This is a genomic window from Bacillus sp. FSL M8-0063, from assembly GCF_038005545.1.
Classification (GTDB): domain Bacteria; phylum Bacillota; class Bacilli; order Bacillales; family Bacillaceae_G; genus Bacillus_A; species Bacillus_A wiedmannii.
On sequence record NZ_JBBOTJ010000001.1, the window covers coordinates 2899640 to 3130325 of the forward strand.

Sequence of the window (230686 nt, forward strand, 5' to 3'; positions counted from 1 at the left end):
AATATCATGTTAAAATCCCTTTTGAATACGACATAACTCAACTTGGTGAAGCCCTGTAATATTTCCTGTAGGGCTTCTTTTTTTACAAGCAGTTATTTCATTAAGCTGGCTACCTTGTTGTGCAAAATAACGATTTTGTTCACTTTTTTGATACATTTATAAAACATTCATATGTTATCTTCAGTAAGTTCTATTTCCTTTATAATATTGTGTGAAGTATACCAACGAACGAAGCCTAAAAAACTCTAATAAAGTAATGAAAAAAACTAATTTCTCTACAAAACATTGAGAAATTAGGCTTTTTAATAGAAAAAGTAGCATTCATAAACAATGAATACAGTTTAACTCTTCAATTCTATTTTCACAGATTCATATATTCTTCTAAAGTTAGTTTTTCTTTATATATATTTTTAGCAATATCTCCTACGTAGCGTACATGCCAAGGCTCATAAGCATATCCAGTAATATTCTCTTTACCTTTTGGATAACGGATGATAAATCCTGCACGATGTGCGTTATCTTTTAGCCATTTTCCTTCCTTCGTATTTGCAAAGGCTAGCTCTAGCTCATTGTTTGCACTTTTAGAAGAAACATCCATCGTTAATCCTGTTTGATGTTCACTATGCCCTGGCTTTGCAGAGAAGCGATCCGTATGCTCTTGCCCTTTCTTTTTAACATTGTTGGCATACAGGCCTTTTTGATACTCATAGGAACGAAATCCTGAAACAGCATTCAACTGGATCTCATCTTGCTTAGCTAAAAGGAATAGTTTTTCTAACGCTTCTGCTGCTTCTTTACGAAGATGACTCTTTTCTACCGTTCCACTAAATGAGAACGGTACATTTGGTACAACTAAATCCTCTGGCATATAGTCTTCGGGTAAACCATATTCCTTATTTACTACAGCCTGTACACTAGCAAAAGAACTTGCTATCTTATTTGAAGTCCTATTTTGCTTACTATTTTTTTCTTTATTTATGGAGTTTTCACTAGTTTCATAGTTTGTCTTATATGGTTCTTTACCAATAGATATATTGGTATAAATGATAAAGATACCTAACATTACTACTATACAAGTTAAGGTTCCTACTAATTTAAGTCTCATCATTCATTTCCTTCCTGCAACTGTTACTGTTACTGTTACTGTTACTGTTACTGTTACTGTTACTGTTACTGTTACTCATTCATCATACTTCAACCATATCAAATCCATATTAATTCCCTGTGAACTTTTCTTCATAACGTATTCCTTAATAGATTGATAGTATATCTTCCCGTTCTTTTGGCACCCTTAAAATATCCGCTCTATTCATACATGTAGAAATATAATCTAAAAATTTGTATAATAAGATAAGAAGTGTAGCATTCTATTATAGAAAGGTCTTGGTATAATGCTAGGTATTGATGTCAAAAAAAAAAAAGAAGAGTTAATTATTTCATGGCAATTTGCGGAGGTCACGATTCCATTACGTGATGTAATCGAGGTTGCCGAAGATGATACCTATGCGGGTGTTGAAGAACCAAGTGCAATCCGTATCGGAACAGCATATGGGACAACTGATCGTATATTAATTAGAACTGTAAAACAAAATTATGTATTATTTACTACAAACAAAGTGTCAATTTTAAAAGCTATTCTTGCTTAAATATGGTCATATAAATAGACTCAAACAAAGTTCGAATAAAGCAAAAGAGAGAAGTCATAGAATAGACTCCTCTCTTTTGCTTTATTCGAAATAAATTTTATAATCCATACTCACTTCAGTATAGATTTTACAACATAAGTACGTCTTACTGTTTCGATTCTAATATTACTAATCTTATTAAGACCAAATCCACACATCATCATTATTTTGAGTGCTATTGTTTATCTCATGCACTTTTTCGATATGATCAACTGTGTTGTAATTAATAGAAATGCCGCCCCAACCTACATACTTCATATCAATTTTCACTTTCTCACCCGTTTTAAATACTTGCCCCTTTGTTAAGAACACGTCAATAACATCTTTCTCCCCATTTTGTGATGGATACTCAACTACGACATATGTAGTCGCACTGTCTTCCATCGTACCTACTTCTGATACTTCACCAATCACATAATCAGGTGAGCCATTTTCTTTTAAATGCATACCTAATTTGTTTGTCGTATTCTCAACTTCTGTTGCAACCATATATTCCGTGAAGTTACGCATCATAGATCCAGTTGCTTTTACTTCGTCTCCTACTTTCACATTTGAAAGATTTTCTATATACACACTAACTGGTTCTTCGTATTGTTTAGATTTCACAACAATCACACCATGGTCCACTTCTACTACGCGTCCTTCTAACGTCGAGAAATTCGTTTCAATAGAAGCTGCACTCGCTTTTGTTGCTTCTAATCCTGGTAGATTTGTTCCTGATAATGCTGCGAATCCTAAAGCACCTGCTAAAATTAATTTTTTCATACCCATTCTATAACATCTCCATTCATGATAATTGTATTTGTTTGATTGGTATCGGCCAACCTGTAACTATTATAGTTACAGGTTGGCCAGAATTGCAACCATTTTATTGATGCAATCTTACATACTACATTTTCGCAATATATCTATGTAATTTTCTTATGCCTGCTTCTAACTAACAAAAAATAACTTGATAAGGTAATTAAAAGACCTTCTATTTACAATATAATCCTCGTTAGAACACAATAATGCAAACAAAAATATGCCCCCCAGATTTGTCCTCAGGTTTTGTTGAGTTTAAATTAAAGCCTACTTCTCCCTGATGTTTCCCCTTTTTATTAAGTACTTCAAATCTACCATGTTGTGTATCTAAAGCATAAAGATATTACATTGTCTAAAAAGGGCGTAGTACTGGTGTATTCAAAGGAAAGTTAATTAAAAACAGATGGATTCTAATGAATTGTGTACAGTTTAGCAGTATATTATGAACATTATCTTAAGGATAATGGTATCACTTTATTCAGTATGTTGTTTCTTGTTTTTTCGTTGGTAGGTTTACAATAAAGAGACGATAGACATGTCTCACCTGCATATGAACATAATCGGACCCTGTTTTACTGTAGAAGTTTAAACAGGCGAAGTAACACCCTCGAACAATCGCGGGTGTTTTTTTATATTGTATGAAATGGATAAAGAGCATAGCCTTTAATTAAATATACCAATACATTAATTGGCTAAATAATACAAACGGTATGAAAAGAATAGAATTTCTACTCTTTTCATACCGTTTTACATTTGTTCATAAGTATCATATGAGATTCGTGGGAAGATGGCAGCATTTCTTTATAAATAAGACTCAAAAGTTACCATACCTGATAAAGGAAATATTAATGTAACTCTAGTTCCTTTATTCATTTCAGATTCAATGCCAATTTTCAATCCTAATTTTGAACACAGTTTTTCGCATAGATACAAGCCCATTCCTGTACTTTTGCTAAATCTCCTTCCATTCTCTCCAGTAAATCCTTTTTCGAAAACTCTATTTATATCTTTAGGTATTATCCCTACTCCATTGTCCTCTATGGTTACTATTACTGAGTTAGCTTTCTTAATTGAATATATACGTATCATTGATTTTTTGTTATTTGAGTACTTTATGGAATTTCCTATTATTTGATTAATAATAAATTCAATCCATTTCCCATCACTATATACAATCTCATCAATATCCTGTATATCTAATTTTATTCTCTTATGAATAAAATCTCTATAATTTCTTTTAATTACAGTTCTTACTACATCATCAAGGTTGATTGGTTTTATAATATAGTCCTTACCGACATTATTGCTTCGAGAATAATACAGCACCTGTTCTACAAACCCTTCGATTCGATCCAATTGGGAGTCTATTTTATTAGTTACTTCATTTTGATTATTTTCAATTATTAGCTTTGTAGAAGCTATCGGCGTCTTAATTTCATGTACCCATGTTTCTATATATTCCCTATAATCCGATTGCATATCTCTATAATATTTTACATTTTCATGCATATCTCTACTTACTTCTTTCAGTATAGCGTTAAGCTTTTCCCCATGTATAAAGTTTGATTCCTTTACTACCTCTGGAAGTAGGTATTTTTTCTCCAACTTTTCTAATATGCCATTAATCTCATTATAATAATTTTTACATTTTATAAATTCTATAGCCATATATATAATCAATGGAAAAAACCAAATACAAAAGACAAAGAATATTATAATGAACTGAACATTCACAGTCAGCAATATACCTGCTAGTATAATAAATAACAGTACATTAAATAGTATTACTACCATTTTATCTTTAATAAATTCACCTATATTCATGGCATTATATACCCTAAGCTTCTTCTTGTTGCAATTGGATTTTCTATACCTATCTCTTCAAGCTTTTTTCTTAATCTATTTATATTAACAGTTAAGGTGCTATCATCCACAAAATAATCAGATTTCCATAAGGTTTCTATGAGTGAATCTCTTTTTACAATATATCCGCGATTATTTATTAAGCATGAGAGTATTTTAACTTCATTTTTAGTTAACTCTACAGACTTGTCTTGATAAGTAACTGTTGCATTTGAGAGATTTAAATTAAAATCTCTATAAATTAAGATATGATTCGTCTTTAAATCTCCAGATGTTCTTCTTAAAATGTTTGTTACTCTTGCTAATAGTATTTCTGTATTATAAGGCTTTGTTATAAAATCATCTGCTCCTAAATTCATACTTATTAGTTCATCTACATCACTATCTCTGCTTGTAACCATGATGATTGGAACATCTGAAGTTTTACGTATTTCTCTGCATATATAATAGCCATCGAACACAGGAAGATTTATGTCTAGTAATATAAGGTCTACATTCTCACTTTCTATATGTTTGATAATATGATTAAAATCTGTGGGAGCCTTTACTTCATATCCATACTTTATAAAAAAATGTTGTAATTCTTCTCTGATGATTTCGTCATCTTCAATCAGAATGATTTTTTTCATGACTTTTCCCTCCCTATACAGAATATAAGGCTATTACATCTTGAGAAACAAAGTGTAATAGCCCTAATAAGCATTATAAAATCAAGTATTACTTTTTACAATATTTTTATAACCGACATATGTCGTGTAGAAATATACTACATAAACTACAAGAAATACTAAGCCCGTCATCAATGCTGGTAAAATAATGTCTGTTTGTTGAAATCTGTTAATATAATAATTGACTACATAAATTCCAACTATAGAATGAATTATGGCAAGAAAAACTGGAAGACTAAAGTATACGAACGTTTGAATGAAAATCGTTTTGTCGATCATTGTTCCGTTTGAACCAATTCTCTTCAAAGATTTATATCGATCTATGCTATCACTGGCTTCTGATAATTGTTGAAGAGCTAATACAGCCATACTCGTTATTAAAAATACAATACCTATATATATCCCAATAAACAGTACGATAGTTTTCAATCCCTTACTTCCTGCACAAACTTCATCCTTTGATTTGCCTGCTATACGATTAATATTTAATTTCGGGCCATTTTCGTCATAAAAGCCCCGTGCAACGTTATCATATTTTTTATTATATTCTTCTCTATTTCCATCTAAATAATTTACATTAAGTACGGATTCAGTAATTTTGTAGCCTGATAAAAACTCATCATTTATAACGATTGTGAAGTAATTAGTTCGCACATCATAAGTGTAAAGATTCTCTTGTATAACTTTAGCGTTTTTTACCAAATATTCTTTTTCTTTAATATTCACCTTATTGCTATTTTTTAATCTTTCATTTGTCGAATTAGCCAACCGGCTTTCATTTGATAAAAGTAAAATTTCATTGTTATTTAAAGTGATTTCCTTTTCACCTTTAAGATTTAAAATTTTATTATAATCAGATACTTTAATGAAATCTATATCGTTATTATAATCTTTACCTTCTGGTACAAAGTCCACCACTTCCATCCCTGTTCGATATACATTATAAGATACATATTTTTCGTTATTACTTATTTTAAAATTAGCTTTATTTAATACTTCTTCTATAGTGTAACTTTCATCCTTATTCTCCAACGTAATACTGGCATCAAATGGTGTTATTTCTTTCGTTGTGGCGTCCATCATTCTGTTAAAGCTGATTCCTGTAGATAAAGCCACCATTGTAAGGAATAACATTAAACAAATTACAGACATGGATATAAAATTTGTATTAACCTTACTATTTATTTGTTTGATGATAAATATATTTAAACCTTTAAAATAGACTTTTTTATTCTTCTTTACAACATATAATATAAATCCAGATAAACTAAAGAAAAACAGCAATGTACCTAATATGCCAAGAATGATTGATACCACGAGCATAGGATTAGTAAAATTCAATCCGATTTTTAGTACAGTCACATATGCATATCCAAGTGATGCTACACACATAATAAATGTGATTACATAGATAAGAGGATTTCTAAATTTTACATCTTCGTTTTTTCTACCTGCTGTTAACAAATCAATTATTTTGTATTTAGAAACAACATATACATTAAATAACATAACAAGTAAAAACATGATTCCAAAGTATAATACGCTTTTACCTATAGCACCTGTTGAAATTGCAAATTTATATTTATTGATGGGCAAGTCAAATAGCTTTAATGCAAATGTAGATAACCCCTGCGATACTCCAATACCTATTATAAGTCCACTCACTAAAGATATAACGCCAACTAGAAATGTCTCTGTTACTAATATTCTGGATATGTTTCTTCTTCCCATACCTAAAGTCATGTATATTCCTAATTCTTTTTTACGTTTTTTAATTAAGAAATTATTTGCATACAATATTAAACCACCTAATATTACGGATACAAATACTGACACATTTGAGATAGCGTTCATTACTGTAGGCACATACTTTCTATCTGAAGCGTTAATTTCCATAAGTGCCTTTTGTGATTCTATTGAGTTAAAGCTATAAAATATACAAACAGCCAGTGTTAGTGTTAAGAAATATATTGCATAATCTTTAAAACTTTTCTTTACATTCCCAATAGCAATCTTAGAGTACATTATTATCGTCACCTCCAAGAAGGGTTATAACTTCGATAATTTTAGTAAAGAATTCTTTTCTAGAATCATTCCCTCTTACCAACTCAATAAATATTTTTCCATCTTTAATAAAAAGAATTCTACGAGCATAGCTTGCTGTAAATGCATCATGAGTAACCATAAGTATTGTAGCTTTTAAATCCCTATTAAGACTTTCAAATCTTTCGAGTAATAATCTAGCTGATTTAGAATCTAGCGATCCTGTTGGTTCATCTGCAAGTACTAAAGATGGATCTGTTACGATAGCTCTTGCCGAAGCAACCCTTTGTTTTTGTCCGCCTGATATTTGATAAGGGTATTTGCTTAATACTTGTTCAATGTCTAAATATTTTGCAACAGCTTGTATTTTGCCATCAATTTTTGAACTTTCCTCACCTTTTATAGTTAACGCTAGGGCAATATTTTCATAAGCAGTAAGGGTATCTAATAAATTAAAGTCCTGAAATACAAACCCTAATTCATTTTGTCTAAACTTATCTAGTGACTTTGATTTTAACCGAGTAATGTCACTATTATTGATTATTATTTTTCCCGTAGTAACATTATCAATAGTTGATATACAGTTAAGTAATGTAGTTTTTCCGCTTCCTGAGGGGCCCATTATCCCAACAAATTCTCCCTCATCTACCTTAAAACTAATATTATCTATAGCCTTTGTAACATTATCTTTATTACCATAATATTTTTCGATTTTTTCTACATTTAATATATTTCGCATTAATACTTCTCCTTTTTCATTATAAAAATTCTTTAACTCTCCTTCATTTTATATAATTTCATTAATAGTATCGGTGGAATTACATTTCATTAACATTACATTTTTGTTATATTGAGTGATACCTCTATATGTAAGTTATCAGGAATCGCAGTGGTATACATAAGGTTTATTCGATGCCTTACCAAATGGACAGATAAATATAGGGATATCGGTTCTGGTGCAAAAACGATAATCTTTATGTATGTCGAACAATTAAGATGGCTTCCTGCCATCCCTTGTTCGAAGCCAATTCATCTCCCACCTACTCACTGGGCTGTAACCCTTCACGCTCATTGAGAAAGGAGTTTTCTTGGCTAAAATGATAAAAAATAGTTACTAAAACATCTTTTTAAAATGTGTTTGCTCAATATAACATATAAGCTTTATGTATCCTTAAGTTCAATCATATCGAGAATTCAACTAGTCCTTTATAGAATAGAATGTTATGGAAGTTTTCCAAGTAATTTTGAAATCCCTGTCATTGCCATGTATTTCTGTAGCTTTGAAATAAAGTCTTATCAAAAATATTGAACAAGATCATATTTTACAGCATGAAAAAGGAATCTATTTTGACAAAAGATTAATCAAAACTCAATTGTTTTTTTGAAGTAATGCAATATCGCCACTTTTTTCAAAACCTCGCGTCTTTCTTAAAAACATCGTGACTTTATTTCAAACCCACAAATACTGTAAATAAGACTAAATTACTAACATAAAAAAGCACATCTTGTAAAAAACAGATGTGCTTTTTTAAAATTTTTATGCGTTTTTACGTTTTAAGAAAATAACTCCACCAACAATTAACAGTAATGCGCCTGCAGCCATAGAGATCCAACTTGTAAGGTCTGCACCTGTTTGCGGTAACCATCCAATTTTAGATTGAACTTCTTTCTTAGGTTGTGGTTGTTCTTTTGGTTGTTCTGTAGTTGGAGTATTTTTATCTTGATGCGGCTGTTCTGGTTTTGGTTGCTCCGGTTTTACTTCTTTAAATTTCACTGTCTGACCCTTATCTTCGATGTCAACGTGAATAGCTACCAAGACATTATCTTGATACAATTCTTCAAACACTACCACTTCTTTACCTTGTAATGCAGAAGCATTGAATGTGAAATCGAGTGTGATAGAACTATTCTTCTCTTTAGCAGTAAACTTAGATTCTACTGTTACTTCTTTACCACTTACTAATAATGGTTTTTTTGTTGCTTTATCCATTAGTTTACCTTTTACTACGTACTCTTTACCCACGATTAAGTCTTTGTATTCAACTTTATCTTGGATAGTTACTGTTTTAGAAGCGTCTAACTCTTTAGAACCATCAGCTTTATTTGTAGCTGTCGTTTTAATTGAAGGCTCTACAAATCGAACTGTTTGACCTACATCGTTAATGTCAGCGTGAGTTGCAATTACTTGCCCTTCATGCAATAAATCTTCGAACACAACTACTTCTCTTCCTTGCTGTTCAGCACCAACGAAAGTAAAATCTAATATTACAAAACCATTCTTTTCTTTTGCAATAAATTTAGTCTCAGCTGTTACTTCTTTACCATCAATTAATAATGGTTCGTTAATAGCTTTGTTCATTAATTTCCCTTTTACAGTGTACTCTTTACCAACAACTAAATTAGTGTACTCCACTTTATCCTGGATTGTGATAGAATCCTTTGAATGTATCTCTTTTCCACTATCAGCTTTGTTTGTAGCAGTTGTTTTTACTGATGGCTTAACGAACTTAACTGTTTGACCTTTATCATTGATATCAGCATGTGTAGTAACAACTTTTCCGTCTTTCAGTAACTCTTCGAATACTACTACTTCTTTTTCTTCTAAACCAGTTGCATCAAAAGTGAAATCTAGTGTAATAGAACCGTTTGCTTCTTTTGGTGTAAACTTAGTTTCAGCAGTTACTTCTATACCATTTACAACTAATGGTTTATTAGTCTCTTTATCCATTAATTTACCTTTTAAAGTGTACTCTTTACCTACTTGTAGGTCTTTGTATTCCACTTTATCTTGGATTGTTACAGACTTAGAAGTGTGCATTTCTTTTGTACCATCGGTTTTATCAGTAGCTGTTGTTTTTACTGATGGAATCTTTTCATCTTTGACAATATGTTTAATGATTTGACCATTCTCTTTGATCTCAAAAGAGAATATTTCTTCATTCAATACATAACCTTTTGGTGCAACAGTTTCTTTATATGTGTATTTTCCAAATGGTAACTTTTCAAACTTCGCGATACCTTTATCGTCTGTTTTCCCTTTAACTACTTCTTTTCCTGCTTCATTATAAATAGTAAACTCTGCATTCGGAAGCTTATTGTTTCCATCAGCTACATCAACTTTTGTAATTTCTAGATCACCTTTGATAAGATGATTAACTGCTAATAGCTCAATAATTTTTCCGTGTTCCTTTATTTCGAATACAATTGGTTCTGTAATAAGAACGTAACCATTTGGAGAAGCCTTTTCTACAAATGAATATTTACCATACGCTAAATCTTTGACGTTAACTTCACCATTTTTATCTGTCTTATATTCCCCAATTACTTTCCCGCTTGCATCTTTTAGCTCGAATACTGCACCTTCTAATTTTTTACTGATATCTTCATTATCTACTTTTAGTAATTTCACACTACCTTTCACTTCTGTATTTTCCACTGTAAAAGTAAGTGTTTTATTGTGCTCTTTAATTTCAAAAGGATACTTTGTTTTATTTCCAATATATCCATTAGGTGTTTTTGTCTCTAAGAAATAATATTTACCATACGTAAGACCATCAACATTTGCAATTCCATTTTCTTTTGTTACTACTTTTTTCACTTCTGTTCCATCTTCAGTAAAGACCGTGAATTCAACATTAGGTAACATCTTACCTGAATCACTAAGTTTTTTTATTTCGATGTTACCTTTTACTTTGTTGTTTACTACTTGAACAGCTCCTATTTCCCCTGTCTTAACTTCAATAGTTTGTGGTTTATCACCTGAAACATAACCTGTTGGTGCTTTAATTTCTTTTACTGTGTAGGTACCAATTGGTAGGTTATTTAATTCTGCAGTACCATCAGCACCCGTCGTGATTTTTCCAACTGATTCATTATTTGCATTAAAGACTTCAAATATTGCACCAGCTAATATTTCTCCATTTTCCCCAACCTTTTTAATTTTTAAAGAACCAGCAGCTTCCCAATTTACTGCAAGGTCACTACTAAGCTTTTCCTCATTTCTTTCTAGTAGCACTGTAGCATTCTGAACAGTATCAGTACCGCGATAAGCAATTGCTTGAACCTTAGTTAAATTTGCAGCAACACTTAGATTAAATTCACCTGTTTTTGTATCTTTAGGAATTTGGATACGGAATTTTTCCCCAAGTGAAAGCTGATCTTTCACTTCTCCATTTTCACTAACAATTTTAACTCCATTAGGTGCATTTTTCGCTACTACTTTATAAGAACCACTCTTAGCATTTGTTTGTACTGTGTATAGGTTTGTTTCAAAAAACTCACCCTTTAATTCTGCCTTTTGCTTTTCAGCAGGAATCACATTCATAAAAATATCCTGAGTATCTTCACTTGTATTTGCAGCATTAATAATTGTCTTAGCCGCTTTTTCAACATTTTTATTTTCATGCTTTAATTCATTTACATCAAGTTGACCTAATGCATTCCAAACCGCAAGCTGGGTTGCATAATGTGCTTCATTCTTATTAGCTACTCCCAGTTGTTCTATACTTTTTTGTGGGAAACCATTTAATAGAACCCTATATACTACATTATCTGTTTTCCCCATTTCAGGAAGATCTTCACCATTTGGTGATTTTAAGCCAAGAGTTAAACAATAAGCAATTTGACCGCTTGAATTTTTAATAATTTCAGTTCGGATATCCTTTCCTAAACTGTTGCTATAACTCCAGTTCATTGAATACTTTTCATGCGTCATAACCTCCGCATTTGCCTTCGGTAGAAACACATTCAAGAATAATGCTAGTACTGATAATAATGCAAAAACTCTTTTAACAACTCTTCTCCCCAATTTTAAAACCTCCCTAGATAAAATGAATCTGATGTATTATTCAAATATTTAAAATAATCACAACGAAGATATTTCATATTATAAGACATAAAGTTACAAATATTATATTATTTTTACAAATTATTTATTTTCTCAACATCCACTATAAATTATAATATTTAAATATTTAATTTCATAAAAGTAACGATATTAGGATACCTTAACAAAATAAGAAACTTGGTAAAATACTAGAATAACGGTAGTTGGAGTACGGAAACGATTCTTGGCATGAAGGACCACTACAAAGATATTTTAATATGTAAACAGATATTTTCAGATTGAATATATGTATTAATAATGAAATTTTATTGCATTTACACCTGCAATGTTTATATAAAAGATTGTAAATTATGTTTTTATAGGATTTTTTCTATTAGTTTACTGGAAATTTGCATTATTATGTGACAATAAATATCATTGTATTTAATATAAAATGATATAAAAAAAAGGGTATGCAAATAATTATCAGAACTTTCGATTAATTATTTATACTAAAATTAGTATTAAGAATATTAGCAAAAAAAGTAACAACGTTATTACAAAGTTCGAATATTGGTCTAAGTACCCTAGCATCTCAATGGTAACCTCTTGAATACTTTTACGTCTTTAAATAAATTAAAATAACAAAAAAATAATAATTTTTAATTTTTTCTTTGTAATTTAATAAGTTGCATGTTAATATGGCGAAGGTTATAAAATGGATTTCGCCATATACAATGTTTTTTCGGAATATTCACTCCAGAGAAATGTAGCTATTTTAGTAATTTGCTTCATCTTTTACCTATACACGGGCTACTCTCAATTTTTTTGTTCATAAGTAAAAGTAACTTTTTATTCTATATTCCTCATCAATTTTAATATAAATGGTAAAAAAGCACTTTTTCAAGTGCCCTTCCTTTTCTTTTTTTAAAGATAGAAAATCTAATAAAATCAAACACCTAGATTAAACACAGACATAATCCTACTTACAAACTCTCAGAGAGGTATAAACTATGGGAATTCCTACACTATTATTAAATACATTTATTATTATTATTTGTATCCTTAGTTACCAAGTATTTTGGCTAGAACATAAAGAAAAAATGGCATGTAATAATATATTAATTTCTGTACTTTCCTCCATTGCAATTATTTTTTGTATGACTTTTCCTTTTCATTTACACGCTGGGTTCATTTATGATTTACGTTTTATTCCCATTATATTAGTTTTTCTATATGGAAATACAAAGAGCATTATTTGTATTGGAGTTTTATATCTTTCTTATAGATTTTACTTAGGTGGAAGCGGGGTCTTCCCATCATTTATTATCTTTACTATTATTTCTGTTATTACAATCATGTTTCGTTACTTGTCACCTACTTATTTCAAGGAAAAGAAGATATTATTAAGTATTCTACTTATTTTGATATGTACAACTTCCCTTTCTATCTGCGGTATTGTAACGCAAATAGATACAGGTGGTAAAATTGACTCTACTCTCATTGAATTTTTATTCAATTATATAATCATAAATATTTTCACAGTATTATTATCAGTTTATTTAATAGAAGGAATGATCAAGAAATATAAAATAAAAGAAAGAATGCAAAGAGCAGAAAAATTTTATATAGCTAGCGAACTAGCTGCATCGATCGCGCATGAAATTCATAATCCACTGACCACGGTACGTGGATTCACTCAATTACTAAATGAAGATGAGAGTGCTAAGATGTCTCAAGATAAGTACTTAGAAATTATGTTACTTGAAATGCAGCAAATACAATCTACTATTAATAACTATTTATCTTTAACCAAACCACAAAATATTATAAAAGAGGAACTAGATATTAATTACATATTAAATCAAGTGAAAGATAATATTTCACCACTCGCGCTTTCATATAATGTTGAAATAAAACAGCATATTACAACAGATTCCCTTTACATAAATGCTAATCCTGAAAAATTAAAAATATGTCTAACCAACATCATACAAAATGGAATTGAGGCTATGAAAAATGGTGGCGTATTACAAATAAATATACAAAAAATAAAAGATAATATTGTAATTGATATCATTGATACAGGAATAGGAATGTCTTCCCAACAAATAAAACGTATTGCCTTGCCATTTTATTCAACAACAGAAAAAGGTACTGGGCTTGGTACTATGATTGCGTACAGTATTATTAAAGAATTAAACGGAGATATAGAGATAGAAAGTGAACTAGGAAAAGGAACACACTTTTCTATCACTATCCCCTGCTAATATAATAGAAGATTTATTTAAATGATATTATTTTGTAGCTAATATAACCATATAAAAAGAAGACGTAACTATTCGTCCTCTTTTTATATGGTTCTGGTGCAAAAATGTTAGTTAGAAATATAGAGTAGCAATTTCACAATTTATTCACAAGTACCGTTAAGCGCAAGTTTACGTTAAGTATGCTATTTGCATAATAATGTTTTCAAGAAAAAAGTAGCTGTACTTTTGTACAGCTACTTTTTTATGCAATAAATGCCCCTTTTATACTTTGAAATGTAATTTGCAAACTACAATTTGACATAATTCTAATAGTATGGGATGTATATTTTTCCATAAAGCAACTTATTTTTATCTCTTTTAAATAATTTATTATATTATTTTCATCTAATTAGGCACAGAAACGTTTTGCAAAATCTTACTACTTTTTAGGAAAAACGTTTTTAGGGTACATTTTAAAATAGCTCTTTTTCTTTGAAATGTTTCTGTGCTTAATATTTAAATTATCTTATGTCAAAATTTTCCGCAACTAATATGTTAAATGATTCATAATTATATATAATATGGAATATTTAATTTAAATATTTCGTATTATACTCTATTAAATATAGCGTATTTAATTTATTAGTAATTAATTTATTAGTCTAAGTATGAATTATAAAGTATGTTCGTTTAAAATTGTCACAATATAATTTTATATTCGACGTTTTTAATTACTCGTGAAACATTTGCAAATGTTTCAACCGTTATGTATAAGGTAAATATCCCCTCTAAATATAAGATTTACTTAATTTAGATTCTTTCTCTCATAGTCGTAATGTCGAAAAAAGTCGAATTTTTATATTTTTTCTTTATTTTCTAGTTGTAAACGTTTTATTTTCATGTTACCATCTTAATCAAACATTAGATGGTAATAAAACTTAAAGTATTTCTTTCCCTTAGAGACATATAAACGTTCGGTAATACCATGAAAATAAGGCCAAAGAAATATGAGTTACCTGATAAAAGATTTAATAGGATTTTTACCACATTAATTTTCTGTTAATTCAGAATGCAACATTTTGTCCCTAAACAAAATTTAAATTTTAGTGTGGTAAACTCAAAAAGCTAAATCACCCACCCAAATTAACAAATGATATATCCTGTTATATCTAGCGATCAGTCATGAGAAATAGATTTCTTCCTAAGAAAACTTAGCCCATTAATAAAAAGTGTCTAAATTTCTATCTTTATTACCATCTATTGTTGATAACGTATTTACCAACTATAAAAAAGAACCTATTGAAGGTTCTTTTTTATTATAATCATTAGCACTTCAATTATTGATAATCATTGGTATTGAATCTTTATTCTCTCACCTTATATAGTTTTTTTTTATTAACACTTGAAGACTTATTGAGGTACGGTTCTGATTTTAATTTTTTTTTTATTTTTAAGCGACTAATTTCCGAATGATGGGCCATCCACAGTTTTATATCTAATAAAGAAAGAATTATGTCTGTTTCAAGTGACATTTTGCTTACCTCCTTCTCTCTTATGGGTTATGTAGGTAATATATCACTTGAATCTGAAGCCTTTAGAACACATAATGGATACCCTAAAAAATAGACTTTATTTTATCTTTATCTTATCTTTACCTTATCTTTAAATTTTTCTATTAAACTTAGCATTTAGAAAAAAATTTTCGAGTCTAAAAAAGCTGGGAAATAGAGAATTATTGAATTTTTTTAATAACCAGCCACCATTGAAAATAGGGTTTCTTGTAAAAGGAGGAGTAATATTTGAAGAATAAGAGAAAAGTACAAACTATTATATTATTCTTTATTAGTATTTTAGGGTTAGGAACAATAATCGGGATACTATATTTTAATGACAAAACCAATACTCAAAAAAATAAAGCGTTTGCTACCGAGGAACGTTTATTGCAATATGAGCCCATCATGAAAAAAGAATTAGAAAAATATAATTTGGGAGAAAAAACAGCAATTTTACTAGGAATTATGTACCACGAGAGTAGGGGTGAGGGCAACGACCCTATGCAATCTTCCGAATCACTTGGATTAAAGCCAAATGAAATCCAAGAGATAAACTTGAGCATTAAACAAGGGGTAAAGCACTTTGTTCAAATGTATAGATATGGAGAAGAAAAAGGTGTTAGTATGGAGACAATTATTCAAAGCTATAATATGGGGCCAGGCTATATTGATTTTATTGCCAATCAAGAAGCTAAACAACACTCGGAAGATACAGCTAAACAGTTTTCTAAGTTGAAAGTTGATCAGAATCCAGCTACATACACTTGTGGTGGAAATAAACAAAATTTTAGATATCCATATTGTTACGGTGATTTCACATATACAACAAAAGTGAATGAAAAAGCAAAACTTATTGAAAAACGCCTCCAAAAAAATTAAAATTGTATATATTTGTTTGAAGGAGTTTTCCATTTACTTTTATATGGTTTTTCATCAACTTTTATCCCCTCTTACCATCTAAATGTATATATACAACTATCGTATCATATTTCAATTTAAATACGGCTCTAGTTACATATTTCGCAAAAAATCTATCCAAAATATAAATAAAATCACCATTTTACATGAAATAGTATCCACTTAGCGAATTCATTAGGCATAAAAATAAATGTAGATTCAATAAAAAGAGAGCACCCTCTCTATTGGTGCTCTCAATGTGAATTGGGGTTGATCCTGAGCATTGAATAGGACACGAAGAACTCATAATATTATGCTTGTCCATATTATAAATGTGCAATAAAAAAAGCACCCTCGCCCAGGCGCCAAGAGATACATATACGTTGAGGTAACTAACACGTTAGAAAAGGCCCTTCCATATCATTGTATGATTATCAATTATCTTTATACCTAGCAGACTCATTAAATACGTTTAATGTATCATTTCTATTAGTTTAACCATGCCTAATACCATCCAATTCATGGTTAGTATTTTAAATAGACCAACGATGTATTATAATCCTTTATATACCCAAGGAGGTTTACTATGCTTAATTTTCATAAAACATTCCCCATCTTAGGATTCTTTTGGTTTTTATATAGTTTTATCGGCATCATTTTTTTATTACTATTCCTTAGCGTGTAGTAACAAAGCGTATAAATATATGTTTAATGTGTGATTTCTATTATCGGCTTTGTTAACTAACACTTAAATTATTTTAACAGCCTTTTGTTTAATTCCCACAAAGCTGTTTTGTTACTATCCCATTTTAAAAGCGTTACGGCTTCCTCAAAGCACAACCATTTATACTTGAAGTGTTCTTTAGATAATTTAATATTTTTTGTAGGAACTTTAACTCCAAAAGAAAATTCTTTTATTACATAAACATCTTCTCCCCAAAGAAATTCACCGACTACATCCTCTACTGGTAGTGAAGACACAGAATCTAGTTTTATATAGGGACATTCTCTTATAATACCAGCCTCTTCAAACGTTTCCCGTTTTGCTGATTCAATAGGAGTCTCACCATCTTCTCCACCACCAGCTATTCCTTGCCAATAACCATAATCACTTCGATTAAAAATGCCATATTGAATGGAATCATCAGTTTTTATATAAGGAAATATCAATACTTGATATGGCGCTCTCATTATTTAACCTCTTCTCGAAAAAATATGAACAATTTATTCACTAACTTGCTATTTTAGTAAATAAAGAGCCAACATCGAAATTCTACACTAATGGTGCAGGTTTATGGTATCGGCTCTCCATTTTTTAAGAATTTTATTTTTCATAAATCGGTTTACTCTTAACGTGATAAAAACCTGCTTATTTCTTATTTAATTTGCTTAGCATGTTTTTTTCGAAATGCTGGCGGTATCACATGTTGACTAACCAGTCCAAATAGTCCCTAAAACGGTCATTTAAGGAACTTTATTTATATCTATCAAAACTGACTGAAATATGTTTAAAATTCAGTTCAAAAACTCATGACCAAAAACAAAGTTTTATATCAAACATCAAATACCGTTTATGAAACACTCTTAATGTACGGAAAACCAAGTTTTTCAAATAAAAAGTTCCTTAGCGTACGAAATTCGCGTTATGTTGGCGGGACCCCATTGCCATCAAGTTAAGGTTTTGAAGTACCCCCTAAACGAAAAAATTCTTTCTCTATAGGGGAACCATATCAAAAAAGAAAATTGTAAGTTTAGACACATTTCAGATACAAAATAACCGATTCCTTATACGTTAAGGGACCGGTTATTTTTTTTCCTACTTTTTAGGAAGGTTTTTCTTGTAATGGTCTTAAATGATTGATTTAAGGTTATAAACTTAAATCATAAATAAAAGATACAGTAAAAACTATATAAGAAATAAATGTAACGAAAACAAGAAAACATATAAACTGAGCATTAGATACATATTGTTCTATTCTTTTTTTCATTTTAATTAGTATTATTTTTCAGATGTGAAGTATCAATTTGAATTTCACCTTTCCAAGATCCAATTACTTTTCCAATTCTATTTATATTTACATCTAAAGTAAGGGGCTGTTTAAAATCGTCTTTTCCTCCAGTAACTATAACAAATGTAGCAACACCTTCGGGTTTATCATTATCACGAATGCCTACATCATTTAATTTTTTACCTGCTGCCATAAGTTCAAAAGGAAGACGGTCATCTGAATCATGGATAAATGATAGTCTCCCTTCATGTTTAATCTCAGGGTTTTCCTCTTGTTGCCCATTAATTTTACCATCACTTTCGAGCTCTAATCCTGATGTATCAAATTCAAATGGTACTAAACTTCCGTCAGCTTTTTCCATTCTATAATGAACTGATATACGTGAATCTGCGATATATAATTCTTTGAAATGTACAGTAATACCTTGATCTGTAATTTTTTCATCAATAGGAATATATTTACCATTCTTCATCATATCTTGTGTGACACCATTTTCATCTTGTATTCCTTCATTTACAACTTTATCATTTGTAATTGCATCAGAAAAATATGAGGCAACATTTGTAGCCGCTACTTGTACTTGTGGAATCATTGCAGTTGTGAAAAGTGCTGCTGCAGCTACTGCTGTATACATGAAACGTTTTGATTTTTTACTCATGTTTGTAAAGAGTCCCTTCTTCTGTTGTTTTTTGTGATTTATATTAGAAACATTGTCTAGCTTGGAACGACTTTCAAATGTTTTCCATGCTTGTTCTATATCAATTTTGATTTCTTGTGGTGAATTTGCAGATTCTTCATCTAGCATTACGCTTTCCCATTGATTTAATTTGCTGATTTCTACTAATAAATCTTGGCATGCTTCACATGTATCTAGGTGCTTTGTGAATTCCTTTCTTATATCATGAGAAAGTTCTCCATCAATATATGTTTGAATAAATCCGATATCATAACATTTCATTTGTTATGCCTCCTCCATTTGTTTATAAATCTTGCGAAACTTCATTTTGGCTCGGACCAATAATGTTCCAATAGAAGATATTTCAATTTGAAGTATTTCTGCAATTTCTTTATATTGAAAACCAGAGAATTTCATTAGTAAAAGGGTTCGTTCTCGATCATTCATTTTATTTAGTATCGTTTGTACCTTTGTAATTTCCTCTTTTCTTATCCAATCATCGTCTAATGATAAAATATTTTGTACTTCATGGTATTGTATTTCTTTATCAATCTTCGCTTGTTGCCTTTTTTCAGATCGCAAATGGTTATAAGCTACATAAGTAGAAGATTTAATCAACCATCCAGGTATGTTTTCAATTACTTTCCAGTCATTACGATATAATTGTAAAAATACTTCTTGTGCTAACTCTTCAGCGATAGATTGATCTTTAACAATCCATATAATCTGTTTCACAGCATAAGCATAGTACTGCTTAAATAAACCTTCAAAAGGCATATCAGAAGCATGACTTTCTTCATTTTTTATGGTTAACATGTTAGTTTAAACCTCACTTTCAATTTGATGCCTGTATTATAGAGAAACCAGAAAAACGGATTTTGTGACAGTTTTTCTGGTTATTTTTTTATTATGTACTAAAAAAACATTCATCTGATTAAAAGATAAATGCCAAAAGGGAAATAAAAACATAAAACTATAACTCTTGCAGTAGTTTTCTATTAATGGGGTACCGCCACATCGCTATCAAGCTAATAAAAAGAAATGCCCCCTAGAATGAAAAAAACGCCATCCTTTCCTATGATTCTACAGAAAGAATAACGTATTTTTTCATTTTAGTGGAACAATTAACCTCTTAAGTTGATGAGCATGCAGCAAGCCCCTTTAAAGGTAATATTGCGGTACCAGGCTGCCCTCTATACTGAAAAGGTAATATCACAACTCAAACTGCTATATTTATTTCCTGCCAAATACACTCTTTTTTATTAGCACGTTTCCATAAATATATGGTGTAGAAGAATAAAATTGCAATAATAACATATGCAAAAAGCGACGAGGCTTGAACATTCCCCATAAAATTAAAGAAATTATTAAAAGTGTGGAAAGTAATGTTCATAATAATTGATTGCTTATTTACGATAAGTAAGGACAGAACAAGTCCAATAAATTGTAATACCGGACTGGATGGCTTAGTAATAGTTTGATAGGCCCCGTTAAGCGTGTAAAAAATCATTAATAAAAATTCTAACCCAATAATTTTTAAAACAATATTCTGATTTACCTTCATCTAGAATTCTCCCCTATTTATCGATTTGAGCATTTTTCTTTTGGATTACTGCACTGTTACTATTTATAGATTAATAGTAACTTATTAATTCATCGAATAACTTACTGATATTTCAAAAAATATAGTATAAAACACTTTATTGTCCTCATGATAAGGTAAACAAATACCTCAAACGAGAAAATTGATCTCTTCAAATTGAAAATATATAAAATTCCTTTTTAGGGGTTATATATATTTTTTTAGTTGATGGCGATGTGATGAGACCCCATAAAGAAAAGACACCCTAAGGTGCCTTCCTCCGACTTGAACCACTTTAATTTAATAATATGTATTGGACATTAAGTAAACACGTCCTATAAAACAGAATCATTTATTTTCAACAGATTGTTAGTGTACAAATACAAGAGAATCAAGATCGTTTGTTTGGCTAGATTAAAGCAACGCCACACCTATATGGTTGAAATGTGTTACGCCTTCTAATCGGAGAATCAGCTTTATAGAACGTGTCCACAATTTATATTTTACTACATGTAATATTTATTTTATGTAGTTTTTACAAATATGTATAATTACATAAAATTCACGAGAAAAAGAGAGTATACTTTGATATTGTGTAATAAAGATAAGGCCCACCTACGGAAATAGGTGGGTTTTTTATTGGGCATTACTATCTCATTGCACAAAAGGGAATTTGCATTAAAATAATATCATATTCTTAGGGTTCTTATATTGAGAAAAAAGACACTCTTATGAGTGCCCCTTTTTTTAGTAACCGAATCCGCCGCTACCGCCGCCCCAACAACTACATCCTATAATGATTAACAGGATGAATAGAACGATCAGTAAAGCAAATCCGCCACCTAACTGTTTACGCTTAAAGACTAAAGTTACCTTTAGCCCTCCAAGACTCGCTACGAGCGAATGGCTAGTTCTTACTCGACGGGAATCCCACCCGTTATATGATACGACCTAGGCTCGGCCGCACACCTGCCTCGTTAGTTAATATGAAAATGCAACCCAATATCTTTCAGGCGAAAGTATAATCTTGGTTTGGAAATATACAACTGTTTGGACATAAAAAAGACCATCGAAATGATGGTCTTGCAGACTGTAGACAAATGCATAAAATAACGAATGAACCTTTCTCTGAACACTTACTTTACTTCTTTTATAAATAGTCTAACGTTTTCAGCGATTTCTTTGAATTTGGTATGGTGTAAATAATGTGATCCATCCATGGTTACTACTTTTCCATGTACCGAGTCTTTGATCTGCCCTTCATGCAGAGGTATCCATCCTGCTACATCTTCATTATTCGCTTGTACAAAGAGAAGAAGTGGAAGATTTTTAGGGAAGATTAAACCTTGAGCCCCTTTAAAATTAGACGAAATATGGTCCATCTCATTCAAGGTTGTGTCATTATACATGTTTTTATTCGAAATCATTTTCATTTGCTCTACGGTTTTTTCATCAAATGCCAGTCCAGCATAGGGGTCAGCACTAATTTTCATAGCCAATCTTAAGAGACCTGATTTTTTGAGATATGCAAACGTTTTTAATGGGAAATTGATATCCATACCCGGTTGTGTTGCAACACTGCTATCGATTCCGACAAATGCAGTCACCTCGTTTGGATATTTGTTCACATAATCAATTCCATAAATACCTGTAATGGAGTGGCCCATGAGCATGTATCTGTTAATATTAAGCTGCTGTAGAGCTTCATGAACTTCACTTACCATATTCTCCGTGGTTCGCTCTTTTACAGTTTCATCACTTAATCCATAACCGAAAGGCTCTACCGCAACAACTTTGTAAAATGGAGATAATTCATCGATAAGAAGCTTAAAATCAAGCCCTGGAGTAGCTGTTCCATAACCAGGCAGGAGCACGATTGTTTCCTCGCCCTCGCCTTGAATTAACACATTCATGTTTTTCCCGTCTACAGATACGTGCTGCCCGTAGGGCACTATTCGTTTTTGCTCCGAATGACTACTCATCACATTTACGATATAAACAATACCTAAAAAAAGTACAATGGCTAGAACGATTGCTCCTATGGTTTTAAGTAAGATGCTTCGCACTTTCTTTATTTTCATTCCACTCAGCGTTTTCTTTTCCTCTTGTTGTGTCACTGTCATCTTCTCCTGTCCTGATCTGTTTGCCTTCCTTTATGTGCCTGTAATGAAAACTTAATCAATGAAGATGTACTCACCATGACGACAATATGAACTGAATATGAACTGCAAAAAAAAATGCTACGACTCATATGCAAGTAAGCTTGCATATGAGTCGTAGCATAGAGAATGAATCTAACTAATCTGTTGGTGTAGTGATTGGCAAAGTGACAATGAAGGTCGTTCCTTGACCAAGTTCACTTTTCACTCGGATGTCACCTTGATGAAGCGACACGATCTGTTTAACGATAGCGAGTCCCATACCACTTCCGTCATACTTGCGACTGTGGGAACGATCAGCCTTAAAAAAACGCTCGAATATACGCTTCTGGTCGTCAAGGTGAATACCAATACCAGTGTCGGATATTAGGATTGTCACGTTTTTGGTATCTTGTTTGATGCTTACGTTAATCACGCCGGCATCCTCGGAAAATTTGATGCTATTTCTGAGGATATTCGTCCAAACCTGATTTAACAGGTCATGATCAGCCGTTACTTTAACTGTCTGTAAATCAAGCTCGAAATGTATATCGCGAGCAGACCATTGTGGCTGGAGCGCCACAATTATCCGTCGGATTTGTTCATCGAGGCTGAGCGTGACGAGCCGCAGTTGCTTTGACTGCGATTCAAGAAAACTCAGCTTTAGCAGGTTATCGCTCATTTTGGACATCCTTTTCGCTTCAGCGATGATAATATCAAGATAACGGCTTCGTTCGTATTCTGAGAGGTCAACTTGCTTAAGCACTAGAGCATAACCGGATATCGAAGTGAGCGGAGACTGAACCTCGTGCGACACGTTCGTTACGAATTCCCTGCGCATCTGCTCAAGTTGCTGCAGATCGTGCATCATTTCTTCGAAGCTGCGAGCCAAAGTACCCAGCTCACTCGTTTGCTTAATATTCAACTTGACGTTGAAATCTCCAGATGCTATCCGCCTGGTCGCTTTTGTCAGCTTTTTTATCGGTCTTACCAGGAATACAGAGGCAACTAGAATCAATAAGCTTCCTGCAATCAACGAACATGTTGCAAAGACCACTGCCCACTTTGTGACAAAAGAGGCTGAAGGAGGGGCGAGCGCTTCCAAAAATATCGCTTTCGTTCCCATTTCCGTTTTCAACGGTAGCCCTAAGAGGACCGTGGCAATACCATTAGGAGTGTCCTGAACAACACCTCCATCTAATACTTTCTTTAGTTGCTCCATCGTCACAGGCGCAGGTTTGTGTCCGTGAAGTTTACCGTAAGACTTGAACTGACCCGTTGCTTCGTAAATTCGAATATAATAAGAATCGAGCTGCTTCATTTCACTTACGAACAAGTCCGCTTCACGTAACGGAAAGGTCTTGTAAATCCGGACGATGTCTTGGCCAAAGTTACGTAAGTTGATTTGAGCGTTTTCGTTCAATTTATCCTCGAATATCCAAGTTGACACCAAAAAAGAAATGATCGTGCCCCCGATGATGGAGACTAAAAATGTCAGGACAACACGTATATATAAGGATCTGATCATTCATAAACCTCAAGCCGATACCCAAGCCCGCGCACCGTTTCGATCCGAAAATCGGGTGTTGTCGCGAACCGTTCACGCAGCCGTTTAATATGTACGTCTACCGTTCGATCATCTCCGGCGTAATTGATACCCCAAATCTGATCGATCAACTGCACGCGCGTATAGACTTGTCCGGGTGTTCCAGCGAGCTTATACAGCAATTCGAACTCCTTTAGCGGCAACGTAAGCGACTCCGTCCCTTTCATCACCTTATAGGTCTGTCGATCAAGGATGACGTTCCCTAAATGGATCGTCTGCGTGGAGCCAATCTTGTATCGTTTGAGTAGTGCCCTAACACGAACCGTCAACTCTAACGGATCGAATGGTTTGGTTAAATAATCGTCCGTCCCAAGTTCGAAACCTTTCACTTTCTCCCATGTTTCTCCTCTCGCAGTCAGCATAAGTAAAGGTAGATCAGGATTGGCTCTTCGGAGCTCCTTGCTTAACGTCCAACCATCCATAATCGGCATCATAATGTCAAGTACGACAAGATCGACATTCGTTGAGATGTAGACAGCCAGTGCTTCCTTGCCATCCGCTGCTTCAGCTGTTGCGAATCCGTCGTTGCGTAGAAATAAACAGACGAGTTCGCGAATGTTCGCATCGTCGTCAGCAACTAGTATAGTAGGCATCGTTTCCCTCTTTTCCCTGTTTTCCACCGCATTATTTCAAGCAATCATTATACTATAAATTAACACGTATGTTGATTAACCAAAGTAATACAGTTTCTTGATTTATCGACCTGTAGAATTCAAGTGTTTCTTTCAAACTAATTTTCCACTCAATTGACAAGGCTTCACAAAAAAACAGGCGTGTGAAACCTGCAAATGACAAGCGTTTATTTTGTCTTTTGGCCTTGTGCACGAAGAAATTTCAGCAAAGCATAGGCAATTATAGCTGTGAATAACTGATTGAACAACGCATTGGATGTTGTGCCAAACAATACGGAAACGTTCAAATTCAGCTAAATCCAGCGGAAAAATGATTCAATTTCCCAGCGCTATTTGTACATGGCGGCGATTCCTTCGGACAGATAGATTGGTAGAACACATATTCCCCAAACTACTCCAGTAATTACACCATCTGAAATAACACGTCCCATACCCACTAATTATTTTTCATCAAATGCGTAAATGCCGTGTCAACTTTGATTGCACATTCGTTCCAAATCATTATTTGTTAATTTAAGTGAACTATGGTCCTCCTCATGAATTTTATTCATGCCTCCATTATATTTCTTCGTTTTATTTAATGCCATTACCAACATACAATAAGTGCATGCTCTATTATATGACCCTTGACAAGGGATATATTTTTTATGGAAGGATAAAGTGAAATGCAAAAAATTTTAGTTACAAGTGCTGCAGGTAAGATTGGCCAAGATGTTACAAGATTCCTAGATAAGCAAGGGAATTACTAGTTACGGCTAGCAGATATTAACTTATCTGCTTTAGAAACTTTTAAAGATATAAATCATGAAATCATATATTTAGATATTTCTGATTTAGCTGCTTGTCAAGAATTTACGAAAGGGATAGATATAGTTATACACTTGGCAGGTAATCCTTCGCCAAATGCTGATTTTTATGGCTCCTTATTAGAAAATCATATAAAGGGAACCTATAATATTTTTAGAGCTGCTAGTGATAATAATGTATCCAAAGTGATAGTTGCTCCCAGTGCTCAAACAATTGAAGGCTATCCTTTGGATTATCAACCACATGCTTATTCACCCACGAGACCCAAAAATATGTACGGGGTAAGTAAGTGTTTCGCATAGGCTGTTGCTTCTTACTTTGCTTATGAAGAAGGGTTACAAAGTCTTGCTATTCGTATAATAATCCATACGGTAAACCACTAACAGCTAGAGATATGAGTACATACTTAAACCCAGAAGATTTTATGGACCTTCTCTTAAAGTCGATGACGGTAAAGAACTTACCTCCATTTTCAATTTTACATGGTGTATCTAACAACAGGTTTAAACGAATTAATATTGAAGGAACAAGAAAGTTAGTTGGTTATAGCCCTAGTTCTGATGCTTTTGTACTAAGTGGTATTAAGTTCTTTGATTCTTGATAAATGCATATCTAGAAAAGAGATTATATTATTGTTATTTAGCTTTTATTTGTTCTATTTTCAATAGATACAGTTTATACAATCGTAATATCACAATTCCTTTAGATAGGGCACACTATTCTTCTGTCTCATTTGTGGAACAACTCTATTGTCACCACTAGTTCCACAGATGTTCTTTTCCGTTTCAGCATAATGGGGTAGCACCATCAAAACGCGAATTTCGTACGCTAAGCAAAATTTCATAAGAAAAAGCCGATTTCCGGTACTCTAAGAGAATAATTGGCTTTTTACTGTTAAGTTGTTTGTAGTGATTGTAGGGAGTCTAATGATGCAATTTCTTTTATACTAAATCGGTATTTTCCTAGAATATTAATGTGTTCCCATTCTAATGGAGAAATATATTTCAATAATTCTTCATTAAGATGGGAATTAAATAACTCAACTTTCGCACCTATAAAATAAGCTGGGAGATTTAGCAATATTGAATTTAGAGTCTATCAATTGTGTACTGTACAACTTGATTAAAATGAAAAGCACCTCGATTCTTGTTATAGTGAGATTACCTAGAAATCACTACCACAGAAGAGGTGCCTTAACTACAATAGCTCAAAATAACCAATATCATCAACTACCAAAAGAACTTAATTCTATTTTTTCCGAGCTTGAAATGAAGATCCAGCTAAGGATGCAGTCTATCGCTTCTTATAAACGGTGCCAATGTTCAATTGGCGCCCTTTCCTGCTGCTGTTTAGTATGAATGCGATTAAAAAAGTAACTCGACTTACGAAAAAAAACGCTCCAAAGTGTTGATTGTGCTTATCATCGTAACTGCAGTAAAAAAGTTGAATTGCTAGCACACTATTTTGACACCTTGGTTAACTATTCCACCTTTGCAGTATTTCCTGTTTTTAATCAATGAGTAAGGGGCAAAATTTAAAGTATATGGTGGCACTATTTGTACTTCTTTCTGTAATCTCTACTCATCGAATAAATTTAGAGCTATCACTCATGCCTTCAGTTGAACACCCCGATGACTGAACTAAGATAAGTTATGAATGAAGCGCCCGTGCCATCGCATCAAAATAATTCTGACTGGCACGCTGACTCACTTCGGCTTCAGGCACAAGTACTTCAAAGCAATGGAAGCAGCCGGGGTAGAGATGAAATTCAACATCTACTCCTGCTTGTGCAAGTCGTGTTACATATTCAATAATTTCATCTCGGAATAAATCGAGTTGACCTACACATGTATAAGTTGGCGGTAGTCCCGCTAAGTTGTCTGCTCTCGAAGGTACGGCATAGGGAGATTGTTCGTTAGTATCGTTCTTCTTTCCTAAGTACATATTCCAAGCCGTTAAATTGTTTGATCTATTCCATGTTGCATTTTCTTCTATAATCTCATAGCTTGATGGTGTTATGTTGTGGCTATCAAGCATCGGATACAGCGGCATCTGAAAAATAATAGATGGACCTCCTTTATCACGAGCCATTAATGCAAGCGCTGCTGTTAGCCCACCGCCTCCACTTGCGCCGGCGATCGCAACTCGATTTACATCAATTCCAAGCGAGTCTGCCTCATTTGTCATCCAAACCAAGCCTGCATAACAATCTTCAATAGCCGCTGGATAAGGGTTTTCGGGCGCAAGTCGATAATTGACAGACACAACAACGCATTCAGCAGTCTGAACAAAGCGTTCACACAAAACATCGTCCATATCAGGGTGGCCCATTACGTATCCACCACCGTGAATCCACAGCATAGCTGGAAGTTTATCAAGATTTTTCTCAACGGGTTCATAAATTTTAACTAACATCTCACCGGCTGCGCCAGGAATCATTCGCTTGGTCATGTGTACAAGCTCTAATTTTTCCAAATGTGGATTCGACAAGAGACTTCGACTCACCTCTAAATCCCCCTCTAATTGAAAGCCTGGAAATTGTGAGAAAGCCTGTTTTAATTCTGGTAATACTCGACTGTCAATTTTCATATAAATTCCTCCAGTTAAATAATGAGACTTGATGCAATCCTTATCGAATAATTAGCGGAATAGATGTGTCTCCTGTTCTCCTTCAGCTTCCCATTTGGCAATTTCCTCTCTCACACGAGGGGCAACTTCTGTTCCAAGCAATTCTATGGCACGCATGACTTGATCATGTGGCATGGTACTTAATGGTACATACATCATAAAGCGTGTAATCCCTACATGCTTACGAAGATGGATGATTTTTTCGGCGACCGTATCTGGATCACCAACATACAACGCCCCTTCAAAACTTCGTGCAGTATCAAAGCTGGAACGATCATAATAAGGCCACCCCCGCTCTTTACCAAGTTTATTCATGCCTGCCTGAGTGGAAGGGAAAAATGTATCTGCTGCCAATTCCGTATTCTCTCCAACAAATCCAATCGAATGAGACCCCACCTGAAGTTTTGATACATCATGACCAGCGTGAGCCGCCGCTTTCTTATATAGTTGTACAATTCGTGCAAAGTGCATTGGGCTACCACCAATAATCGCCAGCATAAGTGGTAATCCCAGAAAACCGGCACGGATAGCAGATTCCTGATTCCCACCGCTACCAACCCATATCGGTAAAGGATTTTGAACAGGTCTTGGATACACACCTAAATTATTGATTGCCGGTCGATGTCTGCCTTCCCAAGTCACTTTTTCGGACTGACGTATTTTGAGCAGTAGGTCCAAATGTTCTTCAAACAGTTCATCATAGTCCTTCAATTCATAACCAAACAGTGGAAAAGATTCGATAAAGGAACCACGACCCGCCATAATCTCTGCACGTCCATTTGAAATGCCATCCAGTGTAGAGAAATCCTGAAAAACACGCACAGGATCAGCTGAAGAAAGCACGGTTACTGCACTCGCAAGCCGTATCTTTTTCGTTTGTGGTGCCGCCGCTGATAGAACCATCGCTGGAGAGGATGCTGCATAATCCTCCCTATGGTGCTCACCAACACCAAACACATCAAGTCCTACTTGATCAGCAAGAACGATTTCTTCAACAACTTCACGCAATCGCTGTGCGTGACTTATCACTTCACCACTATGAACATCTGGTTTCGTTTCTACAAAAGACGTAATACCTATTTCCATTTGTTATCTCTCCTAGTCTAATTAGATTTTAAGTCAAAAAAATTAATCATTTCCTTTATGGAAGTAACATGTTTCTCATATTGGCTAACACACGTTTATTTCATAAAATCTTAACTCGTCTGGTCATAGCCCAAAAAAGAAGAGCGAAAGCACTGACAGAGGCTCCGAGTAAGGAAACCCCTCCCCAGCCAAAGTGTGCGTATATTTGAGTCGATGCAATTGAACCACCAGCACTGCCGATAGAATAAAAAACCATATATCCAGCAGTAAGTCGACTCCGTGCTTCTGTATGCAATGGAAGAATCATGGTTTGATTCGTGACATGTATTGCTTGTACGGCCAAATCAAGTAGAATTATCCCTATCACTAATGCGATTAATGACTGCTCCATATAGCTGATGAACAACCATGAAATCAATAATAGAGCTAAAGCAATGCCTGTCGTTCGTTGTCCGTAACCTTGATCGGCCAATTTCCCTGCCCGTGCCGCAGCTAAGGCTCCAGCCACACCTACAAGACCGAATGCACCAATTGCACTATGAGATAGAGCAATTGGCGGTGTACTAAGTGGCAGTACTAGTGAAGTCCACAAAATGCTGAAATCAGCAAAAATCAGCATGGCTAGAACGGAGCGAACGCGTAACGTTCGTTCTTGAATAAATAAAGTAAGCACCGATCTAATCAACTGAGGGTAGGATAGCGATTTTACCTCGCGCTCAACATTGGGCAACATCTTTATAAACATAAAAACCATCAAAAGCATGAGCGCAGCAGAAAATAGATATACAGAACGCCATCCCACAACATCTGTTAATATACCAGCAAAAGTACGTGCAAGAAGTATACCAATAACAATTCCACTTGTTACAATGCCAACGACACGTCCTCTTTCTCTAGGGGAAGCGATGGTCGCTGCAAACGCCACGAGAGTCTGTGTCACAACTGCAAGCAGACCCACCAAAGCCATACCTGCGAAAAGTACCATGCTGGAGGAAGTAGTACCAACTATAACCAGAGCTGTTGTAGATAATAGCATCTGACCGACAATTAGATGTCGCTGGTTTAGCAAATCTCCAAGTGGTACGAGTAGCAGTAAGCCCACTCCATAAAAAATTTGTGTAACGGTAATAACAACACCAATAATGGAATGGTTAATACCAAACTCATTAGATAGTTGATCAAGCAACGGCTGTGCAAAGTAAATATTGGCAACAGACATTCCACAGGCAGCCGCAAACAATAATGCCAAAGCGTGAGACATGGATGGCTGTTGATTCAAATTAGGTTTTGTTATGGAAGATTTATGACTTATCTTAGTGTAGAGTGGATCATCTTCTATATTTGTCTCTGTTTTGAACATACCTTGACCTCCAATCACATTAGATTTTTAATCATAACATACCGTTCGGTACAATATGATTACTGGTAAATATAACTTAGCCTTATTCATTCTGTCAACGATTTTTACACTAAAGTTAATGTTACATTAACTTAATGGAGCTTAATTTGACATGAAGAATGGCTAATTATATAATAATTACATACTGTCTGGTAATTAAAAAAATAATTGTAATTACCTACACACCTATCCTAAAACAATTAATAAAATCAAAGTTTGAAGAGGAGAATTCTTAATGGCAAGAACCCGTGAATTTGATGAGGATCAAGTTTTAGATGCAGCAATGCAGTTATTTTGGGAGAAAGGATATGAGGCTACCTCATTAAGTGATCTTACTTCCAGAATGGGCATTCAACGTCCTAGTATTTATTCGACTTTTGGAGATAAGAAAGAATTATTTGAAGCCGCACTTCGCAGGTATACAATGTCTCGGGCCTCTGATATACGAAATAGGCTTCAAAGCCACTCCTCTGTAAAAGAGGCATTTTCTATTTTCTTTGCCGATGTCGTCAATGAAGAATACGCAGGGGATCTTAGTAAAGGTTGTTTTTGTATCAATACAATGGTTGAACTAGCACCTCATGATGAGAGATTTGAAATTTTGACCAGAGAACATCAAATGTACCTCGCCGTCATTTTTCAGGAGACGATCGAACGAGGAATCCAATCAGGTGAGCTGGAATTCAACACAGATGCAAAGTCTTTGGCACAGGCACTGATTGTAGCGTTAATCGGTCTAACGGTTATGATGAAATCTCGCCCCCAACGTTCATTTGTGGACAATGTAATAGCAGCGACGCTCACATTACTTAAGTGACATAATTGTATTTAAAAGTACGAAAACCATACCTTTATAGGGGGAACATCAAATCTCCATCAAGCTACAATTTTATAGTACCCCCAGAACGAAATTTTGTGCTAACTTGTAACAAAAATGCTCATTTTTTCATTTCGGGGTAATTCTGAATTCTTAAGTTGATGGGTATGAGGGAGCACCACATGCCCATCAACTCAAAATCTCATACCACCTCCAGAACGAAAATTTTATGCATGTTGCTCGTATTTATTGTTTGGGGATAAATCGTTCTTTAAGCTTGATGGCGATTTGGTGCCATCCCTAAAACATCTGGACTTTAATAGCCAACTAAAAAAACGCAAACAAAAAGACCTTTAATCAGTCGTTTTGTTTGCATTTCCTTTTTCTAAAACCACAGAAAAGATAAGTACTATAGTTAACACCATAATAAACCCAACTTCACTTCCATCACTTACAAAAAATGAATACAAAGTATAAATTAAAATTAATATTCCATAAATAACTTTGTGCAATGAACTCCCCCCTTTTTACCATATATATTTTAGTGTAAAAATTTAATTCAAGCCCTATATTAAAATGAAAATAAAAAGCACCTGTGATATACACGTGCTTTTCTCTTGTCAATTTATCTATTTTCTTTTTATAACTCAAATTTCTTCGAATCGTACTTTTCTAGAGTTTGTTACAATTCATTTTGTTCATACGGAATATGTTTTTCTGTCTGTACATCTTCAACATTTTCTCCACCTGTTAATAATCTCCTGTACTTAAAAGAGTGCCCTGTTAATACTGCTGTAATCATTTTGTATTGCCCTCCTTTTGTTTGATTACTTGTATCATAAAACAAGTATCTGAAGTTGATATGTAGTTTATCTAGAGTGTATGTAAATTTAAAAAATCTCTAATAAAATGTTTATGTTGTAACGTTACCATCAAAACTAGTGCTTCAAACACCCTGATTTGAAGAGACAGTAACCCATATTCTAGCTTAAATTTCCACTACAGTTCTATATTGAGTAAAACCAGTTGACCCCTATAATATAAAAAGAGCACCACTTTTTGGATGCTCTTCGTTATAACTATATAGTATTTAATTTCCTTCTTTTGTTGTTACCATTTTTCCTTCTTGAGAACCTGTACCTTCTGTTCTTTCAACAGTTTTTGCATCTCCATTAGGAGTTGCTGGCACTGCATCTTTAGGTACATCAAAGTTTTGTGAGAAAGACGTTGTTCCATCTGCACTCCGTGTAATTACTTGATTTGAACTATCTTCATTTGATTTTAAATTGTTCATTTTCGCATCATCTGCACCTACTGCACCCCCAGCTACCAATCCTGTACTTAAAAGTGCTCCTGCTAATAATGTTTTAATCATTTTTCATTACCTCCTTGTTTTGTTTGGAACTACATTTAGCATAAGACAAGAATCTATAGTTGATATGGACTGTATCTGGAGATTATGTAAAGAAAAACAGATGATCAGTTGTATATCCTAATGGGTGCTTAGGCAAGATTGAAACTTAATATGAGTTTGATAATTGAGTTACCCTTCGTTTTTGGGTGTAAGGTTTTTGGCTGGGGTGAAGTGAGGAGCTAACCTTTTCTAATTTGAAACATTTACAAATAAAGCGTGATAAAAATATGATGATTATCCCTTATGTTTACTCCTTGTACTTAAGATAATGCAAAAAAACAGAATCCTTGTAATAAGGATTCTGTAACAAGAAATGACAGATATATATCAATAAAAAGAGTTACTTATATTATAATTTAAAATGCAACAAACACATTGGTAACATTCAAAATAAATTGAATATTACCAATGTGTTTCTCATTCAATTTTTGTTCAAAACGCCAATGTTTTTTAAGACTTTCTCCACATCTTTAAACTGCAATTCTTCCGTAGAACCTTTCAACGCTGTCGTAGATGAAGTTCCACCCGTAATCACTTGTGCCACTTCGTCAAAGTAACCTGTTCCGACTTCGCGTTGATGACGCATAGCAAAATAACCATGCTCTTCTGCTGCAAATTCGGCCTGTTGTAATTCAGAATACGCTGCCATACCACGTTCTTTATAGCCGCGTGCTAATTTCTTGGTCCATAACATCTACTATTTAGTTGTAGGTAAAAAATTTCATTTTAATATGTGGTCTTCCATTATTATATTTAGTATCGTATTTATTCCGGGTTTCTCGTATATGTTGAAAAAGGGTCCAGATATACTTATTAATGATTAAACCAATAGTACTTATCGTAGGCGCTACCATGATCTGGTTGGCGTCTTGTTTGTTGTTAAGGAAAGATAACAAAACAAAATTTCCTTAATCACAAGGCTTTAAAAGTAACCTATCCATAGTGATACTACAGCAACTACTAACAAAGCAAAACAAATTGTGATATTTCGAACCCACTTTTGTATATTATCAAAATACCGTTCTATAAATATAGCGTAAATATAAACCATAAGAAATAGAACAACGAAAGTAAAGGAATCCAATTTATCGTTAAATTTTTCATTAGTAAATGTGCTTACATGAAGGAATAGGAATAGAAAAACAAACACTACTATGAATAACTCAAATATCCTTTTTTTATTCACCCCGCCACCACCTTACATTAATTTCCTTTTATTCCGTTTTATCAGAACATAATGTGTAGCAGCATATGAATAATTTATTTATGTCAAAAAGGCCAACAATTTAATATCGTTAGCCTCTACTTTCCATACTCGTACCTTTTATCACTTTACTTCCTAACAACTGGAATCCACATTTCACCAAATACTAAGCCGTCTCTCTGTCCCATCTCAACCGTTGTATTCGGTCCACCAACATAGGCAAAATCTTTTGCTTCTCGTAAAGCTTGACCGAAGGCGATGCCAGTCAGCTTATTACTTAGCTCTTCAGCCGTTTTGTCTTCCCCTCTCACTACTAAGTATTCTCCCTTCGGAAACTGGATCACTCTAGATTCTTCTTCTATTTGTGCTTCTGTCATGACACCAGCATAATACATCATCTTGTTATTCACCGCTTCGCTCACAGAAAAAATATATTCGTTTGTAGCTAAAGCTTTTAAAGTGTCCAACCTTCCATCTTCTTTAACAGCTGACCAAAAGTCTTCTTTTTCTTTATTTATTCCAGCAAAGTTTGTATAGTCACTCTTAATTTCAGTTCCAATACCTAACACAATAAAGCTATCTTTTTCTTCAATCGTATAATTTTTCATATTCAAAACCTTCCTTTTTTTAAAATGAATCAAACGATTTATCTTTTCATCTGATACGTTTATAATATCCTTAAATCATGTCAAAAAATGATACTGTTTAGGAGACTCCAATGAAAAAAGTTGAACGGATTAATACAATTATGCGGTATATCAACAATCGCTCCCACTTTACGATTACTGAAATTATGCGAGAATTTAACATATCACGATCGACAGCTATTAGAGACATTAGAGACATTGAAGCTATGGGCATGCCACTTGTCGCTGAAGTTGGGAGAACTGGTGGATATTATGTCATGCATAATTCTATCCTGCCCGTTGTTCGTTTTACTGATAATGAAGTCAAAGCTCTTTTTATTGCCTTTATGGCTACAAGAAATCAACAACTTCCCTATTTAAAAAGTCGTCAATCTTTAGCCGAAAAACTACTAGGACTCATTTCAGAAACCCAGCAAGATGACCTCGTTCTTTTAAATCAACTCTTACTTTTTGAAGGGACTAATCCTCATAATCCCGATCTACTTGAGCTTTCTGACCTCCCCCACCCTATGTTAGAAAAACTCATCCAAATCCTTCTTTTGGATAGTCATTTATTGATTACAACCAAAGAAGAAAAAGAAATCAAGTCTTATCCCATTTATCTATTACACCTTTATCAAGAAAAAAGCCATTGGATCATTGAAGGGTTCGACTTAAAAGAGGAAAAGAAGATGATGTTTCCTGTCGATGACCTCATCAATATCGAACCGTACACGACGAAAAAGAGGTTAAATAAGAAACAGATTTTAGAAAAACTCAATAAGAAGGACGAAGCAATTAACCTTGTACTTGAACTTGGTCCAAAAGCGATTGCCCAGTACAAAAAATACCATCCTTTAAAAATTTCAATTTCTTATACAAACCCTTACCAATCCACAGCCATTTTAAAAACATTTATCGATGTTAACAATTCCGATGAAGTGACAGAGATAACACATTGGCTACTTTTCCTAGGGAAAGATATTACAACCAGGGAAATGCCTGAAGAAATATTAAACGATTTACAAGAGCGGTTAGGTTTATATTCTCCATAAGCAGTGATCGGTTAAACCTCAAAATATTGAGTTTAATTCGTTACCTGTTGCCCATATTTTTTTACCATGAGAGCACAATACATAATAAAAGCACGGAAAATCTTCCCGTGCTTTTTCAAATATATATAATTTTGGATGACTTAATTCACTTACCCTAACTGACGTTTAAATGCTTTACTAGCGAAAAAGTAAGAGATGATCATGATACCCACGCACCAAGCGAGTGCAGTCCAAATATCGTTGCCAACAGTCCCTTCATATAATAGGGCACGAACCGCATTCACGATTGAAGTTACAGGCTGATTCTCAGCAAACACACGGACAATTTTAGGCATCGTTTCGGTAGGTACGAAGGCCGAACTAATAAATGGAAGAAAAACGAGTGGGTACGAGTACGCTGTCGCCCCTTCCATAGACTTCGCTTTCAGCCCTGGAATGATAGCTAGCCATGTTAGCGCTAACGTAAACATACCCAGTATTCCCGCTACCGCAAGCCAATCTAGCATATTTGCACTAGAACGAAAGCCCATTAAGAGCGCAACAAGAATAACCACCACGATAGTAAGTACATTAGCAACAAGAGAAGTTAAAACGTGAGCCCACAATATTGATGAGCGCTTAATAGGCATCGTAATGAAACGTGCCATCAGCCCACTCTTTACATCCGTAAACAATCGTACAGAAGTGTAAGCCACGCCGGATGCGATAGCCATTAACAAAATTCCCGGCAATAAATAATTAACGTAGTTATCCGTTCCAGTCTTTATAGCCCCGCCAAACACGTAGACAAACAATAACATCATCATAATCGGTGTAATTGCTACTGTAATAATTGTATCCGGACTACGCATAATATTACGCATTAAGCGCCCTAGTAATACCCCTGTTTTGCTTTTCATTTACATCTCCTCCTTTTTACCGATAATCGCAAGAAAAATTTCTTCCAACGTCGGCTGCTTCTCGATATACTCTACTTTTGCTGGCGGGAACATCTCTTTCAGTTCTGTAAGAGTACCTGTCGTTATGATTTTTCCGCCATGCAAAATAGCGATACGATCCGCCAGTTGTTCTGCTTCCTCCAAGTACTGAGTCGTAAGTAAGATCGTTGTGCCACTGCCGGCAAGTTCCTTGACTGTATCCCACACTTCGATCCGCGCTTCCGGATCAAGTCCAGTCGTTGGTTCGTCTAGAAAAATAACTGCTGGCGCCCCAATCAAACTCATCGCGATATCAAGTCGGCGCTTCATCCCGCCTGAATACTGGTCTGCCCTCTGGTTGGCCGCATCAGTCAGGCTAAATCTTACAAGTAGATTATCAGCAACTTGCGCGGGATTGGAAACACCACGTAACTTAGCAATCATTATCAAGTTTTCCCTTCCAGTAAGCATGCCGTCTAAAGCTGCGAACTGTCCTGTCAAACTGATGCTTTGACGAACATGATCTGATTGACGTTGGACGTCAAAACCGCAAATACTTACTTCACCATCATCTTGTTTCATTAGCGTTGAAAGGATGTTGACCGTTGTCGTCTTTCCCGCTCCATTTGAGCCTAGCAGCGCGAAAATTTCGCCACGCTGCACCTCAAAATCCACTCCCTTTAAGACTTCTTTATCTTTAAAAGATTTTTTTAACCCTTTTACAGAAATTGCTGCATTGCTCATACTTTTTCCCCCTTATTAAAATAGGTTACCTATAACCTCTATTTAGTATCACTGATAATCTGTATTACTTAGTAGCAGTTTAAAAATATAACTGAATAGCGATGGTGGCAATTTACATTTGTAACCAGCTAATCAGTCGGTATTACTAATTGCATTTATTTTTTTCTCAATTTCTTCATAATACTTTCATTCAAATCTTCACGATACTTAGAGACATACGTTTTAGCGTTTGCCACTAGTTCATCAGCAAAGGATGCTACGTCCTCCCCAGTAATGTCAAGCACTTGTCTACCTTCCGCTGCACCAGCTTCAAACAAATCGATTAATTCATACTGTATGTGCAGCATATCCATTCCATTACCCGCTGAGAAATTCCACATGTAGTTTTGAATTTTCTTAAACACAAACTGATAATCTTCCGGTAGTGCTCCAACACGTGCCATCATCATTTTGTACTCTTTTTTATCACCGATTAATTTTTTAAACATTTCCAACATCTTATTTTCCTCCTTTTTTATAAAGCAGAACAAGAAATTCTCCAAATATGAGCCGGAACATTTTATTTTATGAGGCTAGTTTGACTTCAAGACGTTAATTTTTGAAGAAACGAAATCCCATTTTTCCCAAAATAATTCAAGCTCCTGACGGCCATCATCATTTAATGAATAAAACTTACGAGGCGGTCCCATATCTGATGGTTTCTTTTCAATATTCACAAGCTTTTTCTTTTCTAATCGTACGAGGATAGTATAAACCGTCCCTTCCACAACCTCTGTAAACCCAAGATCATTCAGGTGGCGGGTAATCTCATAGCCATACGTTTCACGGCGACTAATGATTTCCAGCACACACCCTTCCAGTGAACCTTTTAGCATTTCAGTTAAATTTTCCATGTCCTGATCCTCCTTTACCCCCTATTCTGTCTGACTTATATTCAGTATCACAGAGTACTAAGGCGAATTTTTACTGAATAGCTTCTGAGTAAAACCACACTATTCAGTATTACTTATTACAACTACATTGTATGACTAAGTAGCTATAGATGTCAACTGATTTTCAAATTTTTTCTAAAATCCGCTATTACCTATTGTTTACTGAAAACATTTTGAGAAACAACACTACTCAGTATCACCTATTACTTCTACATTGTATGACTGAGTAGTTGTAAATGTCAACACGATTTTTATATTTTTCTAAAATCAACTATTGCCTATAAGATACAGCCGATTTTCTTTTTAAAGAAATTTCACCATATACCTATCCGGCCAAGAAAAGAAAATACCCCGAAACAAATATTCTACATTTTTGTTTTGGGGCGCTATAGGTTAGCTCTTCTTAATAAGACAGATCATCCTTTTGTTACGATAACATCATATCCATATCTTCCGCTGCAGTTGTAATTAGTTTTAAACCGAATGTTTCTTGTAATACATCAAGCACGCCAGGTGAAATAAATTCAGGTGCCTTTGGACCGATACGAATATCTTGAATTCCAAGACTAAATAGCCCAAGTAAAATAGCAACCGCTTTTTGTTCAAACCATGATAAGACAATACTTACTGGCAATTCATTCACTTCACATTGGAAAGCATCTGCTAAAGCGGCCGCTATTTTCACTGTAGAAATTGAATTATTGCATTGTCCTAAATCAATGTAACGCGGAATCTCCGTACCAGGTACAACACCATAACTCACATCATTAAAACGGAATTTCCCGCAAGAAGTTGTTAAAATAACCGTTTCTGGCGGAAGCGACGTTGCTAATTCACGATAATATTCTCCGCCTTTTCCCGGAGCATCACAACCTGCGATGACAAAGAAACGCTTAATCTTTCCTTCTTTTACTGCATTAATAATTTCCGGAGCTAATGATAATACTGTATTATGATGAAACCCTGTTACTAACTGCTCATCCGACTCCATATGTACTTTTGGAAGTTCAAGCGCTTTTTGAATCAATGGTGCAAAATCATCATTTTCAATTTTTTGTACACCCTCTAAACCGGCAATATCATATGAAAAGAATCGATCAGAGTATGACCCTTTAATTGGCATAACACAGTTCGTTGTCGCTAATATAGCACCTGTAAATTTTTCGAAAAGACGTCGTTGATCATACCATGCCTTACCGATGTTTCCTTTTAAATGTTTATATTTTTTTAGCTGCGGATAACCGTGTGCTGGTAACATTTCAGAATGCGTATAAATATTAATTTCTTTTCCTTCTGTTTGCTTTAATAACTCTTCTAACGCAAATAAATTATGACCAGTAACTACAATTGCTTTACCTTCTACATGGTTTTGTGTAATTTGAACGGGCTCTGGAACACCAAAGTGATTCGTATGCGCCCCATCTAACAACTCCATTACTCGTAAAGCCGATTTCCCTACTTTCATAGCCATATCAATATGTTCTTGTTCATTAAAGTTGGAATTTGTTAATGTCATATACAGTGCTTCTTGCGTCGTAGCATCTACAAATGCATCAGTATACCCTAGCTGAGCAGCATGCGTACGATAAGCTGCAATTCCTTTTAGCCCAAACACAATCGTATCTTGTAAACTTGCTATTGTTTCATTTTTACCGCAAACACCTATTACTTTACATCCGCCTGTTGGCGTTTGTTCACATTGATAACAAAACATGATCATCCCACCCTCTCCCAATCATTCCTTACAAATCAAGCATAATACCCATTAGAAAAAAAGGATGTGATATCAATCACAATACTAAGTATAAATTTGTGACAGTTCATATTGTTGACATAATATTTTTATTGACACCAAAAAACATTACATAATCATATTGTTCAGGTTTTCAAATATCTAAACTATTGCTGAATCACATATAAACTAGAAAGTTAACAGAAATAGACATACAAAAAAGCTATTCTTTCTTTTTATTATTCAACTGAAAGAATAGCTTTTTTTCATTTTGAAGAACTATCAATTTTTTGATTAAAGATTTTATGAAAAATCACTTTATTTACAATACATTTACACTATCTTAACATTACTTACATTATTTATATGATATATTTATATAGAAACTACTTAAGAAATTTCATGTACATTGTAATCTTTATAATCTCTTATCTAATTAATAAGAGATTATGTTATATTTTCATACCAGGGGTGAATGAGGATGACTGAAACTTTAAAAACACTTATAATGCTTGATATTACTTACGTTGTTATAGCAATTATGACGGTACTGGTATTTGTATACTTGGAATTAAAATCTCAGTAACGTATGCAGGCATAATTGATAGCTTCGCATTTAAATATAGTTAGAAGAAAGCGAGGAGAAAATTGTTTCTCCTCGCTTTTATATTCCCACAGTTTCTTATTTCAACAAATCCAATGTATGTAAAAGTAATCCTCTGTCCCCTACTTCTCCATGACCAGGCACTACTGCATTTATGTTTCCATATCGCTTCAGCACATTTTCAATCGATGTAGACCATTCATTTACATAAGCATCAGCAACGTTTCCTAAATCTTTAGCTTCCGCAGATTTCACTAAACAACCTCCAGCTAAAATGTTATATTGCGGTAACCATACGACAATATTATCTTCTGTATGTCCTTTCCCTGGATAGAACGTTTCTACTTTCATATTTCCAAACTTTAATTTCGTAATGGTTTGTAAGTCTCCAAGTGGTTCCTCATATCCATTTTTCTTTGCTAGTTCTGCAGTCAATGCCGTACTATGCGCTTTAATGCCTCTTTCTTTCAACGTTTTTATTCCGCCAATTCGATCAGCGTGCGCATGTGTAATAATGACATCCGTTACGCGCTTCTTAAATTTCTTTTCTACCATCTCTATTAATTCCTTCGTTAACTTATCATCCCAAGAAGAATCGACTAGTACTAACCCTTTAGAAGTAGTAAGAACTAGACCGTTCGAAGGAACTGCTTCTCCGTTAAAGTAACCTAACTCCGTATGAACCCATACATTTTTGTTTAACTGAGAAATTGAAATAGTTCCTGCCTCATTTTTTATTACTTTTTGCTCTAGCTTTTGTTCCGCTTTCACAGAAGAAATTGTACTAACAAATTGAGTTATTCCTAGTAAACTAACACATACCCCTAATTTTAATAATGTATTTTTCATTTTCTCCACCCTTTCTTTCAAACGAAATAGTTATTACCTATATTAGACAATTCATTTCAAATGTTTGTTCCATCTTTTCTTACATATTTTTCATACCATTAATAAAAAGCGCACAAAATTTTGTGCGCTTTAATTATATTTTGTTAAATTATAACATTCATACTATAATTTATTTATAACCCTTTAACGGAGGTGTTTTCAATGACTCTCTTCGCTTCCCCATCATTATTCATACTAGCAATCATTTCATTCGCACTAGCCTATTTCATCGGAGTTAAACAATACACTTGGCTCTTATCAGGATTCAATGAACGCCGTGTGTCAGATAAAATAAAGTTATCAAAAATAGTTGGTCTTTATAATTTAATTGCTGGTGTTATCGCTACAATTGGTAGCATCTTCCTTACTCCTAATGTAAAAATCGTATTTCCTATCATTATAATTGGACACTTTATAATCGCTGCCTATGTAAATACACGCATGGTGCAGTAAAAAAAGATCACCCAAATGGATGATCTTTTTTATAATTTATCAACATATTGCTTCGCTTCTAATAAGGAAAATCCAAAAGCTTCTCTTACTCTCTTAACTGCTGTAACTGTTTTTCCTTCTTCTAAGAGCTGACGCAACTCTTTATTAATTTCAGGTTCCCTATCTACAATTCCCATTTCTTTCGTAATTAGCTGTAATCTATCTTCCATCCTCTTTAAACGTGCATCCGTTTTCTTTTCGATTCTATTTAATTTTTCAACGATATAAATAAACCCAAAGACCGCTATCGGTATGATCATCCAAAATTCCATGACTATTCCTCCTCATTAGCTTTCATTTGTTTTATTTCACTAACTTATGTAAATTTTACCATTAAAAATATTTAATGTATAATAGTAATATACAACACTGTTGATAAAACCTTTTATTTTAGGGGGACACTTTATGAAAAGATTTTTTAAGACGTTACTACAATTTGTAGTTCTTTCCATTGCACTACATTTATTATTTGATATCGTTGGCTGGCTTGTTTTCAATGCGCCAATTAAAAATAAACAAATCATTATTTCCTTACTAACAACCTCATGGCTTATGTACATGTACCGAGATAAATTTTTCAAAGCATTCACTTCGAATTAACTAAAAAAACTTCATCGATAAAAGATGAAGTTTTTTCTTTTTCTCTCATTCTCTATATAACATTTTTCGCAACAATTTTTATATGTTCTGGTGCGATAATCTCCGTTATACTTTCTTGAAAATCTTCCTGCAACATTTCTTCAATATGTTCTAGCTGCACTTCAACATGTGTGCATTCTAAATTATGTATATTTAAAAGTGCATAATGATCTTTTTTCTTAACTACTAAATATTGATTTTCCTCTGTTACAAGTATAGAACCTAACCGTACTCCTAATAGGCGTTGATCATCAAACTTCACAACAATTTCCCCCTTCATCACTATGTAATAAAATAACATTTTATGTAATCTATTCTTCATAAACTATATCACAATTTATTAAAATATAAATATCATATCTCTTTTACTAAAAACCCCTATTCTTTTATATATTTCGATACAAAAAACTTTCTCAACATAAAATTAGAATTTTCAGTTTTTATCCTTATGAAAATCTATTATAATAAAGTTAATAAATGTTTGACCTCTCCTAATTCATGTACATATGGATGATCAGTAGTTGCTGTTGCTACTGATCTATTTTTTTGATTTCAGAAAGTAAATACGCTGCATCCTTTCCTACACCACAAATAAGTGCAGATCCCCTTTGAGATTGCCACGGCAAACCGATATAATATAATCCTTTTACTGGACTTATTCCTCTTACATGATTAGGAAATCCATTCTCATTCACTGCCTTTTCTATTTCAATCCATTTATAGTTCTGAATAAAACCAGTTGACCATATAATGCTTTCTGCACTATACGTGCCACCATTTTGAAACATAATATTATTTTCTGATGCACTAACCACTTTTTTCTCTAGTTTAATTACTCCATTACGAATAAGTTCCTTGCCTTCAAAACCAAAAATAGGATCCTTTCTCTTCTGAAACCATTTTCCCCTCTTAGTATTTACTTCGGCGTACAATAAACCCAATTTTTCTAGCCAATTAAAAATGCTTTTTCTAAAAAGATGTAACGGTAAAAATGTTAACGGATGACCGATAGACATTGTAACTTCATGAGTTTTTGCAAGTTCTACTGCAATTTGCATTCCGGAATTACCGCCACCTACTACTAGTACTTTTCCCTTAGGAATTTGTGATGGTGATTTATATTGTGATGAATGTATTTGAAAAACATGCGATGAAAGATGTTGTGAAAATGAGGGAATGTATGGTTGCTGAAAACCACCTGTTGCGATAACAACCTTTTTTGCTTGTAAAACTTCTGTAGGAGTATGTAATTCGAATATCTCTTTTTCTTTCTTTATTTTTAAAACTTTGGTTTGCAATTGGATTGGTAATGTAAAGTACCTTGCATATTCTTCTAAATATGTTGCCATTTCATCTTTACACGGAAATCCCTTTCCTTCTCCTTTTACTATCATACCTGGTAAACTACTATATTCCCTCGGTGTGAAGAGCTGTAAAGAATCATATCGATTTCTCCATGAATCCCCAATTCGGTTTCCTGCCTCAAGTAATAAAAAATTATAACCTTCTTGCTTCAAGTAATATCCCATTGTTAATCCAGTTTGACCAGCTCCAACGATAATTGCATCTAACATCCTTTTCCTCCTTCCTATTTCACATGAATATATGCTCATTTGTTCATATGTTTTATCATACGATTTATTTTTCAATAATTCAATCTGTTTAACAAAATGAAAAAGAGCAGTTCACTGCTTTATGAACTACTCTTCATTACATTTATTTAATACGCAATTACACTGCACTCTCTCTAAAAAATTTATATATTAATCCCTTCCTGCTCTATCATCTCTCCTCATAAAATACGATTCTATTTGAAAACGGATCAATTACAGTTAATTCGATTGTATCCCAAGGTGTTTTTTCTATATTTGGCTTCGAATAAGCATATTCTTTACTTAATAATATAGAATGATAATCCTTTACATTATCTATTTTGACCCGAATCGCACCGCCTGGCGAAGCATCCCCATGATGTTCTGATAAATGTATTACAGCATCATGTAACGAAATTTGTATATATAATGGCATATGTTCCTCATACCGATGTTCCCAATCCATTTTAAACCCTAAAAAATCTATGTAAAATAGCTTTGCTTTTTCAACATCAAAAATTCTAAATATAGGTGTAATCATTTATTATCTCCTCCTATTTATAAACATCTGCCGCCAATTCCCTCAAAACTTCAACATTCACTACTTCAAAGCAACCATTGTTCTTTTTTATAATCTCTTTATCACAAAAAACATTTAATGTACGTAATAGGTGTCGATAACTCGTTCCTAACAATTCAGCTGTCTCTGTTAAATTCCCACTAAATACAATTCGATTTCCGTGCTGCACCGCTCGTTCCCCTGCTGCTAACATGTAACTCGCAAGTCTATTTTCAAGTGGATATAGTAAATTAATTGTACTATTTTTTGAAAGTCGATTTAACTTATGTGCTAACGATCCACAAATACATCGTAAAAATTTCGCATCATGAAATAGTTGATTTCTCACTTTTCCTAAAGGTAAACCAACACAATATGAATCTGCCATTACTTGTACGTTTGAAGCAGTCTTTTGAGAATGAATTAACTCCACATCTCCTAACAGCTGCAAACTATCATAAAAGCATAATAATACAGATTTCCCGTTACTTAATGTATTAAACGCTTTTGCTTTTCCTTCAACGAAGAAAAATAAATAATCTATCTCTTCATTTTCTCTACAAATAAACTCATTCTTTTTAAAAAATATGAGTTCCATATACGGTTTCATATCATTACTAAAAAATGAATCAATATTATTTTGTTTCATATAATGTGCTAATTTAATTGAATTACATACTTTCTTCATAGTTCCCCCGCCTTTACAACTACTCCCCATTGTAATCAAAATTTTCTCCTTCCACTATGACATATGTCATAGTAATACACAATTTCAGCATGATACAGTCATTACAAATATGAAATACAAAGGGGATATTACATTGTATAACTTTCTTTCTGTCTTTATTGGTGTGCTCATCGCCGTTATGCTTCCATTGAATGGGATTTTATCTGAGTTAATTGGCAAGTACACAGCGAGCGTTGTCATCCACCTTGTCGGTTTAATTGCAGTTATCTTCATTTTAATCATTAACAAAAATAAAATTTATTTTGATAAAAGCATTCCACTTTTTTTATATAGCGCTGGTGCGATTGGAGTATTCACTGTTCTTTTTAATAATATAAGTTTCTCCGTCCTTGGTGCCTCTATTACGATCGCATTAAGTTTACTCGGTCAATCTATCGCTTCCATCGTTATTGACCATTTCGGCTTATTAGGAATGAAAGTTGCAAAGTTTGAAAAGAAAAAACTAATTGGATTATGTTTCATCTCTTCCGGAATTATAATCATGACAATTTATTAATGGAGGCAAGAAAATGTTATATATTACTATCGCTATTTTAGCTGGTGTTTCTATCGTTGTTGCTAGAATTATTAACGCGAATTTAGCAGCGAAGATTGGAAATTGGGAAGGCACGTTTTTTAATTATATTACTGGATTATTTTTCTCTATGTTATTTTTAATTTTCAGTTCAGATTCATTTTATATTCCTAGCCATACGTTGCAATCTATTCCTATCGCTGTTTACTTAGGCGGATTAGTAGGCGTTATCGTCATCTCGTTATCGAACTATATTACGCCTAAAATATCAGCATTTTATTTAACGTTACTCATCTTTATCGGACAATTATTTGCGGGGACTATCATTGATTTCATCTTGTCACACGAACTATCAATGGGAAAAGTTGTCGGTGGCATTTTCGTACTAATTGGGCTAACTTACAATTTACTCGTAGATCGCCCTGTTAAAACTGTGCAGAATAACCAAGTTCAACTATAATACTTTACGCTTACCTATCATATATTAATAGAAAAGCTCTTTATACGAAGTAATAGAGAGGAGAATATTCTATTAAGAAAATCATTTTACTGCTCGGTAGCGCATTGATTATTTTTGGTATCGTATGGTTTTTAAACTCAGGGAAATCTATTCAAGATTTCTATACAGCAAATAAACCAAAGAAGAAAGCTACTATCATTTCAACTCAAAGAGACCCAAATGAGCCCCCTGTCTTTTTAGGAAAACAGGAAATAAAAGATATACATGTCGAGTCAATTAAAACAAAAAAAGATATCTTTCTCACAAAAACAGATGAATTAAAAACATTCATTAACAGTATGGATACCGCCAAAAAAGGAAAATTAACATTAGATGAAGAAGGATCAGATTTAATAGATTGTGATATGTGGATTACTTTCGAGGATGGAACTTATAAAAAATATTTCATATGGGTAGTTGATCATCACAGTAGTGAAGTAATGATCGCTCAGCAAGATACTCTTGATGATGTAAACCTTACGTACTATCAATTAAATGAAGATAATTCAAAAAAAGTTTATAACTTATTTAAAAAAATTATTTAAACGAAAAAGTCATGAGCAAATGAGCTCATGACTTTTTGCACTATATATATTCAGGGAACACTTTACATCCCTTTTCCTGCTCTATATCATGCCCAAAGAAAACAATTGGCTTCTCTTTTATCACAACTTCTTTTAAATGTTTAATTGAAGATAAAGCTAATTCTGGATCAAATCCAGCAAATGGCACTTCATTTTCAAAATTCTCTTTCGTATACGATGCATCAATCGTTAATAATACAGGACCGGATTTTTCTGTCTCAATTAATAGCGATTGATGCCCTGGAGTATGGCCTGGTGTATGCAATACTTGAACTCCTGGTACGACTTCATAATCCCCTTCAATGATTTTGTAGTTTAAATTCGGCAATATACATTCTTTCAAATATTCTTCGCTATGCTGCGCCGCCTCATATTCAGCACGCTGTACAATGATTGGTGTATTTATAAAAGCGCCATTTCCTCCTGCATGATCAAAATGCAAGTGAGAACTAATAATATAAAGAAGGTCATCCGGCTCATAACCAACCCGTTTTAAAATATTCACGATTCTATCTTCTTCAGTCATTTTCGGTAAAACCTGTCCTTCGACAAATGTACCGTTAAAAAGACCTTCATTATTAACTGCACTTTCTGGCATACCTGTATCTACTAAAATAGGCCCCTCTTCTGTCTCCAAAAGATAACACCATACAGGTAAGTTCAATAAATTTCCCGGTGTGAGCGTACTATTAACAGAAGAATGATCTAACATACAACGACCTGCTGGGATGAAATAAAGCTTTTTTACTGACATTATGTATCCACCTTTACATTTAATTTAAGATAAAGTAACACAGTAAATAATTCTGCTTTTTAGAAATAAACTCCTTCCACACTTTCATACCAGCATAAATAAAAAAGAGTGTACTTTTTTACATAATGGCATTTCACCATCTATAATAAAAGAGTAAATGACTCTTACTTTAATGGAGGGAATATAAATGAAAGCAATTGGTTTACATGAATACTTACCTATTGAAGAAGAAAACAGTTTAATTGATATTGAAGTTGAAAGACCTGTTGCTACAGGAAGAGATATACTCGTTAAAATTAACGCTATTTCCGTTAACCCAGTTGATACAAAAGTTCGCTCTCCGAAAGATAAAAAAGAAGATGTAGCGAAAATACTTGGCTGGGATGCAAGTGGTATTGTCGTACAAACGGGCGAAGGTTGTACGTTATTTAAAGAAGGCGACGAAGTGTTTTACGCTGGAAGCATTACGAGACAAGGTACATATAGTGAATACCATTTAGTTGATGAAAGAATCGTTGGTAAAAAACCAAAAACGTTAAGTGATGCTGAATCTGCAGCACTTCCTTTAACAGCTATTACGGCTTGGGAAGGTTTATTCGAACGTTTGGGAATTGATTATAATAAGAAAGATACAAATACATTTAAAAACATTTTAATTATCGGTGGAGCTGGTGGTGTAGGTTCAATTGCAATTCAACTTGCGAAATGGGCTGGACTGAATGTAATCACAACTGCATCTCGTAATGAAACAATACACTGGGTTGAAAAATTCGGTGCCGATTATATCGTTAACCATCACCAACCTTTACAAGATCAAATATTAGAGTTTGGGCTAAAAGATGTAGATTATATTTTCTGCTTAAACAATACAGATCAACATTGGCAAGCAATATGTGAGCTCATTAAGCCACAAGGAAAAATTTGCTCTATCGTAGAAAATGAACACCCTCTTGAAATGGGTATTTTAAAAAGTAAAAGTGCTACATTCGTTTGGGAGTTTATGTTTACAAAAGCGATGTATGAAACTGGCGACATGATTACGCAGCACGAACTATTAAATAAAGTAAGCGAACTTTTAGATGAAGGTATTTTAAAGACTACTTTAAATGAAACATTCACACCAATTAACGCTGAAAACGTAAAGAAAGCACATACACTGCTTGAAAGCGGAAGTACGATTGGGAAAATCGTTTTAGAGAAATTTTAATAACAAAAAGTCCGATTTTCATATGAGAAATCGGACTTTTTACTATCTTTATTTACTTGAAATCTCTTGATCATTTTGAACGTCTAACGGAGGTCGTTTCCCTATTCCGAAAGCATAGAAACTAATTGTTACGATAGCTAAGAAAACAATACCTACAACTAGTGAAATGCGTGTATCATCGTTAAACCACATTCCGATTAATACCATAATTAAAAAGGCAATTGTCAAATAGTTTGTAACAGGAGCAAATGGCATTTTGAACGGATGATCTTTCATCTCTGCCCCTTTTGCTTTTCTAAAGTTAATTTGACTAATTAAAATGACGAACCATGGTACCATACCAGGAAGTACACTCGCACTATATACATACACGAATAAATTTTTCGGTGCAATATAACTTAATACAACACCAACTGCTAAACCGATAATTACGCCAACTGTACCGAATAAAGGTACGCCATTTCCAGAAAGTTTCGTGAAATATTTCGGCGCTTGTCCATTTACACCTAACGTATAAAGCATACGACCCGCACTATAAATACCACTATTACAACCAGACATTGCCGCTGTAATAACAACGAAGTTAATCAGTCCAGCTGCTGCCGTAATACCAACCTTCGCAAAAGTTGCTACGAACGGACTACCAATTGTACTTAATTGATCCCATGGATACACAGTTACAATAACGAAAATAGCACCGATATAGAATATTAAAATACGCCAAATTGTACTTTGAATCGCTCTTGTAAGTGTCTTCTTCGGATCCTTCGCTTCACCAGCAGTAATACCAATTAATTCTACACCTTGGTATGCGCCAACTACAAGTGATAATGCAAAGAAGAATCCTGAAAAACCACCTGTAAAGAAACCGCCATTTGACCAAAGATTAGATATGCCAATCGCTTCTCCGCCGTTACCAATTCCAAAGAAAATAAGTCCAAATCCCGCAATAATCATTAATAGAATCGTAACGATTTTAATCATCGCAAACCAAAATTCAAATTCACCAAATGACTTAACAGAAATTAAGTTAGCTGCGCCAAGAATAACCATTGCGATTACGCCTGGTATCCAAGCTGGTAATTCCGGGAACCAATATTTCATATATGCTCCAACCGCAATAATTTCTGACATCCCAACGATAACCCACTGGAACCAGTTACTCCACGCTGTCATATAGCCAGCTAGCGGATGAATATACTTATGACCGAACGTCGCAAATGAACCTGTACTCGGCTCCATATACAACATTTCACCCATCGCACGCATAATGAAGAAGATAAAAATACCTGCAATTGCATACGCAAGCATTACTGACGGACCTGTCCATTTAATCGTGCTGGCTGACCCCATAAACAAGCCAACACCAATCGTTCCGCCTAAAGCGATCATTTGAATATGACGTGCTTCTAAACCTCTTTTCAATTCTTTGTTTGCCACTTCACTTCCCCCTCTTAGATGATTCATAGCCGCATTTTAAAACAAGATACTTTCCCCTAATTCCTTTCGGCCCTGAAAATGATGAAGCAAACGTCATTTCAGACTAACTTTAAAGCTATCCTAAAATCGTTTTTTGCCTCTTACAAAATTCTCAAAACCTTTCATCTTCCAATATTCTATAAATCTTAAAATTACTTACCTTATATTAATTCATTTGTCTGAAAAGTTCAATTATTTTTTCGGTAAATCATTATACATAGTCTGATTAATTTTTAACTAAATTAACAATAAAATACATCTATTCAATATGATTCCGGTATGAATATTATTACAGTATAAATAACCGAGGAAGATAGGGTCTCCTCGGTTTCATACCGCATATACTTCACTAATTATAGTTTGCACTATAATTACTTTCACATGCAATTAACACATCACGCAAAAATTTAATATATTAGTAGAACTACATAGTAACTAGCTTCTCTATCCCATCTCCTACTTTAAGAAATACATCACTACACTTAAAACAATCAACAATACACCGGAAAGCGGAAAACTTTTCTCTTCAGCTTTTATCTTCCCCTCAACAATACCTTTAATTTTTGTTCGTATATCCACTAATCATCTTCATAAAATATAAAAGAGTCTCATTAAAAAATGAGACTCTTTTACCATTTCATATTTAAATCATTTTTGAAGTTTGTTTACCTAAAATAAACACTTTAGTAAACAACATCATGATAACTACTATAACCAGAAAATAAAGTGGCATCACCAGTAACGAGCCCGTATGCAGCTGGCTCATTCCCCAAATTGTCATTGTTACAATTACATAGTATCCTAAGCTAAACAATGCTCCGGCTGTACCAATGACATCTTGAAAATCTACTAATGCTAAACTTAAACAGTTAGGTAACGCTATCCCAATTCCTAATAGCAATATAAACATCGCTACTAAAAATCCAATCATATATATTATGTTTGGATTTGATCCCAGTGAAGTAATAACAGATAAAAGGATAGCTCCCCCAGTCATTACAAGACAACCGATATATATAATCTTCTCTGGTTTATATGTGGCAAGCAATCGTTTTGAAACTTTCGCTCCAATAATAGAAGCAGAAGCAACAACAATTCCTAGAAGTCCATACATACTAGGCGATAACTGAAAGTATTCAATAAAGATAAACGGCGCTTCTGCATAATAGCTAAATAAAACACCATTCGCTCCTCCAATTAATAACCCGTATGTTACTACTTTCGGATTTGTAATCAATCGTTTTAAAACAGAAAACACATTGATTTTATTCGTTATTGCGTTCGTCTTTGTTTCGGGAAGAGAAACAAACGTATACAGCAAAATTCCAATGCTCATAACTACTAAACTCAAAAATACGATTTTAAATCCAAACATTTGATCAAGAAAGCCACCAATTAATGGTCCTATCGCTGGAGTAAAAGCAATGACTGCCGAGATTTGAGCAAACATAACATGCCTCTTATGCCCTTCTACACTTTCACGAAGAATCGTTTGTGTAACAACAGAGCCAGCACTTGCTCCAAACGCTTGAATAAAACGACTTAGCAATAAAACTTCAATGGAATTTGCAATAAAGCATAAGAAACTACCTACACCATATATTACAATTCCAAATAACATTGCCGGGCGACGGCCAATTATATCCGATAACCATCCAATAAAAAATACACCTAAAGCAAATCCAGCGAAATACACACTAAGAGTTAACTGTACCTCATTATTACTTACATGTAGCGCCTTTGAAATGTCAGGTAAAGACGGTGTGTAAATCGTTTCACTAATTTGCGGAAATGCCACAAGAATAATCATTAACAAAATTGATGGTACTGAGACTTTTTTCATTTTTCATACCCTCCTATAACTTTGAAAATCTCAGAAATAAAAAGACTTTCCTAAGCTACGGAACAGGAGGGGCCATTATAGAAATTCGATCATAAAACAACAAAAAAAACACCTCAATTACGTATGTTAATACTTATAGGAGGGTAATATTAACATTAATTTTTAAATATACTTTTTCAATTATATTACATATTGCGGTTCTTTTTCTAGTGTTGAGTCTTGGAGGTTTTGTAAAAAAGACAACTTGATACCACTACCTTTTTATGGAATAATTATAAATAGTTTGAATTTACAGATCTGTTTATGAAACGATAAACTAGCATATTTTAATGTCGCAAAGCTTACAAACAGGAGGCCTTTCGTAATGATTGAAATTTTAAGGACAGTAATAAATTTCCTGATTGCTCTATTCTCAGGAGAATTACCAATTGTATATTATGTGTGGATTATTACCCTATTCCTAATTCAAATAAGCCAATCTACTCTGAATTATAAACTCTTTAATAAGAAAGATAATTTCAGCACTTATACATCGGAAGGATTACTTGCTTTTATTATTTTATTATTTGGAGGTATGTTAGTATCTAAGTTACTTGCTTACATAATAGACGATCCTACTATTAGTATGACAAATGTAACACATTATTTTATTTCTCTTATTATATTAACTATATTTGTCGTCATAAGCTGTCTTAAAGATTTTATAGAAACATCTATCAAAAATAAAAATTTGTCTCTTTTTAGCTTTTTAGTAGTTTCCTTAATAACAAGTATACTTTCATTCAAATTTTTATCACTTTTAATCGAAGGTTCTTTTTCTCTTTCTAAATCTTTTATAAACACTTTAATCATTCTTGTAACTATATCAATTCCTCTATTAATTGCCTTAGAGGAAAAGTATGCAGATGAAAAATAATTCTTGAATTTATAGTTTGAAATTGAGTGTCTATTCTTTTTTAACGGTATTACTATAAAAATAACAGTCATTGAATCGAAAATTAAGCAGAAATGAGGACTACAATTGAGCATTGAACAACAATTATATGAAGCAGTGAAAAATTTAATTGAACAAAGGTATCCGCATAATTGGGGCGGAGCTGCAGCAATCCGTGTAGAAGATGGATCCATTTATACAAGTGTGGCCCCTGACGTAATAAACGCTTCAACAGAACTTTGTATGGAAACAGGTGCAATTTTAGAAGCTCATAAATTTCATAAGAAAGTTACACATTCTATTTGTCTTGCAAGGGAAAATGAGCATTCTGAATTAAAAGTATTATCACCTTGTGGTGTATGCCAAGAACGTTTATTTTATTGGGGACCAGAAGTACTATGCGCCATTACAAATTCTAAACAAGATATTATTTTCAAACCGTTAAAAGAGTTGCAGCCATACCATTGGAGCGAAGCATATCATGATGAATTTACAAAAGAATGGAGTACACGATAAAGTGAAGGTTACTCTCAAATAGCGGAGAATAAAGATTATTCACTAAAAAAGCACCGTCACAAATGACGGTGCTTTTTCTATGTAAGAGCTACTAGAAGTTTCCTTCTAGCCTACTCCCATTTATAAGTCCAAAATTGTTCAAGTTGCAGCCATTTTAACGTTGCTGCATCTTTATTTTTGATTTTTGCATGTGTTTCTTCTAACATCGCTTCTGTTTGTGAACGATGCGCACCTAGTGCAGCTAATTTATGCTCGAATACTTCACTAATATTATTTACAACATCCGGCTCACCTAATACAGCTTCGCGATTTCTCGTAATCGCAACTGCATGAATGACTGGACGTTCTTCTTTTTGCATACGTGATACAGCACGAACGACTGCGCGGCCAAATGCATCATGATCTGGATGTACGCCGTGCTCTGGATAAAATGTAATAATTCGAGATGGATTTACTTCTTGAATGATTGCTTCAATTTTATCTGCAACGAAATCAACATCTTCAAATTCTAACGTTTTATCATGAAAACCAAGCATTCTTAAATCTTGAATTCCCATCGCTTCACATGCATCTTTTAATTCTTTTTCACGGATATTTGGAATCGTTTCACGGTTAGCGAATACATTTTTCCCCATGTTACGTCCCATTTGTCCTAAAGTACCACATGCATACGTTACAGGTACTCCTTGATCTGTTAATAAGCGAATTGTTCCTCCCGCCGCAAATGCTTCATCATCTGGATGCGGAAATACAACAAGTACATGTCTCTCCATAAGTTTCCCTCCTTCTTACTTAAATGGTGTTAAGCTTAACTCAAGTGCAACTGCTAAGCGGCCTTGGTTATCATGCCCTGCTAGTAATAAACGCTCTTTATCGTCTACTTCCCAGTGCGTAATACCTTCTGCATATACCCAGCCATGATCCATTTTCAAACCAACTCGGTATGGATTCGTTCCAGTAATCTTCCCGCGCTCAAAGCGAATAATTGCATTTCGAATGAATGCTCCAACTGTCATCATCTTTTCGTTAAAGTGTGACGCATACGCTCCGTTCGTTGTTTCTAAATGAATATATACATCTTTATTTACAAAACGTTCAATTTCATTTTGAATAAGAGAACTATCTTTTACTATTTCCATCGGAATTCACCTCTTTAAACCATTTTACGCAAAAATAATGTAAATTGCTATCTCTATATTAGAGGACAATGCTCACTTTTCCTAATAATTTGCACTGTGTTTTTTATATTTTTTATATGATATGTAAAAATCATATTTTTTCCTTCACTTTGTTAAATAGTTTTCTTTCTTTTTTGAATTTGCTACAATATATTTTATCCCGTATTAATAAAGCGAGATACATTTCGACAATTGAATACATACTTTAAAGAAGGTGACATGATTGGAACAATCAGCACATGAAGTAGCAAATTGGCAATATTATTTTGCAATTGCCGTATTTTTAATCACGTACGGATTTATTATTTCTGAGAAATTGAATCGTGCTGTAATCGCACTATTCGGCGCTGCTATTATGATTATTTTTGGAGTTGTAGATTTACATACCGCTTTCACATCACATATTCAATGGGAAACAATCACCCTTTTAATTGGGATGATGATTCTCGTACATATTACGAGTCAATCAGGCGTATTTGAATTTGTGGCTATTAAAGCAGCTAAGGCAGCTGGTGGAAAACCAATCCGCATTTTATTATTACTATCTTTATTAACCGCAGTTGGTTCTGCATTTTTGGACAACGTAACAACCGTCTTATTAATCGTACCTGTTACAATATCCATTACACGTATTTTAAAAGTAAACCCTGTTCCTTATTTGATTTCAGAAGTGCTATTTTCAAATATAGGCGGAACAGCAACATTAATCGGTGACCCACCGAACATTATGATTGGATCAGCAAATAAGCATTTAGACTTTAATGCCTTTTTACTAAACTTAGCTCCAATCGTAATTATTATTTCTATTGTTACACTTGGCATTATTTACTTTATGTATCGTAACAAACTAAAAACAACACCTGAGCAAATTAAAATATTAATGGCATTGAACGAAAAAGATTATATTAAAGATCAAAGCCTCCTTTTAAAATCCATTTCAATTTTAGGACTAACTATTTTAGGCTTTGTACTTCATTCGATTATTCATGTAGACGCTGCGGTTATCGCGATGACAGGCGCTACAATTCTTATGCTAATTGGCGTAAAAGAACATGATATTGAAGATGTATTTGCCCACGTTGAATGGGTAACCATTTTCTTCTTCGCTGGATTATTCGTTCTCGTTGGCGGGTTAATTGATATCGGGCTCATTTCTTCACTCGCTAAAGAAGTGCTCGACGTAACGAACGGTGATATCGGTTTCGCTGCGATACTTATCTTATGGGTATCAGGCATTGCATCTGCAACAATTGACAATATCCCATTTGTCGCAACGATGATACCACTTATTCAAGATTTAGCTACAGGACTCGGATTATCTGTCGACTCTCCGCAAATTGAAGTACTATGGTGGGCGTTATCACTTGGGGCTTGCTTAGGAGGAAACGGAACATTAATCGGAGCATCCGCAAACGTAGTCGTTGCTGGTATTGCAAAACGTGAAGGACATGCTTTCTCGTATATGGACTTCTTAAAAATTGGTTTACCGTTAACTATTATTGCATTATTACTATCACATGTTTATATATATTTACGTTATTTAATGTAATAGTTGTAGTGGGTGAAATTATATCGATGATTCTACAGAGAATATCGACTTACCGACAAATAACGAAAATGAAAAAGGTATGCAGCTAAATTGCATACCTTTTTTTCGTTCACCAAAATATACCGATAATTGCTAATCCACCTAAAATCATACCGCCAATTTGTCCAACGATTGCTGGCGATAATTGAACACCTTTTCTCACTTCAACAACCGGTCTTTCGTGCCTTAGTTGCTGCACTTCACTTTGAAGTTGATGTACACTTCCGTGTAATTCTTTAATTAGTTCCTTCAATTCAGCGACCTCTTCATTTACTGGTTTTGCTTTTTCTAAATTCATTTTGCATAACTCCTTATAAAATCAATCAGTGCACTGTAAAATTTCGCCAATTACTGGTATATCTCCTGCATACTACATATATAATATGGAATGTATTTTTAATCTTGCAGCTCTATCCATTCCTCCCGCAATATCCCCATAATGATACGATCAAAACATTTCCCATCTCTTTGCACCGCTTCTCTCATACAGCCTTCCATCTGAAAACCCATCTTTTTATATAACTTAATAGCAGCTTTGTTATAAGAAATAACATCAAGACCGACGCGGTGTAAATTCAATTCATAAAATGCATAATTTAATATAAGATTGATTGCTTCTCTTCCATATCCCTTCCCTCTATCATTTCCCTCTCCTATACCAATGGCTAATAAACCCATTCTGTTATTCCACTCTATGCCATGAATCGCCACAAAACCAATTAAGCGATCATCTTGAACTGTCCTTACCATGAAAGAAACACTATTCGATCTTCGTCCTTTTAATAGCCCATTACTTGCTATTTCTTGTATCGATTGCGGGAATGCTACATCTGTATCTACATTTCTTAAATACTCACTATCTTCTTGCCACATAGCCATTACTTCAGCATCCGCTTCTCTAATAGCTGATAATTTAATCGTTTTATTTTGAAAAAGATTCATTGTCATTTCAAACTCCCCCTTTATTAAATAACGGGGATACTTATTTCAGCCTATTTATCCCCTCGTTCTATAAACTGCTTTATACACGAGATACTTACAATAAGCGCTGACATTGGCACATCTCCTCTACATTAAATTACATTCATTGTATAATTTTTCATTTATTCTAACAATAAAAAAGACCCCCAAATTTAGAGGATCTTCCTAACAACGAATCGATATTATTTCGTAAACATTTTCTCCGCTTCATCCATTGCCATTTTGTTACCTAAAGCAGAATAGTCAAGCCATGGTTGGTCATTGATAATGTATACATGCTTGCCTTTAACAGCTTTTAAGTCTTTCCAAATTGGTGTTTCTTGAAGTTGCTTAAATGCAGCTTTTGCCTTATCATCTCTGTTTACAACAACGAAAATAGCATCTGCATCAAAGTCAGGTAATACTTCTTGTGAAATGACTTCAAAAGGACGGTTTCCATCAATTTTCTCTACACCATTTGCAGGCTGTAATCCTAAGTCTTGGAATAAAATTGGTCCCATCGGTCTTTTCGTACTAAATACACGTAATTCTTTTGCGGTAACGCGAATTGCCATTACTTTTTCATTATTACCTAGCTCTTTATCTATTAAATTTTTTACTCGTTTTGATTGCTCTTCGTAATCTTGAATATATGTATCCGCTTCTTTCTCACGGTTTACAAGTTTACCAACTTGTTTTAAATGATCTCTCCACGTACCTTCATCTAAATTGAAAGTATGCGTTTTTGCAATTTTTTCGTATTTCGCTACATCTTTGCCAGCGTATTTTTCATCAACATAAATTTCAGATGGCTTTAATTGAAGTAATGCTTCCATATTTGGATCAGTTACAACACCAAGTTTCTTCGTATCTTTCAGTTGTTCTTTTGCATGCGGTAAGAAATCTTTTAAATCTCCACCAATTACAGAACCTACTGGTGTAATTCCTAATGCAAGTAAATCATTTGTTAAGTGAATAGACATTGAAGCAATTTTTGGGTCATTACTTTTTTCCGTTTTTTTCGTTGCCTCTTCATTAGCTTTCGTTTGACCACATGCTGCTAATACTAAAATACACATCATGCTAAATAAAATAGTAAGTTTCTTTTTCATATGTTCTCCTCTTTGAAGTATTTATTTTGTTTTTGTAAGTAAATAAAGAAAATACGGTGCTCCTAAAGCGGCCACTACTACACCAGCTGGAATAGAGTTTGGCTCAAATATAGAACGACCTATCGTATCTGCTAGCACTAAAATAATCATTCCGATAATACCAGCTAAAAGAAGAAAGTGTTGATATGTAGTACCTACTAACTTTCTGGCGATATGCGGAGCAACTAAACCGATAAAACCAATCCCTCCAGCCATCGATACACTCGCACAAGACAATCCAACCGCTGTAGCTAAAAGTAGTAACCGTTCTTTTTGAACAGAAACTCCAAGTCCTGCTGCCACACTATCACCTAGTGACAATGCATTTAACGTTTTAGATTTTAGCCATGCATATGGAGTTAGTATGAAAATCCAAGGTAATAATGCAAGGACATGAATCCAATCCCTTCCCCACACGTTACCAACTAACCATCTAGAAGCGAATGTATACGTTTCATCATTTAACTTAAGAGAGAAAAATAACGAAATCGCACTAAATCCAGCTGAAACTGCAATACCAACAAGAATAAGTCGAATAGGAAGTAAACCTTTTGACCGATCACTCGCAAGTATAATAATTAAAAATGCAGCTAGCATTCCCCCGCCAAATGTAAATAACGGTATTAAAATCGATGCATTCTCATTAATAGAATGAAAGAAAGTAACAAATATAATTAGCCCGAAAGATGCACCTGAATGTAATCCGAGGATACCAGGATCGGCCAGCGCATTGCGAGATAACCCTTGCAAAATCGCACCAGAAATCCCAAGACCAATACCTGCTAACATTGTGATTATAATTCTTGGCATACGATAATCGTATAGCACTGTTGCGCTCTCAAAATCACCATAACCGAAAAGCGTTTGAATTACTTTGAGCGGCGCTATGCTCAATGTCCCTGTATTTAAACTAATTAAAATTACAGCGATACTAATACAACCGAAAATTGTAGTTACAGTAATAGCTCTCTTTTTATCCGTGTTCAAAATCTTCTTCACTTACAACTCCCTCCCAACTTTACGTGCTATATAGAGGAAGAACGGAACTCCAACAAGAGCTACCATAATTCCTATCGCAAGTTCTTTAGGAGGATTTACTGTTCTTGCTCCTAAGTCAGCTAAAACTAATAACATAGCTCCTAATAATGCTGACATAGGAATAATGAGTCGATAATTCACACCAACTAATTTTCTAGCAATATGCGGGATAACTAGTCCTACAAACCCAATAGAGCCAACAGCTGAAACAGATACACCAGCAAGAATGACTACTATAATCATCCCTAGTATTCTCGTTCGGTTCGTTTTTACTCCTAAATTCGTAGCAACATCATCCCCCATTGATATGAGTGAAATAGATCGCCCTAACACTGTCGCAAAAACAATCGTTATGAGAATAATAGGAACTAAAAATTTCAAGTGTTCCCACTTAACTCCTGCAACACCACCAGCGTACCAAAACGCTAAATCTTGGCTTAAATCATAATAAATTGCAACACCTGAACTTAACGAATGTAAAAGTGCGGCCATAACTGCTCCAGCAATCGTTAACCTCATCGGTGTTAACCCACCTGAAGTAGCCGATCCGATAATAAAAATGAGTACTGTACTTAAGACTGCTCCAATAAAGGAAACAATCATCAAATAGGAATACGGCATATGCGGGAAAAAGGCAAAACTAAGTGCTACTACAAACATCGCACCTGCATTTATTCCGAGTACACCCGCATCCGCTAAAGGATTTCGTGTTACCCCTTGCATTACAGCCCCAGCGACTGCAAAAGCAGCTCCTACAACCGCTGCGCCAATTACCCTTGGGAGCCTTAATTCATAAATAATTTGGTGCTGCGTTAATTTCGGATTATAATCAAAAACCGCTGCCCATACTGTTTGCAAATGAATATCCTTTGCACCAAATGCAACGGCCAAAAATATAGACCCAATTAAACATAAAATTGTTAAGCTCATGAAACATATGAACTTAATATGTATCCAGCGATTATTGCTAGCATATACAGCAGGCTTATGTAACATGTTTCATTTCATCCTTTATATTCAGTTGTTTTTTATAATTATTTTTTATTTATAATTATCATTGATAATAATTATCATTATCATTTTCATTTTCATTTAGATATTATATCCTCACTTTTTTTAAATAGCAAACTATTTTTTCACTTTGTTAAATATTAAAATACTTATTACAATTCCTTTCTAAAACTTACAAATACATGCAAAATAGACTACTGGCTTATTTTTAAAATTGTAGTATACTTAGTCATTATTTCGAGTTTTCTAACAAAAATATCGAAGGTGACACAATGTTCTATATAAAACAACTATTACACTTCACTTACGAGCAAGCATTATCTTGCTTATTCCCAGTCGTTATTTTCTTAACACTAGCCCTTTCAAAAATAGTTTCTATCCCAGGGTTATACCGCTACGATTTCATACTCATCGTATGTCTTCTTATGCAGTGGATTATGTACAAGACTGGGCTTGAGACGAAAGACGAATTAAAAGTAATTACTGTCTTCCACCTCATCGGCCTTCTACTAGAAATATATAAAGTACATTTCGGTTCATGGAGTTATCCGGAAGAGGCATATTCAAAAGTTTTTGGAGTTCCACTTTACAGCGGTTTTATGTACGCAAGTGTTGCAAGTTACATATGCCAAGCGTGGAGAAGATTGCATTTACAAATGCATCATTGGCCGAAAGCTATTTTTGCCGTGCCGTTAGGAGCAATGATTTACTTTAATTTTTTTACACATCATTTTTCATATGACTTTAGATGGGTGTTAACTGTTCTTTTATTCATCGTTTTCTTTCGAACATTTGTAGAATTTTCATTACGAGGTGTTACATATAAAATGCCACTCGTTCTCTCCTTTTTCCTTATTGGTTTCTTTATTTGGATTGCAGAGAACATCGCAACTTTTTTCGGAGCATGGCAATATCCAAATCAACGGGAAGCGTGGAATCTCGTTCACTTAAGCAAAATTAGCTCATGGTTTTTACTCGTTGTTATTAGCATTATGATTGTTACACAACTCAAACGTTTGAAGGAGTCCAAAAAATAACGCTGATTATGTAAAAACAGGTAGCCCATCACTCATTAGAGAGTGATGGGCTTTTTTAATAATATTTTTTAAACCGTCCTTATCAAAGGAGTTATAAATTACAAGAGCATACGCAATTGCACATTATGAACTAGTACTAGCAGAAGATGTTGCAGCAGATGAAGCAGCAATCGTTGCCATCATAGCTGCCTGTTGTGCTTGTATGAGGACTTCTATCATAGTTTGTAAACCTGTGTTGGTAGCTTTACTTTCCTCACCTTTCTGACTTACGAACAGTTGAATAGCAATAAGAATATTCGCATCTGTATGCCAACGGAATAATTTCTCTCCCTGCAATTTTTCAATCAACGCTTTAATAGCATGAACCTCTTTTTCTCCATCCTCAAGTAACGCTAGTAGCCCGATAGCTGGGTAATGCATCTGTTTCACTTTAACTTTTTCTTGTTTTAACAACTTCCATATGTTTGTACATGTTGCAACTAACATTTCTTCACGGACATCCTTCTTTAGTGAGAGGATATGACTTAAAAACTGAAGATCATTCCCTTTACGCAAACCAGCTTTCGCTAGTTTCTGATACAGACGTTCTACTCGGTCCATAAGTGTTTCTACATTCTCTGATTGTCCTGCTAGTAAAACTGCGAGCGGATAATCATTTGTACCTGTAAGAAAAAGATGATCCTCTTTCATGCGTTTATATACTTGCATCGAACGCTGAATGTGCGTGCCATGCTGTTCATTTTCTTCTGTTAAAAGCACAGCAGCTGCGAGATAAGTAAATATACTTCGGCTAAAACCACCAGCAACCAATTGTTCATATAAATCTAAAAACTTCCGAAAAGCTTTCTTGTAATCTGTAAAGTGAATATCTAATGTTGCGGCCACAACAAAGCGATGATAAGACTTTAAGTATGAAAACATCCCTACCTGATTCTTAATATAACTACTAATTTCTAAAAAACGTCCGAGATCTAACAATTTATCACTACCTGCATACATAGCAGCAATCATCATTCCTGTTCGAGAATCACTCGTTTTCCATTTTAGTTCTCCCTTTATCTGTGCATATGTATGTGTGTATTGCTCCAACTTTTGTTCTAATGTAATCATAGTATTCACCCCTATTTCTAGTTCTTCTCTATTATTATACTTATATTTCATACAGATTTTGCAACCTTATTTTTGTATTATCTTCAATATTTTTCTATTATGTAAAACAAAAAATAATAACTATTCCTACTTCATCAGTATCACGATGATAATCGTTCATAATCCTTCAAAAAGTTCAACAACAAAAAAAGATAGATAATAAATTATCTATCTTTTTTTGTCTTTATATTATTTAACATTACACCTGTATTGTGAAAAATAAGATTGTAACTACTTACACCTCAATTTTCACAAAACATCTGTGATTTCGTTTTTCATATGCAATTAAAACTAAAGAGCCTTAATAATACGTTCCATCGCCTTCATTTGCCCAATATGATCAGCTTCATGATAAAGCATCATACCGTATAGCTCTCCTACTGTTTCCAATCCTAGGAATGGCTCTGGCAGTTTATTTTCAAATGCTTCTGCTGGAATTTCGTTAATACGTTTAGCTTGTTCTTTTAATTGAGCCGTTAACACTTCTAACGATGGTCCTTCTGTTTTCCATTTAGACGGTCTTGATCCATACCCAAACATACCTGGATATTCAGTTGGTAATTGTTTAAATTCTTTTCCAAACATGAAAACTTCTGCTGCCGTTAACACGTGACCAATATGCCAACGAATTGTATTGTTAAAACCCTCTGGCTGTGTATCTACAGTTTTATCATCTAACGTTTCCATAAATTTAAGCAGTTCCCCGCGCGTTATTTCAAATTGTTTTAAGCCAACTAGTCTATTCATTTTATCGTTCCCCTTCTTCATGTACCATTTATTATGAACTAAGAATGTTCAACTTATTAAAGTTTCACCTTGTTTAATCTATCAGAAACGATTAAGAAATACATCTAATATGCCTAGTAAAAATAATAAAAAGGTTCACCTCTCGTACATATAGAATTACTTACTACACAAATAGTTTAGTAAATAAAAGAGGAGTGTTAATTTCATGTTACATATTTTAAAACAACAATATAATCTTATTAGCTCTACAAGAGAAACTCTATTTACATTTTTGGAAGAAATTCCACTAGAAAAATTACATAGCACTGTTCCTAATTTCGGGAGCGGTAGTATTATAAAGACGCATATTCATGTAGCCGATTGCTATTAATACTGGCTTGGATCATTTGCATTCAAGCAAAAACGAGCAGATTTTTCATTCGCTAGTGATTATGAAATTGAGCATGCAGATGTGGAGAAAGTCCGTGCTAGATTTAAGTTAGTAGATGAGACTGTACAAAACTTTTTAGATGAATACAATGACCGTTGGCTCGAAAATATAGCAAATGAAGTGAAATGGCAAAAAGAACCTTGGAGTACAACACCGATATGGCTTTTAACTCATACAGAGACACATGAGTTTCATCATAAAGGACAAATTGTATCTATGGCTCGTCACCTTGGGTACACTCCTCCTGATACAGACCTTAGTTAATTCGATTATAAAAAAACTTGTTGATACATTTTGTTGTGTATAAAACTTTTATCATTTGTTTTAGGTATACCATATCATTATAAAATTCATGTAACATCAAAGTAAGACACATACTTTTCAAACAATACACAAAATAAAACTCTTCTTCCATGTAGAGCAAAAATATTTATATACTCTATCACCAAACTTAAGGAGAAATTTATAATGAGATTAGAGAGTGAAAGAATTTATTTAAGACCTCTTTGCGAACTAGATGCCCCAATTATATTAGAAAGTACGATGGATACAGAGATACGTTATATGACTGGAACCAAACCTACTTTTTCATTGGAACAAATAAAGACACATATAGCTCATATAAATAATGATTCGAGTCGCTATGATTTCGCTATTTGTTTACAAAGCAATGACGAAATGATTGGAGAGTTGTCGATTTTAGATATCGATGAGGAGAACAAAAGAGCAGGATTCAGAATATCAATGCTTTCAATAGCACTAACAGGACAAGGATATGGAACTGAAGCTATTACAATTGTTTTAAAATTTGTTTTTGAACAACTATATTTAAATCGGTTACAGTTAGAAATATTTAGCCATAATTTACGCGGAATTAGAGCTTATGAAAAGATTGGGTTTGTAAAAGAAGGAACCTTACGTCAATCTTTATTTTATAACGATACATTCTCAGATGAAATTATTATGGCGATACTTAAAAGTGATTATAAAGAGATGTCATTGTAAATAACTGTTCTTAAACTATTAACAACTTGAAAGAACCTTACCACACTAAAATGCAATAAGGCTCTTTCATTTTTATATCAAATAACAACTCTTAACTCATGTATTATATTAATACCAAATTGTCTCCGCATAATTATATGCATCACTATTCGGAATGGCATGTTTCCCTTGTGCTTGTGCCTTTCTTGGATCTAAATCATATACCATTGGCGTATAACATGATGTTTGCCCTTTATTCACAACACCATTTCCTCCAGCACTTCCGCAAGTATATGCCTTTCCATCGGTTTTTCTGACTATCCTTGCATCAGCTTCGTTATTATAAACCGCTGCACGAGTTACAGTAACCTTTGCCCACGCTGTTTTACACGTCGTGCTAAATTTTAATTCCACATATGAATTAGAATCAATCCACTTCTTTTCTTTCGTTACTGCTGATTGATCACAGCTATTGTAGTAAGGGCTTTTCCCATCATATGAATGGTCTTCTGCAAATGCTTTATCATTATTCGTCGTACTAAAAACACTAGTTATGACGAGCAATGCCAGACAAAGACATGCGCTTACCTTTTTAAAAAGCTTCATAGAATTCCACTCCTTTATTAATAACGTCCAGTTTTCCCGTAACCATTATTAATCGTCACCGCTTCGGCATCAGCCGTATAACCAAAATCAGCAGTTAAATCAAATACCATTCCTGTATACGTGCTCGTTTGACCTGGTTTTATTGCTCCATTACCACTATTAGAGTCTACTGATTTTTGAAATACACCGTTTTTATATTTATTAATAACAGCGTAAGCATATATCCCTCCAGAAACGGAAGGTGCTGGTTGATCTAAAACAAGCTTAGACCATTCTGCGTGACATTTATTACTGTAACATAAATACACTGTCCCTACTTTTTTACTACCCTCATACACCGCTGTAGACTTTGCATTAAATCCATCTGCATCACACGTTGTACTGCCTCCGTATACTTTCGTTGTAGCCGGATTTTTCCCGTCATAGTAACTACTTAAATCAGTAGCTGCAAATGTACTTCCTTGAAAACTAAATAATACACCTACACTCGCTACACTTAACACACATACTTTCATTAACTTTTTAAACATTGCAAATCTCCTCCCCAAAAATAAGTACGTATCATAAAAACAAGCTATACCGCTATGTAAGCCCTCCTTTCATGCTTCCTAGAGGCATCTTACAGAAACGGATAAACGTTGTAAATTTCCTTATGATTATTGGAATATACGAAGAATTTTACTTATCTGTCTAAGAAAAAAAGTTGAGAAATACACATTTTATAGCATTCTTTATTTAAAACATAAAAGAACCGATACTTGTTACATGCAAGCATCGGTTCTTTATACAAAATTGCCATTTTTTCTTTTATATAAAATAAATATTTCTCCACTTAATCTGTTGTAAAAAACTCCCTCGTCACATCAATAAATTGCTGCAGTGGCGCTGTCATCCATTTATCTTTATGCCAAGCAATTTGTGTATAAATCGGTGAAATTGCATTTTCTAAATGTAACTCTTTTATCGTTCCCTCTCGTATATCTTTTTCTACTACTATCGCGGGTAAAACTGCTATACCTAAATCTGCAATAACACATTGTTTAATTGCCTCGACACTAACGAACTCAATTTTATTTGCTGGATACACATCTTCTGTACGAAATAGCTCTTCAAATAAAGTTCTATACGAGCAACCGAGTTCTGTTAACAAAAGTGTTTCCTTCTCTAAATCTTTTGTAGAAACGGAAGTTTGCTCGAGTAAATAATGCCCTGAAGCAGCTACTACTTTTAATTCTTCTTTCATAAGCGGCTCCACATGTAAAGCATCTTCTGTTTTACATTCGTCCAAAATAAAGGCAAGATCGACTTTTCCCTCCATCAATTGTTCCCTCGCATCTTTATTGGAATGTGCTGGTTTAAATATAAGCTTTATTTGAGGAAATTGTGCTTTAAACCTCTTTAATATAGAAGGAAGTCTATATGTACATTGGCTTTCTTGCGCACCGATTATTAACGTACCTGCTATTTCCTCATCATCTTTCACAGCCATTTTTGCTTCGTTACTGAGTGCAATCATCTTGTCGGCATATAGTTGAAACTTTCTGCCTGCTTCAGTTAAAAAAAGACGTTTTCCTAATCTTTCAAATAACGGCGTACCTAACTCTGCTTCTAACGTTTTAATTTGCGCCGTTACACTCGATTGAGCAAAGTTTAATTTCTTCGCAGTTTGCGTAAAATTCAAAGTGTCCGCTGCTACTTTAAATGTAATTAATTGTTTTATCTCCATTTATCGTCCCTCTTTTCAATCGATATTCCCGATTGATTTCATCGAAATAATCCTCTTTGTCTATTGATATTTGTATTGTATGATAAAGAGCATCGACAAACAATAAAAATGGAGGGATTCCATATGAAAGCACTTTGTTTCGAACAGTTCGGAAATCCGGATGTACTACAATATAAAGAAATACATGATCCAATCATAAATCCAAATGAAATTCTTGTCCGCACGAAAGCAATCGGTTTAAATTTCGCTGATATTTATAGACGCCGCGGTGATTATCATCTCGCTGGCAACCCACCATATGTATTAGGTTATGAAGGAGCTGGCGTTGTTGAAAAAGTAGGAGCTGACGTTACGAATATTAATCCTGGAGACCGTATTGCATTTGCTGATGTCCCATTTGCAAATGCAGACCTAGTTGCTGTTCCATCGGAGAAAGCAATTAAGCTTCCAGATTCTATCTCTTTTGAAACAGCCGCTTCTGTCTTATTGCAAGGTCTAACAGCACATTACTTAACGAAAGATAGCTATGAAATAAAACAAGGTGATATAGCTTTAGTACATGCCGCAGCTGGTGGTGTTGGGCAACTTCTTATTCAAATAATTAAACTACTAGGCGGAAAAGTAATCGGCCTAACTTCATCAAAAGAAAAAGCACAGATAGCTACGTTAGCTGGTGCTGATCACGTATTTTTATATACTGAAGCATGGCCTGCGAAAGTACTTGAAACAACAAACGGTGATGGAGTAAATGTTGTATATGAATCAGTAGGTTCTACATTAGAGGAAAGTTTTAGCGCAACTAAAACTGGTGGTACTGTCGTATTTTACGGAATGGCTGGTGGTAATCCTGCGCCCGTTGATCCGCGTATGCTTATGGATACTTCGAAAACTTTAACTGGCGGAGACCTTTGGAACGTGCTTACATCTTATGAAGAGAGAAAAGAACGCTCCTCTCAATTATTCGAATGGATTGCGACCGAAAAAGTAAAAATCACAAGCCCTACTACATTCTCTTTACGAGACGGTGCCCGTGCTCATGAATTATTAGAGAGCCGAAAAAGTACAGGGAAGATTTTATTAATTCCATAATCGTACTAATAAAAAAAAGGAAGCTAGAATATATTTCTTCACTTCCTTTTTTAACGTTATTTATGTTCGATTTCGCTTCTTTTCAATTACCCAGTTATTTATATTTTTTCTGTCTATGCTTCTCTTTCTAGGCCCCTCATTTTTAAGTTTATATAATAAACAAATCTAAATATTAAAGGAAAAAACAAACCTCCAAATATCAACGATCCAATAAATACAGTATCAATAAAAGAAAAAACCAAAAATAATAGCATTCCAAAAAAATAAAATACAACTGCACTCCAATAAATAAAACGTGGAAACTTAGTTTGGAACGAATCACCTTTTTCACACGGTTTTCCAAATAACAAATGAACGAATTTAATCAACATAATCACTTCTCCATATAATTGTTAATATTCTTTTCTTCTTAGAACTGAACATAAATCACATACTATGTATCATTTTCTTTTAATTTTCCGACACCAAAGTTATTAACTATGTCAAATACGGTAGCCTTTTACTCATACATTTCATAAATGCAATAATATATTTTTATTTCAATACAAATCGTCTATCCCCTTTATCATGTTGCAATTCAAACAATACTGGATTACTAACAAATCTTTTTAGCAAAACATACGCCTCATAATCAGATATTTCATTAGGAATATTAATTCCACTAAATGATGTTGAGGTAATTAGTGTATGAAAATCATATTTAAATTCATAATCACCAATATACGCTAGTGCCAATTTCCCTTTCCATTCAATTTGATATGTCTGCCCTTCTAATCTAGTAAACTTAATATTATGAAAGGCTGACGCATCATGTCCAAGTAAATAAACGTCAAATGCAGTTAACTCTAAATCTAAGTCCTGCTGCTCATCTTCCGATAAACAATCAATTGCAAATCTCTTCCCATTTAGCGTATCCAAATTAAAAGGCGCCTCATCACTGCCTACACGAAACCCTTTAAAATCCCATTCTTCTGATGACAAAGTGCATCTATGGAAGTTGTTCCATACAATCTTAGCCTGCCAATCATCTTCTTCCTCATTCTCTTCATCTTCTTCATCCAAATCTTCCTCATCATAATCCGCGGTCTCTAAATGCAAATCAAAATACAAACCAGCCATACCATTTAACTCTTCTTCTTCAGCATATTTAAAATGTGCACTCCACTTAAAATTAACAATTCGATGACCATTAGGCCACGGGTTGTCCATAAAATATATTCGATCCATATTCACACATTCCTTACTTTGTTTTATTTCTCGTATACTTATTTTAGATTCCGAGATGAGATGAAATGTAAAGCTAGACTAATGTCCCTCCAATACACTACAAACTAATTTGTTGTTCCTACTCCCTAATTATACCATTACAATAATTTTCACAGTTCTTTTTTAACAGAATATTCCGATTATATTTAATAAATGATATATTTAAAAATAAAAAGGAAGCTAGATTTCTCTACCTTCCTTTTCTTATTTTTATATTTCCACACTTTCTTTCCCTTTTGCAACGTAACTCATATCTCCAACAGACTCGACTGTGTATGTTCCGTCTTTATATACAACCTGGGTCACACTAGCATTTTCTACTCCAAGTTTTGTTTTGCTACTGTCTAACATTTCGATTAAGGTAGTAATCAAGAGCCCATGAACGACAACTAAAACATTACCGCCACCATTTGCAGCAGCTTCTTCACTAATTTTATCAATCTCTTCTTTTATACGAGTAGAAAATAATTCCCAATCTTCCGCCTGTTTCGTAGGGTCTGCTGCTCTAATAAGATTAATCACTTCTTGAATAGAAAACTTCATAAGTTCTTCTGGTGATGCAACGCCTGCAGCTTTTCCAACCACATCCCACATATTTTCAAGTTTTTCACCTTCAAAAATACCAAAATTTAATTCTCGTAATTTTTTTCTTTTCTCAAGTTTTAACTTTGATTGCTCACTATATTTTAATACTAAATTAGCAGTTTCAATCGCTCGGCCGCTATCACTACTATACGCATTCGTAAAATGAACATCTTTTAATCCTGTTCCTAAATTAGAGGCAATTTCAACACCTTTTTCTACTAACGGGGAGTCTGCCCAACCTTGCGCGCGATGATTCGTATTTAATATTGTTTTTCCGTGTCTTGTAACATATAACGTAACTACATTCTCATTGCTATCTGTTTCTCGATTCTTCATTCTATTCTCTCCCTTTACATTTCTATATCAATTTTACCACCTTAATTATTCATTGAGCAAAATATACGTAAGTGAATTTGCTAAATAAAAAAAGCTATCTTTCTGTATATCTCTACAAAAAGATAGCATCTTTTATGATTACATTTCTTAACTGATACTCCTACTCAGCAAAAGCACTCGAATATTGTACAATTCCTTCTACACCTTGCAGAGCGTTCTCACTTAACTCAATCACCATAAACACTTCATCTGGCACTTCAAATGGTGCTTTTATATTCCACTTACTCGCTTTCTTAAAACCAAATTTCGGATAGTACTCTGGATGTCCTAATACTACAACTGACCCGTATCCAAGTTCTTTCGCTTTTTCTAACGCAGCTCCAATAAGTTTTCCACCAATTCCTTTTTTCTGATGGCCCCTAGCAACTGATACAGGTGCAAGCGCTAATGATTCTACAGAAGTTCCATCCTGTTCTATCGTAATTTTGGATAACAGAATGTGACCAACGATTTCCTCATCTACTGCAACGATTGATAACTCTGGAATAAATGCGTCACATTCTCTAATACGTTTTACAAGTTCATGCTCTTTTTTATCACTAAATTCTTCATGTAAAAATGCTTGTTGTACAACTTCTTCTGTTTTTCTATAATCGTTTTTTTGTTCTTGTCTAATCGTTACCATTCTATATTATCCTCTATTCTTTCTTATTTCTTTTTGAATTTTACGAAGCGCTTTTTTCGATCCGCGCTCTATATCATGCTGTATTTTTCTTTCTTTATAATCGACAAATAGTGTATTTAAATCATATCCCTCTGGGTATAATTCCTTCGCCGCTACCTCTAACGTAATACGTTTTACATTCACTTCAACAAATTCACCGTTATAATATACAACGACGTTATAGAAATTATCTATTTCCTTATAGATGATACCAAAATCATCATAATCTAATAAATTTACACGATCGCCGATTTTGTACTCGTAATGATTTCCTCTTTTTTCTTGCACAAATTTCGGTTTTCTAATTTTGCTTTCATTCAGTTTTTCAAAACAATATTCTTTATTTTCCATGTACTCTTTCGCTCTTTTCAGTACATGTTCTCTTACGTTCATTTTATTCGCAATCCAAAGTGCATTACTTTCACCTGATTTTCCAATTACTAATTTATAAAGTGGCTCTAGTGTTTCACTATTGAATTGCATTGCTGCATTCATAAAATCATCATGCATTTCTGAGAAGCGCTTAATTTCACCGTAATGCGTACTCGCAACTGTAATACATCCTGCAAGATAAAACTCCTCTAAAATAGAAATTGCAAGTGCTGCCCCTTCATTCGGTTCAGTCCCGCTTCCTATCTCATCAAATAATAGTAGCGTATTATTATTTGACATCCTCATAATCTCAGATAGATTTTTCATATGAGATGAAAATGTACTTAATGCATTTTCAATACTTTGATTATCACCAATATCTACAAATACATTTTCGAAAATAGCAATTTCTGTTTCTTTATCTCCAGCAATATGCAAGCCTGACATTGTCGCTAAAGTTAACAATCCGATTGTTTTTAGCACAATTGTTTTCCCGCCCGCATTTGGTCCTGTAATAATTAAACTACGATAGTTTTGACCGATTTCAAAGTGTAACGGTACTGCTTTCCCACTTAAAAGCGGATGCTTACAATTTACTAAATGAATGTAGCCATGATCATTTAATTTCGGCTCTATTCCATCGATTGATTTACTAAACTTCGCTTTCGCAAATACCATATCATATTGGCTAATTAATTCCATATTAATTTTTATATGATAAATACTTTCTACTACCATTCCTGATAAAGTCGCTAAAATTTGATACTCTTCCATCGCTTCTTCTGCTTTCAAACTTGCGAGTTCCGCATTTAACTTTGTAACCGTATGCGGTTCTATAAATACAGTAGAACCTTTAGCGGACGCTTCAACTATACTTCCCGCAACTTGATTTTTATAAGAAGATTTAATTGGAATCGTATACCTATCATCCTTCTTACTAATAAAGAATTCTTGAATGTACTTCTTATTTGCACTACTATTTAAAAACTTTGTTAAACGTTCTTTTATTTTCCCATCTACTGAATCAATGTTATTACGAATTCGTTTTAACTCTTTACTAGCAGCTGCATCAATACTATTGCCTTTAATGGAAAAGTTGATTTCCTCTTCAATACTTTTAAATTCAGTCATTGAATTTGCATAAGAAGCTAATACTGGCGCAAAAAATTCTTTATCTAACATAAACTTTTTAATCTTTCTACAGCCGCGTAAAAAGTCTGAAACACTTACTAACTCTTCAGGGTCTAAAATCATCCCTTTTTCTAATTTTTGAATTGTACTAGCAATATTTGAAATACCGAAGAAAGGAACATGCCCTTCTGCATCTACTATAGCTCGTGCTTCTGTCGTTTCATTCAAGCGATTCCTCACTACTTTTATACTCGTACTCGGCTCTAATTTATCTAATAATTCTTTACCTAATCCACTTACACAATAAGATTTCACTATATCCTTTAATTCGTTATATTGTAACTTTTCAAAAGTCATCGTATTCATTTTGTTTCTCCTCACTATGATTGATTTTTATCATAAATGAAGATACCTACTCATTAGATTCCAATGAGCCCTACATGATTCAATTACCATTTTTATACATTAAAAATGTATAAAAAAAAGCTGCGGGGATACCGCAGCTTTTACATTTACAAGGCAAGTGTAATAATATATGAGGAAATAAGCCATAAAAAACAGATGGCAATCCCCTTATTACACGCTTTATAAAGTATTGTAGGTATCTTCATAGGTTTCGAAATAAATCCATGACAAAATTAGGGGTATGATGTACATAAAAATCCCCTGGTCTTATCCGATTTATTTCATTAAATTTTTCCTATTTAGTACCTACCGCACTCACAAAAAGCACCTCTCATTAATTTATATTATAGTCATTGAAATCTAATTTATTGAAATCATCATACTATATGTTTTGTGAGAAGTAAAGGTGTCAAACTATTCCCTTGCAGATTGTAAAGCTTTCATATAATCAACCTTTTTCTCAAGGGTCTTTTTCGCATCTTCAACCGTTACTATATAATCTACTGCAATATGTTGTAATATTTCCTTATTAGCATTTGGCAACTGAATTGTAATATCATCCACACTACTCTTACTATTTTCAATCGTTTTATTAAATTCCTGAATACTTCTCGCAAGCTCCGCTAACGTTTCCATATGTGCACGGTTGTTTACGTCCAAAAAGATATTACTTTTGAAAACTGCCGTAACATAATGCTTCGGATGTTTCTTCGCTATTTTTTTCTCTTCATTCTTACCGAAAACGGTATCCCCTGTTTGCATTTGCTCGAAAGTAAGTATAGTATCATTTCCTTTTTCTTCATAATATGTATTGAATCTTTCTCGTAAATCATTCGCTTCTTTTTTTATTTTATAGTTATCATTATTTACCTTTGGAGAGGTTCGTCCATCGAAATACATTTGAAATTGTAAATATGGTTCATCTACTTGCTGTACATAAGCTATTCGTATATCTGGTCCTAAAAAATCCTTACCTTGTTCGGGTATTTCAATTCGATCTAATTTTACAGTAATACCATGCTCCGATTTTGTATAACTTTGTGCTTTTCGTTCAATTTCTTCATCCGATATATCACATGATGTTAATAGTAATAAACTAAGCATTATGCTATATTTCATTATTGTTCTTTTCATATTGCCTCTCCTTTTGCTACTACTGCCTATCCAGAAATGTCCTTATGGATTTTAAATTACGATTTATATAAAGAACTTCTTCTCATAACCACAAGTGTAAAAACACCCTTTTATTATCACTTTACACTTATAGTGTAATTTCACACTATATTTATTTTATCGTAAAACAAATATAAAAACTATTAAAATCACGTTAAAAACATACTAATATTTAGTTCTATAGCAATCACAATACTGTTTTTTATTGTATCGAACTTTAAAGTACTAACTTTAATTTCGCTGCAAAAAAAATTAAATTAGCGCCTCCGCTATTGCGAATGTCATTTACTTTCCCTAATACATTTAATAATTATGACAAGCAATCATAGGAGGTTACTATATGAGCGAACAATACATCATTTTACATGGGCCTGCTCTTGAGCCAAATTTAATTGGCCCCACACTACCACCAATTCCACCATTTACATTCCCAACCGGACCTACTGGTGCGACAGGTTTTACTGGAATTGGAATAACTGGTCCTACTGGGGTTACAGGATCTACCGGAATTGGAATAACTGGTCCCACTGGAGCAACCGGTTTCGGGATACTCCCCGTATTTGGAACAATAACTTCTGAAATAGGTATCGGTTTTTCAGCAGTAGTTAATACAAATGTTAATTTTACCGTTCCAGGACCTGCTAGTGAAACTACTCTAAATCCAGTAGACAACTCCATTACCATTAATACCACTGGTGTATACTCTGTATCCTTTTCAATCGTATTTGCGATACAAGCTATTTCGTCTAGTATATTAAATCTTACAATAAACGATTCTATTCAATTCGCAATTGAAACACGAGTTGGTGGTGGTTCTGGGGTAAGAGCTACATCCGCCAGAACTGATTTATTACCTTTAAACCAAGGAGATGTTCTTCGGGTACGAATAAGAGAAGCTACTGGTGATATTATTTATTCCAATGCATCTCTTGTTGTTTTAAAAGTCGATTAATTCATTTATTAAAATAAAAATCTAGGTATGATAACAATATAAAAAGAAGAGGAAGACTTATATTTCAGTCTACCTCTTCTTTTCTATCACCAATTCACTGCTGAACATATATGGAAACTGATCCTCCACTTACATGGAACTGCCCCCATCCGTCCTTATTAATTGTTACAGTATTTTTTTGATTACCCGTCATATCGTACCATACTTCCCCTGCGTTATCCTTTCCAACTTCCATCCACTTTGATCCTCCTGGTCCATCTGAGATTAATGTCGCTAAACCGGAATCCGCATGTACATCATCCCCTTCTCTTGTCCAGCCAATTACATCTGGATGGTCTAAATAATCACGCTGCGTACCATATGCAAAGTTTTTTCGTGCCGTCAAAATCGGATCAATTTTATTTTTTAACGCTGGAATTTCATAACTACTATTTCCGTTTGTCCCATAGTAATCACCATAGAAAACTGAAGGATACCCCTCTGCACGAGTTAAAATAAATGCATATGCCAACGGTTTAAACCACGGACTTACTACAGATTCCAATGACTGTCCAGGCTGAGAATCATGATTCTCAACGAGAGTAACTGCAAGTGCAGGGTGATTTTGCATTACTGTTCCATTTAAAATATTTCTCATATCATAATTCCCATTTCCTTTTGAAGCATAATGAAAATTGTAATGCAGTGGTGCATCAAATACAGATTGATTATAATTGACTTTCGCTAAATAATTATTTAAAGTTTGGATATCATTTTGCCAATATTCAGCCACAGTAAACATTTCTTTTCCTGTTTGCTGTCTGACATGATTTACCCAATCGCGTAAATATTCATGATCAATATGCTTAACAGCATCTAAACGAAAGCCATCTAAATTTAATTCATTCGCATACCACGTCCCCCAATTTTTCATCTCATTCGCAACATCTGGATGATCAAAATCAAGATCTGCATACATTAAATAATCATAATTTCCATTCTCGCTAGACACCTCCCAGTCCCACGCTTTACCTATACCCCTAAATTTATAAATTCGATTTAATTTCCTTCCTTCATCCCAATCCGTTCCGTCAAAATGATACCATTTCCATTTGAAATTAGAATAAGCATCTCCGCGCCCAGGAAAGTTAAACCCCGTCCATGCATTAATTTCATAATCACCTGATACCTCAACATTTCGATTGTTACGGTCTACCTCAACAGCCGTTACATTTTCAGTATAATCTGCTCCACCTTTATGATTCATAACTACATCTCCGTATACATCGATGTTTTGCTTATGTAAAGCTTCAATTGCAGATTTCAACTGTGCTTTTGTCCCATATTTCGTCCGCACCGTTCCTTTTTGATTGAATTCCCCTAAATCATATAGATCATACGCTCCATATCCTACATCATTTTGCGTAGTTCCTTTATATGCAGGTGGTATCCAAACAGATGTAATTCCTTTTTGAGCTAAATTTTCAGCATTTGAATGCAAGCGATTCCAATGATTACCATCATTCGGAGCATACCACTCAAAATACTGCATTAACGTTCCATTGTTAACCGTATCTGCATACACTTTACTTCCCCCATGTATACTAGGTAAAAACAAAACAACCGACAAGCCGACTACTGTTATTTTTTTCAACATATTTACACCATCCCCTTCAAAGAAAACGTTTGCATAGTTTATCGAAATTATTATAATATTCGTTCTACGATTAGTAAAGTAGTAATCTCTCACTCTCCCACATTATTTTTTAATCTAACTTCAAATATTCAACAAATACTTCAACGTAGTTTTTATTTCACATCTTATTCAAGATTGTTTACAATTTATCTATAAAAGCATAACGGAGGGATTTCTATGACGGACTTTCAAAAACATTTTTTTGCAAGATTACATATAGAAGAAATACACAAAATTTCATTCGAAGATTTACCTAACATTATGTACGCGATGGCACAAACTGTCCCTTTTGAAAACTTAAATATTCTCGAAAACAACTTTACAGAAATATCAAAAGAAAATCTAAAAGAAAAAATTTTAGTAAACAACCGTGGCGGTCTTTGTTATGAACTCAATCCTACTATGTATTACTTCCTTAAAGACGCTGGATTTGATGTTCATCTCGTTTCAGGAACAGTGTACAATGCTGCAAATTCTATATGGGCTGTTGATTCTGGCCATATCGCAACCGTTTTAACACATCATAATGAACTTTATTTAATTGAAGTAGGATTCGGATCATACTTACCTCTTGCACCTGTCCCTTTCTCAGGTGAAGTCATTCACTCCGTTACAGGAGATTATCGTATTCGTAAAGAAATGACCGAAAAAGGAAACTACATGTTAGAGATGCGTAAAAATAATGAGTTTTTGGATCAATCTTCTGCTGATGATTGGACGTTAGGCTACGCATTTTATATAGAAGAAGTGGATGAAGAAAAAGCAAATGCAGCACAAGAAATTATCGTTGAACATGAGGGCTCACCATTTAACAAAGTACCTCTTATTGTAAAACTAACTGAAGATGGGCATGCATCTTTAACAAAGGATAGTCTGACAATAGCGAAAAACGGTAAAAAAACGAAAGAAAACGTTACAGATGTACAATATAAAAATCTTTTACATTCAAAATTCGGAATTACATTATAATTTTTTAAGCCTTGCCATTTTAGCAAGGCTTTTCATTTTCCAGCAGGGATTTTTTGCAATTTGTTGTATTTCATAGTTATATAGGAATATAACTACATATTTAGAAAGGAAATGATTATGACTGAACTTAAAGATCGACTACAAGTAGATGATAAAGAAAAATGGGATTTAACGGATATTTACCATACAATTGAAGATTGGGAAAGCGATTTTCATAAAATTGAAGTATTAACGAAAGAATTACATGAGTTTAATGGAAATATTCACGATGGCAATAGTTTATTAGCTTATTTAACAAAGAGTGAAGAAATTTCTAGCATAATATCTTTAATGTTCGCTTATGCACGATTACAATCTGACCTTGATACACGCGATACTGACGCCCAATCTCTTGTCGATAAAGTATCACAATTACACGTGAAAGTAAGTGCGGCTAAATCTTTCTTTTCCCCATTCTTACTTAGCATAGATGAAAACACATTACATTCTTACATAGAAGAAGCAGAAGGCTTACAATACTATAAAGAAGATTTATTTGAATTATACCGTTATAAAAAACACGTATTGAATAAGGACCAAGAAGAGATTTTATCACAAATGGGTGAAGCACTCTCCTCCCCGCAGCATACATATGGCATGTTAAATAATGCAGATATACTATTTGGTGAAGTGACTACTAATGATGGAGAAAAAGTTACTTTAACGCGCGGAATGTATGCAAAGTTAATAGAAGATGAAAATCGTGAGAAACGTAAAGAAGCCTATAAAGCTTATTACAAACCATACGTTCAATTAAAAAATTCTATCGCTTCTACTTTATCTGCTGCTATTAAAAATAATGTTACTGTTTCAAAGCTAAGAAACTATCCATCAGCTTTAGAAAAGTCATTATTTGGCGACATGGTTCCGAAAGAAGTATATGAAAATTTAATTGAGACGACGAAAAAAAACATTCAATCACTACATACTTATAATGAACTTCGAAAAACAAAATTAAATGTAGATGAACTACGTCAATACGACTTGGGCGTTGACTTAGTAGCGGGTGTAAAACAAGACATTCCATATGACAAAGCGTTTGACATCATGATCGAATCACTAGCTCCATTAGGTGAAGAATATATTGAAACATTAAAAAGCTTTAAAGATAAACGTTATATCGACGTGAGAGAAACGCCAGGAAAACGTTCCGGTGCTTATAACTTTGGTGTATACGGTGTTCATCCTTTCATCCTTTTAAATCATCACGATGATTTAAATAGCCTTTTCACTCTTACTCATGAATGTGGTCACGGCATGCATACACATTACTCACACGGATACCAACCAAGAATTTCTGCACACTATACTATTTTTGTCGCAGAAGTCGCTTCTACAGTAAATGAAGTGCTATTAATTCATCATTTATTAAAAGAAGCAAAAGATGCTGATGTACGTAATCATTTAGTAAACCATTTCATCGATAAATTTAAAGGCACTTTCTTTACACAAATCATGTTCGCTGAGTTTGAAAAAATCACACATGAAATGGCACAGCAAGGTAAACCATTAAATGCCCAAGTCTTTAGCGAAGTTTATGAAAACTTGTTTAGAGAGTATAATGGCGACTCCCTCGTATTTGACGAAGAAGTAAAATACGGCTGGGCTAGAATACCGCATTTCTATCGTCCATTTTACGTGTACAAATATGCAACTGGATTCGCTTCTGCAATCCAAATTGCTGATAAGTTATTGAGCGGCGATCCAAATGCTCAAAAACATTATATTGAATTCCTTAAAGGCGGAAGTTCTGACTATCCATTAAACTTACTGAAAAAAGCTGGAGTTGATTTAACTACGCCAGAACCGATTGAAAGTGCACTAAATCGTTTTAGCTCACTTGTTGAAGAGTTTTCAGCATTATAAAAAGCATGCAGAGTATATACTCTGCATGCTTTTTTCATTTCGGTTACTTTATGCTAAATGTTGCTGCGTCACACAGTGAATCATGCCACCATACGCAAACAGCTCATTTACATAAATGCCGACAATTCTTCTTCTCGGAAACTGCTCTTCAATAATTTGAAGCGCTAACTTGTCATGCTCATCGCCATATATAGGAACCAATACAACCTCATTTCCAATATAAAAGTTTAAATATGAGCCCTTACAATCTGCTTCTTTTACAGCTTTTCTTGTCACCGTTACTGGTATAAGCTGAAATGGTTTTCCATCTATATTTCTTGCTTTTCGCAATTCTTGATAATGCTTTTCGTACGCCTCCAAAAGGTAGGGTTCACTCTCCCCGAAAGGATCATATTCATAAAGAATTGTATTTTCATTTACAAAACGTGCTGCGCCATCAATATGGTAATCCGTATCTTCATCATAATTATCCTCACCGCGAATACCAGTTATCCATATAAAATTCGTTACCCCCAAATACTTCGTTAACTCCATTTCAATCTCTTCCTGACTTAGTGTAGGGTTTCGATTTTCATTTATAATAGAAGTTTTTGCCGCCATTAAGGTTCCATTTCCGTTTATCTCTATTCCTCCACCTTCTAGACAGACACTAGATTTAACTTTTGGAATACTATACATCTTACTTATTTTTGCCGGAATAACAGCATCATTTTCATACGGATATTTATCTCCCCAACCATTAAAAACCCAGTGTGTTAAGCAGAGATTGCCTTCCTTATCTTTTACAAAGATCGGTCCATTATCTCTTATCCACACATCATCCGTCTCTTGAACTAAGAAATCAATTTTATCCATTAACTTCGATTGGACATGTACTTTTTCTTCCTCATTATATACAACAATATGCACAATTTCTCCGTAATGAAGCTCCTTTGCCATCGTTACCCAAATATCATCTAGCTTAGCTCTGTAACCTTCACCTCTATGAGCTTTATCATGAGGCCATTGGAGCCATGTCCCCTCATGTTTCTCCCACTCAGCAGGCATATAAAATAAATTTTTTATCATACGTGTTCACCCCTTCTTTGAATGTAAGTTCAGTCTAAACTTTGACATCGTGTTAAGGTCAACAGATATATATTCATTTACTTGTAACTACTTTATAAGGTGTCTCTTTATTTCTCTTTGTGATACACTACTTCTCCTTGTAAAACCGTCACTAAAACTTTCGCATTCGGAATCTTATCGGCACTCATTTTAGTAATATCTTCATTTAGTAATACCATATCGGCTGATTTGCCTACTTCAATTGAACCAGTAATAGTATCAAGACCTAATGCTTTGGCGGGCTTAATTGTATATGCATCAATAGCTGCGTATACATCAGATAAGCCTTTCTCTTCAATACTTAGTGCATTCGAAATCGTCACAAGTGGATTTAGTTCATTTACATCCCAATCACTACTAAGCGATACGTTCGCTCCTGTTTTCCAAATGCGTCCTAACGGCATAATTCGTTTCATCTGTTGATCTGAAAAATACGCACTTGCCCAGCTTTGTTTAGGATCCTCTGCAAAATCATGACCTACTTGGAAATCAGCGCTAATTCCTAACTTAGCAAATCGTTTTATATCACTATCTTCTACCATTTCCACATGAGTAAGTGTATACGGCTGATTTGCCCCTTCTTTTTTCGCTGCTTCAATTGCATTTAAACTCTCTCTTACCCCCGCCATCTCCAATCGCGTGAATGAGTGCACCGTAACCAATTTTATTAAGTTCCGTCAACCACCACTTCATCTTTTCTTCTGGAATATAGTTCAAGCCATACGGGGTTCCTTTAAACCATTCAAATTTATATTTTTCTAGTATTTTAGCTGTGCTGTTAATACTAATTCCATCACTATACATTTTCACTTGATTGATAAGCATTCGAGATGACACATCATCACGCTTAATTTTTTTGAAATACTCCATTTGTTCTGCTTCATTTAAATTTGGATATACCCACGGGCGAAGTACTACTCGCGACGTTAACTTTTTCTCATCATTAACTTTATTCCAAACATCTAACCAGCCTCGTTTCCAATAAAGACGTCCATCGCCGACTGTAGTAATACCATTCTTCGCAACCTCATCTAAACCATCTAACAAACCTTCATAATTTTTTTCAAAGAGTTTAGGCTGAGAATTCCATGCTTTTTCCATTACGATATCCCCTGCTGTATCATACAGAAGCCCGAATGGTTCTCCTGTTTCTGGATCCCGGATGATTCTTCCGCCTTGCGGATCTTTCGTCTCTTTATTTATTCCCGCTACTTCCAATGCTTTTGAGTTAACCCATACAGAATGCGAAGTTCTTTCCATAATTAATACAGGGTTATTAGGAAATAACTCATCAAGAACTTGTAATGGCGTTTGTTGTTCTGATTTTTCGTCCATATCTTTTAACAACTCTTCCAAACTAAATCCTGTTCCACTTATCCATTCACTATCTTTCACATCTTTTTTACAAGCTTTTAAATACGATCGTTGTTCTTGCAGCGCAGCATCCGGTGAAACACTACAATTCCCTGCTGCTGGTGATTTTGCTTCAAAAATATGATTATGGTTATCCACAAAACCAGGAAGAATAAAACGCCCTTGTAAATCCACCACTTTCGTATCTTCATTTATAAATCCTTCTACATCCTTGTTTGAACCAACAAAAGTAATTTTCCCTTCTTTAACGGCTACAGCCTCTACAATGTCTTGCTTTCCATTTGAAGTATAGATTGTACCATTTTTAAACACTACATTTTTAGGCAACTGATTAGGTAGAACGAAGCTACCATTCTCACCTTCTCCTACTCCAGGAGTACACGCTGAAACCCATGTCACACTTAGAATCAGACAAATAATCATGATTGTTCTTTTCATATTCTTTCTCCTTTTTATTATGATGAATTACTTACATAAATAGAATAAGGATTGACATAATGTTAATGTCAATCCTTATTCTCAGTCTATTTTCATCACTATAAAACAAATTTGTGTCACATATTCCTCTACTAAACAATCACATTCAGGTCCGATACGATAAACTTAACTAAATCTATACAATTCAATCAAATTTACACAAGTTAGTGCTTCATCGTGTTCTCGCAACCCCGAAGGGACGAGGGGTATAACACTCCACACGAGGCAGTATCGTTACCTCCTATTATCAAGCATTTATTTTACCCATCTTGATAAATTTATCGACGCATTTACATCCCTATCGTGATGGCTATTGCACCCAACACAACACCACTCACGTATTTTTAAACTCCACTGTCCTTCTGGTTGAACTGAATGGTCGTATTTTACTCCGCAACATGAACAAATCTTGCTTGAGGCGAACCATTTATCAGCTTTTACATACTCAATGCCATACTTCTCGCACTTGTATGACAAACATTGAAAGAAGAAGTTTAATTTTTGAAATGAAAATGCTTTCGATAGTTTTTTGTTTTTTAACAGGTTTGAGATAGGTAAGTCTTCCACAACAATCCTCATTGGCTTGGTTTTCACCAATTTAGCTGTTGCTTGATGGATATGGTTATTTCGGATATTCGTAATTTTCCTAGATAACCGCAGGTGCTCAGTTTTAGCTTTTTCATATCCGGCAGATTGAATTTTTACACCTTTTTTAAATCTCCTAGACATATCTCTTTGTGCTGACTTTTTCCTTTTCAAAAGTTTTTTAACCTTGGCATCTTTGTTTATATTTCGTTCTTTCATACCATTAGAAGCTACAAACTGCTCTTTTAAACCAACATCCACACCAATCGACTCATTGGTTAGTTCTTGTAATTCAAAGTCTTCTTGAAACCCCACACTAATCCACCAGTGACGACCATCAAATGTAACTCTTGGATTGGATGGTTTTTTATTTCTTGGTAGTTGTTGGCTTGTTTTCACTTCTCCAATAGACTGAATATGAACTACTTTCTTTCCTATAATCAGCCTTTCATAATTGGCATAAAATCCTTGGATTAAATCTTTTTTGGATTTATAAGAAGTGTGATAACCATTTTTATACTTTTTGAACGAATTTTTTCTCGCCGTATCAAAATCTTTTGAAGCCTGTTTGGGAACTTGTGCGTTGATGTCATTTAACCACTCATATCTCTTTCGCTTCTTGATCTTTGTAAATCGTTTCTGTAAAGCTAACTGTGAAACAGATTTTCCAAATAGCTTATAGTATCTATCACTCATTCTTTTACAATAGTTATAAGCGAATCTTGCAGCACCAGCATGGTTTCTAAGCACTTTTTCTTGTTCAGGCGTTGGAATCAGTCTGACTTTCTTCGCCAATATCATCAGAATTTAACTCCTTTAATGAAAGATTTGTTCTTCTGAATAGTAGCGTGTTCCACCAGCATTTTCCTGAGACTACTCGGATGTAAACCTGTTAATTCCGATACTTGACTAACTCGTAAAATTTCATTATTATTCTTACCTCATTAAATCTATCGTGGCACATACGTTCGATAGATTCAATGAGGTTTGATAGATTTAATTAAATGTATCTCGTTCAACTAAGGGCGCAATTCCTTAGCCAGTTCTCTTATGAACTTCTCATGTTTTCACATGAGCGCAGACTATATGTTTATCTCTTTAGAGATAGAGGATTTTTCCACCACCATAGGCTTGTGGTGTACTCTCGTCAGTTATACGAGATAGTCGTTGAACGTTCATCTTATCCATTTTGACTTAGATGATTCGAGGCGGAAGACCCATTGTTCTAATGTTTAGGATTTAACCTTGCAACATCTGATTGATTTTTTCTGCTTTCGCGACATTCACGCTCGCCATTTCTAGCCACGTTGTAGTTCAATCAGCTTTAGGGATTGCCCGCAGTTAACCCTCACTACTAGCCAATCACTTGACTAGCAGGGCTTACTGATATGTTTAATTAACTTTAGTTATAATTGGTTAAATAAATCGTAACAGTTAGTTACCCTTTACGTAGACCTCATATGGTGAATCATCTATTACATAACCATTTCTTTCAATCCATTTTTCTAACGAAATATAAGCGTAACCTATATAGTCATAACTTCCATAATGCATAGTAGTAACGATTTGATGCGGATTTAATTTTTTTATTTCATATTCTTGTACTACATCTTTATTGTTCCCATGCATGACCGGAATCCTTAATTCAACATCACTTTCATTTGGAATATACTCTTCATCATAAAAGACCGTAGAGGGCGAACCAACTATTTGTAAGTTATGCTTTTGTACTTTTTCATATAAGTCATAAAAATAATCATCCATATCATCTATATTTATTTGCAGTCTTTGAGCAATTACTGTTATTTCATTTCTCATTCCAATAAATATATCGTAATTTCTATGACAAGCAGTATTTAAAGCATGATTCATATTTACCATTTCATTCATTTCTGAAATAACCTGTAAATTTTGTTTTACTTCATGAGATAACTCTATAATTTGTGCTTGCATATGTTTAATAAATGAATCTTGATCTGACGACTGCAGAATGATTTTAATTTTCGGTAGAGGGAACTTATACTCCCTTAACTTTTTTATTTTCAAAGCTATTTCTAACTGCCCTTGCTCATAATATCTATACCCATTTTCCGGGTTCACATATGCTGGTTTTAATATATCCTCTTTGTCATAATGCCTTAGCATCCGTGTACTCATTTTACAAATCCGCGAAAATTCAGTAATTGTATACATATACTTACCCCTTGAATACATTTTCTTATACGCTTATTTTAAAACCAATCAAAAATCTTCCTAACTGAAAAATCTTCATTCTGATTGTTCAATCTTTTCATTTTTGAAGGTAACAAATGATGAGGACAATACCACGTTAAACAATTTATTGCGCCTCCCATTGTCGATATTTCTCCTACATGAATTTGAATAGCTTGTTTCTCCGTATGCTTTTGAATATATCGTAACACTTCCCGATCTTTAGCTAATCCAAACTTAGGAACGTAAATCGTATCACATGTTTCTAACATATTTATATACAACCCTTTTGCCGATGCTATTTCTTGATCATATTGTCCCTTTTCTGTATATGATGATGGAACAACTATAAATTCAGCTTCTGGCATTTGCTCTTGAATAACCTCTTGAACATTATATCTAAATTCATGATCTCCTAAAAAATCACTAATAAACATCGTATGTTCATCAATAAATTTAACCATTCCGTCTGCATGCGCAAGTACGTCCCCTTCTTCAGCAGGAATAATAATAACGCGGCTCACATCCAAATCCCATTCCAGTTGCTCTATAATTTCTTCTTCCGTCCAATCATCATTATCATCAAATATGCGTTCCGTTAATATAACAGTATCTTTTTTATTCCAAATAAGATTTCCACCGTCTAATATCAATGGAGACTTCACATATTCAAAGTCGTTCTTTTTCAACCATTTATTAAATTGTTGATCTAAATATCGCCATTGATCTTTCGGTAAGTAATTTGGTTGATATTTAAATTTAACTAAATGATTTATTACAACTGGCGCAACATCCCTTAACCAAATATCATCATACTCAAAAAAGCTTGTATGAAAGCCTTGCTCTTCAACAGATAAAGAAACAAGTTGATCAGTACATGCTTTATTTTCATTTAAGTATTCATTAAAATAAATCAGGTCTTCATAAAATGGTCGATAATACTCATTTGATTTATCTGGTATTGCAGTAAAAATAATTCCATTATGTTTTTGTTCCATAATATTTACCTCGCTTTTTAATAATGGTTAAATAACTAATTTCACTATGCCAACTATTTCTCTTTTCATAACAATTTTCGAAACGTGCACATTTCATGAATGGATTATAGCACGGAGAAATATTATATATTTATATAAAAAATATATAGCCGTGGTTGAGCGAAAAATTGACTCTTGACAGTATTTTAAATAGGAAAATATGAAATTGAATAATAGAATCATAAGCCCTATCATTATGAAACTAGTTAATATTATTCCTTTCAATGCCCTTGCTCCTTTTTGCGAAAAATAAAACATGACAAAATAGATAAAGGTAACAATGTACCTATTTTGTCGGAAGGTTGCTGAATTTCAATCGATTATTTCAATTGAATCGGTTGTTGCTGTGTAACACAATGAATCATGCCACCATTTTTATACAGCTCTCTCACATCAATACCAACTACTTTACGATCTGGGTATAACTTCTGAATCGTATCGTTTGCGATTTTATCATTCGGATCATTATAATTAGGCACCAACACCACAGTATTACCAATATAATAATTGATATACGATCCTTTATAATCGAGAACTTTTCCATTTTCTAAAGCAACTTTATCTTTACTAAGCGGTAAGTATTCATACTTATATTTCTTTCCTGACGCATTTTTTGCATCTAACAACGTATCCATATCTTTGTTTGACAAACCCCATTCGGCTAGGTCATCTTCTTTCATCGTTACAATCGTAGATTTACCATGGAATTTAGCAAAACCATCAATATGAAAGTCAGTAATATCTAAATTAGGCACCCCGTCTAACCAAATAAAGTTTGTTACCCCAAGGTCACTTATATATTTTTCAATTTCCTTTTCTGATAAATCTGGATTTCTATTTTTATTCATTACAGCACTCCGGGTTAATAATGCTGTACCGTTGCTGTCTAATTCAATTGCGCCGCCTTCAAGGACAAATTTTCCCCAATCAATTCTTTCGATCCCTAATTGTTTACTAACATTCTCACGAATACGAGCATCATTTTTATAAGGAGTTTTCTTCCCCCAACCATTAAATGCTGGATCTAATATTTTAAGATTTTTATTATTGTCATAAACAAAAATTGGTCCACTATCTCTTGCCCATACATCATCAGTAGGGGCGATAAAGAAATCAACTTTATCCATATTCAGTCCTTTATCTATTAAAAGCTTATTAATTCGCTCTTTCTCCTCCTCATCGTATGCAACAATGTGGACTTTTTCACCTTCAGTTAAAGAGCTTGCCATCTTAACCCAAATCGGTTCAACTTCCTGCTTATACTCTTCACCATATGTGTATTCATGAGGCCATTGCAGCCATGTACCTTCATGTTTATCTTTTTCATCTGGCATCGTATATTTCCCAACTTTTTTCTGTACCTCTACTTTTCCATTCTCTTTGCCTTTTACATTTTCTTTACCACCTTCAAAAGAACAACCACTAATAATCGTTGTAGATAATGTAGCTATTAAACAAAACTTTACTACTTTTTTCACCTTTTCATCCTCCTGTTCTTACCTCCAATAATGTAAAGCTTCACATAGTGTGAAGCTCAAGCTTTTTCTTCAATGTAAAAATTCCCAATTATTCTTTACAGTCATATCATTTAACTACCTATATGTATTTATTCAACTACCTTCCTTACCTACTTATTTAGCACGCTGAACTTTACGAAATAAAAAAATCGGTATTGATCATTACATATCAATACCGACTTTTAAAATTATTATTTTCCTTCTATTAAATCATTCGCCATTTTCCTAAACTCCTGATTAAACGTATCATTCATACCATTTTGTACGTTAGAGAATAATATGACAAACGTTCGTTTATCCCGGCTAAAGTTATTAAATGTATTCCAACCAGCTAATACACCATGGTTATGATAATAATCTGGATTAGTATAGAAACTAAATCCATATTTTCTTACAGGTGATGCAGTAAACATATCTGATACACTTTGTTTAGAAATCAACTTTCCATCCATAATAGCCTCATCTAATCTTTTCATATCTTCAACAGTCGTATACATTTCACCACACCCATACAACCAGTTCATTTTTAAGCGGGGTGCAGCTATTAACTCATTATCTTTTTTCATATAACCTTCTGCTAAGAAAATATCTTCAGGGAGAGTTGCACCCATTCCAGATTCATGCATTTCAACAGGCGTAAAAATATTTTCTTTCACATATTCAGCGAGCGGTTTATTCGATATCTTTTCTACAATATACGCAAGCACCATATAATTATAATCTGTATATTTCCACCCAGTCCCTGCAGAAAATTGCAATTTTTGTGCACCAATCCACGTTACTAACTTTAATCGTGACGCCGCATCAACCCTACCTTGTCCCTGATCTGGCAACCCAGACGTATGTGTTAACAAATTTCGTAACGTAATGTTTTTATCTGCCGGAAATGATGGAATATATTTATTTACATTGTCTTCAATATTTAATTTCCCTTTTTCTTTTAGCTGCATAATAGATATTGCAACGACTGTTTTCGTAATAGAACCAATACGATATTTCGTTCTCGGCGTTGTTACTACTTTATCTTTCACATTCGCATATCCATAACCTTTTCGTAAAACCACATGATCTTTACTAGCTACCAGAACACTCCCATTAAACCCTTTATCTTTTAAGTATTGATCTAGTTTTCCAGCTACAACTTCATAGCGTTTTTTCTCATTTGCATCAACTTCTTGCATATCGTCCTTTTGCTTACTATTTACATTAGAAAATGCCTTTATATCATATTTCTTACCTTTATGTGCATGTATTAGTGCAACGACACTCCCACAAAAAATAGCAAAAATAAAGAAAACGATTAACCATTTCTTTAACATACTAGGAACCCTCTTTTATCTAGTTTCAATTAACGTACATCCATTCTGTTCTATATCTTTTAATTTTCAAATATTTTATAATACTACCTATCTATTATTCACCTATTTAAACTAGATTCCTTTTTCTCATATTCAGTTTTTGGCTACTCTCTATTGTATTTCTTTCTTGCAAAATTTCCACCTTACAATCGGATACACCCTACTATAATTTCAACAGCTTATGTAACATTTGTTACACATACTAAAAAATGGAGTTGTTACGATGAAAAATACTGATAAACGCAATCGTTTAAATGATATGATGTTCCATTACAAAGTAACAAAAAATAACATAGTTTTAATTGAATATTACGGAAAATGAATTAAAGTATTAAAAGGAAATGATGCTGAAAAATTTTTAAACAAAATAAATCATGCACATAACGATACAGAAAAACAACTCATTATGGCTAAAGTAACAGGTAATTTCAAAAGAGGCAATGAACGTCATTGAAAACGAATCTCATTTATCTTTTGATTATACAACATATAAAAAAGAAATGTCGCACATTCGGCATTTCTTTAGATTTTCTTCATATAAAATTTACATTACTAACTTTCTTTTATTTTTTGTTTTTACTATATAAACTCACTGCCGAGATACATAGTAATAACACTATACATAACCACGCATACGTATAGCCTTTTTCATCTACAATACAACCAAATAAAACAGGTGCAACAACAATCGCAATTTGATTGAATGTAAGTGCCAAACTAACTGTTATTCCAACACATTCTTCACTTGCCAATTCAGCAACTTCGACGATAAAAAGACTAAACCATCCAATTGAAAAGAAGCCTAACAATGCACTTACACCATACAATACTCCACTCGTTACTGTATGTATGCACATTACTAACAATAGAATCAAACCGATAGAAGCGCAGACAGCTATAAATAAAGGTATGCGCCGATTCCCCTTATAAAACAAATCACTACTAGCTGCTAATGCAACACGACCAATCATTCCAGAAAAGAACATCACTGAAAATACGGTTCCAGCTACAATAGATGTGATAGATTGTCCCTTTACTAAAAATTTCATAAAGTGCCCAACTAACACCATTTGCAATGAAATCATGCAAATACCCGTTATATAAATTAGATACAACTCTTTTTTGCATATCACTACTTTTAGCTGCGTCCAAAAAGAAATTTTAATATGTTCTTTCCTTACTTCCTCCTGAACATATGGCTCTTTATAAAACATAAAAAATAATAAACCTCCAATTATACAAATGCATGCCATACTATTTATCCCGTAAGTCACATTATATTGTATTGTAAGAAAAGGGATTAATACTCCTGCTAAAGCACCACCAATCGGTATACCCGCTTGCCTTATTCCCATCGCTAATCCACGATTTTCTTTTGAGAACCATTTTAAAATCACTTTACTTCCTCCTGGCTGGGAAACACTATAAAACATCCCTACTAATAAAAGTACAAATAACAGTCCATTAAATCCATTTACTATATTAGTTAGTAAAAGCGAACCTCCTAGCAAAAATGAACTTATAGAAATTAATAATTTTTCATTATATTGATCAAGTAACCGACCGACAAACAGCATACAAAATAGCGGTCCAATATTTACAACACTTACTAACAATCCACTCTCCGTATTCGTAAGTCCATATTCTTCTTTCCAAAATAACGCCAAAACTCCAACACCATACGTTATAAGTGTCGCTGTTGTTTGAGCAATCGTCGCAACAATTAACATCATCCACTTATAATTTCTATTCATCCTTTCTTCGATTAACAAAATAATCCCTCCATCCACTTTCATTGTATGAAAGTTCTGATATCATATAAAATAAAGATTCATTATATAATCCATCAAAAAAAATGATACCTTTTCGGAGGGATACTACGTGGACATAAAAGATTTAACTGTATTTTACGAAGTTGCGAAGGAAAGTAATATTTCTCACGCAGCTAAAAATTTGAACTATGTACAATCAGGCGTAACAATGCGTATGAAACAACTAGAAAATGAATTAGGTGTGCCTTTATTTTACCGTAACGGAAAAGGTGTAACTTTAACTTCTAACGGTGAAATTTTATTAACATACGCTAAACAAATTATCCACTTAATGAATCAATCTATAAAAGCGGTTCAAAGTAATGGAACTGAGCCAAAGGGCACGTTGAAAATTGGATGTACAGAATCTACAACTGCGGTAAGGCTTCCCTCTATATTAACGGCCTACTATGAGAAACACCCAAAAGTCGAATTGATTTTAGAAACAAATACGACCGAACAACTAATTAGGCTAGTGTTAGAAAGAAAACTAGACGGAGCGTTTATAGCTGGCTCTACTCAGCACGCTGAACTTCATACAAGTGTATTTCGTGAAGAAGAATTAGTTCTCATTAGTAAAAAACCTTTACCCTCTCTTAAAGACATAGAAGATATGAATTTACTCGCTTTTAGTCACGGTTGCTATTATAGAAGTTTATTAGAAGACTGGCTTCAAGAAGTAGGAATCTCACCTAAACGAGTATTAGAGTATGGAACAATTGAAGCGATACTCGCATGTGTAAAATCAAATATGGGCGTAGCAATTATGATGAAATCTATTTTAAATGATCATGCACATAACTTATCATTCAATCCTTTACCAAATAGATTCAAAAAAGTTCCTACTACTTTTATTATTAGAAAAGATCTATATTACTCAGCTGCATTACAAAAATTTATGGAGATGATTCACAATGCGTGAAAAGAAAATACGTGGGATGAAGCGTAAAACAAATACGATGATAAAGCGAATTGAAGAACATACAAAAACGTTCCCTTCTGCTTTCTATGACGATGAATATTGGTATATGCTATTACCAGTTTCTCAAGCTTTTATCAATTCATGTAAAACACCTAGCAAAGTAAAACGATTGTGTATACAAACCTTATTAAATCAAGCACAGCATTTAATAAAAATAAAACCGAGCGATACACATACATATCGAGTTGTTGTTTTAATTTCTATAGAAAATTTATGGAGATCGCAAATTATCGTATTTAAAAACGATGACTACTTTCAAAATTTTTTCAATAGAAATAATGAATTTCAAAAATGGATTCCTCTTTCAAATGAGTCTGATTTTTGGAAGACATGGGGAATTTCAATTTGTCCTACTGTCCAAACATTGCACTTTGAAGAAGTCATTTATGATGAGGATGCAATCGATGAAAAAGAGATTTGGTTTGTTGGAGAATTATCTTAAAAGGGGTACTTTCAAATGAAAAACTTCCCTTTTTCCACTTAATAAAATCGCTATATAATGAATTTATCATTTTACTATATAGGAGGTTTTCACATGGTAATCCCTAAATATCCTGATGTCCCTACTCTTACGAAAAAGCAAATCTACCAAATTACAGAAATCACTTTTCTAAAAGAAATAACACCACAAAAATGTGATGCCATTTTCGTTTTCGGCGGTTCTCATTCTGGCAATTGGCAAACTCCACTAAAAGCTTATCAACAAGGTTTAGGAAAGCAAATTATCGTTACAGGTGGTACTAGTTTGCATGGCATGAAGCATCCGAGCTGGAATTACGGGGAATTGTCAGAAGCAGAAGTAATTGTAAATAAATTAATTGAACAAGGCGTACCAAAAGACGCTATCCTATTCGAGACAAACTCCCTCCATTCTATTGCTAATGTAATTGAAGCGAAAAAGATTTTTGATTTCACAAAGATTAATCGGCTACTATTTGTATGCAAAAGTTTAGGAGCTGGTCGGCAATATAGAGTATTAAAAAAACATCTACCTAAAACTATTACTTGTATCCCATATACATTTGATACAAGTTTCGATGGTGAGTTTATAATGAATAGATATAATTGAATGGAAGATGAAAAGAGTCGCTCTATGATTTTTGGAGAATACTTGAGAAATGTTTGCTACGGTAGAAAAGGCGGCATTGAGCCACCTGAAAAAGAAGTTCAAGGTTTAGAGGAATATGTATCCTACTACTATAATCTAGCATAATAGAAAAAGGTATACCCAAAACAACGGTATACCTTTTCACCTATTTATTTTTCCTTTAGCACACTATGTAATCGATCAGGATAATTTGTAAACATTCCTGTAGCACCCCATTTAATTAATAATCTCATATCTTGTTTCTCGTTAATTGTATACGGGTGAATTAACAATCCATTTTTCCTAGCCATTTTCATATATGACTCATCAATAATTATTTCTCCGTTATCATTACGTAAGTTCGGTCCAATACCAACTGCATACTTTTTAATTTCTTGAAAATCATCATTCGTTACACTTTTCGGTTCATGTGTAATACCAGACCATTCAACAATCTCATTGTTTTCATTTGGATAATACCAAAGCAGTTGAACTAACGGAATATTTTTATTCATACTATGAATCTTTGTTAAACTATCTTTACTAAATGATTGAATCATAACACGACTAGATGACATGTTTTGACCTACTAAATTATATTTATTTAACAATGCTAACAATTTCTCTTCCATTCCTGGATACACATCTGGTGATTTTGTTTCAATGTAATACTTCATGCTTCTACCGTACTTTTGGAAGATTTCTTCAAGAGTCGGAACTTTTTGACCAACGTACTCTTGCTTAGCCTTTTCTGGATAAGCTTTATTGAACCAAGATCCAGCATCTAAGCTCTTTATTTCATTTAACGTTTTATCTCGTACTTCACCTGTTCCATTTGTAGTACGATCAACTGCTGTATCATGCATTGCAATTAATTGGCCATCCTTAGTTAATTGAATATCTAACTCCAAATAATCCGCTTTCATTTTTTTCACAAGATCATAAGAAGCAAAAGTATGCTCCGGTGCATGTCCACTTGCTCCACGATGTGCAATGTTTAAAAATTTATTCGTATTCCATTCATGCTTCCCTTCTACTTTCGCATGAACAGCTCCCCCAGCAAAAACACTTCCCATCGTAAAGAAAATAACTAATACGCTAATAATTTTTCTCATCCTTCTAACCCTTCCTACGTTGCAAATTTCAACAAGTTAATGAGATTTACACGAAATAGAAGATATACTTTTATTATTTTTATAAGTTTATATTAAAATTCCAATCTTACAAATATAATTCCCCTATGTTATTACTATACTATTTATTTTCTTTATCCCTCCTTTTACATGTAACCCCCTACTGTTTACTGTTCGTTCAATAAAAAAAGCCATAAATTATTTAGAGGACACTTCTGTATCCCTAAATAAATTTATGGCTTATCTCAAATATCTCCGGCCTCGATTAACTTGTCGAAATTAATCATACCAAACCTATTAAAATTTGTGAATATTATTTTTTCAGTACGGTGAAGCTTTAATCAGTATAAGTTATATATCTATCTCATACTAATTAGTATTTGAACACATCGAATTTTTCTGTACAGCCTAATTCCTATCTAACTTCTTTAATTTCCATTCATACAAGATAAAATTCTATGGTCATTTGACGTGATATTTACGTAAATCTAGGTTTTACTTAATTACAAATTCTTAATTTCGTATATCCTTTCTTGCAAGTTTAGTTTTCTTTTGAGATTGTAGTATATTTACATGCCCCGAGGCAGCCATGGCTTGTCTCCTTTTCTTCCTTGACAATTTAGGCTGCTTTTGAGACTGTAATTCTTTTAAATGTCCCGAAGTAATACCTTGTTTTCTAAAATCAAAGTAAAAATACAAATGTGTACTTAGGGCTAAGAACACAACGGAAAAAAATGAGGCGAGAATGATTAATAAAATAGCCATAGCCTTTTGGCCCAAAATTCCAATACTAACTTGACCAATCATATAACCTAAACTCGAAAAAAATACAATTCCAGGAATTTTCACACCTTGATTAGTTGTCCCCCTTAAGCGGGCTGTAAAATATTTAATCCAGAATAATTCAGATTTATAAACAATTAAACTATATGCAATAAGCGATAGAATAAAAAATAAAGGTGACTCTATTTCTACGAATTCATAAGCTAACTTTTGCACAGCTATAAAACTACAAAATGAAATACTTAACTAAACAAATCCAGAATATAGTAAATGTTGCAATTGAGGCTGCCGAGGCTTATAAATGGAAACCCAAATCCCCCATAGATTACATATCACATAAAACGGTAAAGCTACGTAAGAGTATAAATTGTACGGTGGAAATATGAATAAAATGATAAGTAGAAAAAAATTCATGAAAACCCACATAAAGGCTCCTACAACATTCCTTATATCAAATGGTATTAATATTCGTATACAATCAACTATGTTGTTGCCATTATATTTGTCCATTATGCATCCCATCCATTTCCTTCCTCTTCAAATCAATATATACCCATATATATACTCCAGATATACTAAGCACAATAGCAAATAAAGAAAAGACTAAAATTAAGACCGTCGCTAAACCGTTTTGTGATAATGTACCTATACATATTTGTCCAATAACATATCCCAATCCTGATAAATAAACAATTGGAGAAATTTTTATATTGTCATTTTCTTCATTGTTTAATCGCCTTAAAAAACTTTTCATTCCAATAGAAATCAATTTATAGATTGTAAGAATGTAAAGCAGAAAAGTAACAATAAAAAACAGAGGTGTTTCAATTTTAATAAAAGTATATGCAATCTTTTGAATCACTATAAAGCTACCAAAAGAAAAAGTTATCCCCATAAATCCATTATATAAAATGTGTACCAACCTTGGCTCATTTGGTTTACAAAAAAACACCCATACCCCCCATATATTAGCAATCAAAAGAAAAGGTAAAATTATATATAAGTATATAGTAAAGGTTGGAGGAAATAAAAATGGGGTTAAAATCATAAAATTAATAACTACCCACACCATAACGACACTCGATCTTACACTGTCAGGCATCAATTTCTGAATAATTTGTTCTGTGCTTTTTCCGTGGTATTTTTCCATATTACTCTCCTAAAAACTAAAAAATTTTATCTAAAGTTGCTCCGATTACAATCGTAACCTCATTATCAAATATACTAATTCATGCATGTATTTATTTGATAAAATAATAGATTCAATATTCAAACAATATCACTCTCTAGCGTAATATATAATCTCTAGGAAAAATAATACAATAAAAAGATAATCTAATCTAGCGATAGATATCACTTAAAACTAAAAACTGAAAAAATCCTAACAAAAAAAGGGATTAATTTACATATATTTTTATAATAATAATGTCTCTTCACTAAACAATTTTATTTTGTAAGCCAAAAAAATAGAAGTATCGTCCTATATTAGACAATACTTCCTTAGTTACTTAAAAGTCACATAATAAATTACCCATTACCTCTTCAAGCATTACATCTGGATTTACTACCTCTTTTTTCGAACGCCATCCTATAAAGCCATCTGGTCTAATTAATACAGCTCCTCCATTCTCTATCTCATATAATTCACAAATAACATTTTCTTGAGCAATAAAGTCTCCGCTTAACCCTACTCGATACACTTTAATATTTATTCCTAATCTAGATGAAACATCACATACAGCTTCAGCCCAAGAACTATTGTCTACTCCAGTAAGTAATACAAAATTGTTACCAAATAAGTCTAATATAGAAGCTTCTTTCCCTTTATACATCCCCAAAAAGTGCGGTGCTCGTGTTCCAGGTCTTCCATTCAACTCTACGGTATCCATTCTATGTGGAGTGGCTGAATCATCTATTATTGCTTCTGAACAATACTGATACCCAACAGTTACAGCTAAACCATCCATATTATTCGAACTACCTTCTTCTCTATTCGCAGCACGGAATAATAAACTACTCGCATAATTCGTCGTTAATTTTGCAACAGGATATCTCTCTTCATAATATGTTTCTAACAATTTGGGTTTTGCCTTCCCTTTTATAACAGCCGCTAATTTCCAAGCTAGATTGTGCGCATCTTGTATTCCTGTATTTGAACCAAACCCTCCAGTTGGCGGCATAATATGTGCAGAGTCGCCAACTAAAAAAATGCGATTATCTTGAAATTTTGTAGCAGTACTTTCAGTCGCTTCCCACGGTAAAACACTTACTATTTCTGACTCAACATTTGTGCTTCCAATTGCGGTTTGAATAATTTGTTTACAACGTTCTATAGTGAAATCCTCTGGTCGCTCTCCTTTTAATGGATCGTAGGATACATGGTAAATCCATCTTCTTGCGTTATCAACTGGAATAAGCGCACCAAGAACTTCCGGATGAAGTACCATAGAAAAACCAAATGCATCTCCTTGTATAAACTCACTTAAATCCGCTTCAAAATAAATATTCATATAATAGCCACCGATTGTACCTCTTCCCTCAGTACGTATCCCTAGCTGCTCACGTATTTTACTTTTTGCCCCATCTGCTGCAATTACATAGTCACAATGAATAATACTTTCTTCTTCCGTTTCACGATTCCGAATCGTCGCTATTACTCCGTGCTCATTTTGTTCATAAGAAGCTAATTCATGATAAAAAGATAATTCTCCGCCTAATGTTCTCGCTTTTTGTAACATCATCTCTTCTAAAATAATTTGATAACAAGCCGTTTGTTTTGATGGACTAATCTCTTCTATTTTTTGAAGTAACTTTTCATCGTTTCCATACTGATTCGCCCTCATTTGTGCCAATTCTTCCTTATTCGCCTCAGCTATTGTATGAACTGCTATTCTTCCTCGGCAATTTTCTAACGCTTTACTCGCTGATCTAATTCTTTGTTCTAAACCCAATTCTCGAAATAACTCCATCGTACGAAAAGTGATTCCACCTGCTTTCGGATGAATTGCAGTAGACGAGTGCCTTTCAATCAGTAAATAATCAACGTTATGTTTTGCAAGGAATAACGCAGATGCTAACCCTGATAATCCTCCTCCAACAATTAAAACTGGTACATCATTCGATTTCATATATTTACCCTCCACATCATTGTTCTGAGCTCAGTGACATAAATATAATCAAAAAAACAACAAAGATATAGACTTATATTTCATTTTAAATTATCATATAGATAGATTACGCCCCAAATTACTTTTACTTTTTCATACATCTATAATCTTCTTGAATTATGCATGTATGAAAGAGTAAAACGAAACAACTCACTTTAGTAAACACCAAAATAATAAAAACATGATAAGCGGTCGTAACCCTATAAATTATAAAGGGTTACGACCGCTTAATTTTTTCGTCAATGGATTAACCTTACTCATCTGTAAACAACGTATGATTAAACCCTTTTCTATCCCCTACCATTTTCAACAAATAAAATTTCATTCGTCTCGATTTTCTTTCCCAATATTGCAGCTCATTCAACAATCATGTAGCATTACCATATCGATGTAATGGTCCATCATCTTAAACCTTTCGACTAATTCATTGGAGGTAACGTGATTGAAATGAATAAACAAGAACAATTAAATGTTATAAAAAAAGATTTTGTTGATTCTCAAAAAGTATTATTGGCAATTGGCGATGAAACACGCCAAGCTATTTTGTTAGTTCTCATGGAAACGGAATGTCAAACCGGATTACGTGTAGGAGAAATTACGAAGCAAACACACCTTTCTCGACCAGCCGTATCACATCACCTTAGAATTTTACGAGAAGCCGGTATTATTTTAATGCGAAAAGAAGGTACAAAAAACTTTTATTATATTGATATACGTACAAAATTAGGTGTATTAAAAAATCTTGTATTAGATATTGAAAAATTGTTGCACAACTTTTATTGAAGTGTGGAGGGATAAGAAATGAAAGCAATGATAATTGATAAGTATGGAAAAGTTCCAATGCGTATGGCAGAAGTGCCTACTCCTGAAATAAATGAATATGAAGTACTCGCAGAAATTCATGCAGCTAGTATTAACCCAATTGACTTTAAAATACGCGATGGAAAAGTAAAGATGTTACTTAAATATGAAATGCCCTTAATTCTTGGTAATGACTTTTCCGGTGTCATCGTAAAGGTTGGATCAAAAGTGACTCGTTTTAAAACCGGCGATGCAATATATGCACGTCCAAGAAAAAATAAGATCGGTACTTTCGCGGAATATATAGCCATTCATGAGGATGATATAGCTTTAAAACCAAAAAATTTAAGTTTTGAGGAAGCGGCGTCGATTCCTCTCGTTGGCTTAACATCATATCAAGCACTACATGACATCATGCAACTAGAAAAAGGACAAAAGATTTTAATTCACGCTGGATCTGGTGGTGTTGGTACTTTCGCAATTCAGTTAGCAAAAATAATGGGTGCTACCGTTACAACAACTGCTAGTGAAGCTGGTGCTGATTTAGTAAAGTCTCTTGGCGCAGATAAGATTATTAATTACAAAACAGAAAAATTTGAAGAAATACTAAAAGATTATGATGCAGTATTTGATACAATCGGCGGTACAACACTTGAAAAATCATTCAATATTATAAAAAGCGGCGGCAACATTGTTTCCGTTTCAGGAGTGCCAAACGCTCGATTCGGTAAAGAATTTGGTTCTGGATTTTTTAAAACACTCTTATTTTCATTAGCAAGTAAAAAACTTACTGCACTTGAAAAAAAGCATAATGCTCAATATTCATTTTTATTTATGAAGCCAAGCGGGGATCAATTACGTACTATCGCAAACTATATTGAAGCTGGAAAAATCAAACCGGTAATCGATCGAGTTTTCCCTTTTGAAGATGCTCAAAAAGCAATGGAATACTCAGAGGCTGGAAGAGCAAAAGGAAAAATCATTGTAAAAATAAAATAAATATAAAGACTCCATTTTCTTAAAATGGAGTCTTTATATTTACTGTTAAATAGACATAGTGCAGTGAAGTCCTTACAATAGATTGCAAGGGGAAATATCATATTATACTTTTAGCTAATTTTACAAAGAATACATACGTACAAATACATAATAAAAAAATAAACAAGGAGGAGATAAAATGACTAAAAATAATGAAGCTGGTTGGAATTTAGATAATAGTTACACGAATCTACCACAAACATTTTATACAGAAATCCCCCCTACTCCCGTAAGTTCACCGGAGCTAGTTAAACTAAATCATTCACTAGCAATATCTCTTGGATTTAATCCTGAAGAATTGAAAAAAGAAGTTGAAATTGCTATTTTCGCTGGTAATGCACTCCCAGAAGGAGCTCATCCATTAGCACAAGCGTATGCAGGTCATCAATTTGGACATTTTAATATGTTAGGCGACGGTCGCGCGCTTTTAATAGGTGAACAAATTACTCCTTCAGGTAAACGTTTTGACATTCAACTGAAAGGTTCTGGTCCTACTCCGTATTCACGCCGCGGCGATGGTCGTGCGGCACTCGGCCCGATGCTACGCGAGTATATTATTAGTGAAGCAATGTATGCACTCGATATTCCAACTACCCGCAGTTTAGCAGTTGTCACAACTGGCGAACCAACATATCGTGAAACAAAGTTACCTGGAGCAATTTTAACTAGAGTCGCTAGCAGTCATATACGCGTCGGCACATTTCAATATGCTGCAGCTCGCGGTTCTATCGAGGATCTTCAATCACTAGCTGACTATACGATAAAAAGGCATTATCCAGAAATTGAGGCTCATGAAAACCGATATACTGCATTACTACAAGAAGTCATAAAGAAACAAGCGAGTCTCATCGCTAAATGGCAACTTGTTGGATTTATACATGGCGTAATGAATACTGACAATATAACGATTAGTGGAGAAACGATTGATTACGGCCCTTGTGCATTTATGGACAATTACGACCAAGGAACTGTATTTAGCTCTATTGATACACAAGGTCGCTACGCATATGGAAATCAACCATATATGGCCGCATGGGACCTTGCGCGATTAGCAGAATCTTTAATACCGATCCTACATGAAGATGAAGAAGAAGCATTAAAGATTGCTCAAGACGAAATTTCAAAATTTAGCGTACAATATGAAAACAATTGGTTCCTTGGAATGAAAAAGAAATTAGGACTATTTAGCAACGAGGAACAAGATCAATCACTTATTGAGCAACTTTTAAAAATGATGGAGAAACATAAAGCCGATTATACAAATACATTCCGTTCATTAACTCTTAATACGCTCGAAAATACAGCTCTATTTGAAAGTCCTGAATTTAACGAATGGTACAAACTATGGCAATCTCGATTAGAAAAACAAGAAGAATCGAAAGAAAACGCCTACGAAATGATGAAAAATAATAACCCATCCATCATCCCAAGGAACCACCGCGTAGAAGCAGCACTAGAAGCAGCTGTCACAAATGGCGACTATAGCGTAATGGAAAAACTTCTTGAAGCTCTATCAAATCCTTATGCGTATACTACAGATCAAGAAGAATACTGCGTTCCACCTGTACCGACGAATCGTCCTTATCGTACTTTTTGTGGGACTTGATTGTTTAATATAAAAAGGTGTGTTCATACAAATTGTGTGGGCGCACCTTTTTTATACTCTCTCCTCCGCTCTTTCTTTAACCAAAAATAAAAGTCACTCTATTCCAATGAGCTTAATAATAACTCTACTATACAAATGTTGAGAAATATAAAACATCATTTCTAAATATTGTTATTTTTGATACTATATTTTATAAGAATATTCAAAAAGTGAGGGGATTTCATGAACGTTCAACTACAAGGTAATGAACAAATTACGAAATTATTTAATGATTGGTATTTAGCTATGCTTAAACAAGATGTGTCTCAGGCGACAAACTTAAAGCATGAAATTGAGGAAAAGGAACTAAACTTTGAGGAAGATGAAAACTTAGCATTATACTATTCTCTATTAAATTTTCGTTTCAAAGTTTTAACTGATGGTTTAAGTATTACAAAAGACAGTTTCAATAAGATAGATTCTTACTCGATTCCAGCTAATCACCAACTTTCTTACTACTATCATTTATTTAAAGCAATTCATGCTACTTTAACAACAAATTATAATTTAGCAGGTGAATATTATGAAAAAGCTGGGAAACTACTAGTAAATGCCATTGAGGATTTAGAAAAAGGTGAATTTAATTATCGAATGGCTATTTTCCACTATCACTTTTACCAGCCAATTGAAGCTATTGAATATGCAACCAAAGCGAAAGAATCCTTCATAAAAGCTGTAGGGTATGAAAAGAACGTTGCCTCTTGCGAAAGCGTATTAGGTGCAGCTTTTGTATATTTAAAACAATACGAGCAAGCAGAGGAAAAATATAATTCAGCAATCAACATTTTACAGAAACAGGATGAAGAATCATTACTATTAAGAGTGCGTAATAATTTAGGATGGCTATATGCCAATCAAAACTTATCGACACTAGCTATTCGTCATCTATCTGAAGTAACGACAAAAATGCCTACCCATTTCAAAGCTATTTTCTTACAAGCTAGAGAACATTCTAAACTTGATGAAATAAATATTGCTGATCAATTCATAAAAAAAGGATTAAAAATTTGTACAGAACTAAACAATGAAGAATATATGCTTCACTTTAAAATTTTAGAGTCTCTTAACAATAATGAGTCCACTGAAGACTTAGAAAATATTATTCTTGAAGGAATTGCGTATTTCGACAAAGAATCCTTATATAACTACACTCAAGAATATTCAGAAAAATTAGCGGTTAAACTTTACGATGAAAATAATCATATAAAAGCTAGTGAGTATTTTCATAAAGCATTACAAGCAAAAGAAAAAACGTTTGAGAAGGGGGCATTAAAATGATAAAAAAAATTAGTTCTATCGTTTTAGGGTTATCTGTTATAGGCATTGTATCTATCGGTCTCAATAGTTCATTTACATATCAAGCAGGCCATGCGGATTTCCCGGCACCACAAAGACCTGACTTTGTTCAATCTGTTGACGTAAGTAAAGACTACAACTCAACAACAGCTGAAAAAGCACTTTAAAAAACGAAAGACCTTCAATTTAGAAGGTCTTTTTTAAATATGCTTATTTAGAATGTTTCCCTTTCAAGTAAACTTTATTTTCTCATCAACTCCGCAATCCCCCTACTCCCCTCACTACCAACTTTCTCAAGTTCCTCCACAACTAAATTCCGTCTCTCTACAGAATGATTTTGACTTAACTTCGCTTTTCCTTCTATTTTATTTATCTTTATTTTAAAGCCCACTATACCTTTACTTAATCCTGCCATATAATTCGAATCTACCTCATTTAGCGAGTAGGTACTCTGTGGATTTTCATATTTATGTACTAAATCTTGAAGAGAATCTATTAATTCCTGTTCATCCTCAACAACTTCTAACTCTCCATATACATGTACTGCAACATAGTTCCACGTTGGTACAGCTTTGTTTGTTTCATACCACGACGGCGATATGTAACTGTGTGGCCCTTGGAATATAGCGAGTACTTGTTGATTTCCACTATCTTTCCACTGTTCATTCGGACGTGCGAAATGGCCATGTAAAGTTAGAGTCTCCCTATTTAATAACAACGGTAAGTGCGTTGCATACGGTTCCCCGTTATGTTGAGAAAATAATGTCGCAAAGCTATTTTGTTCCATTATTTCGTAATTCATCTCTTCATCTTGTATTGCAAAATATTTTGGTATGTACATAAGCTCCCTCTTTTCCGGTCTTTTATTTCTCATTATATTTAAGTCTCGTAGCATTCAACAGGGCCAGTTTGTATTTGTTTTACAATGGCAGCTTTCAATTTAAAAAGAATAGGCCGCATGTACTCAATGCGACCTTAGTTTATTTCCTCCAGTATACTTGTAATAAATGCCGTCTTACCTTCACTATAACTGGATCGATTTTTTGATTCTCTTGCTAACTCTTTCTTTAAACATCCATATTCAACAGCAACATCGGCATGTTCACGAAGATAATCCCGAAACGCTATATGTCTTCTTAACTCTTCGCTATTTTTGTCACACACATACAAATGATGTTCCATCCAAACTGTACTTTCCCCGTTCCATGGAACGAAAGCGCCCTTTCTGCCAAATACCTCTCTTCCTTCGAAGCTCCAGTCTGCTTGATGGTAATACCCTATCGTTTCAAGCCCTTTTACTACTTCAGGAAAAATTTCGTACTCTTCTATTACTATATCAATATCTAATATTGGTTTTGCTGCAAGTCCTTTAACAGATGTACTCCCAACATGTTCAATGGACAAAACAAGTTCTTTTATTACATTATTAATGAGCGATTGTAGTTTATAAAATTCACTTTCCCATAGGATGTTATATTCTTCGATAGTTATTCTCTGTTTCAATGTATCTCTCTCCCAAAAACAATTTATAACCTTTGAATATGAGTATCTTTAAAACCCTTCTCATATTTCAATCCATATCCAAACATTCGATCCATCCCAATATGTGCTGTCCATATTAATCCTATCATAATAACTGTGTCTATCTTAAAGAAGAAACCTATCATAACAATTAATGTCGATATAATATATGTGTGAAAAATATTATAAATTTTAGCACCTACATGATTATTTATCCCATACGCTAACATGAATACATCCGGTGCTAAAAGGAATACCAAAAATATAATCCAACTAAATTCATATATCGAATACGTATAAATTGTGGCTAATAAAACAGCTAGTCCTTCAAAATGTACAATACGTTTTTGCATTTTTTATCATTCCTATTTTTCTATATTTATTGATAAATTTTCATCACTAAAATTTCTCTTTGCATTTTTTGACCAAATGGTTGCTAAAATCGGTCCTGCAATGTTATGCCATACTGCCGCTAATACACTCGGAAGTGCAGCTGCTGGTCCAAAATGTGCTGTTGCCAGCGCAACACCTAAGCCTGAATTTTGCATTCCTACTTCTATTGAAATAGCCCTTCTTGTTCCTTCGTCTAGTCCAAGTACGAACGCTGTTATATATCCGAGTAAAAAACCAAATGCATTATGAAGCATCACTGCAATAAAGATAAGCAGGCCTGAAGAAATAATGCTACTTACATTCGCTGAAACAACTGCAGAAACTATAATGATAATTGCTACAACTGATATGAAAGGAATAACAGTCATTCCTTTCGTAACAGTTGTAGGGAAAAACTTCTTCACTACTAATCCTAAAATAATAGGTAGGATAATGACTTGTACTATAGAAAGAAACATAGACATAGCATTCACTGGCATCCATTGTCCTGCAAGTAATAATAAAATAAGAGGTGTAGCAATTGGTGCTAGTAACGTTGATAATGACGTCATTGCAATAGACAACGCTAAGTTCCCTTTTGCTAAATAAACCATAACATTTGATGCAGTGCCACCCGGTACTGAACCGAGTAACACTAATCCAGCTGCTAATTCGGCTGGCAGATTCATAACGTAGGCTAGTACGTATGCGACAAGTGGCATAATAATAAACTGAGCACATACACCGATAATAACTGGCAATGGTTTTGTAGCAATGATTTTAAAGTCAACAGCCTTTAATGTTAATCCCATCCCAAACATAACAACGCCAAGTAAAATTGTTATGTAACTAGTTAACCCGAGAAATGGTCCAGGAATGAAATATGCAATAGCTGCAATACAAATAACCCAAAATGCAAAATACTTTCCAGCTATAGTACTTATCGCTTCTAGTACTTTCACCCAATCATCCCCTATCCTTCAACTGAAAAACTTTATTCGGATTCAAAATATTTTGCGGGTCAAGAGCTTTCTTTATTTTTTCCATTACGAGTAATGCCGCCCCATGTTCCACTTCTTGATACTTCCGTTTTCCAATCCCAACGCCATGTTCTCCCGTACACGTTCCACCTCGTTTAAGAGCATATAAAACGATACTTTCATTTATTTCGTCGCCCTTTTCCACTTCTTCTTTATCGTTCGGATCAATCATTAAGAGCACGTGGAAATTCCCGTCTCCTACATGACCAAGAATACCACCGACAAGACCTACTTTATCTAATGTCTCTTTCGCATGTTGGATTGCACCAGCTAATTCTGAAATTGGTACACATACGTCTGTACTCATAAGCTTCTTACCAGGATAGCTATGAACGTAAGAATATGCTAGATTATGCCGTGCATCCCATAATTTATTTCTCGCCGCAGTTTCCGTTTCAAAAGCAACTTCTTTACATTTATGATCAAAAACAATTTCCTTCGTAAATTCTATATCTTGCTTTAGCCCTGCTTCATTACCGTGAAACTCTAAAAACAGCGTAGGCTCTTCTCTGTAACTTGTTTCATTATAATGATTTACTTGTTTCATAGATAATTCATCTACAAGTTCAATTCTCGCAATTGGAATACCCGCTTGTAATATATTAATAACAGCTTCTACTGCATCATTTATAGTTGGAAACGATGCTCTCGCAGCCATAACATGTTCTGGTATGCCGTATACTTTTAACGTTAACTCTGTAAAGCATCCAAGCGTACCTTCTGACCCTACGAAAACACCATTTAAATGGTAACCTGATGATGACTTCGCTGCTAAATTTCCAGTATGTATTACTTCCCCATCAGCAAGAACGACTTCTAAATCACGAACTTGATCACGCATTACCCCATACTTAACTGCTGTCGTTCCGCTTGCATTTGTAGCAGCCATTCCACCTAACGTTGCGTCTGCTCCTGGGTCTACACTAAAAAACAATCCATACTTTTTCAATTCTTTATTAAGCTGAGAGCGAGTCACTCCCGGCTGTACTCTTACAAGGAAATCTTTCTCTCTTATTTCGAGTATTTTATTCATAAGCGAAAAGTCCATTGTAATTCCTTTTTCATATGGAATAACATGTCCCTCTAAACTAGAACCTACCCCAAAAGGAACGACAGGTTTTCCATGCTCACTCGCTACTTTCATTATCCTACTAACCTCTTCAGTCGTTTTCGGAAAAACTACTACATCAGGTAAACTACTAGTATGATAAGATTCATCTTTACTATGTAACTCTCTTACTGTCTTATTTACAACTACTCGATCTTCGGGAAGTACACCCTTTAATTCATTTACTAAACGCTCTACCGTTATTTCCATCGTATACTCGCCTACTTCCTATAAATTTGAATTACAAAATATGTTAACTATTTTATACATAATAATCCGAAAAATTAAATAATTCAAGTTTTATACATATGAAATTCGTTTCTTACTGTCGAATAAACAAAAAGAACTTGCAATAAATATTGCAAGTTCTTTTCTATAAAACTACATTTTAAATGACTTCTTTATTAACAACATAAACCAAACTAAAGTCACTGCCATTAACGAATGGGAAAACCCTACAATATAAGTTAACCCTTTAAAGTCCGCTCCATTTAGCTGAAGTAGCCCTCTCGCTGCTAATGAACCTAACATTAAAGTTAATGCAATATTATGTAAAACAAACCACTTATTAAAACTTTTCGCTTCATGAAACGCGAATACTTTTGCTAATCCTAAAGCAATTAAAAAGAAGAAAAAGCCGAGTACAAGTGTATGTGTATGCAAAAGATTTAACAAAGTAGATCCTACAATCTCCTTATACTTTCCATACTCCCTAGCGAAAATCCCTGATAATAAGCCGATAATCAAATACGTAAAAGATGCATTATATAATTTTTTCATTATGTACCTCCTTGAGTAGAATGTGTAGTGTGTCATATTTAGTAATAATGATAGTTATATAGTAAAAACTCCTAGTTACCTAGGAGTCATTGTATAAGTATCTCACTCTTTACAATCAATTCTAATTATAAAATATCCCTTTATACAAAACAAACGAACTTTATGTGAACAAGTAGAGCATGATGAAAATATGTTGCACTTTTGTATTTCGCAACCCATACTAATTGTTATAACTATTAAAGGTGGTGCAATGGATTGATAGTTCTTGAAACTGAACGACTCGTTATTCGCTGGTTCGATATAAAAGACGCTCCATTTATTCTTGAATTAGTAAACGATCCTGCATGGATTCAGTTTATTGGTGATAAAAGGATTAAAAACTTAGAAGATGCAAAAAAATACATCTTAAACGGACCCGTTGATATGTATAATAAAATGGGCTTTGGTCTTTACTTAGTAGAACGAAAAGAAGATCTCACTCCACTTGGTATGTGCGGGCTTATAAAAAGAGATTCATTAGAAGATGTTGATATCGGCTTTGCCTTTTTAGAGAAATTCCGTTCAAAGGGGTATGGCTTTGAATCAGCTTCTGCTGTAATAGACTACGGTGTACAAAAGCTTGGTCTGAAACGAATTGTAGCAATTACTACTATTGATAACATCAATTCAGGAAAGCTTTTAGAAAAAGTAGGATTGCAGTTTGAAAAGATAATTTCAGAATCAGGAGAAGATTTAAAATTATTCGGGTATAACATATAATAAATTATCAGATTTCTCTTTCAATCTAATCAAAAAACATTTCTTACATATACATTCCTAAAAGTTATTATAATTAAAATACTCATCTATTTTTTAACGTTATAACCACACTAATTTAAATCACAACTCTAATTTTCAGTACTGTATTTATTCTTAAAAATCCTCTATCTTGTTCTTAAAGTTGTCAAAACTCTTATGTAGTTAAATGAAAAGTTTATGCTAATATGTTACTAAGAAACTATGCGTTCCCTTAACCCTGTATCCGGCCCTGGACTTTTTACAGGGCCTTTGTTTATTTAAATTACTTATCACGTGCTTATACACATTAAAAGTCATTTCAAATGTAATAAACGATAAATAATAAAATAACTTAAGAATGAAGTGTCGAAAAAAGCCTAATTTCTCTACAATACATTGAGGAATTAGGCTTTTTAATAGGAAAATTAAGATTCATAAACAATGAGTAATTTATATATTAGGCTTATCTGTTAAAGCGGAAATAATCCTGTTCACTAAGTCTTCTGGCATCCATTCATGATTCATATCATTCGTTTCATTTGGTCCTAAAGAATCAATGAACTTTTTGAACTTTGGAAATAAAACAATTGAAGTGATCCAATGTATCGTATGATTTATAGAGAATAAATGAAAAACTCCTTGTTTTTCGCCCTCCTGTAATATTTCTTTTAACTGTTCAAAATTACCTATGAAATATGGTTTAATCTTTTCTAATCTTGCACTTTCCTTAATAATCTCCTCATATGCCAATGCTCCAATTTCAGGATTTTCTTTTATATGTGTAGCAAAGACTGTTAAATATTCTTTAAGAGCATTGATAGGATTAAATTGATTCTTCTCAAGAAAATTAGGTAACTCATTAGCAAGGCCATATTTCTTAAACACTTCATAATACAGGTTTTCTTTCCCATTAAAATAGTATGAAGCCATAGCAACATTTACTTTCGCTTCTTTTGCAATTTCTTGTATGCTTGTACCTTCGTAACCACGCTCTCCAAATTTTTTCTTAGCAGCCTTCAAAATATTTTCCATCGTCTGCTCTCGAGATTTCCCCATTTCACACACCTCAAATAATATATATTTCACTTCAAAAATCCAATAAGGACTTTGAATAGAGTATCTTTTTAATGAAATTTAATTATATATTTAAAGTAGTAACTTAACAACCGATGAAGTCTTGATTACTTTAAACAATTCCCCACACAACGTACACCTCAAAAAGAAACATCTCCTGAATCTCTCCTACCCTATGTCACCATACAAAGAATTCTTTTAAAAATGAAATAAAAATAAACACCATACTTAAAAACAATATCCCCCTGTGTAGCATGAATAGCTTTCAAATACTTCATGCTCTTTTCTAATTGAGTATAAAAATGAACAAAAAAAATAATAAGGACCCGAGTTTATCTATTTTTACAGATAAAATTGGATCCTTTCATTACATTATACAAACTTTTAAAAACCTTTATACTCATATCTTGATGAAATAATTCTCCATCAATTGTACCTCATTTACTGATTAGATTTGTTTAATCTCAATATAAGGTCCTTTGATGTTTAATTTGTTAATGTCATTTGAGATATTACCTACAGTTGTTTTTTCATTAAACGTGTAGACCTTTTCACCATTTACAAAGATACCCCAATTTCTATCTTGGTAACTGATACCATAACCAGCATTGCTAGATGTCGCTTTGAGTTGATTTCCATTCATTGAAAAAGATAATTTCCCTTTTCCTTTGTTAAGTTGGTTATTCACATTGTTGATACTACTCATTTGTTCTTCAAGGGCTTTATGGTTATCAAGAGTAACTTGATGGTTTTTCCAGTCTAATTTATAGTTGTTTGTAAAGAACTCATTATATGTATCTTTATTATTTGTTCCCCACCATTTTGAACTTACCCATTCGATATTGTACTGATCTGAAATTCTACGATTTGTTATTTTTAAATCAGATGTAGATTCTGTTTTATCAGCAGTAATAACTGCTACTACATTAGGAGAAAAACCGTATCCTGTTAAAGCTGGTACTGTATCTTTTGAAACAAAATTATTCGTTCCTTCATTATAACTACGTGATTTCATAAATAGTTGATTACCATAGAAAGTATTAAATGTATCACGATTATAAATTCCCCACTCTGGGAAATTAAACGATTGGAATCCTACTTTCCAATTTAATTTTTTATCTGTGTGAGTCTCTAATACCGTTTTATAGTCTACTTGATCATAAGATACACTTTCTTTCCAAGCGAAGCTACCTGTAATACTTGCATCGGCATTTGGCCCTTTATCATTTACCCCAACTTTAACACTTCCACCAAGTGTATACCCTACTTCAGAAGTAACCTTTGCTGAAGTCATTGTATTAACTGGGGCAGCTTTATGAAATTGAGCGCTATCAACACTTGTTATTTCTGCTTCAGTATGATATGCTGATGGCCATTTTAAACCTGCGTTATAGTATCCGCCATTAATTGTATATTTAGCATCTATATTACTACCATCTGTTGTAACAATTGCGATTTTTTTATCTGCATAAGGATCCTCAATAAAAGAAACCTTTATTGAATTTTTGATATTCTGCTTTATGTCATAAGTAGTTTTAAAACTATTATAGACTTTTCCACCATTTTGAAGATTTTCTACAGTTCCTTTAGAATCTGCAAATGCAGATGTTGCTTGTACACCAAGTGATCCAGACATAATAACGGACGCTACCGCAACACTTTTAACTATTCCCTTTGCTTTTTTCATACAGACATCCACTCCTTCTTAAACATTTAAAAGGTATAAACATATTATTTTTAGCTCTCAATACTAGAGATAGGTTCATAACTTTACAATGTAGAAATTTATTAATCTTTATGACAATAACTATCAACACTTGTTTTTCTAATTTCCATCTCTTTTTTTACTGATAACTATTATCAATATTATTAAAACACATAATAACGATTTAAACAACAATTTTAAATATGTATTTAAAATTGTTGTTTAAAAAAGTGCAAAAAAATTATAGAATTCTTTATTTCGAGAATTACTATATTTTCATTTACTTATTGCAACCTATATTCAGATACATTATTCCCTTTCCATTCATAATAATCTAAAATACCCTCATAAATAGCTTCTGCTGCGACCTGCCTTCCGTTTTCTGTAGATAACTTACTATAATCGATACCATTATCTATAAAAGCAAGTTCCGTTAACACAGCTGGCATTTCATTTTCTCTTATAACATGAAGATCTCCATGTTTAACGCCTCTATCACGTGTTTGAAGAGCATCTACTAATCGAGTTTGAATTTTTTCAGCTAAAACACGACTTTCTTCCACATGAGGATTTGTTTTTTCAGATTTAGAAGATTTATAGTAGTATGTTTCTGTCCCTTTTGCATTACCATTATAAGCATTTGCATGAACACTTATAAAGATATCCCCCTGATTTTGTTTAGCAAATTTAACACGTTCCTGTAAAGAGCTTTTTTGATCATGTCCAGGTCTAGTATCAGATTCACGAGTTAGTAAAACTGTAAATGGTGTATGTTTTTCAAGCAATTGTTGTAGACGTAAAGAAGTGTCAAGTACAATCTTACTTTCAGGTAATCCCTTTGTGTCTTTTCCAGGATCTGCGCCACCATGTCCGGGATCAATAATTATTGTCTTATTTTCTAAAGGATTACTTTGACTATATTGAAGCATATCTGTTTTTGCGGTTAGTTGTGCAGCTTCAGCGCGTGTTATGAACCTATTTGGTTGCCAACCATTATCTGTACCAACTGAAATTTTTAAATCAATTAAAGTATTTGCGAACCTTTCACCCCAATGTCCCTTTAAATCTTCAAATTTACTTTGTCCATTGCTAGTGTTTTTATTTTGTAGTTTATATGCATTCACTAGCATAGTAGCCATAGCAGCACGAGTAACTTTTCCAGAAGGATTAAATATTCCATTTCCTTCACCTTTAATGATTCCTGCCTTTTCAGCTGCGGCGATATAAGGGGTTCCCCAGTGGTTTTGTGAATCTTTAAAAGATGGTTTTGCATTTAAATCAATGTTTATACCAAGAGCCCTTGTCATAATGGTTGCTGCAGAAGCTCTATCTAGTGTATCACTTGAACCAAAAGTTCCATCTGGATAACCACTCAATACTTGTTTATCAACTAAATAATTAACGGATTTGTCAGCCCATGCAGGAACATCTGGGAATTTGTGAGTATCTGCAAAAATACTAGTAGAATAAGATAGTAAACTTCCAGCAAGAATTCCTGTAGCAATTAATTTGTTCTTCAAAATTTAGCACCTCTAAAAAATTATTACAAGTTGGTAAATTATGTGTATTATAGTTAATCTTTAAATAATATGAATTCGAATAAAGTATAGATTAAGTTGGCATCATCACTATATTATAAGATAAAGAATCTAGTATAGAATTATCATTCCGAAAAGAATCCTTCGACATACACTTATAGATTGACACTATTACATTTATTCACCAACATTGTGTAACTAGTATAGTTACTTATATATACGAGTGTCAATTAAAACAACCTTACATTTTTGTAAGGTAACCAGATTAATAATATATCAAGTAATTATTAAATAATGTAAATAATTATCTTTTATTTTAAGAACAGATTGATTTAAGCACACTCCTTCTAAATTATCATTGATGCCTCTTTCAATTCCTAATGTCCCTCTTAAAAAGGGCACTTTTGAAAAGTGCTCTTTTTAAGAATTATGAAGCTACAAACCTAGAATTCCTACAATCTGGCGAGCCTTAACATTATCAATATAATAATGCATCTCTAATCCTCGTCTTTGTACACGGAGCACAGTTCCCCTTAATTTTGATAGATGCTGTGAAACAGTGGATTGTGGGATTCCTAATATTTCTGTCAACTGTGTCACATTACACAGTTTATGGTGCATTAATTCATTTACAATTTTTAATCGAACGGGATGTGCCATTACCTTTAATACATATACATCTTCCTCTCGGATTTTAGCTAGATCTCTATTAGATATTAATGTTTTCATTTCGCATTCCCCTTTATTATTAATTTCTATTTTCCAATTATCCTTATAAGTAGTAGTTATAGATATTTACCATTTGTCCTGTTGAGAAAATGTATTCTCGTTCTTAAACAAAAAAAGACACCAATCCAATAAACAGCTTTTACTGTTCCAATGAATTGATGCCCTCTAATTTTTAGCCAAACTATATTTTGTTTTAAAAGGATTATTTTATAGTCTATTATATGATTTTAAATGAGACGTAACATTCTTTGTTACATAAAAAGTAATACTTTTCTCCCTAGTTTAAGTACAAATTTAAATTCTGATTTTTCTTTCTCACATTGTAAAATTCAGATGAAATGTTTCTTCATTTCATCTTATACAGCATATATTATGTATTTCTCAACACCAATAAACGTAGCTAAATCCCCTATAATGGTACCTCCAGATGGTAGCTGTCATTCCTTTTTAAAAGACCCTTTTCTTTAATTACAGGGCTTTTTAACTTTCCTCAATTAAAATATCCTTTTTATTTCATTATCTTGTTAACCCCAATGATATGTAAACCTCTTTTAATCTATTAATCCCCTATTACGCTCCTTCATGTAGAGATAAGGGAGACTTCTCGTTCAAATAATAAATTATGCAACATTGCATTTGATACCATTTTTATTGTAACTATAATGATTACAGTAATGCTATTAATCCAAATACTCTACGTGGAGGTTTTATTATGTTTAAAAAATTTATTGTATCTTCTATGGCGCTTACTATGTTGGGTGGGGCTGTAACTATGCTAGAAACACCTACTGCTCAAGCAGCTTCTTATAACTCAACATCATCTTCTTACTTTGATGTCACTCCCGAAGAAGCAGCTGCTTTTTATCAATCTCAGGACTATAAAAAATTAAAAGCCTTTATGGATGACTTTGAAGCTAGAAATCCTTATGTTCCTGGTGGAGGCTATGCTCAAGGTAGTGTCCGTATGCAAAAATTCAATGATGCCCTTAGAGCTGTTAAATTAACAAATGTATACCAAGAATTTATTAGAATTTCGTACTACAATCATTATCCAGAACCAAATAATCAAAACAAATAAAATGCTTATTACTTTAACTTAGCCTAATTTTAAATGTATAGCCTAAAACTAGAAAAAACCACTTATATAAGGGGATTTTTCTAGCTTCCTATGTAATTCAGCTGAATACTGAGTTATTTTTATTTTAAGATTACTTACAACCGACATCCTCTTTTTTACACAAACTAGTAAATTAGCTATAAAAATATCAAAATGTATTTATAAATTGTTGAAAACAATTCCCTTCTGTTTAATAGTAAAAAGCGAGCACCTTCTCGTAATTACATAAGGTGCTCGTTTTTATTTTCATGTGTAATTCTCGATTTAATATAGTTACTTTCTAGTAAGTAAAAACTAAATTAACTTATAAACAAGGCTTTTTAAATTTAATTTATAGATTTTACTGCAACTTGGAATTGTCCCTTAGAACCATCATCATTTGAAACGTAAATTTTATACGTTCCAATTGGTAATGGAGATAAAGCATTCCGTACATTTGTAACATTATTTTTTTGTTCTCCAGGTTTTATATAACCACCAACAATTAGCTCCATATTTGGACCTTTCACACTATATCCCATTGTATTTTGGCCATTATTTTTCATAAAGAAGCTTAAATTTTCACTCCCATTATATACAAAAGAAGTTACAGCCTCTCCACTATAATCCATTGTTTGATTTAATAATAAGTCTACAGGAACATGTTCGACTATATGAATTTTATCATTCGTTTTGTGTATTTCTTCAGCATAAGTATTATTTCCTAACACACCAAGTGTTAATGCTGAAATTACTCCACAACTAAGCACTAGTTTATTTAACTTCATTTTAAGTTCCCCCTTGATGTTTGTAATCTATTACCATCATACCTTCTTTTTCAAGTGCGTTTTTATGTAATAATTCATATCTTTAAACCTATATATTTTAACTTTACACCTTAATAGTTATTGAAAAACTCACATTGATAAAGCTACAGTATTATGATATTAAAAAAGAACATGCAAATTTCAAAGTCCTTTTTAACAAGAATTCATACAATTAAGTACCAAAGCACTCAAATAAATAGCATTTCCATTTTAGATAAAATATACTAATGAAAAATTTTGAAATTTCCACTTTATAATTTGATATATTCCATGTTAATATAACGTAGGCTACAAAATATGATTCACAAGATATATTTTTTCACAGAATATCCATACTTAAAAAACCATTATTTTATTAGTAACTCAATCCCAGTTTTACCTATACAAAAGTTAATTTCTAGTTTCATATGTATAAATATCTAAGTAGATTTTTTATCTATTATTTTTCCTAACTTCCTTATCAATTCTAATACGATTAATATAATAGTACTTTTTCAAGTGCCCTTCCTTTTTTAGATAGAAAGTCTACTGATACTAAACATCTAAGTTTAACTCATACATAATCCAATATACAAACTATCGGAGATGCAAAACTATGGGAATATCTACTCTTTTATTAAATACCTTTATAATAATAATTTGTATCCTTAGCTACCACGTATTTTGGCTAGAATTTAAAGAAAAAATAACATGTAATAATATATTGATTTCTATCCTTTCCTCCATTGCTATTATTTTTTGCATGACTTTTCCTTTTCATCTACATGCTGGATTTATTTATGATTTACGTTTTATTCCTATCATATTAGTTTTTCTATATGGAAATACAAAAAACATTGTTTTTATAGGAATTTTATATCTTTCTTATCGATTTTTCTTAGGCGGAAATGGAGTTCTTCCATCATTTATTATCTTTACTATTATTTCTGTTATAACAATGCTCTTTCGTTACTTATTACCAATGTATGTTAAAGAAAAAAAGATATTATTAAGCTTGCTTCTTATTTTATTATGTACAACTTCACTTTCTATCTGCGGTATTGTAACTCAAATAAATACAGGTGGTAAAATTGACTCTACTCTCATAGAATTTTTATTAAATTATATAATCATTAATATATTTACAGTATTATTATCAGTGTATTTAATAGAGGGAATGATCGAGAAATATAAAATGAAAGAAAAGCTGCAACGGGCTGAAAAATTTTATATAGCTAGCGAACTAGCCGCGTCCATTGCACACGAAATCCACAATCCACTAACCACAGTACATGGATTCACTCAATTGTTAAATGAAAAACATGCCTCTAAGCTACCTCAGGATCAGTACTTGGAAATCATGTTAATTGAAATGCAACATATACAATCTACTATTAATAACTATTTATCTTTAACAAAACCACAGAACACCCTAAAAGAGAAAATAGATATTAATCATATTTTAAATCAAGTGAAAGACACTTTTTCACCACTCGCTCTATCATACAAAGTTGAAATAATACAAAATAGTACAAATTCCTTTTATATAAATGGAGACCCCGAAAAATTCAGGATCTGTCTAAACAACATCATACAAAACGGAATTGAGGCCATGATAAATGGTGGAGTATTACAAATAAATATACAGAAAATTAAAGGTAATATTATAATCGATATTATTGATTCAGGGGTTGGAATGTCCTCTCAACAAATAAAGCGGATTGCTTTACCATTCTATTCAACAACAGAAAAAGGAACTGGGCTTGGTACTATGATTGCCTATAGTATTATTAAAGAATTAAACGGTGATATAGAAATAGAGAGTAAATTAGGTCAAGGTACACGATTTTCCATTAGTATCCCCTGCTAATATGACGTAATAAGTTAAATAATGAAATTTTTCATTTAACTTATTAAATAAATTTCAAAAATGCCGCTTCTTAACTCATTAATCATCTTGATTTCGTGAATAAATTAAACGTAATAAGGACCAGAGTATATCTGTTTTTATGGATAAACTCTAGTCCTTTAATTAAATCAAACATACTTAAATTTTATTACTTTGCTCACATCTCTATGAAATCATAATTCATCGATTGTATCTCATTTACTGATTAGGTCTACTTAACTTCAAGATAAGGTCTCTTAATACTTGATTTCTTAATATCATTAGATACATTACCTATAGTTATTTTTTATTTTAAATATTAAATTTTTAACATTCGTAAAGGTACAATATCTTCATAACTGATATTGTAACCTGTATTACTTGATATAGACTTAAATTGATTTCCATTCATTGAAAGACAATTTCTCTTTTGCTATTTCACTTCTACCGTATAATTCCCTGTTCCTCCGCCATACTGATACACATGTAAATAATATTTTCCTGGATACGTGTAGTAACTTCCTACTAATTTATTTCCTTCTTGCTGGGCATACGTAACATAATTATTTAAATCCGCTTCTGAATAAAGAACCCAGTTTACTCCGATATTATTTTCCTTCGTTACATTAATTTGTAGGTTTTTCGCAGTTTCCACATTTATTTCAAAGTAATCACTCGTATCACCATTTCCTAAACTAGCACGTAAAACTTGATTTAATTGCAGTTTATTTGCTGTTTGGAATGAGTTATTTGGCTCTTTTTCTACACTGTTATCTTCTTTCTTTTGAACCGTTACATTCGTTGTAACCGTATTCGTTAATCCTTTGTCGTCTGTTACTGTCAATTTTGCAGTGTACGTTCCTTCTTTTGTATACACGTGAGTTGGATTTTGTTCATTACTTACAGTACCATCACCAAACTCCCATTTATAAGCAACAATTTTTCCATCTTCATCTTTCGATCCATCGCTTTTAAACGAAATTGCTTCATTTACATTTCCGCTATATGGACCGTTTATAACCGCAACTGGTGCTTTATTCACAGCACCTTCTTCTGTATTCATACCATGGAATACAACATCATATTCAAATTGTCCTGATGCATTCACACGATAATTTACAAAATACGCTGTTACTGTTTTATAACCTGTCCATTCTTTTGCACTTAAACGTTTTAACGTATCATTTACGTTTTGTGTAATTGTTTTCCAGTCTTCATATTCCCCTTTTGCAGTAGTACCTGTATACGTTCCTTGCAGTGTAAATGTATTAAAGAACTGTGATTTATTTTTCTTAACTGACACATTACTTAATTTTGCTTCTGCTGTAATTTCTGCCGCAATATCTGAAACTGGTTTTGGTGCGTGAGTTGCTAAATAATCATCTGATACTAATGGAACATTATATTTCTCGCGGTTATCGACTAACATTTGCATATAGTCTTGATACTCTTTATTTAAATTCGCATCTTTACTTAATGCAGAGCGGTATGCATCATATGCTGTTACATCATTTTTTCTAATAAGATCATGAACTTTGTCAAACATATCATATCTCTTATTGTACATATACGATTGTAAAGCGAAGGAATAATTATAGAAATCCCACGTTCCATACTTTGCATTTAACGTTCGCTCTGCCGTATAACGTTCTGCTGGATTTGAAGATATCCCTCCTATAATACTCTTTCTCGGTACAACACTATCTGTTCTCGTTGCCCCTGCAAAAAACTCCGCATTCCCTTCTTCAAACCAGGATAATCTCTCGTTCTCATACATCTTACCTTGTCCCCAAAGCCCTGGTACTTCATATCTACCTTGCAAGTAATGCGTGAACTCGTGTCGGAACAATTCTTCTAAACTATAAATACTTTCTTCTGGCGTACGTTCATAAGTAAAGAACGTACCTGTTCCTTCTATATAAAGACCTCCGTTATTCGTTTCATACCCGTACAATTGACGGTTAAATTGATACTCAGCTGGACTATTATAAATAACCATCGTTAATACATCATCAGGATTTCCTTTTTCTAAAGGTTGATCACTTTCAACCGTACGATGGAATTGTGCCTTCACTTCTTTTGCCGCCCAATATAGACGTTTTACCTTTTCTTCTGTCACTTTATCTCCAGCTTTTAAAACAATTGCACCATCATCAAACGTATACGTTTTCGGCAAATACTTTTTCTTCCCATCTTCTCGTATTTGATCTAAATTAACAACATTTCCATTTGCATCTTTCCCGCCATAATTCGTCGCGATTTGCTCAGCCGCTACGAAATATTGCTCTCCTAAATACGGATACATTTTCATCGCGTCTGTTACAACTTGCAATCCTTTCGTTCCTGTACTATGGAACGTACCAACTCTACCTGTATAATAAATACCATTATTAATTAACCAACCATTCTTCTCTGTCACCGTTCCAATTAAAGCAAAACGACTTAATTCATTAATATAGCTATCAATTTTTTGGTACCATACTGTATCTTTCGGTGCTTTTCTCGTATCGTACAAATACGATTGAATGTCGTAATCAACACCTTGCATAATATCGTAAATCGCATTTCCAGCTGATAGATTGTCTACCAATGTAGAAAAATTATCGTTAAATTGTTTGAAAATCTTTGCAGCTGATGTTATCGTTTCCACATCACTCGAAGCATTTCCTATTAATTTTCCGTATGATGATACAACTCTATTTTGTTCTAACGTACCAAGTTTAAAATTCGGGTTATTCGCAATCGTTTTTAATGCAGGTAAGCATGTATCATGATAGCTCCGCTCATTTAGTTTACTTAATTCTGTATGATAAAATCCTAAATAAAATCCTGATCGTAATACCTCTACTAAAGTCTCAATCCCTTTGGAATCATCTTTCGTATAAGCTTGTCCTTGCTCCTTCAATTTATCAATAATTGCCTGCATCCTACTATCATTTTGATAGAATGCAAGGCTATCCTTATTAAATTGAAATAGACCCGTAATTTGCTCCCAATCAATTGTTACAAGTAAATCTACTAACTGCTGATTGCTTAATTGATTTAATTCAGCAATTGTATAAGTTTTCGCTGCAGCTAATTGCTTATTTTCTTTTTTCACTTCAGGCGGTCTTTGCGACAAATCAGCAAATTGTAGCCTTTTCTCAAAAGACTTGCTTTCAAGCACTTTTGATAAATGAGCTAATTCTTGCACTGGCAGTTGTACACCAACTGGCTCCATTTTGAGCACATTCCGATAAGAAACTTGCTCTCCCGTTGTACTTTCTGCCAATGTGCTCCCTTGGAAACTCCCTAACATTAAACTAGCAAAACTTACCCCTACTAACACTTTTTTTGAATAGCCTTTCATGCTCTCCCCTACCTTACATTTTTTAGTGTCCCGCACCATTATTTTACTATTCTTACTTTTTATTCTGTATTGAGAAAAAATAAGGGAACGTTCACATATGTATCCATTCCTAGCAAGATTAACCCTTGACTTTATGTGCATTTTATATCAAAAAAAGATAGATAATAGCGAAATTCCCGCTACATCTATCCTCGTTTTCAACGCTATGATTTTAACTTTATAAACGTAACTTCCGGTAATGTTTGCATATGCTGAATAAATTCATTCTTTTCTTCTGACGATATATTTTTTAGCTGCATCCCTACCTTATAAACTATTTCCGTACCTCGCTGTAAAGCTTCCACTTCATATGACAGTATTGTAATGCCTTTCACTTGAAGCATTTCTAATATTTGTTGTACCGCCTCATGTTTATTTATACACATTTGCACTGTTATATTTTGTGGAAATAAAAATTGCACCTTAAAAATCCGACTCACAATCTCTAAACCAATTAAAACGAGAATCGTCGCTCCAATCCCCACTACATACATGCCAGCCCCAATTGCTAATCCAATTCCGGCTGTAGCCCATAAGCCAGCCGCTGTCGTTAATCCTTTCACCGCCTGTTTTTGAATAATAATTGTACCTGCACCTAAAAAACCTACTCCACTAACAACTTGCGCTGCAATACGGCTCGGATCAAGAGCCATATGTTCTTCATTCATAATATCTGAAAAGGCATATTTTGAAACAACCATTATTAAAGCACTTCCTACCGCTACTAGGAAATGTGTTTTTAATCCGGCCTCTTTTGATCGAATTTCCCTTTCAATACCGATTATTGCTCCTAACAAACCCGCAACACCGATTCGTATAATTAAATCAATATTCACACTCACGAGCCCTTCCCCCTTTCATTCATTATAGATAGATGAAACAAAAATTATCACATACATCTATTTATCGATATGAAGGAATTTCGATAAAATACACTTAATATCCTAAGTGATTTATGCTAATATTAGCATAAATAAAATTCAACCCACTTTTTATACGAAAAACCATAAACTTTACTTTCCATTTAAAAACGAGATATAGATTGCATAAAATGAGGTTGAGAAAGTTTAGAAAACGCTTTCATTTTGTATCGTAATTTTTTAAAAATACTACATAAATAAAGGGGATTACTAACAATGAACGTCTCTTTACTAACACCTACTACCGATTTACAAGAAGAATACTTAGATTTTTATAAAGAATGGAAAGATAGCGGTGAAACGATGATTCCATGGGTTATCTCAAAAGATCCTTCTAATTTCACGGCAATGGTCCAAGAACTTCACGATGCGCATAACGGAGTCAACCTTCCTGAATCTTGGGTACCAGACTCTACTTATTGGCTCGTTACAGATGAAAATAAAATTGTAGGAGCTGTTAATATACGTCATAGTTTAACCGAACATTTATTTAACGCTGGAGGCCATATTGGTTATGGCATTCGCCCTTCTGAAAGAAGAAAAGGTTATGCTACGAAGTTATTAGAATTATCGCTAGAAAAAACGAAGGAATTAAACATCGAGAAAGTACTTGTCGTTTGCGACGAAGTGAATACTGCTTCTGAAAAAACAATCTTACATAACGGCGGGCTTCGTGATGATGAGTTCATTGAGGAAGATGGAAATGTAGTAAGAAGATTTTGGATTAATCTATGAAAAAGTCATCCGATGAAAATAATCTTGTTATAGAGAAATATAGTAGAAGTAATGAGCTAAAAGTAAAACAACTTATTGATTTATCCAATGAAGACTCTTATCTATTTAACTTATTACGAGATAATAAAACAAAATGTGCGTATGTTGCCTACTATAAAAAAGATGTAGTAGGCATCTTTCTCACCTGGAACAATAACTTCCATCCATACTGCACATACTTTCGAATATATACGAACCCTTTCTATTCAGTGCTACACATAGAACAAATTTTATTAACCGAGATTCTAAAACGAGAAAACTTCAAATTACCATTACAAACCTCTATATGGGAAACATCGGCTCATTTAAAAGCCTTTTATGAAAAACATAATTTTACGGAAATCCGAAAAACATATATGCCGATATTAGACGTACGAAAAATCATAGCTATCGATACAACGCTTCATTCAGATTATGAAGTACAAAGCTTATCAAATATCTTATCCAATAATAGCTTCTTTGAAAAACTAGCCCACTTAGTAAAAATGAATTATGAAGATACTCACTTAGCAAATCCCGTTGCCTCATACCCGCTCGAAACTTGGAAAGAACAGATCTTAACTGATGATGTGTTACTAGATGGGGGCTTTGTAATGATAGATGAAGAGAATAAAATTATTGCGTACTCTTTCCTCCATACATCAGAAAAAGATAATACGGTAGAACTAGGATGGTGTGGGACTCACACTACAGAAAATTTATTCTTACTGAAGCTACTCGTTTTCAAACAAGCTATGTATGCAAGTGAACATGGTTATTCTTTCATTCAAGGTGAATTCGATTCAACGAGTATATATGCAATGGAGATATTAAAATCCTTTCCTTTCAATCCTTGTGCTACTTGGATTACGTATCAAAAAGAAGTCGGAAAGTGATTATACACCTTCCGACTTCTTTTATGCTGTCTCTATTTCAAACTGCACTGTAATATCACTAGGATCTACTACTGTAAATCCGTTTGTACTTTCGTTTACTTTATGTTGTTTTTCTATTAATCTTTCTTTCACTTCATCTAACGCTTCTTTATGTGGTAATACAATTGTATATACCTTAAGTCCAGTTGCATACGCTGGTGGATGTGGATTATTTACTCCGTTCCACGTATTTGCACCTATATGGTGATGATATCCTCCTGCAGACATGAATAAGCAGTCATCTTCACGCTGTTGCACTTCAAATCCTACTGTCTCTACATAAAACTCGTGTGACTTCTCTACATCCGCTATTCGTAAATGTACGTGCCCAACGACAGTATTAGCAGGCAACCCATCAACCTCATAATCAACGAGTGTTGCCAGTTCTTTTAAATCAAGCGGCGTACTGCCTCCTGCTCCTTCTCCCCATTGATCGCGCGGACGGTCTGCATAAATTTCAATACCATTTCCCTCTAAGTCTTGTAAATAAAAAGCTTCGCTATACGTATGATCACTTGCACTATTAAACCTTGAAATTGGTAAAATTTCATTTGAATATGTATAACGCCCTTCTTGCTCAGCCGGGCTATCAATTACATTCTTATTTCGAATCACACCAAATAATGCCGAAGCAAACGCCTCACGAGTCGGAACTAAAAAGGCTACATGATATATACCAGTCGTACGCGGCTCTTGCAGTACCCCGTCCTCTAACTTTTCAAGAACAAGTAACGTGTTCTTTCCACCTTTTCCTGATAAATATGCTTTATTCGCCTCTTGCTTAATTACTTCTAAGCCTACTACATTCTCATAAAATGCAATTTGGCGCTCTAAATTTTGCACTTTAAATTCAACATGACCAATACGTGTTTTCGGATGAATTTGTACCATGAATAACTCCATCTCCTTATCCTGATATTTTCCTATTTCATATAACCGTTACTATGAAGGATACAACTAAAATCATCCTATGTAAATAAGAAAAGTCAGAATTTACAATCATTTTTTATTTTCATAATAAAAAAGTCACCTCTTCTAACTTTCAGAAAAGGTGACTTTATAACTATTATTTCATTTTATGTACTTCAGCAACTAACTTTCCACCCTGAATGCCCATATAAAGTTTCACAGGTGCATCATTCGTGTTTTCAAACACTAAGTCTAAGTATGGATATGCAATTGTAGCATCTCTTCCTTGTGGAACATAACCTACCGTTTTAGAATGTGTCGTTCTCTCTACCATTTTCAAACCAGCTTGATCTGCTGCATTGTATAATGTTGATGATGTTTGACAAACACCACCGCCGTATCCATCTACTAATTTACCATCTACAATTTCTTTTCCTAATTGATACCCTTTATCTGGCGTTGTATCACCAATTAATGCATTGAAAGAGAAACTGTCTCCTTTTGCTAATACAACTCCATTTATGCTCGCTGCTGACAAACGGATATTCTCAATACGGCCACCTGCTGAGCCACCTAAATTCGTTTCATATCTACCAATTACCGTACCACTTCCTTGCGCATCACTTAATGTTGCGACAGGCTTTTTCTCAACAATAGGTAATTGATATGAAGAATCCCACATACCAACGTTTAATAATTTATTTACTAGCTCTTTTTCCATTAATTCAAAAGAAGGCTTTCCTTCTTGCCAACTTCCGTCAGATGCTAAACGTGAAGGAACCATCTTTTTGTCAACGTTTTTACCAACTTCCTTAGCAACCTTCTCTACCGATTTTTTAAATTTTGCTTCATCTTCAAAATAACCTAGACTCGATAAATCTAGCTTTTTCACTTCCGTACCTGTACGACCATCAACTAAACTAATAGAATCCTGTACTTCTGCTTTAGCCTCTACCGTGTGGCCACCAATGTCACTTACTAATGCAACATCACTTACTTTTGTGCCACAACCACTTACTACAGCTACACATAACACCCCAACTAATATACCCTTTACTTTACGGAACAATAGACTCTCCCCTTTTTCCAAACATTACTTTTATGTATTATTTCATTTTTATGTATGTTTTGTTACAATCATTTTACAATATATTTATAAAATGTTACAAGTTATTTTTTACTCTATATAAATTACTCTTTTCTTTTGTAAATGTCTATACATATTTACATAAAATTTTGAGTTTGATAGAATTGTAACTTTTATGTAACCTCACCCTATTATCCAGTATATACCATAAAACAAAAGAAATACAAATGTAAAAACTCCATATTCTTATTTATAAAGAAACATCCCGTGAGCATAAATAGGTATTTGCCGTGCCACACTCCGCTTTTACACATACATTATGGTGAATTAACCTATTTTAAAGAAATGGAGGATGTTTTTATGTACCCCTACAATCCATACGATCCATATAACCAAAATGGTTATCAGCCTCAATATGATTTACAAGCACAATACCAACAATATATAGATCCAGCAGAACAAGTTAATCCATATGATCAAAATCGACAATTCCAACTTCCAATCTCTTTTCCTGGTACTGGAAACCGTCAACTAGAAAGACGAGTAAATGAGCTTGAGCAAAGAGTACGTCAATTAGAAAACACGGTTGAGCGTCATACACGTAGATTAAACCGCTTAAACCAACGTTTACGTACAATTGAAAACAGACTAAACATTCCATTTTCAGCATTAGAAGACGGATTTTAATTTCAAAAGTAAAAAATATATAAGGAAGGGGCTCACCCTTCCTTATATAAATTGACGAAAGTTTTTTCCATCTCTATACTGATAAGAGTTAATGAAATGAAACAAGGTGATAAATATGGATTTTGAAATAAATTATCTTTCCTTTTATGTTGTACAAGTAGAAGGAAAAGGTGAAGCTGTTGATAAACGCTACAAACATTTTCAAACGTTAGACGCTGAAGAGTATGAAGATAGCTCCTTAAAAGAATTTTTAAATGGTGAATTATTAAAAATTTCAAAGCGAAAAGTAGAACGTCATGCGAAAACAGAACAAGCTCCGACAAAGATCGGTCGCTTCATTGTAGAAGAAGGGCACGAACTTGATTCAAACCCTCATTACAACCTCTTTAATCGCATTCGCTTTGCGGAAACAAAGGAAAACTTCAAAGATATGAGTGAACCTCTCGTTTATACATATCTGGACACAAGCGCTGTACGCGGTGGTGTATTTTTAATTGCGCAAGCAAAACTACGCAAATACTTTGATGATCCATTCGTTTTCGTTATGAAATGTGACTTCGAACCGAAAGTCGCTTCTATTTCAGATGAATCCACACTGATTCGTAACGTTGAAATGGCCATCACAACAAAAAACATGAAATCTATCCAATATCCGTACATGCCTGAAGAAGGTATGGTCGAAGTGGGTGAGCTAAAAATTCACCAAGCATCACACGCCCGCTACTTTGAAGACTTCTTAAAATTCGTCGAGTACGAACGCTCTATGCCTGAAATTATGAAAACACAAGTAATGGACATGGTATACGACCAAATTGAAGATGTATTTGAAGAAGGTACGGAAGAACGCGAACAATTCGACCAAGCAATGGAAGTATGGGCTGCCAGTCCGAAACGCGAAATTATGGAACAATTTTCAACCGAAGAAGTAATGGAAGCTACCGCTCAAATCGTCGAGCACGCTCCTGAAGTGGAATTAAAGCTAAAAGCAGATCATATCTCCGTAAAGGCCCTGCTTGCTGATTTCGGGGATCAAATACATATCGCAAAGGTAAATGATCGATACGTATTAATGATTGAGGCTGATACACTTACGTTTGAGAAAGGCTTCTCTCCAATTGAGTTTTTGAAGCCGGATGAGTTGCAAGATGTGATTGAACGGATTGAGAATAAGCAGCAGTATTCTTATGATCCGAACGGGATTGAATAAATCCTTCCATATCCCTATTTTTACTGAGCGCTGTTAACGAGCGCTCTTTTATTTGGGACATATTTTTTAATTTTTTTAACTCAAGATGATATTTGTTGCGGAATCAAGTAGATTCCTTCCTTGTTGTACAAGTGTATTTCCATTAGAGTAGTCACTATGTATATTGGTAAAATGAAAATTTCACTTCACTACCTCAAATTTATTGTACCCATAAAAAGATAATTGAAAACGATATTCTGGATGCTCTCTCACCCAATCGTAAGCTTCTTCTAAAATATCCATTTTGTTTTGTAAGTCATTAAGTTCACTACATTCGTCCCTTTTCTGTTTGCACAGAGGGCAGAATCCATTCACTATTTCGGCACTCGTCGCCCTAATAGTTTTACTTTCTAAGTCAACTACTAGACTAAGAAGAAGAGAATGCTCTTCTTTTGTAGTCACCGTCATTTCAGCAAGCCCATCCTCATTCCAAAAGACTCCGTTTAATTCCATCTGTACCGTGACGTCTTTAATATCCATGTCTATCACTATCCCCCCCTTGTATAAAACTTTTATCTTATTCTTCGATTTTAATCTTTAATACACCACGATTTAAAGATATATTAAGCGTTTCCATTTTTTCTAAATTCAGTTACCTTTCATTTATACATATACTACTATAGATTAAATTTACTTTAATAGAATGGAGGATTTATATGGGGTGTTACAATTCATCAGAAAGAAAGATATACGAACTTGAACAAAAAATAAACAAGTTAAACTTTCAGGTGAATAACTTAAATGAAAGAGTTCATCAATTAGAAAATACAGTTGAGCGACATACCCGTCGGTTGAACCGTTTAAACCAACGTTTACGTACTGTAGAAAACAAGTTAAATATTCCATTTTCAGAAAGTGAATATTAACTCGTTAATTCGAACAATGTAAACAATGCTATTCCTATTATATTTCAAACTAGAAATTCACGTTATCTCTCCCTAAATACTGAATCCTCTGCGTAATTTGCTCCCTATTTTGTTCTATCCCTCACACTACTCTCCATTATCTTTCTCAGAAAACAAATAATTTGTACATTCGTACTAAAAACAATAAAATACTCCATTCCTAATACGGGACGAGCCGTGAATTTTCCAACTAAACTTCTGCGACTTAATCCTGAAGTTTAGTTGTACATATGAATAAAATTGGTTATATTACTAACTTTCTTCTACTACTTTCTCCATCTCAGCCAAATGCCTAATCTGCCTTTCCGCCTTTCTCACCGCCGTACGAAAATGCTTTTTCAGAAGTTCTATTGTAGCTTCACTTATATAATATCTTTCCGTTATACTTTCCCACGTGTCACTACTTTCAAATGCACTCCAAACGAAAGGACGCTCTGTATTTTTTCTCATTTCTTTAAATACCCATTTTCCCATCTTTTTTTTCGCTTTTTCTGTTAGTTTTCCGTTCTCTACAAGTTCAAGCTCACCATGTCTTTTGTACCGTTTATGAATGTCTCTCTCGCTATATACTTTAAGAAGTATATTCGCTGTATTCTCAGCATCCGCTAAAGCTCGGTGCTGCTTCCCTTCCCACGTTAAACCGAGCTGTTCTACTGCAAATTGTAAACTTGGTATATGCTCAAATAACTCTTCATACGCTTGGAAAACAAACTTCTGCAAATCAAATTTGCTCTCTTTTTCCATACATGGGCATTCTACACCGTATAACGTACAATCATGAGATAGAAAACGATAATCTTCTCTACCCCATGAAACAAATACAGAGTCTTCTCCGATAAATTGAATAAATTTCTCTATAATTTGTGGGAATTTCTCCACACCAATTAAATCTTTCTTTGTAATTCCCGTTAATTTTGTCGTATGACGAGTGAGTCGTGCACTCGGCTTTACTAACTCCGAAAATTCTCCAATTACCTTCATTGTACTTGCTTCTATTTTTACAGCTCCGATATCAACTATCTCTGACGGATCTTCTGATTTATACGGCCTGAAATTTCTCTCTATATCGAACACAATAAAATGTGTAGCGTTTTCCAATTTATTTACCTCTTTCTAAATTCCTTTTCACACACATACTCTATTTTCAGTATTTATTTATTCATTCATGCACTTTATGCATGAAATACTTCGTCTAATAAACAAAAATTTAATCTCATTATTATATGTACATAGGAGGTTATTCAATAAAAATGCAAAAAAAAGAAGGGCAAGCCCTTCTTTTTTCCGTAATTACTTCTTGTTTACGTTTGTAGCTTGAGGTCCACGGTTACCTTGTTCTACTTCGAAAGTAACTTCTTGACCTTCTTCTAAAGATTTGAAGCCGTCGCCTTGGATAGCTGAGAAATGAACGAATACGTCTTCTCCGCCTTCAACTTCGATGAAACCGAAACCTTTTTCTGCGTTAAACCATTTTACTTTACCGTTTTGCATTTAAAAAATCCTCCTACAATGTACCTATATGTACATATTCATTTTCAACCACTTTACAATAATACTTCAAACATTAAAAAACTGCAACCCCAGAGGAGATTTAACATTGCTATCCTCCTCGGAAGTTACAGCTCATTTAAATCTCTATATTATTAAAAGTAAAATGGTTTAAAGTAACTATATCATATCAATATAATAAAAGTAAAGTTTTTTTTGCTATATAATTTTTTTCTTCCATTGCATCGCTTTTGATTCACCTGATCCAGCTACAACATAACCCTCTTTTTGGTTAACGATGCGCCAGCCATGCCCTTTAACTGAGTCACATACTGTAACAAGTTCTTCTTCTAGAAGTACACGACAAACCGTACTAATCCCCGCCTTATTTTGCGTTGACGTTGTATATAGCACATGTTGATCTACACTCAAGGCTAAATAGCTACTTGCTTTCTGCTCACTTTGACATGTATGCCAATATGTTTTTTCACTCGCAATACTTTCATCTATTTTACAAAAAGAAATATTCCCGCTAATACCCTTGCATGATCCACTCGCTGCTACTATATAAGAATTGTGTACAGTCAACGCTGAGATCATCTGATTCATCACGATTTTAATCCTCTTTAATTTACGTGTCTCCAAATTAAAGAGCCAAACACCACCATATTTAGTATGTATTTTCGTACCGATAAATAAGTAATGTTTATATAAAAATAACGATCGAATAGATGGTGCCCCGCCACCATACTCAAGAAATGGATGAATGGTTTCCCATGTCGAACCAAAATCATTAGAATGATACAACGTTTTATCTCCATGAGCAATGACTGTTCCTTGTACATTACTACAAACATTCCAACTCGTTGCTTTTGTTGGAAAACGCTGAACCGTCCAGTTCTCTCCACCATTCATACTACGAATAAAAATCCCTTCGTCACCTACACCATACACTACATTATCTTCGCTATGTAAATCCCTAATTCGTTTTTGAAAACCATTTAATATTTGTTTCCATTCTCCGTCTCGTTCAATAAATAAGCCATTATATGTAGTAGCTAACATAAGTTTTCCATCTCTTAACTTTGTAATAGCGGTTGCACTTAACATTGTCTCCACGTTGACACTCCCATTCTTAGAACTTCTCAGCAAATGCAATTGCAAAATTACTGCATTTTTCAACATCCTCTTCATCTTCTGGAGCTAGTTCGATTTTCAATCCTTCTTGCACAAGCTCTGCACCGCGTTCTACAAGTCTTTCTTCAAATATCGTTACCGCTTCACAAAATAGTTCATACGCCGTATCACCTGATCCGAATACCGCTACTTTCTTCCCTGATAAATCTATATTTTCTAAGTCATCATGGAAATCTTCCGCCTCAAACGGTAATTCACCATCGCCCCACGTATAAGATCCTAAAATGATTCCATCATAGGCTAATAATTCTTCAGCATCCATGCCTTCCATTTCTTGCAATACTACTTCATGATCAAAAGCATCTAAACTAACTTTTATTAAATCAGCAATACTCTCTGTATTTCCTGACATACTTGCATAAGCTATTAAAATTTTTGCCACTTCGGCATCCCCCTCTTACAATAAATGATTCTCATTCTCATTATATTAATAATGAGAATCAATTTCAATTATATTTTTCATTTTTATTTATTCCATACAAAAAAGCACAGATGACTATACAATCACCTGTGCTTTTTTATTACTTTTTAAAAATACCAAACGGCTTTCCAACTGGTAATACAACTTTACCGAAGTGTGTATTTAACACTGCTGCTGCTGAACCATAGAAAGATAATAATGAAATACATAGTTCAGAATACGCTGCTAAATTATGCATTGCATGCGGCATAACACCTAAAGTACTTAATGAAAGACCAATAAATAAGAAATCAATAAGGACGAAAATCATAAATAATACTTTATGTGTTTCCATTGCACCAATTGTCATAAAGATTGTGAAAATCAAATATCCAATAAAGGCTACACCCAGCTGTTTTGAATCTGCAGCTTGTGCTAATTTTTCGCCAAATACTCCAAGTTGAATTAACCAAGTCATTCCAACACCTAACCAAAATAGGCCGTATGCACCGAATGCTGTTGTACCGAACGTATTGTTATGCTTTGCATCGTGAATGCACGCAAAGATTTGTGCAAATCCTCCTAAAAAGATTGCCCACGGTAATACAAGTGAAACGCCATCTGTTAAGCCTAACTTTTGAGATGATGCTACAAGTGTTACCATCGCTAATCCAAATAGACCAATTCCAGATGGATCTGCTGTTGTCATTTTCACATGATGTGTAGTAGATTGATTGCTCATATAAACCTCCTGATTATAAACATACTCGAATACAATACTTAAATCAGAAGACTATGTCAATGGTTTTTTTTGTATGTTGTCAGACCTTACTTTTTATAATGATTGAATATGCTTCCGACCACTTCATACGGTTTTATATTCACTTTTTCCAACTCGTGTATCGGCAACCACAACGGAATATAACTCCCTCTATCTTTCAGCTTGAATTCTTCAGCTTTACCACTTCCGAAAACTCCATCTATAATATGGGCATTAAAATAATACTCCGTACCTTTATACTCCACCTTTGCAATCAGATGCTCCACTTTTATATGTACCCCTAATTCTTCATAAATTTCTCGCTTCGTTGCTTCTTCAGCTGTTTCTCCTTCTTCAATTCCTCCGCCTGGAAAAACATAATATGTTTCCCCTTCTCGAATACGTTTTATAAGAGCAATTTTCCCTTCCTGCACAATGATAGCCCCGCCGCGATTTCTTATCATTTTATTACCTCAATACGAATCGCAACTGTTCCCCACTTTTTTTCTTGTTCTTTCGTATATATTTTGTATGTACTTTCTAGCATTTCCTCTAAACTATCATTTTCACAATCCAATAATTTTTTATCAATTTGTTCGTACATTGCTTTAAAGCTTTCGTATCGTTTTATTTCCGTCACTTTGACAGTCATCGTTGCTGCTGTCGTAAGGTTCGTAAATACAATATGATCGCCTTGTTTTATAAGTTGACGTTTTGCATCGTATAAACGTACTTCATATACTTTTTTTCCTGATTTAATTGACTGAAAAGGTTTATTATATAATCCCATTTTGTATATCATTCATTCCACTCCCTTTTTATTCGTTGCACCTACTAATTGTGTATTACCAATTCATACAACACAGTTCGACTTATTCCAAGTTGCATATAATGTTCCATATCCATTACTTGCTTTAGAGAGGATGCTAAATTTGTTATGTTATTTTTAAATCAAAAACCTGAATATAATAAATATGATATTGGTGATTATACTTATAGTAAAGTAGGTCCAACCATTTTTTCTTGGAATGATGAAACGAAATTAAAAATAGGTAAGTTTTGTTCATTAGGAGAAGAAGTCGTTTTCATACTTGGCGGTGAACATCGCGCAGACTGGATAACAACTTACCCATTTAATGCATTTTTTAATGAAGGAGCACATATTACTGGTCATCCTTCTTCAAAAGGTGACATCGTAGTCGGCAACGATGTATGGATTGGTTATCAATCCTGCATTTTATCTGGTGTTACAATTGGTAACGGAGCCATTATTGGGGCAAAGAGTGTTGTCACAAAAGACGTACCTCCATATGCAATTGTAGCTGGTAATCCTGCAAAATTTATTCGATATCGTTTCCCGCAAGAAACGATTGACAAACTAGAGAATCTTGCATGGTGGGATTGGGATATTTCTGTAATAAAAGGAGCCATTCCATTTCTACTTTCCAACAAAATCAACGAGTTTTTTACCTCGCCCGAAAATGAATCTATGTGATTAATACCAAAAGAGCATCCTGAAAGAATAGGATGCTCTTTTTTGTTTTATTTTTTATGTTCGTGCAACTGATTACACGGAGAACATTGAAATGGAATTTTATCTAAGCAATTAAAGTTTGTTTCACAAATTTGTTCGATCGTTGGAGCAAATAGAATGATAACCATATTACTTTCTACTATTTGTGTAACAGGTGGCAATACTGTTCCTACTTGATGTTCGAAACGAATACTCGCTTGATTTATATAATTTCCTGAACCACTTGGCGCGCTCTGAACTACTACTTGGAACGAGACTGTGCGTGCTTCACCTGGATTTAAACTTCCTATAAGAAATCCTGATACTGGATTTACATTTGGCACTAGCGTATTATCAACCTTTACAGTTCCAAGAACAAATCGAACACTACTATCTAACATATCTTGAAAACGAATATTTTGTATGATAGTATCCCCCGTATTTGTAATAACTGTCGTAAACGTAATAACATCTCCTATTGTTGCTGTTTGATGATCCGCTGTTTTTACGACTGTCGTTGAGACATTTTGAGGAATAAACGGGATAACAACTGTATTGCTATCACCTTCAACTACTACAGGCGATTCATTTGGATTCACAGTTGCAAACCCACTCGCTGTCGCTGTATTTGTAACTAAGTTATTGATTTGCCCTCCTGTTATTACAACTTGGAAATTAATAATAGCTGCATCATTTGGCTGAAAATCACCTAACGAAATACCAGTATTCGGATTAGCAAATGGAAAAGGTACATCATTTACTGTTACCGTGCCATTTATAAATAACGTATTCGGATCAATGATATCCGTTAAAACAATATTCGTCACAGGAACTGTACTATCATTTATAACAGCAATTCCGTAAGTGACAACATCTCCTACCATCGCTACTTCAAAGTTTGCTCCTTTTGCAACAAATAAGATTGCAGTATTTACCGTTACAATAACTGTATTACTCGTGTCCATCACTGTAACTGGCGGCTCTCCTGGTACTAAAATATATTCTGCTGATGCCCCAGCAACGTTCACTACTGTACCACCATCTGGAAAACTCGTAATCGTAGCTTCATATGTTACAATCGCCGTCTCACCGACTGGAATGTCTAAAATCGTAAATCCAACCTGCGGATTTACTCCCGGACGCGCTACTCCATTTATCGTTACACTATTTGGTACAAAAACAACTTCCGGAGATAGTACATCAATAAATTTAACATTCATTGCATCAGCCGTACCAGTATTTAATATGCGAACACGGTACGTTACCGTTTCTCCTACTCCAACAATTGAATGATCTACTTCTTTCAGCATATCTAAACTGCCTCTATTTACTGGTGTGACTGTCGTATTACTTGAATTCGTAATTGTAAACGGTGGTTCTCCTGGAATCAATTCGAAATCACCAGTTACTCTCGCTGTATTCATAATGCTACTAGAAGGCGGAATTGCGATTACGTTTACTTCAAATGTGATTAATAAGCTATCCCCTACTGCAAGATCAGGTAATGAAAAGCCTACAAAAGGATCTAAACCTACTTGTGGAATCCCATTTATTTGCACACTTCCTGCAACGAATTCTAAACTAGGCGATGGGACATCAATAAACTGAACATTCGTCGCAGTTACCGTTCCCGTATTTGTAACTTGCACACTATACGTTAACGTATCTCCTAATCGCGTTGCTTGCTTATTCACGGTTTTTATAACATTAAAGCGCCCTCTATTTACCCTTGTTATCGTCGTATTACTCGGTTCAGTTACTACAACAGGTGGCTCTCCTGGCACTAAAGTAAAGTTTCCTGTTATATTTGCAACGTTCGTAATTGTTCCTGATGACGGGATGGTTGTAACTATCGCTTGAAACGTCACTATAACGGTTTCACCAACGAGTATATCTCCAACTCCAAATCCAGTAATCGGATTTAAGTTTGGTTGCGAAACTCCATTTACCGTTACACTACTCGATACAAATGACGCTCCTGCTGAAATTGTATCAATAAACTGAACATCATTTGCTGTTACTGTTCCTGTATTCGTTATTTGAACCGTATACGTTAATACATCTCCAACGAGAGTAGCTGCTCTATTTACTTGTTTAATAACATTAAATCGTCCTCTATTTACAGTTGTGAGCGTTGTGTTACTTGGCTGATTTACTATAACTGGTGGTTCTCCTGGTACTAATATAAAGCTTCCAGTAACATTTGCCGTATTGGCAATTGTTCCGTTTGATGGAACACTAACAACGGTTACTTGGAATGTAACTTCTATACTTTCACCTGGGTTTATATCTGGAAGCGGGAATCCATTATTAGGATTGAATCCAGGTTGTAGCACACTATCTATTGTTACACTGTCCGGTACAAATGTTATTGAGGATGGTAATACATCACTATATTGAACATTCGTCGTTACCACTGTCCCTGTATTTTGAACTACTGTTGTATATGTGATTGTATCACCTACTGCAACAACCGGCTGACTTACTGATTTTAAAACATTCAAACCAGGTTCATTGATTTTTGTTAATGTCGTATTACTTGTCGTTGTTTCTGTAATAGGCGGCTCTGTTTCACTTACAGCAAATGTAGCTGTAACGTCTACAAAGTTAACAACTGTACCACCTTCAGGTATGCTCGTAACCACTTCCTGATATGTGACAAGTACAAAATCATCTACAGGTATATCTGGAACTGTAAAACCAATGAAAGGATCTAATCCTAGTGCTGGCACCCCGTTTATGCTCACACTTCCCGGTACAAATGCTACACCGGCGGAAGTTGTATCTATAAATTCAACATTCGTCGCTGGCACTGTACCGAAATTAAAGATTAATACATCATACGTTAATATTTCTCCTACAGTGGCTACTTCTTTATCTACTAGTTTTAATGGGAAAATCGAAGCTATATTAATTGTCGTAACGACTAAATTCGTTAATATCGTTTCCGTAATCGGTGGTTCCTGCGGATTTGGTTGTGAAGTAAACGTAACGTCTGCATCATTTAATATGACTTCATTATCTGGAATTTCTGTAATGATCACTCGGAACGTTACCTCAATACTTCCACCATTCATTATTAATGGAGTAACTGTAAACCCTATTTCTGGATTTAAACCAAGTTGCTGCACCCCACCTATCGTTACACTATCTTCTTCAAATGTCGATCCTTCTGGTATGACATCTTGGAAAAACACATCTGTAACAGGTATAATTCCTACGTTTGAAATTAGCACGTTATACGTTAGTACATCCCCAACCGCTCCAGTTGCAACGTCAACTGTTTTTGTTGCTGTTACTTCACCAGGAGGAGGTAACGGTATCGTAACTACTGTCGTATTACTTGAATTTGTCGTTGTTACAGGGGGCTGTAAAGGATTTAATAAAAAAGTGGCTGTAGCAGATGCCGTGTTTAGTACCGCTCCGCGCGTGGATGGTGCAACTACCGTTACTTGGAGCGTTACAGTCAATGATGTCCCAGCAGCGATATTAGGAAGCAGGAAACCAGCGTTTGGATCAAATCCAGGTTGAGGCGTTCCATTTATCGTTACACTATTTGCAACAAATGTTGTTTCTGGAGCAATTGGATCAAGGAAGGAAACGTTCGTTGCTGTTACCGTTCCATTATTTCGAATGACAACAGAATACGTGTAAGTTTCTCCAAGTGCAGCTTGTTGTACAGATGAAGATTTTTGTATATTTAACTGCGCTGTGTTTACTTGCGTCACAACGAAATTACTATTCGTAACAGTTGTTACAGGAGGACCGACTGGATTTATAAGAAAACTTGCAGTAACGTTCGATTGGTTTCTTATATTTCCACCACTCGGAACACTCGTCACTGTAACTTGAAACGTAATCGTAGCCGTTTGTCCGACAGGAATATTTGGTACTGGGAAACCTGCCATAGGATCCGCGCCTTGCTGAACGACTCCATTTATCGTCACACTATTTACTACAAACGCAGTACCAGACGGAATTGGATCTTGAAAAATAATATTCGTTGCAGGAACAGTTCCTGTATTTTGAATACGAATCGTATACGTTAACGTATCTCCTACACCTGCTTGTGGTGTAGTTACACTCTTTATTACATTAATTGATCCTACATTCACTCGTGTCACAACAATATTACTAATTGTTACAATTGTAATTGGCGGCTGCAAAGGACTTACTTGAAAATCAGCTGTTACATTCGCATTATTCGGAAGAACTCTATTTGGTGGTACACTCGTGATCGTCACTTGAAAAGCAACTGTTACCGTTCCTCCTACTGGAATATTAGCAAGCGGAAATCCAGTTGTTGGGTTTAAAACTGGTTGAGACGTTCCGTTTATTGTTACACTATTTGCTACAAATGTTGTTCCAGATGGAATTGGATCAAGGAATGATACATTTGTTGCTGCTACTGTTCCACTATTTTGTATACGAACTGTATACGTTAACGTATCCCCTACACCTGCTTCACTAGCACTTACGCTCTTCATTACATTTAACCCTGAAGAATTCACCACTGTCATAACAGTATTACTTGGCACTGTTACAGTAATTGGTGGCTCTGTTGGATTTACAAGGAAATCTCCAGTGACATTCGCATTATTGACGACATTATTTCCTTGGGGAATTTCATCAATTAATACTTCAAACGTAACAATTACACTCGTGCCAGTAGGCAAATTATTTAATGGGAATCCAAGTTCTGGATCTGCCCCTTCTTGTAAAACACCATTAACCAATACACTATTTTCAATAAATAAAGTCCCTTGCGGAATTGAATCTTGGAAAAACACATTTGTAGCTGTTACACTACCTGCATTTATGATTTCGATTGTATATACTAAAACATCCCCTACCGTTGCAACATCCGTATTCACTGCCTTCACAACTTCAAAGTTCCCTGATTGTACTGTTGTATTCACAACATTACTCGGAACATTGATTGTTACTGGTGGTTCACTCGGATTCACTTGAAAACTCGCTGTTACATTTGTTTGATTTAAAATATCTTCATTTTCTGGATCCTGTACAATTAATACGTCAAATGTGACTACAACTGTTTGAGCCGCAGGAATATTTGGAAGAGAAAATCCTGCATTTGGATTCAATCCACTTTGTGGTACTCCATTAATTGTTACAGAATTTGCAACGAATGAAACAGCGGAAGGAATAGGGTCTTGGAAAAATACATTTGTTAACAGTACGTTTCCTGTATTTTGGACGGCAATTGTGTATGTTAAAGTATCCCCTACCGCCGCTTGCATTGTATTCACTTCTTTTATTACATTTAAACCGCCTGTATTAACTTGTGTCACAACTGTATTCGTTTGTCTATTAATCGTTATCGGTGGCTGATTCGGAATAACGACGAAATTAGCAGACACATTTCCACGATTTGCAATCGTACCTCCTGATGGTGTAGATGTCACTCGTACTTGAAAAGTCACTGTCCTACTTCCGCCAGGAGATATATTCGCTACGGTAAACCCAGTCGCAGGATTTGCCCCAGGTTGTGAAACCCCATCTACAGTCACACTATTTAGGATAAAAGTCGTTCCAATTGGGATTGGATCTTGAAAAATAACATTCGTCGCAAGTACATTCCCGGTATTCTCAATTGTAACGGTGTACGTAAGAACGTCATTAACTGTCGCAAAAGCTCTATCTACTGTTTTTCTCGTTCTTATATCAGCTATATTAATTGTAGTAAATACAGTATTACTTGTCGCTTGGCCTGAAATTGGTTGCTGACCAGGCACTGGAATAAAGTTAAATGTTACACTGGCACGGTTTGGAATTGGATTTACAAGAGGATTAGATGTTACTCGAACTTGAAAGCGCACTACAGTCGTTTGCGAAGCATTAATACTTCCAAGATTAATACTACTTGCCGGATTTGCTCCTGGACGCGCTACTCCATTTACCGTAACACTATTTGTTATAAACGTTGTTCCAGCAGGTATACTATCAACAAAAATAACATTATTTGCAGCGACATTCCCATCGTTGGTGACATTCACTGTGTACGTTAATACATCATTAATTATTGCCGTCTGTAGATCTACAGATTTTTGTAAACTTACATTTGCGCGATTTACCGTCGTCTGTACTGTATTTGAAGAAGCTGTACTTGTGATAGGAGGACTTCCAACAAAAGGACGGAATTGGTATGACACCATCGCACGATTTGAAATCGGATTCGGATTCGGGAATGACGTAACTCTCACTTGAAACGTGACAACTCTTTGAGCATTATTCGGTATCGTTCCTAAATTAATTCCACTAGCTGGATTGGCGCTCGGCTGAGTTACTCCACCTACTGTAACACTGCCTGCTATAAACGTAGTTCCATTCGGAATACTGTCTTGTAATACAACGTTTTCTGCACTTCCTGTCCCTGTATTCGGAACAGTAATCGTATAGGTGAGAATATCACCTACTGCTGCAACGGTTTTATCAACAGATTTAACAGGATTTATAATTGGCCCTGTCGCATCAATTTGAACACCAAAACCAGCTGCAGCATATCCATCTCCATTTGTAACGAAGCGAACAGTCGCTGACGTTTGATTATTTACTAATGATGACGAGGCATCTACATTCGTAATATCCCATCCTTGTCTTCGGACGGCTAAAGCTATCCCTAACGGCTGATTCAAATTTCCAAAGGTGCCAGTTGTATCTAAATTCCCACTATCATTACAAATTTGTGACTGAAAGAAATTATTTGCGGGATTTCTCGGTCCGAATAAAGCAACTGTAGCATTCGCATTCGGTCCAAAGCGAAGTTGATCTCCAACAATGTTAGAATCACCTTCTTGAGCAGTTACAAGTACTCTTCCTGTAACAGAACCTGTAGATGGAGTTGCGAAACCTGAAATAGTAGCATCAACTGGTGGTGATGAAGCATCAATAATTTCTTGGCCTGCATACACTGACAAATTCCGAAGTGGTAAACTTGTATTTTGATAAACTACCTCAAGCGTCCAACCAGCTGAACGACTGACCGTTGGATCAGCAGAAGTTCTTGTAGCCGGTACAGCACCCGTTGTATATGTTCCCGCTCCCCCTGTATTAACAAGATTCGTTACGTTAGCTGAACGTACGTAATAAAACTGGTTCCCTACTGAACCTTGCTGCGCAGTTGCAGGATCTGGTGTAACAGAAAACGTTCCTGCCGGTGTTGTAAATGTAATGTTATCATTTAAAAAAGCTGAAACATCCTCTGTATCGGTCCGGTATGTGCCGGCCCATACTAGTTCTGCGTATAAAATACTACTCCCTGCCGGAAGATTCAAAATTGCACTTGAAGAATTTAATGGCCAGTCATTCGTCGTTCCTGCTGGGAATCCAGGTACTTGGAGCGATGTATTTACCGTTGTAAATACATCAATCGTACCGAAATTATTATTTGGTGCAGGCGATGTAGGACTTAGTCCTAACGTGTTCCCAGTGAACGTGACGGCACCAGTTACTGTTGTTGTAAAGCGATTCATAAAAGGCACACAATCATCTCATTTCAATTATAGTAAAAAGTGCTCTATACTATAAAATGTAGACAAACTATACAATGTACGTTGTCCAACAAAATTCCACATATATGGAGAGGAGTTTACTACACTATGCGCTACGTTATCATAACAGGAACTTCACAAGGTTTAGGTGAGGCAATCGCCACACAGTTATTAGAAGAAAATACAACCGTCATCTCTATTTCTAGAAGAGAAAATAAAGAGCTTACTAAACTCGCAGAGCAAAATAACAGTCATTGCATTTTTCATTCCTTAGATCTTCAAGATGTACATAAATTAGAAACTAACTTTAACGAGATCCTTTCATCTATGAAGGAAGACAATATATCATCTATTCATTTAATTAATAATGCAGGCACGGTTGCACCAATGAAGCCAATTGAAAAGGCAGAAAGCGAGCTTTTCATTACAAACGTTCAAATTAATTTACTTGCACCGATGATTCTTACCTCTACTTTCATGAGATATACGAAAGACTGGAAAGTAGATAAACGTGTTATAAACATTTCATCTGGTGCAGGAAAAAATCCTTATTTTGGATGGGGCGCTTATTGTACAACGAAAGCTGGTGTAAATATGTTTACACAGTGCGTAGCAACCGAAGAAGCAGAAAAAGAATATCCAGTAAAAATCGTCGCTTTTGCACCTGGTGTTGTTGATACAAGTATGCAAGCACAAATTCGTGAAACAAATAAAGAAGACTTCATAAATTTAGACCGCTTCATCGCACTAAAAGAAGAAGGAAAACTACTGTCACCTGAATACGTTGCGAAAGCAATTCGTAGCTTACTAGAAACTGAGAATTTCCCGCAAGGTGAAGTCATTCGAATTGATGAATAACAAAAAGGCACGCTCTAATAGCGTGCCTTTTCATTTTATTTCTCTAAAAATATAAGTACAGACTCCGCAATTTTTTCATAACCAATTTCTTGATAAATTTTATTAGACGTAGGGTTTGCTAGATCAGTATATAACGTAGTCGTCTTATATCCTTCATCTAACATACGTTGACTAAGTGCAGCGACACAACTAGATGCGTACCCTTTTTTCCGCGCTTCTTTCGGTGTATATACGAAATTAACTGTTATATTGTTTGTAGTTGGTCTCGTTTTTGCAGCTACAGAAACAAGCTTCCCATCTACTTCTAAACCAAATAGACGACGGTTCGTAATTAATGTATGAGCGGTTTGTTTCGCTTCTTCTTTCGTAGTAGGAAGCCTTACATCTTCGCAAAATTGATAAATCCACTGTTCTATTAATGGTAGCTCATCACTACCTATTTCTCGAAAATCCCCATCCTCGGTCCACTTCTTCTTAACTTGTTGTAATGCATACACACCTTGCTCCATTACAACATTCGTTTTCTTATTTTCTAACACGGCAGTCTCTTCCGCTAATTTCTGTACAATTTTCTTATTACCAATCAATCCAGGAACATTTGAATATACTTTCGTTAATTTTTTTGCAAGTTCCACGATATCCTCTTCCGCAATTTCAGACGTAGCAACAATGATTTGTTTCTTTTCTTCTGTTTGAAGAAATACAACTACAATTTCTTCCTCTTGTTTTGCTACCCCCATAAATATCGGTTGTTGGACCATTTGTAATACACCTAATATGAGATTATTTTCCTGCTCATTCTTTTCTAAAAATGGTGTAACCTCTTCTTTAAAATTAAGAATCTCTTCGTATACATGTAATTGAATCATCGACAATCTCTTCCCTCTATTTATAGTTTCATTAAGTATTGGCGATTAATTCATTAAATCCCTCTTTTACGATTCAATACTATGCGAAGTTAACATATTCAAATCAGTTTCAGCTTGTAAAATTCTCTGTTTTTCTTTTTCAAATACCTCTTCTTCTTTTTGAAATGACTCTTTTCGATTTTTAATCATACGCTCCATTTCTTTTTTACTCGGTCCACCGTATACATTTCTTTTTTGAATAAATGCTTCTGGCGATATAATTTCATTCCACTCTTTTTCCAATAAATGTATTTTGAATTTTTCTTGTAAGTATATATTTACATCTTTTAAATGTAATTCATGCAGCTCCTTTTGCTGCTCCAATGACATATTCGCAATAACACTCGCTGCATGATGCGCATGCCGAAATGGAATGCTATAGTTTTTTGTTAAAACATCTGCGAAATCAGTTATCGTAATTGCATGTTTATAAGAACGACTTTTCAACGTTTCTTCTTCTACTTTCATCGTTCGAATCACTGCATTCATAATACAAAAAACACGAATGGTCTTTTCAATTCCTTTATATAAATACGGCTGCAAATCATCTTCTGTATCGACAATATCACCAAATGGTGTATTATGAATCATTTGAAATACTGTAAATGCTTCTCCTAAAGCGCTACTCGTAATCGCACGGGCGTGTTCAATGGAAACTGGATTTCGCTTTTGCGGCATAATGCTACTTATTTGTACATATGGCTTTGCAACAGTAATACCATCATATTCTTTCGTCGCTAATAATAAAAAGTCATGAATCCATCTGCTCGTATTCGTCATAATTACCATAAGTAACGAGCTAACTTCTAATAAATAATCCGCTCCAGCAACAGCATCATATGAGTTCTCAATTACATTTGTAAACCCAAGTAAATTGGCAACTCGCTCTCGTTTAATTGGGAAACTTGTTGTGGAAAGAGCGGCAGCTCCCATTGGAGACTGATTTATAAGTTTGTACGTTCGTTTCATTCGTTCTAAATCTCTCTGCATCGTATCATAAATAGCTAACGTATAATGACCAAATGTTGTGGGCTGCGCTGGTTGTGTATGTGTATAAGCTGGCATAATCGTTTCCTTATGATCAGCAGCAAGTTGTAGTATACTTTCTTGCAATAACAAATGATGCTCCATTAGTCGTAGTACATATCGCCTTAAACTCATACGATACATCGTTACACCCATATCATTTCTACTTCTACCAATATGCATATTACTTACAAAATCGCATTTCGCTTCTTGAGAAATTAAATGTTCGACTAGAAAAAAGAGATCTTCATGCTGCTCTGTATATAGCAATTGATCTTTTGGAATTCCCTCTATCTTTTTTAGTGCGTGTAATATAACTTTAGCTTCTTCCTTTTTCATTAAATTTTCTTCAGTCAGCATTGTAATATGTGCTTTATGCACTTGAAACATATCTTTTAATAAGTAATTTCGTTGAAAATGAAATACATGTTGTAATACACAATCCACATATGTTTTCCCAGGGAAATCAGCGCCTTCACTCTTTATAAACTCTTCTTTACTTTGTTTCATCACCTTTTCCCCTCTCACTTAAGTATTACTACCCATCATACCCACAGAGAGTAAAAAAGTGCTTGTACATAAAAATAAACTCGGTGCTCTCTGCACCGAGTTTACTTAATAAAAGTCGCATCATACTTATCACTTTGCAACACTTGGAAATGTAAGTTTGCTAAATGTTTCCGTATTTCTGCACTGTCGTCCTCATTTAAATTATTGGCTAAAAACACTATTTCTGTACAGTTCCCGCGTTTATCCATCGCATAAACTGCTTTTGTAACTGTCCATGGCGTATAACCATTCTTTTGCCCTGCATGTCTAAATGTTTTACGGTATTTTTTAGCACTCATATCCGTTTCAACGATATTAGCCCACACTTTTTCTTCGGCCTCTGTTAGGCCACCTTTATGATTTGCCTTTTGAAGCAGTACCATATAATCGTTTGCAGAAGCTGCTGGTAATCGATCTGACCAAATTTTATCGTAACGTTCCTCTAAATAAAGAGGTATTTCCTTCTGTAATAATGGCCCCTTCTTTTTTAAGCGTTCATGAATAATCATGGCATATTCACGATATTGTTCTTGAGACATTTCTTTTAACTTTTTCTCTATTTTATATTTCGGAACATGTAGTTCTTTATGCAAATATCCAGGGATGTATAAAGATGAAACAATCGGAAATAGCGGCTGATGTGCTGGAAGGGATAAACTTTGTAAATTTCGATTAATATTATCTAACCCTAACACTTCCATTAAATATTCAGCATTCGCATTCGAACTAAACTTAACCATTCCTTTTGCCACTTCTTCTAAAGAAACTGCCTCTTCTGTTATCTTGTCTGTCTTTTGCAAATACTTTTGCCATCTATCTTGTGCACCGCCATCTGTATTCGGCACATAATAACGATTTATATCATTAATGGAAACGAAACTAGATGGATCAATTTTTCCTTCCGTAACTTGTTTCGTATATTCAAGCGCCACAATTAACTTCATCGTACTAGCAACTGGCAATACAACATTTGGATTTACAGAATAAACAACTTTATCATTTCTCTTCACGAGAAGCGCACTATTTTTTTCATCTTTATGTTCTTCAATAAAGGATGCGATATACTGTGCATCATCATTATTTGAACTCCACACTTTTTTCACTAAAAAATTACCCGATATTAGCAAAACGAAAATACCCACAATCACTGCGCATACTATAGTTTTTTTCAAGTAAAATTCCTCTCCTATTGTATAACTCTTCTCTATCTATCTCTTACAAACAAAATAATGGAGATGATTATTTTAGTAATCATCTCCATTATTTTAACTTGTATTCTCCTATTATGTCTACGTCATAATTTTCACGAAGTCTTCGAGAAATTTTTTATAATGTAATGACCAACCAATTCGCACCCAATTCTTTAAAGATTTTGCATCAGGTTGTGGACGGAAATCAGCAATACTTTCTCCCTTTGCAATCCCTACTGTATCCACATCGACACGACGGTACACATAATCCAAAATAGACGGATTCGCCGCAACCATCATTGTAACAACGTCATGTACTGGGCTACCTGTTATTTTCGGATTTAACTTTTTATACGCTTTATAATAATACGTAAATATCGGTTCAATTAATTTATTAAAATTCGTTTTAGAGTGTTTCGTAATATATTTCACCATTTCTGGCGTAATAATTGCTTCAGATGTAACGTTAAGTGGCACTAATGTCAAATTCTTGGCATTTTGCATAACTAATTGTGACGCAATCGGATCACCATGAAAATTCGCCTCTGCGACTGGTGTCACATTGCCAGGCATTAAAAAAGCACCACCCATTATATAATATTCTTTCACATACTTCATCATCGGCTTTTCTAAAATAAATGCTGTCGCTAGTGTCGTTGACCTACCAGCATCAACAATGATTAATTCTCCTTTATACTTTTCAAGAATATCAAAAAAAGCACAAAAAGGTTTTATATTTGGCGAAAAAGCTTTTGGAGGTTTAATTGGCCCTAAGCCGTCTGCCCCATGAATTTCTGGATAATACGTTGTAACATCTCCGGATAAAGGAATTTTCGCACCATTAATAACAGGTATATCCTCCCGCCCTGCCATTTGCAGCAAATATGCTGCATTACTTGTCGCCTTTTCTTGTGTTACATTTCCATATCCGGTTACAACACCAACAATATCAATATCAGGATGCATAATTCCATACATGATGGCTAAAGAGTCATCAATTCCTGGGTCTCCCAAAAATAACACTTTTTTCATCGACCTCAACTCCATCCCCTCAATTGTTATTAATTTATGAATAACCTTACATATACAGAATAAAAAAGAATAAATTCACACAAAAAAACGTAGTCCTCTATAAGGACTACGTTCTTCCTCTAACCTATACTGTTTTTCTTCACAGCACTCATACTTCCAATGATATAAGCGATAAACGCAAAACAAATTGGGAAGACAACTGTATGTATACCGAACGGGTTTGGATAGAAAAGATGAATACACATATATGAGCCTACCCCAACTAAAATAGAGGCAAGCGCTCCTGTTGCATTTCCTTTTCTCCAATATAACCCTAATACAATTGGCCAAATGAATGCTGCTTCTAATCCACCGAAAGAAAATAAATTTAACCATATTAAAAAATCTGGTGGTTTAATTGCTGCTGCATAAACGAGCAGCCCTACGATACCAGTAATCCACAAACTTCCTTTTCTGATCGTACTGTCTGCTGCATCTTTATTTATGTAATTTACGTATATGTCTTTAATAATTGATGAACTTACAAGTAACAATAACGAGTTTACTGTAGACATAATTGCTGCCATTGGCGCGGCTAAAAAAACTCCGGCTAACCAAGGTGGCAACACTTCCATCGCGAGTAGCGGCATTACTTTATCTGGTACCGTTATACCCGGAAGTACGACTCGTGCAAATACACCTGTTAAATGCATACCAATCATAATTGTACCTACAACAACCGTTCCAATTATTAACGCTTGATGCATAGCTTTTGAATTTTTATAAGACATGGCACGCACGCTAATTTGCGGTAAACCAACAACACCAATTCCAATTAAAATCCAAAATGATGTCACATATGATTTCGTTAAACTACCATCCGCTCCGAATGGTGTAATTAAATTTGGATTGATTTGAATAAGCTCCTGCATAATCTTTTCAATTCCACCACCAGCAATGACAGTAGCAATTAAAATGATTGTCGTTCCAACTAACATAATGATTCCTAATAACGTATCTGATAAAGCAACTGCACGAAACCCACCAATTAATACGTACACAAGTACAGAAAAAGTAAATAAAAATAGTGCTGTTGTATAAGATAGACCCGTTAGCGATTCAATTAATCGTCCACCGCCGACCCACTGAGCTACTGTTGCTGAAAATAAGAAGATAATTATACATAACGCAGAAAGTATAACAACTGCTTTATTATTGTATCTTCCCTTTAAATAATCGATAAGAGTAATAGCTTCCATCTTCCTAGCGATAATTGCAAACTTTTTACCGATAACCGTTAAAACGATATACCCTGTTACAACTTGAATCGCAGATAATAATACCCATCCGAGGCCCATATTGTACGCAATACCTGGACCACCAATAAAGCTACTAGCACTACCGTACGTAGCAATCATTGTCATCGCTAATAATAAACCGCCAAGTTCACGCCCACCAAGAAAATATTCTTGTAAAAATTTATTATTAGCAGTCGCTTGTACGCGTCTTGAAGCATATACACCAATTAAAAACACAACGATAAATGAAATTATCATTGGAATGATTACATACCAATTCATCTATTATTCCTCACTTTTTTCTTCCTCATCGAGTGAAATATCTTGAAATACAAAACGAACAACTAAACTAAGTAAAATAACCATAACGACAAATCCAACGATACAGCTATAAAAAAACCATGCTGGAAAACCGAATACATATGTATATTCACTTGGATTTTTACTACCAAGCCCATAAGCAAATCCGTACCATATTATAAAATTAATAATAGCAAGTCCAAGGCCAATTAACGCTTCTCTATGGGCGATTCGAAAGCGTGGATCATCATGATAATCCTTCATTTTTCTCCCTCCTCTCACGATGTATTATTGTACCATTGTTCTTCTAGTTTTTCCTACTAGAAAGCAAAAACAAGCAGGATTTTTTATAATCATATAGAAGACTCTCTTACATTACATATTTTTTACAATTGTAACACAAATGAAATTTGAATTTTCAGTATTTGTTAATTATGATTAAAATTAGAGGCTTTCCATCTAGTTCCCACATCCTTGATTTCGGAATAAACGCCGTCTCGTACTGCGTTTACATTATATTTTCAAGGGGGTTATACAATGAGTCAACTAGCTGTAAATCTTCATGAAAAGGTAGAAAAGTTTCTTCAAGGTACAAAAAAGTTATATGTGAATGGATCTTTCATCGAAAGCGCTTCCGGTAAAACATTTAAAACACCTAACCCAGCAACCGGCGAAACACTTGCTGTCGTTTCTGAAGCGGGTCGCGAAGATATTCATAAAGCTGTCGTTGCAGCTCGCATGGCTTTTGATGAAGGCCCTTGGTCTCGCATGAGCACTGCTGAGCGAAGCCGTCTTATGTACAAGTTAGCTGATTTAATGGAAGAACATAAAGAAGAGCTTGCACAGCTTGAAACGTTAGATAACGGAAAGCCAATTCGTGAAACAATGGCAGCAGACATACCACTTGCAATTGAGCATATGCGCTATTATGCTGGCTGGGCTACGAAAATTGTTGGTCAAACAATCCCTGTTTCTGGTAATTTCTTTAACTATACACGCCATGAAGCTGTTGGTGTTGTTGGTCAAATTATTCCTTGGAACTTCCCACTTCTTATGGCAATGTGGAAAATGGGAGCAGCGCTTGCTACAGGATGTACAATCGTTTTAAAACCTGCAGAACAAACTCCACTATCCGCTCTATACTTAGCTGAATTAATTGAAGAAGCTGGATTCCCGAAAGGAGTTATTAATATCGTTCCTGGATTCGGTGAATCAGCTGGGCAAGCACTGGTTAATCATCCACTCGTTGATAAAATTGCATTTACTGGTTCTACTCCAGTCGGTAAACAAATTATGCGACAAGCATCTGAATCATTAAAACGCGTTACACTTGAGTTAGGCGGTAAATCACCAAATATCATCTTGCCAGATGCTGATTTATCTCGCGCGATTCCTGGTGCACTTTCTGGTGTTATGTTTAACCAAGGACAAGTATGCTCTGCTGGATCACGCTTATTTGTTCCGAAGAAAATGTATGATAATGTCATGGCTGATCTCGTCCTCTATTCAAAAAAACTAAATCAAGGTGTCGGTCTTAACCCTGAAACAACAATCGGTCCTCTCGTTTCCGAAGAACAACAAAAACGTGTAATGGGCTACATTGAAAAAGGAATTGAAGAAGGCGCTGAAGTACTTTGCGGAGGAAGTAATCCATTCGACCAAGGCTACTTCGTTTCTCCTACAGTATTCGCTGACGTAAATGACGAAATGACGATTGCAAAAGAAGAAATTTTCGGTCCAGTTATTTCTGCAATACCTTTTAACGATATTGATGAAGTAATTGAACGTGCAAATAAATCACAATTCGGCTTAGCGGCTGGTGTGTGGACAGAAAATGTTAAAACAGCACACTATGTTGCAAGTAAAGTACGTGCTGGTACTGTATGGGTAAACTGTTATAACGTCTTTGATGCAGCATCTCCATTTGGAGGATTTAAACAATCCGGTCTTGGCCGTGAAATGGGATCTTACGCATTAAATAACTATACAGAAGTGAAGAGCGTTTGGCTCAACTTAAATTAATGAAAAAAGAACCTGGCCTATCCGGTCAGGTTCTTTTCATTATGTATTCCTTTAAACTTGTAGTCCTCCGCTCACATTCAATACTTCTCCTGTAATATAGGATGCGTATTCTGATGCTAAAAAGGCAGCTGCGTTCGCAATATCTTCTGGCGTTCCAATTCTACCAACTGGAATCGCACCGACCATCTTTTCTTTCACTTTATCTGGTATCGTTTTTGTCATATCTGTATCCATAAATCCTGGGCAAATCGCGTTACACGTAATGCCGAAACTTCCAACTTCTTTCGCTGCCGTTTTCGTTAAACCTACAACGCCTGCCTTCGTAGCCGCATAATTTGCTTGACCTATGTTTCCTTCTCTACTAATTGAAGATATATTAATAATGCGTCCATACCCTTGTTGTCTCATGTAAAGAAGCGCTGGTTGCATACAATAAAAAACACCTGTTAAATTTACTTGCAGTACTTGTTCCCATTCTGGTTTCTCCATTTTATGTAACATAGCATCTCGCGTAATTCCTGCATTATTTACTAAAATGTGCAGTGTACCAAATGTTTGGACAGCGTATTCAATTAAGGACTTCGCATCATTTTGATTACTCACATCACAACGATACTGCTTCACTTCATATCCTTCATCTGATAATTCACGTGTCGTTTTTTGTAGCTTCTCTTCATTTACATCGCTAATTAATACTTTAGCCCCTAGTTTTGCATAAACCCTTGCAATCTCTTTTCCAATTCCCTGTGCAGCTCCTGTTACTACAGCTGTTTTCCCATTTAAAAACTCCATCCCTATCCCTCATTTCTATTACTTATACTGTATATTTCGGCTCTTTACTTCCCAATTCCTCTTTGTATAAAAAAGTCTATTTGTGTCAAACTAACTTTGCAACGTCGCATAAAACACAAGGAGATTGTGTCGAATGAACAAAAAAAATTTCAAGCAAAACAAAGCTGCTGATGGCATTGATGTTGAGTTCTCTCGTGAACTCGCTGACCACAATGACTTAGAAGCAAACGCACGTGCAAATGCCGCTGATGCACGTCAAAAACGCCAGTCAACAGAAAAATAAGGAACGCACAACCTTATTCTTTTCAACAGGGACCTACTACCCAACAAAAATAAACCGAGAGATATCTCTCGGTTTATTTTTGATATTGTTTTATATAATGTGCCAAAGTAAGTAGCGGATATATATGAGCGTAGCTATGGTAATAAATATAAAACCCACCTGGTAAACCTGTTCCGGTAGGATATTTTTCATTCACATAAGGATTCGCAAGCAAATATGAAATACCTTTTCGAATAGCTGGTGTTTCTTTATCATAGTAAGAAATGAGAGCATCTAACGCCCATGCTGTTTGGGATGGTGTACTGAATGGTAAAGTAACGAACTTTTTTTCCACACTACTGTGGCACGATTCCCCCCACCCACCATCTTCATGCTGTATATGTTCCAGCCATAAAGCTGCTCGTTTCATTGATGGATTGCTAGATGGAATTCCGAGTGACCGTAAACCAGTCATAACAGCCCACGTACCATATATATAACAAATCCCCCATTTCCCATACCATGATCCATTTTCTTCTTGCACATTCATTAACCAATTTATCGCACTTTGTTTTTGTTTCTCAGGCAATTCATTTTGCGCGTATGTCCCGAAAAGCTCTAACACTCTTCCTGTAATATCTGGTGTAGAGGGATCTGTAATCATATCGCTTGCATTTTCGATTGGTAAATTTGCTAATAAATTACTCGTCACACCTTTTTCAAACGCTCCCCAACCACCATCATTATTTTGTAATCCTTTAACCCAATTGACCCCTTTCTTCCAAGCATTATCTACATTTTCGTTCCCTCTACTTCTTGCCAACGCTCTTAGCACAGCTGTTGTATCATCGACATCTGGAATTGTCGTATTCACATCCGAAAAACCCCAACCGCCTGGAGTCAGCGCCGGAGCATGTACGCTCCAATCAGCTTTTTTTGTATGCTGTTTTTTTAATACATACGCTGCTGCGTGTTGAATCATCTTATTATCTTTCGAAGTGTAGGCCTCTTGTAACGTATAGCTGAGTAAAGCCGTATCCCATACAGTTGAAGGAGAGTTTTGCAAATGATTCCCTCTTTCCATCTTCCATATATAAGATGTTATCCCTGCTATAGCTTTTTGAATCATTGATGATTGAAGAGAATGTCCTAACGCGAGTAAAGCATAAATCATATAAAATGAGGCAGTTGCGTAACTATATAACGTTCCATTTTCATCAATACGCTCTTTCATAAAACGTTCGACTTCCTCATATCCTTTATGGTGTAAAGAAAGTGGATACGATATGATTTGTTTTACATCACTTAATAACGTTTGAAACAACGGAGACCGCTCCTCCCGAAACCATTCCCCGCCCCCGCCTGCGATATGATTTAAATTTGGCAGTAACTTTTTTCCTACTCGAAATCTTTTATTTAAACAAACCATCATCGGAATTAAATGGATACGTGCTGAGCTACTCAATTCAAATATACTGAGGGGTGAATCATTTTGCAGAAACATAATAGGTGTTGGCAAATGAAAAAGCGAAGGGTATTCATATTCTCCATGAATTGCTAATAAAAACTTCGTCATAAAATGAGCACGCGCCACGCCTCCACGTTCCTTAATAAACATTTCGGCCCGCCTCATATTCGCATCTTCTTTTGTATATTTTTTTGAAGCTAGTAAGGCAGCATAAGATTGAATTGTAGCAGATAAATTGCCACCCACTTCATCTTCATACAATTTCCATGTTCCTTCATTTGTTTGAAGTGATGCTAATCTTTTTACAAACGGTTCTATTTCTTTATCTCTACCTAATAATTTTAATAAAAAAATCATATGGCAATCTATTAATGGTGCTCCTTCAAAACAAAACTGCCACGTACCATCTTGCCGTTGCATCGTTTGAAGTGCAGTTGTTCTTCTCGCTATTTCTTCATGCACTTTTTCATATAATAACAAGTTACTCACCCACCCTTTCGAAATCCGTATAACGATATTCAAAAAGGTAGCTAAATATGTATGAAAACAAAGAAAAACAGAACATATAAAATGTTCTGCTCATAAGCAATATCCCACTCCGACAATAATCCCTACTAAAGCACCGACTACTACTTCATACGGTGTATGCCCGACAAGTTCATTTAACTTCTTATATTCTGTTTGTCTACCGTGAAAGAACTCATTCAATATTTTTGCTTGTTTACTAACTGCAAGTCTTACTCCTGAAGCATCATACATAACAATTATTGCAAAGATAGCAGCAATAGCAAATAAGGTACTTTCCACACCTTCCACAACGCCAACACCTGTCGCAAGTGCTGTAACAGTTGAAGCATGAGAACTCGGCATCCCACCTGAAGCGAAAAACTTTGCAAAATCAAATTCACCCGTTTTGAATAATTTAAAGACTACTTTCGTTAATTGTGCTAGAAACCATGAAATTACAGCGGCCATAAGCGGATCATTATGTAAAATTGTTTCCACGTTCTCAGCTCCCTACTGACTATAATGGAAATCTATATAGTATCAGTATAAAGAAAAATGCGTAGAAAATACTACGCATTATGATACTTTTGCTGATTTATTTTTTATAAATTTCGGTTGTTTCTGCACTAAAAACTTTGTTTTCGCTATTGAAAACACAAATAATGCAACCCATATACAGAAAAATGCCATCATATGAGTAGATGTGAAATGTTCACCAAATACGAATACACCTAAAATTAAACTAATCGTTGGTGCAATATATTGTAAAAATCCTACCATATAAAGCGGAATAAGTTGTGCTCCTTTTGCAAAATAAAAAAGTGGTAAAGCTGTAACGATACCTGCTCCTATTAATAGTAACGTCGATAACATGGAAATAGATCCAAATGAACCGAATCCATGCGCTCCTGTCATAACGAGATAGATAATCGCAAACGGCGTCACTAACATTGTTTCCATCGTAAGACCAATTGTCGCATCATAGTTTAACAATTTTTTCGTTAATCCATATAATCCAAATGAAAAGGCAAGTGATAAAGAAACCCACGGAATAGATCCGAAACGCACTGTTAAAATGATAACCCCTACTCCAGCTAAACCAACTGCAACATATTGCCAAAAGTTTAACTTTTCCTTTAATACAACTGTACCAAGTAAAATACTAATAAGCGGATTAATATAATATCCAAGACTTGCTTCAATAACATGATTATGATTAACGGCCCATATGTAGACAAACCAGTTTCCGCTAATCAAGACTGAAGCTATTGTTAATGACATTAATAATTTAGGTCGTTTAAAAAGATTCACGAACTCCCCAATAAACTGACGAAATCTCTTCGTAACACCTAATACAAGTAACATAAAAACGAACGCCCAAACAATGCGGTGTGCTAATATTTCATCTGCTGGAACTTCCTCAACCCATTTCCAATAGATTGGTAGGATTCCCCACATCGTATAAGCACCAGCCGCATATATAATCCCTTTTTTTTGCTGTGCTGATTGACTCCCCATCTTCCCTTTTCTCCTCTTCTCGTTTTTCTCCATTATACGGTCCCGCATGCTCACTTTACCAATAATCAATCTGCAATTCTTTCGACATTTCTCATACAGCAAAAAGTAAACATACTGTTATAACGACAAGTAACGGTATACCGAAAACAAATTTCTTTTTATGTGTTTTATGGTGAAACATATACATACCAATCCAAGCACCAACTGCGCCTCCAGCTACCGCTGATAAAAACAACGTACTTTCTGGCGTTCTCCACTGTTTCTTCTTCGCTTTTCGTTTATCAAGCCCCATAAGGCTAAAAGCTATAACGTTAATAATAATAAAATAAATCCATTTCATCGCTTTCTCTCCCTATGAAAAATTCGCTTAATGGTAACATGAAAAAACGATGGAAACAACTGAAGAACTCTTTTTATTAATTAGTTACCTTTATATTTAAATAACCAACTAAAATTGCAGTTAAAGCAATTAAATAGAAAGATATTATGAGCAGAATCTTATATTGCCTTCCCTTCATCCACTACCATATCATCGAAAAAACTTCTCTCAATCTCTTTTTCATCAAAATGCAGAACTACAATTAGTCCTACATATAAAGAAACGAAATTTAGAAACCATTTCCCATTATCATCTTTCTTAGCTAAACATTTAAATATCTCTTGAAATTGCATACGTTCATCTGCAGCAACAACCGGGCGCACACCAAAATATTTCAATACGAAATGTAGGTTCAGCTGCACGGATAATGATAAAATATATTTTAATATCTCCGTATACTCCGCACTATCTTTTTGACTATACAACTTCACAAGCTTTTGATGTAAAGTAGAAATCGATAATTCTTCTTCAGTCACTTTAGTTGCTTCTATCGTTTCAATCATCTTTTTCATATCCATTACATTCATCCCTTCTGCAAAAAAACAAAAGCCAAAGCGTATTTATTTTATAATCAGCAATAATTGAGTATTTCTCATCTCTCGTTCATCTTCACTAACTAAGTCATACTTTTTTAAAAGATGAAAGATATCATTTAATATTTCCTGTGAATGATTCCCTCCCAAAAATCCCTTTAACTCTTTAAAAATCACTTCCGGTAAAAAACTCTTCTGACTTTCAAGCTTATTCATTACATCTTCCATAGAATGATCGATATTACACGCCATACTAAACTTCCCCCTCTATCCTCTATAAATAATATCCTCCGCTAACGATGTAAACACTTCTCCTACAAGAGACTCTTCATCATATACAGATGAACCGTTATTTTCTTCTCGTTTTGCAAAAGGTATTTGTGCAATCACTTCTGTTTGCAATTGTTCTGCAAGCATTTCGCCGCCACCTTTTCCGAAGAGATAATTTTTCGATCCATCTTGTTCTTCATAATAAGCCATATTTTCTACAATACCTAAAATCTCGTGTTTCGTATGTTTTGCCATAACACCTACTCTAGATGCTACGAATGAAGCTACGTTGTGTGGTGTTGTAACGATAATTTCTTGCGCCTGCGGGATCATTGCTGCAACATCAATAGCTACATCTCCTGTGCCAGGTGGTAAATCAAGAAGTAAATAATCTAATTCTCCCCAGTGCGTATTCGCAAGGAAATTTTGAATCCATTTATTTAACATCGGTCCGCGCCACATAACTGGGTTATTTCCTTCCGTAAAAAATCCCATCGACATAATTTTAACACCGTGACTAACAACTGGAATTGCTGTTTGATCAATCATCGTCGGTTTTTGATTCGTTTCCATCATAGCTGGAATGCTAAAACCATATATATCTGCATCTAATATCCCCACTTTTTTGCCCATACGAGCTAAAGCAGTTGCAAGGTTAATTGTCACCGTTGATTTTCCAACTCCACCTTTACCGCTCGTTACAGTAATAAATCGTACCCCTGAATCAAGGCGAAGCATGCTCGGCATTCCAGTTTCTGTTCTACTATTTTTCTTTAACTTCTCTGTTAGCGCAGCTCGTTCTTCTTGTGTCATAGAACCAAATGTCAAATCTACTTTAGATGCACCAATTGCCTGAAGAGACTCTTCCACATCTTGTTGAATTTTTACCTTTAATGGACAACCTTGAATCGTTAGCACTACTTCAAGTTTAACCTCTGTTCCATTCATTTGTATATTTCTAACCATATTTAATTCTACAATACTTTTGTGTAACTCCGGATCCTCTACATGTTTTAATGCGTTCATTATTTGTTCTTGAGTAATCATAGAACTCATCCCTTCTCGTATTCGAATTTATATACAACATCTTCTTGGCGAAAAAGCTTATTATCCCCCACTAACGGGCGGGATTAATGCGACTATATCTCCAGCTTTTATCATCTCTTCATCCGTTACAAACTCTTCATTAACAGCCACAATCACTCTATCAAGCGATTGTAAGCAATAGCTTGCTTTGAACCATTCTTTTAATTGCTGAACTGTCATTTCTTGCTTTTCTAAAATTACTAGTCGATCCGATCCGACTTCCTCACGTAAATTTGCGAACAATAAAATTGTAATCATCTTCTCATTCTTCCTTCTTCGGTTTTCCATCCGGATATGCCGTATTTTCAAGTTGATCTCCAATCCACATCGTTCCATCTTCCCAAAATTCTTTTTTCCAAATTGGGACGATTCGTTTTATACGTTCAATCGCGTATTCATTCGCTTCATACGCTACTTTACGATGCGGTGATGAAACTGCAATAACGACCGCAATATCCATGATTTCTAACCGCCCTACTCGGTGCGTAATTGCTACTTTTGCGTCCGGCCATTTTCCATTAATTTCTTCAGCAATTTTCGTAAGTTGTTTTACTGCCATCGGTTTATATGCTTCATACTCTAAATGTAATGTTCGTTTTCCTTTTGTTAACTCTCTCACCGTACCAATAAAAGTTGTAATTGCACCTGCTTCTCTTCTTGCGACTTTATTCGTTACTTCTTCAACTACAATCGGTATATCTACAATCTCAAATAGCGCTTGTCCCATTAGAAACACCTCTCACTTTATAAAATGCCCAAGGCCATTCACTACCTTCGTTATCTTCCAGCAAGAGAACATCTACGAACATATCTTTTTTATAACCTCTCGTACCACCTGGAAGTACAATAAATATATTTGTCTCTGCTAGAGAAGAAACCGAGCTAGATTTATCAAACCCTGACGGATAAGCAATTAATTGCCCTTCGTTATATGTCAGTTTTGCTCGCACAAATCTTGTAAATGGATTTGGTTTTAGAAAATCTTCTCCTAATAACGCTTTTTCTCTTTTTACATGTGCTTTCTCACTAAACATATACGTCCGAATACACGGTCTTACAAATAATTCAAATCCTACGTAACAAGCAGATGGATTTCCTGATAAACCAAATAATAACTTGCCATTTAATTGCGCTACAGTCGTAACACTTCCTGGCCGCATTGCAACTTTATTGAAAAGAACCGATGCACCTAACTTTTCGTAAATAGCTGGTAAATAATCGTAATCCCCTACTGATACACCGCCTGTTGTAATGAGCATATCCACTTGGCTTAACGCTTCTTTTACAGCTGTGAAACATGTATGAAAATCATCGCTAAACTTCCCAAAATATTTTACTCTTCCGCCCGCTCTTCGAATTTGAGACAATATCATATACGTATTACTATTTCGGATTTTCCCTGGCTGTAATGAATCATTTACATCCAGTAATTCACTACCAGTCGCTAACAATCCAATTACAGGCTTTCTTGCCACTGGTACCTCACTATATCCGAACGTAGCAAGCAGAGCAGAAATACCTGGATGAATGTATGATCCTTTTTTTGCAAGAACCGTTCCTTTACGAGCATCTTCACCTTGAAAAGAAATATTGTCGCCCATTTTGAATGATCGCTTCACTTCCATATAATTGTTGCCAGCTTCCTCATATTGACGAGTCAACTCTAACATAACAACCGCATCACACCCATTCGGAATTTGTGCTCCCGTCATAATTCGAACTGCTTGAAACGGACCTACTTTCTCGTGGAATATTGATCCCGCACCAATTTCACCAACTACTTCAAACACAATTGGCGTTTCATAACTTGCTACATTCGTATCTTCTGCTCTAATAGCAAATCCGTCATACGGTGAACGATTGAATGAAGGTACATCATGGTCAGCTACTAAATCCTCCGCTAATATACGCCCGTAAGCTAATTCAATAGGTAGTAGCTCCTTTAATCCCTCATTAGCAAATCCCATTACTTTACGAACAGCTTCTTCAACCGTAATTGGCACTCTTCTTTCCATTATTGACAACCCTTTCTATTAACCGAATACGCGATAATATAATTGTTTCGCTTTCGAAATATCATTTGTACCATGAATGAAAACACGACCATCCTGAAAAATAACGACGCGGTAATCATCTAATTGGCAAGATAGTAAATACGGATTCCGATCTACTTTCCCCAGTTTTTTTAATACGTTTTCTATATCGTCAAAATCGTACTTCCTATTTTCTACTGGCCTAATTTGCACTGTATTTCTTCCGCATAAAGCAGCTACCTTCGTTTGGTTTTCGTATGATAAATAAGGATAAGTTCGATTCGAACCGCACGAAGGGCAATCGTCTGTTTTTATTTTCCCTAGTTTTATAAAATGATTTTGATTACTCCATATATCAAACATGAAAAATGTTTTTCTAATTGCTGAGAAATCTCCTACTAAAATTTTGAATGCTTCCGCCACTTGATATGCTGCGACAATTTGAACAGTCGGGCTAATAATTCCAGCTGTATCACATGTCCCACCTGTAACAGGAACGTTCTTCAGCACACAATGTAAACATGGGGTCTTTTGCGGAATAACTGTATAACTCATACCGTACGATCCAACGCAAGAACCATATACCCACGGGATATTATGTTTTTGTGATAAGTCATTTATTACAAATCGAATATCAAAATTATCTGTTGCATCAATTATTACATCTACATTTTTTAATAGGTCTTCCATGTTTTCTGCACTTGCATCCATTAAGAAGGCATCTATGTGTACTTCCGAATTAATTCGCTCTAACCGATTTTTAGCAGCAATTGCTTTCGGCATTTTTTCTCTCGCATCTTGTTCAGAGTACAATTGTTGCCTTTGTAAATTACTCCATTCAACGTAGTCACGATCAATAATCGTCAACTTACCAATACCTGCACGTACGAAACTTTCAGCACTTGCACTTCCTAATGCGCCTGCTCCTACAATTAACACATGTTTATTTCGAATTTTTTCTTGCCCTTTACTCCCAATTGGTTTGAACAACTGTTGTCGTGAATACCGCTCAGCCATTACATACCCTTCCTCTCACGAGCTCTATTTCATATTAGAATGTTGTTTTTGATAACAAGCAAAGTAAGCAAATCCAACAAATCCAGCTCCTCCAATTACATTTCCAATAAAGACAGGAACAAAATTTCTAGCAAGGTCCATCCACGTCAGATGACCTGCAAAAATAACTGCTGAGATGACAAACATATTTGCTACCACTTGCTGAAATCCAATCACTACAAATGCCATAATGGGAATCCAAATTCCGATTATTTTTCCGACAAAATCACTCGTTCCATAAGCGAGCCAAAGCGCCAGACAAACGAGCCAATTACAACCAATTGCTAAAATTAAAGTTCTCCCAAACGATTCATGTAACTTTCCTTCTGCTATCGCTACCGTTTTATTTAAATAATCTCCCTCTGTTAATCCGCCAAGATGACCGAAACAATACGCTACGAAAATAGCTCCCACGAAATTCATGAAAGTAATCCAAATCCAGTTATTTAATACACTTACCAATGTAATTTTCTTTGCATATAGGGCCATAGACAGTGACATCATATTTCCAGTAATTAATTCTCCTCCTGCTAATACGACGAGCATCAGTCCAACAGGAAAAACCGCTCCTCCTAATACATTGACTAAACTCCCCCAGCGCTCAGGTAAATTACCTAAAACGCGAATGTTAAGTAAAAAACCGAGCGAAATAAACGCTCCTCCTAAAAAACCGAGAATAAGCATTGCTGGCAACGTCTGACTTACTTTTTGAACACCGGCCTCAATTACGAGTTCAGCAATTTGTTCCGGTTTATGAAATGCCATTACTAATTCCTCCATTTTCTCCAAATAAAAAAGCAGCTTCAAAAAACCTCCTCAAAATAAAGGTTTTTGAATGCTGCTTAATTTCTCTGCACATCTTTTACAGAGATATCAATCATCATTTTTACTATAAAATAGAAAATCTACAAACGTTGCACATTTTCCATTTTGTATATACTTCATCATAGCGTCACTTTTATATATCAACCACCAATATGTGACATTTCAATTTTAGGTATTCTTTTTTTACTTGTATTATTTAAGCGTTCATCTGAATAACGATCTTCTCTATTGTTCCATATATCGCGTACGATATATGTTATTTCCTCGTCAGTGTATCCAGATCGAAGTAGTTCTCTCAAGTCATTTCCTTTAGAAGCGAACAAACAAGTATATAATTTTCCTTCTGCAGAAATACGTGCTCTCGTACATGATGAACAGAAGGAATCTGTTACTGATGAAATAATACCTATTTCTTCATCACTTCCAATATAACGATAGCGAGTAGCAACTTCACCTGCATAATTCGCTTCTATCCGTTCTAATGGCATAACTTGATGAATGGCATCTACTATTTCTTGTTTCGAAACGACCTCTTTTAACTCCCAACCGTTATAATTCCCAACGTCCATATACTCAATAAAACGAAGAATATGCTTATTTTCCTTAAAGTATTGCGCCATCTGCAAAATATCTTGTTCATTTTTCCCTTTTTGAACGACCATGTTAATTTTAATTTTCATACCAACTTCAGCTGCAGCCTGTATTCCTTCCAGGACCCTTTGCACTTTGCTTCTATTACCATTCAAATAGAAAAACCGATCTTCTTCTAAGGAATCTAAACTAACTGTCACACGTGATAAACCCGCCTTATATAAATCAGGAGCAAACTTTTTCAGTAGTGATCCATTGGTTGTTAAACCGATATCCTCCACACCATCTATTTTATTAAGACGCTCAATAAGCTGCGGAAGACCTCTTCGAAGTAACGGTTCTCCGCCCGTAATTCGTAACTTTCTTACACCTAAAGAAACAAAAATACGTGTTATCCTTTCAATCTCATCAAAAGATAAAATTTTATCATTAGACAAAAACGAATAATCCGGACCAAATATTTCTTCTGGCATACAATAGCGACAGCGAAAATTACAGCGATCAGTAACAGAAATACGTAAATCCTTTAAAGGGCGTTGTAGTTTGTCTAATGTGACAGATTTCATCTTTATTGCCTCGCTTTTACTTATTTTATATTTATAACACGCTCTGGATGCGTATATACATTTAAGGATTGATTCCGAATAAACCCTATCGTAGTAATACCTAATTCTTCTGCTAGCTGCAAAGCCAACTCGGTTGGAGCTGATTTTGACAGTATAATTTCACAACCGATCTTTGCAACTTTCAATAATATTTCCGAAGAAATACGACCACTAAAAACAATAATTTTATCTTTTATAGAAATATTATTTTTTAAACAATAACCGTAAATTTTATCTAACGCATTATGCCTACCGATATCCATTCGGCTTAAAATAATGCCATTCACATCGCACAAAGATGCATTATGAACGCCGCCTGTATGACGAAATGTCTCCGCAGATTGCTGCATTTCTTTCATTAACCGAAAACAGTCCTCTACATCAACCTTTACATGGATACCATTCATTTTTTTAGCGCTTAGTGCATCATTTGCAAAAACAAACCCTTGTCTACTCATACCACAACAGGAAGTAATATATCGTTTATTTTGCATTTGTTCATAATACGGATTTACTTTTGTCGTTGTTACATGTACAAATCCTTCTTTTTCCTGTACCCATATGTCATCAATATCTTCATACTTCCGAATGATTCCTTCAGATGCCAAGAACCCGATTACCATGTCTTCTATATATTCTGGAGTACTAACCATTGTAACAAACTCCTGTCCATTCATTTTGATCGTGACTGGAAACTCTGTTACAATGCTGTCCTCTATATGCTTAAACGCCCCTTGTTCATAACGGAAGATTTCTCTTTCTACCTGTATCGGTTTCACGATCAGTATCCTTCTCTCACGTTATATTTTTATCAAAAACAAATACCGAAACTGCAATATCCTCTTCTACTTTCATATCTGAAAATAAATTCACTAATTTCGCTCCAACAAGTTCCTCCAAATGTTCACGGGAATTCGCAGCATACACTTCTTGAATCATTTTCGTTCTAGCCATATGAACCATTTCCGCACCGTCCATCGTACTTGAAATGAATTTTTCAGTAGGTGTTAAGTTTCCATAAAGGGTTGCAATCGCCATATTTTCAGCAAATACAGTATGAATTCTTTCTGGCCCTTTTCCGAAAAGTTCTTTTCGAAGTTTTCGTATCATATCATTAAATTCATGTACTTTTTTTGACATACAATTATACCTCCCAAAAGCCTCATTTTACTTTATTATATATTTTACCAAAATGATCCTTCCGCCCAAACTATTTCGTACAAACATTTGGGCGAAATAGTTCACTTCATGAAGTTTATTCGTCTTTTAACCCTTTCCCCATACCTTTTAAGAAATGAAGTCCAAACCCGATAGCACGGTTAATGTCTGGGTCTTTCAATACTTTCATAAGATCGAATACCCCTACTTTTTTGTTACTCTCTAGATGTTCATTACCTTCTTCTAGTCCTACTAATAAGCTACCTATAAGCTTTTTCGTAAGCCCCGGATCAAGTTCTGTTAAAGCACCCGCAGCACCCATCATATTATTAATTAAATTTGTAACAGGCTCACGAGTCACTTGGCCAAGAACAATCTTTGCGATTGGTTCTTTCGCCTTTAGCATAGAATTTGCAGCTTCTAGCATTCCGATGTCATTTAATTCCCCAACAATATTAAACATTTGCTTTAAAGCTTCTTCATTATTAGCTAGGAGCTCTTTTAAATCATCTAATTTTTGCTGTTTTATTTCTTCCTCAGTTAATTCTTGTTTTTGAATCATTTTTATAGGTGCAGCCATATTTTTCTCCTCCTACTTATCCGTTAAATGCACATACCCTGGACGTGCCCACTTACGATTTACCTCAATACCAGCTTGAGGATGACGTTTTTTATTACGCGGGTTCGCTTTTGGCATCGGATTTGCGCCATCAACTTCTAGCACTTCCATACGCACTTTCGTTTGTTTATAAGCAGGTGTATTCGTACGTACGTCCACAGCAGGACCTGTTAAGAAATTAATTGCTGTTTCATTATCTGTAGAGTTCATCGGTAAATATAACTCATTCGCTTTTACACGTTCTGTTACAAGTGCACGTAATTTTAATGCTCCAAAAGGAGAAACAAGACGAACTAATGAACCTGTTTTCACTCCACGTTCTTTTGCAAGTGCTGGAGAAACTTCAACAAACACACCAGGTACTTTCGTTTGAATACCTGTTGATTTATTTGTCATATTCCCTTCATGGAAATGCTCAAGCATACGACCGTTATTAATGTGAAGATCGAACTCCGCTGGGAATTCAGCTGGACGTACCCAGTCAGCAATCGCAAAACGAGCTTTTTTATCTGGGAAGTTAAATCCATCTTGGAAAAGTAATGGTGTATTCGTTCCATCAAAACTTCCCCAATGGAAACTATTCCATCCTTCAAGTACTTCATAATTTGCTTGTGAGAATAGTGGTGATAAACTTGCCATTTCAGCAAAAATTTCACTTGGATGGCTATAATTCCAGTTTGCTCCTAGTTTATTCGCAATCTCCTGCACAATCCACCAATCTGGCTTCGCATCCCCAAGCGTAGGAAGAACTTGATACAATCTTTGTACACGACGCTCTGTATTTGTGAAAGTACCTTCTTTCTCAAGAGACGGTGCTGCCGGTAATACAACATCTGCATATTGAGCAGTTTTAGATAAGAAAACGTCTTGCACAACGAAGAAATCAAGGCTTGATAACACTTCATGTACGTGGTTCGCATTAGAGTCTACAAGAGCCATATCCTCTCCGACAAGATACATAGCTTTCATTTTCCCTTCATCAATTGCGTGAAGCATTTCAATATTATTAAGACCTGGTTCACTATTAATTTTCACTCCGTAAGCCATTTCAAATTTCGCACGTTCCATATCGTTAGTAACGTGCTGATATCCAGGAAGCCATCCTGGTAAAGTACCCATATCACAAGCACCTTGTACGTTATTATGACCTCGAAGTGGATATGCACCAGCACCTGGACGACGATAATTACCTGTTGCAAGCAGTAAGTTTGAAATCGCAGCGGAAGTATCCGATCCACCTGTATTTTGCGTTACTCCCATACCCCAAAGAATACATGTACCATCTGCATCATGAATCATTTCAGCCATTTGAATAAGTATTTCTTTTGAAATACCAGTCATTTCTTCTGCATATTCAAGTGTATATTCTTTCAGACTCTCTTTGAAATCTTCAAAGAAGTTTACATTCTCATCAATAAATCGTTGATCGTGCCAGCCTTGGTCAATCATATATTTCGTAACAGCCATTAACCATACTTGATCTGTTCCTTGTTTTGGACTAATAAAGACGTCTGAACGCTCTGCCATTTCTGTTTTACGAAGATCAGCCACAATTAATTTTTGTCCGTGTAATTTATGCGCACGTTTAATACGTGTAGCTAAAACAGGATGACCTTCTGTCGGATTACAACCTACAATAATAACAAGACCGGATTTTGCAATATCTTTAATCGTTCCAGCATCTCCGCCCATACCAATTGTACGGAATAATCCGTCTGTCGCTGGCGATTGACAATAACGTGAGCAGTTATCAATATTATTCGTTTCAAATACTTGTCGAGCTAACTTCTGAATTACATAATTGTCTTCATTCGTAATTTTAGATGAAGAAATAAAGCCGACAGCATCTTTACCGTATTCTTCTTTAATAGATCCTAATTTACTGGCAACTACATTTAGTGCTTCTTCCCATGTAGATTCAACAAACGTTCCATTTTTACGAATTAAAGGTTTTGTAATTCTTTCTTTAGAATTTACGAAATCCCAACCGAATTTTCCTTTTACACAAGTAGAAATTGCGTTAACTGGCGCATCAGAAGAAGGCTGTACTTTAAGAATTTTACGCCCTTTCGTCCACACTTCAAATGAACAACCTACACCACAAAATGTACAAACTGTTTTCGTTTTCTTCGTACGAGTATCACGCATGGCCGCTTCCACTTCTGATACCGCAAAAATGCCGCTATATCCAGGCTCAACTTCTTTAATTAAATCTACCATCGGTTCAAGAATGTCTGGTTTTAATCCCGTCATAAATCCAGCTTCACCGAGCATCGTTTTCTCCATTAAAGCATTACAAGGGCAAATGGTTACACATTGACCACAGCTCACGCATGAAGAATCATTAATATTTACTCCTTCATCCCAAATAACTCGTGGGCGTTCCGCTTCCCAGTCTATTGATAACGTTTCATTTACTTGTAAGTTTTGACACACCTCAACACATTGACCGCATGCAATACATTGATTAGGATCATAGCGATAAAACGGATGCGTCATATCAACTTCACTTGCATCTACTTTTGGTTCATAAGGATATTTTTGATGTTCAATCTCCATTAATTCTGCTGTATTATGCAGTTTACAGTTCCCATTGTTGTTGTCACATACTGTACAGTATAATAAATGATTTTCTAGTAAACGATCCATCGCCTCTGTTTGTGCTTCTTTCGCATGAGCAGAATTACGTTCAATGTTCATACCTTCTGTCACTACTGCCGAACAAGAGCGCACTAACTTTCCGTCAACCTCTACAATACAAGTGTCACATGTTTGAATAGGATCTACTTCTGGCACGTAACAAATTTGCGGATGTTCAATCCCGTTCTCATTAATAACACCCAATATCGTTGAACCAGGCTCCGCTGTATACTTTTTTCCGTCAATTGTAATATGAACCATGTTGTTATTCATGGTCTTTCCCCCTTTTTGAGAATAAAAAAACTCCACCACGAAAATATACGCACCACATTTCGGCACGTTATTATCATGGTGGAGTAGTTTATTAGCACATCTTGCTAAAATACCAATCCATTTATTCATAAATAAAATGATAGATTCATAACAGATCATATCACGATTCCATCTTTAACACTATAATTATAGCGTTAAAGCTAAAAATATACAATATAAAATTTAAACTACGCATATGTCAGCACGGAACTATCCATAATAACCCATATAAAACATAACAAGGAGCAAGCGAACAAATGGGGTCTTTTAATAAATGGATACGTGGTGAAAAATCTTTCTTTGCACAAGAACAAGCTGATCACCTATTAAATAAATCTATCTCTTCCTCTCTTTCCCTTAATCTAAAGCACTTGTCCAAACTTTTTAGCGGTATTCCAGAATTAATTACACGCACTTTCCCGTTAAAAAACGGAAAAGAAGCCGCTCTCATATATATGGAAGGACTTGTAGATAAAACTGTTATTAACATTGATATTCTTCGCCCCCTCCTATTTAAAGAGTGGAATGAGGACGATTTTTGGGAATCTTCAGTTACAATCGGAAATGTAAAAAAAGTTCAGCAATGGTCAGATATTGAACAGTCCCTTTTACATGGTAAAAGTATTTTATTTATTAATGGACAACTTACAGCGTTAGAACTAGATACGCAATCGGCGCCAAAAAGGAGTATTGAAGAACCTACAACAGAAACTGCCATAAAAAGCTCACACGAAGGATTTAATGAGGTAGCGAGCGACAGTCTTGCACTTATTCGTCGATATATTCCAAATCGCGAATTAAAAGTGAAGGAATTCACTATTGGTGAACGCGCTACTTCAAAGGTTTTTTTGCTGTACTTAGCAGACGTTGCAAACGAAGATGTCGTACAAGAAATGGCATGCCGCATCGAATCAATCAAAGTGGATGCCATTATTACTACCGGAGAATTAGAAGGGTTTGTTGAAGATAATTCCTATACTCTCTTTCCGCAATTATCAATAACCGAACGCCCTGATACAACGGCCCATCACATTTTGGATGGACGAATTGCTGTTGTTGTAGACCGCTCACCCGGCGTATTAATTGGACCTATGACCTTTTCATCTTTTTTTCAGACGATAGATGATTACAGCTTTAGGCCAATGATTCCATCTTTCATTCGATTACTTCGTTTCACCGGATTATTTATTGCAATATTTGCACCAGCTCTTTATATTGCTATGATTTCCTTTCATTATGAAGTGATTCCTCTTAAATTATTGTTAACAATTGGAGAATCTCGAGCTAAAATTCCTTTTCCTCCTATATTAGAAGCACTTTTGATGGAATTAGTACTTGAAATGCTCCGCGAAGCTGCAGTTCGGCTTCCTGGTCCCGTTGGACAAACGATTGGCGTCGTAGGAGGGATCGTCATTGGACAAGCTGCAGTTCAAGCAGGAATAGTAAGTAATGTTATGGTTATCGTCGTATCGATTACCGCAGTCGCTTCTTTTATCATCCCCAACCTGGAAATGTCAGCAGGAGTTCGAATTCTTCGATTTCCAATGATGATAATCGCTTCTTTATTTGGGGTCATTGGAATTATGGTTGGGATGGCAGTTATCATCATCCATATTCTTTCTATGGAATCACTTGGTGTTCCTTACGGTAGTCCTTTTTCTCCGTCATTTGTTTCGGATTTAAAAGACATTCTTGTACGTTTACCATGGAAACTAATGAAGAAACGACCACTATCCCTTAACTTAAAACAAGAAAATCGACAACCAGATATAGAAGAAAAGGAGGAAGATAAGTGACAAAGCGTGCAAAGAGGGAGATTAGTTTATTTCAATACATTTTAACGATTAGTGGTGTTCAGGTAGGATTCGGTGTACTTACACTGCCACGCGAAGTAGCACAAGGGGCGAATACAGATGGATGGATGTCTATTATTATAGGATGCGCTATCACTACTTTAGTCAGTCTATGCATTGTAAAAATTATGGAAAAACATCCCGGTTATAATTTACTTGATGTGCTAACTCGTTATCTTGGGAAGTGGCTAGGAAGAGTAGGAATGATTTTTTGGATTTTATATGCTGTTCTTGCAGCTGTTTCATTAATTTTTTCCCTCTTATACGTTATTCACATTTGGATTTTACCTAGATCTCCGATGTTTTTAATTATGATGTTACTATCTATTCCAATGGTTATGCTCGCATGTAAAGGTGTTCTTATTATTAGTCGCTATGCTGTTTTTACTGTCTTATTTACACTCTGGATGCCATTACTATTATTTATCCCACTTAAAGATGGGCATTGGGTCTATCTTCTTCCTCTACTTAAAGAGGGATGGATACCAGTTTTTAACACAGTAAAATCAACTATTATTGCCTTTCTCGGATTTGAGTTTGCATTCGTCCTTTATCCTTATCTCAGTAATAAATCATCTGCAAAAAAAGGAATCGTTATTGCAAATATGATTACTTTATTCGTTTACCTGCAAGTTACATTCGTTTCTTTCCTTTATTTTAGCCCAGATGGTATAACTAAGTTTTTATGGCCTACCCTTTCTCTCGTTACACCATTCCACTTTTCATTTCTGGAACGATTTGAAATTATCTTTTTGTCATTTTATCTCTTCATTATTTTTGATTCTTGCATTCCTTATATTTTTACTGCCTCAGATGGAATCAATCAATTACTTAACAAAAAAGGGAGTTCATTACCTATTTGGTTATTGTTATTCGGGTGTGTTTTCGTTTTATTCTTTTATATCCCTTCTTCTTATCAAATAAGTGCCTTGCGGGATTTTTGGGGAACTGCAAGTTATTTTATCGTTTTTCTATTCCCAGTCTTCTTTCTCTTATACATGACACTTTATCAGCATTGGAAAAGGAGAAAAATTTAAATGAGACGCTTTATTCATTTCACTATATTTTGCTTTCTCATAATCTTTTTAACAGGTTGTGGAGATCGGCTCGACTTAGAAAAACAATCGATTTCATTAATTTACGGTTTTGACGCAAAAGCAAAAGGAAAATTAATTGTGTACCACGTAAACCCTATTTTTAATGAGGATGTAGAGAAAAAGTACGAAACTCATGAAGCGAAAGTACGTACGCCTCGAGAAGCAAAAGCCACGTTTAATAGTTCAAGTAGTGGCTTAGTGTCTACAGAAAAATTACAGCTCATTTTATTTAGCACGAAATTTTTAAAACAAGAAGGAGCTATGCCTTACCTTGATGTTTGGTATCGAGACCCTAAAAACACAGGAAATATGCGTATGGTTGCAGTAGACGGTCCAATTTCTTCAGTTATATATAATAACTTTAAAGATAAGCCTGCACTTCCTGAATATTTAACAGATTTAATTAATACGAACAAACTATACAATCGAACCGTGTTTACGACATTCCATGAATTTCATAGGCAAACTTTTAATAAAGGTATAACACCTGCTATCTCAGAAATAAAAAAAGGGAAAAAAGATGTGATTGTTACCGGCTCTGCACTATTAACTTCTCGTGGAATCTATAAAATGTCTTTAAATCGATATGAAAGTGCCCTTCTTCTTATGTTGCAAAAGAAAGCGAATATACCCGTTTCACTTACCCTGAAAATCCCTTCTCATTCAGTTGAAAGTAATAGTCATCTAAAAGATACCGTCGGCGACGATTTCGTAACAATAAATGTTCTTAGCATCAATCGTGATATCCATACAGGCTATAACGATAACCACTTTAAATTTAATATTGCAATGGATTTTAAAGTTTCCGTATCTGAACTTACATTCAACATGGATATAGATAAAGATAGAAAAAAATTAACTTCACTTATTACAAAACAACTAAACAAAGATTTAAACGATTTAATCCACAAAATTCAAAAACAGCAACTTGATCCATTCGGATTTGGTGATTATGCGAGAGCGTTTCAATATAAAGAGTGGAAAACGGTTGAAGACGATTGGCCGAGTGCCTTTTCAAAGGCTAATGTGAAAGTAGCACCTACTATTAAAATTTTAGAGAATGGGATTATTAAATAATAAAAACACGCTACCTGTTCTTATAAGTAGCGTGTTTTCATTTACATTACAATTATTATTTCAATGGACTATACTCTATTTCCATTTCTAACATTACTGTGTTTTTTAGCATATACAAAATATATAAATACACCTATTATTACCCATGCTACAAAACTAATTAACGTAAGCTGAGAGAGGTTCAAAGCTAAATATATACAACTTACTATTGAAACGATTGGTAAAAAAGGTACTAGCGGCGCACGGAATGACCTTTTCATATTAGGATGTGTCTTTCTTAATACAATAACAGCTATAGATACAAAAACAAATGCTGTTATCGTTCCCATATTCACTAAATTAGCTAATAAATTCAAATCCACTAATCCTGCTAATAAAGCTGCAATAATACCTGTAACCCACGTATTAAAAAATGGGGTTTGTAAACGTTTATGTACACTTGAAAGTCTTTTTGGTAACAACCCATCTCGACTCATCGAATAAGATACACGAACAAATGCAAACATAGCTACTAATAGAACTGTCGTTAGCCCCGCTATCGCCCCCACCGATAACAATCCAGCAATTCTATCTTCTCCCACAATACGCAATGCATATGCAACTGGATCAGCGACATTCAACTCCGTAAACGGAACCATTCCAGTTAATACAAATGAAACACCTACGTATAGAATGGTACAAATGAACAATGAAACCAGTAGCCCAATTGGCACATTACGTTGTGGACGCTTCACTTCCTCTGCAGCTGTTGCAACTGCATCAAATCCTAAAAAAGCAAAAAATACAGTAGCAGCACCTCCTACTACACCATGAAAACCAAAAGGTAGAAATGGTTGCCAGTTCTCTGGTTTTACATATTGTGTCCCTACAACAATAAACCCTACAATAACAGCCAGTTTAATAATAACCATTATATTATTTATTCGTGCACTTTCTTTTGCACCACGACTTAATAAAAATGTAACAACTAAAATAATAAGAACTGCTGGTAAATCAATAATTCCACCCTTTCCCATACCAGGTGCCGAAGCAAAGATCGTAGGGATGTGAATATTAAACCCTAGTAACAATGACTGAAAATACGCTGACCATCCTGCAGCTACCGCAGAAGTCGCTAATAAGTACTCCAACATAACGCACCAACCGACTATAAATGCAAAAATCTCACCTAGTGTCATATATGTATATGAATATACACTTCCCGAAACTGGAACTGTAGAAGCAAATTCAGCATAACAGAAAGCTACACACGCACATACAATCGCCGCTAATATAAACGATAATACAATCGCTGGGCCAGCATGTTTCGCTGCTACAATACCTGTTAATACGAAAATCCCTGTACCAATAATTGCTCCAATCCCTAAAAGAGTTAAGTCAATTGCACCTAAAGTTTGATTCAATACTTTTTTCTTTTCTTCATCCATTGTTTTCTTTATTAAAAGACTCATTCATTGAAACCTCTTTTTCAAGTTTATCTCTTACTTATTGCAATCTTTATTACTGTTCTGTTTAAAAAATAAAAATATACATAATTCACTCTCCATAAACTTAATAATTTGATAAAAGACTGAAAAATCAATCTTTTTAAACTGTAGTAAATTGTAAAACAATTAATTCAGCAACACATCACTAAGAATGCTGATTGAATTTATCATACAATTAATTATATTGTCAACAATAAAATTAATTAAACAATAACGGTTAATTATGTATCAAATGTTATTTTTAAACATAATTATTTTCTTGAAAACATTGTTCCTTCTCATCTTTATATTTATACTCATTTTTTTATATTGATTTTTATACATTTTTCATTATATGAAATTTAAGAAACATCATCGTATCCTTAACTGAACTGTTATCTTCAAATAACAATCCAGTTAAGGATATGGAACCATTTAAAGCAAATAAAAAGTGCAGATTTTCATCTGCACTTTTTTTATTCTTCTACTTCAGCTTCTGCACTGTTATTTTCAAGATGTTCCTTCTGAGCCTTTTCTTGTAGCTCAGCTGAAATCATTCCATAATAAATTTCTGGATACAATCCAAATATTTGATATACACTTCCTAAAAACGGCATCGGAATCCCTCTTTTCTAAAGTTGTATTGCCACTTTTAAGGATTCCCTTTTCATTCATTATACATTCGTTTTTGGCGTTTCCTCTTCATCATGAACGCTTAATAAATTTTGCCACTTTTTATAAGGAGCACTATTTGGATCTACATAACCTTTCGCGTACGAACGATCCCACAATTGTTTAATAAACATTTCTTTCTCTTTCTTTGCAACCATATCGGCACCTGTACCGTAATAGTTTTGGAAATACAATTCAATTTCATCAAGGAATAATCTTAATAATTCATCAGAAGTTTCTTCTAACGTTGGATCATATTTCGCCTCACGGTCATACATTAAAATCATATCTAAAATATTATGGACATGCTCTTTACGAAGCCATCTAATATCTTGAGCACCTAATACGAACGGATGTGTATATAAATGTCCGCCCTGTATCATAGCTTTTTCTTGTTCTTCTTCAAATCTGGACAATATGTTTTCATAAATAAACGGATTATGAAGCAATGCTCTGTGTAATTTGTAACTTTCATTTGAAATATTTTTTCCCATCGACTGAATTAAGAAGCTACGTCCAACGCCGTTATATTGATACACGAACTGACCATCAACAGCAACTAAACTAATCCAGCGATACATATACGCGTATAGAAGAGCTCGATTACATTTATCGTAATCCAATTTCGTTTGCGTTGCATTTAAGTCTGGCATGAATGCTGGTAAGTGCCAATACTTATCTAAATGCGGCGTTAAACTAGATTTTTTACTATTCAACTTGTTCACACGGCGATAGTATGACTGAAAATAATCACCTTTATCATTCATAAATCCATTTGCAATATGCCCTGAGGAAAGCTTAGGAAAGTCTTGCAATGATAAACCATAATGCGCACGATAACAAATGACTTCAAATGGCGAAAAAGCTTCATGTACTGTATCTTTTTCTTTAAACATTTCTTGAATTAATTCTTCTTGCAGTTCTTTCTTTAAGGATGGATGTATACCCCAATATTGTAATTCCCTATGGTGGGAAACTTTCGGAACGAATGGACTTGCTAAATGAAACAAGTCTTCAATTTTTTCACGAACGTATTCATCACGATCACGCTTCTTATAATCCGCTTCTTTTCGTAATGCCTCAACGATATTCAGCTCTAATTTATCACGATAGCGGATTTGTAATTCATCATAGCAATAACTTAGTATGTGCTCACGATAAAAGTCTTCTACCTTTTTCGATTGAATCTCTTCTGTTTTCGCATCCCGGCAATATTCCCCGTATAAACTCATATAAATTTCCGCAGATATATCTTTCGGTAATACACCTAAATTCAAATGTTGCTGCATATCTAGCCATATCTTTTCTTGCAACTTCTCTTCAGCTAATACGTATACATTCGTTGGGTTTGTTTTCCCTTCAAATTCCTTGCTTCGTTTTTGAATTTCAAACAATAAATTTTCACGCGTTTCATGTAAATTATCAAAAAACCTTTCCCAATATTGAATCATTTTATTAACTGCTTGATAAAGTGATTGATAAACGAGTTCTAATAGCATTTCTTTACGATACTCGTTTAATTTGTGTACGTACTGCGTTACAATATCTTCAAATTCTTTTTTAAACAAACGCTGCTGATTATTCATCACTTTTCCAAACCAGCCTTGTTGCTGCGCGATTTCTACTCGGCGAACAGCTGTTACCGTTCCATCAATATTACTCACATTAAATTTCTTATCGTAGTTTTGAATTAAATTACGCTTTTGCTCATTATTTTCATGTAGTCGATTCATTTTCTCGACTAACTGCTTTCGAATTTCATACAACATAAAACGAGCTGATACTGGATGCACAGGATCTGTTTTCTTTAAAAACCATGTATTTAATTGATAGGACTGCCCTTCAGAACCACTTGGTGAAAAACGGTCTGATTCAATCATGTCATACAATAGTGTCGTTACATGCTCATGTACACGGCTCGGAATCGCATACGCATATAAACGAATCGCATGATCCACCCTTGCTACTTCACCTTTCATTTGCTCCATCATTTTCAGTTTCGCAGCCGAAATTTTACACTCGTGCTGCAGACGGTTTAATTCCTCATCTTTTTGCACCGTACGCTGTACATAGCTTTCTACAGCCTCTAAAAACAGTTTAGATTTCGCCACACCAACTTTACCGCCCTCTGCTCCTTCACGCGTTTCATTGTACATTTGTCTATAGAAAATATGGGCCTGTTCTGGACGAGTAGCAAGATGTTCTAAGTCTTCTAAATAACTTTTCCCACGCTCTGGCTTTTCACGTTGCATCCCACGTTTTACATCTTGATCATATCTTTGCTTCTTCTCTTGAAACAATTGATCTAAATGCAGCCACGATTCATCTAAACCTTGCACAGCCCATTTTAAAGCACAATATTTTAACACGTGCTCATACGGATAAATAATCTTGGCCGTTCCTGCCCCACAATATCGCCCTTTCCCGCTTGATTCTGCTAATTGTTGAATTTGATTATCTTCCTGTGCAAAATGATTGGCAGACATCGGACTAAATAACTGTAAATAAATCGTATTTACCATTTGCTCCATATAATCTGATAAATTGTGCAGATGGTGTCCATGTAGATTTTCGTAATCGTATAAGAAACAATAATTGTACGGTAAATGATGTTGTTTAATCGTATGATTCGTTCTTCCTTCTTCATCTACTTGATCAGGTCGATATTCTAATTCAATTGTAACACCACCACGTTTGGATAATTCTCCAGTAGAACCGAGTGTAATGGCATGTAATTCTTTTAACGAAGCATAGCCGTTTGCTTGCACCGTTTCAAACTCTTTCGCACTAACCGTTCTCGTCTTAACTAAAACGTCCGGCATTAAAAACGCACCACGAATTAAAATGTTGTGATGCTGCAGTTTTTTCCGAAGCATTTCACGTAAATATAATGCAATTTGTAGAAACATCCCTGAACCTGTTCCGCCCGCTAGTGATGTTACGATAATGACACGCACTCCATATTCCGTTTGATCGCTTGTAACCGGAAAAATTTTCTCGATTTCTTGCCAAAAGGATGTCAATTTATCTTCTTTCATCGCAGCAAGTAACGCTAAACGGGAAATGACACGTAACTGTCCTGCCCCTTCTGTCAGTGGTTTATCAAGTATAGTCGGGTCCATCGGAAACCACTCTGGAATCGTTGGATCTCCCGCAATATACTCTCTTGGCGTTTTACTAGAACTCGTTTGCGTCTTAAACTTTCGAATATGATCAAATTTACTCAATGTATTCACATCTGTATCAAATACGTGCATTGCTACCTTTTTTCGGCGCTCCTCAGGTAGCCTTTCATATATTTGATGTGTCACAGTACTACCGATTCCACCTAAACCAATTAATATCGTTGGAACTTGTAACGTCATGTGAACCACCTTCCTATTCTTGCTTGTTTGAAAAGAGGGGGAGAAAGATGAGACTCCCTCCTTTTCCATACCTACTATTCACACTCATATTTGTAAATTTCTTTACCATACCCTCTATCAATTACTAAAAGTTCATTTGGATATAGCGTCTTATGTTCCATTCCAACCTCTTCCTCTGTTATAAACATTCCATCAATAATCATTCCTACTACTTGTGACTCTTTCGCTACAAATATCGATTTTGATCCTTTCTTCGCTATAAACGTAACGGATTGCACAGTCTTTCTTTCTGCTCGGAATGGAATGCCAAAATAGTGTTTCCACCATTTATTTTTAAGTAATTCTGGTTCAGATTGATATAACCAATCTTTCGCTACCTCTTGATCCCATTCGTAATACAATAGTGCTTTTCGGTGAAATCTTGGACGGATAATCCATCCTAAAACGATTATTCCTACTACTAACAGTAATAAAGTGATAGGAATAACAAACTTAAAAATAAGCGCATATTTTTCATAAAACGGTGCATTTTGAATATGAAGTGATATATTTTTCTTTACTTCTTGTAATTTTGAATCTTGTATAGTGATGGTAGCATCTACGGTGCCAGTATCTGTAAAATTGAATGTATCGGAGTAATGAGGGCGAGGATAAATATAAATTTGATTATCCTGTTGTTTTATTTCATAGTTGATTGATTGTTTAGATGTGACACCAGTAGATTTTAATAGTTTCTTTACAGCTTCTTCTGTCATCGGCTTACCATCTAACTGTGGTTGTATAATAAACGGTTTACTATTCTCTAAATTCGTTACTTTTTCTTCATAATCTTTCGTTATCGTTTGCAGTGATAATTTTGGTTTTTCCGTTACTTCGATTTTAAATTCTTTCGTCTGTCTGTAAAATCCCTTTATGTTCATATGAACTTTCCCGCGCACTAATCCTTTATCAACCTTCATTTCGTAGTAAAATACATGTTTTTTATCGTCCCACTTCATCGGGTACTGTTTTCCGTCTATTTCTACTTCTGCCTGAAAATATGAAGACTGAATTGGTAATTCCGTAGGCTTCGCTTCAATAACAGCAGTAACACCTTCGTACATTTTCCCCACATTTTTTTGACTACTATCGTCTTTGTCATAAGTAGAAACAGTATAGTTAAGCGCCGGTTCAACTAGTACTTGTAGTCCTTCTTTCTCAATATCTCGATCCACTTCTATCGTATACGTTCCTGGTTTAATAACTTCCTGATTTTCCGTACTTATATGAACTATATTTCCGAATAATTTCGCTTCTCCTGGTGCATGTATGGAATAGGAAGATTGTAATTGTAACGGTTTAGAAATTTGTGTGACCTGATAATTAGACAAAGAAGGTGATTGTCGTACAAGCGTCATGCGCTTTAACGGAAATGGTGTTGTAATCTCTACTTTCTTCCCTACTACTTTCGTTTTTACAATCGATTCAACAGAAGAGAACGGATCACGATTTGCAACTAATGCTGCCACTTGATTGACGCTTTTTACAATACCATCCTCTCCACTAGATGGCATCGTAACTCCGTTTATCTCTTTCTTCCATATTTCTTTAAACGTATTTAGTTGTGCCTTTTCTTGCTGTCCTAAATCCTCTTCCATCGTAATTAAAATTGGATGTAGCGATATCTTTTTTGTATCCATTTCTTTCTTAAACTGTGCTAACTTCTGTGTAATTTGTTCTTTTCCGCCAACCTTATCTTTCTCTAAATCATTAAATGCCCCGTCAGTTAAGACAATAAGCCAAAATTCACGTTTTCCATCTATATCTGCTTCCTTTTTTATAGATTGCATCGCCGTTTCTACTGCGCTAAACGGGGTATTTAAATACGTTTTCCATGCTCCAATTCCCTCAATTTCTGTTTGTCTCTTATCCTTCGTTAACGAAATGTTTAATGGATCATTCGGCTTGCTCATTGGAACATAAGAGAATTTATCTTTTTCATCTAATAGCGCAACTAAACTTTGCAAAGCATAATTGGCATATTTCCAGCGATCGTTATTTCTCATGCTGCCCGAATCATCATATACAAGTGAAACGACCCTTTCCTTTGCCTCCTCTCCTTTTGCAAAAGTCCAAAAAGGATGTAACCATATAAATAGAAACAACATGAATGTGGCACAAATTCGAATTTTCATGATGAGGCTTCGCCACCTTTGTAGACAAATTCCTATGTTTAAATTTATGAGAGGATACAAGATATATGACTTGTATTTTAGGACAACTAGCTCATCATAACTTTATTATGTAAACAGTTATATATACTGAATATGATTCCTTCTAGCGTTTTCTATCCGATAATATAAGTAAAAAAGCCTGTTTAAGCTCTACACTTAAAACAGACTTTTCCTACTTTTCACATTGAAAACAAACATCAAAAAGTTTGATTTTGAATTAACACATCACTTCAATTGTAAATCCACCAGGTGCTTCCACATAAAACGTATACGCATGTGCATGCTTAGGAGCCTCAACCAAAAATCCAGCTCCCTTCAACCTTTGATTTATCTTATTTACTTGTTCTTCACTTTCTTGAGGAAACCCTACATGAAATGTTTGCGGATAATGTACGTCTTTCCCTTTCATTAACGTTAATATAAACCCATCATTATCACGCAAAACTGCAAAACCATTTCCCCTTGTTCCGCTACAAGTTAAACCAAAATATTTTTCTAAAAACTCTCTAGCAGCTACTACATCTGAAACTGTTAAATTAAGATGTTTAATTTCCAAATCGTCACCTTCTTTCTTAATTTTCTAACATTTTATCATACAAATAAAAAACACGCCTTTCACAGCGTGTTTCATTGCTTCACATACACTTCAACAATCGGATTATCTTTATTATCCGCATGTAAGCGTAAATTCTCTTCACTTGTACTATAAATGCTAGCTAATAACATAATCGTTAACACATTAGGAGTTTTTGCATCGCTCCCGTATTTCCTTTCCAGCGCTTCCTTATATTCAAAATCCAAATCCCCCTGCACATATGTATACACTTCAAAACCATCTTCTAAATTGCAAACTACTGTATCAATAATATCTGCCCCAACTTGCTTCTTCATTTCCTCTCGCAAAGCTTCAATAAACTCTTCCCACGGTACTTCGTATATCTGAAACTGATCTGTAGATTTCATTACTTTTTCCTCCTTATATATCCTTCTCCTATATTTCCCCTTTCTATAACAATTATGATAGATAGGACATTCGTACAAGCCGCACTTGTCCCCATTACATATCGTATTACTGTAATGGGGAAGGAGGAAAGAATATGCATAGACAAAAATGTTACGATACGTGCCAACGTTATTTCGGTAAAGTCGTTCGAATTGAAGATCGTGATGGTCGTATTCATTTAGGCAAAATAATTGATCTGACAAAAAGCTCTGTATGGATTGAACCAGTGCAACAGCGCTCATCTTTTGATACAGGATTTGGATACTATGACGCATATGCAAACGGTGGCTGTGACCTTTGTGGTGGCATTAGCAGATGTGATAGTTGCGGATTTGGTTGTGGTGGTGGATTCAGCGGCTGTGGATGTGGCGGTCGTGGTTGTGGTAGTTGCGGCGGCTGGGGAGGCGGCGGTTGTGGCTGGGGCGTCGAACTCGGATTTGGTTTCATCTTCGGAATTACATTAGCTGCATTATTTTTCATTTAATATAATAAAGAGTTGACTATCTTTAGTCAACTCTCTTTCTTTATTTTTCACATATAAAAATACGATGACCTAAAATATGTTGGTACATAAGTCGTACATTTTCATGCTGTACCCATGCCTCATATAACTCATTCGGGACAAATTGTGATACATTCCATTCTGGCTCTTCTATATAGCCAGAGATCGTTTCTGCAATTGTACCGCCGCCAGCAATTGTAATTCTTTTAAAATTTGCTTTCTGAAATAATTGTACCCATTCATTCTCAGTTAATAGTTCTTTCATCCCGTATAATCGGGCAATTTTTTCTTCCTCATTCTTCTCAATGTGCCTATCAATAATCATTTCAATGACAACAAGCTTGCCATCCTTCTGTAATACACGATAGCACTCCGAGATAACCCTCTCTTTCTCTGTAAAAGCGAGTATCGATTCTCCGAGTACGAACTCAAATGAGTCATATAAGCAAGGTAATTGCTCTACATTCCCTTCAATTAATTGAATGTCTATTCCTTCAAACGACCATCTATCTTTCGCCTTTTGAATCATAATCTCATTCTTTTCAACCGCCGTTACTTTATAACCATACTCTTTTGTCATGTACGCCGCTGTTTTCCCTGTACCGCAGCCGATTTCAAGGACATTTGCACCATATTTAAAAGGCAATTGTGCTAACAACTGTTTTGTTAACGTAAAACCACCAGGATGAGCACTTCCTATTCCGTAATAAGCTAGGAAATCGATGTAAGTATTTCGTTTCATGGGATTCTCCCTTTTTTATTTTATATATTCGAAGAAGGAATAAAAGTGCATAGAAAAAGCATTTTCAAGTGCTCTAATACCGCAACTTGAAAATGCTTTTTCTTTTTATCTCACTATTCACCAGGCAGCCAGATTAAGGTTTCCCTTTATTATTTCTCTTCTACATACGCCCATTTGAAACTATATTCTGGACTAATGTTATGTTTCACAATTCCCTTTATATTTGGTTTCATTACATATGATCTAGCATTTTGATATAAAGGTACGAGTGCTACATCTTCTTCAAGTAACACTTTCTCAGCCTTTCCTAACTCTGTCCAGCGTTTTTTTGCATCAGCCATCCATTCTGTCTTACTTTTAGTAATAACGCCATCATATTTTGAATTTGAGTAGCTCATCTGGTTCTGAGAATTTGTCGTTTCAAACATATCAAGATACGTCATTGGATCCGCATAATCTGGATTCCAGCCACCATATGAAAAATCATAATCTTGGTCTGATTCTAATTTTAGTTTTTGCTTAAATGGTTGCAGTTTAATATTTACTGTCACGCCTTTTAGATTCTTTTCAACTTGATCTTTTACATACTCCCCAACTTTTTTCGCATTACCAGTATCATAATTTAACAGTTCAATTGTTACTTGATCTTTTCCAAGTTCTTTTTTCGCTGCTTCCCAAGCTGCCGCTGCCTTTTTGGAATCTTGTTTTAAACCATTCTTAAACGTTTCTGCGAAATCTTTACCGTCTGGTCCACTAGCTAAACCTTTCGGTACTAAGTAATCCACTGGTTTTGAACCATCATTTAAAATGACATTCGTTAAAGCTTTCTTATCAATTGATAATGCAATTGCTTCACGTAATTTTTTGCTCTTTAATGGTGTATCTTGCCCACCACGTTTTTGGTTTAGACGTAAATAAAATGTACTCGTTTCCGAATATGTGCCAAACTCCTCTTTATTATTTCTATACTTATCAACAAATTCACCTGATAAAAGTGCGAAATCAATTGCACCTGTATCATATAAATTTACTCTAGTAGCTGGTTCTTTTACTACACTAAAGTTGATTTCATCTAGTTTTACAGTCTTTTTGTCCCAGTACTGATCATTTTTCTTTAATTTCCAGCCTTGCTCATGCTTCCAATCAGTAAGAACAAAAGGTCCGTTATATACTGTTGTATCAGATTCCAAACCGTATTTATTCCCTTTTTCTTTTACGAATTTTTCATTTAATGGATAGTATGACGCAAATGCCATTAAATTCAAGAAATATGGTACTGGTCTTTCTAGTTCAACTTCAAGCGTATAATCATCTACCGCTTTTACACCTAACGTAGAAACTTCTGCTTTGCCTTGATTAATTGTTTCTGCATTTTTAATATAGTAAGCAATAAATGCATACTCAGCAGCTGTTTTTGGATCTACTAGACGTTGCCATGCAAATACGAAATCTTTCGCCGTTACTGGATCACCATTTGACCACTTTGCATCTTTACGTAGTTTAAACGTATATTTTTTACCGTCCTCGCTTTTCGTGCTAGATTCTGCTACAGCTGGGATTGGCTTATTATCTTTATCAAGGCGATATAAGCCTTCCATCGTATTCCCTAAAATTTGTGCACCAAGCGTATCTGTACTTTTTGAAGTATCCATTGTCGGAATTTCATTAGTTTCTGTACGATTTAGCACTTGCTTTGCCGCATATTTAATATCAGATTTCTTCTCTTCTCCACCATTATTAGACGTTGTAGTCGGTTTCTTCTCCCCACCAGATCCAGAAGAGCATGCTGTTAAAGCCATACTCATTGCTAAAACTGGCGCTACAACTGCCGTGAACTTTTTCATCTTTTTCTTCATTCTTGTACCCTCCCCTATTATATGTACGAAACTAACTTTGAGAGATTTTCAGTTAACTTAGTGATTAGTACCTGTTCACCAATAAACATTCTGTTAATTACCTTCACTTTTGAAGTTTCAATTATTTTATTTTTATAGTAACTATGTATTTTACTATTATTACTATACGAATTCTCCCCCATCTACTATATGTCAGTACCACTTTTCTTATTCTTCTCTATTTAATTAAATTGAATAGTAAAAGAGCGTTTTAAAAGTAATGTATCTACTTTTAAAACGCTCTTTTTTATTATTTCCCTTCCGTTACATAAGCCCACTTAAAGCTATATTCTGGACTAATGTTATGTTTCACAATTCCTTTTACATTCGGTTTCATTACATACGCTCTACCAGTTTGATATAAAGGAACTAATCCTGCATCTTCTTCAAGGAATAATTTCTCTGCTTTTCCTAACGTTTCCCAACGCTTCTTCGGATCAGACAATAATTCATTCCCTGCTTTTGCTACCATTTCATCGTATTTTGGATTCGAATAACTCATTTGGTTATACGGGCTCTTTGATTCAAACATATCAATAAATGTCATTGGATCCGAATAATCTGGGCTCCAACCTGCAAACGAAACTTCATAATCTTGTGCAGACTCTAATTTTAGTTTTTGTTTGAACGGCTGAATTTTCGTGTTAACCGTTACACCTTTTAAGTTTTTCTCAATTTGGTCTTTAAAGTAGTCAGCAATTTTTTTCGCAGTTCCATCATCATAGCTTAGTAATTCAATTGTCACTTGATCTTTTCCAAGTTCTTTTTTCGCTGCTTCCCAAGCTGCTGCACCTTTTTTCGGATCATATTTCAGACCATTTTTAAATGTATCTTGGTAATCTTTACCGTCTGGTCCTGTCGCAAGTCCTTTTGGTACTAATTGATCGGTTGCTTTTGAACCGTTATTTAAAATAACGTTTGCTAAACCTTTTTTATCAATTGATAATGCGATTGCTTCACGAAGTTTTTTGCTCTTTAACGGTGTATCTTGTCCGTTACGCTTTTGATTTAAACGTAAGAAGAATGTACTTGCTTCTGAATACTCACCGTATTCCTCTTTGTTTGATTTATATTTATCAACGAATTCTCCAGATAGTAATGTAAAATCAATTGATCCTGTATCATATAAGTTTACTTTCGTCGCAACTTCTTTTACTACACTATAATTAATTTCTTCTAATTTTACAGTCTTATTATCCCAATACTTATCATTTTTCTTTAGCTGCCATCCTTGTTCATGTTTCCATGAAGCCATAACGAACGGTCCGTTATACAACGTTGTATCTGCTTCTAAACCGAATTTATCTCCTTTTTCTTTTACGAACTTTTCATTTAAAGGATAGTAGGATGGAAATGCCATTAAATTCAAGAAATATGGTACTGGCTTTTCTAATTCTACTTCTAGCGTATAATCATCTACCGCTTTTGCTCCTAATTCTGTTGCAGCTTTTTCACCTTTATTAATCGCTTCTGCATTTTTAATATAGTAGGCAATAAACGCATATTCCGCAGCTGTATTTTTATCCAGTAGGCGCTGCCATCCGTATACGAAATCTTTCGCCGTTACAGGGTCACCATTCGACCACTTTGCATCTTTACGTAATTTAAATGTATATTTTTTGCCATCCTCGCTTTTCGTACTAGATTCTGCTGCAGCTGGGATTGGCTTATTATCTTTATCTAATCGATATAAACCTTCCATTGTGTTCCCTAAAATTTGAGAACCTAATGTATCAGTAGATTTTGAAACATCCATCGTCGGAATTTCTTGATTCTCTGTACGATTTAACACTTGTTTCGCTGCGTATTTAATTTCTGATTTTTTCTCTTCCCCACCACCACTAGACGTCGTAGTTGATTTCTTCTCCCCACCAGATCCAGAACACGCTGTCAACGCCATACTCATCGCTAAAACTGGCGCTACAACCGCCGTGAACTTTTTCATCTTTTTCTTCATTTTTGTACCCTCCCCAATTATATGTACGAAACTAGTTTTGATAGATTTTCTAATAACTAGTTATCAGAAAATTCTTATTAATTAATATTCTACTAACTTTTCAGATTTTGTAAAGTTATTTTTAAAATATTCTAAAAATTATTTTTTTGTGATAGTAAAAAGTATTTTTTTACTATCATCACTATACAAATTCTTCCTATTTACTATATAAGTACTATTCCCCTTGTGCTTATTGGTTTGTTTACAATTTAATCTCATAATAAAAAAGCATTCCAAAAGTAGTCTACTTTCGGAATGCTTTTTTATTATTCAGTTACATAAGCCCATTTAAAGCTGTACTCCGGACTAATATTATGTTTAACAACCCCTTTTACAGTCGGTTTCATTACATAAGATCTAGCATTTTGATATAATGGTATAAGTGCTACATCTTGCTCAAGTAATAATTTTTCAGCTTTTCCTAGTTCTTCCCAACGTTTCTTCGCGTCACTCATTAACTCTCCGCCAGCTTTTTTAACCATTTCGTCATATTTCGCATCAGAGTAGCTCATTTGGTTGTGAGAGTGATTAGATTCAAACATATCTAAATATGTCATTGGATCTGCATAATCTGGGCTCCATCCACCATATGAAATATCATAATCTTGCTCCGATTCTAATTTTAGTTTTTGTTTAAACGGCTGCAGTTTAATATTTACTGTTACACCTTTTAAGTTTTTCTCAATTTGATCTTTTACATATTCCCCAACTTTTTTCGCATTACCAGTATCATAGTTTAAAAACTCAATTGTAACTTGATCTTTTCCAAGTTCTTTTTTCGCTGCTTCCCATGCAGCAGCTGCTTTTTTCGCATCTGGCTTAATACCATTTTTAAATGTTTCTTGGAAATCTTTCCCATCAGGTCCGTTTGCTAACCCTTTAGGTACTAAGTAATCAGCCGGTTTCGATCCATCATTTAAAATAACATTTGCTAAATTCTTTTTATCAATCGATAAAGCAATTGCTTCACGTAATTTTTGGCTCTTTAATGGTGTATCTTGTCCACCACGTTTTTGGTTTAAACGTATGAAAAATGTACTTGGTTCTGAATATGTTCCAAACTCCTCTTTATTATTTCTATATTTGTCAACAAATTCTCCAGTCAATAAAGAGAAATCAATTTGCCCACTATCGTATAAATTCACACGAGTTGCTGGCTCTTTTACAACACTAAAGTTAATCTCATCTAATTTCACAGTCTTTTTATCCCAATATTGATCATTCTTCTTTAGTTTCCATCCTTGTTCGTGTTTCCAATCAGTAAGAACGAATGGACCGTTATAAACTGTTGTATCAGATTCTAAACCGTATTTATCCCCTTTTTCTTTGACGAACTTTTCATTTAGTGGATAATACGACGGGAATGCTACTAAGTTTAAGAAGTATGGTACCGCTTGTTCTAATTCTACTTCAAGTGTAAGATCATCAACCGCTTTTACACCTAATGTAGAAACTTCTGCTTTCCCCTGGCTAATTGCTTCTGCATTTTTAATCGGGAATGCGATAAATGCATACTCAGCAGCTGTTTTTGGATCTAATAGACGTTGCCATGCAAATACGAAATCTTTCGCTGTTACAGGATCACCATTTGACCATTTTGCATCTTTACGTAATTTAAATGTATATTTTTTACCATCCTCACTCTTCGTGCTTGACTCTGCCGCAGCTGGGATTGGTTTGTTTTCTTTATCTAATCGGTATAAACCTTCCATTGTGTTCCCTAACATTTGAGAACCTAAAGTATCTGTACTTTTCGAAGTATCCATTGTTGGAATCTCATTCGTTTCTGTTCGATTTAGCACTTGTTTCGCTGCTAATTTTCCTTCTGATTTGCTATCCCCGCCAGAGCTAGAATTTGTGCTTGTCTTCTTATCTCCACCTGATGTAGAACATGCTGTCAATGCCATACTCATTGCTAAAACTGGTGCTACAACTGCTGTTAGTTTTTTCATTTTTTTCTTTTTCACTTTCTGTACCCTCCCTAATTCTTAACGCTCTCATTTAAGAGTTTTCTGATAATTCTGTTTTTCTTTATATATTTATCAGAAGATTCTTATTAACTATTATTCTACTAATTTTTCGAGTTTTGTAAAGTGTTATTATTGAAAATTTTTAAAAAATTATTTTTTTACAGTAATATTCATAAAAATTCCATACTCTTTCGAAACATTATATCTCATTGAATTCTATGTATTGATTTAATAGTCTTTATCTCCCTACACTATAAAACACTTGTAAATTATTGTTAATAAATAATGTATATCGTAACAAACCTCTTTTCTACAAAAATAAAAAGCAGATATTTCGCCTGCTTTAATTCTCCTCAATCTGCTTTTCACTTAATCCTAGATGCGTTCTAAGCGTATTACTCAAACTCTGTAGATCTTTTTTATTAGGATTATAATAATATACACGTTGCCCATTTGGACCGTTAGGTAAATATAAATCATCACCAGCTAATTGTATTTTTTCAACTGAACCGTTTAAACCGTATTTATAAAATGATAAAATATCATCCATTACTAAGTTTGTTTTAAAATCGCCGTCAACCGCCTCAACTATTTTTTCTAGCTTCGTAATCGAGCCTACACTTTTTAATTTACTTAACATCGCTTCAATAACAAGTTGTTGACGCTGACCTCTCATTGCATCACTATCAATATGACGCGTCCTTGCCAGTGCAAGTGCTTCTTCCCCTGTTAATTTTTGTATTCCCTTTTTCAAATGGATTGCGCCAGGTTCATCTTTACTATTTTGCTCCGTAAATTCAACTGGGACATTTACTTCAATCCCATCTAATCCATCAACAATTTTAGTAAATGAATTAAAATTAAACTTCACAAAATAATCAACAGGCACTTGTAACAATTTTTCTACCGCTTCCACTGAAGCTTGCGGTCCTCCATCTTTACCATTTTTAACGAAACCACTTCCATATGCATGTGTTATTTTATCTTTTTTCTTTTCAACTGGAACATATGTATATGTATCACGTGGTATGCTCGTTAATTTCACTGTCTTATCATCTTTATTAAAAGTAGCTAACAGTAGTGCATCTGTATGAAAAGCACCATTATACTCCTTTTGTCGTTCTTGATTTTCATCAATTCCCATAATTAAAAGTGAAACATTATTTGTAATTGGTTTTACGGCGTTCTCACGTAAGTTTGATTTTTCACCACGCGCTAAATTCAAACTAGACTTTTGTACGAGATTAGAAGTTTTCATATATACATAAGTACCATACCCAACTCCGCCAAATAGTAATACTACTAACAGGACACTTATTATCATTGTCTTTTTATATTTTCTTTTATTTTTCTTTTCTCTTGAAGAAGAGTTATTCTCCATATAATTCCCTCCGTTTTCTATTCATCTAATATGTTTTTCAATTTTTTATAATTAACGCTATCCTTTTGAAATACATTCTCTTTCAACCCTTTGTTTATTTGTATCCATTCAGTCGTAATCGAATATTGAATCATACCTTCGTGGAAACTAAGGAACTTTAGCATAATCCCCGTATTTTTCTCTACAACCATTTCAAATTTCCCTCTTAAATCTTCAGATGTACTTACAGGCATTTCTATGTTTATTGTCCCTTCTATTTTGTAGCAATCCAGTCCCAGATACTTCGTTTCTTTATAATTCCAATCTTTATATCGAATTAATAGATCAGCAAATTCTGATTGAATACTATACTTAGAGAATCCCACATATTCATCATCATATCTTTTTTTCTCACCTGATTTTCTCAATAATCTTTCCGTAGGATTTAATTTTAATAGTTCATAGTTCCTTTCTTTCGGGCTCCATTTTGTCTCTTTATATGTATACTTCTCATCATCAAATTCTTTTTTCTTGCCCTCGTTATATATAATTGTTCGTTTGTTCGTTAGCTTATCTTCTTTCGAAGAGATACCTCTTTGTTGCTCCGTATCAATCGCATATTTGTATGTTGTAGCAATTCTTGACGAACTAGAATATTCCTCAAATTGTCCTGAAATATTTTTAAAATGATCAATGGAATCTAGCATCTTTTCATGAATCTTTTCTTTATCTGGATAATTTACATTCAATTTTATTTCTTCTTCATTTTCATAATCAGAAAACGCCTTTTTCTTTACATATTCAAATACTCCACCATTTTGAGCAAAAATTTGATCAGAAAACTCCGACATAGACACAATTGAAAGTGTTAGAACCGCAGCGCTTATAGCCATCATATAAACTCTATAACCTTTCTTTTTTACCGGAAGATTATGAAGTGTACTATTAATCTTTTCATTTAACTCTGGCGGTACTATAACATTCTCGTCTTTTATTCTCTTTTTTAATTTCTCATCAAATAATTTTTCATCATCCACCTTATACACCCCCTATTCCATCTTTAATCGTTTTTGCAGTTGTTCCCTCGCACGTGACAATCTCGATTTCACTGTTCCTTTTAGTATTTCTAAAAGCTTGGCAATACTCTCTTGATTCATATCTTCATAATAATAAAGCACCGTAACAGCTCTTAACTCTTCATGTAATGATTGAATCGCATTACATAAATCTATATCTTCATACTGATCATAAGCACTCATATTGTAATCATTTTCTTCTATTACCATTATCTTTTTGTATGATCTAATAATATTGTTACACTCATTTATCAAAATTCGAATTAACCAAGTTTGAAAAAACTCTTCTTTCTTTAATTTTTTTATATTTTCATATGCTTTTAAAATTGTTGCCTGTATCGCATCCTCTATATTTGTCTCATCACGTAACATTGCCTTTGCAATGCGATACATCTTCACTTTTTCTGTATGTATAAGCGCCATAAATGCTTCATGATCACCTTTTTTCGCTAAAGAAACATCAGTTTCTTCTTTTATAATCATTTTATATAAAGGGATTACTTTCACAATTGCTCCTCCTGTTTCATCCTCACTTCAAATTTAACTTTACATGTATTAGACGGATGAGCCTAGAAAAAGGTTCATTTTTTTGAATATTTCCATAAAAAAGGTAAACATTTTTCATGTTTACCTTTACTCAGATGTAATTCTAAGGAAATATCCATCTGGATCCACAACTTTAAATCCCCTCATCTCCCATGGATAAGTTTGAATTTCTTCTTGTATTGTGCATCTCTTCTCTTTACAAAGTTCATATACTTCTTCAATTCGATTGACAACAATAATTAGTTCAAAGCCATTCCCCTTTATTTCTTTTCGATTGTAAAAATAGTGATTTTCATTCAATGTTAAATTACTAGCTAGTAATAGAGAAAACTGGTCGTGATTAAAACGTGCTGCATGCATACTTCTTTTATACAACTTTAAACCAATTACTTCTTCATAGAACAATAATGACTTTTCGATATCATTTACATATAGCTTCACCCGGAACAAATGATTCATTCGTTTCCTCCTCATCAAAAAAAAGCCCACTTTCTCAGTGGACTTTCTACTTTACAACGGTAAATCCCTCTTTCTAAACACTACAATTGCTACTATGAAAATACAAAGTGCTCCAGCAGTTAAACCTAAACTTACTGGCCATATATTATACGTTCCCTCAGCAATTTCTTTCGGACGAAATAGCGTAAATAATGATATATTTCTCATCCACTCTAACTTATCACTTAATTTACCTACCATATCCGTTACGAAAAATAAAATAGTTAAACTTGCTGAGTAGCTAAGTGCTTTTCTTTCGTCATTACATATACAAGAAAAGAAAAATGAATAAGCACTAACAACTAAAAATATTAGCCCTCCGACTACGTTTATCTTTAGAAATAATTCTTTATTTAAGTTATTATCTTCTAAAAACCATTCTGCACCTACTATACCCGCTACATACGTAACAGTTACTATGATTAGTAGTCCTAATATGAGAATAGACGCTTGTGTAATAGCAATTTGCACTCTAGATACAGGTGTTGCGAGCAAGTATGCCATCGCCCCTTTATCTACATGACGAGCAATTAAATGCGTTGCAACTGTTACACAAAAAATTGTTAATATGATAATAAACAATAGACTATAATATTCGCCAGCTAAAAAATCCATTACGTTTTGAATCGGACTTTCCATTCCAACAATTTTTTTCACACTATCAGGCATAGCACTTATTAATTCATTTAACCCTTTCGCTGATACCATTGAAGGGAAGATCCAAATTAATAACCATAAATATAGAGCTGCACCAGTTGCATAACTCAAAATACTTTTTTGTGTTTCTTTCAAACTAGCTAAAAACAATTGCTTATTCATGCTTTACCCCTTCTTCCTTATCGTAATAATGCATAAATAAATGTTCTAAATCCATTGCTCTCGTTTGAAGTGCCGTTACATTATAGTTTGAAAGTATTTGTAAAACAGCTTGATAGTTTCCTTTTACAATAATCGATGCTTCTCTTCCTTTCGCTGCTTCAAATTGCAAATTACATTGTGTAAGAGAGTCAATCTCTTCTTGAGATGATACGGTTACATCGATTACCTGTCGTCTCATACTTTGTAAATCATGAATATTTTCAACCGTTACAAGGCGACCATCTTTAATAATCGCTACTCGATCACACGTACGCTCAATTTCAGTGAAAATATGCGATGACATAAGGATTGTTTTTCCTCTTTGCTTTTCCTCTACTATTAAATCTATAAATACTTGCTGCATAAGTGGATCAAGTCCTGATGTCGGTTCATCTAAAATTAACACTTCCGGATCATGCATAAAAGCAGCAACAATTCCTACTTTTTGCTTCATTCCTTTAGACATTTTTCGAATCGGTGTTTTCACATCAAATTGTAGACGTTCTATTAATTCATCTCGTCTTTTCGTATCCTTTAACCCACGCATTCCTTGCATTAACTTTAAAAACTCTAATCCGTTCATTCCTTCAATAAAAGAAATTTCTCCTGGTAAATAACCAACTTCTCTTTGAATTTTCGCTGCTTCATCCCAGCAATCTAATCCAAAAATTGTCACTTTACCAGCTGTCGGTTTTATAAATCCCATTAAATTACGAATTGTTGTGGATTTCCCAGCACCATTTGGTCCTAAGTAACCAAATACTTCCCCTTCTTTTACATCAAATGTAATATGAAACAAACCTTTTCCATTTGAAAACTGTTTTGTGACATTTTGAACTGAAATCATAATTCCACCTCATTTTTTGAAATATTTAATATGTGATATTTCAAAAATATTGTACTCCTCATCTTTCATATTCGCAACAACTTTTTGAAATATTTATATGTCCATATTTCAAAAATATTGTTTTCCATTATTTTTTCTTGTATATTTTAATTGAGGTGATTGCATTGAACGGCTTTGAAAAAGTGAAAGAAAAGAAAAAACGTGCTATTAAAGAAGCTGCTTTCGTATTATTTTCAGAACGTGGATTTAATGAAGTGAAAATAGAGCACATTGCAAAAGAAGCAAACGTTTCTCAAGTTACCATTTATAATCATTTCGGAAGTAAAGAAGCATTATTTAGAGAGCTTATACAAGAATATATCATATCTGAATTTCAATATTATAAAGATCTTGCAGCGGAAAAATTACCTTTTCATGATATGATGCAAAAAATGATTGTAAGAAAAATGAATACTGGTGGGTTATTTCAGCCAGATATGTTACTACAAATGATGCAAAGAGATGAAGAGCTCCGCAAGTTTATTTATAGTTATCAAAACGAAAAAATCCTGCCTTGGTATTTAGAAATATTAGAACAAGCACAGCAAAAAAATGAAATTAACCCTCACCTTACTAAAGAAATGATGTTGCTATACATTCAAATGTTCACTAAATTAGGTGATGATTTCGGAGCACAGCTTCTTGAAGGAAATCGCGAAAAACATATACAAGATATCGTTACGATGTTCTTTTATGGACTGTCCGTCCCAAAAAAATAATGTTTCTAAAGAACAACTACCATCACAAAAAAAGCCCTTTGGATATTTAAATCTCAAGGGCTTCTTGGTGTTAAAAAAATTATTAATACTAACTTTATCTTAAAGAAATTAAATGCTGCTTTATAGATAATACCTTATTATAAATTAACTCTTTTAGCATAACTGGCTGAATTGAGATAATCGTTTCTCCGAAATTCAGAAAATAGTTCGAGATAAAATCAACTTCTTGTTTGTTAAAATAGCCTGTTATACTATAATTTTCATTTTCTTTTTGTATCCTCATGGAAGGATAATTCTCTTTATCGAAAATGTCTTTTCCTTTTTGATTAACAATGACAATAAAATCAGTTGCATCAGGATTTCTGTGAAAAGTAGTAAGATAACTTAATAATTCTTCAAGACTTTTTGGATTCGTATTGCTTGTTTCCTCAATAGAAAGAATTTTATCGCATCTAATTATTTGAACATGATTTGCCTCAAAGTTAAAGATTTTAGCATACCACTGGCCAAATTTAGATTCGATTCGAATAAATTGGGCGACCAATACTTTCTCCGCATCTTTTTTTAAATATGTTAACTGGTAAACTCGCTCCGCAAAAATCCCCTGTAAAATTTCTTTTAAGAACGGACTAAAATTACTATGATTTGTTACTTCAAAAGAAAGGGTTCGTTCCATAATTGAAATATTTTTACTCACATTATCAGGTAATACATGTTTAAATTTATTTTCAAGCGCAATACTTTCTATATTAAATGGTTTTGTCTTGTATCCATTTAATGTAAGAATCGAAAAATATAACGCATACATTTCATCCACACTAAAATAAATTGGCGATAACACACTATTTTCTATAATTTTATAGCTTCCATTTCTACCTAGCTCAGAATATATTGGTACACCTATTTCTTCCAATGATTGAATATCTCGCAACGCGGTACTTTTAGAAATATCATATCTAGCCATTAAATCTTTTAAATTAAAATATCTTTTATTATTTAAGAAAATAAGCATATCATTTATTCGTTCCGTTTTTTTCATATTTCCCTCCCAAAAAGGTGTCATGTATTGAAACCTTTTTAGTCTATATTATAATTATTAACTAATAAAGGAGTTATACATTTATGACATTAGAAATAGCTATTTTTCTTTCAATGAATGGGCAAGCAAAGGAGGCAATTAATTTTTACACACGTAATTTAGAAGCTAAGCAGTTAATGATTGTTACGTATGAAGAACTGGCGAAAAGAGATCGTTCTTTTAAAATTACAAGTGAAAATAAGGATCATATTGCTCACTCTGTTTTACAAATTGGGAATACAAAGCTAATGATAGCAGAAGATACAATGAAGCCTAATGAACGTTATAACTTTGGAAATAACATGTCACTTTGCATTCAAAGCGCTAATTTAGAAGAAATACAAAGGTTTTATAATAATTTAATTTCTGATAAGCATGTGAAGATAATCTCTCCGCTAGAAAAAAATATATTTAGTGAAGCATATGGTATTATTGAAGATCCTTACGGCATACAAATCCAGTTAATGTATGACAAACGATTAAACTAAATAATTATCCATATTCACATATTCCTAATAAAAAAGACACGAAATTCGTGTCTTTTTTACTTTACAGTGATGACTCTACCGGTTTCACTACTTTCAATCGCTAATTGAATAAGTTGAATAACTTCTAAGCCTGCTTGTGCTGTTACAGGTGGTTTCTCACCATTTACTATACTATCTCTTACACCTTTATAATACATGTCATAACAGCCAACTTCTGTTGGAATACGCTCTAGATTTTCTTCCGTATGTAAAGTAGCAAAATTCTCTTCAGCATCTATTCCATAACCGTTATCGCCTGGCTTCATTCCATTTTTTAATTGTTCTTCCTGTGAATCCATACCGTATTTCACGATAGAACCTTTGTCTCCATGCAATGTAAAGTGTGGACCTGCTTGCTTTACGTAACTGCTACTATGTAAAGTGACACGTTTAACACCGTAGTGAAGTATAACATGGAAGTAATCATCAATCTCTGCGCCTGGTCGTTGTTTGATTACATCTGCACTTATCGCATCTGGTTTCCCAAATAATGATAATGCTTGGTCAATTAAATGCGATCCTAAATCATATAGTATACCTGATCCTGGTAAATTCTTTTCTCTCCAGCGATCACGTACATTCGGGCGAAAACGATCGAAATGCGCTTCATATGCGTATAGATTCCCTATTCTGTTTTCTTCTAACAATTTCTTTATCGTTAAGAAATCATTATCAAAACGGCGATTATGATATACGCTTAACACCACATTATGCTGTTTTGCTAATGAAATTAGTTCTTCGCCTTCTTCAATTGAAACAACGAATGGCTTCTCCACAACTACATGCTTACCATGTAAAATTGCTTCTTTTACATATGGAAAATGAGTTGTATTCGGTGAAGTAATGACCACTAAGTCAATATCAGCACGATTTACTAATTCCTCAATTGTGCCAACAACTTCAGCATTTGGTAATGCTTGTTTCACGAGTTCTTCTTTTGATGATAAAATAGCACGAATATCATATTCTTCTATCGTTTGTAATAATGGAATGTGAAATGTTGTACTAGAAAATCCAAATCCTACAATCCCTACACCTATTTTTTTCATGTTGCCCCTCCATTTATCACGCTTTAACGGACAGTAAGACCTCTACCTCAAAATTCAGCGAAAGTAAAGAAGTTAGTTGAGGAATCAACTGCTCGTAAAAGTCCGATTGATTAAAGTTTCACTTTATGAGAACGATTTCATTCAGTTATTATAACAAGATTATTATTATTTACATAATAATTTGCCTAGAAAAAAGCATCTTACCATTATTCATAGCAAGATGCTTTTCTTTACTCCGGTCGTTTTTTCGTCCACGTTTCAATAACTTCACCTGTATCGTTAACATCTAGCACTAAACTACCGTTACTATACCGGTCTTTATTTCGATACGCTTTCGGATCAATTTCTTCTACGATGTGTTTCTCTGTCTTCATGTAAACTAGTTCATCGTCTCTAACAATTTCAATACCGACAATACGGTATGGATTACGTTTTAACTCTTTGAAAATAACAAGACCTCGCTTCGCCCTCGTTGATTTCTCAATTTCTGATGCTTTTAGACGTTTTACAGCACCTCGCTGCGTTACGAGAATAAGTTGATCTTTGTCACCATTTAACGGTTTACCAGAAGCGACATAATCATCTTCTTTTAAGTTAATTGCTTTCACACCAGCGGCCCTTACACCGACTGGACTTACTTCATCTTCATGGAAAATAAGTGCATATGCACCATAGGTTGCAAGAACAATATCACTCGTTCCATCTGTTGCAAATATATCTACAACATAATCATCTTTTTTCAAATTCACAGCGACGAACGCTCTTGAATAACGCTGAACTTTATATTGGTTTAATTCTGTTTTCTTAATCATACCATTTCGTGTAACAAATACGATAAATCGTTTTTCTTCTTCAAAATTCGGTACGACGGTCGCCCAAATAATCATTTCATCCCGCTCGAGTGAAACGAGATTCGCAACGTGTTGACCTAAATCTTTCCAACGAATTTCTGGCATTTCATATACTGGCAGATATATATAGTTTCCTTTACTCGTAAATAAGAGGACTGTCTCTGTCGTATTCGTATCGAATCGCTCCAGTAAGATGTCACCCTCTTTCATACCGAAGTCTTTCCCGTTCGATGCATTATGTGAACGCCAACCTGTTCGTTTCACATATCCTTCTTTCGTTACAGTAACGATGACATCTTCCTGCGGAATCATAACTTCCACATCGATTTTAATTTCCTCAATTTGTTCTTCAATAATAGCACGGCGATCATCACTATATGTTTTCTTTACTCTCTTCAAATCTGTTTTAATAACTTGAAGAAGTCTTTTTTCACTTTGTAAAATTGACTGTAACTCTATAATCTTCTTATTAAGCTCGTCTGCTTCTTGTTCTAGCGCCGTAATATCTGTATTCGTTAAACGATATAGTTGCAGCGAAACAATTGCTTCCGATTGCGCTTCTGTAAATCCAAATTTCGTACTTAAATTATCTTTTGCATTACGTTTATCTTTAGAAGCACGGATTGTTTCAATCACTTCATCTAAAATCGATAATGCTTTCTTTAAACCTTCTACAATATGTTGACGATTTTCCGCTTTTCGTAATTCATATTGCGAGCGTCTCGTAACAACTTCTTTCTGATGCCCAATATATGCATCCAAAATCTTAGGTAATGTCATAAGTGTCGGACGACGATTATTTATCGCTACCATATTAAAGTTATATGGAATTTGTAAATCTGTATTCTTATATAAATAATTTAAAATACCTTCAGCATTTACTTCCTTTTTTAACTCTACAACGATGCGAAGACCTGTACGATCTGTCTCATCACGTACTTCAGCAATTCCATCTAGTTTTTTATCTAGACGTAATTCATCCATTTTTTTAACAAGGTTCGCTTTATTTACTTCATACGGAATTTCTGTAATAACGATTTGTTGCTTACCACCGCGGATCGTTTCAACTTCTGCTTTTCCGCGAATAATAATTTTACCTTTTCCTGTTTCATACGCTTTTTTGATACCATCAATCCCTTGAATAATACCACCTGTCGGGAAATCTGGTCCTTTCATAACTGTTAATAAATCATCAACAGTACTATTCGGCTTATCAATACGCATCATCGTTGCATCAATTACTTCCCCAAGGTGATGCGGAGGAATTTCTGTTGCATAACCAGCTGAAATTCCTGTCGATCCGTTCACTAGTAAGTTCGGGAACATCGCTGGAAGTACAACAGGTTCTTCACTCGTATCATCGAAGTTTGACACAAATTCTACTGTTTCTTTATCGAGATCACGCAATAACTCAGATGCGATTGGTGATAATCGTGCTTCCGTATAACGCATTGCCGCTGCTGGATCGCCATCAACACTACCATTATTACCATGCATTTCAACTAAAACATTACGTACTTTCCAAGTTTGACTTAAACGTACCATCGCCTCATATACAGAGGAATCACCGTGTGGATGGTAGTTACCGATAACATTACCGACTGTCTTAGCTGATTTACGAAACGCTTTATCATGTACATTTCCTTCTACATACATAGAATATAAAATACGTCTCTGTACAGGTTTTAAACCGTCACGCGCATCTGGAAGCGCGCGATCTTGAATAATATATTTACTATAACGTGCAAAGCGGTCACCTAACACGTCTTCAAGCGGGAGGTCATGAAACTTCTCTGCCTGCATGTTATTCCACCTCCGTCTCCATAATCATTTCATTTTCTAAAATATTTCCTTCTTCTTGCATACCAAATTGTACATTTCGTTCGATCCATTTACGGCGAGGTTCTACTTTATCACCCATCAATGTCGTAACTCGGCGCTCCGCTCTTGATGCATCGTCAATTTTCACACGAATCAATGTACGTGTTTCAGGATTCATAGTTGTTTCCCATAATTGATCGGCATTCATTTCGCCAAGTCCTTTATAGCGCTGCAGCATGTAGCCTTTACCGACTTTTTTTGTTACACCCTCTAATTCTTCATCAGACCATGCATACTCAATCACTTCACTCTTACCTTTTCCTTTACTTACTTTGTATAAAGGAGGAAGTGCAATAAATACTTTGCCAGCTTCGATAAGTGGTTTCATATATCTGTAGAAGAACGTTAGTAACAATACTTGAATGTGCGCACCATCTGTATCAGCATCGGTCATAATTACAACTTTATCGTAGTTAATATCTTCAACAGCGAATTCATTCCCTACACCACCGCCAATAGCGTAAATGATTGTATTAATCTCTTCATTTTTAAAGATATCAGCAAGTTTTGCTTTTTCCGTATTGATTACTTTACCACGTAACGGTAATACCGCTTGGAAACGTCGATCTCGACCTTGTTTCGCGGAACCGCCGGCAGAGTCACCCTCTACTAGGTACAGTTCATTTTTTTGCGGGTTACGTGATTGTGCTGGTGTTAACTTACCACTTAATGTACCTTCTGATTTCTTTTTCTTTTTACCAGTACGTGCTTCTTCTCTCGCTTTACGAGCAGCTTCACGTGCCTGCGCTGCTTTAACTGCCTTTCTCACAAGAAGTGTAGCAACATCCGGGTTTTCTTCTAAAAAGTAAGCTAAATGCTCAGATACAATTGCATCAATTGAAGAACGAGCTTCACTTGTACCAAGTTTCCCTTTCGTTTGCCCTTCAAACTGAAGTACTTCTTCTGGTACACGTACAGAAACGATAGCCGCTACACCTTCACGAATATCTGTACCTTCTAAGTTTTTATCTTTTTCTTTTAATAACGATACTTTACGAGCATACTCATTGAACACACGCGTCATTGCTGTTTTAAATCCAGCTTCGTGTGTCCCCCCATCTTTTGTACGTACGTTATTTACAAACGAAAGAATGTTTTCTGAATAGCCATCGTTAAACTGGAATGCTAACTCTGCTTCAATTCCGTTTTGTTCACCAGTGAAGTATACAACCGGATGAATCGAATCTTTCTCTTCGTTTAAGTATGAAACGAAAGCTTCAATTCCTGTTTCATAATGAAAGACATCCTCTAAATCATTACGTTCATCTTTTATCGAGATTTTCATTCCTTTTAATAAGAATGCAGATTCACGTAATCTCTCACATAATGTTTCATAATTGTAATTTGTTGTACTGAAAATCGTTGTATCTGGTTTAAAATGTATTGTCGTACCAGACTCTTTCGTCTTCCCGATCTTCTCCAGTGTCGTTGCAGGAATACCACCATTTTCAAAGCGTTGTTCATAAATATTTCCGTCACGTTTAATCGTTACTACTAACCATTCTGACAAGGCATTTACAACTGATGCCCCAACACCGTGTAAACCACCACTCGTTTTGTAACCACCTTGACCAAACTTACCACCGGCATGAAGTACAGTTAAAATGACTTCAGGTGTAGGTTTCCCAAGTTTATGCATTCCCGTAGGCATCCCTCGCCCTTTATCTATAACGCTAATACTATTATCTTTATGTATTACGACAGAAATTTCGTCGCCAAATCCCGCTAACGCTTCATCAACGGAGTTATCTACTATTTCATATACTAAATGATGCAATCCACGGCTATCCGTACTCCCGATATACATACCCGGGCGTTTTCGAACGGCTTCAAGTCCTTCTAGCACTTGAATTGCATCTTCATTATATTGGAACTGATGCTTCGCCAAACTCCTTGCCCCTTTCCTAATCAAATCAGAACATATGTTTCTATTATAGAATAACGCCTCGACTATAGTTTTGGCAAGTTATCTTATCTCTTTTATATACCATTTTCAATAGAAAAATCCTTGTTTTTTCACAAGGATTCCTCTAGGCTACTATTTCAGAAAAATAATCGTTTGTCAACGAGAAATGGATATGTATGCCAAGATTATACATTCCAAACCTTTATCATGATCCAAATGATCAATATCCAAAATGGGATAACAAGTAACAATCCCCAAAAACAGCCTTTAAAAAATCTCATGATGAACACCTCGTTCATCGGCCCTACTTATTTATAACGAGGGCTGAATCAATCTTTCTCTCTTTAAAACCTATACTATTTTGTCATCGCATGTTCTACTTTAATGCAACGATCCATTATTACAGTATAGCCTGTTTCTTGCAAAAGTTTATATGTATCTTCATCTTGTACTCCTAATTGTGCCCAAAAAACATCTGCATCAATCTCTACAAACTCTTTCGCAACATCCATTAAAAATTCTGAACGGCGGAATACATTTACAATGTCCACATGTTCCTTAATATCCTTTAGTGAAGAAACTGCTTTTTCTCCAAGCACCTCATTTACTGTTGGGTTTACTGGAATAATGCGATACCCAGCATCTTGCATTGCTTTTGAAACCATATACGATGTACGTTCTGGCTTATCCGATAATCCAACAACTGCAATCGTTTTGCTTTTCTTTAATACTTCACCAATTTCCGTACGAGTTGGGTTTTCAATTGTCATAATTTATCCCTCCTATTCCTTTAGTATAGCCGATAAAGAAAGTCTCTTTCAATATGAAAGAGACTTTCTTTTATTTCAATTATTGATTCTTTGTAGCTGAATTATCTGCTAAAGTAGCTGTTTTCGTCATTTTTTGACCGTTACGATAGAATGTAACTTCTACTTTCTCGCCTACTTTTTTCTTTTCATATAAATATTTACGGAATTGAAGTGAATTTTCTACTTTTTGATCATCTAATGATACTACAATATCATATTGCTCTAAACCAGCTTTTTCTGCAGGTGATATTGGGTAAATTTTACCTAATACAACGCCGTTTGTTACTTCTTTCGGTACTTTCAATTGATTTACTGCATAAGCTTGCACATCTTCTAATGAAACGACACCTACTCCAAGAGCTGGACGTTTCACCACTCCGTCTTTTTCAAGTGATTCAATGACTGGCTTTGCAATATTAATTGGAATAGCAAATCCAATTCCTTCAACTTCTTGTTGTGCAATTTTACTTGAATTAATCCCAATTATTTCACCATTTTGGTTAAACAACGCACCACCACTATTACCTGGGTTAATTGCTGCATCTGTTTGAATAACTTGAGCATTCCAATCTGCACGCTTATCGCCATCAATATCTACTGGAATTTCACGTTCTTTGCTACTAATAATACCTTCCGTTACACTTCCATCAAACCCTAGTGGGTTACCAATTGCAATCGCTTTTTCACCCGCACGAAGTTTACTTGAATCACCTAAAGTGGCAACTTTATTTACATTAGATCCTTCAATTTCTACAACCGCTAAATCTAACCAAGGGTCTTTCCCTACAAGTTTTGCATCTACCTTTTTACCATCACTTAGTTTTACAGCAAGTTTATTCGCTCCATCTACTACATGATTGTTCGTTACAATATACGCTTTATTTCCTGCTTTTTTATAAATAACACCTGATCCTGAGCCAGCTTGTTGTTCTTGGCCTGTCGGTTGCATTGCAAATGGATCAACACTTTGTTGCATATTAATCACACCTACAACAACATCTTTCGCGCCTTCAATCATACCAGGTAAATCAGTTTCATTTTTTGCTTTATTGACCACAGGAACTACAGTACCTTCAACTTTTGAATCCGAACTGAATGATGATACAACCGCTCCATTATTTTGAGCCCATGGCATATATGGTGCCGCAAAACTAATTGTGACAGCCCCGACTACTGCTCCAACTAAACCTGTGAAAAAATATCCTTTTTTACTACCTGTTTTTTTCATTTCTCTCGTTTCACTATGCTCTTCATTCAAATTCGGTCCGTCGTAATATCCCATGTTTTATTTCCCCTCTCTGGTGAATTCGTACTTTCAGTATAGTCACAGTTTGTGTCCTTCTTGTGAACTCATCGTGAAATCCAATTAAAAAAATACGCCTATCTATCATTGTAGACAAGAAAAGTATTTTTTGTACATTCCACCTACAAAAGAGAGTATAAATTTGCTATACCCCAAAGCCAAAGCGCATAGTAAATTAAAGGTTATTCTTCAAATTTATAACCAACTCGAATAACAGTACCGATATGCTTCGCTTTATCTCCTAGCTTATTTCGTAGTTTTTTAATATGAGTATCAACCGTTCGGTCATCACCGTAGTAATCATATCCCCATAACTGATCTAATAAATGTTGACGTGACAACACAATTCCTTTGTTCTCCATTAAATAAACAAGAAGTTCAAATTCCTTATGTGTCAATATAATTTCTTCTCCATCGACTAAAACGGTTCTAGATAGACGATTCACTTCTATTCCAGCTAAAGACATAGCATTTTCTTCCGCTACTCCTACCACACCATCCGCACGTTTCAATAACGTCTTCGCACGAGCTACTAACACTTTCGGGCTGAAAGGTTTCGTTACATACTCATCTGCACCTAATTCGAACCCTAGTAATGTATCATCCTCATCCGAACGTGCTGTCAACATAATGATTGGTACTGCTGATTCTTTTCTAATTCGTCTACAAACAGACCATCCATCTATTTCTGGTAACATTATATCTAACATAATTAAATCAATTTCATGCTCTGCAAATAATTCTAACGCTATTTTTCCGTCTTCTGCTTCGATTACTTCAAAGCCTTCATTACGAAAATAATCACTAACGATTTCACGTAATCTTCTTTCATCTTCAACAAGTAATACTGTTTTATTCATATCATCTATCCCGCCTTTTTACTCTTTCAATCGAATAATACGTTGATTGGAGCTTCCGCGAAATGGAAGTGTTAAATCTTTTTTCTCGATTTCAAATCTTCCATCGACTAAAACATCCCCATAATGTAACAACTCTATCATATCATTATTTTGAGAACTCTGTATCTCTTCTAACGTATAACCTGTATACATCCAAAGATTTTTTTTCAAGTCTTTCACAGCTTTTGCTACTTTTTTCACTTCAGCTGCTTGAAAAAATGGATCTCCACCTGAAAATGTTACATCAGTTAATGTATTACTTGCAATCTCTTTCACAATTTCTTCTACTGTCATTTCAGTTCCATTACAAATATTCCACGATTTCGGATTATGGCAACCGAAACAACGATGCGGACAGCCCGCAAAAAACACGACTGTCCGCAATCCTTCCCCATCTACTACACTATCATGAATGATGTTCATCACTTTCATTTATGCTTCACCCGATCCATCTCTTCACTACGTTTCGCACTATTCCACTTCGACATATCTCCTACAAGATAACCTGTTATACGGCGAATTCTTTCTATATTAGCCTCGTCTCCATTTCCGCAGCTGGGGCATTCATTACCAATAACTCCGTGATAACTGCAGCATTTACAACGATCAACAGGATGATTAATTGAACCGTATCCAACGCCATGATCTGCCATCGCTCGTACAATTTGTTTTAATGCCTGTTTGTTATGCATAGCTGCTCCGTCTAGCTCAATATACGTAATATGTCCCCCGTTACATAGAGCATGGAAAGGTCCTTCTAAACGAATTTTATTTATCGCTTGAATGCTATAGTAAACTGGAATATGGAATGAATTCGTATAATAATTATGGTTCGTTATACCGCTAATCACACCAAATTCTTCTCTATCTTTTTTCACAAACTTCCCTGATAACCCTTCTGCAGGAGTTGCAATTACTGAGAAATTCAGTTCCTGTTCTTCCGTCGCTCTATCCATTCTAGCTCTCATAAAGGAAATGATTTCATACCCGAGTTTCCATGATTCTTCATCTTCTCCATGATGCTTTCCTGTTAAAGCTACTAAGCACTCCGCAAGACCGATAAAACCAAGACTTAACGTCCCTTGCTTTAAAATGGATGCTACAGAATCTTCAGGCTGTAACTTCTCTCCACCGCGCCATACACCTTGTGAATATAAAAATCGAAAATCTCTTGCTCGCTTCGTACATTGATACTCAAATCTCTCTAATAATTGCTTAATTCCTAAATCTAAGTAATAATTTAACGCTTCAAAAAATGCTTCTTTTGAACCACTAATTAACGCTAATTTCACTAAGTTAATAGACGTAAATGATAAATTGCCTCTTCCAATCGCTGTTTCTTCTCCATGTATGTTAGACATAACACGGGTACGACATCCCATATAACATACTTCACTTTCCGGTCGTCCGTCATAATGCACTGCATTAAATGGCGCATCTAAAAATGAAAAGTTAGGGAATAATCGTTCAGCCGTTGTCTCTAACGCTAATTCAAATAAATCATAGTTCGGATCACATTCTTCAAAGTTCACACCTTTTTTCATTTTAAAAATTTGAATCGGAAAAATTGGTGTTTCTCCTTTACCAAGACCAGCTTGTGTCGCTTTTAAAAGTTGTCTAACTAATAACCGTCCCTCTTTTGATGTGTCTGTTCCATAATTAATAGAAATAAACGGTACTTGTCCCCCGCCCCTACTGTGCATACTATTTGAATTATGAACGAAAGCTTCACACGCCTGATACGTATCATTTTCTGTTTCTTTCCATGCAAATTCTTCTATTTGTTCTTTCGTAAGCGGATATGACTCTAATCGTTTCTTATGTCTCGCTACTGTTTTTCTCACATATGGAGCTAAATCAATATCAAAGAGTGCAAATGATTGACCACCGTGCTGCATATTTTGATTCGCCTGAAAAATAATAGACGAAAGAGCCAATGCACTTTTAATGTCTTGCGGTTGTCTCATATGCCCATGTCCGGTATGAAAACCGTTCGCAAGCATTTGCGCTAACGGAATTTGCGAACAAGTCGTCGTTCCTGTCGCATAAAAATCTAAGTCATGTGGATATAATATATTTTGATCTATCGCTTTTTTCACTTGATCTGACAATAAATTTTCAACTGCATAATATTTCGCACTCTCTGATGCGAACGTTCCCATTACTCCCATCGGAGAGCGACCATCTACATTTGCATTTTCTTGCATTAAATCTTGCTCACTACCGTGGACAATCGTCTCAAACACTCTCATTAATTCTTCTCCACGTACATTTCGTTGTAACATTTATAACCCTCCACCAATATGTTGTTGTCTTTTGATTAAAATGTTACTACATATAGTCTTGGTGTTTCTGTGAGAAATGTAACATTCCTGTGAAATTTTTTTCACGAAATAATGAATTTTTCATTTACAAAAAAGAAATGTGCTCTTTACAAATGTATGGTACAATATACGGGAAAAACTCTTTTTACCCTTTATCAACACATTTGAATAAAGGAGACTGAACTTATGGTTACTACATATCTTTTATTTATCGTTGCCTACTTACTTGGCTCGATTCCATTCGCACTAGTCGTTGGAAAAATCGGCTACGGGATCGATATTCGTGAGCATGGAAGCGGTAATCTAGGCGGAACAAATACATTCCGCACACTAGGGAAAAAAGCAGGTTTTATCGTTACAATTGCTGACATTTTAAAAGGTACATTAGCAACAAGTCTACCGATTATTTTCGGATTAGATGTTCACCCACTATGGTTCGGATTAGCAGCTGTTCTTGGACATGTGTATCCGATTTTCGCGAAATTCCGTGGTGGTAAAGCTGTTGCAACTTCTGCTGGCGTGCTATTATGCTACTCTCCAGTTGTTTTTGCAATATTAGCTGTTGTCTTTTTCAGCCTTTTATTTACAACAAGATACGTATCACTTTCTTCTATGGTAACAGCCGTCGTTGCTGTTATTGCATCCATTGTTAGCGGGGATAAAATCTTCATTATTGCGATGTGTTTATTAGCAGGTATGGTTATTTATAAACACCGTGCAAATATCGGACGAATTATAAATAAAACTGAACCGAAAGCAAACTTTTCAAAAAAGCAAAAATAAGATCGTAACCCACATAACGCAAAAAGAAAACGTGAAGCATATTAATAGCGTCTTTTTGCGTTATTTTTTATACTAAAGAAAAAGCAACATAATTTGGAGGAACTATACATGAATCTTTCCGTAACAAAAGAAGCAGCACAATGGTATAAAAACGAATTAAACTTACAATCGGGTGAAACACTACGCCTTTTCGTACAATACGGCGGTTGCAGTACTGTGCAAAAAGGACTTTCTTTAGGTATTCGTAAAGACGATCCTGCACATCCTGCTGTTCAAACACAAGAAGAAGGTATTAACTTCTTTATTGAAGGCGACGATGAGTGGTTCTTCGATGGACATAATTTAGCTGTTACATTTAACGACGGTGATGATTTCCCGCAATTTAATTATGAAAAATAAAAAAGCGTGGCTTCTGCCACGCTTTTTTATTTTTTCTTAATTTCCTCATATTTCGCATACCACTCTGGATATAACTTTTTAAATGATACGGGCCTGAACCCTTCTTTTTTCGCGCAAATATTCGTCGTACTTGCAGTAATACAAAGTTCACCTTCACCGTTATATATTTCATAACCATATACAACGCGAAGCGGACTAACAGTATCAATCCACGTTTTCACAATTGCTTTTTCTCCGTAACGCATCGCTTTACGATATGAAATTTGCAAATCTAATACAGGAGAAATAATTCCCTCTTTCTCCATTTCAACATATGAAAATCCTAAATCTTGTATAAGTTTCGTGCGACCTAGTTCAAGCCACACCAAATAGTTTGAATGGTAAACAACACCCATTTGATCTGTTTCCGCATAACGGATTTCAACTTCATGTTCTGCTACAAACATATGTATTCGCCTTCTTTCACTTCTGCTACCTTGCATACATTTAATCATAATACAGTGACATCAAAAATAAAATAAAAACAGTGAATCTTTTACTGAAAGGAGCAAGCATATGATTCAAATTGTAACTGTTCGTAGCGGTGATAGCGTATATAGCTTGGCATCAAAGTATGGATCAACACCTGACGAAATAGTAAAGGACAATGGACTAAATCCAGCTGAAACACTCGTTGTAGGTCAGGCACTCATCATTAATACGAAAGGGAATAATTATTATGTACAGCCTGGCGATAGCCTATATCGAATCTCTCAAACATATAACGTACCTCTCGCTAGTTTAGCTAAGGTTAATAACTTATCTTTAAAATCCATTCTCCATGTTGGACAGCAATTATATATACCAAAAGGGACAAAACGCGCAGTAGAATCCATCGCTTATTTACAACCTTCAACAATACCAATAAAAGAAAGTTTGGTTAATGCTACGCGTGCCATTAATCCATTTTTAACATATTTGGCCTACTTCAGTTTCGAGGCAAAAAGAGATGGTACGTTAAAAGAACCAACTGAAACAGCTAAAATCGCTACTATTGCAACGCAAGGTAATACCATCCCTATGCTCGTTATTACAAATATTGAAAATGGAAATTTCAGTGCCGATCTGACATCGGTTATTTTACGCGATGCAACGATTCAAAACAAATTTATTACTAACATTTTGCAAACAGCTGAAAAATATGGCATGCGAGACATTCATTTTGATTTCGAGAGTGTGGCACCTGAAGATCGTGAAGCGTATAATCGTTTTTTACGAACTGTAAAAACACGCTTACCTAGCGGGTACACATTGAGTACAACGCTTGTACCGAAAACAAGTTCAAATCAAAAGGGCAAATTTTTCGAAGCTCACGATTATAAGGCACAAGGACAAATTGTTGATTTCGTCGTCATTATGACATACGACTGGGGTTGGCAAGGTGGGCCACCGATGGCTATTTCTCCTATCGGCCCTGTAAAAGAAGTACTTCAATACGCAAAATCTCAAATGCCTCCACAAAAAATTATGATGGGGCAAAACTTATACGGATTCGATTGGAAACTTCCGTTCAAACAAGGTAACCCGCCTGCAAAAGCAATTAGCTCTGTCGCAGCTGTTGCACTAGCTCGTAAATACAATGTTCCTATCCGTTATGATTTCACAGCTCAAGCTCCTCATTTTAATTACTTTGACGAAAACGGCGTACAACACGAAGTTTGGTTTGAAGATTCACGGTCTGTTCAAAGCAAATTCAATTTAATGAAAGAACAAGGTATAGGCGGTATTAGTTACTGGAAGATTGGCTTACCATTCCCGCAAAATTGGCGTTTACTCGTTGAAAATTTTACGATTACGAAAAAGGGCTGACTTATGTCAGCCCTTTTTGACTATTAAAAGTCCGTCACAAAAAGAAGAATGACAACATTCTTCCTTTTTAACCGTTATCAACAATCGGTTGTTTGCCTGTTTGGTCTTGCATTTGCTTTCCCTTATTGCCACCAGCTTTTTTTGATTGTGTTCCAATATGATTCGGTGCAAAGTCTTTTGAATTCTTTTTCGGATTACCCATTACTATCGCCTCCTTAACACTAGTATCGTACTAGTGTTAAGAATTATTCAGCTTGCTTAAAAAGTTGCATTTCATAACGTTTTTCAATACGCTCTTCAATGCGATCGATTGCATCACGATCACTTAATAATTGTTGTTTATTTTCTTTCACAAGTTCGTCAAATGATTTACGGCGACTTCTTCTCATGCTGTTCACCCTCTCTCCTTCGCATTCTTACTATACATAGTATGAGCAAATGAAAAACTCTTTAATCAGATTTGCAAGAAAATTTTATGTTTTAGTACTCCTAAAAAAACTCCGTGTACAACTTCTTGTACACGGAGTTTTTTATACCATTATATTTAAATATTCTTTTAGCTTTTCATCTGCATTCATTTCACTTTGTTTATACTCACTTAGCGCTTGTAGTACGAAATCATACTGTCCTAAAATATAACTTTCTAATTTCAGGACATCCTCTAAGCTATTAAGCATAATTCTCGTATTACCAACTTCACTTTTTAACGCCGGTTCACAATTTAAACTCGTACATATTTCTTTCACATCATCTTCTAATATCTCTGTTAATACGTATTTCTTTCGCCCTTTTACTTTTATTCTCATAACTGGATAAAAAGCTTTTATATCTAAATAACTTCCTACATTCATGCAACGAACCCATTCGATATCACGTTTATTGCGTACAAGTATCTTTTTTACTGCCTCATATACTGCTGTTTCATCAAGTACTTCCGTATTCGATTTTCTTTTTTCTCCTTCTTCAATAGATGAACATTTTTGATAAACAGCTGCACAAGTAATACAATCATCAAACGCATTATGAGAACTTAAACGAATTCCAAGCATTCGCTTTAACGTTTCAAGTTTATGATTAGGCGCGTGCTTCATATATTTCTTTGCTAAAAACACAGTATCAATCACTTTATTTTTAGGTTCAGGCAGCCCAAGCATATTTACATTACTTTTTAAAAAACGCATATCAAAAGATGCATTATGAGCGACAATAACATTTGTATGTAAAAATGCTAAAAATAAAGGTAATACTTCTTCAATCGTCGGTGCATCTGAAACACGATAATTTGTAATACCTGTTAAACTCGTTATTCGGTCCGGAATTGAACGCTCTGGATTCACATAGGAAACAAATTGATCTACTAGTTCATGATTACGATATTTCACTGCTGCAACTTGAATAATTTTATCATTATAAGGGTTAAATCCTGTTGTTTCAAAATCAATTACAACATAATCTAACGGTAAGGATATATTCCCCACTCCAAACACTCCTTTACCTCTAAACGTTTATATTTCTTTTATCATAACATGCTGCTATCACTACGTGAAAAAGAAAAGGCAGAAATGGTAACTTTCCACCTCTACCTTTTCACCGTTATTTTAATTTAGCAATCCGTTTCTCCATCTCTTTTTGCGTCATCGGTCCAATGAACTTATCTTGAATGACACCTTTCGTATCTATAAAATACGAAGTTGGGATCGTAATTACTTTATACGCTGTTGTCACATCAATGTTCTTGTCCAATAAAATCGGAAAAGTAATTCCTTTTTCCTTAGCAAAATTGCTTACCTTTTCTACTCCCCCACCCTTTTCTGAAGGCGTATAATTTATTGCTAAAATTTCTACATTTTCTTTATGTTCTTTATAGAAAGCCTCCATATCCGGCATTTCTTGCTGGCAAGGTCCACACCACGTTGCCCAAAAGTTTAAAATCACTTTCTTTCCTTTTAAATCCGATAACTTTACATTCGTTCCATCTAACTTCGTTAATTCAAAGTTTGGCGCACTCTTCCCTATTTCGATACCATTACTTGCAATCATCTCTTTCATAGCAGCTTCACTTTTTTCTTGCTCCCCTTGTACCGCCTGATCTTTTTTACCAAATTGTTCATAAGCTGCATATCCCGCTAAACAAAGTAACACTACAATAATCGTAAGCTTCCGCCACATTTTATATCACCCTAACGTATTTATCTTCTTATTAACCTAATTACCCAAATACTATATACCTTATTTTAGCTTATACGGACGAGCTTGGAAATATTCACAGTCGAAATAATTAGAATGTTCTTATTTTAAGTGAAATTTTTTCCTTTTTATCATATAATTAGAAAAACAAATGAAGTGTTGCTTATCTTCTTATGGATCCATTCACCTTTTTACTCTCGTAGTTATAAACCTACAACAAAAGGGGGATTTTTTATGAATTCATTCGAAAAAACAACATTATATATTCTAAGTTTTCTTTTATACCCAGTCGGTATTATTACATGGATCATTTCACTCTTTAGTAAAGACCTTGAAAAAAAGAAAGTAGGGCGTATTTGTCTCTACGTCTCTCTAGTCTCATTCGTCCTTTTCTTAATTCTTGGAATTGCCACTTTCCTTACGACCACTACCTTTAACGTTGATCTGAATCATTCAGAATCTATCGAGTATCAAATAAATGATGCTGAATAAAGATAAGAGCAGTACTCTTATCTTTATTCACATCACTTGCAAAACGAATGACTATTTATTAATTTTTTAGGACTTCCACATGCAACAATACGTCCTTCTTTCATTATGACAACACGATCTGCTAGTATCGCTTTCTCTACATCATGTGTTGCCACAATTCTCGTGACCTCTCTTCCTAATCCTTCTATCATATTCCAAATAGTTTCTTGGTTGCTCGGATCTAATCCCGCAGTTGGTTCATCTAAAATAATAAGATTCGGATTTGAAACAATGGCACGTAATAATGCAAGACGTTTTCTTTCCCCTCCCGAAAACTCTTCACCGCTTTTATGTAGTACAGTTTGAACCCCTTCCGATAAACCTCTAATTATCGGCTTCACATTTACAAGCTCAATATTTTTTTCTAACTGGTTTTCTAAACACTTTTCCTCGAAATACATATTCTCTTTTACTGTCGTCCGAAAGAAACGAGGTTCTTGCCACACTGTAGTCATACGAGCCTCATCACCATAATAAACAATGTTACCATTAGATGGTTTATACAACCCTGTCATTAATTTTAAAAGCGTTGTTTTTCCTGCGCCACTTTCTCCTACAATAATAACGAATTCACCTGGATTAATTTGCAAATCAATATTATGAATTCTGCATTTCTCTTCATCATTCTCCTGAAATGAAACATTTGTTACTGTCATCCCCATCCCTCTTTCTACCTTACTATCTGCCACTCGTTTATCTAAAAAGGAAAAAATTCTATTTGCCGAAGCGACTGCAACTTGTGTCATCATTAATAAATCGCCAACGTAACGGACTGGAAAAAAGAGCATTTCAATTGTGGCTAACACTGCAACAAGTGAACCAACTTCCATTTCTCCCTTCATTATTTTCTGCGCGCCCATAATGAGAACAACGATATATGCTCCTGTTTCAATCACTGTTCCAACTACTCCAATGCAGTGTTGCATCATCGTCTTCTTTACTTCCGATTTATAAGACTGTGCCGTTACTCCTTTAAATAATCGAATGGCCCATTTTTCTTTTTGTAAACTCCGTAAATCTTGTGCTCCTTTTACAAACTGTGACACCATCACTACAACACTTGATTGATTTTTTTGAGCAATGCTTGCAATATTTCTTACCTTTTCCCCATCAACATTGGAACCGTTGCACTTAAAAATAAAAACGGAGTTACCCACAATATGAACTTTATATCTATATGTTTTAGTGCTATAAACGCACCTATAAATTGCGCAATGGCGTGTATATATTCTATTAATATAGAACCATATAATCTGACCCAGTTTGGAATATCAGACACAACTAACGTCTCTAACTCTCCTCCCTTAATCTGCTCACTCTCTTCAAACGGTAATACGAGAAAATGACGCATTACATCTATACGCTTCCTTCGCAATATTCGTTGACTTGCTTTGGAGCTTATATAATCAAATGAAAGATTGTTCACCCACATCAACAAGCGGCTAGCTGCAAACAAAGTAATGTAAAGATACACTCCCTTTAACTCTCGTTGAATAAGGTTATCTACAATTAGCCCCATGAATAGTGGACGGGATAAATTTAAAATAGCTGCAAAAATCCCACTACATATAGCAGCTATTACTAATAATTTTTCTTTCTGTAACGGTAACAATATTCTTTTATATTCTTTCATGATGTTCCCTCCATTTTTATAGTAAAAAGAAAGGGATGAAACCAATTGGTTTCATCCCTTTCCATAAAATAAGGAAGCTAACAGTTGTTAGCTTCCTTATCGTTCATTTCAATTATTTAGTTCGACACTTTTGACTCTTCAATTTTCTCACGAAGAACCATTTGTAGAATACCACCGTGACGGTAGTAGTCAATTTCTACTTCACTATCGAAACGAGCTACTACTTCAAATTGTTTTTCGTTGCCATCTGCATCAGTTGCAACTACTTTTACAAGATCGCGTGGTCTAACTGTTTTGTCAATTTGAATTTCAAATGACTCGTTACCAACAAGGCCTAATGTTTCAGCGCTTTCGCCATCTTTAAATTGAAGTGGTAATACACCCATTAATACTAGGTTACTACGGTGAATACGCTCGAAGCTTTCTGCGATTACTGCTTTAATACCTAATAAGTTTGTACCTTTCGCAGCCCAGTCACGAGAACTTCCCATACCGTAATCTTTACCAGCAACAACTAGAAGACCTGTGCCATCTTCTTTATATTTCATAGCAGCTTCATAGATTGATGTTACTTCACCAGTTGGCCAATATGTTGTGTATCCGCCTTCTGTTCCTGGTGCGATTTGGTTTTTAATACGGATGTTCGCGAATGTACCACGCATCATAACTTCGTGGTTACCACGACGAGAACCGTAAGAGTTAAAGTCAACTGGTTGTACGCCGTTTTCTAATAAGTAGCGTCCAGCTGGTGTATGCTTACCAATTGAACCTGCTGGTGAAATATGGTCTGTCGTTACAGAATCTCCAAATTTACCAACTATGCGTAAATCTGATAATGTTTCAACTTCACCTGGTTCTTTAGATAATCCTTCAAAGAACGGTGGGTTTTGAATATAAGTTGAATCATTATCCCAAGTATATAAAGCTTCGTTTGAAGTTTGGATTTCATTCCAACGCTCATTGCTGTTAAATACTTGTGCATATTCTTTCTTGAACAGTTCAGATGTAACAACGCTTTGAACTACATCTTCAATTTCTTTAGCTGATGGCCAAATGTCGTTGAAGTAAACAGCATTGCCATTTGCATCTTTACCGATTGCATCATTTTTCAGGTCAATATCAACAGTACCTGCAAGTGCATATGCCACAACAAGTGGTGGTGATGCTAAGTAGTTTGCTTTTACAAGTGGATGAATACGACCTTCAAAGTTACGGTTACCAGATAAAACAGATGTTACTAATAAATCGTTTGCTGCGATTGCTTCTTCTAATTCCTCTGCTAACGGACCAGAGTTACCGATACAAGTCGTACAACCGTAACCAACTGTTTGGAAACCTAATTGATCTAAATATGTTGTTAAACCTGATTTATCTAAGTACTCAGTAACAACTTTAGATCCTGGTGCTAATGATGTTTTTACGTACTCAGGTACTACAAGCCCTTTTTCAATTGCTTTCTTCGCAACTAGACCTGCCCCAATTAATACGTATGGGTTTGATGTATTTGTACAGCTTGTAATTGCAGCGATTGCAATTGCACCTGTCTTCATCGTTACTTCTTTATCTTCTAATGTAACCTTCACTTCTTTATCGAACTCTTGCTCATTAAATCCAAGTCCTTGTGTTCCAACTGGTGCTAAAACAGCTTTATGGAACGCATCTTTCATATCTGAAAGTGGAATTAAATCTTGTGGGCGTTTCGGTCCAGAAAGGTTAGATTCGATTGTATTTAAATCAATTTCAACAAGATCAGTGTAAATTGGATCTTTGCTGTCTGCTGTATAGAATAAACCATTTGCTTTACAGTATTCTTCAACAATGCGAATTTGCTCTTCATCTCTACCTGTTAAACGTAAGTATTCTAATGAAATATCGTCAATTGGGAAGAAGCCACAAGTTGCACCGTATTCTGGTGCCATGTTTGAAATTGTTGCACGGTCAGCTAAAGGCATGCTCTTTAGTCCATTACCGAAGAACTCAACGAATTTACCAACTACACCTTTTTGACGTAATACTTGTGTTACTTTTAATGCAACATCAGTTGCTGTAGTACCACTTGGAAGTGTACCAGTTAATTTCACACCAATTACTTCAGGTACTGGGAAGTATGAAGGCTGTCCAAGCATTCCTGCTTCTGCTTCAATACCACCAACGCCCCATCCAAGAACGCCGATACCGTTAATCATTGTTGTATGTGAGTCTGTTCCAACTAATGAATCTGGGTATGCAACTAAATCACCTTCAGCATTTTTCACAGCATGAACAACTGGTGCTAAATATTCAAGGTTTACTTGGTGTACAATACCTGTAGCTGGTGGCACTGCGCGATAGTTATCAAATGATTTTTGTGCCCAGCTTAAAAATTTATAACGTTCTTCATTACGTTTAAACTCTAAGTCCATGTTGAATGCAAGCGCGTCTGCCGTACCCGCTCTATCAACCTGTACAGAGTGGTCAATTACAAGGTCTACAGTAATTTCTGGATTAATTTTATCAGGATCCCCGCCCATATCTGCCATTGCTTTACGAAGCGAAGCCAAATCTACAACGGCTGGAACACCAGTGAAATCTTGTAAAATTACACGAGATGGTTTAAATGGAACATCGATATCTTGCACATCTTTCGTTCCCCATTTCGCTAAATTTGTAACATGTTCTTCTGTAATTACACGTCCGTCTACTTGACGAAGTACGGATTCAAGTAAAACTTTCACGGAATATGGTAATTGAGATACGTTGCCAACCCCTGCGTTTTCAAGCGCTTTCAAATCATAATAATGATACGTTTTTTCATCTACTTCAAAAGTTGCACGTGATTGAAATGGATTATGTTTGACCATTATGTTTCCCCCCTGTTAAACGTGACTAAGTTGTCTGAATATAAAATGTAGACAAACTTTTCAATACCTTACGATAATATCTTATTACAACTTTCTAAATAAGTAAATAATAAGAAACTTATAGATTATCATAAGTTTTCTTTATGTTTCTAAATTTGAATAGTGTTCACGCTCCTTATGAATACTATTACCATAAAGTAAAGTGCTCTATTAGTGCTTTACTTACAGTTCATACATACTATGAACTGCTCATCATTCAACATACAAAAAAGTTATAGAGGTGAAATAAAATGGGTAAAAGAAAAGCAAATCATACTATTTCAGGAATGAATGCTGCATCTGCGCAAGGACAAGCAACTGGTTACAATGAAGAATTTGCAAACGAGCCGTTAACTCCAGCAGAGCGACAAAATAATAAGAAACGTAAAAAAAACCAGTAACGAAAAATCCCAAAAGGTCCATTTTCCTTTTGGGATTTTTTCTAATGTTTATAACGTAGTAATTCCGAAACCGTTACAAATCGATAACCTTGCTTTTTCAGCTCAGGTAAAATTTTTGCTAGCGCTGCTACTGTTTGACTACGATCATTTCCTCCATCATGTAACAATACAATATCTCCACTTTTAGCATGTTTCACTACATGATTTACAATGGATTCAACCCCTGGATTCGCCCAATCACGTGGATCTTGATGCCACGACCATAGAACAGTTTGATAACCAGCTTCTTTCGCTGTTTTAAATACAGCATCGTTAATATATCCGCCAGGAGGACGGAATAGTAAAGGTTCTTTCACCCATTTTTTAAAATATTTCTTTCCATCTAAAATATCATTTTCTAATTTTTCATCTGATGAATTACTCGCATACAAATGGTTCATCGTATGATTTCCAATTTCATGTCCCTCTTTTAACACTTGTTTCACTAAATATGGATTACGCTGCACTCGAAATCCAATCATAAAAAAAGTCGCTTCTGCTTTATATTGACGTAATAAATGTAAAATTTGTGTTGTATAAGTCGGATCTGGTCCATCATCAAATGTAATAGCAATAACCTTTTCATTATTAGGTACTTCCCATGTCACATAGCCAGTTGGTTCCAGCTCTTTTCTGAGCAACATTTTCGCTTCCACTTTTTCAACTTGAAATATATGTACTGCGCATAATAAAGAAAAAACGAATAGAAAAATTTTCTGTTTTCGCATAATGTTCATTGAAGTAATAAGGTTGTCGAATACACAACAACCTCATTTACTTTTCTAATTGATCTACATTTCGAATAATGTTTTGGAGATTATTTTCGTATTGCTCAAGTTGTGGGCGTTGTGTTTCCGAAGCTACTTCTAACGCATTTTGAATCTGTTCATACGCCTCCTGAACCTCTTGGCGTAACTCTTTTAAATCATGACCGTAGTTTGAATCATTTTTTACAATGTTGTTAAATGCATGTTCTGCTTGTGTAACCCCTTGCTGCGCTGCTTGAAAAGCTTGTTGTTTATCTTTATGATATGGCATTATATAATCCCCTTTCCATAATAGTTGGTCCCATTTATCTTTACCTTTTTTTCTAAAAACATTCTCGTATAAATTTGCAAACTTCTCTCATTCTAAAGAGAAAGAGGAGGTGTCACATACAATGGGAAAAAACAATCGTGAAGCGAAAGAAAAAAAAGGACAACCTGAACCATTAAGCGGATCTCATAAAGTAAAAAACCGTAACCATTCACGCCAAAAAAATCATGCACATCATGATATGTAAAACAAAAGGCTCACACTAGCTACCTTTATCACATACAATGTTTATATTTTTACATTTATTCTTCACCCCTACTTCATTCATGCATAACATAGTATGAATTGAGATTTTACGGAGGGTGTCTTACATGGGCAAGAAAAAGAAGGATTGTCTTTTTCATGTTGATGGTTTCGAAGAATGGATGGATCAATTTTGTTCTGATTCTTGTAGTAACTTTAGTTTCCCAAATCAAATTCATATCGACCTTTGCGAAACTGAACAAGAATACATTTTGGAAACAGATGTGTTAAATGTATCCGAACAAAATGTAGTCATTAAAAAGATGGAGACAGGCCTAAACATTTGCATACTTCATAATAATAGTTCTTTACAGCGGATCATTCCTTTACCCGCTACTATTATTTATAAGAAGATGCTAGCCTGCTTAGAGAATGGATATTTAGCCATTCATATTTCCAAAAACGAAGTTGCTAATAAACATGAAGAAAAAGTTCTTTTTCAAATTGAGAATTAAAATAAAGTAAAACTTTAACCAATGGGAGTTTTACTGCCCGTTAATAGCGGGATAAATACAAAAATAAGCCCCAGTCATCTGCTGGGGCTTATTTTATTTCGCATGTAATTCTAAATTACAATTTCTATCATGCTTTTTTTTCAATAAACCTTTTGTAACTAAAAGTACAGGAAATGCTACAGTTGAAAATATAGCTAATGCTGAAAATACTACAAACCCATTTTGATATCCGTAATAATCGAGAAGTACGCCCCCAAGCCATGGACCAATTACTGCTCCAATTCCTGAGAATCCCATCGCTCCAAAATATGTTCCTTTTAAATGCGAAACAGCTATATCATCTATAAACACATCCGTCATTGAAAACATGAGAACTTCTCCAATTGTAAAAATAATTGTGCAGACGGCAGCACCTAGCGTAGATTCTACTATTCCAAACCCAAACAATCCTCCGCTCACAAATAAGGTTCCCACCATAATAGATACTAACGGTGTATACTTTTTACATATTTGAATAACAGGGTATTGAATTACGACTACAACAATCGCATTTAAAGCTAACATATACGAAAACAATGTCACTCCATCCTGAAATATATGCGCATTTGCAAAATATTGAGATACTGTTGTCGTTAAGTGAGAAAAACCACAATTACTCAAAATAATACCAACTAATGCAACTAAAAATACGACATCCTTTCGCAATATACGAACTGCATTCAACATTGTGACAGGCTTTTTTGTATTTACTTTCTTTTTTTCAATTGGATACTTCTTAAATTGGAACGCTAATATAGCTGTATATAGAATATATACTCCAGCTGCTACTAAAAAAGGAATTGTTGATTTTGCGCTTCCAATCTGTAATCCGACAAGAGGACCAATCGCCACTCCAACATTGATTGCACCGTAACGCAAATTATATACGAGTAAACGATACTCTGGTTTCGTTAAATCTGATAATAATGCTCTTGAAGTCGGTTCAAAAAAAGACCGACATAATCCATTCAGAGCATTTAATAAAAAGAAACTTAAAACATGATTTGCAAACGAAAAGCCTATAAATACAAACACCCAAACAATCATGGACCATATTATAATCATGTTTCGACCGAATCGATCCGATAAATTCCCTCCAATAAAACTAGCAAACACTCCAACAAGTGCACTCGTTCCGATAATAGCACCCGTCATTCCAGCTGATACACCTTTAACAGTCGTTAAATAAATTGCTAAAAAAGGAATGCTCATTGACGTGGCGAACCTCGCAAATAAAGTCCCTATTATAATTGTCATTCCTAACGGATGAATATTTTGTAACTTCCCCTTCATCACTAAACCTACTCTCCCCGTTCTTACATAAAAAAAGAAAGCAAAGGATCTGCTTTCTCTTCCCTTTTTATACTTGAGCTGTTGATACTCGAGCTGTTCTCGTTATATCCATATCTATGCCATATGTAAACTGTAATTCTTTACAAACATCTTTAATTAAAATTGTGACATTATACTTCTCATTAAATTGTAAAACGATATTTTCTACTTCTTCATATGTATACTTATATTCCCCTGTAATGACACTTTTTAAATCAAAGCATTCATTTATACAAAGTTGCACAAGTAGCTGGTCATATTTCTCTATTACATCTTCTTTCTTCCACAGTAACTCTTTTACATATAACCGATCAAACTTCACACTTTCTCGATTACAATCCGTTAAAATCCGGGTCATTTCATTTAATTCTCGATACAATTCAGAAATATTTTTGCTTAAACTAAGAAGTTTATCTACGCCGTTTTCATATAACATATTCATTCCACCCCCGCATTTTCTTTTTCTTATTATAGCAAGAAAATTCTAAAAATAGTTTCTTTCTTCTGAAATATTAGGAAACTAATTTCAATTGCTTTACAATGAAACTAGTGAACGCGAAAGGGGAAAGAAAATTGGAGCAAAAATTATATTACACTGACGCTTATAAGCAAGACTTTACTACAAAAATTATAAAGCAAGATTATGATAAAGACGGTAACTTATACGTCGTTTTAAACGAGACCGCATTTTATCCGACAGGTGGCGGACAACCGCATGATACTGGCACATTAAATGATATCGATGTAATCAATGTAGAAGAGATACATGGGGAAATTCGTCACTTCATTGTAGAAAAATTACATACAGAAGAAGTAGAAGGTAAAATCAATTGGGAGCGCCGTTTTGATCATATGCAGCAACATGCGGCTCAGCACATTTTATCTGCTGCTTTTTGGGACCATTTTAACATACCTACGATTGGATTCCACCTTGGTAAAGAAACGGTAACAATTGATTTAGAAATAGAAAATCTTCATACAGAAACGGTTGAAAAAGCAATAAACATTGCCAACAAAATTGTTTTCGAAAACCATCAAATCCATATCGAGTGGATGAACTTAGAAAAAGCGAAAACATTCCCCCTTCGTAAAGAACCGACTATAACAGAAAATATACGTGTTGTTATAATTGAGAACTTCGACTACAACGGCTGTGGCGGAACGCATCCGAAACGTACAGGTGAAGTAGGTCCTATTCAAGTACTAGGGTGGGAGCGCAATAAAGGTGGCATACGATTAACATTTATCGCTGGTTGGCGCACACTAAATTTAATGGGCAAACAACAACAAATTATGAAAGATGTTTCTAAACAATTAAACAGTAGCGAGAGTGATATCCCAGCAAAAGTAGCACAACTTCTTACTTCTCAAAAAGAAAATGAAAAAGCAATACAAACAATGAATGAAAAATTATTATTTGCAGAGGCAAATGAACTACTTCAACAGCCTTTAAAAATACACGCTGGCATACTTATTTCTAAAGTATTTACAAATCGTTCTATGCAAGAAATCGCAAAGCTTTCTGCTAGTATTACAGAACAACAAGAGCATGCCATTACATATTTCGTTATCGAAAATGATGACAAACTACAATGCATCCTCGCTTGCGGAAAAACAGTCACACTTGATATGAACGCACTTTTAAAAGATTCTCTTCCTGCAATTGAAGGAAAAGGTGGCGGAAATAAAAAGAGTGCGCGCGGCGGCGGGAAAGCGCTTATGACTGGGGACGAGTTTTTAAATCAACTTATTTCTTCTATACAGTCAGCAGTGTAAAACATGTTTATGAAGGATAGCTAACTGCTATCCTTCAACTATATTTACAGGCCTATATTTTGTTTCAAGCCTTGATAACTCCCTGCACTTGCAAAACCTTCACTTATAAGAGTGATAAAAGTTTCCGAAAAACCATATTGACTTAAATCTTTAATCGGTACCATTTGCACATCATGAATCGGATTATGATCAAACTCGTTAGAAGGTAGCGTAATTTCACCTTCAATCTTTTCAAGCAGAAACGTAATATGCAATAAAGATGGGCTAGCATCCGGTTTATCACAAACATAGAGTAGCTTCTTAATTTTAACTTCTAACCCTGTTTCTTCTCTCATTTCTCGACTCATCGCTTCTTCTAACGTTTCACCATTCTCTACCCTTCCCCCAGGTAAAGACCAATTGCGACTAGCAACTTTTTGCTTTACTAGCAATACTTTTTCATCTTCAATTAAAATTCCCGTAACACGAACTTGCATTACATTTTCCATATGTAATCCCCTCTTCCCATTATATTTACAAATTAATCCTTCCACAAAAAGAACATACGTTTTATAATTAAAGAAAATTATGGAAGAAAGAAGTTGTTACATCTATGCGTCCACCCTTAACAAAACCTATATCACTTGAAGATTTCCAAAACTATTATTGGTTAAAAGCAGAACTCCAAACATTTTGCCGTGAGCATGGTTTGCCAGCTAGTGGCTCTAAGATTGAAATAACTGAGCGTATCTCACATTATTTAACTACTGGTAAAATATTAAAAAACAGCTCTGGTCAAAAGGTGAGTAAAGCTTCTCTCTCTTATAAAGAACTTTCTCTTCAAACGATTATTACTAACAATCACCGCTGTAGCGAAGATGTTCGTGCTTTTTTCAAAGAAAAAATCGGAGCAAACTTCCGCTTTACAGTAGCTCTCCAAAAATTTTTTAAAGAGAATGTCGGAAAAACATATGAAGACGCGATAACGTTTTGGTATGAAGAAAACGAACGAAAAAAAGATCCTATTTATAAAACAACTATCAGCGCACAGTTTGAATACAATCGCTTTACTCGCGACTTTTTCGAAGATCCAAATAACAAAGGGAAATCAAAAACTGATGCTATCGCTGCTTGGAATGAAATAAAAGCAAAACCTGGTAGCAATGCTTATGTTCCTCAAAAGTAGAAAACTAGTTCTTTTCTAGTCTTCTACTTTTTCAAATAATAGCGCTAACCCTATTCCACCACCAATTCCTAGCGTCGCAATTCCATATTTCATATACTCCCTTTGTGCCTGATAAAACAATCGTGTTACGAGCATAGCACCAGATGCACCGTACGGATGACCGAGCGCAATTGCTCCACCATTGACATTTAATTTTTCATACGGAATTTGTAACGTCTTTGCACAAGCAACAACTTTTGAAGCGAACGCTTCATTTATTTCAAAATAATCGATGTCCTCTACTTTTACATTCATTTCGTTTAATAATTTGTTTACCGCAAATATCGGACCAGTTCCCGGAAGATTTGGATTTACTCCCACTACAGCACTATGAACGAAACGAAGAACAGGCTTGTATCCTAATTTTCGTGCTTGCCCCTCTTTCATTACAAGAACGGCACATGCTCCATCATTTACACCGCACGAATTACCTGCCGTTACTGTACCATTTTGTAAAAATGCGGGCTTTGTTCTTTTAATCATTCTTTCATAATTCATTTCTCGTTTTATAGCTTCGTCAAAAGATCCATTAAACGAAAGTATCTCATCTTGTAAATATCCATTCTCTAATGCTTGCAGCGCCCGTTTATAACTAAGGCAAGCATACTCGTCTTGCATTTCTCGCGTTATATTATAACGCTCTGCAACATATTCAGCCGCCACTCCCATATTAGGATCACCAATTGTTTCTGGTGAAAATCGCGCTCTATTTTGAAAAGGTGATGTACTTGTACTCTCTACTCCTCCTGCAATATAACAATTACCTGCGCCGCCTTGAATGAAATGACATGCAGTACGAATCGCTTCCAATCCGGCACCACATTGCCGGTCAATCGTTACACCAGGAATATGATAGCCAAGTCCTGCTTCTAAAGCAGATAATCTCGCAACATTCCCTCCCGGCCCCACAATATTCCCTAATATGACATCGTCTATTTCTCTCTCAATTCCTTTACTTAAAAACGTAAGAAGCGGCGTTACTAATTGCTGAACTTCATAATCTTTCAACATCCCATTCTTCTTACCAATAGGTGTCCTTTTTGCTTCTACAATAACCGCTCTATTCATATATTTCCTCCAGGTTTTCAATCATATTTTTTGCTGCAATACGAGCGATTTTCCCGCTATTTGTATACGGTATTTCATCTACAAAATGCCATTCTTTCGGTATTTTAAACGAGGATAATCGTTGTAAGCAAAAACTTTTTAATTGTTGCTTCGTAGCACTTCCTTTTACGATGGCGACAGGTTTTTCACCCCAATAACTATCTTTCACGCCAACTACAACTATTTCATCAACAGCTGTATGTTCATGTAATACACTTTCTATTTCTTCTGGGAAAATATTAATTCCTCCAAATAAAATCATATTCTTCTCTCTACCTACTATATATATAAAGCCTTCTTCATCTTCATAACCTACATCTCGCACTGTCATCCAGCCATCCGCAGTCAACTCTGGAACTAAAACCTTATCCAATATGTAGCCCATAAAAAACTGATCACTTTTCACATAAACAGTTCCTATCTCGCCTTTCTGTACTTCTTCTCCTGCTTCGTTACATATTCGAACTTGCACATTGTGACAAGGTTTTCCTACTGAATTTGGCCTTCTATCACTCTCTTCATCAACTAGTGCTGTTACAAAACTTAGTTCCGATGCACCGTAAAATTCATATTTTTGCGCATAAGGAAATATACTCTTTATTTTTTCTTTCGCTTCAGCTTCCCATTTCGCTCCTGACGAAATAATTTTCATTCCATTTTCTATTACTCTATTTTCTTTATATAAAGATTCTAGCATTGTCGGAACTGTATACATGACCGAAACGTGTTCCGTTTCTAACTTATCCAGCACTTGATCTGGAATAAACTTTTTCATAATATGCACCGTTTGCCCTACATATAATGCACTTATTGCACCGTATAAAAAAAGAGAATGAACGAGCGTCCCAGCTATTAAAATAGAATCTTCTTTTTTCATATGGAAGTCATGTATATTGCAATCAAAACTATGAACCCACGATTGTTGTGCACGTAAAAATGCTTTTGCCTTTCCAGTCGATCCTGATGTAAATCCCATATAAAACGGAGCATTTTGTACACTTTCTACAGGGTTATATGTAGGAAGATAGTTCTCTATCATTCTTTTCCACTCATCAATTTCAATTACTCTTCCTTCTTCATCCGGTAGATCATTTACCTTATATCGCTCTGTCACAATCATAGCCGGGTTACTGATCGCAATTCTTTCTTTGAGCTCATCCTCTTTCCACTTTATATCTAACGGCACACAAACCCATCCGGCCATAGCAGCACCAGCAAATAGTTGTAAAAACTCCATACTATTTTCTAATACAATTGCTATCGTTTTATTCTGCGATTCTTTTTCATTCAACCAGTTTGCTACTTTACATACTGACTCAAACCATTCTTTAAATGTTAATACTCGATCATTTTCCTTTATTGCTATTTTATTTGTTTGTAAAGAGGCATACTTTTTATATTCTTTTGTAATCCCCATTTGAGACGTCCTTTCTTTACAAAATAATAAAAAGAAACACGCAATGAACGTGTTTCTTCTCTTTCTTATCCCGCATTTGTATATTTCCCACTCTTGAGAGCAGGCGTAATAATATGTTTCAATGAACGATGTAATTTCGTTACAAGAATTGCTGCTATAATCGCTTTTATGCAATCACCTGGTAAAAATACGGCACTTACTTTCATCGTCTGCCATATAGAAACATCCATAAAGAAAGCTTGTACAATGATACCAAATACATAAACTACGAAAATACCACCAATTATATTAATACATAATACCTTTATTATAGAGACTTCACGTAAACGCTCAATTAAATAACCAATGACAAACGCTCCAACGATATAACCAAGTAAATATCCTGCACTTGGCCCAATAAATACGCCTGGACCACCGCGTCCACCAGCAAGTAATGGTGCTCCAACTCCAACTATAAGTAAGAAAATAAGCTGACTTAACGCACCAAGACGTGATCCTAACAATCCACCAGCAAGCATAACACCGAGTGATTGTAATGTAATCGGAACTGGTGTAATAGCAAGAGCAATTGGAGGTATTAACCCTAACACTCCCATAATAGAACTAAATAAAGCGACGAAAACTAGGTTTTTTGTATTCATATTTGCTTCTCCTATTTGTAAACTTAAAATGATTTTTAGATAACATATTATAGGAGTTATATTATCTTTCTATTTAGTCTTTGTCAACTTATTTTAAATATAGGTTTACAAATATTTTTTCAATTATTTCTCTTTATGCATATGCTCAAGTTCTTTCCGAAGCGCCTGTTTTAAAAACTTCCCAACAGATGTTTTCGGTATTTCTTCCATAAATACAATATCGTCTGGTAACCACCACTTCGCAAACTGTGGTTTTAAAAACTCATATATTTCTTCTTTTGTTACTGTACTATTTTTCTTTTGAACGACGCAGGCAATTGGTCGCTCTTGCCACTGCGGATGAGGAACGGCAACGACAGCTGCTTCAAATATAGCATCATGTGCCATTAATGCATTTTCAAGGTCAACTGAAGAAATCCACTCACCTCCGCTTTTAATAACATCTTTCGTACGGTCAACAATTTTCACGCAGCCTTCCTCGTCAACCGTAACGACATCTCCTGTATATAACCAACCATCACGAAAACCTTCGACAGTACGTTCATCGTTATAATAACTTTCAGCGATCCAAGGTGCTCGTAAACATAACTCTCCCATCTCAGTACCATCCCACTTCACTTCACCGTTTGTACCGACTACTTTCATCTCTACACCAGGGACAAGATATCCTTGTTTTGAGCGGATTTCTAATTGCTCTTCATATGATAATTCTGTTTCATAACTTTTTAAACGTGCAAGTGTTACGAGTGGGCTTGTTTCAGTCATACCATATGCATGTACGAAAGGAACATTATATTTTTGTTCAAATGCTTTAATAACGCTTTTCGGTGCAGCAGCACCACCGCATAATATTCTCGTTATACTAGATAAATCGTAACTATTATTTTCTAATTCTTGTAATACGCCGAGCCAAATTGTCGGCACACCTGCTGCTATCGTTACTTTTTCAGCTTGAATCATCTCTAATAAAATTTTTGGAGTAAACATTGGTCCGGGCAGAACTTGTTTAGTTCCAAACCAAGTAGCTGCAAAAGGAAGCCCCCAAGCGTTCACATGGAACATCGGTACAATTGCCATCGCCGCATCACTTTCCGATAAAGCAGCTGTATCCGCTAAACCGAGTGCCATACAATGCAGTACAGTACTACGATGCGTATATACAACACCTTTTGGATTTCCTGTAGTCGCTGACGTATAACACATACCAGCAGGTGTATTTTCATCAATATCTTTTACAAATTGGAAATTCGGATCGCCTTCTTCTAATAGTTTTTCATAATGATATACAGGTTCTAGCGTAGTATTGGGAAGTTCATCTTTATCAGTCATAATAATGTAGGCTTGTACAGTTGATAATTGTGATTGAATATTTTCAACGAGTGGTACGAGATCTTCATCTATAAGTAGAATTCGATCTTCTGCGTGCTGAATAATGTATGAAATATGTTGAGGAGATAAACGAATATTAATTGTGTGTAAAACGGAAGCAATACCAGGAATAGCAAAATATGCTTCCACATGTCGATGATGATTCCACGCTAACGTTCCTATACGCTCGCCTTCTTTAATTCCTAATTTTTTTAACGCACTTGAAAGTCTTCTCGTCCTTTCACCTAACTGCTTATACGTTAACGTCGTAACTGTATCATGTGTCCGTGAAACAATTTCTTTCTTCGAAAACAGTTTCTCTGCTCTTTCCATCATAGAACTAATTGTTAGCGGTACATTCATCATCATATTGGTTACATCCCCCTTTAAAGCGTTTTCATTTTTTGTTTATTATAACAGACTTTTACGAATAATTACGACATTTTTCTGTATTTTCTGAATTATTTCTTTGGAAATAATTCAGAAAATACTAAGAGAAAATATATTAAAATTCTTTCTTACGATATATAAATATCGAAATGAAATAAGAAAAGATATATATGATAACGCCAAATGTTGTATATAGAATTGAAACGTATACAGATGAATTTAAATTTGATATTGGAAATTGTTCTATTAGATATCCAATTACACTTTGTAATCCAAAATAAGTAACAAGTCCCCCACATGCGCCTCCAATTGTAATAGCATCAGATTTTTCTGCTCCAAAAGCATAGAGAAGCGGATAAGCTATTGCTCCGGCATTAAGAATGATGAACGTCCCTAAAGAAACACTCTTAAATATACCATCATCAATTGGTGTATCTGAAACTAAACCATGTACATAAAATATGCCATACGATAATAAAGTACCAATAATTACAACTAAAAAATAGAAAAGGTAGTGACTTTGCACAATGTCATTTCTAGTAACCGGTAAAGTAAGTACATATTTTTCATACCCCGACTTACTCTCATATTTAATAACTTCAAGTGCAGGAATCGCAGCAAATAAGATAATGAATGTAGCAATTAAACGGTACATTGAAGCATTACCAAAATAAAAAACCAATCCCGCTCCTAATATCGCTATTCCCATGAACGTAAAGAAAGTTCGATACACTAGATAATAGTTTGTCAATAATAAACCTTTCATTTATTTTTCACTCCTCGTTAATAAAATACTTATTTCTTCTATCGAAATGGTTCTATGAGCAATCCCATTTGGTAGTTTATGCACATCTGATACAAGTACATTGAAATAAGAACCATTATTCCTTTTCACCAAAACTATATCTTTGTTGATTAAAGTTAGTTGTTCCTCATCAACATCTACAATGGCATAATTGTCCAAAACCTTATCCTTTTCTTCATTCAATAAAATTTCTCCATCTTTTATCACAATAAGGTGACTAGCTATTTTTTCTACATCACTCATAATATGTGAAGAAAGTAATATACCACCATTACTTTTATTCACAAAACTTTTTAATTCCTCTAACACCTCCTCCCTAGATGAAGGATCAAGACCTCCTGTCGCTTCATCTAGAATTAATAATTTCGCATTATGCGACAATGCAACAGCTATAGTTAGTTTCATTGACATTCCACGCGAGAATTTACCTACTTTCTCATTAGTAGGTAAAGAAAAAGTATTAACTAATCGATAAAAATTATCTTGATCCCAAGATTCAAACATCTTTTTAAAAACTTTGTTTAATTGCTTTATCGTAAGATGAGCCGGTAGATTCATAGCATCAAATACGACTCCAATCTTCCCCTTATTCTTGGCATCTTTATTTATATTCTCTTCACCAAATATTTTTACTGTACCGCTATCTTTAGAAATTAATTCTAGTACTGTTTTAAATGTTGTTGATTTACCTGCCCCATTGTCACCAATGAATCCAATAATTGCCCCTGATGGCACATTGAATGTAACATCTTTTAAAACAACGTTGCTTCCAAATGATTTACTTAAATTTTTAATTTCTAGAATGTTTGACATCATTTCACTCCTATCTTAGCTTTTAATAAAATAGATTTTCTCCTATTAAAAATTATCCACTTTATCTCTCACTTTCTTTTTTAGTTTAAAAATAATACGATTGCTATATTCTTTATTCTCTACTAAAATCCGATACATCTCCCACACTCCTACAACACGAACAAAAAGATAGACTCCAATCGCAATAAGTACAACACAGTACGGATAATACTGCACTAATTCTCCTGAAGTGATATGCTTTTTCTCAAATAAAAATGGTATCGCTCCTGCTGCTATAAAACAAAATCCAACGATCATTACTGCAGCATACTTTTTCTTAATTACTTCATATCTTTTTGTCAATTCTTTTAGAAAGTTTTGATCAAATAGTAGTTCTTCTTTTTTCAATACATTGTATCTACTCTCTTCTATCGTTACAGGTACCATCATTGCTCCAATTCCAAGGACAGCAATGATAATAACAAGGAATGTCGAAATTGTTGCATTTTCTTTAAATAATAAATACGGTATTGTAGATAAAATGAGCAAACTAAATCCTAGCGCAATATATTTAGAAATTTTTTGCCCATACACTATATACCCTTCTGCCATTTCCTGACTTACGTAATAGCCCTCCACATTTTCATTACTTTGCTCAGCAGTTTCTTTTAATAAATAGTCGAGTGATACTTCAAATACATTTCCAATCATTATTAACTTTTCAGTTTCAGGAAATCCTTGACCGTTTTCCCACTTACTAACTGCTTGCCTTGTTGTGTTTAATTTTTCAGCTAACGCTTCTTGAGAAAGACCCTTTTCCTTTCTTAATTTAAAAAGCTTTTCACCAAATCCCATATGTGTGTCCCCCTTTGTTTTCTTACCTAAATTGTATGTAAACATTGCCCTTATCTCT

At 34.6% G+C, this 230686-nt stretch carries 208 protein-coding genes and 13 pseudogenes; 58 read left to right on the forward strand and 163 right to left on the reverse strand.

Going from position 1 to position 230686, the window contains the following annotated elements; translation table 11 throughout:
* Positions 1 to 361 precede the first annotated feature (361 nt).
* Positions 362 to 1105 (reverse strand): M15 family metallopeptidase, encoded by a 744-nt coding sequence (locus tag MKX31_RS14640; protein ID WP_088047176.1) that lies wholly within the window; start codon positions 1103 to 1105, stop codon positions 362 to 364.
* Between the two features lie 286 nt (positions 1106 to 1391).
* On the opposite strand from MKX31_RS14640, the gene MKX31_RS14645 reads away from it, so the two are divergent.
* Positions 1392 to 1646: a SunI/YnzG family protein gene (locus tag MKX31_RS14645; protein ID WP_064475909.1), complete on the forward strand. Its 255-nt coding sequence runs from the start codon at positions 1392 to 1394 to the stop codon at positions 1644 to 1646.
* A 177-nt stretch (positions 1647 to 1823) separates the two neighbouring features.
* Here MKX31_RS14645 and MKX31_RS14650 read toward each other — a convergent pair whose 3' ends face one another.
* From MKX31_RS14650 to MKX31_RS14675, 6 genes are all read right to left on the reverse strand, one after another.
* A complete protein-coding gene (locus MKX31_RS14650; RefSeq protein ID WP_064475910.1) occupies positions 1824 to 2456 on the reverse strand; it encodes an ATP F0F1 synthase subunit alpha in 633 nt (210 codons plus the stop codon).
* Positions 2457 to 3290: 834 nt separating this feature from the next.
* The gene (locus MKX31_RS14655; protein ID WP_064475911.1) at positions 3291 to 4313 is read right to left on the reverse strand and encodes a sensor histidine kinase; all 1023 of its coding nucleotides are present in this window, start codon (positions 4311 to 4313) and stop codon (positions 3291 to 3293) included.
* Entirely contained in the window at positions 4310 to 4981 is a 672-nt protein-coding gene (locus MKX31_RS14660) for a response regulator transcription factor (RefSeq protein WP_000720526.1), read from the reverse strand. The genes MKX31_RS14655 and MKX31_RS14660 overlap by 4 nt, the downstream gene beginning before the upstream one ends.
* An 81-nt stretch (positions 4982 to 5062) precedes the next feature.
* Positions 5063 to 7045, reverse strand: a complete 1983-nt coding sequence (locus MKX31_RS14665) for an FtsX-like permease family protein (protein WP_000286987.1) — start codon at positions 7043 to 7045, stop codon at positions 5063 to 5065.
* Positions 7035 to 7802, reverse strand: a complete 768-nt coding sequence (locus tag MKX31_RS14670) for an ABC transporter ATP-binding protein (RefSeq protein WP_064475912.1) — start codon at positions 7800 to 7802, stop codon at positions 7035 to 7037. The genes MKX31_RS14665 and MKX31_RS14670 overlap by 11 nt, the downstream gene beginning before the upstream one ends.
* Before the next feature lie 798 nt (positions 7803 to 8600).
* Positions 8601 to 11870, reverse strand: a complete 3270-nt coding sequence (locus MKX31_RS14675) for a VaFE repeat-containing surface-anchored protein (RefSeq protein ID WP_064475913.1) — start codon at positions 11868 to 11870, stop codon at positions 8601 to 8603.
* Between the two features lie 1031 nt (positions 11871 to 12901).
* On the opposite strand from MKX31_RS14675, the gene MKX31_RS14680 reads away from it, so the two are divergent.
* Positions 12902 to 14158 (forward strand): ATP-binding protein, encoded by a 1257-nt coding sequence (locus MKX31_RS14680; protein WP_064475914.1) that lies wholly within the window; start codon positions 12902 to 12904, stop codon positions 14156 to 14158.
* Between the two features lie 1343 nt (positions 14159 to 15501).
* Here MKX31_RS14680 and MKX31_RS14685 read toward each other — a convergent pair.
* Positions 15502 to 15669: a hypothetical protein gene (locus tag MKX31_RS14685; RefSeq protein ID WP_176713068.1), complete on the reverse strand. Its 168-nt coding sequence runs from the start codon at positions 15667 to 15669 to the stop codon at positions 15502 to 15504.
* Positions 15670 to 15936: 267 nt separating this feature from the next.
* Between MKX31_RS14685 and MKX31_RS14690 the strand changes: the two genes are divergently transcribed.
* A complete protein-coding gene (locus MKX31_RS14690; protein ID WP_048565956.1) occupies positions 15937 to 16569 on the forward strand; it encodes a lysozyme family protein in 633 nt (210 codons plus the stop codon).
* Between the two features lie 771 nt (positions 16570 to 17340).
* Here MKX31_RS14690 and MKX31_RS14695 read toward each other — a convergent pair.
* From MKX31_RS14695 to MKX31_RS14735, 9 genes and pseudogenes are all read right to left on the reverse strand, one after another.
* A complete protein-coding gene (locus tag MKX31_RS14695; RefSeq protein ID WP_064475915.1) occupies positions 17341 to 17778 on the reverse strand; it encodes an NUDIX hydrolase in 438 nt (145 codons plus the stop codon).
* A 798-nt stretch (positions 17779 to 18576) separates the two neighbouring features.
* Positions 18577 to 19554 carry a DUF4179 domain-containing protein gene (locus tag MKX31_RS14700; RefSeq protein WP_064475916.1) on the reverse strand — a complete coding sequence of 326 codons (978 nt, stop codon included), beginning with the start codon at positions 19552 to 19554 and terminating at the stop codon, positions 18577 to 18579.
* Between the two features lie 3 nt (positions 19555 to 19557).
* On the reverse strand, positions 19558 to 20088 hold the full coding sequence (locus tag MKX31_RS14705; protein ID WP_064475917.1) for an RNA polymerase sigma factor SigX: 531 nt from the start codon (positions 20086 to 20088) through the stop codon (positions 19558 to 19560).
* Positions 20089 to 20491: 403 nt separating this feature from the next.
* Positions 20492 to 20836, reverse strand: coding sequence for a hypothetical protein (locus MKX31_RS14710; RefSeq protein ID WP_064475918.1), 345 nt, complete (start codon positions 20834 to 20836; stop codon positions 20492 to 20494).
* Positions 20837 to 21601: 765 nt separating this feature from the next.
* Positions 21602 to 21697 (reverse strand): annotated as a pseudogene (locus tag MKX31_RS14715) (YjcZ family sporulation protein); the annotation flags it as partial.
* A gap of 293 nt (positions 21698 to 21990) precedes the next feature.
* Positions 21991 to 22971, reverse strand: a complete 981-nt coding sequence (locus tag MKX31_RS14720; RefSeq protein WP_064475919.1) for an alpha/beta hydrolase — start codon at positions 22969 to 22971, stop codon at positions 21991 to 21993.
* A 181-nt stretch (positions 22972 to 23152) separates the two neighbouring features.
* Positions 23153 to 24520, reverse strand: a complete 1368-nt coding sequence (locus MKX31_RS14725; RefSeq protein ID WP_064475920.1) for a sensor histidine kinase — start codon at positions 24518 to 24520, stop codon at positions 23153 to 23155.
* Positions 24517 to 25191 (reverse strand): response regulator transcription factor, encoded by a 675-nt coding sequence (locus tag MKX31_RS14730; protein ID WP_064475921.1) that lies wholly within the window; start codon positions 25189 to 25191, stop codon positions 24517 to 24519. Before MKX31_RS14730 ends, MKX31_RS14725 begins: the two co-directional genes overlap by 4 nt.
* A gap of 386 nt (positions 25192 to 25577) precedes the next feature.
* Positions 25578 to 25781 (reverse strand): annotated as a pseudogene (locus tag MKX31_RS14735) (hypothetical protein); the annotation flags it as partial.
* A gap of 114 nt (positions 25782 to 25895) precedes the next feature.
* On the opposite strand from MKX31_RS14735, the pseudogene MKX31_RS14740 reads away from it, so the two are divergent.
* Positions 25896 to 26638 (forward strand): annotated as a pseudogene (locus MKX31_RS14740) (NAD-dependent epimerase/dehydratase family protein).
* Between the two features lie 1049 nt (positions 26639 to 27687).
* On the opposite strand, the gene MKX31_RS14745 reads toward MKX31_RS14740, so the two are convergent.
* The 3 genes from MKX31_RS14745 to MKX31_RS14755 form a co-directional block, all read right to left on the reverse strand.
* On the reverse strand, positions 27688 to 28626 hold the full coding sequence (locus tag MKX31_RS14745) for an alpha/beta hydrolase (RefSeq protein WP_340981044.1): 939 nt from the start codon (positions 28624 to 28626) through the stop codon (positions 27688 to 27690).
* Between the two features lie 51 nt (positions 28627 to 28677).
* Positions 28678 to 29751, reverse strand: coding sequence for an LLM class flavin-dependent oxidoreductase (locus MKX31_RS14750; protein ID WP_064475923.1), 1074 nt, complete (start codon positions 29749 to 29751; stop codon positions 28678 to 28680).
* 100 nt (positions 29752 to 29851) lie between these two features.
* Positions 29852 to 31111, reverse strand: a complete 1260-nt coding sequence (locus tag MKX31_RS14755; RefSeq protein WP_088047451.1) for an MFS transporter — start codon at positions 31109 to 31111, stop codon at positions 29852 to 29854.
* A gap of 274 nt (positions 31112 to 31385) precedes the next feature.
* Between MKX31_RS14755 and MKX31_RS14760 the strand changes: the two genes are divergently transcribed.
* Positions 31386 to 31967, forward strand: a complete 582-nt coding sequence (locus MKX31_RS14760) for a TetR/AcrR family transcriptional regulator (RefSeq protein WP_002066413.1) — start codon at positions 31386 to 31388, stop codon at positions 31965 to 31967.
* A gap of 353 nt (positions 31968 to 32320) precedes the next feature.
* On the opposite strand, the gene MKX31_RS14765 is transcribed toward MKX31_RS14760, so the two are convergent.
* From MKX31_RS14765 to MKX31_RS14785, 5 genes and pseudogenes are all read right to left on the reverse strand, one after another.
* Positions 32321 to 32479, reverse strand: a complete 159-nt coding sequence (locus MKX31_RS14765) for a hypothetical protein (protein ID WP_002137521.1) — start codon at positions 32477 to 32479, stop codon at positions 32321 to 32323.
* A 584-nt stretch (positions 32480 to 33063) separates the two neighbouring features.
* A pseudogene (locus MKX31_RS14770) lies at positions 33064 to 33342 on the reverse strand (hypothetical protein); the annotation flags it as partial.
* A 460-nt stretch (positions 33343 to 33802) separates the two neighbouring features.
* A pseudogene (locus MKX31_RS14775) lies at positions 33803 to 34060 on the reverse strand (hypothetical protein); the annotation flags it as partial.
* A gap of 243 nt (positions 34061 to 34303) precedes the next feature.
* Complete coding sequence (locus MKX31_RS14780; protein ID WP_064475926.1) at positions 34304 to 34567, reverse strand: DUF3963 domain-containing protein; 264 nt, start codon at positions 34565 to 34567, stop codon at positions 34304 to 34306.
* Positions 34568 to 34713: 146 nt separating this feature from the next.
* Entirely contained in the window at positions 34714 to 35193 is a 480-nt protein-coding gene (locus MKX31_RS14785) for a GyrI-like domain-containing protein (protein WP_064475927.1), read from the reverse strand.
* A 110-nt stretch (positions 35194 to 35303) separates the two neighbouring features.
* Between MKX31_RS14785 and MKX31_RS14790 the strand changes: the two genes are divergently transcribed.
* Positions 35304 to 36266: a helix-turn-helix transcriptional regulator gene (locus MKX31_RS14790; protein WP_340981045.1), complete on the forward strand. Its 963-nt coding sequence runs from the start codon at positions 35304 to 35306 to the stop codon at positions 36264 to 36266.
* 149 nt (positions 36267 to 36415) lie between these two features.
* On the opposite strand, the gene MKX31_RS14795 is transcribed toward MKX31_RS14790, so the two are convergent.
* The 6 genes from MKX31_RS14795 to bla2 form a co-directional block, all read right to left on the reverse strand.
* The gene (locus MKX31_RS14795; protein WP_064475929.1) at positions 36416 to 37165 is read right to left on the reverse strand and encodes an ABC transporter permease; all 750 of its coding nucleotides are present in this window, start codon (positions 37163 to 37165) and stop codon (positions 36416 to 36418) included.
* Positions 37166 to 37927 carry an ABC transporter ATP-binding protein gene (locus MKX31_RS14800; protein ID WP_064475930.1) on the reverse strand — a complete coding sequence of 254 codons (762 nt, stop codon included), beginning with the start codon at positions 37925 to 37927 and terminating at the stop codon, positions 37166 to 37168. It abuts the gene before it with no gap.
* Between the two features lie 155 nt (positions 37928 to 38082).
* Positions 38083 to 38424, reverse strand: a complete 342-nt coding sequence (locus tag MKX31_RS14805) for a DUF1048 domain-containing protein (RefSeq protein ID WP_000891990.1) — start codon at positions 38422 to 38424, stop codon at positions 38083 to 38085.
* Between the two features lie 75 nt (positions 38425 to 38499).
* The gene (locus MKX31_RS14810) at positions 38500 to 38820 is read right to left on the reverse strand and encodes a PadR family transcriptional regulator (protein ID WP_064475931.1); all 321 of its coding nucleotides are present in this window, start codon (positions 38818 to 38820) and stop codon (positions 38500 to 38502) included.
* Between the two features lie 466 nt (positions 38821 to 39286).
* Positions 39287 to 40573, reverse strand: a complete 1287-nt coding sequence (gene hcp / locus MKX31_RS14815; RefSeq protein ID WP_340981047.1) for a hydroxylamine reductase — start codon at positions 40571 to 40573, stop codon at positions 39287 to 39289.
* Positions 40574 to 41273: 700 nt separating this feature from the next.
* Entirely contained in the window at positions 41274 to 42044 is a 771-nt protein-coding gene (bla2, locus tag MKX31_RS14820) for a BcII family subclass B1 metallo-beta-lactamase (protein WP_340981048.1), read from the reverse strand.
* A gap of 201 nt (positions 42045 to 42245) precedes the next feature.
* Between bla2 and MKX31_RS14825 the strand changes: the two genes are divergently transcribed.
* Positions 42246 to 42536, forward strand: a complete 291-nt coding sequence (locus tag MKX31_RS14825) for a DUF3784 domain-containing protein (protein ID WP_064475933.1) — start codon at positions 42246 to 42248, stop codon at positions 42534 to 42536.
* Between the two features lie 29 nt (positions 42537 to 42565).
* Here the strand turns inward: MKX31_RS14825 and MKX31_RS14830 are convergent, their stop codons facing one another.
* Positions 42566 to 42847 carry a hypothetical protein gene (locus tag MKX31_RS14830; RefSeq protein ID WP_064475934.1) on the reverse strand — a complete coding sequence of 94 codons (282 nt, stop codon included), beginning with the start codon at positions 42845 to 42847 and terminating at the stop codon, positions 42566 to 42568.
* A gap of 133 nt (positions 42848 to 42980) precedes the next feature.
* On the opposite strand from MKX31_RS14830, the gene MKX31_RS14835 reads away from it, so the two are divergent.
* A complete protein-coding gene (locus MKX31_RS14835; RefSeq protein ID WP_103655114.1) occupies positions 42981 to 43175 on the forward strand; it encodes a hypothetical protein in 195 nt (64 codons plus the stop codon).
* Between the two features lie 52 nt (positions 43176 to 43227).
* Here MKX31_RS14835 and MKX31_RS14840 read toward each other — a convergent pair whose 3' ends face one another.
* The 4 genes from MKX31_RS14840 to yeiL form a co-directional block, all read right to left on the reverse strand.
* A complete protein-coding gene (locus tag MKX31_RS14840; protein WP_000666939.1) occupies positions 43228 to 43476 on the reverse strand; it encodes a hypothetical protein in 249 nt (82 codons plus the stop codon).
* Positions 43477 to 43744: 268 nt separating this feature from the next.
* Positions 43745 to 44788: a flavin-containing monooxygenase gene (locus MKX31_RS14845; protein WP_340981049.1), complete on the reverse strand. Its 1044-nt coding sequence runs from the start codon at positions 44786 to 44788 to the stop codon at positions 43745 to 43747.
* A 208-nt stretch (positions 44789 to 44996) separates the two neighbouring features.
* Complete coding sequence (locus MKX31_RS14850) at positions 44997 to 45347, reverse strand: glyoxalase superfamily protein (RefSeq protein ID WP_000632414.1); 351 nt, start codon at positions 45345 to 45347, stop codon at positions 44997 to 44999.
* 13 nt (positions 45348 to 45360) lie between these two features.
* Positions 45361 to 46053: a transcriptional regulator YeiL gene (gene yeiL / locus MKX31_RS14855; protein ID WP_064475987.1), complete on the reverse strand. Its 693-nt coding sequence runs from the start codon at positions 46051 to 46053 to the stop codon at positions 45361 to 45363.
* Between the two features lie 109 nt (positions 46054 to 46162).
* Here yeiL and MKX31_RS14860 point away from each other — a divergent pair, with 109 nt between their 5' ends.
* From MKX31_RS14860 to MKX31_RS14870, 3 genes are all read left to right on the forward strand, one after another.
* Positions 46163 to 46609 (forward strand): DMT family transporter, encoded by a 447-nt coding sequence (locus MKX31_RS14860; RefSeq protein WP_002096403.1) that lies wholly within the window; start codon positions 46163 to 46165, stop codon positions 46607 to 46609.
* A 13-nt stretch (positions 46610 to 46622) separates the two neighbouring features.
* The gene (locus tag MKX31_RS14865; protein ID WP_000965801.1) at positions 46623 to 47087 is read left to right on the forward strand and encodes a DMT family transporter; all 465 of its coding nucleotides are present in this window, start codon (positions 46623 to 46625) and stop codon (positions 47085 to 47087) included.
* An 89-nt stretch (positions 47088 to 47176) separates the two neighbouring features.
* A complete protein-coding gene (locus tag MKX31_RS14870) occupies positions 47177 to 47671 on the forward strand; it encodes a hypothetical protein (RefSeq protein WP_141547152.1) in 495 nt (164 codons plus the stop codon).
* 40 nt (positions 47672 to 47711) lie between these two features.
* Here MKX31_RS14870 and aiiA read toward each other — a convergent pair whose 3' ends face one another.
* Positions 47712 to 48464 (reverse strand): quorum-quenching N-acyl homoserine lactonase AiiA, encoded by a 753-nt coding sequence (aiiA, locus tag MKX31_RS14875; protein ID WP_064475939.1) that lies wholly within the window; start codon positions 48462 to 48464, stop codon positions 47712 to 47714.
* A 187-nt stretch (positions 48465 to 48651) separates the two neighbouring features.
* On the opposite strand from aiiA, the gene MKX31_RS14880 reads away from it, so the two are divergent.
* A complete protein-coding gene (locus MKX31_RS14880; RefSeq protein WP_088047455.1) occupies positions 48652 to 49671 on the forward strand; it encodes a zinc-binding alcohol dehydrogenase family protein in 1020 nt (339 codons plus the stop codon).
* Positions 49672 to 49719: 48 nt separating this feature from the next.
* On the opposite strand, the gene MKX31_RS14885 is transcribed toward MKX31_RS14880, so the two are convergent.
* Entirely contained in the window at positions 49720 to 51111 is a 1392-nt protein-coding gene (locus MKX31_RS14885; protein WP_064475941.1) for an amino acid permease, read from the reverse strand.
* Between the two features lie 682 nt (positions 51112 to 51793).
* The gene (locus MKX31_RS14890) at positions 51794 to 52993 is read right to left on the reverse strand and encodes a multidrug effflux MFS transporter (RefSeq protein WP_064475942.1); all 1200 of its coding nucleotides are present in this window, start codon (positions 52991 to 52993) and stop codon (positions 51794 to 51796) included.
* Positions 52994 to 53357: 364 nt separating this feature from the next.
* Between MKX31_RS14890 and MKX31_RS14895 the strand changes: the two genes are divergently transcribed.
* Together MKX31_RS14895 and MKX31_RS14900 are read left to right on the forward strand one after the other, a co-directional pair.
* The gene (locus tag MKX31_RS14895; RefSeq protein ID WP_064475943.1) at positions 53358 to 53909 is read left to right on the forward strand and encodes a DUF5823 family protein; all 552 of its coding nucleotides are present in this window, start codon (positions 53358 to 53360) and stop codon (positions 53907 to 53909) included.
* 105 nt (positions 53910 to 54014) lie between these two features.
* Entirely contained in the window at positions 54015 to 54443 is a 429-nt protein-coding gene (locus MKX31_RS14900; RefSeq protein ID WP_064475944.1) for a cytidine deaminase, read from the forward strand.
* Positions 54444 to 54553: 110 nt separating this feature from the next.
* Here MKX31_RS14900 and bshB2 read toward each other — a convergent pair whose 3' ends face one another.
* Together bshB2 and MKX31_RS14910 are read right to left on the reverse strand one after the other, a co-directional pair.
* Positions 54554 to 55216, reverse strand: a complete 663-nt coding sequence (gene bshB2 / locus MKX31_RS14905) for a bacillithiol biosynthesis deacetylase BshB2 (protein ID WP_000439468.1) — start codon at positions 55214 to 55216, stop codon at positions 54554 to 54556.
* 15 nt (positions 55217 to 55231) lie between these two features.
* Positions 55232 to 55582 carry a YojF family protein gene (locus MKX31_RS14910; protein ID WP_000407039.1) on the reverse strand — a complete coding sequence of 117 codons (351 nt, stop codon included), beginning with the start codon at positions 55580 to 55582 and terminating at the stop codon, positions 55232 to 55234.
* Positions 55583 to 55844: 262 nt separating this feature from the next.
* On the opposite strand from MKX31_RS14910, the gene MKX31_RS14915 reads away from it, so the two are divergent.
* Complete coding sequence (locus MKX31_RS14915; protein ID WP_340981050.1) at positions 55845 to 57170, forward strand: ArsB/NhaD family transporter; 1326 nt, start codon at positions 55845 to 55847, stop codon at positions 57168 to 57170.
* 109 nt (positions 57171 to 57279) lie between these two features.
* On the opposite strand, the gene MKX31_RS14920 is transcribed toward MKX31_RS14915, so the two are convergent.
* The 5 genes from MKX31_RS14920 to MKX31_RS14940 all read right to left on the reverse strand — a co-directional run bounded on the left by MKX31_RS14920 (position 57280) and on the right by MKX31_RS14940 (position 61354).
* Positions 57280 to 57507 carry a hypothetical protein gene (locus MKX31_RS14920; RefSeq protein WP_001047302.1) on the reverse strand — a complete coding sequence of 76 codons (228 nt, stop codon included), beginning with the start codon at positions 57505 to 57507 and terminating at the stop codon, positions 57280 to 57282.
* 98 nt (positions 57508 to 57605) lie between these two features.
* A complete protein-coding gene (locus MKX31_RS14925; protein ID WP_064475946.1) occupies positions 57606 to 58157 on the reverse strand; it encodes a GNAT family N-acetyltransferase in 552 nt (183 codons plus the stop codon).
* 215 nt (positions 58158 to 58372) lie between these two features.
* Entirely contained in the window at positions 58373 to 59281 is a 909-nt protein-coding gene (locus MKX31_RS14930) for an iron-hydroxamate ABC transporter substrate-binding protein (RefSeq protein ID WP_000728221.1), read from the reverse strand.
* A gap of 21 nt (positions 59282 to 59302) precedes the next feature.
* Complete coding sequence (locus MKX31_RS14935; protein WP_340981051.1) at positions 59303 to 60319, reverse strand: FecCD family ABC transporter permease; 1017 nt, start codon at positions 60317 to 60319, stop codon at positions 59303 to 59305.
* Positions 60320 to 61354 (reverse strand): FecCD family ABC transporter permease, encoded by a 1035-nt coding sequence (locus MKX31_RS14940; protein ID WP_098101894.1) that lies wholly within the window; start codon positions 61352 to 61354, stop codon positions 60320 to 60322.
* 287 nt (positions 61355 to 61641) lie between these two features.
* Between MKX31_RS14940 and MKX31_RS14945 the strand changes: the two genes are divergently transcribed.
* On the forward strand, positions 61642 to 62406 hold the full coding sequence (locus MKX31_RS14945; RefSeq protein ID WP_064475949.1) for a DUF817 domain-containing protein: 765 nt from the start codon (positions 61642 to 61644) through the stop codon (positions 62404 to 62406).
* A gap of 123 nt (positions 62407 to 62529) precedes the next feature.
* On the opposite strand, the gene MKX31_RS14950 is transcribed toward MKX31_RS14945, so the two are convergent.
* Both MKX31_RS14950 and MKX31_RS14955 read right to left on the reverse strand, forming a co-directional pair.
* Complete coding sequence (locus tag MKX31_RS14950; protein ID WP_149173708.1) at positions 62530 to 63567, reverse strand: DUF4003 domain-containing protein; 1038 nt, start codon at positions 63565 to 63567, stop codon at positions 62530 to 62532.
* A 279-nt stretch (positions 63568 to 63846) separates the two neighbouring features.
* Complete coding sequence (locus MKX31_RS14955; protein WP_141669124.1) at positions 63847 to 64323, reverse strand: DinB family protein; 477 nt, start codon at positions 64321 to 64323, stop codon at positions 63847 to 63849.
* Positions 64324 to 64507: 184 nt separating this feature from the next.
* On the opposite strand from MKX31_RS14955, the pseudogene MKX31_RS14960 reads away from it, so the two are divergent.
* Positions 64508 to 64996: pseudogene (locus tag MKX31_RS14960) on the forward strand (DinB family protein).
* Between the two features lie 204 nt (positions 64997 to 65200).
* Positions 65201 to 65737, forward strand: a complete 537-nt coding sequence (locus MKX31_RS14965; protein ID WP_340981052.1) for a GNAT family N-acetyltransferase — start codon at positions 65201 to 65203, stop codon at positions 65735 to 65737.
* Positions 65738 to 65845: 108 nt separating this feature from the next.
* On the opposite strand, the gene MKX31_RS14970 is transcribed toward MKX31_RS14965, so the two are convergent.
* The 3 genes from MKX31_RS14970 to MKX31_RS14980 all read right to left on the reverse strand — a co-directional run bounded on the left by MKX31_RS14970 (position 65846) and on the right by MKX31_RS14980 (position 68048).
* Positions 65846 to 66322, reverse strand: a complete 477-nt coding sequence (locus tag MKX31_RS14970) for a DUF2690 domain-containing protein (protein WP_060631718.1) — start codon at positions 66320 to 66322, stop codon at positions 65846 to 65848.
* A 17-nt stretch (positions 66323 to 66339) separates the two neighbouring features.
* Complete coding sequence (locus tag MKX31_RS14975) at positions 66340 to 66852, reverse strand: DUF2690 domain-containing protein (RefSeq protein WP_340981054.1); 513 nt, start codon at positions 66850 to 66852, stop codon at positions 66340 to 66342.
* A gap of 302 nt (positions 66853 to 67154) precedes the next feature.
* Complete coding sequence (locus MKX31_RS14980) at positions 67155 to 68048, reverse strand: LysR family transcriptional regulator (protein ID WP_064475953.1); 894 nt, start codon at positions 68046 to 68048, stop codon at positions 67155 to 67157.
* A gap of 123 nt (positions 68049 to 68171) precedes the next feature.
* On the opposite strand from MKX31_RS14980, the gene MKX31_RS14985 reads away from it, so the two are divergent.
* On the forward strand, positions 68172 to 69137 hold the full coding sequence (locus tag MKX31_RS14985; protein WP_078183030.1) for a quinone oxidoreductase family protein: 966 nt from the start codon (positions 68172 to 68174) through the stop codon (positions 69135 to 69137).
* 113 nt (positions 69138 to 69250) lie between these two features.
* Here the strand turns inward: MKX31_RS14985 and MKX31_RS14990 are convergent, their stop codons facing one another.
* From MKX31_RS14990 to MKX31_RS15015, 6 genes are all read right to left on the reverse strand, one after another.
* Positions 69251 to 69508, reverse strand: a complete 258-nt coding sequence (locus tag MKX31_RS14990) for a hypothetical protein (RefSeq protein WP_078183029.1) — start codon at positions 69506 to 69508, stop codon at positions 69251 to 69253.
* Positions 69509 to 69671: 163 nt separating this feature from the next.
* Positions 69672 to 70364, reverse strand: coding sequence for a hypothetical protein (locus MKX31_RS14995; RefSeq protein WP_340981055.1), 693 nt, complete (start codon positions 70362 to 70364; stop codon positions 69672 to 69674).
* Between the two features lie 249 nt (positions 70365 to 70613).
* Positions 70614 to 71324 carry a histidine phosphatase family protein gene (locus MKX31_RS15000; RefSeq protein WP_103655106.1) on the reverse strand — a complete coding sequence of 237 codons (711 nt, stop codon included), beginning with the start codon at positions 71322 to 71324 and terminating at the stop codon, positions 70614 to 70616.
* A gap of 160 nt (positions 71325 to 71484) precedes the next feature.
* A complete protein-coding gene (locus MKX31_RS15005) occupies positions 71485 to 72009 on the reverse strand; it encodes a GNAT family N-acetyltransferase (RefSeq protein ID WP_078183026.1) in 525 nt (174 codons plus the stop codon).
* Between the two features lie 6 nt (positions 72010 to 72015).
* Positions 72016 to 73917 (reverse strand): endonuclease MutS2, encoded by a 1902-nt coding sequence (locus MKX31_RS15010; RefSeq protein ID WP_103655105.1) that lies wholly within the window; start codon positions 73915 to 73917, stop codon positions 72016 to 72018.
* A gap of 453 nt (positions 73918 to 74370) precedes the next feature.
* A complete protein-coding gene (locus MKX31_RS15015; protein ID WP_078183024.1) occupies positions 74371 to 75090 on the reverse strand; it encodes a hypothetical protein in 720 nt (239 codons plus the stop codon).
* Positions 75091 to 75469: 379 nt separating this feature from the next.
* Between MKX31_RS15015 and betA the strand changes: the two genes are divergently transcribed.
* On the forward strand, positions 75470 to 76081 hold the full coding sequence (betA, locus tag MKX31_RS15020) for a collagen-like exosporium glycoprotein BetA (RefSeq protein WP_340981056.1): 612 nt from the start codon (positions 75470 to 75472) through the stop codon (positions 76079 to 76081).
* 94 nt (positions 76082 to 76175) lie between these two features.
* Here the strand turns inward: betA and amyS are convergent, their stop codons facing one another.
* Entirely contained in the window at positions 76176 to 77717 is a 1542-nt protein-coding gene (gene amyS / locus MKX31_RS15025; protein ID WP_098111738.1) for an alpha-amylase, read from the reverse strand.
* 216 nt (positions 77718 to 77933) lie between these two features.
* On the opposite strand from amyS, the gene MKX31_RS15030 reads away from it, so the two are divergent.
* Positions 77934 to 78725: an arylamine N-acetyltransferase family protein gene (locus tag MKX31_RS15030; RefSeq protein WP_064475961.1), complete on the forward strand. Its 792-nt coding sequence runs from the start codon at positions 77934 to 77936 to the stop codon at positions 78723 to 78725.
* 117 nt (positions 78726 to 78842) lie between these two features.
* A complete protein-coding gene (gene pepF / locus MKX31_RS15035) occupies positions 78843 to 80630 on the forward strand; it encodes an oligoendopeptidase F (protein WP_088047100.1) in 1788 nt (595 codons plus the stop codon).
* A gap of 48 nt (positions 80631 to 80678) precedes the next feature.
* Here pepF and MKX31_RS15040 read toward each other — a convergent pair whose 3' ends face one another.
* The 8 genes and pseudogenes from MKX31_RS15040 to MKX31_RS15075 form a co-directional block, all read right to left on the reverse strand.
* Entirely contained in the window at positions 80679 to 81698 is a 1020-nt protein-coding gene (locus MKX31_RS15040) for an agmatine deiminase family protein (protein ID WP_340981058.1), read from the reverse strand.
* 107 nt (positions 81699 to 81805) lie between these two features.
* Positions 81806 to 83549: pseudogene (locus MKX31_RS15045) on the reverse strand (amidohydrolase).
* 81 nt (positions 83550 to 83630) lie between these two features.
* Positions 83631 to 83714, reverse strand: a pseudogene (locus MKX31_RS15050) (MerR family transcriptional regulator); the annotation flags it as partial.
* Positions 83715 to 83843: 129 nt separating this feature from the next.
* A complete protein-coding gene (locus tag MKX31_RS15055) occupies positions 83844 to 84974 on the reverse strand; it encodes an RNA-guided endonuclease InsQ/TnpB family protein (protein WP_340981059.1) in 1131 nt (376 codons plus the stop codon).
* A gap of 633 nt (positions 84975 to 85607) precedes the next feature.
* Positions 85608 to 86366 (reverse strand): MerR family transcriptional regulator, encoded by a 759-nt coding sequence (locus tag MKX31_RS15060; RefSeq protein ID WP_098102225.1) that lies wholly within the window; start codon positions 86364 to 86366, stop codon positions 85608 to 85610.
* Between the two features lie 38 nt (positions 86367 to 86404).
* Positions 86405 to 87382 carry an agmatine deiminase family protein gene (locus MKX31_RS15065; RefSeq protein ID WP_103655099.1) on the reverse strand — a complete coding sequence of 326 codons (978 nt, stop codon included), beginning with the start codon at positions 87380 to 87382 and terminating at the stop codon, positions 86405 to 86407.
* Positions 87383 to 87741: 359 nt separating this feature from the next.
* Complete coding sequence (locus MKX31_RS15070) at positions 87742 to 88899, reverse strand: agmatine deiminase family protein (protein ID WP_340981060.1); 1158 nt, start codon at positions 88897 to 88899, stop codon at positions 87742 to 87744.
* 230 nt (positions 88900 to 89129) lie between these two features.
* Positions 89130 to 90257, reverse strand: coding sequence for a serine hydrolase domain-containing protein (locus MKX31_RS15075; protein WP_340981062.1), 1128 nt, complete (start codon positions 90255 to 90257; stop codon positions 89130 to 89132).
* Between the two features lie 262 nt (positions 90258 to 90519).
* Between MKX31_RS15075 and MKX31_RS15080 the strand changes: the two are divergent.
* Positions 90520 to 90750: pseudogene (locus MKX31_RS15080) on the forward strand (hypothetical protein).
* A gap of 109 nt (positions 90751 to 90859) precedes the next feature.
* Here MKX31_RS15080 and MKX31_RS15085 read toward each other — a convergent pair.
* Entirely contained in the window at positions 90860 to 92092 is a 1233-nt protein-coding gene (locus MKX31_RS15085; protein ID WP_340981063.1) for an MFS transporter, read from the reverse strand.
* 85 nt (positions 92093 to 92177) lie between these two features.
* On the opposite strand from MKX31_RS15085, the gene MKX31_RS15090 reads away from it, so the two are divergent.
* From MKX31_RS15090 to MKX31_RS15100, 3 genes and pseudogenes are all read left to right on the forward strand, one after another.
* Positions 92178 to 93029, forward strand: coding sequence for a LysR family transcriptional regulator (locus MKX31_RS15090; protein WP_103655096.1), 852 nt, complete (start codon positions 92178 to 92180; stop codon positions 93027 to 93029).
* Positions 93022 to 93531, forward strand: a complete 510-nt coding sequence (locus MKX31_RS15095; protein WP_098112117.1) for a DUF3916 domain-containing protein — start codon at positions 93022 to 93024, stop codon at positions 93529 to 93531. Before MKX31_RS15090 ends, MKX31_RS15095 begins: the two co-directional genes overlap by 8 nt.
* Positions 93532 to 93624: 93 nt before the next feature.
* Positions 93625 to 94302, forward strand: a pseudogene (locus MKX31_RS15100) (YdcF family protein).
* Positions 94303 to 94346: 44 nt separating this feature from the next.
* Here MKX31_RS15100 and MKX31_RS15105 read toward each other — a convergent pair.
* The 4 genes and pseudogenes from MKX31_RS15105 to MKX31_RS15120 form a co-directional block, all read right to left on the reverse strand.
* Positions 94347 to 95291 carry a glycerophosphodiester phosphodiesterase gene (locus tag MKX31_RS15105; protein WP_088047068.1) on the reverse strand — a complete coding sequence of 315 codons (945 nt, stop codon included), beginning with the start codon at positions 95289 to 95291 and terminating at the stop codon, positions 94347 to 94349.
* A 531-nt stretch (positions 95292 to 95822) separates the two neighbouring features.
* Positions 95823 to 96614 (reverse strand): annotated as a pseudogene (locus MKX31_RS15110) (hypothetical protein).
* Positions 96589 to 97242, reverse strand: coding sequence for a hypothetical protein (locus MKX31_RS15115; protein WP_088047067.1), 654 nt, complete (start codon positions 97240 to 97242; stop codon positions 96589 to 96591). The pseudogene MKX31_RS15110 and the gene MKX31_RS15115 overlap by 26 nt, the downstream one beginning before the upstream one ends.
* A 358-nt stretch (positions 97243 to 97600) precedes the next feature.
* Positions 97601 to 99220 (reverse strand): FAD-dependent oxidoreductase, encoded by a 1620-nt coding sequence (locus MKX31_RS15120; protein WP_142387355.1) that lies wholly within the window; start codon positions 99218 to 99220, stop codon positions 97601 to 97603.
* 477 nt (positions 99221 to 99697) lie between these two features.
* Between MKX31_RS15120 and MKX31_RS15125 the strand changes: the two genes are divergently transcribed.
* The 5 genes from MKX31_RS15125 (at position 99698) to MKX31_RS15145 (ending at position 104206) form a co-directional block, all read left to right on the forward strand.
* Positions 99698 to 100042, forward strand: a complete 345-nt coding sequence (locus MKX31_RS15125) for an ArsR/SmtB family transcription factor (RefSeq protein WP_088047065.1) — start codon at positions 99698 to 99700, stop codon at positions 100040 to 100042.
* An 18-nt stretch (positions 100043 to 100060) separates the two neighbouring features.
* Positions 100061 to 101059: an NADP-dependent oxidoreductase gene (locus MKX31_RS15130; protein ID WP_088047064.1), complete on the forward strand. Its 999-nt coding sequence runs from the start codon at positions 100061 to 100063 to the stop codon at positions 101057 to 101059.
* Between the two features lie 178 nt (positions 101060 to 101237).
* Positions 101238 to 102704 (forward strand): protein adenylyltransferase SelO, encoded by a 1467-nt coding sequence (locus MKX31_RS15135; RefSeq protein WP_340981065.1) that lies wholly within the window; start codon positions 101238 to 101240, stop codon positions 102702 to 102704.
* 222 nt (positions 102705 to 102926) lie between these two features.
* A complete protein-coding gene (locus tag MKX31_RS15140; protein ID WP_064476912.1) occupies positions 102927 to 104021 on the forward strand; it encodes a Rap family tetratricopeptide repeat protein in 1095 nt (364 codons plus the stop codon).
* Positions 104018 to 104206, forward strand: coding sequence for a Phr family secreted Rap phosphatase inhibitor (locus tag MKX31_RS15145; RefSeq protein WP_064476913.1), 189 nt, complete (start codon positions 104018 to 104020; stop codon positions 104204 to 104206). The genes MKX31_RS15140 and MKX31_RS15145 overlap by 4 nt, the downstream gene beginning before the upstream one ends.
* A 74-nt stretch (positions 104207 to 104280) precedes the next feature.
* Here the strand turns inward: MKX31_RS15145 and MKX31_RS15150 are convergent, their stop codons facing one another.
* From MKX31_RS15150 to MKX31_RS15175, 6 genes are all read right to left on the reverse strand, one after another.
* A complete protein-coding gene (locus tag MKX31_RS15150; protein WP_340981067.1) occupies positions 104281 to 104880 on the reverse strand; it encodes an FMN-binding negative transcriptional regulator in 600 nt (199 codons plus the stop codon).
* 134 nt (positions 104881 to 105014) lie between these two features.
* Complete coding sequence (locus MKX31_RS15155; protein WP_340981069.1) at positions 105015 to 105542, reverse strand: GrpB family protein; 528 nt, start codon at positions 105540 to 105542, stop codon at positions 105015 to 105017.
* Between the two features lie 23 nt (positions 105543 to 105565).
* Positions 105566 to 105913, reverse strand: a complete 348-nt coding sequence (locus tag MKX31_RS15160) for a DUF4260 domain-containing protein (RefSeq protein WP_064476916.1) — start codon at positions 105911 to 105913, stop codon at positions 105566 to 105568.
* A gap of 12 nt (positions 105914 to 105925) precedes the next feature.
* Positions 105926 to 106894: a bile acid:sodium symporter family protein gene (locus tag MKX31_RS15165; protein ID WP_149173493.1), complete on the reverse strand. Its 969-nt coding sequence runs from the start codon at positions 106892 to 106894 to the stop codon at positions 105926 to 105928.
* Positions 106895 to 106898: 4 nt separating this feature from the next.
* A complete protein-coding gene (locus tag MKX31_RS15170; protein ID WP_340981072.1) occupies positions 106899 to 108290 on the reverse strand; it encodes an FAD-binding oxidoreductase in 1392 nt (463 codons plus the stop codon).
* 171 nt (positions 108291 to 108461) lie between these two features.
* Positions 108462 to 108860, reverse strand: a complete 399-nt coding sequence (locus MKX31_RS15175; RefSeq protein ID WP_340981074.1) for a DUF2871 family protein — start codon at positions 108858 to 108860, stop codon at positions 108462 to 108464.
* A 255-nt stretch (positions 108861 to 109115) separates the two neighbouring features.
* Between MKX31_RS15175 and MKX31_RS15180 the strand changes: the two genes are divergently transcribed.
* On the forward strand, positions 109116 to 109619 hold the full coding sequence (locus MKX31_RS15180; protein WP_064476919.1) for a GNAT family N-acetyltransferase: 504 nt from the start codon (positions 109116 to 109118) through the stop codon (positions 109617 to 109619).
* A 468-nt stretch (positions 109620 to 110087) separates the two neighbouring features.
* Here MKX31_RS15180 and hlyIIR read toward each other — a convergent pair whose 3' ends face one another.
* The 4 genes from hlyIIR to MKX31_RS15200 form a co-directional block, all read right to left on the reverse strand.
* Complete coding sequence (gene hlyIIR / locus MKX31_RS15185) at positions 110088 to 110693, reverse strand: hemolysin II regulator HlyIIR (RefSeq protein WP_222655202.1); 606 nt, start codon at positions 110691 to 110693, stop codon at positions 110088 to 110090.
* A gap of 466 nt (positions 110694 to 111159) precedes the next feature.
* Complete coding sequence (gene hlyII / locus MKX31_RS15190) at positions 111160 to 112398, reverse strand: hemolysin II HlyII (RefSeq protein WP_340981080.1); 1239 nt, start codon at positions 112396 to 112398, stop codon at positions 111160 to 111162.
* 302 nt (positions 112399 to 112700) lie between these two features.
* Positions 112701 to 113936 carry an N-acetylmuramoyl-L-alanine amidase gene (locus MKX31_RS15195; protein ID WP_064476922.1) on the reverse strand — a complete coding sequence of 412 codons (1236 nt, stop codon included), beginning with the start codon at positions 113934 to 113936 and terminating at the stop codon, positions 112701 to 112703.
* A 453-nt stretch (positions 113937 to 114389) separates the two neighbouring features.
* Positions 114390 to 114683 carry an ArsR/SmtB family transcription factor gene (locus MKX31_RS15200; RefSeq protein WP_064476923.1) on the reverse strand — a complete coding sequence of 98 codons (294 nt, stop codon included), beginning with the start codon at positions 114681 to 114683 and terminating at the stop codon, positions 114390 to 114392.
* 712 nt (positions 114684 to 115395) lie between these two features.
* Here MKX31_RS15200 and MKX31_RS15205 point away from each other — a divergent pair.
* Entirely contained in the window at positions 115396 to 115761 is a 366-nt protein-coding gene (locus MKX31_RS15205; RefSeq protein ID WP_064476924.1) for a hypothetical protein, read from the forward strand.
* Positions 115762 to 116126: 365 nt separating this feature from the next.
* Here MKX31_RS15205 and MKX31_RS15210 read toward each other — a convergent pair whose 3' ends face one another.
* Entirely contained in the window at positions 116127 to 116567 is a 441-nt protein-coding gene (locus MKX31_RS15210) for a hypothetical protein (protein ID WP_064476925.1), read from the reverse strand.
* Positions 116568 to 117201: 634 nt separating this feature from the next.
* Here MKX31_RS15210 and MKX31_RS15215 point away from each other — a divergent pair.
* A complete protein-coding gene (locus tag MKX31_RS15215; protein ID WP_103655085.1) occupies positions 117202 to 118455 on the forward strand; it encodes a sensor histidine kinase in 1254 nt (417 codons plus the stop codon).
* Positions 118456 to 118906: 451 nt separating this feature from the next.
* Here MKX31_RS15215 and colA read toward each other — a convergent pair whose 3' ends face one another.
* Positions 118907 to 121822 (reverse strand): collagenase ColA, encoded by a 2916-nt coding sequence (gene colA / locus MKX31_RS15220; RefSeq protein ID WP_340981084.1) that lies wholly within the window; start codon positions 121820 to 121822, stop codon positions 118907 to 118909.
* Between the two features lie 203 nt (positions 121823 to 122025).
* On the reverse strand, positions 122026 to 122703 hold the full coding sequence (locus tag MKX31_RS15225; RefSeq protein ID WP_340981086.1) for an MgtC/SapB family protein: 678 nt from the start codon (positions 122701 to 122703) through the stop codon (positions 122026 to 122028).
* A 294-nt stretch (positions 122704 to 122997) separates the two neighbouring features.
* Here MKX31_RS15225 and MKX31_RS15230 point away from each other — a divergent pair, with 294 nt between their 5' ends.
* Both MKX31_RS15230 and MKX31_RS15235 read left to right on the forward strand, forming a co-directional pair.
* On the forward strand, positions 122998 to 123516 hold the full coding sequence (locus MKX31_RS15230) for a GNAT family N-acetyltransferase (protein ID WP_340981088.1): 519 nt from the start codon (positions 122998 to 123000) through the stop codon (positions 123514 to 123516).
* The gene (locus MKX31_RS15235) at positions 123513 to 124430 is read left to right on the forward strand and encodes a GNAT family acetyltransferase (RefSeq protein ID WP_340981089.1); all 918 of its coding nucleotides are present in this window, start codon (positions 123513 to 123515) and stop codon (positions 124428 to 124430) included. The genes MKX31_RS15230 and MKX31_RS15235 overlap by 4 nt, the downstream gene beginning before the upstream one ends.
* Positions 124431 to 124451: 21 nt before the next feature.
* On the opposite strand, the gene MKX31_RS15240 is transcribed toward MKX31_RS15235, so the two are convergent.
* Positions 124452 to 125360 (reverse strand): VOC family protein, encoded by a 909-nt coding sequence (locus MKX31_RS15240; protein WP_142387354.1) that lies wholly within the window; start codon positions 125358 to 125360, stop codon positions 124452 to 124454.
* 175 nt (positions 125361 to 125535) lie between these two features.
* On the reverse strand, positions 125536 to 126447 hold the full coding sequence (locus MKX31_RS15245; RefSeq protein WP_064476932.1) for a VanW family protein: 912 nt from the start codon (positions 126445 to 126447) through the stop codon (positions 125536 to 125538).
* Between the two features lie 363 nt (positions 126448 to 126810).
* Between MKX31_RS15245 and MKX31_RS15250 the strand changes: the two genes are divergently transcribed.
* Complete coding sequence (locus MKX31_RS15250) at positions 126811 to 127152, forward strand: hypothetical protein (RefSeq protein WP_116480664.1); 342 nt, start codon at positions 126811 to 126813, stop codon at positions 127150 to 127152.
* Between the two features lie 115 nt (positions 127153 to 127267).
* Positions 127268 to 128359 (forward strand): DUF3900 domain-containing protein, encoded by a 1092-nt coding sequence (locus MKX31_RS15255; RefSeq protein ID WP_000345047.1) that lies wholly within the window; start codon positions 127268 to 127270, stop codon positions 128357 to 128359.
* 180 nt (positions 128360 to 128539) lie between these two features.
* Here the strand turns inward: MKX31_RS15255 and MKX31_RS15260 are convergent, their stop codons facing one another.
* On the reverse strand, positions 128540 to 128887 hold the full coding sequence (locus MKX31_RS15260) for a hypothetical protein (RefSeq protein WP_064476933.1): 348 nt from the start codon (positions 128885 to 128887) through the stop codon (positions 128540 to 128542).
* 254 nt (positions 128888 to 129141) lie between these two features.
* Between MKX31_RS15260 and MKX31_RS29310 the strand changes: the two are divergent.
* Positions 129142 to 129264: pseudogene (locus MKX31_RS29310) on the forward strand (hypothetical protein); the annotation flags it as partial.
* A gap of 291 nt (positions 129265 to 129555) precedes the next feature.
* Here MKX31_RS29310 and MKX31_RS15270 read toward each other — a convergent pair.
* The 7 genes from MKX31_RS15270 to MKX31_RS15300 all read right to left on the reverse strand — a co-directional run bounded on the left by MKX31_RS15270 (position 129556) and on the right by MKX31_RS15300 (position 133950).
* Positions 129556 to 130401, reverse strand: coding sequence for an exonuclease (locus MKX31_RS15270; protein WP_340981094.1), 846 nt, complete (start codon positions 130399 to 130401; stop codon positions 129556 to 129558).
* 192 nt (positions 130402 to 130593) lie between these two features.
* Positions 130594 to 130794: a cold shock-like protein CspB gene (cspB, locus tag MKX31_RS15275; protein ID WP_001179147.1), complete on the reverse strand. Its 201-nt coding sequence runs from the start codon at positions 130792 to 130794 to the stop codon at positions 130594 to 130596.
* Positions 130795 to 131010: 216 nt separating this feature from the next.
* The gene (locus MKX31_RS15280) at positions 131011 to 131910 is read right to left on the reverse strand and encodes a WD40/YVTN/BNR-like repeat-containing protein (RefSeq protein ID WP_340981096.1); all 900 of its coding nucleotides are present in this window, start codon (positions 131908 to 131910) and stop codon (positions 131011 to 131013) included.
* A gap of 16 nt (positions 131911 to 131926) precedes the next feature.
* Entirely contained in the window at positions 131927 to 132370 is a 444-nt protein-coding gene (locus MKX31_RS15285) for a flavodoxin (RefSeq protein WP_001062756.1), read from the reverse strand.
* Between the two features lie 139 nt (positions 132371 to 132509).
* Positions 132510 to 133130, reverse strand: coding sequence for an acetate uptake transporter (locus MKX31_RS15290; RefSeq protein WP_000070921.1), 621 nt, complete (start codon positions 133128 to 133130; stop codon positions 132510 to 132512).
* A gap of 86 nt (positions 133131 to 133216) precedes the next feature.
* The gene (locus tag MKX31_RS15295; RefSeq protein WP_137051747.1) at positions 133217 to 133612 is read right to left on the reverse strand and encodes an NUDIX hydrolase; all 396 of its coding nucleotides are present in this window, start codon (positions 133610 to 133612) and stop codon (positions 133217 to 133219) included.
* Positions 133609 to 133950 carry an ASCH domain-containing protein gene (locus MKX31_RS15300; RefSeq protein ID WP_000639513.1) on the reverse strand — a complete coding sequence of 114 codons (342 nt, stop codon included), beginning with the start codon at positions 133948 to 133950 and terminating at the stop codon, positions 133609 to 133611. The genes MKX31_RS15295 and MKX31_RS15300 overlap by 4 nt, the downstream gene beginning before the upstream one ends.
* A gap of 135 nt (positions 133951 to 134085) precedes the next feature.
* Between MKX31_RS15300 and MKX31_RS15305 the strand changes: the two genes are divergently transcribed.
* On the forward strand, positions 134086 to 134643 hold the full coding sequence (locus MKX31_RS15305; protein WP_000898178.1) for a CatB-related O-acetyltransferase: 558 nt from the start codon (positions 134086 to 134088) through the stop codon (positions 134641 to 134643).
* Positions 134644 to 134690: 47 nt separating this feature from the next.
* On the opposite strand, the gene MKX31_RS15310 is transcribed toward MKX31_RS15305, so the two are convergent.
* Complete coding sequence (locus tag MKX31_RS15310) at positions 134691 to 142163, reverse strand: DUF7507 domain-containing protein (RefSeq protein WP_340981103.1); 7473 nt, start codon at positions 142161 to 142163, stop codon at positions 134691 to 134693.
* A gap of 117 nt (positions 142164 to 142280) precedes the next feature.
* On the opposite strand from MKX31_RS15310, the gene MKX31_RS15315 reads away from it, so the two are divergent.
* On the forward strand, positions 142281 to 143030 hold the full coding sequence (locus tag MKX31_RS15315; protein WP_001271045.1) for a (S)-benzoin forming benzil reductase: 750 nt from the start codon (positions 142281 to 142283) through the stop codon (positions 143028 to 143030).
* Positions 143031 to 143065: 35 nt separating this feature from the next.
* On the opposite strand, the gene MKX31_RS15320 is transcribed toward MKX31_RS15315, so the two are convergent.
* The 6 genes from MKX31_RS15320 to MKX31_RS15345 form a co-directional block, all read right to left on the reverse strand.
* On the reverse strand, positions 143066 to 143899 hold the full coding sequence (locus MKX31_RS15320; protein ID WP_064476938.1) for a GNAT family N-acetyltransferase: 834 nt from the start codon (positions 143897 to 143899) through the stop codon (positions 143066 to 143068).
* A gap of 66 nt (positions 143900 to 143965) precedes the next feature.
* Complete coding sequence (gene argH / locus MKX31_RS15325; protein ID WP_064476939.1) at positions 143966 to 145474, reverse strand: argininosuccinate lyase; 1509 nt, start codon at positions 145472 to 145474, stop codon at positions 143966 to 143968.
* 101 nt (positions 145475 to 145575) lie between these two features.
* Positions 145576 to 146685 (reverse strand): serine hydrolase, encoded by a 1110-nt coding sequence (locus MKX31_RS15330; RefSeq protein WP_149173499.1) that lies wholly within the window; start codon positions 146683 to 146685, stop codon positions 145576 to 145578.
* 117 nt (positions 146686 to 146802) lie between these two features.
* Positions 146803 to 147735, reverse strand: coding sequence for a nucleoside hydrolase (locus tag MKX31_RS15335; protein WP_000756434.1), 933 nt, complete (start codon positions 147733 to 147735; stop codon positions 146803 to 146805).
* 119 nt (positions 147736 to 147854) lie between these two features.
* On the reverse strand, positions 147855 to 149294 hold the full coding sequence (gene panF / locus MKX31_RS15340) for a sodium/pantothenate symporter (RefSeq protein ID WP_001104842.1): 1440 nt from the start codon (positions 149292 to 149294) through the stop codon (positions 147855 to 147857).
* Positions 149295 to 149297: 3 nt separating this feature from the next.
* Positions 149298 to 149576, reverse strand: a complete 279-nt coding sequence (locus tag MKX31_RS15345; protein ID WP_000656242.1) for a YhdT family protein — start codon at positions 149574 to 149576, stop codon at positions 149298 to 149300.
* 273 nt (positions 149577 to 149849) lie between these two features.
* Here MKX31_RS15345 and dhaS point away from each other — a divergent pair, with 273 nt between their 5' ends.
* On the forward strand, positions 149850 to 151334 hold the full coding sequence (dhaS, locus tag MKX31_RS15350; RefSeq protein WP_064476941.1) for an aldehyde dehydrogenase DhaS: 1485 nt from the start codon (positions 149850 to 149852) through the stop codon (positions 151332 to 151334).
* A gap of 51 nt (positions 151335 to 151385) precedes the next feature.
* Here the strand turns inward: dhaS and fabG are convergent, their stop codons facing one another.
* Positions 151386 to 152126: a 3-oxoacyl-ACP reductase FabG gene (gene fabG, locus MKX31_RS15355; RefSeq protein WP_000395032.1), complete on the reverse strand. Its 741-nt coding sequence runs from the start codon at positions 152124 to 152126 to the stop codon at positions 151386 to 151388.
* Between the two features lie 133 nt (positions 152127 to 152259).
* Here fabG and MKX31_RS15360 point away from each other — a divergent pair, with 133 nt between their 5' ends.
* A complete protein-coding gene (locus MKX31_RS15360) occupies positions 152260 to 152409 on the forward strand; it encodes a YfhD family protein (protein WP_001035806.1) in 150 nt (49 codons plus the stop codon).
* Between the two features lie 73 nt (positions 152410 to 152482).
* On the opposite strand, the gene MKX31_RS15365 is transcribed toward MKX31_RS15360, so the two are convergent.
* From MKX31_RS15365 to fdhF, 17 genes are all read right to left on the reverse strand, one after another.
* Complete coding sequence (locus tag MKX31_RS15365) at positions 152483 to 154336, reverse strand: terpene cyclase/mutase family protein (RefSeq protein WP_340981110.1); 1854 nt, start codon at positions 154334 to 154336, stop codon at positions 152483 to 152485.
* Positions 154337 to 154435: 99 nt separating this feature from the next.
* The gene (locus tag MKX31_RS15370) at positions 154436 to 154861 is read right to left on the reverse strand and encodes a divergent PAP2 family protein (RefSeq protein ID WP_000447816.1); all 426 of its coding nucleotides are present in this window, start codon (positions 154859 to 154861) and stop codon (positions 154436 to 154438) included.
* A gap of 78 nt (positions 154862 to 154939) precedes the next feature.
* Positions 154940 to 155881, reverse strand: coding sequence for an EamA family transporter RarD (gene rarD / locus MKX31_RS15375; protein WP_088047043.1), 942 nt, complete (start codon positions 155879 to 155881; stop codon positions 154940 to 154942).
* Between the two features lie 91 nt (positions 155882 to 155972).
* The gene (locus MKX31_RS15380; RefSeq protein ID WP_000871331.1) at positions 155973 to 156221 is read right to left on the reverse strand and encodes a DUF1294 domain-containing protein; all 249 of its coding nucleotides are present in this window, start codon (positions 156219 to 156221) and stop codon (positions 155973 to 155975) included.
* A 158-nt stretch (positions 156222 to 156379) separates the two neighbouring features.
* Entirely contained in the window at positions 156380 to 156778 is a 399-nt protein-coding gene (locus tag MKX31_RS15385) for a hypothetical protein (RefSeq protein ID WP_064476944.1), read from the reverse strand.
* Positions 156779 to 156820: 42 nt separating this feature from the next.
* Positions 156821 to 157045, reverse strand: coding sequence for a hypothetical protein (locus tag MKX31_RS15390; protein WP_064476945.1), 225 nt, complete (start codon positions 157043 to 157045; stop codon positions 156821 to 156823).
* 15 nt (positions 157046 to 157060) lie between these two features.
* The gene (locus tag MKX31_RS15395) at positions 157061 to 158110 is read right to left on the reverse strand and encodes a P-loop NTPase (RefSeq protein WP_340981115.1); all 1050 of its coding nucleotides are present in this window, start codon (positions 158108 to 158110) and stop codon (positions 157061 to 157063) included.
* A gap of 60 nt (positions 158111 to 158170) precedes the next feature.
* Positions 158171 to 158407, reverse strand: coding sequence for a molybdopterin converting factor subunit 1 (gene moaD / locus MKX31_RS15400; protein ID WP_064476947.1), 237 nt, complete (start codon positions 158405 to 158407; stop codon positions 158171 to 158173).
* Between the two features lie 4 nt (positions 158408 to 158411).
* Positions 158412 to 158876, reverse strand: a complete 465-nt coding sequence (moaE, locus tag MKX31_RS15405) for a molybdopterin synthase catalytic subunit MoaE (RefSeq protein ID WP_340981116.1) — start codon at positions 158874 to 158876, stop codon at positions 158412 to 158414.
* Positions 158857 to 160164: a molybdopterin molybdotransferase MoeA gene (moeA, locus tag MKX31_RS15410; protein WP_064476949.1), complete on the reverse strand. Its 1308-nt coding sequence runs from the start codon at positions 160162 to 160164 to the stop codon at positions 158857 to 158859. Before moeA ends, moaE begins: the two co-directional genes overlap by 20 nt.
* Before the next feature lie 18 nt (positions 160165 to 160182).
* Positions 160183 to 161199 (reverse strand): molybdopterin-synthase adenylyltransferase MoeB, encoded by a 1017-nt coding sequence (locus MKX31_RS15415; protein WP_340981119.1) that lies wholly within the window; start codon positions 161197 to 161199, stop codon positions 160183 to 160185.
* A gap of 24 nt (positions 161200 to 161223) precedes the next feature.
* Entirely contained in the window at positions 161224 to 162003 is a 780-nt protein-coding gene (locus MKX31_RS15420; protein ID WP_029439229.1) for a formate/nitrite transporter family protein, read from the reverse strand.
* 200 nt (positions 162004 to 162203) lie between these two features.
* Positions 162204 to 163220 carry a GTP 3',8-cyclase MoaA gene (moaA, locus tag MKX31_RS15425; protein WP_340981121.1) on the reverse strand — a complete coding sequence of 339 codons (1017 nt, stop codon included), beginning with the start codon at positions 163218 to 163220 and terminating at the stop codon, positions 162204 to 162206.
* A gap of 20 nt (positions 163221 to 163240) precedes the next feature.
* On the reverse strand, positions 163241 to 164038 hold the full coding sequence (gene fdhD / locus MKX31_RS15430) for a formate dehydrogenase accessory sulfurtransferase FdhD (protein WP_000802678.1): 798 nt from the start codon (positions 164036 to 164038) through the stop codon (positions 163241 to 163243).
* A gap of 16 nt (positions 164039 to 164054) precedes the next feature.
* Positions 164055 to 164399: a DUF2294 domain-containing protein gene (locus tag MKX31_RS15435; RefSeq protein WP_000039582.1), complete on the reverse strand. Its 345-nt coding sequence runs from the start codon at positions 164397 to 164399 to the stop codon at positions 164055 to 164057.
* Positions 164400 to 164514: 115 nt separating this feature from the next.
* A complete protein-coding gene (locus tag MKX31_RS15440) occupies positions 164515 to 164997 on the reverse strand; it encodes a DUF1641 domain-containing protein (protein ID WP_064476952.1) in 483 nt (160 codons plus the stop codon).
* A 12-nt stretch (positions 164998 to 165009) separates the two neighbouring features.
* Positions 165010 to 167949 carry a formate dehydrogenase subunit alpha gene (fdhF, locus tag MKX31_RS15445; RefSeq protein WP_340981124.1) on the reverse strand — a complete coding sequence of 980 codons (2940 nt, stop codon included), beginning with the start codon at positions 167947 to 167949 and terminating at the stop codon, positions 165010 to 165012.
* Between the two features lie 296 nt (positions 167950 to 168245).
* Here fdhF and MKX31_RS15450 point away from each other — a divergent pair, with 296 nt between their 5' ends.
* Genes MKX31_RS15450 through gerSC form a run of 3 tightly spaced genes read left to right on the forward strand, consistent with a single transcriptional unit; the run spans position 168246 to position 172015 of the window.
* Positions 168246 to 169784: a spore germination protein gene (locus MKX31_RS15450; RefSeq protein ID WP_340981126.1), complete on the forward strand. Its 1539-nt coding sequence runs from the start codon at positions 168246 to 168248 to the stop codon at positions 169782 to 169784.
* On the forward strand, positions 169781 to 170878 hold the full coding sequence (locus tag MKX31_RS15455; RefSeq protein ID WP_340981128.1) for an endospore germination permease: 1098 nt from the start codon (positions 169781 to 169783) through the stop codon (positions 170876 to 170878). Before MKX31_RS15450 ends, MKX31_RS15455 begins: the two co-directional genes overlap by 4 nt.
* Positions 170879 to 172015 (forward strand): spore germination protein GerSC, encoded by a 1137-nt coding sequence (gerSC, locus tag MKX31_RS15460; RefSeq protein ID WP_340981131.1) that lies wholly within the window; start codon positions 170879 to 170881, stop codon positions 172013 to 172015.
* A gap of 68 nt (positions 172016 to 172083) precedes the next feature.
* Here gerSC and MKX31_RS15465 read toward each other — a convergent pair whose 3' ends face one another.
* From MKX31_RS15465 to MKX31_RS15490, 6 genes are all read right to left on the reverse strand, one after another.
* A complete protein-coding gene (locus MKX31_RS15465) occupies positions 172084 to 173466 on the reverse strand; it encodes an amino acid permease (protein WP_340981133.1) in 1383 nt (460 codons plus the stop codon).
* Between the two features lie 491 nt (positions 173467 to 173957).
* Positions 173958 to 174098, reverse strand: a complete 141-nt coding sequence (locus MKX31_RS15470) for a hypothetical protein (protein WP_001116184.1) — start codon at positions 174096 to 174098, stop codon at positions 173958 to 173960.
* 57 nt (positions 174099 to 174155) lie between these two features.
* Entirely contained in the window at positions 174156 to 177518 is a 3363-nt protein-coding gene (locus MKX31_RS15475) for a tubulin-like doman-containing protein (RefSeq protein WP_340981137.1), read from the reverse strand.
* A gap of 74 nt (positions 177519 to 177592) precedes the next feature.
* Positions 177593 to 179692: a vWA domain-containing protein gene (locus MKX31_RS15480; RefSeq protein ID WP_064476958.1), complete on the reverse strand. Its 2100-nt coding sequence runs from the start codon at positions 179690 to 179692 to the stop codon at positions 177593 to 177595.
* Positions 179693 to 179948: 256 nt separating this feature from the next.
* On the reverse strand, positions 179949 to 180287 hold the full coding sequence (locus tag MKX31_RS15485) for a VOC family protein (protein WP_340981140.1): 339 nt from the start codon (positions 180285 to 180287) through the stop codon (positions 179949 to 179951).
* Positions 180288 to 180358: 71 nt separating this feature from the next.
* On the reverse strand, positions 180359 to 180694 hold the full coding sequence (locus tag MKX31_RS15490; protein WP_064476959.1) for a hypothetical protein: 336 nt from the start codon (positions 180692 to 180694) through the stop codon (positions 180359 to 180361).
* A 134-nt stretch (positions 180695 to 180828) separates the two neighbouring features.
* On the opposite strand from MKX31_RS15490, the gene MKX31_RS15495 reads away from it, so the two are divergent.
* Positions 180829 to 181218: a hypothetical protein gene (locus tag MKX31_RS15495; protein WP_064476960.1), complete on the forward strand. Its 390-nt coding sequence runs from the start codon at positions 180829 to 180831 to the stop codon at positions 181216 to 181218.
* Between the two features lie 40 nt (positions 181219 to 181258).
* Here MKX31_RS15495 and MKX31_RS15500 read toward each other — a convergent pair whose 3' ends face one another.
* The 10 genes from MKX31_RS15500 to MKX31_RS15545 all read right to left on the reverse strand — a co-directional run bounded on the left by MKX31_RS15500 (position 181259) and on the right by MKX31_RS15545 (position 193024).
* Positions 181259 to 181978, reverse strand: a complete 720-nt coding sequence (locus MKX31_RS15500; RefSeq protein ID WP_064476961.1) for a class I SAM-dependent methyltransferase — start codon at positions 181976 to 181978, stop codon at positions 181259 to 181261.
* Between the two features lie 149 nt (positions 181979 to 182127).
* Positions 182128 to 183834 carry a peptide ABC transporter substrate-binding protein gene (locus MKX31_RS15505; protein WP_340981145.1) on the reverse strand — a complete coding sequence of 569 codons (1707 nt, stop codon included), beginning with the start codon at positions 183832 to 183834 and terminating at the stop codon, positions 182128 to 182130.
* Positions 183835 to 184123: 289 nt separating this feature from the next.
* Positions 184124 to 185830: a peptide ABC transporter substrate-binding protein gene (locus MKX31_RS15510; protein ID WP_064476963.1), complete on the reverse strand. Its 1707-nt coding sequence runs from the start codon at positions 185828 to 185830 to the stop codon at positions 184124 to 184126.
* Between the two features lie 305 nt (positions 185831 to 186135).
* On the reverse strand, positions 186136 to 187836 hold the full coding sequence (locus tag MKX31_RS15515; protein ID WP_142315370.1) for a peptide ABC transporter substrate-binding protein: 1701 nt from the start codon (positions 187834 to 187836) through the stop codon (positions 186136 to 186138).
* A gap of 346 nt (positions 187837 to 188182) precedes the next feature.
* On the reverse strand, positions 188183 to 189220 hold the full coding sequence (locus MKX31_RS15520) for an LCP family protein (RefSeq protein WP_064476965.1): 1038 nt from the start codon (positions 189218 to 189220) through the stop codon (positions 188183 to 188185).
* A 17-nt stretch (positions 189221 to 189237) separates the two neighbouring features.
* Complete coding sequence (locus MKX31_RS15525) at positions 189238 to 190236, reverse strand: hypothetical protein (protein WP_064476966.1); 999 nt, start codon at positions 190234 to 190236, stop codon at positions 189238 to 189240.
* Between the two features lie 12 nt (positions 190237 to 190248).
* On the reverse strand, positions 190249 to 190782 hold the full coding sequence (locus MKX31_RS15530; RefSeq protein ID WP_340981151.1) for a sigma-70 family RNA polymerase sigma factor: 534 nt from the start codon (positions 190780 to 190782) through the stop codon (positions 190249 to 190251).
* A gap of 126 nt (positions 190783 to 190908) precedes the next feature.
* Positions 190909 to 191280 (reverse strand): VOC family protein, encoded by a 372-nt coding sequence (locus MKX31_RS15535; protein WP_098111156.1) that lies wholly within the window; start codon positions 191278 to 191280, stop codon positions 190909 to 190911.
* A 51-nt stretch (positions 191281 to 191331) separates the two neighbouring features.
* On the reverse strand, positions 191332 to 192138 hold the full coding sequence (locus tag MKX31_RS15540; protein ID WP_149173502.1) for an ABC transporter permease subunit: 807 nt from the start codon (positions 192136 to 192138) through the stop codon (positions 191332 to 191334).
* Positions 192131 to 193024 (reverse strand): ABC transporter ATP-binding protein, encoded by an 894-nt coding sequence (locus MKX31_RS15545; protein ID WP_340981153.1) that lies wholly within the window; start codon positions 193022 to 193024, stop codon positions 192131 to 192133. The genes MKX31_RS15540 and MKX31_RS15545 overlap by 8 nt, the downstream gene beginning before the upstream one ends.
* 155 nt (positions 193025 to 193179) lie before the next feature.
* Between MKX31_RS15545 and MKX31_RS15550 the strand changes: the two genes are divergently transcribed.
* The gene (locus MKX31_RS15550; RefSeq protein WP_240368830.1) at positions 193180 to 193782 is read left to right on the forward strand and encodes a TetR/AcrR family transcriptional regulator; all 603 of its coding nucleotides are present in this window, start codon (positions 193180 to 193182) and stop codon (positions 193780 to 193782) included.
* Positions 193783 to 193876: 94 nt separating this feature from the next.
* Here MKX31_RS15550 and MKX31_RS15555 read toward each other — a convergent pair whose 3' ends face one another.
* Positions 193877 to 194845: a helix-turn-helix transcriptional regulator gene (locus tag MKX31_RS15555; RefSeq protein ID WP_222660118.1), complete on the reverse strand. Its 969-nt coding sequence runs from the start codon at positions 194843 to 194845 to the stop codon at positions 193877 to 193879.
* 59 nt (positions 194846 to 194904) lie between these two features.
* On the opposite strand from MKX31_RS15555, the gene MKX31_RS15560 reads away from it, so the two are divergent.
* Positions 194905 to 195348, forward strand: a complete 444-nt coding sequence (locus tag MKX31_RS15560) for a VOC family protein (RefSeq protein ID WP_340981157.1) — start codon at positions 194905 to 194907, stop codon at positions 195346 to 195348.
* Positions 195349 to 195404: 56 nt separating this feature from the next.
* On the opposite strand, the gene MKX31_RS15565 is transcribed toward MKX31_RS15560, so the two are convergent.
* From MKX31_RS15565 to MKX31_RS15600, 8 genes are all read right to left on the reverse strand, one after another.
* Positions 195405 to 196436, reverse strand: coding sequence for an oxidoreductase (locus MKX31_RS15565; protein ID WP_340981159.1), 1032 nt, complete (start codon positions 196434 to 196436; stop codon positions 195405 to 195407).
* Between the two features lie 230 nt (positions 196437 to 196666).
* Complete coding sequence (gene parC / locus MKX31_RS15570) at positions 196667 to 199090, reverse strand: DNA topoisomerase IV subunit A (RefSeq protein WP_064476975.1); 2424 nt, start codon at positions 199088 to 199090, stop codon at positions 196667 to 196669.
* Between the two features lies 1 nt (position 199091).
* The gene (parE, locus tag MKX31_RS15575) at positions 199092 to 201056 is read right to left on the reverse strand and encodes a DNA topoisomerase IV subunit B (protein ID WP_064476976.1); all 1965 of its coding nucleotides are present in this window, start codon (positions 201054 to 201056) and stop codon (positions 199092 to 199094) included.
* A 374-nt stretch (positions 201057 to 201430) separates the two neighbouring features.
* Entirely contained in the window at positions 201431 to 201844 is a 414-nt protein-coding gene (locus MKX31_RS15580) for a CoA-binding protein (protein WP_000151395.1), read from the reverse strand.
* 79 nt (positions 201845 to 201923) lie between these two features.
* On the reverse strand, positions 201924 to 203165 hold the full coding sequence (locus MKX31_RS15585) for a S1C family serine protease (RefSeq protein ID WP_064476977.1): 1242 nt from the start codon (positions 203163 to 203165) through the stop codon (positions 201924 to 201926).
* A gap of 203 nt (positions 203166 to 203368) precedes the next feature.
* The gene (locus MKX31_RS15590) at positions 203369 to 204046 is read right to left on the reverse strand and encodes a response regulator transcription factor (protein ID WP_001044675.1); all 678 of its coding nucleotides are present in this window, start codon (positions 204044 to 204046) and stop codon (positions 203369 to 203371) included.
* 18 nt (positions 204047 to 204064) lie between these two features.
* Positions 204065 to 204517, reverse strand: a complete 453-nt coding sequence (gene nrdG, locus MKX31_RS15595) for an anaerobic ribonucleoside-triphosphate reductase activating protein (RefSeq protein WP_000867065.1) — start codon at positions 204515 to 204517, stop codon at positions 204065 to 204067.
* Positions 204514 to 206370 carry an anaerobic ribonucleoside triphosphate reductase gene (locus tag MKX31_RS15600; protein WP_064476978.1) on the reverse strand — a complete coding sequence of 619 codons (1857 nt, stop codon included), beginning with the start codon at positions 206368 to 206370 and terminating at the stop codon, positions 204514 to 204516. The genes nrdG and MKX31_RS15600 overlap by 4 nt, the downstream gene beginning before the upstream one ends.
* A 225-nt stretch (positions 206371 to 206595) precedes the next feature.
* Between MKX31_RS15600 and plsY the strand changes: the two genes are divergently transcribed.
* Positions 206596 to 207192 (forward strand): glycerol-3-phosphate 1-O-acyltransferase PlsY, encoded by a 597-nt coding sequence (plsY, locus tag MKX31_RS15605; protein ID WP_000258967.1) that lies wholly within the window; start codon positions 206596 to 206598, stop codon positions 207190 to 207192.
* Positions 207193 to 207300: 108 nt separating this feature from the next.
* Positions 207301 to 207591: a HesB/YadR/YfhF family protein gene (locus MKX31_RS15610; RefSeq protein WP_001054448.1), complete on the forward strand. Its 291-nt coding sequence runs from the start codon at positions 207301 to 207303 to the stop codon at positions 207589 to 207591.
* A 26-nt stretch (positions 207592 to 207617) separates the two neighbouring features.
* On the opposite strand, the gene MKX31_RS15615 is transcribed toward MKX31_RS15610, so the two are convergent.
* The gene (locus tag MKX31_RS15615; RefSeq protein ID WP_000495804.1) at positions 207618 to 208037 is read right to left on the reverse strand and encodes an acyl-CoA thioesterase; all 420 of its coding nucleotides are present in this window, start codon (positions 208035 to 208037) and stop codon (positions 207618 to 207620) included.
* Between the two features lie 109 nt (positions 208038 to 208146).
* Between MKX31_RS15615 and MKX31_RS15620 the strand changes: the two genes are divergently transcribed.
* The gene (locus tag MKX31_RS15620; RefSeq protein WP_064476979.1) at positions 208147 to 209439 is read left to right on the forward strand and encodes a glycosyl hydrolase family 18 protein; all 1293 of its coding nucleotides are present in this window, start codon (positions 208147 to 208149) and stop codon (positions 209437 to 209439) included.
* Positions 209440 to 209506: 67 nt separating this feature from the next.
* Here the strand turns inward: MKX31_RS15620 and sspN are convergent, their stop codons facing one another.
* The 4 genes from sspN to MKX31_RS15640 all read right to left on the reverse strand — a co-directional run bounded on the left by sspN (position 209507) and on the right by MKX31_RS15640 (position 211608).
* The gene (gene sspN / locus MKX31_RS15625) at positions 209507 to 209641 is read right to left on the reverse strand and encodes an acid-soluble spore protein SspN (protein WP_000527987.1); all 135 of its coding nucleotides are present in this window, start codon (positions 209639 to 209641) and stop codon (positions 209507 to 209509) included.
* Positions 209642 to 209684: 43 nt separating this feature from the next.
* Positions 209685 to 209828: an FbpB family small basic protein gene (locus tag MKX31_RS15630; protein WP_001254698.1), complete on the reverse strand. Its 144-nt coding sequence runs from the start codon at positions 209826 to 209828 to the stop codon at positions 209685 to 209687.
* A gap of 141 nt (positions 209829 to 209969) precedes the next feature.
* Positions 209970 to 210917 (reverse strand): 3'-5' exonuclease, encoded by a 948-nt coding sequence (locus tag MKX31_RS15635; protein WP_088047031.1) that lies wholly within the window; start codon positions 210915 to 210917, stop codon positions 209970 to 209972.
* Positions 210918 to 211032: 115 nt separating this feature from the next.
* Positions 211033 to 211608, reverse strand: coding sequence for a TlpA family protein disulfide reductase (locus MKX31_RS15640; RefSeq protein WP_000269060.1), 576 nt, complete (start codon positions 211606 to 211608; stop codon positions 211033 to 211035).
* A 252-nt stretch (positions 211609 to 211860) separates the two neighbouring features.
* On the opposite strand from MKX31_RS15640, the gene MKX31_RS15645 reads away from it, so the two are divergent.
* Positions 211861 to 212118 (forward strand): hypothetical protein, encoded by a 258-nt coding sequence (locus MKX31_RS15645; protein WP_064476981.1) that lies wholly within the window; start codon positions 211861 to 211863, stop codon positions 212116 to 212118.
* A 32-nt stretch (positions 212119 to 212150) separates the two neighbouring features.
* Here the strand turns inward: MKX31_RS15645 and MKX31_RS15650 are convergent.
* A pseudogene (locus MKX31_RS15650) lies at positions 212151 to 213790 on the reverse strand (ABC transporter ATP-binding protein).
* 116 nt (positions 213791 to 213906) lie between these two features.
* Entirely contained in the window at positions 213907 to 216630 is a 2724-nt protein-coding gene (acnA, locus tag MKX31_RS15655) for an aconitate hydratase AcnA (RefSeq protein ID WP_064476982.1), read from the reverse strand.
* 290 nt (positions 216631 to 216920) lie between these two features.
* Here acnA and sspO point away from each other — a divergent pair, with 290 nt between their 5' ends.
* The gene (gene sspO, locus MKX31_RS15660) at positions 216921 to 217070 is read left to right on the forward strand and encodes a small acid-soluble spore protein O (RefSeq protein ID WP_000518050.1); all 150 of its coding nucleotides are present in this window, start codon (positions 216921 to 216923) and stop codon (positions 217068 to 217070) included.
* 41 nt (positions 217071 to 217111) lie between these two features.
* On the opposite strand, the gene pdaB is transcribed toward sspO, so the two are convergent.
* Both pdaB and MKX31_RS15670 read right to left on the reverse strand, forming a co-directional pair.
* Entirely contained in the window at positions 217112 to 217837 is a 726-nt protein-coding gene (gene pdaB, locus MKX31_RS15665) for a polysaccharide deacetylase family sporulation protein PdaB (protein ID WP_262763226.1), read from the reverse strand.
* Positions 217838 to 217883: 46 nt separating this feature from the next.
* Entirely contained in the window at positions 217884 to 218147 is a 264-nt protein-coding gene (locus MKX31_RS15670; RefSeq protein WP_149173507.1) for a hypothetical protein, read from the reverse strand.
* 121 nt (positions 218148 to 218268) lie between these two features.
* Between MKX31_RS15670 and MKX31_RS15675 the strand changes: the two genes are divergently transcribed.
* Positions 218269 to 218391 carry a small acid-soluble spore protein P gene (locus MKX31_RS15675; RefSeq protein WP_000517650.1) on the forward strand — a complete coding sequence of 41 codons (123 nt, stop codon included), beginning with the start codon at positions 218269 to 218271 and terminating at the stop codon, positions 218389 to 218391.
* A gap of 124 nt (positions 218392 to 218515) precedes the next feature.
* On the forward strand, positions 218516 to 218902 hold the full coding sequence (locus MKX31_RS15680; protein WP_064476984.1) for an Hsp20/alpha crystallin family protein: 387 nt from the start codon (positions 218516 to 218518) through the stop codon (positions 218900 to 218902).
* Between the two features lie 93 nt (positions 218903 to 218995).
* Here MKX31_RS15680 and MKX31_RS15685 read toward each other — a convergent pair whose 3' ends face one another.
* Positions 218996 to 220234, reverse strand: a complete 1239-nt coding sequence (locus MKX31_RS15685; protein WP_064477046.1) for an MDR family MFS transporter — start codon at positions 220232 to 220234, stop codon at positions 218996 to 218998.
* 67 nt (positions 220235 to 220301) lie between these two features.
* Positions 220302 to 220709, reverse strand: a complete 408-nt coding sequence (locus tag MKX31_RS15690; RefSeq protein WP_064476985.1) for a hypothetical protein — start codon at positions 220707 to 220709, stop codon at positions 220302 to 220304.
* A gap of 137 nt (positions 220710 to 220846) precedes the next feature.
* Between MKX31_RS15690 and MKX31_RS15695 the strand changes: the two genes are divergently transcribed.
* The gene (locus MKX31_RS15695; protein ID WP_148666413.1) at positions 220847 to 222049 is read left to right on the forward strand and encodes an alanyl-tRNA editing protein; all 1203 of its coding nucleotides are present in this window, start codon (positions 220847 to 220849) and stop codon (positions 222047 to 222049) included.
* Between the two features lie 44 nt (positions 222050 to 222093).
* On the opposite strand, the gene MKX31_RS15700 is transcribed toward MKX31_RS15695, so the two are convergent.
* On the reverse strand, positions 222094 to 222537 hold the full coding sequence (locus tag MKX31_RS15700) for an NUDIX hydrolase (RefSeq protein ID WP_064476987.1): 444 nt from the start codon (positions 222535 to 222537) through the stop codon (positions 222094 to 222096).
* Between the two features lie 104 nt (positions 222538 to 222641).
* On the opposite strand from MKX31_RS15700, the gene MKX31_RS15705 reads away from it, so the two are divergent.
* Positions 222642 to 223214: a DUF6434 domain-containing protein gene (locus MKX31_RS15705; protein WP_103655068.1), complete on the forward strand. Its 573-nt coding sequence runs from the start codon at positions 222642 to 222644 to the stop codon at positions 223212 to 223214.
* Positions 223215 to 223229: 15 nt separating this feature from the next.
* Here MKX31_RS15705 and MKX31_RS15710 read toward each other — a convergent pair whose 3' ends face one another.
* The 7 genes from MKX31_RS15710 to MKX31_RS15740 form a co-directional block, all read right to left on the reverse strand.
* Positions 223230 to 224321, reverse strand: a complete 1092-nt coding sequence (locus tag MKX31_RS15710; protein ID WP_064476989.1) for an acetyl-CoA C-acyltransferase — start codon at positions 224319 to 224321, stop codon at positions 223230 to 223232.
* Positions 224314 to 225777 carry an acyl-CoA synthetase gene (locus MKX31_RS15715; RefSeq protein ID WP_340981170.1) on the reverse strand — a complete coding sequence of 488 codons (1464 nt, stop codon included), beginning with the start codon at positions 225775 to 225777 and terminating at the stop codon, positions 224314 to 224316. The genes MKX31_RS15710 and MKX31_RS15715 overlap by 8 nt, the downstream gene beginning before the upstream one ends.
* A gap of 65 nt (positions 225778 to 225842) precedes the next feature.
* Positions 225843 to 226418, reverse strand: coding sequence for a biotin transporter BioY (locus MKX31_RS15720; RefSeq protein WP_132131306.1), 576 nt, complete (start codon positions 226416 to 226418; stop codon positions 225843 to 225845).
* Positions 226419 to 226541: 123 nt separating this feature from the next.
* Positions 226542 to 228155, reverse strand: coding sequence for a long-chain fatty acid--CoA ligase (locus MKX31_RS15725; RefSeq protein ID WP_340981174.1), 1614 nt, complete (start codon positions 228153 to 228155; stop codon positions 226542 to 226544).
* 136 nt (positions 228156 to 228291) lie between these two features.
* Positions 228292 to 228942, reverse strand: coding sequence for an ABC-2 transporter permease (locus MKX31_RS15730; protein WP_340981176.1), 651 nt, complete (start codon positions 228940 to 228942; stop codon positions 228292 to 228294).
* Positions 228943 to 229794 (reverse strand): ABC transporter ATP-binding protein, encoded by an 852-nt coding sequence (locus MKX31_RS15735; RefSeq protein WP_340981178.1) that lies wholly within the window; start codon positions 229792 to 229794, stop codon positions 228943 to 228945. It abuts the gene before it with no gap.
* A 45-nt stretch (positions 229795 to 229839) separates the two neighbouring features.
* Entirely contained in the window at positions 229840 to 230628 is a 789-nt protein-coding gene (locus MKX31_RS15740) for a helix-turn-helix domain-containing protein (protein ID WP_064476994.1), read from the reverse strand.
* Positions 230629 to 230686 lie beyond the last annotated feature (58 nt).

Coding starts and splice junctions, on each gene's coding strand:
- MKX31_RS15060 (WP_098102225.1), bottom strand. CDS start 86,366: ATGTATACAATTACTGAATTTTCGCGGATTTGTAAAATGAGTACACGG.
- MKX31_RS15580 (WP_000151395.1), bottom strand. CDS start 201,844: ATGACAATTGAAAACCCAACTCGTACGGAAATTGGTGAAGTATTAAAG.
- MKX31_RS15095 (WP_098112117.1), top strand. CDS start 93,022: ATGCGTGAAAAGAAAATACGTGGGATGAAGCGTAAAACAAATACGATG.
- MKX31_RS15475 (WP_340981137.1), bottom strand. CDS start 177,518: ATGACGTTACAAGTTCCAACGATATTAATTGGTTTAGGTGGAATCGGT.
- MKX31_RS14705 (WP_064475917.1), bottom strand. CDS start 20,088: ATGTTAACCATAAAAAATGAAGAAAGTCATGCTTCTGATATGCCTTTT.
- MKX31_RS14975 (WP_340981054.1), bottom strand. CDS start 66,852: ATGTTTAAAAAGTTAATGAAAGTATGTGTGTTAAGTGTAGCGAGTGTA.
- MKX31_RS14785 (WP_064475927.1), bottom strand. CDS start 35,193: ATGAAAAATTATACGATTGAAGAAAAAGATAGCTTTATTGTGTTAGGT.
- argH (WP_064476939.1), bottom strand. CDS start 145,474: ATGAAACAAAGTAAAGAAGAGTTTATAAAGAGTGAAGGCGCTGATTTC.
- MKX31_RS15250 (WP_116480664.1), top strand. CDS start 126,811: ATGGAGGATGTTTTTATGTACCCCTACAATCCATACGATCCATATAAC.
- pepF (WP_088047100.1), top strand. CDS start 78,843: ATGACTGAACTTAAAGATCGACTACAAGTAGATGATAAAGAAAAATGG.
- MKX31_RS15105 (WP_088047068.1), bottom strand. CDS start 95,291: ATGAGAAAAATTATTAGCGTATTAGTTATTTTCTTTACGATGGGAAGT.
- MKX31_RS15030 (WP_064475961.1), top strand. CDS start 77,934: ATGACGGACTTTCAAAAACATTTTTTTGCAAGATTACATATAGAAGAA.
- MKX31_RS15000 (WP_103655106.1), bottom strand. CDS start 71,324: ATGAAGAATCGAGAAACAGATAGCAATGAGAATGTAGTTACGTTATAT.
- MKX31_RS14850 (WP_000632414.1), bottom strand. CDS start 45,347: ATGATTACACCTATATTTAGAATTTTTGATGTTGAAAAAGCAAAGCTA.
- MKX31_RS15630 (WP_001254698.1), bottom strand. CDS start 209,828: ATGAGAAGAAGTCGCCGTAAATCATTTGACGAACTTGTGAAAGAAAAT.
- moaE (WP_340981116.1), bottom strand. CDS start 158,876: ATGGGACAAGCGCTATTTGAGATTGTAGATATACCGATTGTAGTTGAA.
- MKX31_RS14910 (WP_000407039.1), bottom strand. CDS start 55,582: ATGGAAATAGTAAAAGATAGTTCTCTTATTCAAAATGAAATTGAACGT.
- MKX31_RS14825 (WP_064475933.1), top strand. CDS start 42,246: ATGACTCTCTTCGCTTCCCCATCATTATTCATACTAGCAATCATTTCA.
- MKX31_RS15065 (WP_103655099.1), bottom strand. CDS start 87,382: ATGGAACAAAAACATAATGGAATTATTTTTACTGCAATACCAGATAAA.
- MKX31_RS15420 (WP_029439229.1), bottom strand. CDS start 162,003: ATGGCATTTCATAAACCGGAACAAATTGCTGAACTCGTAATTGAGGCC.
- MKX31_RS15715 (WP_340981170.1), bottom strand. CDS start 225,777: ATGGGGATTACAAAAGAATATAAAAAGTATGCCTCTTTACAAACAAAT.
- hlyIIR (WP_222655202.1), bottom strand. CDS start 110,693: ATGGGGAAATCTCGAGAGCAGACGATGGAAAATATTTTGAAGGCTGCT.
- MKX31_RS14645 (WP_064475909.1), top strand. CDS start 1,392: ATGCTAGGTATTGATGTCAAAAAAAAAAAAGAAGAGTTAATTATTTCA.
- MKX31_RS15335 (WP_000756434.1), bottom strand. CDS start 147,735: ATGAAAAAAGTGTTATTTTTGGGAGACCCAGGAATTGATGACTCTTTA.
- MKX31_RS15490 (WP_064476959.1), bottom strand. CDS start 180,694: ATGAAATCTACAGATCAGTTTCAGATATACGAAGTACCGTGGGAAGAG.
- MKX31_RS15345 (WP_000656242.1), bottom strand. CDS start 149,576: ATGAAGGATTATCATGATGATCCACGCTTTCGAATCGCCCATAGAGAA.
- MKX31_RS15440 (WP_064476952.1), bottom strand. CDS start 164,997: ATGGCTGCACCTATAAAAATGATTCAAAAACAAGAATTAACTGAGGAA.
- MKX31_RS15130 (WP_088047064.1), top strand. CDS start 100,061: ATGAAAGCAATGATAATTGATAAGTATGGAAAAGTTCCAATGCGTATG.
- MKX31_RS14650 (WP_064475910.1), bottom strand. CDS start 2,456: ATGGGTATGAAAAAATTAATTTTAGCAGGTGCTTTAGGATTCGCAGCA.
- MKX31_RS15675 (WP_000517650.1), top strand. CDS start 218,269: ATGGGAAAAAACAATCGTGAAGCGAAAGAAAAAAAAGGACAACCTGAA.
- MKX31_RS15150 (WP_340981067.1), bottom strand. CDS start 104,880: ATGTACATACCAAAATATTTTGCAATACAAGATGAAGAGATGAATTAC.
- MKX31_RS15055 (WP_340981059.1), bottom strand. CDS start 84,974: ATGATATTGGCGAAGAAAGTCAGACTGATTCCAACGCCTGAACAAGAA.
- MKX31_RS15395 (WP_340981115.1), bottom strand. CDS start 158,110: ATGATTACTCAAGAACAAATAATGAACGCATTAAAACATGTAGAGGAT.
- MKX31_RS15010 (WP_103655105.1), bottom strand. CDS start 73,917: ATGAATACGATGACTTTTGAAAAGTTACAATATAACGAATTAAAGGAT.
- MKX31_RS15705 (WP_103655068.1), top strand. CDS start 222,642: ATGCGTCCACCCTTAACAAAACCTATATCACTTGAAGATTTCCAAAAC.
- fdhF (WP_340981124.1), bottom strand. CDS start 167,949: ATGAATAACAACATGGTTCATATTACAATTGACGGAAAAAAGTATACA.
- MKX31_RS15115 (WP_088047067.1), bottom strand. CDS start 97,242: ATGGAAAAATACCACGGAAAAAGCACAGAACAAATTATTCAGAAATTG.
- MKX31_RS14750 (WP_064475923.1), bottom strand. CDS start 29,751: ATGGAAATAGGTATTACGTCTTTTGTAGAAACGAAACCAGATGTTCAT.
- MKX31_RS15720 (WP_132131306.1), bottom strand. CDS start 226,418: ATGAATACAAAAAACCTAGTTTTCGTCGCTTTATTTAGTTCTATTATG.
- MKX31_RS14865 (WP_000965801.1), top strand. CDS start 46,623: ATGTTATATATTACTATCGCTATTTTAGCTGGTGTTTCTATCGTTGTT.
- MKX31_RS15385 (WP_064476944.1), bottom strand. CDS start 156,778: ATGGATATGAAAAAGATGATTGAAACGATAGAAGCAACTAAAGTGACT.
- MKX31_RS15360 (WP_001035806.1), top strand. CDS start 152,260: ATGAACAAAAAAAATTTCAAGCAAAACAAAGCTGCTGATGGCATTGAT.
- MKX31_RS15495 (WP_064476960.1), top strand. CDS start 180,829: ATGCATAGACAAAAATGTTACGATACGTGCCAACGTTATTTCGGTAAA.
- colA (WP_340981084.1), bottom strand. CDS start 121,822: ATGAAAGGCTATTCAAAAAAAGTGTTAGTAGGGGTAAGTTTTGCTAGT.
- MKX31_RS15415 (WP_340981119.1), bottom strand. CDS start 161,199: ATGGCTGAGCGGTATTCACGACAACAGTTGTTCAAACCAATTGGGAGT.
- MKX31_RS15555 (WP_222660118.1), bottom strand. CDS start 194,845: ATGACACCTTTTTGGGAGGGAAATATGAAAAAAACGGAACGAATAAAT.
- MKX31_RS14925 (WP_064475946.1), bottom strand. CDS start 58,157: ATGACAATGAATCTTTTTCAAAATAAAACGATTAAATTATCAGCTATT.
- dhaS (WP_064476941.1), top strand. CDS start 149,850: ATGAGTCAACTAGCTGTAAATCTTCATGAAAAGGTAGAAAAGTTTCTT.
- MKX31_RS15160 (WP_064476916.1), bottom strand. CDS start 105,913: ATGCAAAAACGTATTGTACATTTTGAAGGACTAGCTGTTTTATTAGCC.
- MKX31_RS15645 (WP_064476981.1), top strand. CDS start 211,861: ATGAATTCATTCGAAAAAACAACATTATATATTCTAAGTTTTCTTTTA.
- MKX31_RS15640 (WP_000269060.1), bottom strand. CDS start 211,608: ATGTGGCGGAAGCTTACGATTATTGTAGTGTTACTTTGTTTAGCGGGA.
- nrdG (WP_000867065.1), bottom strand. CDS start 204,517: ATGAAAGTGATGAACATCATTCATGATAGTGTAGTAGATGGGGAAGGA.
- hlyII (WP_340981080.1), bottom strand. CDS start 112,398: ATGAAAAAAGCAAAGGGAATAGTTAAAAGTGTTGCGGTAGCGTCCGTT.
- pdaB (WP_262763226.1), bottom strand. CDS start 217,837: ATGCGAAAACAGAAAATTTTTCTATTCGTTTTTTCTTTATTATGCGCA.
- gerSC (WP_340981131.1), top strand. CDS start 170,879: ATGAGACGCTTTATTCATTTCACTATATTTTGCTTTCTCATAATCTTT.
- MKX31_RS14880 (WP_088047455.1), top strand. CDS start 48,652: ATGAAAGCAATTGGTTTACATGAATACTTACCTATTGAAGAAGAAAAC.
- MKX31_RS15590 (WP_001044675.1), bottom strand. CDS start 204,046: ATGAATAAAACAGTATTACTTGTTGAAGATGAAAGAAGATTACGTGAA.
- MKX31_RS14800 (WP_064475930.1), bottom strand. CDS start 37,927: ATGAGCAATGCAGCAATTTCTGTAAAAGGGTTAAAAAAATCTTTTAAA.
- MKX31_RS15700 (WP_064476987.1), bottom strand. CDS start 222,537: ATGGAAAATGTAATGCAAGTTCGTGTTACGGGAATTTTAATTGAAGAT.
- MKX31_RS15075 (WP_340981062.1), bottom strand. CDS start 90,257: ATGTTAAAGAAATGGTTAATCGTTTTCTTTATTTTTGCTATTTTTTGT.
- panF (WP_001104842.1), bottom strand. CDS start 149,294: ATGAATTGGTATGTAATCATTCCAATGATAATTTCATTTATCGTTGTG.
- MKX31_RS15005 (WP_078183026.1), bottom strand. CDS start 72,009: ATGGTAACGATTAGACAAGAACAAAAAAACGATTATAGAAAAACAGAA.
- MKX31_RS15215 (WP_103655085.1), top strand. CDS start 117,202: ATGGGAATATCTACTCTTTTATTAAATACCTTTATAATAATAATTTGT.
- MKX31_RS14760 (WP_002066413.1), top strand. CDS start 31,386: ATGGCAAGAACCCGTGAATTTGATGAGGATCAAGTTTTAGATGCAGCA.
- betA (WP_340981056.1), top strand. CDS start 75,470: ATGAGCGAACAATACATCATTTTACATGGGCCTGCTCTTGAGCCAAAT.
- MKX31_RS15040 (WP_340981058.1), bottom strand. CDS start 81,698: ATGATAAAAAATTTATTTTATATGCCTGCTGAGTGGGAGAAACATGAG.
- MKX31_RS15690 (WP_064476985.1), bottom strand. CDS start 220,709: ATGTTATATGAAAACGGCGTAGATAAACTTCTTAGTTTAAGCAAAAAT.
- MKX31_RS14805 (WP_000891990.1), bottom strand. CDS start 38,424: ATGTTGGAAATGTTTAAAAAATTAATCGGTGATAAAAAAGAGTACAAA.
- MKX31_RS15610 (WP_001054448.1), top strand. CDS start 207,301: ATGAATCTTTCCGTAACAAAAGAAGCAGCACAATGGTATAAAAACGAA.
- MKX31_RS15320 (WP_064476938.1), bottom strand. CDS start 143,899: ATGATTCAATTACATGTATACGAAGAGATTCTTAATTTTAAAGAAGAG.
- MKX31_RS14860 (WP_002096403.1), top strand. CDS start 46,163: ATGAAATACAAAGGGGATATTACATTGTATAACTTTCTTTCTGTCTTT.
- MKX31_RS15620 (WP_064476979.1), top strand. CDS start 208,147: ATGATTCAAATTGTAACTGTTCGTAGCGGTGATAGCGTATATAGCTTG.
- MKX31_RS15235 (WP_340981089.1), top strand. CDS start 123,513: ATGAAAAAGTCATCCGATGAAAATAATCTTGTTATAGAGAAATATAGT.
- moaD (WP_064476947.1), bottom strand. CDS start 158,407: ATGATTACAATTTTATTGTTCGCAAATTTACGTGAGGAAGTCGGATCG.
- MKX31_RS15680 (WP_064476984.1), top strand. CDS start 218,516: ATGGGCAAGAAAAAGAAGGATTGTCTTTTTCATGTTGATGGTTTCGAA.
- sspN (WP_000527987.1), bottom strand. CDS start 209,641: ATGGGTAATCCGAAAAAGAATTCAAAAGACTTTGCACCGAATCATATT.
- cspB (WP_001179147.1), bottom strand. CDS start 130,794: ATGCAAAACGGTAAAGTAAAATGGTTTAACGCAGAAAAAGGTTTCGGT.
- MKX31_RS14725 (WP_064475920.1), bottom strand. CDS start 24,520: ATGATCAGATCCTTATATATACGTGTTGTCCTGACATTTTTAGTCTCC.
- MKX31_RS15560 (WP_340981157.1), top strand. CDS start 194,905: ATGACATTAGAAATAGCTATTTTTCTTTCAATGAATGGGCAAGCAAAG.
- MKX31_RS15135 (WP_340981065.1), top strand. CDS start 101,238: ATGACTAAAAATAATGAAGCTGGTTGGAATTTAGATAATAGTTACACG.
- MKX31_RS14965 (WP_340981052.1), top strand. CDS start 65,201: ATGAGATTAGAGAGTGAAAGAATTTATTTAAGACCTCTTTGCGAACTA.
- MKX31_RS15545 (WP_340981153.1), bottom strand. CDS start 193,024: ATGATTTCAGTTCAAAATGTCACAAAACAGTTTTCAAATGGAAAAGGT.
- MKX31_RS15615 (WP_000495804.1), bottom strand. CDS start 208,037: ATGTTTGTAGCAGAACATGAAGTTGAAATCCGTTATGCGGAAACAGAT.
- MKX31_RS15450 (WP_340981126.1), top strand. CDS start 168,246: ATGGGGTCTTTTAATAAATGGATACGTGGTGAAAAATCTTTCTTTGCA.
- MKX31_RS14930 (WP_000728221.1), bottom strand. CDS start 59,281: ATGAAAAAGAAACTTACTATTTTATTTAGCATGATGTGTATTTTAGTA.
- MKX31_RS15535 (WP_098111156.1), bottom strand. CDS start 191,280: ATGAATCATTTGTTCCGGGTGAAGCTATATGTAAATGATATCGAAAAG.
- MKX31_RS15315 (WP_001271045.1), top strand. CDS start 142,281: ATGCGCTACGTTATCATAACAGGAACTTCACAAGGTTTAGGTGAGGCA.
- MKX31_RS15465 (WP_340981133.1), bottom strand. CDS start 173,466: ATGAGTCTTTTAATAAAGAAAACAATGGATGAAGAAAAGAAAAAAGTA.
- MKX31_RS15120 (WP_142387355.1), bottom strand. CDS start 99,220: ATGAAATCGAATGATGTACCAGTTTTAATTGTTGGAGGAGGATTATCA.
- MKX31_RS14990 (WP_078183029.1), bottom strand. CDS start 69,508: ATGTTGATTAAATTCGTTCATTTGTTATTTGGAAAACCGTGTGAAAAA.
- MKX31_RS15510 (WP_064476963.1), bottom strand. CDS start 185,830: ATGAAGAAAAAGATGAAAAAGTTCACGGCGGTTGTAGCGCCAGTTTTA.
- bshB2 (WP_000439468.1), bottom strand. CDS start 55,216: ATGGAGAGACATGTACTTGTTGTATTTCCGCATCCAGATGATGAAGCA.
- MKX31_RS15170 (WP_340981072.1), bottom strand. CDS start 108,290: ATGGAAATAACGGTAGAGCGTTTAGTAAATGAATTAAAGGGTGTACTT.
- MKX31_RS15255 (WP_000345047.1), top strand. CDS start 127,268: ATGGATTTTGAAATAAATTATCTTTCCTTTTATGTTGTACAAGTAGAA.
- MKX31_RS14985 (WP_078183030.1), top strand. CDS start 68,172: ATGAAAGCACTTTGTTTCGAACAGTTCGGAAATCCGGATGTACTACAA.
- MKX31_RS15730 (WP_340981176.1), bottom strand. CDS start 228,942: ATGAAAGGTTTATTATTGACAAACTATTATCTAGTGTATCGAACTTTC.
- bla2 (WP_340981048.1), bottom strand. CDS start 42,044: ATGAAAAATACATTATTAAAATTAGGGGTATGTGTTAGTTTACTAGGA.
- MKX31_RS15240 (WP_142387354.1), bottom strand. CDS start 125,360: ATGGTACAAATTCATCCGAAAACACGTATTGGTCATGTTGAATTTAAA.
- plsY (WP_000258967.1), top strand. CDS start 206,596: ATGGTTACTACATATCTTTTATTTATCGTTGCCTACTTACTTGGCTCG.
- MKX31_RS14655 (WP_064475911.1), bottom strand. CDS start 4,313: ATGAATATAGGTGAATTTATTAAAGATAAAATGGTAGTAATACTATTT.
- MKX31_RS15290 (WP_000070921.1), bottom strand. CDS start 133,130: ATGAGCAATCAATCTACTACACATCATGTGAAAATGACAACAGCAGAT.
- MKX31_RS15520 (WP_064476965.1), bottom strand. CDS start 189,220: ATGGAGAATAACTCTTCTTCAAGAGAAAAGAAAAATAAAAGAAAATAT.
- MKX31_RS14660 (WP_000720526.1), bottom strand. CDS start 4,981: ATGAAAAAAATCATTCTGATTGAAGATGACGAAATCATCAGAGAAGAA.
- MKX31_RS15175 (WP_340981074.1), bottom strand. CDS start 108,860: ATGAAAAAATTATATAATGCATCTTTTACGTATTTGATTATCGGCTTA.
- MKX31_RS15670 (WP_149173507.1), bottom strand. CDS start 218,147: ATGCCATATCATAAAGATAAACAACAAGCTTTTCAAGCAGCGCAGCAA.
- MKX31_RS14995 (WP_340981055.1), bottom strand. CDS start 70,364: ATGGATCGAATATATTTTATGGACAACCCGTGGCCTAATGGTCATCGA.
- MKX31_RS15205 (WP_064476924.1), top strand. CDS start 115,396: ATGTTTAAAAAATTTATTGTATCTTCTATGGCGCTTACTATGTTGGGT.
- MKX31_RS15015 (WP_078183024.1), bottom strand. CDS start 75,090: ATGAAAAGAACAATAATGAAATATAGCATAATGCTTAGTTTATTACTA.
- MKX31_RS14895 (WP_064475943.1), top strand. CDS start 53,358: ATGATTGAAATTTTAAGGACAGTAATAAATTTCCTGATTGCTCTATTC.
- MKX31_RS14945 (WP_064475949.1), top strand. CDS start 61,642: ATGTTCTATATAAAACAACTATTACACTTCACTTACGAGCAAGCATTA.
- MKX31_RS14680 (WP_064475914.1), top strand. CDS start 12,902: ATGGGAATTCCTACACTATTATTAAATACATTTATTATTATTATTTGT.
- MKX31_RS15230 (WP_340981088.1), top strand. CDS start 122,998: ATGAACGTCTCTTTACTAACACCTACTACCGATTTACAAGAAGAATAC.
- MKX31_RS14700 (WP_064475916.1), bottom strand. CDS start 19,554: ATGAAATGTTATGATATCGGATTTATTCAAACATATATTGATGGAGAA.
- moeA (WP_064476949.1), bottom strand. CDS start 160,164: ATGGAAAGAAGAGTGCCAATTACGGTTGAAGAAGCTGTTCGTAAAGTA.
- MKX31_RS15565 (WP_340981159.1), bottom strand. CDS start 196,436: ATGAAAAAAATAGGTGTAGGGATTGTAGGATTTGGATTTTCTAGTACA.
- acnA (WP_064476982.1), bottom strand. CDS start 216,630: ATGGTCAAACATAATCCATTTCAATCACGTGCAACTTTTGAAGTAGAT.
- rarD (WP_088047043.1), bottom strand. CDS start 155,881: ATGGGGAGTCAATCAGCACAGCAAAAAAAAGGGATTATATATGCGGCT.
- MKX31_RS14710 (WP_064475918.1), bottom strand. CDS start 20,836: ATGAAGGTAAATCAGAATATTGTTTTAAAAATTATTGGGTTAGAATTT.
- MKX31_RS15710 (WP_064476989.1), bottom strand. CDS start 224,321: ATGAATAGAGCGGTTATTGTAGAAGCAAAAAGGACACCTATTGGTAAG.
- MKX31_RS15390 (WP_064476945.1), bottom strand. CDS start 157,045: ATGGCGTGTAATATCGATCATTCTATGGAAGATGTAATGAATAAGCTT.
- MKX31_RS14790 (WP_340981045.1), top strand. CDS start 35,304: ATGAAAAAAGTTGAACGGATTAATACAATTATGCGGTATATCAACAAT.
- moaA (WP_340981121.1), bottom strand. CDS start 163,220: ATGAAATCTGTCACATTAGACAAACTACAACGCCCTTTAAAGGATTTA.
- sspO (WP_000518050.1), top strand. CDS start 216,921: ATGGGTAAAAGAAAAGCAAATCATACTATTTCAGGAATGAATGCTGCA.
- MKX31_RS15685 (WP_064477046.1), bottom strand. CDS start 220,234: ATGAAGGGGAAGTTACAAAATATTCATCCGTTAGGAATGACAATTATA.
- MKX31_RS15600 (WP_064476978.1), bottom strand. CDS start 206,370: ATGTTACAACGAAATGTACGTGGAGAAGAATTAATGAGAGTGTTTGAG.
- MKX31_RS14665 (WP_000286987.1), bottom strand. CDS start 7,045: ATGTACTCTAAGATTGCTATTGGGAATGTAAAGAAAAGTTTTAAAGAT.
- hcp (WP_340981047.1), bottom strand. CDS start 40,573: ATGTTTTGTTATCAATGTGAACAAACGCCAACAGGCGGATGTAAAGTA.
- aiiA (WP_064475939.1), bottom strand. CDS start 48,464: ATGTCAGTAAAAAAGCTTTATTTCATCCCAGCAGGTCGTTGTATGTTA.
- fabG (WP_000395032.1), bottom strand. CDS start 152,126: ATGGAGTTTTTAAATGGGAAAACAGCTGTAGTAACAGGAGCTGCACAG.
- MKX31_RS15200 (WP_064476923.1), bottom strand. CDS start 114,683: ATGAAAACATTAATATCTAATAGAGATCTAGCTAAAATCCGAGAGGAA.
- MKX31_RS14745 (WP_340981044.1), bottom strand. CDS start 28,626: ATGAAAATTGACAGTCGAGTATTACCAGAATTAAAACAGGCTTTCTCA.
- MKX31_RS14955 (WP_141669124.1), bottom strand. CDS start 64,323: ATGAAGAAGGGGAACGATAAAATGAATAGACTAGTTGGCTTAAAACAA.
- MKX31_RS15140 (WP_064476912.1), top strand. CDS start 102,927: ATGAACGTTCAACTACAAGGTAATGAACAAATTACGAAATTATTTAAT.
- MKX31_RS14835 (WP_103655114.1), top strand. CDS start 42,981: ATGAAAAGATTTTTTAAGACGTTACTACAATTTGTAGTTCTTTCCATT.
- yeiL (WP_064475987.1), bottom strand. CDS start 46,053: ATGAAGAAAGTATGTAATTCAATTAAATTAGCACATTATATGAAACAA.
- MKX31_RS15735 (WP_340981178.1), bottom strand. CDS start 229,794: ATGTCAAACATTCTAGAAATTAAAAATTTAAGTAAATCATTTGGAAGC.
- MKX31_RS15500 (WP_064476961.1), bottom strand. CDS start 181,978: ATGAAACGAAATACTTACATCGATTTCCTAGCTTATTACGGAATAGGA.
- MKX31_RS14670 (WP_064475912.1), bottom strand. CDS start 7,802: ATGCGAAATATATTAAATGTAGAAAAAATCGAAAAATATTATGGTAAT.
- MKX31_RS15470 (WP_001116184.1), bottom strand. CDS start 174,098: ATGCCGTTTTTAGGAAGTGTATATCAAATATTTGGATTGTATCCAGAA.
- MKX31_RS14730 (WP_064475921.1), bottom strand. CDS start 25,191: ATGCCTACTATACTAGTTGCTGACGACGATGCGAACATTCGCGAACTC.
- MKX31_RS15295 (WP_137051747.1), bottom strand. CDS start 133,612: ATGATAAGAAATCGCGGCGGGGCTATCATTGTGCAGGAAGGGAAAATT.
- MKX31_RS15725 (WP_340981174.1), bottom strand. CDS start 228,155: ATGATGATGAATGTACCGCTAACAATTAGTTCTATGATGGAAAGAGCA.
- MKX31_RS15585 (WP_064476977.1), bottom strand. CDS start 203,165: ATGGGATATTACGACGGACCGAATTTGAATGAAGAGCATAGTGAAACG.
- MKX31_RS15085 (WP_340981063.1), bottom strand. CDS start 92,092: ATGAAAGTGGATGGAGGGATTATTTTGTTAATCGAAGAAAGGATGAAT.
- MKX31_RS14795 (WP_064475929.1), bottom strand. CDS start 37,165: ATGAAAAGCAAAACAGGGGTATTACTAGGGCGCTTAATGCGTAATATT.
- MKX31_RS15740 (WP_064476994.1), bottom strand. CDS start 230,628: ATGGGATTTGGTGAAAAGCTTTTTAAATTAAGAAAGGAAAAGGGTCTT.
- MKX31_RS14640 (WP_088047176.1), bottom strand. CDS start 1,105: ATGAGACTTAAATTAGTAGGAACCTTAACTTGTATAGTAGTAATGTTA.
- MKX31_RS14755 (WP_088047451.1), bottom strand. CDS start 31,111: ATGTTCAAAACAGAGACAAATATAGAAGATGATCCACTCTACACTAAG.
- MKX31_RS14970 (WP_060631718.1), bottom strand. CDS start 66,322: ATGAAGCTTTTTAAAAAGGTAAGCGCATGTCTTTGTCTGGCATTGCTC.
- MKX31_RS15210 (WP_064476925.1), bottom strand. CDS start 116,567: ATGAAGTTAAATAAACTAGTGCTTAGTTGTGGAGTAATTTCAGCATTA.
- MKX31_RS15480 (WP_064476958.1), bottom strand. CDS start 179,692: ATGAAAATTCGAATTTGTGCCACATTCATGTTGTTTCTATTTATATGG.
- amyS (WP_098111738.1), bottom strand. CDS start 77,717: ATGTTGAAAAAAATAACAGTAGTCGGCTTGTCGGTTGTTTTGTTTTTA.
- MKX31_RS14890 (WP_064475942.1), bottom strand. CDS start 52,993: ATGAAAAAAGTCTCAGTACCATCAATTTTGTTAATGATTATTCTTGTG.
- MKX31_RS15300 (WP_000639513.1), bottom strand. CDS start 133,950: ATGATATACAAAATGGGATTATATAATAAACCTTTTCAGTCAATTAAA.
- MKX31_RS15540 (WP_149173502.1), bottom strand. CDS start 192,138: ATGAATAAGCAATTGTTTTTAGCTAGTTTGAAAGAAACACAAAAAAGT.
- parC (WP_064476975.1), bottom strand. CDS start 199,090: ATGCAGGCAGAGAAGTTTCATGACCTCCCGCTTGAAGACGTGTTAGGT.
- MKX31_RS14845 (WP_340981049.1), bottom strand. CDS start 44,788: ATGTTAGATGCAATTATCGTTGGAGCTGGTCAAACTGGATTAACAATG.
- MKX31_RS14920 (WP_001047302.1), bottom strand. CDS start 57,507: ATGAATTTAGAAAAAGCAAAACCAGTAAATGAAGAGGTCGCTGAATTG.
- MKX31_RS15435 (WP_000039582.1), bottom strand. CDS start 164,399: ATGTCAAAAAAAGTACATGAATTTAATGATATGATACGAAAACTTCGA.
- MKX31_RS15380 (WP_000871331.1), bottom strand. CDS start 156,221: ATGAAATGGATTTATTTTATTATTATTAACGTTATAGCTTTTAGCCTT.
- MKX31_RS14695 (WP_064475915.1), bottom strand. CDS start 17,778: ATGAGAGCGCCATATCAAGTATTGATATTTCCTTATATAAAAACTGAT.
- MKX31_RS15145 (WP_064476913.1), top strand. CDS start 104,018: ATGATAAAAAAAATTAGTTCTATCGTTTTAGGGTTATCTGTTATAGGC.
- MKX31_RS14940 (WP_098101894.1), bottom strand. CDS start 61,354: ATGTTACATAAGCCTGCTGTATATGCTAGCAATAATCGCTGGATACAT.
- MKX31_RS14830 (WP_064475934.1), bottom strand. CDS start 42,847: ATGGAATTTTGGATGATCATACCGATAGCGGTCTTTGGGTTTATTTAT.
- MKX31_RS14980 (WP_064475953.1), bottom strand. CDS start 68,048: ATGGAGATAAAACAATTAATTACATTTAAAGTAGCAGCGGACACTTTG.
- MKX31_RS15305 (WP_000898178.1), top strand. CDS start 134,086: ATGTTATTTTTAAATCAAAAACCTGAATATAATAAATATGATATTGGT.
- MKX31_RS14685 (WP_176713068.1), bottom strand. CDS start 15,669: ATGTCACTTGAAACAGACATAATTCTTTCTTTATTAGATATAAAACTG.
- MKX31_RS14810 (WP_064475931.1), bottom strand. CDS start 38,820: ATGGAAAATTTAACTGAAATGCTAAAAGGTTCACTGGAAGGGTGTGTG.
- MKX31_RS15505 (WP_340981145.1), bottom strand. CDS start 183,834: ATGAAGAAAAAGATGAAAAAGTTCACGGCAGTTGTAGCGCCAGTTTTA.
- MKX31_RS14950 (WP_149173708.1), bottom strand. CDS start 63,567: ATGAAATATAAGTATAATAATAGAGAAGAACTAGAAATAGGGGTGAAT.